Source organism: Streptomyces sp. AM6-12, from assembly GCF_044327085.1.
Classification (GTDB): Bacteria; Actinomycetota; Actinomycetes; order Streptomycetales; family Streptomycetaceae; genus Streptomyces.
In genome coordinates this window covers 287,428-473,767 of the sequence record NZ_JBIQWN010000003.1, presented here as the reverse complement: position 1 = coordinate 473,767, position 186,340 = coordinate 287,428, and the positions used below count along the sequence as shown (strand labels likewise).

Sequence of the window (186,340 nt, the reverse complement as noted above, 5' to 3'; positions counted from 1 at the left end):
GGGCCTGCCGCCTGTGGAAAGGGGGCGAGTTGAGGGAGCGTCAAGATGCTGGCCTTGTTTGCGATAAGGCAAGACTAGAGCTTTCAGTCACGTTAGAGGGGGACCTCGTGGATCCGTGTGCTTCATTTTGGAACCGAGATAGCATATGGAATCAGAGTACACCACCTCGGACCCGCCCTGAAGGGTTATCAAGGTCCATCCCGGGGCCTTGCCGGCGCTTCGGCGAGGCCGAGTAACCAGCCGATCACGTCCAGTCCAACCGTAGCTCTTGCGGCTCCTCTACGTGCAGATTTCTTGTTTCCTGCCGCTCGAATCGACCGGACGGCACTCCAGGAGAAGGCAGGCGATATGTCGAGCACAGACCGCGTTGACCAGCGCGAGGCAGCCCAGCGAGAAGCCACTGACGCGGTCGTGCACGCCCTCGAATTGCCTGCAAGATCACTTGTGCCCGAACGGGGGCTTCGAACGCAGGTGATCATGGCGACCGGGTCCGGGAAGACCCGGGTGGCGGTCCGCAGCGCGGAGGAGCTCCACGCGGGCCGTGTGCTGGTGCTCGTGCCCTCGCTGGACCTGCTCGCCCAGACCGAGGCCGCGTGGCGCGAGGGGGGCCGCCGGGGGTCGATGCTCGGGGTGTCCTCGCTGCGGGGTGAGGAGGTGTCCTTCCCCAACACCACGGACGTGGACGAGCTGGTGGAGTGGACGCGGGGCCTGGACAAGGTGACTGTGTACGCCACGTACGCCAGCCTCGGGCTGGGCACGCTGGAGCGGGCGCATGCCAGGGGCCTCGCGCCCTGGGACCTGATTGTCGTGGACGAAGCCCACCGCGTTTCGGGCCGGATCGGGAAGCCGTGGGCGGTCGTCCACGACAACCAGAAGATCCCCTCCCTGCGCCGCCTCTACATGACGGCCACGCCCCGGCTGTGGCAGCTCGGGGACGACGACGCGACCGGCGCCCCCGGCGAGCTGGTCGCGAGCATGGAAGACGACCCCGAGGGCCCCTTCGGGAGCCGCTGCTTCACCCTGACCCTCTCGGACGCCATCGACAGGGGAATCTGTGCCCCCTACCAGGTCGTATGCGTGGACGTCACCGACACCGCACTCCAGGCCGCGCAGCTCCTGGGCGCCGAAAGCCGCTCGGCAGAGGTCCGCGGGGCCCGGCTCGCCGCACTGCAGACCGCTCTGGTGAAAGCGTCAGCGGAGGAGAACTTCCGGCGCACGCTCGTCTTCCACCACGTCGTCAAGGAAGCCGAAGCCTTCGCGGCGGGCCTCCCCGACGTCGCCGCCCAGCTGCACGCCAGCGACCCCGAGCTGTACCCGAAGACGATCTGGGCGGACTGGCTGTGCGGCGACCACAAGCCGCTCCACCGCCGCCGCCTCCTGGGCGAGTTCGCGGCCGGGATCGCCACGGACGGCACCGTGGTGGAGAAGTGCTTCCTGTGCTCGGTGAAGGTCCTGGGCGAGGGCGTAGATACCAAAAACTGTGACTCCGTGTACTGGGCGGACGTACGCGGCTCCATGCCCGACCTCGTCCAGGCCGTGGGCCGCGCCCTGCGGATGCAGCCCGGTGAGGGCAAGGTCGCCTCGCTCGTGGTGCCGGTGCTGCTCGGGCCGGGCGAGACGGCGGACAACATGCTCACGAGCCGCGCCTTCGGCGGGCTGGCCAAGCTGCTGGAGGCGCTGCGGGCGCACGACGCGCGGATCGTGGAGAGCCTCGCGGAGCAGCAGGCCCCGAGCCGCTACAAGCCCGTCAGCAAGGACGACAGCAGCAAGGACACGGGCGGGAGCGGTGAGGGCTCCGGAGGCGTCAGCGCCCCCGCCAAGGCCCTGCTGAAGTTCTCCACGCCCCGCGACCCGGCCGCCCTCGCCGCGTTCATCAACCTGCGCGTCCTCAACCCGGAACACGAGCACTGGCGGCGCGGCGTGGAGGCCGCCGTCATCTACGCCCGCGAGCACGGCGACCTGCGGGTGCCGTTCACGTTCCGGGTGCCCGCCGTCGACGACCAGGAGCAGGGGGAGGAAGGCGCGGTGTGGCCGGCCCCGCTCGCCGGGTTCCCGCTGGGGCAGTGGACCGCCGACGCCAGGAGGTTCTACGCCCGCGGTGACATGGACGAGGACCGCGTCGCGCAGCTGGAGAAGCTCGGCATGATCTGGTCGCACTACGACGTCGCGTGGGAGGAGGGCCTGTCCGCCGCGCGCGGGTGGGCGGCCGAACACGGGCACCTCCTGGCCCCGCTGGACGCCACGTTCCAGGGCTACCGGGTGGGCATCTTCCTGAAGAACGCGCGGGCCGCCGCCCGGAAGGCACAGGAGAGCGAGCAGCGGCGTGCCGAGGGGCTGCCGGTGGAGTCGTCGGCCGGGGCGCTGTCGGAGATGCGGCGCGAGCAGCTGGAGGAGATCGACGCCTCCTGGTGCCCGAGCTGGCCGGTGACCTGGCAACGGTGCTTCCACCTGGTCCGGATGCACCTGGACGCCGGTGAGGCGCTGCCCACCGAGGCGGGCGACGTCGTGCGCCAGGGCGAGGATCTGGGGCGGTGGGTGCAGTCGGTGCGGCTCGGCTGGGACGAGCTCACGGCCGTGCAGCAGTGGATGTGCGAGCAGGTCCTCGGGATCGAGCCCGCAGCCGAGGACGAGAAGCCCAAGCGCCGTACACAGGCCGACAAATGGGCGATGCACTACGAGGCCGCCCGCCAGTTCTACAAGCGCGAGGGACACCTCCAAGTCCCCCGGAAGCACGTCGAACGGATCGTCGGCGAGGACCAGGAGGAGCGGGAACTCCGGCTCGGGGCGTGGATCGGGAACCAGCGCAGCCGGGCCGCGACGCTGACGCCGGAGCGGATGGAGCTGCTGTCCGCGATCGGGATGCGGTGGTCCTGATGGTGGACGTCGTCGCCACCGCGGCCGCCGCGCTCACGGCCGGCTATCTGCTCGGGCGACTGCGCCCGTGGCAGCGGCTGGGCGACTGGGCGGCCGATCAGGTCCGCTTCACCGGCACGTGGGTCCGGGGCGGTGCCGCCCGCCAGGCCGTCGTCGTCCTGGCCCACGCCGTCACCGCGCCGCGCACCAGCTGGCGCATCATGCGCGCCCCGGCCACCGACACCTCGGTGCCGGTGCCCGTGGGCGATCCGGACTGGGCCGCCCACCGCACCCGCCACGACAAGGAAGGCACCGCGTGAGCACCGAGCAGCATGACGCCGACGCGTACGGCCAGGAGCTGGCCCGCATCAGCCACCACCAGCACGAGGCCACCGACGCGCGGTTCACGGTCTTCCAGGCCCTGGCCGCCGCCGGGATCGGACACGAGCAGGCCGACGACATCGTGGCGACGCTGGAGGCCGGAGCGGTGGCCGGCGCCCACACCTGGATCTCCGAGAGCAGCCCCCCGCACAAGTCCGAGCCGCGGTTCGAGGACGGCTGGTTCGCCGGCGTCCGCGACGTCGCCCCCGCAGTCGCCGGCGGCATCAGCGGCTTCCTTTCCCCCGAGCGGATCGAGGAGCTCTCCAAGATACGGCGAGCAGGCTCGGGCCGACGTGCTCCACCTGGCCCAGTCGGCCGGGCGCAGTTCAAGGTGTCGTGCGGTGATGGCGGAGCGGCACTTTGTCGCCCTGTCTCACGATGCTTCGAGGAAGGAATCGGGCATGTTCACGGAGAACCAGTTCTGCGCCGCCGCCAAGGCGGCGGCGCAAACGTACAAAGACGCCGGGCTAGGCAGTACCTGCCAGGGTGAGGCCGCCTTCTCCGATGCGCACATCGACCTGGCTTGGAAGGTCTACCACGGTGGAATCGAAGCGTTTCAGCAGCTCGGCGACAGGTTCGAGGGGTTGCTGATCGGCGGCCTGCGCAACGAGAAGGATCTCGTGAGCCAGGGGGCGGGGATCACCAAGGAGCTGAAGGGCGCCTTCCTGGTGATGAACGAGACGACGCGCAAATACGGCGGTGCGATCCTGGACACCGGCAACTGGTCGGTCCTGGTAAACGACTCATGGCTGCTGGCGGGAGTACATCAGCAGCGGGCGTTCTACTTGGCCTCGGACCGGCGCAGGGCCAACCTGTGGGACGACCAGAACAACCGGATCCGGGTGTTCACCCGTGAGTTGGTCGGTCTCAACGCGTTCGGCTATCAATTCGTCCAGCACGACTACCCCGCGTTGGGCGAGGTCATGACCTGCCGCCGGCAAGGAGCAACCAACGTCGACTTCCTCGCGTATCAGGGCAAGATCGCTGAATCCGAGAGGACCAACGCCTGGAAGCGCCTGGTGAAGGAGCCCACGCCCGCGTGACCACCCAGTGGGTGCGCCAGCTGTTCTTGGGACTTCACGAGACCACGGGCGCATCCGCCCAAAGGGTGCAAGCCGTTCGCGGGAGCCGCCCCGGGCAAGATGGACCGAAATCCGAACGATGGCCTGTCGCTGGTCAGGGTCTGCGGGTACTGAGGCCTTCGGGTTATCGTCGGGCAGGGCCGGCTCAGCATTCTTGTGCGCGTTCGCTCACCGCGTAGCCAGCCCGGTGTGACAGCCCGGTCTACCGTGACTACCGGTAGGAGACTAGGGATCAGGCTCGGCAGATCAGCCGCTGCCGCCATGACAGTCAACCGAACGGTTGGCGTGGTGGCACGAATCCGGCCGCGCGCTGGCGGCATCTTTGGCGAGCGGCCGACTCGTCGGTCCATCCGTATCCTTATCCCTTTGTCCTCGCGCCGTCCGGACGTCAGACACGTCGGCAAGGACGGGTGCGGCCGTTTGCACCAACCTGCGCGGCGCCGCAGGGCCTGCCCATGCCGGTGTCGGTGCTGGTTGAGGAGTGTGGTGTGACCCGGACTGTGTCCGAGCAGGCTCCGGTCCGGCTGGCACCCCATGCGGCGTCTGCATGGATCGAGTGGACCGTCCACGGCGCGGGAAAGTCTGCGCTGTTGCGCCGCAACGGCAGGATGCCGCAGGTCGCCGGCGAAACCGCGTCGGCCGCCGAGAACGCGCTGCAGAGCCACTATGAAGCCGCCGCAGCAACTGACCCACTTCGGCCGCCCGGTCCCCGGGTCGCACCGCACCACCGCTCTGACAGCCATCACATGACCACGCGAATCGTGCGGCTGGTGCACATCGGCAGCCGGACAGCAACTACCGGTCCGCCCCCTCTGCCCGAGCCCTACACGTAAGGACGAAAGCATGGCCACGACACCCGACCGCAGCAGTTCGCCGGCTCCCTCGAAGAGCGCTCCCGCACCGATCGTGAAGGTGACACCGGGCCCGTACAAGAACTCCATCAAGGACCTGGAAGTTAAGGACGGCGCGAACAGCAAGCATCGCGGGATCAAACTTGTCCTACCCGTCGACGTGCTGCGCAAGGGCGCCAAGGAGCCCGAACAGCAGACCCTCCAGTGCGTCTACCGGTTCGAGCCTGACCCGCACGAAGAGCCCAAGTACAACAAGCAGCAAGAAGCCTTTTACCAGAACGCCGCCGCCTGCCTCGTGGCCAACGTCACCCAGCACGGAAAACTTCCCGAGGCCTCCGACAAGTTCGAAGTCGTGTTTGCCAAAACCACGTTCATCCTCACTGGCATGCAGCACCCGATCGGCCACGGTTTCAAGATCAAGACCGCACCGGACGGACCTCCGAGCGACGGCCACTGACGGCTTTTAGACGGGGTCGGTGGATCGAGAGCCTGTCCTGTAGACGGCTCTGTCTCAGCGCACCGGCCGGCCGCCCGTCTCGGCAGTCGTACGGTCCCAGCAGATGCACTGACCGGCACCCCGGCGGGGCTGGTCGGTTTGGTCTCGGCGTGGTGGCCACCCTCCAGCAGAATTACGACTTCACCTTCGGTGTCGTTCTTCGTTCTGGTGTGCGCCCGTCCGGGGGGCCATGGCGTGTCAGGAAGGGAGTCGGGAACGGCCGCTGCAGAAGATCGTCTCTAGATCCAGTACCTGGTGGAGGGAGTGTCTGATGGCGGAGGCGAGGAAGACGAGTCCGGCGAAGAAAACCGCGGCGGTGAAAAAGACGGCGGCGAAGGCGACGGCCGAGAGGCCGGCGCCGGGTGCCTCCGGCGGTACGGACTCCGCACCGTTCGTGGCGGATGTCCCGTCCGTGCCCGGCGAGGACCCGAAGCCGCCGGTCGATCTGGGGGCGGAGCTGTCGCTGCCGTTCGAGCAGATCATCGGCGGGCCGCTGCAGGGCGTGATCCGGGCCAGCGCGATGGCCGCGAACGAGACCGCTCAGTTCATCAACAACGTCGGCTTCGATGACAAGAACCAAGCCAAGATGGTGAAGTTCTCCTACGAATCGGCGGAGCACGGAGAAGCCGACAAGACCACCACACCGGAGAAGATGGTGGTGACGAACGTGGAGGTGCCGCTCCTCGCGGTGGTGCCGATCCCCTATCTGCAGCTCTCCCAGGTGACGCTCGACTTCGATGTGAAGATCGACTCGGCCTCGGCCCGGAAGCAGGAGAGCACACTCGGCGGCGAGGCGGCGATCAGTGGCGGCTTCTGGGGTGTCACGGCTTCGGTGAAAGCCAGTTACAGCTCGAGCAGTTCGAGTTCCGACACGGTCAACCGCAGCGCGTCGATGAAGGTCCACGTGGAGGCGCAGCAAGGACCGATGCCAGCCGGCATGGAGAAGATCCTGACAATGCTGACCGAGAACGCCGTCACCGTTAAGCGAGAGAACAAAGCATCATAATACCGACCCTTACGTATTCGTCTGCGGAGGCCGGGTGCGGCACTGCCCATCAGGGTGCCAGTGCTGCGCCCTGCCGCAAGCGGTATCCGGCGCCCACGCCAGCACGAGAGGCGTGTCCCGTGCCCGGATCGTTTCTCGTATTCCTTCGTTCGGGTTACTGGCGATGTCGGGGGAGGTGCTGGTCGCTGCCGCCGTCAGAATGGGGCCGCGAACCGGGAATGAGCCGAACCGAGGAATGCAATGAGCGAGTTGACGATGCGACTGCTGGTGCAGGGTCTGCAGCAGGCCGTGGCCGATGCCGACCGGGCGGTGCGCCGCGCGCAGGAGCCGGACAGCGACTGTGTGGGCATCCAGCCGCAGATGGCCATTGACGACGTCACCTTCACCGTCTCCTTCGTGGCCGACCAGGTCGCTCCGTCGTTTGACTCCAGCGACGCCGGACAGGAGGTTCGCATCGTTGTCGACCAGCAGGCCCTTGCCGAGGCCACGCATGTGAACACGGTGTCGTTCACCGTTCGCAACCGGCCCGTGGAGCGGCTCGAGGTCAACGGCCGCCACCACATCGTCCCGGCCGGGGTCGCGGGGGATGCGCGATGAGCGACGATGACATCCCGGTCGGCGCGCTGCTCGGCGCGGCGTATCAGGCCGTGGTCCACGGACAGGATCTTGCCGCGCGTGAAGCGGTCGAACTGGTCAAGGAGCTCGGATTCGACAAGGACGGCACCGCCAAGCCTTTCCGCTTCGCCTACCAGCGCACCGAGGCGACAGAGGCCGGGCCGCAGGTGCGCACTGTGCATGCCACGGTGCCGCTGCTGTCGCTGGTCAGCCCGCCGACACTCAGCATCGACAAAGCCGCGATCAGCATGAGCCTGCACCTGGTCAGCCAGGACATCGAAACCGAGCCCGCTGACGCCTCCACCGCGGACGGCGAGACGCCGGCAGCGCAGAAGATCACGCCCAGGCTGAAGGGGCGGATCGTCCACAAGGACGCCGGCAATGCCGTCATGACCATCGAGTCCACCCTCAAGCAACGCGATCTGCTGGGCAGCAGCCGGCTGACACAGCTGCTGGACGCCGCGGTCAGTGACCGTGACCACCTCTGGTACCAGGTCTTGGACCAGGCGGAACCGTTCCGGGAAGTCGCCACCAAGCTGATCGACGCCGTCAACCAGGACGGCTCCACGGGGAATGCCGTGGGAGTGCGAAGGTTTCTGCAGCAGCTGTGGCAACTCAAGGAAAGCGTCACGGACGCGGTGAGTGCCTTCCGCGACGGGCAGCCGGAGAAGATCCCCCAGCTCCACCAGAGGTGGAACACCGAGTGCGTGAAGCTGGCCTGGATCGACCGGCACACCGAGCCGGAGTCCATGACGCAAATGCGGCGGACCTTCCTCGCCACCGCCACAGCCGTGTGGAACGCCCTCCTACCCGGTGCGCCGGTCGCCGAGTTCGGCCCGCCCCCCGTGAAACAGCTACAAGGCCGGTTCGAGTCCGCCGTCACCGCACTCGCTGCTGCTTCACCGGACCTGGCAGGTCTGCCCGAACGGCTGCGCCGGCTCAGGGCGGCCGTCGCGCAAGGCTGCACCGCTCGCGACTACAAGGAGCCGGACGATATCACCGCAGCCCTGGGCCGCTACAACAAGATCGCCACCGAGATCCGCGGAATGTGGAATCCGTCCGTACTGAGTCGCGAGTCCTGGGACGCGCAGGACGTACTGGCCGCAGCGGCCAAGGAGGTGTGGGACGCACTGGTACACGGAGGGGAACTGGAAGACTTCCGCGTAGATGTCGCAGGACTGGAAGCCAAGTCCACACAAGCCCTGCAAGAACTGCTCAACCAGGTGAAACCATTCCCCGACCCAACACAAACAGCACTGCTTGCTCGGGCGTACAAGCCTGCGTTTGACGCGTTGAAGAAAGCTCAGATCGCTTGGAAGTCACGGACACGCCACCCGCAATACGTGGTCGAGATCACTGGTTTTCTTAATCAATTCAATTACGAGATCAGCCGCATTGAACGGCGTGAATACTCGCGAGCCACGAAGAGCGCGTGGAACGATGCTGTCCGGGACTGGAACGGGAAGGCGCATCAGTTCTGGGGACACCTCATCGACATCACAAGCCACAAGGTGGCCGACATCGACTCCGTGAAGTGATCGCGCCCGTGGCAGAAGACGCCGGCATGGGCCGGACGCCCGCATCCCGCGGGGAAGGAGAGGGAGGCGAGGGACAACCCCTGCTCCTGGCCGCACTGCTCATCCAGGCGTGCCGCACGGTGCTGGACGGACAGATCATGGCGGTGAGCGCCGGACTGCAGAGCGCCGCCCGCAACCTGCTTACCTGTGATGACGACGGCCGCCCTCAACCCGTCGCACATCTGGCGGCCGCCGGCCCGGTCCGCAAAGCCCGGCACGTCGCTCTCGCCGACCTCTGCGGCTGGCCTCTCTACGGTGTCGAGTCCGCTCGCATCGTCCTGCACCTGACCACCCCCATGCCGCCCGGACCGGACGGCGTCCTGCGCTGCGCGATCGCAGCGACGACCGCCACGGCGACCATGACCGCCACCATCCGGCTGTCCACCCGGCCCGGTCCCCGGTCGCTCGCCGACGAGCTCGTGGCAGCCGCCCTCACCTCTGCCCCGCCCACCATCGACAGCGACCGGCTCTCCGCGACAGCCCGGCGGGCCGTCACGGCCTGGAGACACCTGCCAAGCCTGTACCGCGGCATCGACCAGATGTCCGCAGAAGCCCCCGGACACGCGGCGATCCGGGCCGTGGAAGATCTCGCCGAAGCCGTGTGCACCTGGTGCGCGGGCGGACCACCGGTCGAGGTCCGACTCCTTGCAGCCGCTCCCCGCCCCGAGACCCTCGACCCCGACGCCTCTCCCACCCTGATCGCTCTTGCCACCGCGGTGGCAAGACTCTGCAGCGTCCTCGGCACGACCGACTCATCATGACCCCTACCAGGGACGACAGGGCCACCTCGATGGTCATCGGTGGTCCTTCGCCGGAGGTCCGGCGGAAGGTGGCCGGGGGTGGCGTCGCGGGTGACGCCACCCCCGCTTGTGCGGCGGGTCAGGCGAAGTAACGGGCAGCGGCCGGTGCGAAGGCGGGTACGAGGACCGCTACCAAGACGCGGGAGGACTTGACCGCAGAGCGAGCAGCGTGCAGCTCGGCGCGGGCGGCATCGAGGTGGGTCTCGTCCGCATCGGTCAGGCGCAGCTCCTCGCGGACAAACAGAACCCGGCGGTGGGTGGCGAGCGCAAAGGCAAACACGATCACGGCCTCCAGGACCTGGTCCCGGCGCCGGTCGGCGCGCTGCTCGTCGCAGGCAGTACGCGTGGTGCGGTGCTGGACCAGGGACGGTCCTCGATCACGAAGCCTGCAAACAGCACGACACCGTCGCGCGGTGCATCAACAGGCTCAGGCACTGGGCAGGACTGGCCACTCATTGGCGAAAGACCCGTGCTGAAGCACGGGCCCTCCACTCTGTCACCGTGCGTTCTGCCAGCCGGACGGCGGCGCCGGGATCAGTTGAAGATGCCGGTCTCCCACTTGCATCCTGACGAGACACCGGTCGTCTTCAGTGCCTTCAGGCTGGCGCTGTTCGGTCGGACGTGACATTGGTCCGGAGCAGAGGAGATGGCCGTTGATGACATTGGTGAGGGTGTGCTGGCTGGCGTGCCACTTCCACTGGGTAGCGCCGGGGGTAAGTGCCTGTTTTCGATCCCCGGTTTTGAGTAGCTTTGGGCTCTAGGCTGGCTGGGTGTCCGAGGACGCCGGGGAGGCCGGGGAACGGGTGTGTGGGGGCTGCGGTGAATGGCTGCGGTCGGATGCACGGCCCGCTGCCGTGTACTGCTCGGCGGCCTGTCGTGCCAGGCGGTGGCGCCGGGACCGCCGGTTGCGCAAGCGGGTGGCCGCGGAATTGAGTGGTGCCGGCCGGGCCGAGTGCCCCGAGTGCGGGGCGACTTGGGTGGCCGGGGTGGACCGCCGCTCGAACGCGGTCTACTGCTCGCGGCGGTGCGTCACGAGGGCCTGGAGGGCCCGGAAGGAAACGTTCGGCGAACGGTCACAGTGACCGCATCGCGAACGCATCTGAATCCCAACCCCGGTCAGAACTCGGTCAATTACGGTCGTACGTTGTGATCGTCGTATTTCCAGTCTGACTCTCGGTCGGGAAGCGAGCCGGGTCTCGCCACGGCTGCGGGCCGTGCCCCGGGCTCGCGGTGGGTGGTGGATGCCATGCCCGAAGAGATCAACGACGCCGACAAGGTGGGCAGCGTCAGCGCGAACCGGTACGCGGAGATCGTGGCCGAGCTGCGGAAGCTGGTGGAGACCGCCAGCCGGATCCAGTTCACGGTCGGCGACTACGCGCTCGAAGTCGAGCCGATGCGCGAGGCCGGAGGCCAGGAGCGGAGCGACTCGCTGTTCACGGTCAAGGAGTCGCTGTTCCGTCTGGCCGAGGACATCGGGCTGTCCTACGCGATGGTGGACAAGGCCCGGTGGACCGCGTCGAAGTGGCCGAAGGACCGGCGGGTGGCGGGGGTGTCGTTCACGGTCCACCAGATCCTGGCGTCGATCGCTGACGACGAGGAACGGTTCGCCACGATCCTCAGCCCGCCCGAGGGGAAGTCCCGCTGGTCGCCGGACGAGGCGAACCGGAGGGTCGGTCGGCAGGTCGTCAAGCCGGTCACCCCGCAGGAGAAGGTCAGCGCCATTCACACCCTCGCCCAGGACGAGGAGATCGCCGCAACCATCACCGGTGATCTGCTGCGGCGTCCGGCGGTCGTCGCGCAGGTCAAGGACGAGGACAAGGTCCGGGCGGTGGAGGAACTGACCCGGGAGGACCAGGTCGCCGCCGCCGTCGCTCCGGACTTCCTGCGCCGTCCCGCCGTCGTCGCCCGCGTCGCCAAGGCGGACAAGGTGAAGGTCGTCGAGGAACTGACCCGTGACGAGCACGTCGCCGCCGAGGTGACCACCGGCCTGCTGCGCAGGCCGGACGTCGCCTTCAAGGCGATGTCGGACGACACCGCTCGCCACCAGGTCAACCACGCCCAGGTCGAACGCGGCCGGCAGGCCCGCGAGCACTTCGACGAGACCAGTCCCGTCGCCCCGGCGATCCGCAACATCGACCGGTCGGTGGAGTTCCTGGACCTGGTCACCGCCTGCCACGCGTTCGTCGCGGCGGCCGGCCGCGTCGTCCCAGGCATGCGCGACCGCCAGCTCGGCGACGACGAACGCACGATCGTTCACGAAAACGTCGCCCGCGTGAGGGCCACCCTGGACTGGATCGAGATCGCGGTGGACACAGGCAAGGTGGACGTCGACGGCGAACTGGCCAAACTTCTGCAAGGTGAGTAGGCGATGCCCCGCGCTTCCGAGCGCAGATCACCCGCCGCCCAGCGACACGCCGACACCGTCCGGTTCGTACTCTTCGAGGCCCGGCCGGCCGGTCTGACCTTCCACCAGCTGGTCAGATCCAGCGAACTGTCGCCCCACCAGACCCGGGCGGGCCTTGCCTGCCTGCGGGACACCATCGCTGAACGCGGCTGGCCGCCCCTGATCTGGACCCGCCCGGACGGCTACAAGTTCTGCTCGGACCCGGCCGAGCTCCAGGCGTACGAGGTCGCGATCATCCGGGAGAAGCTCACCGAGATCCGCCGGTTCATCACCGGCGTCGTCGCCCCACACGCCGTCCTCCAACCGAAGGGCCGCTGGATCAAGCACCTGAACACCCAGCTCAGCTCGGTCGAGTCCACCCTCGACGTGATCGCCGACTACATCGACGCCTGACCGGCGGGGCCGGCCGCTTACCGGCTGGCCCCGCCCCGTCCTGGAGGGGAGGGAAACCCGTTGCCGCGGCGACGCTGCTACCCCTCCGACACCTGGGACGACGAATGGGCCCTGATCGAACCGCTGTTGCCGACACCGGCCTGCGAGACGAAGGAGGGAGGCCGGCCGGAGAAGCACCCTCGCCGGGAGATCGTGGACGCGATCCGATACGTGGTCGACACCGGCTGCAAGTGGCGAGCCCTGCCCAAGGACTTCCCGCCCTGGCGCACGTGTTACGGCTTCATGGCCCGCTGGGCAGCCGCCGGCGTCATCGGCCAGATCCGTGACCAGCTCCGCAAACGCATCCGCCGCGAGATGGGCAAGGCGCCCGGCGCGGTCGCCACCGTCATCGACTCCCAGTCCATCAAGGCCGCCGACACTGTCGGGAAGGACTCCCGCGGCTACGACGCCGGCAAGAAAATCAACGGCCGCAAACGGCACCTGGTCGTGGACACCAAGGGCCTGCCGCTGTTCGTCATGGTCACACCCGCCGACATGACCGACCGCAACGCCGCCAAGGACGTCCTGTTCCGGCTGCGGCTGATGCACCCCGAGATCACCATCGTCTGGGCCGACTCCGCCTACGCCGGACAGCTCGTGACCTGGGCGAAGACCTACCTGAACCTGACCATCAAGGCCGTCAGCCGCCCGAAGAAGGTCCCCGGGTTCGTCGTCCTGCCCCGCCGTTGGGTCGTCGAACGCTCCCACGCCTGGGTCATGCACGCCCGGCGGCACGCACGCGACTACGAACGGCTGGTCCAGCACTCGGAATCGCTCATCACCTGGGCCGCCATCACCCTCATGACCAGGCGAATCACCCGCCGAAGCTCCCGTAGAAGCGGACAGCCCGCCTCCCACGAAGCACAACGAGACTGATCACCGTGGCCCTGACCGCGGTCAGGGCCACCGAGAGGTCACCGGGCCCTCGGGCCCGACCCAATTGTTGCACCACCGCAGTTGCTAGATCGGGTGACCGAAGCTCCAGACTGGCTCATGGCTCTCAGATACCGAGGACTGTCGCCAGCACAGTCGGCCAGGCAGCCGTGCCGAGTATTGCATCCGCTTCGGGAGTACCGCCGTGGTCGAACCGGACGGATGGGGGCGGAGCCACCTCGCCTGGGAAGACGGTTCGGTGGCCCGCGTCCGCTCGGGAGATCAGAGCTGCCTTACGGCCAGTCGTGGCGTGCCGATCCGCGAGTTGGTGGGCGAAGCGCAGGGATGGCCACATCCGGTCCGCGCCGCCGGCGATGAGCACCAGTTCGGCTGTGGCCTTCTCCACAGGGATGGCCGCGGCGGGGAGCCGGTCCGCGTATGCCGCCAGACTGCGTTCGTACGAACCGAGCACGGAAACCGGAACGTCCTCCGGCTCCGTCGGCGTCCAGGAGTCGTCGTAGGGGATGAAGGGCAACGGCTGCTCCTGCCAGGTCCAGCAGGAGCGATAGGGGTGCTCCCGACCGTCGCGGCCAGGACCGATGTTGGCCCAGACAACCGATGTCGGGGCCAACGCAATCACGGCGTCGGCGCAATCCGACAGGGTGGACACCAAAAGCGCGGCCTCGGCGCCCTTGGAGACACCGAGAATGCTGACGCGTTTGGCGCCGCGCTCGCGGAGCAACTCGGTCGCAGCGACGAAGGTCTCCAGCGCCACCTCGCAAATACCCGGCGGCTGCCCGCGTCCGCCAAACCACCGGATTGACGCTGCGGTCACCCCGGCACGAGCGAAGAGCCGGCACCGCTCGCGCTCGATCCGTCCGCTCGATCCGGACAGCACCATGACGCCCACGTCGGTGGGGTCAGCGGCCGGCGTGGCGAGGAAGCCCTCCCAGGGAGCGGCCAGCTCGTACTCGACGACCTCAGCGGCCATGACACAACCCCCTGACTCCTGACCGCTCACACTCCGATGGGCACGAGCCTACCGATCACCAGTCCGCAACTCCTCAAAGCTCGACAGTGCGGGCCGCTGAACAGGGAAAACGCCACCGGAGCTTTGGAAACAGGCACTACGCGGGATTTGAGTACGGGTACTCACGTGTACTCATGAGTACTCACTGCCGCCGCCACAGGTCGCTGACAGTGCGTTCGAGTAGCCGGGGGCGCCTCGTGCCCGCCCCCAAAACAGCTTCGTCCGACGCGCGCGGTTCCTCGTCCGGCTGTCGGCTCGTCCCGGCAGGGGGCGCGGGCTCCGAGGTCGGCGGGGCCCGTGCCGAAAGAAGAGGTCGGAGCGTGCGGCCTTGAGGCGCTGGTAAAGCGCGGTTGCCGACGGCAAGCCGGATGACCTGTTCCACGTCGGCGTCGGTGATCTTCCTGGGGACACCCGGCTTCGGCTCGTCGGACCGCCGAAGGGGTGTGTGACCCGCTGCCGCGGGAGATGGCGGCCTCCATGGACGACGAGCAGGTCTTCGGGCCGGTCCTCTACAAGCTCAGCCTGGCGTCGGCGGCGTCGCGGAAGCTGCTGGCGTGAGGCAGGTCGAGTGCGGCAGGATACGGAACCAACGAGGCTCCTGCGCTGAGGAGTCGAGACGTCGAACACCTCTCTCAACGGCACAGGAGCCTCGGGCGTTGTGGACGTCGGCCTCATCACCCGATCAGTGGCCACCCTGAAAATGCTCAGTGCGTTGGCCTGCCAAGAGCTCGTCGGCGCGCGGCAGGCCAGACCTCAACTCTGGATGAGACGGCCCTGGGAGTCGTAAGAGTAGGTCCGCACCTTGCCGACTACGTCTGCGACGCGCACCAGGTAGCCCTGGTTCGTGTACGCGTACGTCACCCGGCCGCCGTCTGCGAGGGAAACCGTGAGAAGCAATCCTGTACTGCTTGTGTTGAAGCTGGCCACGCGGCCCTCGGCGTCTGAGACAGACGCGATCCGTCCGGCTGCCGTGTAGGTGAGCCTGAGACCTTCACCGCTGCCGTTTATGACCCCACTGAGGCGTCCGGTTCGATCGAAGTTGCGCACCAAGTTCCCGCTGTCCGACGCCAGGGAGTAACCCCCTCCCGTAGCGGTCAGCTTGTACGCCGTGTCCTCAGGCGTGCTGTAGGAGCCGTCACTCTGCTTGGTGAAAATCACCTTGGTGCCGTCCGCGTCGTCGAGAACCACCGTCGTCGTGGATACCGCGAGCCTTGCCTCAAGGGAAAGCCTCCAGCCCTTGCCCAGGAGCCCGGACGGGGCTGCAGGATCCCAGTGGTAGAACCTCGTCAGGCTGAACGGAACCCCTCGACTTGCAACTTCCGCATCCACGACACGCAGATCACCTGCCGAGACCCGAACCGCACTCGCGTTAGCGGTCGGCGCGGTTTTGGGCGAGGCGGCAGCTACCTGAGTAACACTCATCGCTGCTATACCCAGTCCAGCTAAAGCGAAAGCGACATTCTTTCGAACGTGAGACATCATAGTCTTTACTCCTTGAGCGTATCGGGCTGGCATTAGGCATCCAGCATGGATTCCATGGGGGCTGTTTCTCGCCGTTGTGTGTGCTGGCCGCGAGGGGACTGCCGAAGCCGCTGTACTCGGCTGCGGCCTGAGGCAGGTTATTGTTGGGGTCCCAGAGGGTGGTGCGCAGCAGGCCGGTGCCGGTGTTGGAGGCGCTGGTGCGGTTGCCGTCGGCGTCGTAGCCGTAAGTGTCACCAAGGGCGCTACCGGATATTGGCCGGTGAGCCCAGGTCGCCACGCCTCGTGGAGCGTCCCGGGCTCACCGGGAGGATCAATTCTGGGCGGGCTTGACTCCCGGCCAATGTCACGTCGTGCGCATCACCAATAGGTCCGCATCACGGCCTCAGGCGGATGACCCCTGCGTTTCCACTCCTGAAACAGTGCGGCGACCACCACGACGAAATCCTTGCGTGTCACCGGGTTCGGGTTCTCCACGCTCCCCGAACCCCTGCGCGCCAGCATGTCGCCGATCGGTACGGCACTCGGCGTGCAGGGGCGGACCACTTCGGTGTCCTCACGGAGGAGGACATGACCCTTAGCGCTGTCGTCGATCTCCCAGTCGTAGACGATTCCTCCGTCCGCGACAGGGCCCCGCTTGGTGATGCGCACACTCGCCGCCATCTGCCCCAACTCCCGTAGACCGGTCACCAGTAGGATAGGCCACCCTCCTCATAGGGAGCGTTCTCGTTCCAGGTGAAGCCCGCATCCAGCGTTGCCTGGTGCGCCCTGCGGTAATTCTGGTCTCCGTGGTCCCGCATCCAGGACGACTCGTAGAGCTCGTGGCGCAGAAGGTCAAAGTCGCTGCTGTGCGGAACACCGTCCTGTAGCCGCTCCCAGGCTCGCGCGATCCTCGGATTGGCGTCAAATCGCATCATCCCAGCGTCCAGTTGGTGTTTTTCTACGAACAGGTGATTGAAGATCTGGTCGATGTCCGAGGCCGAGAAACCGTGCGGCGCTGCGGTTTGCTTCACCGCTCCCAGTTGTGGGTCGGACCGGATCGCGTCGTAAGCGTGATCCGCCCATTCCAATTCGAAGTCGATGTCACCGCGCGGTCTACGGAATGACGAACCGCCGGTCTGCGCCTCCGTCTCGGCCGTGATCGCGTCCTTTTCCCACCCTGTGAGTCCGCCGATGCCCGTGAGGAGGATCTGCTGGGTGAACTGGTCGGCGGCGGCGTCGTACTGGTCGGCGAGTTGGGCGCAGCCTTGCTGGCGGAGCATGTCGGCGGCGCGGTAGAGGCGGTAGGCGGGGCGGACGGGGAAGTATTTGTCGACGAAGGCGCCTGCGCCTCCGTTGCGGCCGGACGCGGCGTCGGCGAGGTCGCCGATGAAGGTGAAGGGGAGTTCGGCGCCTTCCTTCAAACCGCTGCCGATTGCTTCGAGGCGGCTGGTGATCGGGTCGTACCAGCTCTGGCCCGACAGGTCGACGGCGTAGGTCGGCCGGTCACCGGTGTAGGCGTAGGCGGAGGGGGCCTTGACCCGGAATCTTGGACACGGGCTATGCGGCTTGGGCCAGGGTAGTTGATGTTGTGGCGAGTGCTGTCTCGTAGGCGATGGGGCTGCGTTGTCCGAGGCGGGAGTGACGGCGTCGGGTGTTGTAGCGGTGCAGCCAGCGGAACGCGTCGAGGCGGGCCTCGCGCTCGCTGGACCAGCGCTTTCGGCCCTGGAGCGCCTCGCGTTTGAAGGTCGCGTTGAAGGACTCGGCGAGTGCGTTGTCGGCCGAGCTGCCGATCGCGCTCATGGACTGACGGACGCCGGCTTGGCGGCAGGCGTCGGCGAATGCCCGGCTGGTGTACTGGGCTCCGTGATCGGTGTGCATGATCGCCCCGGTGAGGCTGCCGCGGGTTTGTTCGGCGGCTGCCAGGGCGTCGATGACGAGGTCGGTGCGCATGTGGTCCGCGATCGCCCAGCCGGCCAGGCGGCGTGAGGCGAGGTCGATGACGGTGGCCAGGTAGAGGAACTTCCCGCCGTCCACGGGGAGATAGGTGATGTCGCCGACGTACTTCGTGTTCGGTTTGCGTGCCGTGAAGTCGCGGCCGATCAGGTCCGGGGCCTTCGCCGCGGCCGGGTCCGCGATCGTGGTGCGGTGCCTGCGACGCAAGCACACGCCGGCCAAGCCGATGATTCGCATCACGCGCGCGATCCGCTTGTGGTTGACCCGCTCGCCTGCCTCGCGGAGCTCGGCGGTGATCCTGGGGACGCCGTAGGTGCCGTCCGACTCGCGGTGCACGGCCCGTATCCGTGCGGCGAGAGCGCCGTCGGCCGCCTGCCGGGCGGCCCGGTCCGCGGCCGTGCGGCGCCAGTAGTAGAAGCTGGAGCGGGCGATGCCCAGGATGGTGCACAGCCGCTTCACGCCGTAGCGGCGCTGGTGGTCGGCGACGAACTGGAAGCGGTTCACCAGCGCGTCTCCCCGGCGAAATACTTCGCCGCCTTCCGCAGGATCTCGCGCTCTTCCTCCAGCTCACGGATCTTCTTCCGTAGAGCGGCGTTCTCCGCTTCCAACGGCGTCGGCGGCTCGGCCGGCACCTCCGCCCGGCGCCCCCGGGGCCGGCTCGCTCCGGCCGCCCGGACCCAGTTCCGCAGGGTCTCGGGGTTGATCCCCAGATCGGCGGCGACCTGCCTGATCGTCGCCTCGGGCCGCGACTGGTACAGCGCGACCGCGTCCGCCTTGAACTGCGGCGGATAGTTCTTCATGACCACGAGATGTCCGTTCTCAGATCCTCAGGATCCAGTGTCTCGTGTGTCCAGGATCAAGGGTCAAGGCCCAACCCCTTTCGACAGCGCAAGGCCCGGACCCGGCGTCCGAGCCTCGTCGTGCCCGGGATCTTTCTTCCCGGCCGCTGCTGTCCGCGTCCCGGCTCCCGGCCCTACCGGGTGAAAGAGCCGTACCGCCAGGACGAGACGCAAGCACCTGGCCCTGTCACTGTCCCGCCCACCATGTCGAACTCACGCCGGAAGCAGTACCGATGAACACCCGCCAGACGCCCCGACAGCCTGCTTCCAGACACGGGACCACCCCCGCGAGCGCGGGGAGCAGGTGTCCGGCATCCTCGCCCAGATACGGGCCGCGGGACCATCCCCGCGGGCGCGGGGAACAGTCGTGTTGGGTGGGGTCCATGTAGAGCCTGAAGGGGCCATCCCCGCGGGCGCGGGGAGCAGGTGAACAGGCCGGGCTCGGTCTGCTTCAGCTTGGGGCCATCTCCGCGGGCGCGGGGAGCAGGGCTCGCCGTCGTCACGGCCGGGCTGCGCGAGGCGGCCATCCCCGCGGGCGCGGGGAGCAGGGCAGGTCGACCGCGAGTCGGTTGACGCTGCCGGGGCCATCCCCGCGGGCGCGGAGAGCAGTTCCTGAATGCCAACGCGAGGGCCGCTGCGTTGGGGCCATCCCCGCGGGCGCGGGGAGCAGACCACGCCGAAGCCACGCTCTCTGATCAAGCGGGGGCCATCCCCGCGGGCGCGGGAGCAGAGAGGACGGAACCGATGGCAGCTTGGCGGGAAGGGGCCATCCCCGCGGGCGCGGGGAGCAGTGCTGGATGCCGGCCGCCGCTTCCTTGGCGGCGGGGCCATCCCCGCGGGCGCGGGGAGCAGACAGTCATGACGAGCCTCGACCTCAACGCCGCGGGGCCATCCCCGCGGGCGCGGGGAGCAGTAAACCCCGGTCGAGGTGACCTGGTAGTAGTTGGGGCCATCCCCGCGGGCGCGGGGAGCAGTCTACGACATCGGCCTGCACGCGCGCGTCGTTGGGGCCATCCCCGCGGGCGCGGGGAGCAGAAGTCCAGGGCCATCCCGAAGCGCATCGCCGCGGGGCCATCCCCGCGGGCGCGGGGAGCAGAGCGCCCTCCTCCTCGAAGTCGTGAGGCAAGAGGGGCCATCCCCGCGGGCGCGGGGAGCAGCACAGGCCGCACTGGACGGTCACGAGGCCGCCGGGGCCATCCCCGCGGGCGCGGGGAGCAGGTCCTGTCGGCCGTGCAGGTCGCCCTCGCCATGGGGCCATCCCCGCGGGCGCGGGGAGCAGACCGTCACCGCGTCCGCCGCCGTGGCTGGCGTGGGGCCATCCCCGCGGGCGCGGGGAGCAGACTGCGTGACCTGCGGCTTTATCGCTCCACGGACACATTTCCGTGGACTTTTGCAGAATCCGACAAAAGCGCCATACCGGCTCCTCTCCCTTAGCGGGGGCCGCAAACGAGCATCGTAGCCCTCACCACCTATTCGACGTCGGTGCAGGACTCCCGCAGAGCCCCGAGCGCGGTCTGCGGGTGGCTGGGGAACCGCTCGCGATAGGCGTGTTAGGTGGACAGGCCGCCGCGGCGGGTGCGGCTGTCGTCGATGAGATCGTCATGCACCAGGCCGTGGGTCTGGAGCAGCTCGATGCTCAGGGCCGCGGCGTCCAGTGCCTCAAGGGGCTCGCCCGTCACCAGACGTGCCGCCTCGTGCAGCACGACGACCCGCATCCGCTTCCCGCCCCGGAGGGACAGATCCCTCAGCAACTCCAGGCACTCCGGGGCGAACCGGCTGAACGACGGTGCATCGAGGGATGCGCCTACTGCGTCGAAATACTCCTCGAAGCGTTTGTTGAACCGCTGCTCGCATTTGCTTGCACGCTGAAGGATCTCATGGCTCATGTTTCGTCTTCCTGCTCAGGCGCTGTCCGACGCGCCTTTGAGTCTGCAGCGTAGGTGGTGACTTCAGGTGGTGCTGTGGTTCAGGTGGGCTGCTGGAAGGGCGCCGGCGGGTCGGGCGCTGCTGCGGTCGGTGCGGGGACCAGCTGGCGCAGTCGTGTCTGGGTTTCCGGGTCGGTGGAGTACAGGAGGGTTCCGGACATGCCGCGGGTGAGGAGGACTTTGTAGGTGTTGCGGACCAGGCGGAGGAAGGCGGCGCTGTCGGTGCCGTCGAGCGCGGTGTCCCTGCTGGCCTGAGGGTTGGGGAGCCAGCGGTCCCGGCGCCAGACGAGGTCGTCTCCGAGGATGACGCCGTTCCAGTCGTACTCGAAGCCCTGGGCGGTGTAGATGCAGCCGACCTGGCCGAAGCCGTTGGGGTCGGTGGCCCACAGCCAGGACGGGGGGACGCCGTCGAGGCGGGACTCACCGCGCAGGTTCCACGGCTTGCGCCAGGAGCCGATCGTGATGTCGTCAACCAGACGGCCGCGGCGCGGGCTGCTCCATGGCCAGCAGAAGCCGGCCGTGATGCGGGCGGTGAGGTGCTGTGCCTCCTTGGCCTGCAGGAGGTCTTCCATCTGCTGGGGGGAGTCGACCACTCGGACGTGGAAGGTCCGCTCGTCGGCCCACTCGGTGGCGGGCTCGTCGGTGAGCTGCAGCAGGCGCAGGACCCACTGTTCGTTGGCGCGGCTGCCGCCGTTGCGGAACTGGCCGTTGAGGTCGATATGGCGTGGGCGCAGGCCTCGGGCGGCGGCGGCCTGGTCGATCGCTTTGCGGCTGCCCATCTCGCCGGGGCGTACGACCTGGTGGTCGTCCAGGAGGAAGACAGGGACGCGGGCGGCGTCGAGGAGTTCGTCGATCTGGCGTACCCCGCGGTGGCGGACGGAGTGGGCGCGGATGCGGTGGGCCTCGTCGCAGATCATCGCACTGGCGTGCGTGTAGGCCTGGGATCTTCGGGGTGCTCCCCGGCGAACTACGTTGTAGTGGGGACGGGATGAGTGAACGAAACCGGCTTGCCGGTGGCGTGGGAGTAGTCGATCTCCCTGCTCGTGGACTCTCCGACGTACCCGCCGGGGTTGACGACCAGAACCCGGTCTGCCAGGTCGATCTTGCGCAGATGGAGGGCGTCGAGCACCGCCTTCTGCTCGTCGGTGACCGGCCCGTCCGCTTCGCCTGGCGCGACAACGATGACCCCGGCGAAGGTCAGATCACGGTTCACCGCACGCATCTCGTCCATGAACCGGGTAGAGCCGCAGATGCAGACGATTTCAGGTCGGTCGGGCACAGCTCATCCTTTCGATCGGCGGGAGGTTAGTGGGTGACACTGCATCAGTGTTGACCGGCCGCTCAGCCGTCGGCTCGTTCCTCCTCGGTCGCAGTCATCCTGCGGACCATGTCGATCTGCGCGCGGATCTTCATGTCGAACAGGGCTCCGGATCGCCGTCGGGTCCGGCGTTCACAGCCAGCAGCGAGGCGACTTGGCTGGCAAGGACAGTGACCACGCCGGCGGTCCCCACTGGGCGGCGGACCTCGATCAGTTTGCGCACGGCGTCGTCGATGCGGTCCATGGCCTCTTCGCCCTGGAGGAACAACTCGAGCCGGTCGGCGAGGAACATCCGGACGACCGCCACACCATCGGCCAGGGCGGTGTCCACGTTGAAGTCGGCGCGGGCCTTCTCCGACTCCTTGAGCACGGCCGGAATCGTGTACGTCCGCTGCTCCGGGATGAGGCCCTCCTTTCGCCACTCCGCGTACGGGACGGGGCCGACGGCGTCACGGCGTGCACGGTGTTCGTTGGTGGGGCGGCTGCCCGCGGTGCGGCAGGCCGGCCCGGCGGCTGTCTTGCAGATCGGGCATTCGACGCGGCGCATCCACGAGCGCACGAGATCCATCTCGGCGTCGGAGCGGAGATGGCGTCGCCACTCACCGCCCCACGGGATGCTCTGCGATCCGTTTTCCACGCCCTTTGTCCCCCTGGGTCCGGTGGTGAGTGCCGTCTTACCGTGAAGCTGACCGTACCGGCGGTGACGCCCCTCAGCGGTCGATCGGGAGAATGCCGTCCAGGCCGCTCTCGGAGCGGATCTGTTGGACCGTGTCGTCCAGGGTGCTGGCCGCGTCGATGACGGTCTCCAGGCCGTTGGGGAGCAGGTCCTTCTCTCGGTACCAGTCGCGTAGGTGGCCCTCGTTGACGTGCGCGAGGTACTCAGCGTCTGGTTTCGTCGCGTGCCGGAGCACCGTCTCCTCGAAGGGCACGTTGAGGTAGTAGCACCGTGTGACGCCCTGGTGGGCGCGCACCAGGTCCTGGAGCATCGGGCCGTAGCGGTCGGCGTACAGGATGCCCTCCAGGACGACGTGGAAGCCGTTGTCGAGCGCGTAGCGGGTGGTGAGGTCGATCAGGCCGATGTTCGCAGCCCCGGGCCGGTCGCGCTCGCGCAGCACGAGGCGGCGCAGGTTGTCCTGGGCGACGATGGCGAGGTTGCGGCCGAACTTCTCGCGCAGGCCGGCCGCGACGGACGACTTGCCCGAGGCGCTGTTGCCGCGGAGCACGATCAGGCGTGTGTCGCTGGTCCCCACGGTGCCGTGCACGGCCTCAGTCACCCCCGGCTGACCTGGATGCGGTTCTCGTGGAAGTGCTCCCAGTCCATGACCAGGCGGAAGCGGCGGTGGGCCTCCAGACGCTCCGCGTCGGCCGGCTCCTCGCCGCGCTGGACGCGGGCGTCGCCGGATTTCACGAGTTCTGCGAGAGCGAGCTGGACGTCGTCGACGTCCTGGCCCGTGGCTGCCGCCAGCCGGTCCAGGGAGGTGAGGGTCTCTTTCGGTTCCCCCAGATCATCGACCAGGTGGTCGATGAGGGTGTCGAGGAGCGGGCCGGTGCGCATCGTCCAGCGGATCGAGTCGAGGCGCTCGGTGAGTTCTGGGTCCAGGGGCAGCAGGTCGCCGGGCAGTGGCAGCGCGGCGGGCATGGACCATCGGGTGCCGTCCGGCGTCTCTTCGCGGCGGGCCAGGCCCCACGTCAGGTAGAGCTCGGACAGGTCCCGCACGGTGGTGGGCACCGGGAAGCCGGCGGTCGTCAGCATGGTGCTGAACTGCTCCCAGCGGGCCGCCTCGCATGCCTCGCGGCCTTCCGGCGCGGCCTCGTAGTCCCATTCCTCATCCGGCCAGGAGAAGGTGAGCGCGCCGTCGAGGTCGCCGCCGATCATGTCCCAGTGCCCGTCGAAGTTCTCGTGTACCAGGTCGTCCAGGGAGCCGATGAAACCGGGCTGGCACGCCGTCCCGATCAGCATGGTCAGCGGGAAGCCCTGGCGGGGCAGGACGTGCTCCCAGCCCGACACCCACCAGTCGTTATGCATCGCCATGTCCCGGCGCGGCCCGGGAACAGACGCTTTCTCAGTCATCCGCAGCTCTTCCTCGAAAACACCTCGATGCTCGCAGCGTACGCAGCGAGACGCGGCAGGTTCTCACGAACGTCCCACCCACGCCTGGTGGTGCGGGGCGACGCGCAGCTGCTCGCGAAGGCGGCCGCACAGCACTCCGAGGCGGGTGCGGCCCTCCAGGACCTGCAGTCCGCTGTCCGCCGGGTCCAGGAGGCGCCGGTCTATGAGGAGCGGCGGGCGCAGCCACGTCCCGTGCTCTTCCCAGTGCCGGCCGACTTCCGGGGGCCGCACCTTGCCCCAGTACACCGGGTCGGCGGCGTAGCTCTCGATGCAGCCGGCGTCGCTCTCGCCGGTCGGCATGGTGGGGAAGGCCGCGGCCGGAATCGTCTCCAGCGTCCAGGTAATGGCGCGCAGATCGACGTCTCCGTAGTCGTCCATGAAGTGGCCGTTGTCGCCGTGGTCGAAGAATCGTTGGGCCATTGCAGGGCGGCCAGTGCCGGGTCGGCGTGGAAGCGCTCGAAGCTGAGGCCGCCGTCTTGGCGGCGGGCCATCAGCGGGCCAAGGTCGTTGAGCTTCATGTCAGGCACCGCTTTCCAGCGCGTACAGCTCGTAGGGAACGGTTCCGGTCTCGGTGACTCGGTCGGCCGTGCCGATGCGGGTGAACCCGGCTTTGGCCAGGACGCGGCCGGAGGCGGGGTTGTCGGGGTGGTGCATGGCCTCCAGCCGGTTGAGGCCGGCGGTGGTGAAGGCGGCGGTGACGACCTGGTGGGCGGCGTGGGTGGCGTAGCCGTGGCCCCAGCTGTCTTCCCGGAGGATGTAGCTGAGGGTGCCCATGGCCGGGGTGCGTCGGCGCAGGGAGATCAGGCCGATCTGGTCGTCCTCGTGGAGGATGCCCCAGCTCCACTGCGCGCGAGGGGTTTCGGCGGCTCGGGCGAGGGCCGCGCGGATCTTCTCGTGTGCCTGGTCGAGGGTGAGGGGCTTGCCGGTGGTGTACCGGATGGAGGCCCCGCTGTAGATGCGGGTGAGGGCAGGGGCGTCGTCGAGAGCCAGGGCGCGCAGGGTCACCATGCGGCGGTCAGCTCCTTCGCGGTGGGCCGGTCGGCGGGGTCGGGTGCCAGACAGGCGGTGATGGCGTCCTCGAACTCGGGGAAGGGCCACGGCCGGACGTCGCGCAGCGCGGTGGTGGTGCCGCGGGCGATGACAGCGAGCTTCTGAAGCCGGTCGAGGTCGTCGTCGTAGACGACGGGGCGCTGGCCGGTCCAGCACCAGAACAGGGAGGCGCCCAGGCTCCACATGTCACCGGCGGGCTGCGCCTGGATGTGAGCGTCGGCGGGGTTGTCGAGGATCTGCATGGCGAGCTCGGGGGCGGTGGTGTGGGTGAGGGCTCCCCGGTAGGGGACGCGGCGACCGTCGCCGGGGCCGCAGGCGAGGGCGTAGTCGATGACGGCGGCGTGGCCGTCGTGGGTGACGAGGGTGTTGGTGGGCTGGACGTCGGCGTGGGCCCAGCCGGCGGCGTGCATGCGGGCGAGCTGCTCCGTCCAGGTGCGGGCGATGCCGGCGAGCCATGGGCGGACCGGGGCGCGGTCTCCTTCCGGGCCGCGGGTGGGGGCGAGGGCCCGCCACAGGGGCGCCCCGTCGATCCAGTTGACGGCCAGCCACCGGCCGCCTTCCCAGGTGCCGGCGCTGACCCGGTAGTCGGGGTGGAGGGCGTCGGCGGTGATGAGGCGGCGGAGGTGGTCGTCCTCCTGGGCCATCTCGGCGGCCTTGTCGCGGGCGTTGTCGCTGTCGGGGTTGTTGGCCTTCAGCGCGACGGCGGTCTTGGGGCCGTGGAGTTTCCAGGCGCGGGAGCCGCGGCGGTCGCTGAGGAGCTGGAGGGTGGTGGGCTCGCCGGTGTGTCCGGTGAGGAGGGTGACGGCTTCGCCGGGGGGAGCAGGTTTCTGGCCCATGTGCGGATGTCCGTCCACTCGGTGGGGATGTGCTGAATGATGTCGCGGCCGTCGTCGTCTGCCGCGGCGAGCGCGGCGGCCAGGTCGGGGGTCGCGCTCAGGAAGCGTGGGTCGCGGCGCCGGATGGCGGCCCTCACGGGGAGGAACGAGGCGGGGGCGGCCGGGATCCGGTGGCCGGCCGCGGTGACTTCCTGTTCGCCCGCGTAGAACTTGCCGAACATCACCCCGATGGGGCCGTAGAGGTTCTTCAGCACCCAGTGCGGCCAGGCCATCAGGTCACGGTGCCGGGCACCGGGTGCGTCGCCCAGCAGGACGATGTTCTCGCACCGCAGCAGGCCGTGCGGCCGGTTCAGCAAAGGGCGCAGCCACTCCGCGGCCTGGACGCCCGCGTGGAACAGCTCAGCTTCCACGGCTTCGGCGTCGCCGGCGGCGCGGTAGACCGTCCAGGTCGTCAGGCCTCGCTGGAGGGAGGGGGCGAGGTAGGGGCAGTGGGCGGTCATCTTCCGCGCGTAGCGGCTGATGTCCACGGACCTGGGCCGGGTGGTGCTGGCCTCGACGAGGCGCAGCGCCCCGGCGGTGGGCCGGAGCGCTGCGCTGGTACGGTCGGTGATCACCGGCGTGCAGTCTCCGGCTGGTCCGGGGCGACGTCGTCGCCGTCGCCGCCGGCGGGGCTGCAGTCCCACTCGGCGACCACGGTGCCGGTCTTCCGGTAGCGGACGACGGCGTCCTGGTCGACGGTGCCGTCGGCGTCGGTGAACCAGATCTCCGGCAGCGGCCCGTACGCCTCTTCGTAGGCGGCGACCCAGGTGATCGGGCCGTAACCGTTGGTGGCGACGTGCCGGATCGGCTGCCCGGCGGTCTCCAGGCACAGGGCCGCGTATGCGGGGGTGTCGAGCAGGTCGTGCCACGCCTTGTCGACGGCTGGGGAGAACATCTCGGGTGCGGACTGGCCGGCCTTGAAGCGCTGGCCGGTGATGGTCAGGAACCGGCGCAGCTCGGTCGTTGCGGTGCTCATGGTGGTGCCCCTCTCGGTGTCGAGTGGTGTGCGCCCAGCGCGGGTTGGGCCAGGCGGTGGTGCCGGTGCGCCGCACACTCGGAGGGATCTGGTCCCGTCCGGGTGCGCGGGGGGCTCAGGGGGCCGTGGCGGTCTGGGGTGCGACGCTCGCGAGGCGGTCCAGGCGCTCGTACAGGGCGCGGACGAGCCGGGCACGATTCTGGGCACAGCCGACGGTGCCCTCCGCCGGGGCGGAAAGGCGCCGGTCGGCTTCCTCGAGGACGACGTCGGCCAGGGCGCGGGCGGCGTGGTCTTCGGGCAGCAAGTCCGCGGCGCGACGGACGTCGCCGGCGACGGCGTGAGCAGCGCCGGTGAGTAGCAGAGCGATCTGCTGAAGGTCCGCGGGCGGCAGGCCGGAGTTGCCGGCCCATCCCAGCACGGCTTTGACCAGAGCCTTGTGGAGCTCCCGGTCGAGGGGGAGTTCGGCGTCGAGGTGCCCCTCGGGGTCGTGGAGGACCAGGTGTGTGCTGCTCATCGGGGCCTCGCCGGGTCGGTGGTCGCGGGCGGCACGGTCTCGTTCGTCGGGCATCGACCGCATCTCGACGGTAGGGGCGGGCGGGATGCGGTAGGACTGACCGTGAGTACGGGTTTCGGTGCGCAGGGCGACCGGGGAGCAGGCCGGTATGGGCAGGCCCAGGCGAACGTCAGCAGGCGTGGTGAGCGGGTTCGTGCTGCGCCTGGTCCGCGAGTCGATCCCTTGCACGCAGGCCGTGTTGGCGGAGGCCCTGGGCGTGGACGTGGAGACGCTGCAGGGCTGGGAGTCGGGGCGGCGCCCGCTGGCGAACATGCGGGCCGGGGCGTTGCTGGAACTTCGGCGGCGTCTGCCGGCGCTCGGTGCGGACGTGGTGCTCGTGCCGTGGCTGGACGCGGCGATGGACGCGGACCGGATCATCGCAGCCGGGCTGGGGGATGAGTCCGGCGGGCCGCACCCGCTCGCCGGGTGGGTGCATACCCGGGACACCGCGCACATGCTGGCCTGGGCGCTGAACGGCACCGTCCCGCCGGCGCTCGCCGGACGGTTACCCCGGCCCCGGCGCGGCCCGGTCGCCGCCGCGCCGCAGCTGGCGGCCGCGGACCGGGCGGTGTTCTTCGACCATCTGCGGGACACGACCGAGGCGGCGGCCCGGCAGGGCGAGGGCGGGGTGCTGCTGCACCGCCAGGCGCTCTACCTCGCCTCGTATGACCAGGGGCCGGACGCGGCCGCGTGGACCGCGCACACCCTTCACCGGCGCCGGGACGTGCTGGCCCGGCGGGGCTGGTCCCCGCACTGGGCGGAGGCCCGCTCCACCGCCACGGCGCTCGCCCGGCTCGGGGACCCGCAGGCGCTGCTGGACTTTATCGACCGCGCCCTGGCCGGCGATGACACCGCGGAGGCCGCGAATCTGAACTACTGGGCGCTGTGGCTGGGAGCGCTGCCCGTGCCACAACCCGACGACGCGTTCATGCAGGACCGGAACCTGACCGGCTGGGATCCCGTGACCCTGCTGCGGGGCCTGGCCCGCGGCCTGCACCTCGCGCCCGGCTACCTCGACCTTTACGCGCACTCGCTGTGGGCGCTGCTGACCGCGTTCCCATGGCTGGCGCAAGCCGCCGGGCCCCTCGCGGACCCGTTACGCGAGCAGGCCGGCCAACTCCTGGAGGGGACGGCTCTGTCCGCGAGATCGCGGCGCGAACTGGCCGTCGTCCAGTACGTTTTCGATCACAACCGCTGACACCGGAGGACCGCATGGCCGACGAAACCACCCAAGGCACCGCGAGCTTCATCTCCGAGATGGGCGTGCTCAAGCGCGTCGCACGGACCGGCTGGTGGTTCACCGGCAACAAGGCCCCCGAATCGGTGGCGGAGCACTCCTTCCGCGTCGGGGTGATCGGCTCCGTGCTCGCCATGATGGAAGGCGCCGACCCGGCCCGTGTCGCGCTGATGTGCCTATTCCACGACAGCCAGGAGACGCGGGTCGGGGACATCCCGCACATCGGCCGGCGATACATCAAGGCCGCTCCCAACCAGGAGGTGACCGCCGACCAGGTCGCCAACGCCCACCCGGCCGTACGCATCGGCGTGCAGAGCGCGGTCGACGAGTACGAGGCCGGCGAAACGCCCGAAGCGATCGTCGCCCGCGACGCCGACAAACTCGAATGCCTGGTCCAGGCGGTCGAGTACCGGGAACAGGGCTACAGCCTCACCCAGAACTGGATCGACACCAGCCTCGCCTCCCTCAAGACACCGTCCGCGAAAGCCCTCGCCGACGCCGCGCTGAACATGGACTCACTCCAGTGGCAGAAGAACTTCCTGCCCTAACCAGCACCGTCCCCGGCGAGGCCCCCGGGCTGCCGACGGCCTCGGGCAGTCCTGCCGGGATGCCGCGCGGAGTCTGACGCTGTGCTGCGGCGTCCGCGCGGGGAGCACCCGAACCAGCTGATACCGGACCGGGGCCGTGTGGGACCATCCCCGCGGGCGCGGGGAGCACCAGAGAGGGGATGTCGTGAGCCTGAAGGGCAAGGGGCCATCCCCGCGGGCGCGGGGAGCAGATGATCTGTTCCTCTTGCCACGCGTACGCGTGGGGAACATCCCCGCGGGCGCGGGGAGCAGTCCCGCTTTCACGGCGGGGGGACCCCTTCCCCGGGAACATCCTCGCGGGCGCGGGGAGCAGCGTTGATCTGACGCGCCATCATCACCGCCACCGGGAACATCCCCGCGGGCGCGGGGAGCAGGGCTGGTCGCCAAGTGGCGACTGGACCACCTCGGGAACATCCCCGCGGGCGCGGGGAGCAGCACCATCGGCACGCCGTGCCGGCGACACAGACGGGAACATCCCCGCGGGCGCGGGGAGCAGGTGATCAGGTGCTGGAACACGCCGGTCCAGTCGGGAACATCCCCGCGGGCGCGGGGAGCAGCCCAACAACCCGTCGCCTCGCACCCCCGTCCCGGGAACATCCCCGCGGGCGCGGGGAGCAGAGGATGGCGTGGGCTTGGCGGAGGCGCATGGGGGGAACATCCCCGCGGGCGCGGGGAGCAGAACTCGCCGCAGCGACCACCGGGCAGCCGTACGGGAACATCCCCGCGGGCGCGGGGAGCAGAACGCAATCGTGGCTCCCCCACGACGGGAGGGGGGAACATCCCCGCGGGCGCGGGGAGCAGGCTCCGGCCCCAAGTACCAGGTGTAGGCCGTGGGGAACATCCCCGCGGGCGCGGGGAGCAGCGCTTGGTGGTGATGGTGCGGGAGCCGTCGGGGGGAACATCCCCGCGGGCGCGGGGAGCAGCAGGTGTCGTAGGTGATGTGGCAGCCGGTGCAGGGAACATCCCCGCGGGCGCGGGGAGCAGAAATCTTGGACACTTGGAACCTTGGAATCTTGGGGAACATCCCCGCGGGCGCGGGGAGCAGGGTCCCCGCACCAGCGCTTCTACGTGTTTCCCGGGAACATCCCCGCGGGCGCGGGGAGCAGGGAAGGACGACCATGAACTACAGCGACAGCGAGGGAACATCCCCGCGGGCGCGGGGAGCAGCCACTCCTCGAGGGCGCGCAACTTGGCGAGGCGGGAACATCCCCGCGGGCGCGGGGAGCAGTTGGGCGTTGCCGGGGGCCAACAGGCTGGTGAGGGAACATCCCCGCGGGCGCGGGGAGCAGTCCTCATCGGTGAGGGACCGTCGCCCGGCACCGGGAACATCCCCGCGGGCGCGGGGAGCAGACGCTGACTTTGAGTCCGTCGGTCTTGCCGCCGGGAACATCCCCGCGGGCGCGGGGAGCAGTGAGCCTTGGCCTTTTTGATGTCGAGGGCCTTGGGAACATCCCCGCGGGCGCGGGGAGCAGTGGACCTGGAGACACTTGACGGGATCAACACCGGGAACATCCCCGCGGGCGCGGGGAGCAGTGTGGTTGCTGGCGCTGATGGCCACCCGCTCGGGGAACATCCCCGCGGGCGCGGGGAGCAGACTTCGTGACCTGCGGTTTTGTCACGGCGACAGTTGCTTTTGAATCAGTTTCACTGATTCCGGCAAAGCAGACACAAGTTGCGTTAGGTATGTCATTGCTTCCTGCCGTAGCGCCGTCGTTTGGCTGCGTTGCTCCAGCCTTTCGGTGGAGTGGTCGTGGGGATCGGGGGCTTCTGGGTGTTCGGGCGTCGGATCAGGGTCAGGCCCTCGTGGTCGACTGGGTGCCAGCCGTGGTCGTGGGTGCGGAAGGTGAAGCCCTGTTCGTTGTTGGTCGTGTGGGCTAGCAGGGCGCGGCCCTGGTGGGCGTACTGCTGGACTTCGTCCCAGAGCAGGTCGCGGATGCGTGCTGACGGGTTGCCGATGAAGACGCCGGCGGAGATTTCGAGGAGCCAGCGGGTGAGGAAGCTTCTCAGGCCGGGTGGGCAGTTGGTGAGGACGATGACGGTCACCAGGAGTGCTCCGCGTCGGCGTAGGCGTCGTGGTCGTCGGGGCCGCCACCGTAGTTGCGGCCTGCGGGGACGGTGTGGCCGCCATCGCTGTGCAGGCTGACGACGTCGAGGTCGTCGTTCGTCGTCCCTGCCCGCGCTGTCGTTGGCAGCAGGAGGCGTTTGATGTCGTCGACGCAGCGGTCGAGCAGGGACGTCTCGTTGATGCGGTCCCGTAGCAGGCGGCGGGTTCGCGGGCCGATGTCTTCGTCGTTCTCGGCGGCGATGTCGAAGGCGAGGGGGATGCCGATCTCCGTCTTGTACAGGTCGGCGATGTCGAGGACGAAGGACAGTTCGTGGCCGGAGTGGACGAATCCGAGCGCTGGGCTGCAGCCGAGGGATGCGACGACTGCGTGGGCGATGCCGTACATGCACTGGGCGGCGGCGGTGATGGCCTGGTTGACCGCGTCGCCGCTGGTGAAGTCGCCGGGGGTGTAGCGGCGGCCGCGCCAGGGCACACCGGTGCGGGCGGCCTGGGCCCGGTAGCAGTCCTTGAGGCGGCTGCCTTCGCGGCCGAGGAGTTCTTGACGGGTGAGTCCGGCGGGGTCCTCGTCGGGGAATCGCAGGCGGTACATGGCGCGCGCGACGGCGAGTCGGCTGCGTGTGTTGGCCCACTGCGTGGCTTGTGCTTCGGCGAGCGCGGAGGAGCGGGTCAGGGCGCGGCCGCCGGCGTAGTAGCGCACTCCCTGCTCTCCTACCCAGCAGACGGCGGCGCCGGTTTCGCCGAGGACGCTCATCGCCTGGTGGGTGATGCGGGTGCCGGGTCCCAGGAGGAGGGTGCCGATGGTCGCCGACGGGATGTGGGTGGTGCCGTCGGCGTCTTCGGCGGTGATGGCGTTGGCGTCGCGGTGCACTGTGCAGCGCTCGAGGTAGACGAAGGAGAGGCGTTCGCCGGTGCGGGTGAGGTGGCGGGGGGTGAGGGCGGGGCGGCGGGAGACGGTGGTCACTGCTGTGCTCCGGTGCTGCGCAGTGGTGCCAGGGTGAGCAGGCCGCATCCGTAGGCCTTGGCCTTGCCGATGCCTTGGGTCAGGGCGCGGCGCAGTGCTTGCGGGTCGGTGATTTCGAGGTGGCCGTCGAAGGTGACGGTGAGGAGGCTGACGGGGCGGTCGGCTCGGGGGGATGTGGTGTGGTGTTTGTTGAAGGCGAGGGGGCGGGGGTTGTGGACGGTGAGTTCGTAGTGGTCTCCGTGGTGCGGCTGTTTGGTGTGGGTGGTGCCGTGGGGGAGCAGGCGCTTGGCGTCGGGTTTTTCCAGTACGCGGAAGCCGCAGGTTTCCTGGCGTTTGAGGAGCCAGCCCATCTGGTGGATAGGGGTGATGTGTGCGGTGCGTTTGGTGGGTTCGTCGTCTTTGCGGCGGGCGTGGTGGACGGGGTTGGCGGTGAGGCGGAACGCCCACTGGTCGCCGGTGCCGAGTCGGTCGAGGAGGGGGGCGTAGGGGCGGGTCTGCCAGCCGGGGTGGGCCGGGTCGGCGGCGGCTGCGGCGGGCCAGCCGGCTTGTTCGACGAGGTGGGTGAGGTCGGGCCGGTCGGGGCTGACGATGTAGAGCACGACTTCGGCGCGGGCGGTGTGGTCCAGCCGCCACAGCACCCGCGGGCCGCCTGAGGGTGTGTCGGTGGGCAGCAGTGCCGGGAAGGACGACATGACGGCTGCGTGCATGGCCTGGGGTGAGGACAGCAGGCGGCGGGCGCCGGGGCGTGCGGTGTTCACGCGGAAGCGGGTGAGGAACATCAGGCGCTCTCTTCGTCCAGGGCGTCGAACGGGTCGTGCCGGGGCAGGTGCCGGGCCGACGGGTTGGGGATGCGCACGCTGTAGCTGACGTGGGTGCGCAGCGTGTGGCGCCGGTGGGCGGCGGCGAAGCTGAGCGGCTGGTCGCGCAGGGTGTCCGCGCTGTCGTGCTCGTGGTCGTGTGCTTCGCGCAGGACGGTCAGTTCGATCTCGTTGCGGGTGCGGTGCTGTTTGCGGTACCAGGGCGATGCCTGCCAGACCTCGTCGCGTAGTGCGTCCTCGAGACTCTCCCGGTCGTGGAGGCCGAGTTCGATGGGCAGGCAGGGCGGGCAGGAGCGGCGGCCGAGGAAGGGTGGGTAGACGGGGGTGCGCAGTGCTGCGTGGAGTTCGCCGAGGAGTTGGTGGTCGCCTTCGAGGGCGGCGACGAACACGGCGTCGGCGAGGTAGAAGCGTTCGGACAGCGGCATGGATTTGCCGGTGACGCCGTGGTGGGCGGTGTGGAAGTCCCGGACCCGGGTGCCGGGCTGGTCGATGCGGACGCCGAAGCGCAGTGCGGCCAGTGGTTCCAGGGCGTTGTCGTCGCCGCGTTCGATGCCGGCTGCGGCGGCGAGCAGGCCGATGACGCCGCTCTTGGTGGGGGCGGACTCGGTGGTGCGGCGGGTGAAGCGGGCGGAGGCTCCCCATGACTGCAGGGGGCCCGCGAGCCGGAGGGTCAGCACGCTCACGCGGGCTTCTCCAGACGCTCGGCGACGGCCTGGCCGACGGCGGTGAGGAGTTCGCCGAGGTTGTCCGCCTCGGTGCCGGTGCCGGCGAGTTTGTGGGTGTTCGGGCCGACGCGCAGCACCCAGGTGAGGGTGGTGTCTTCGCCGCCGTAGGCGCGCTCGATGTCGGGGATGTACTCGGCCAGGCGCTCGGATGCCTCACGGACGTAGCCGCCTTCCTCGCCGCGGACGGGGTCCTCGAAGGCGGCGACGAAGCTGACGGGCCGGGTGGTGCGCAGCTTGACGATCACGGCGTCGGGCAGGGTGTGGTGGCCGAAGGTGTTGATCTTTCCGGTGGGCAGGGAGGCGATGAACCCGTGGACGAAGGCCTCCACGGCCCGGCGGACCGGTTCGGTGCGGGGTTCGTCGTCGCGCAGGCCGTGTCCGAGGTTGGCGGCGAGCTGGTGGACGCCGAGAGCGGCGTAGCGGTAGAGGGTGGCGGAGTTGAAGTCGACGGTGCCGATCATGCCGGCGCCGGTCTCTGCGTCGGTGTTCTCGTCGTCGACGGCGGTGTAGTAGTCGGACTCGTTCTCCACGCGGTGGACGCTGATGGCGTGGGCGACCTGGACGGCGGCGTCGACGTTGATGTCGGCGTCGTCGGCGACCATGCGGCCGAACAGGGCGATGTCGACGGAGTGGTGGGTGTCGGCGATCTGCTTGGCGCGGCCCTTGTTCTCCTTGTCCTTGAGGAAGGCGGTGATGTCGGCGGCGCCCTCGGCGGCGAGGCGGGCGAGGCCGTCCAGTTGCCGGGTGCTGAGGAACACCAGGTACTTGGACTCGGGCGCCGGTTCCGGCTCGCCGTCCTTGGCGGCATTCGCCTTGCGCTTGGGCACCTCGGTCTTCAGTCCGGCGGCCTTGACGGTCTCGTCCGCGATCCGCAGGACGTGCTCGCCGGTGAGCGAGGGGTCGAGGGAGGTGATGCGGGCGGCGACCGCCTCCACGACCTTCTTGGTGCGCACTCCGAGCTCGCTCGGGTCCAGCAGGTGCTCGTCCTTGAAGTAGGTGCGGGTGGCCCGTTTCCAGGCCTGGCTGGAGACGCGGGCGCGCGGTACTCCCCCGTACACCGCGCTCTTCGGCGCGCCGGTGTCGTCGCGGTTGAGGTTGCTGGGCGGGACGGTCTGCAGGGCGTGCACGTCGAGGAAGATGCGGTTCACGAGGCGTCCTTGTCGGTGTCCGTGGTGCTGGTGATGTCGGGGCCGCCGGCCGGTCCGGCGCAGGCGGGAGCAGCGTCGCCGCCGGGGTTTTTGTCGTGCCAGGCGTGGAAGGAGCGGCCCCACTCCCGGCGGACGAGGTCCGCGCCGCCGGGCCGCTGCCAGGTGTAGAGCTGTCCGGCGAGGAGCGCGTGGTCGAGTGCGATGTCCTCGCGGCGCAGCAGGACGACGATGTCCCGCAGCCGCTGGGCCAGGGTCGTCAGGTCGGGGGCGGTGCCGGCGCGGACCAGGCGCTTGTGCACGGCTTCGTCGATCTCGCCGGGTTTCATCATCCGGCGCACCGCGGCTCCCAGGCCCCGGCCGCTGCCCGGGCGGTCGGCCTGGTACATGCCGGTGCGGCGGGACTGCTGGTGCAGCGCGTAGAGGGTGAGGGCGACGTGCAGGGCGTCCTCGGCCCGCACCAGTTCGCTCTCGCTCAGCGGCCGGGCACCGGCCGGTGTCGCGTGCAGGGGGCCGGTGTCGATCAGGGCCCACAGGTCCGGCAGCTGTCCGGCCGCCCGGCCGGCCCCGCGCCTCAGCCGGGCGAGGGCCGCGACCGCGGGGGACTGATCATCGAGGTAGCCCCGCTGCAGGGTGGTGAGGTGGGCGGCGGCGAGGTCGGTGACCCGCCTGCGGGCGGTGGCAGGTGCGGTGGCGGTGGTCATGCGGGTGCCTTCACGGTGGTCTCGGGCGCCGGGCGCGGGTCCGCATCCGGCGGCGGGTCGAGGGAGTCGGGGCGTCCCAGCCCGGTGCGCAGGGCGGCGTGGAACCACTTGCCGGCGAGGGCGGAGTTGAGCCACTCGGCGCCGCGGGCGAGCTGGACGGTCCGGCCCTGCCATGCCGCGTCTCCGGCCGCGGCCATCAGCCGGTCACCGAGCCCGGCGACGATGGTGTGCACTTGCCGCTGCCAGGCGAGGCGCTGCGGGTAGGGGTCGTCGGTGGCGGCGAGGCGGGCCAGCCAGGACCGGTAGGGGGCCTCGAGGAGGCCGTAGGCCAGGTCGCGGGCGTGGGAGCGGGGCCCGTCGCTGCCTGTGCCGGCCGCGCGGGCGAGGTTGGTGGCGAGATCACCGAGCGCGTTGACCGCGAGGTCGGCGTCGCGGACGGCTGCGACGGCCTGCTCGGCGTAGCGCCGGTCTTGCTGGTGCAGCAGGACCACGGCCATGGCGACGTGGTCGTCGACGATCTCGTCGATCACGGACTGCTGCGTGCCGTAGGAGGCGCCGACAATCCGCGCCCGGACGAGGAAACCGCGCTCGAGCACCCGCTCGGTCACCAGGCGGGCTACCCATTCCAGGATGCCCGGCCGCAGATGGTCGGCCGGGTCGGCGCCCTGCGCAGCGCAGGATTCGTTGACGAGCAGTGCGCCGATCCCGCGCCACGCGGAACGCTCCGGTGCGTGCTCGCGCGGCAGGTAGACCGGGGTCCTCTTCAGCTTCTTCTCCTGGGCCCTGCTGCGCCGCCAGGCCGTCATCGGTTCCCGGTTGTGCCGGTCCCGGGCGGCCAGCGGGTCCCCGTAGCCGAGGACGACACCGTGCACACCGGCCTGGTCGAAGTGCAGGCGCAGGCGGCGTGTCTGCCAGGTGTACAGATCACGCACGCCGGTGGGGGCGCGCTCGTTGCCGCCCGGGCCGCACGGCGGCCTGCGCCACGCCGGCGTGTCCGCGTCGTCGACCTGAAGATTGGGAGTGTCGGCGGCGACCAGGTTCAGCAGCAACGTCTCGCGCAGAGTGCCGCCTTCGACGAAGACTCCGCCGAGATTCCCGCACCAGCCGACACCCAGGGGGTAGACCTTGCCTCCCTTCACGCGGGTATCGCCCGCCACCCCGGTCTTGATACCGGACGTGTCGTAGGCATGGGCGTGCACGACCCAGCGGGCCGCCTCGGCGAAGGTGAGCCGTTCGACCGTGGGCATCCGGGCGGTGAAGAACGGCTCCCCGTTGGGGACGTCGGCCACGATCCGGTTCAGGGAGAACACCTCGTCCTGCCCCGTCCGCAGCCCCGGAGTCTGGAAGAACGGCGCCTCGGCGTCCAGGAGATCGAACCGTCCCCGGTGCGCCTGCAGATACGCCCCGACCGGAGCGAAACAGCCGGCGTCCTCCCACAGCTCCGCCCACTCGTCGATGTCCTGCGGCCCGTCGAGCGCATCGTGCGCGACGGCCAGCAGCAGCCGCACCAGAGCGAACTCCTGCGTGGGCAGATCACCGACGATGCGCCGCAAGTCGTGGGCCTGCTCGAACACCTCACGCAGCGACAGCTCTGCCTGGCTGCCGTCCCGTCTCAGGACCGGGATCCACGGCCGGGCGGTGAGATCGAAGGACAGCACACCCTCACCGCTGCTGTTGTGGTCGTCTTCAGGCACGGGTCACCTCAAGTCCGTCGCCGGGGCTGTAGCGGGGGCAGAAGCCTGCCAGAGGGGTCTGACAGTCCGGGCTGCGCGGCTGTGCCGGACGACCCGGCTGACGGCCGATCAGGCGGCCGACCGCGTACGGCGCTGCGCGCGTGCCGGCCCGACACGACCCGGTGACCTGGGGCGACACACCGACTCGCAGCCAGACGTCCGACATGAGGGCTCATCCGTTCTAGAGCCCACCCGAACGTGGCGGAAACAGGCTGAAGGGGACACAGCATGAGCGCATGGGTCCGCTGGATCACAGTGACAGTGGCCGTGGCGGCCGTCTTCTGGTCAGCCCTCCTGCTGGGACACTGGCTGCCACTGGCCGGCCCGGTTGACGAGCACGCCCACTGGGCTGCCGCCAAGGTCCTGGCAGGGATGATGTCTGGCGCATGGGCAGTGCCGTTGGTCCGATGGGCGGAAAGGGGACGCCGCCCAGGCCCCGTCGCTCCGGGTCGCACCGCGCCCAGTGCAAGCATGGAAGAGGAACCCGCACGCACCGAGAGAGCCCTCGAGGAGCGTGCACCCGCTCCCCGTTGAGACGGGGATGGCCCCAGACTGAAGGGCACGACAGGCTCACCGCCTCGCTGCTCCCCGCGCATGCGGGGTTCTCTCCCCTCGGTCACGGCGTACCGCGCTCTCCTCTCACCCCTCCTCACGCGTGACCTCGAGACCGTCGCTGGGGCTGTAGCGGAGGATGAAGCCCGCCAGGCGGGCCCGGCAGTCCTCGTCGAGCGGCAGGATCAGCTGGCCGGCGAGCCAGTGGCTGTCCTTCACCTGCCAGGCGTGGAGGCAGAGTTCCTCGAGTTCGTCGATCGCCCGGTCCATCACATCGGCGTAGCTGAACTGGATCGGCAGCCGCAGCCCGCAGCTGGCGGCAGTGCGGGCCGCGAAAGGGGTCGGGACCTGGTCGGTGGGCAGTGGCAGCCCGGCGCGGGGGCGGCCCTGGCGGTCCGGCGCCAGCCACGGCACCGTGGCCAGGGTGCCGTCGGCGCGCCGCTGCACGACCACGACTTCCAGGCTCTCGCGGCTGTCGCGTACCTGGGCCCGCCCCTGGCGGGTGTCATCCGCATCGCCGACACCGGCTGCGACCCAGCCGAACAGCGGCAGGCCGGGCCGGGCGGCGGTGTCGAGCCGAAACGTCGCGGCCCGCTCGGCCTGGTCCGCGCGGTGCTCCTCATACCGGGCGCGGGCGTCCTCGAGTGCCTGCGCCCAGCCGGCCGGGCCGTCGGGTGTGTCCGCGTAGGCGCGCTGTACCAGGGGACTGATGTCCGCCGGCAGCCGCACCGGGCGCTGCGGGCCGCCGTCCAGGTGCGCCAGCAGGGCGGCTGCGGAACGCAGCAGCGCATACGCCCCGTACACGGCGAGCGAACCGCGCACCGGCGCGGGCACGCCGGCGCTCCAGTCGACGCCGGTGACCAGACAGCGGGGACGGCGCAGCCGCTCGGGCCGGTCGATCTGCTCCCGGCCTCCGCGCAGGTGCCGGTGCAGACGTCCCATGCGCTGCAGCAGCAGGTCGACCGGGGCGAGGTCGCTGACCAGCAGGTCGAAGTCGACGTCCAGGGACTGCTCGGCGACCTGGCTGGCGACGACGATGTGCGCCGTCTTCGGCCGCTCTGCCCTGCCCGGGGGCCCGAAGCGTTCCAGCAGAGCGGCGTCCTTGGCGACGCGGTCGACGTCGATGAAGCAGGAGTGGGCGACGGTGACGTTCTCCTGCCCGAACCTCTCCCGCAGCACAGCCGCTGTCTCCAGGACGCGGCGCACCGTGTTTCGTACGACAAGTGCGCAGCCACCTGCGGTGAGTTCCTGCTCCAGGCGGTCGGCGAGGACCTGCACATCGTCGTCGAGGCGCTCCACCACGACGTCTGCGGCACGGGCGGAGGCCGCAGGACGCCGCAGGAGCGGGACGCCTCCCGGCGTGACGGCGGTCAGCAGCGGATAGTCGCCGGCCCGGGCCACAGCCTCGAAAGCGGCCGCAGCCTCACCCGTGGTGGGTTTTCCCGCGTACGCCCGGACCAGTTCCCTCCGCCGGCCGGCCGGCAGGGTCGCGGACAACACCACCACCGGCACCCGGTACGCACCCAGCCACGACAGCACCCGGTCGAGATACACGCTCATGTACGTGTCGTAGGCGTGCGCCTCGTCGATGACGACGACCTTCCCCGCGACCGCGAGGTGACGCAACGCCAGGTGCCGGCTCCTGAGTCCGGCGAACAGCAGCTGGTCGACCGTGCCCGCGACGAACGACGACAGCATGGCCTTCTTCCGCCCCCGCAGCCACGCGTGCGCGACGAGCTCGGCGCCGGCAACACGGTCACGGCTCGCAGGCCGCCACTCACGCTCCCCCACCCCGTCCACGTCGACCGCGGCAAGAGGCCGGCTGCTGCGCATGAGATCGGCGAACCTGTCGTTGAGAGCAGCCTTGGAATGGGCCAGCAGCACCGAATAGCCTGCCTGCCCGCGCGCGGGCAACCGGTCGAGCCAGTCCAGCAGGCGGGGGAACATCGCATTGCCGGTGGCCATCGTCGGCAACGCGAAGAACACACCGCCCGCCCCCGACCGCGCGGCCAGAACCTCCGCAGCGGCGAGCGCGGCCTCCGTCTTCCCCTCCCCCATCGGCGCCTCGATCACCATCAGGCCCGGCCCGTCCATCTCCCGCGCCAGCTCGACAACCGCCTCCTGCACCGGCCGGACCCGCGCCCCCGGCGGAAGATCGAACCGCGACGCGAACAGCTGCTGCACATCCCCCGCCGGCTCCACCGCCCGCCACGGACCCGGCAGATCCAGCCCCCGCCAGGCAGCCGCAACCCGCTCCGCACCCGAGCGCGGCACATCCTCGGGGAAATAAGGGAAGAGATCGGGATTGCTGGCGATCCAGTCGCAGACGATGACCAGCGAGGAGAGCAGCACCTGCACCGGCTGCGGCAGCTTCACCGCCCGCCAGGCCGCCAACCGCTCCGCCACGCCGAACTCCCCCGCACACGCATCGAGCAGTTCCTCCTGCACCCCCTCCCACACCACCCCGCTCGGCCCGTGAGAGCGCAGCAGATGGGGATGACGCTCGAGCTCCTGGATCTGCCCGTGCTCGGGCGGCACCCCGTGATGCCCGCCCACCACCACCGTGAACTGCCCCGTCCGCCGGCCCGGCCAGCCATACCGCTCCTCCAGCCACTCCGCCAGCAGCACCTGCCCGGCCAGCCCGTGCGGCGCCAGCCGGCGATCCGCCCCCATCGCCTGCCGCGACCGCATCTCCAGCCCCCAGCCCCGCATCACCTGCGCAAGCTGCTCCACCTGGCAGGCGAACGCGGGCGTCGCCTTCCCGATGTCATGCACAGCAGCCAGCCACACCACCAGCCGGCGCCCATCCCCCTGACCACCAGGCAGCACACCGGCGATCAAACGCCGCACCGACAACGGCAGCCACTCATCCCACAACCGCCCCGCCACGGCGGCACTGTCCTCCATATGCCGCCACAACGGCAGCCACCCATCCGAACCACGATCATGCTTGGCCCACACACTCAACGCCGGCCCACCCAACCGGGCACGAAGCCCCACCAGGCCACCCCCCCCTCGCCCGTCATGCCAGATACATACAGGACACAAACACACAGCGAAGCCACAACGAAGAAAACAAGACCAACAACCCCACAGACACCAAGCAACCCAGACACACACCCAACAGCCAGCCCCAACCCCCAGGCCACGAAGAACAGTCCGCGCACCGCGGAGTCACCGGGAGACCATCCCCGCAGGCGTTGGGGGGAGGACGACGTGGCCGGGACCTGCGCCGTGTATCCGGGGCCACCCCCGCGGAAGTCTGGAGCAGCAGCGCCACACGCTCGGCTTCCGGTCGACGCTGGGGCCATCCCCGCAGGCGCGGGGAGCAGTCCATGGAGTCGCGCGCCACGTTCCGGCGCGGGGGGACCATCCCCGCGGGCGCGGGGAGCAGCGCAGTACAGGCATCGTCGTCTCCTTCTTGGCAGGACCATCCCCTCAGGCGCGGGGAGCAGCTGGCCGGCCGCAACGTCCCCAAGGACGAGTGGGGACCATCCCCGCGTGCGCGGGGAGCAGTAGCGCCTGTCGCGTCCACGCCTCGCAGTGGGGAGGACCATCCCCGCGGGCGCGGAGAGCAGACGGGGCTGGTGGCGGCCGACCGGTTCATCTCGGGACCATCCCCCGCGGGCGCGGGGAGCAGTGCCAGGGGTAGGCGGCCAGGGCGAGGCAGGCGGGGCCATCCCCGCGGGCGCGGGGAGCAGAGTTGTACAGAACGGGCACGGCCGACTGCCAGACGGGGCCATCCCCGCGGGCGCGGGGAGCAGTTCTTCACGTCACCGTGGCCGGGCCCGCCGGGGGGACCATCCCCGCGTGCGCGGGGAGCAGAGCCGGTGCGGCGGGGCTTGCCGTTGGTGGTGGGGACCATCCCCGCGTGCGCGGGGAGCAGATCGCCGAGTGGCCGCCCGCAGTACGCGACGCGGGACCATCCCCGCGTGCGCGGGGAGCAGGTGACGCGGGCCGCCTCGGCGAGAGCCGAGACGGGACCATCCCCGCGTGCGCGGGGAGCAGGGGCGGTCGTGTCGGCCGTCGGCGCGTGGCTCAGGACCATCCCCGCGTGCGCGGGGAGCAGGTGGCGTCGTCGTTCTCCCAGGAGGGACCATCCCCGCGTGCGCGGGGAGCAGAACAGGGGGCCGGGCTGGTAGCCGTTGCCGTCGGGACCATCCCCGCGTGCGCGGGGAGCAGCGCACTAACGTCACTCAATCGGGTTAGTGATCGGGACCATCCCCGCGTGCGCGGGGAGCAGAACAGGACGCCCCCGGCTGCCCACATCCGGTCGGGACCATCCCCGCGTGCGCGGGGAGCAGGCGACCCACTCGGGCGGGGTGGTCAGGTCTGCGGGACCATCCCCGCGTGCGCGGGGAGCAGTCTGCGGCCGCCATGGCTGGTCGGAGCGCTCCGGGACCATCCCCGCGTGCGCGGGGAGCAGGCCTTCGGCCCCCTTGGGGCGCCTTCGGCGCTGGGACCATCCCCGCGTGCGCGGGGAGCAGACACGGGTTCGTTCGTCGTGTTCGTCGGCCCCGGGACCATCCCCGCGTGCGCGGGGAGCAGACTTCCTGACCTGCGGCGTTACCGCTCCACGGACACATTTCCGTGGACTTTTACAGACTCCGACAAAAGCGCCATAACGGCTCCTCTCCCTCAGCAGGGCCGCAAACGAGCATCGTAGCCACCGCCGTCTCTTCCACGTCCGTGCGGGACTCCCGCAGGGCCCTCAGTGCCGTCAGGTCCAGCGCCTCGCGGCGGCCGGGCTGCTGCTCCTAGGACTTGTCCGGCCGATCAAGTTCGTAGCCAGATGGTGAGGGCTGCCGCTGTCGCGGTGCCGAGGTAGACGTAGCCACGCTTGTCGTAGCGGGTGGCGACGGCCCGGGACTGTTTCAAGCGGTTGATCGCCCGTTCGACGGTGTTGCGCTTCTTGTAGCGGTCCTCGTCGAAGCCGGGTGGCCGTCCGCCGTGTGAGCCTTTGCGCAGGCGGGCGGCGTGACTGTCGGTCTTCTCCGGGATCGTGTGCCGGATACCGCGTCGCCGCAGGTACTCGCGGCAGGGCCCGTTGCTGTAAGCCTTGTCGGCCGCGAGGCTGTCCGGCTTCTTGCGGGGCCTGCCCGGCCCGGGCCGCGGCACGCGGATCTTCTCCAGGACGGGCTTGAACTGGGTGCAGTCGGCCCGCTGGCCCCCGGTGACGATCAGGGACAGCGGGCGGCAACGGCCGTCCGCGCTCAGGTGGAGCTTGCTGGTGAACCCACCGCGCGAGCGGCCCAGGCCCTCGCCTCCAGCACCACCTCCACCAGGCGGGCGATCAGGCTCTGCCACGGCGTTTCGTCCTGGTGTTCCGCCAGTTCGGCCCCCTTTGAGGCTGGGGCCGGCGGTGGGTCGGTGCGAGCGCCGGCGGCATGCTGATGCGCGCGGCCGATGGTGGAGTCGACCGAGATGTCCCAGTCGACCTCACCCGCCGCATCGGCTGCGGCCTGGACCTGCTGAAGCAGCCGCTCCCAAGTGCCGTCGGCGGACCACAGGCGATGGCGTTCATAGACCGTCTTCCACGGGCCGAACCGTGCGGGCAGGTCACGCCACTGCACACCGGTCCGCACCCGGTGCAGAATCCCGTCGATCACCTGTCGGTGATCCCGCCACCTGCCACAACGCCGGTTACTGACCGGCAGGAACGGCCGCAGCCGTTCCCACTCCGCATCCGTCAGATCGCCCCGCCCCATGTCCACATCAACGACCACGGCGCGAAGTAGTCACATGATCGGCCGGACAAGTCCTAGAGGACCCGTCCCTCGTGATCATCGACACCCAGTCCGTCCGCGCGGCAGCCGGTGTCCCGAAGACTACGACGGGACTGGACGCCAACAAGAAGGTGTCGGGCCGCAAGCGGGGACTGGCCGTCGACGTCCTGGGGCTGATCATCGGCGTCGTCGTGCTGGCCGCATCCGCGCACGACAACACGGCCGGCACCGCCCTGCTCGACCAGGCCGCCGAGCGGTGCGGGATGCGTCTGGAGAAGGCCCTGGTGGACCAGGGCTTCAAGGACGAAGTCCTCATCCACGGCGCGTTGCTGGACATCGACGTCGAAGTCGTCCGCCGCAACCCGGCCGACCAGGGCAAAGGCTTCGTCCCGCAACCGAAGAGGTGGATCGTGGAGCAGGCCAACGGCACGTTGATGCCGCACCGCAGACTGGCCCGCGAGTACGATCACCGGCCCGACACGTCCGTCTCGCGCGTCTACTGGGCATCCATCGCGAACATGACCCGCCACCTCACCACACCGAGTCCAGCCTGGCGCGACATCCTCGGACTGGCCGCGTGAACGTCATCGAGCTCCTGGCCGACCTCCAGGCCCAATACGACAAGACCGCAGCCCGTGCCGGTGAACTGCGTGACCGGATCCAGCACTTGACCGCCGCCCTGACCGAGACCGAAGCGCGACTCGCGAACCTGGTCACCGCCCGGAAGATCATCGCCGAACTCGCACCGGCTTCAGGCCAACCCGCACCGCCCGAGACGAACACCGCCTACCAGGCCATCGTGAACACCTTCAACCAGTATCCCGATCAAGAGTTCCGAGCCCGTGAGCTGCCCGAACGCCTCGGCATGCCCACCGACGAGGCACCCGTCAACATCACCCGCAGCCGCCTCGGACGTCTCACCCGCCAAGGCTTCCTCACTCAACCCGGACGAGGCCGCTACCAGAAACGGACTTAACGTCCACTTAGAAGCACGCTGCCTCGCGACCTGCAACTTCACGATGCGCCCTTCATTCGTCAGCGACTTGTGGTGACAGCTGTCATGCCGATCAGAGCACAACGATCACTGACGGTCGGTCAGCTCCCCAGGGCAGGCTGGAGGCACGTTGAACAGCCGCCGAACACCCGGCAGAGGGAGCAGACACCTGCATGGACAAGACCACCATCGTCAACACGGAAAGAAAGCGCCTCAGCTCGAAGCGGATCGTCGCCCTGGCGACCGGCACCGCCCTCCTGGCAGGGCCGACGGCCCTCGCCCCGGCGGCGCGGGCCGACACGCCACCCCAGGTGAGCATCACCGTCCAGGACCAGGCCACGGCAAACGTCCCCGCCGGCGCGGTGGGCATCAACACACCTTTCTGGGACAGGGACTTCACCCGGCGCGACACCCCGCGGCTGATTCGCGAGGCCGGCATCACCACGCTGTCGTTCAACGCCGGCGGCCCCGACGACCTCTACCACTTCCAGAACGGGGGCTGGCTCAGCCCCGACCCGTACGGCCCGTACAACGGCCTGGGCGGCACCGCCTACCAGGACGACACCCCACAGTTCAGCTTCGACCGGTTCGCGCAGACCGCCCAGGCCGCGGGCGCCGGCATGCTGGTGCACGTCAACTACGGAACAGGCCCGACCGACACCCGAGAGCACCCCAGCACCGACGCCGACCTCAAGCCCGGCGATCCGCAGGAGGCGGCCGACTGGGTGCGCTACGCCAACGTGACGCGCGGCTACCACGTGCGGGACTGGGTGATCGGGGAGGAAACCTACCTCAACGGCTGGAACAAGCCGTCGGGGCCGACCCCGCCCGGCGGAAATGCCCGCGAGCCCGACGCGCACCCCGACAAGTCCCCCGAGGCGTACGCCCGCAACAGCATCGAATACGCCAACGCCATGAAGGCCGTCGACCCGGACATCCGGATCGGTGTCGAACTCTTCCCGTACGATCCGGCGAAGGCCGGCGCAGGCGTCGACCTGATGGCCAAGCAGTGGGACGAAGCCCTGCTCGGCACCCCCGGCCTGGCCCAGGCGATCGACTTCGTCGACGTGCACTGGTACCACGCCTTCTTCGCCGGAGCCACGACCGAGGCCAAACTGCTCGCCGACACCGCCGCCACCGCACCCGTCATGGCCGCCGTGCGCACGGAACTCGACCGCGCCTCCGTCCCCGACCACCGGATCGCCGTCGTCGCCGGCGAGACCAACCTCAGCCCCTACGGCGACCCACGGCAGCAGACCGCCGCCGGCGCGCTGTACCTGTTGGACAGCAACCTGTCGCTGCTGGAGAACGGCGTCTCCCAGGTCGACTGGTGGGCCCTCTACAACGGCCCGTGGGCCGCCGGGAGCGGCTGGGGCGACCTCGGCTTGCTCTCCTCCGGCGAGTGCCCGGCCAACTGGTCCAGCCCGCAGCCTTGCGAGCCCCCGGTCGGCACCCCGTTCGCGACGTACCAGACCATGAAGCTGCTGACCACCGCGCTCAAGGGCGGCGGCACCGCCCTCGCCGTGTCGTCCGGCAGCCCCACCCTCGCGGCCCACGCGATCCAGCGGCCCGACGGCGCCCTGGCCGTGGTCGTCGTCAACAAGGACCCCCAGCTAAGCCAGCAGTTCAGCCTCGACCTGCCCGGCTCCTACCACGTCCGGCGAACCGTCAGCTGGCAGCAGGGCGACGGCAAACCCACCGTCCACCACGGCCCGGCACCCACCGCGCTCGCCCCCTACTCGGCGATGGTCATCCTTCTCGACCCCTGTCAGTGACAGCCCCAAGGACCAGAACAGCAAGGAGGGACAGTCATGTTCGAGCTGCGCATGCTGGACTACGGCTTCACCGCCGTCACCGAAAGCCTGTACCGCCTGCCGGACGTCACCGCGGCCGGGGTCTCGGGCAGGTGGGAGGCATCGGTGGGCAGGTCGGCGGTCCGCCGCATCCGCCACACGAGCACGTCGCTGACGGAGTCCGCAGTGCCGAGTTCGCGCCGTGCGGCAACGCCGGACAGGAGGGTGGCCGGGTTGTGGCCGGCGGCTTCGGCCTCCGCGATCGTCGCCGCCAGCACGTACCAGCCGGGTTCAGCGAGAATCTGCTCGGCCAGCTCTGGAAGCGCCTCGCGCAGCAGCACCGTCTGACGTTGGAGCATCGGCCGGCTCAGACGTCGGCCGCGCTGGTAGAGCACACCGAGCGGCTGAGCGGCGGCGGCCTGGTAGGCGGTGCGAAGGTGCTCGGCGGCGCGGGCGGCGGCCTCGGCCTGCTGGGCGTGCCCCTTCCTGGCATGCCAGTGCATGGCGGCGGTGACGTTCGTCCAGTTCCGCCCCCCGCGCGGTGATCCGTTCCAGCAGCTCGGGATCCAGCATGCACCGGATCGTAGAAGGCTGCCGGACTACGGCGAGCAAGAACCGGACACTTCAGCTACCTACTTCTGCTGACGACCGCTTGTTCAGGGCTCGATCGCTACGAATGTCGCTTCTGGTCGGGCCGACCATGCGCCAGACGCCGAGTTTCGGCCGCGCCCTCGGCATCGAGCTGGGCCAACGTCCCGTTCCCGTACTCAACGATGTCGTACTCGTCATCAAACTCAGCAAGGCGCTCGGCGAAGGACTACAGCCAGACTGTGCCGGTCGTCTTCATCCCCTGGACCAGCTCCAGGAGCACGATACGGGCGCGGCGGCGCGGCGGCGCCCGGGTGAGCAGACGCTGGCGGACGAGCTCAGCAACCCCGACGGTGACGTTCTCTACTGCCACCAGGCCGCCCGCGCCGAAGCGGAGGAGGAACGGCGCCAGGCGGCTGAGCAGGAGGCGCGGCGGCCGGTGTGCAGTGGTGCGGGCGGAAGTGCACCGCTCAGCGGTGGGAGAAGCTCACCATGCACGGTGCCGAGGGCCGATGACCGGGACGTGCCGCGCCGACGACATGGCCCGGCAGGAAGCCGCCGCACGGCCGGAGCCGGCCAGGCCCGGCCGCGGCCGGTGAGGCAAGCCCGTTGTGCGGCCAGGGTCATCAGGCCGTACGACGCGACGGAGACCGAAGTGCCCACGCCCCCGGGCGGGAAACCGTGGCGGGGAGCGGTTGGCGGCGGCATTGGCGCTCGGGCATGCGGGCGAACTAGGCTGCGTCGATTCGTGCCGTTCACGGCGGCAGCCCACCGACGGAGAGGAAAGCCGATGATGCAGCATGCGTCGGCCACCGACCCGGCTCCCGGGCGCCGCCCCGAGCTGGTCCCCGACCCGGATGCGGAGGCGAATCGTATAGCGGCGGTACGCCGCTACGACATCCTCGACACGCCGCCCGACGGCGCGTTCGACCGGGTGGCGGCGATGGCCGCCCGGCTCTTCGACGTGCCGGTGGCGACGGTCACGATCGTGGACAGCGACCGCATCTGGTTCAAGGCCGCCCACGGCCTGGAAGGTGTCAAGGAGATCGGCCGCGATCCGGGCCTGTGCGGCTCGGCGATCCTGCGCGATGACGCGCTGGTGATTCCCGACACACTTCGTGATCCTGTGGCAGCGGACAATCCGCTGGTCGCCGGAGAGATGGGAGTGCGCTTCTACGCCGCCGCACCGATCATCACCCCCGACGGGCACCGGCTGGGCACCGTCAACGTCCTCGACACCAAACCGCGCTCCATCACCGAGGACGACACCGCCACACTGGCCGATCTCGCCGCCATCGTGCTGGACGAGATGGAGCTGCGGCTGTCGGCGCTGCGCGCCCTGCGCGACGAACAGGAGCGGCGGGAGGCGGAAAGCCGTCACGCCGAAGCGGAACGGGCACGGGCCGAGGCGGAACGGGCGGCACGGGAGCAGGCGGAGCAGGACAAGGCCGCCATCGCCGCGTTCGCCTCCACTCTCCAGCGCACCCTGCTGCCCCCGGCCCTTCCCGTGGTGCCCGGCCTGGAGCTGGCCTGCCACTACCGCACCGCCTCCGCCCACGACGTGGGCGGCGACTTCTACGACGTCTTCCCCATCGACGGCGACCGGTGGGCGTTCTTCCTCGGCGACGTGTGCGGCAAGGGCCCCGAGGCGGCGACCGTCACCGCCCTGGCCCGCCACACCCTGCGCGCCGCAGCCCAGATCAACCCGGACCCGGTCACCGTGCTGAGCGCGCTCAACACCATGCTGCTCACCGACGTCACCGCCGGCAGCCGCTTTTGCACCGCCCTCTTCGGCCTCCTCGAGCCCCGGGAAGACAGCGGCTTCACCGTCACCATCGCCACCGGCGGCCACCCGCCCGCCTACCACGTGCGCCCCGACGACGGCGGCGCCGTATGGGTCAGGGCAGTACGCCCCAAGGGCGGCATGCTCGTCGGCGCCTTCCCCCAGGCACCCTTCGCCCAGACCACCTTCTCCCTGACGGCCGGGGAGAGCCTGTTCCTCTACACCGACGGGCTGACCGAAGCCCGCACCACCCAGGGCGCCATGCTCGGCGAGGACGGCCTGACCGGCTTCCTCCATCAGCGCACCGGGCCCGTCACCGCCGCCTCCCTGATCGAGGACACCGTCACGCTGCTGGCCTCGCTGCCCGACGGAGCCGGCGACGACGTAGCCCTGCTGGCCCTGTCCGTACCCGGCGGCCACACCGCGCCCGACAGCGGTGTCGCCGCCACCGCCCACACCGCCGCCGCACCCGAACACATCGGCCAGGAGTGATGACCGACGTGACCGACACGCTCCACCTGACCGTCCAGCACCCTCGCCCCGGCCTTGCCGTCGCCACGGTCGTCGGGGAAGTGGACATGCACACCGCGCCCACCCTGCACTCCGAAGCCCTGGAGATCATCCAGCGAGGGCACCCACTCCTGGCCCTCGACCTGGCACAGGTCGGCTTCTGCGACTCCGCCGGTCTCAGCGCGCTCATCCGCCTCTGGCACGCGGCCCAGGCAGCGGGCGGCTTGCTCAACCTCGCCGCCGTCCCCGACCGTCTGATGCGCATGCTCAGCATGACCGGCGTCGACTCACTCCTGCCGGTCCATGCCACAGCCGCCGAAGCGATCGCCGCCATGTCCGCCGGCCAGCCCACGTGCGCAGACGTCCACGGCTCCGTCACCAGCTCCCCCACCGGGGGGAGGCACCGCGAGCTGACCGAGGGCGAGCCGGCGCCATTCGACAACGCGCAGCGGCAGGAGACATCACAGGCAGGAAACGTCGTTCAGGGCTGAGCGGACAGGCGGAAACACAGAGCAAGACGGTTGTCCGGTCCGGCAGGCGCCCACCCATGCGTACGACATCGACGGCGAACCGCAAACCGCGACCCGACCGCTGCGCTGCACGCCGCCCTGTAAGCAGCCTCGAACCTCCCCCGGAACCCGCCTCACGGACTTATGGTTCCGCCGAGACTGCTGGTGTGCTGCGGATCCTCACCAAGCTCCGCACGATCCCGCCCGCGCCACCCGCCTCCTGCGCGCCCTACTCGTCCTAACGAACCTCGAAATCAACCGCTGACGGATGATCTTCTCCGTGGGCTCCCGCCCACGACCAGCACGAGTACCCCGAGCATCGGTCATACCAGACTGGCTTTGTTCACGAGTTGCGTCGTCAGTTGTTCACGGGTTCGGGAGGCACCCAGATCCACGGTCGGGTGATGTTCACGAGTTTTGACGGCACTTGGGTCCTTGCCACGGGAGCATCGGGGTGTTCCTGGTGAAAGGCCCTGGTCATGCCGCAGATGTCGAAGGTCGAGCTGTACGCCGCGATCCGGCGCGACCACCGCGGCGGCATGACGATGCGGGAAATCGAGCGCAAGCACAACGTGTCGTGGCGGACGGTCCGCAGGGCCGTGGACTCGGTCTGGCCAGAGCCTCGGAAGAAGCTGCCGCCACGCCCGACCGCGCTGGATCCGTACAAGACGGTGATCGACGAGATCCTCCGGGCGGACCTGGATGCCCCGCGCAAGCAGCGGCACACGGTCACGCGCCTCTTCCACCGCCTGGTCGAAGAGCACGGCGCCGACGTCTCCTACCAGATGGTCCGGCGCTACGTCGCGGACCGAAAGCCTCGGATCCTGGTGGAGTCGGGCAAGGCCCCGCTGGAAGCGTTCGTGCCGCAGACCCACCAGCCGGGCATGGAGGCCGAGGTCGACTTCGGCGACGTGAGCGTGCGCCTCGCCGGCGAACTGGTCACCTGCTACCTGTTCTCCTTCCGCCTGTCGTACTCGGGCAAGGCAGTCCACCGCGTCTTCGCCTCCTGCGGCCAGGAAGCCTTCTTCGAAGGGCACGTGCACGCCCTGCGGACGCTGGGCGGTGTCCCACGGAGCAAGGTCCGCTACGACAACCTGAAGGCCGCCGTTGCCCGCGTGCTGGGCCTGAGCCGGGCCAGGGTGGAGACCGACCGGTGGATCGCCTTCAAATCGCACTTTGGGATCGAGAGCTTCTACTGCCGGCCCGGCATCGACGGCGCTCACGAGAAAGGCGGAGTCGAGGGGCAGATCGGCTACTTCCGCCGCAACCACTTCACCCCAGTGCCCGAGGTCGAGTCACTGGCGGAGCTGAACGAACTGGTCGAGCAGTGGGACCAGCACGACGGCCGACGCCGGATCGGATCCCGACCCCGAACGATCGACGAGTACTTCGAGGTCGAGCGGCCGCTGCTGATGCCGCTGCCCGAGGAGCCGTTCGAGACCGGACGGGTGTTCACGCCTCGCGTCGACCGCTACAGCCAGATCGCGGTCCGCACCAACCGCTACTCAGTGCCGGTGAGGTTGATCGGCAAGCGGGTCAGAGTGATGCTGCACGCCTCTCACCTGGTGGTTTACGACAAGAATGTGGAAGCGGCCCGCCACGAGCGGCTAATCGCCAACCTGGCCAACGCGGGCGGCGCCTGGGTGGGCGGGCTCACCCTGGCGGCGGGCTGGGGCACGACCTCCCCGGCCCTGGCCGGGGCGGCGCTCGCGGTGCTCGGCCTGGGCGTGGCGGCGGCGGCCTACACGGTGGACCGCCGCCGGGCGACCCCGTCGACGGGACGGGTGGTCACCACGCACATGCCGGAGGGGGCGACGGCGGTGCACCGCTGACGTCCCGTTTTTCCGGCCGTCCCGCCCGGACCTCGGCCGCGAGGTCCGGGCGGGCCCGCTCCACGCGGATCAGGCGTACGTCAGGCTGATCTGCCGACCGTTGATCGTCCAGTGCTGGCCGCGGTCGAAGCTGTCGCACGGCCGGATGCGGACCTCGGGGGTGTTCCAGGTGTTCGCGAGGCAGTAGCCGGACGCGTGGGTCAGGCTGATCTGCTGGCCGCGGACGGTCCAGTGCTGGCCGCGGTCGATGTCGCAGCGCCGGGTGCGGACCTCGGGGGTGTTCCAGGTGTTGGCCAGACAGTAGTCGGGGGCGTAGGTGAGCTTGATCATGTCTCCGTCGACGGTCCAGTACTGGCCGCGGTCGAGGCTGTTGCACTGCCGGGTGCGCACCTCCGGGGTGTTCCAGGTGTTGGCGAGACAGTACGCGCCCGCAGCCCGGGCATGGGTGCCCGGTTCGGCGGCCGTGGCGCCGGCGGACGGCAGGAACGAGGCCGTCACCGCGAGAATGGCCACAGCGACGGCATTGCGGAGTCCGAGGGTCATGGAGCATCACCTTTCGCACCGGCGAAGTCGGGTGGCCCGCACATGTGGGCCGTGCCGTAGTTTTCCAACCCATCGGACGACAAACCGTGACACGCACGCTGTCACCTGAACGGCCCAGCGGTGTCAGTCGGCCGTGTGACACCGGGCGCCCGTCCGCCTCCCCGCGCGGCGACCGTCACCCGGGCTCGTGCCGCACTCCCGGCCGCTCCGCGTTCGCCGCCGTTGCGGATGATCAGCAGGACCCGGGCCAGCTCGGGCCCGCTCTGCTCCTGGAGCCGGGCGAACGCCGCCTCGTCGGCCGCGAGGGGCTCCAGCTGCATCATGTGCGCGCCCCGGACGCTGCGGGTGGCCTCGGCGCGGATCGTGTTCAGCACGCCGTCGGCGACCCGGCCGGCGGCGGTGACCCAGCCGTGTGCGCGCTGGTCGCCCGAGCCGGTGACGAACGTCCAGCCGATCGGGTCGGCCGCGTGGTCCTCGCCCAGCATCACCGGGTGGAAGTGCCGGGCGCCGGGGTGGACGAGGCGGGCCAAGGCGCGGGCGCGGATCTCACGGCGGACGGCGTTGCGCAGGGCCTCGGCTCCCCCGTGGTGAACGGCAGAAGGTCGTGGCGAAGGCCGAGCGGCTGCGCTGACCGTGCGGGGCCGGGGCACAGACCTACGGCTGAGCAGCGTGGTACCCGGGGGCTTCGCCGCCCCCGGGACCCCGCTGCCCCGTCACTCCCCGGCGCGAAACGGCATCGTCGTGGTGCAGACCGGTCGCGCCAGGGAGCAACGGGGTTGTGGTCAAAGGCTGCTGTCCGGTGGGGAGTCCGGCACAGACGGGGTCCGGTCCGCAGTCGTCTGCAGTCCCGTGCGGTGTGCCGGCCACACCGGTGCCGCGAGGTGTAGGTGCAGGGGCGCAGCGGCAGGGTCCACGGGCCCGGAGGAGTCGACCGCGAGGCCCGCAGGGCATGGCGCTGACCTGCGACGAGGTACGCCCGTGGAACCTATGAAACCGTCCTACGCGCGCGTGCAGGAGCGATCTCGTGCGTGCCGATGCCGCCGCCGAGACACAGGACGCAGGGTCGAACCGGGCATATCGCCTGGTTGTTGCGCTACTTGCGCAGGTCCACGCGCGGGCGCGCGTGCGTACGAGAGGGGCCCCGGTGGTGCAGAGCCGCCCTAGCTCTTCTGCACCACCGGGGCCCTGGGGAAGGCCCGCGCTCACGGGGGGAAGCGACGGGCCGGGACCGTGGACCGGCTCAGCCGGGGACGGGCCGAGGCGTGCTCAACCGGTCGAGCCGGGCGTACAGGTCGCGCACGATGCGGGCCCGGCCCTGGGCGCACCGCAGGGTCGGCTCCAACGGCAGGGCCAGCAGCTCCCGCGCCCGCTCCAGGACGTCCTCCGAGAACACCCGCCGCCCGTCGCGCTCCGGGAACTGTCCGGCCAGCTGCTCGACGTCGCGCGCGACGACCCGGGCGTGCCCGGTCAGCTGCAGCGCGATCTGCTCGCAGTCCGCCGGCGCGAGCCCGGCCGGGTCGGTCACCGCGAGCACGGCCCGCACGAGGAGCTGGTGCCGTTCCCGGTCCAGGGGCACGTCGTCCAGGACGCCGTCGGGATCGTGGACCACCCGATGCCCACTCACGAGGCCACCGCCTGCTCGCCGTCGGCCGGGCCCAGCAGGGGTCCTGGTAGTTCTCGCCGAAAAAACAACGCTAAGCCGTGCGGCAGCCCCTGATCTGGGCTGATCTCGGCGAAACGGCGCGGTGGCCGGATGGCGCTGTCTGCTCCGGCGTACCCGTATCTGGCCCGGGACTGCGAGCGGGCGGTGAGGGAGGCCGCGGGCATCTCCCCGCGCGAGGCCGGGATGCGCGAGGCGCTTCAGCAGCAGGTGGCCAAGGGGCTGCTGCTATCCGTGCTCACGGTCGGTTGGCAGACGATGGTCGAGCCCGAGAAGTGGCCGGAGGAGTTTCCGGCCGCGGTGCTCGGCGCGGTGCGCACCTCAAAGACGATCAAAGCCGACCCGACCATGGCGAATCTCCGCGATCAGCGGTCGGCCCGCACCGCAGGCGCCGGAGCATAAAGCAATCCCCGTCCTGGCAAGGCTGGTTCGGGGGTTCTCGTCTGCCCGCACTGCTCGGCCGACTACCGGTGGTGCCCGACGGTGTTGATCGAATGGGGCGGGAGGGGCCGATGGCCACGCGGGTGTTCTCGGATGAGGAGCTGGAGGGCTTACGGTCCTTCCCGGCGGTCGGCCGGGACGAGCTGATCCGCTACTTCACCCTCACCCCGGCCGACCGCGCGTTCCTGGCGAAGTTCCGCCGCCCGCAGAACGTGCTCGGCGCCGCGGTGCAGCTGTCCACCCTGCCCTGGCTGGGGTTCGTCCCCGACGATGTGCCCTCGGCCCCGCCGGCGGCGGTCGGCCGGCTCGCCCGCCAGCTCGGGCTCGCCGTGACCGATCTGGCGGGCTACGGCGAGCGTGAGCAGACCCGCACCGACCACCTGAGGGAGATCGCCGGCTACCTGGGGTGGGGGCTGGCGAAGACGTTGGAGTACAAGGAGCTGGCGGAGTTCCTGCTGGCGCGGGCGATGGAGCACGACTCCCCGTCCCTGCTGTTCCGGCTGGGGTGTGAGTACCTGCGGTCGGCGAAGGTGATCCGGCCGGGTGTGGTCACGCTGCTGGAGAAGGTCGCCGCTGCCCGGCAGGCGGCCGAGGACGAGACGCACGCGCGGGTGGCCCACCTGCTGACCGGGCAGACGTGCCGGGGGCTGGACGGGCTGCTGGTGGTCGAGCCGAAGCTGCGCTCGACACGGCTGCACTGGATGGTGACCGGGCCGGTGCAGGCGTCGCCGAACAGCGTGAAGGACGAGGTCGACAAGCTGCTGTTCCTGCGAGGCCTGGGTGCCGACGCCCTGGATCTGTCCGCGCTGCCCGCCGAACGCCGCCGCTACCTGGCCCAGATCGGCCGCCGGCTGACCGCGCAGGCCCTGGTACGGCGGGAACCGAACCGGCGCCACCCGATCCTGCTGACGCTGCTGGCGCAGTCCGCGGTCGACGTCCTGGACTCGGTGGTGCAGCTGTTCGACCAGACGCTGTCCGGCTCGGAGTCGCGGGCGAAGATCAAGCTGCGTGACGTGCTCGCCGAGCGGGCCAAGCTGTCGGAGGAACGCCTCGCGCTTCTGGACGAGATCCTGCCTGTGCTCGCGGACGCGGGGATCCCCGACGAGGCGGTCGGCACGCTGCTGCGCGGCAAGATCGGCATGTCGCGGCTGCGGGCCGCTCACGCCGGGGCCACGGTGCGCCTCCCGCGCGATCACGGGCATTTGCGGCTGCTGGAGGGCTCCTACACCTACATCCGCCAGTTCGCGCCGAAGGTCTTGGAGACGGTGCGGTTCAAGGGCGGCACCGAGGCCGGGCCGCTGATCGAGGCCCTGGGCGTCCTGCGGGAGCTGAACGCCACCGGCGCCCGGAACGTGCCCGAGGGCGCCCCGACCGCGTTCGTGCCGACCCGCTGGCAGGGCTACCTTGACGAGGCCGCGGCCAAGGGCGACGCGACCGCCTACCGGCACTACTGGGAGCTGTGCACACTGCTCGCCCTGCGTGACGGCCTGCGCTCGGGGGACGTGTTCGTGCCCGGCTCACGCCGCTATGACAACCCGGCCGCCTACCTGTTCACCCCCGCCAAGTGGGCCGATCACCGGGCGGAGTTCTGCCGCCTGGTCGGCAAGAGCCCCGACGCCTCCGAGGCGCTGCCGCTGGTGATGGACGAGCTGGACGAGGCCCTGGGCGACCTGGAGAGCACGCTGAAGAAGGGCGATGGACCGGTCCGCCTGAACGAGGCGGGCGAACTGGTCATCTCCCCGCTGACCGCGGAGGACATCCCCTCCGAGGCCGAGGAACTTCACGGCGAGCTGGAGCGGATGCTGCCGAACGTGCCCATCGCCTCGCTACTGGTGGAGATGGACCGGCACACCGGCTTCCTGGACTGCTTCACCCACGCCGGCGGCAAGCAGACCCGCTCCCCGCAGCTCAAAAGGAACCTCATCGCCTGCCTGATCGGGCTCTCCACGAACCTCGGACTCCACGGGATGGCCGCCTCGTGCGGCATCCCGTACGACGTGCTGGCGTGGACCGCGGAGTGGTACATCCGCGAGGACACCCTGCGTGAGGCGAACATCTGCCTGGTCAACTACCACCACAAGCTACCGATGACCGCGATGTTCGGCTCGGGCACGCTGTCGTCCTCGGACGGGCAGCGGTTCCCCACCCGGGGCAAGTCGATCACCGCCCGGCACCTGAACAAGTACTTCGTCACCGAGGGCATCTCCACCTACACCCACGTGAGCGACCAGCACTCCACCTTCGGCACGAAGGTCATCGTCGCCACCCACCGCGAGGCCCACTACGTGCTGGACGAGATCCTCGGCAACGCGACCGACCTGCCGATCACCGAGCACACCACCGACACGCACGGCGTCACCCTGGTCAACTTCGGCCTGTTCGACCTCGTGGGCAAGCAGCTCTCGCCGCGCATCCGCGACCTGGGCAAGATCACCCTGTACCGGATGGGCGCGAAGGCCGACTACGAGGAACGCTTCCCCAAGGCCGGGCCGCTGCTGACGAAGAAGGCCAACCTCGACCTGGTCGCCGCCCACTGGGACGACCTGCTGCGGCTGGCGGGGTCGCTGAAGTACGGGCACGCCACCGCCTCGCTGATCGTGGGCAAGCTCTCGGCGTCCTCCCGGCAGAACGCGCTCGCCGCCGCGCTGAAGGAGTACGGGGCCATCCGCAGGACGATCTACGCGGCGAAGTACTTGTCCGATCCGGCCTACCGCCGCAAGATCGCCCGTCAGCTCAACAAGGGCGAGTCGCTGCACTCCCTGCGCCGCCAGCTCCACTACGCCCGCGAGGGCAAGGTCACCCGCCGCCAGCCCGAGCAGCAGAACGAGCAGGCATGGTGCCTGACGGTGGTGACGAACGCCGTGGTCTGCTGGCACACCGAGTACATGGGCCTGGCCGTGGACAAACTGCGCGGCGCCGGCCGGGAGGTGGACGCCGAGGTGCTCTCCCACATCTCCCCGGCCCGCAGCTCGGCGGTGAACTACTACGGCTCGATCACCGTCGACTACGAAGCCGAACTCGCCCAGCTCGATGACAAGGGCCGCCGCCCGCTGCGGACCGTGGCCGTGGACGACCCCGCAGCCGGGCTGTAGCTGACAGATCTGCGGCCTGACGTCCACGGGGACAGCTCTGGCCGCTGCGGACAGGCTGCCCCCGCCTGGCGACGGATGGAGCCGGCGAACACGTTCGTTACGATCGGATTATGACTGGGAGAAGAGAGCCGATCAGCCGCCGGGAGCGTCCGGCCAAGCCTGCCCTTTCCCGGCGGTGGATCGTGGACACCGCCGTGCGGATCATGCGGGCGGAGGGGCTGGAGAAGGTGACCATGCGCCGCCTGGCGCAGGAGCTCGACACCGGGCCGGCTTCGCTGTACGTCTACGTGGCCAACACCGCCGAGTTGCACGCGGCCGTGCTGGACGCCCTGCTGGGGGATGTCGATCTGGGAGGCGCGGGCGCCGGGGAGGGCTGGCGTGAGCAGCTCCTGGCCGTGCTGACGTCCTACATGCGTGTGCTGTTCGAGCATCCGCAGCTCGCCCGGTCGGCTCTCGTGGCACGTCCCAGCGGTGAGAACTACCTGCGTCTGCTGGAGCGCGTCCTGGATCTGCTCTCCCGCAGCGGAGCCTCCCGTGAGCAGGTCGCCTGGGGTGTCGACAAGCTGCTCCAGGACGCCACGGCCAGCGCCGCCGAGCACTCGACACAGAAGCACGATCCCGCGGCCGAGGCTGACTGGAATGCCCTCACCGTGGCCCTGAACGCCGTGGACGAGGCCACCCATCCGGCGATCAGGGCGCACATGCCTGCTCTGCTCGGCGGCTCGGTCGAAGACCGTATGCGCTGGGGCTTCGACGTTCTCGTCAACGGCATCACGCAGACACCCGTCCCCGGCACGGCGACTTGAGGGTCTTGGCCCGGGCGCCCGGCGGTGCCGCGTCTGCTCGTGCCGAATCATGTGGCCGCCGCTCCGCGGCGCGGGGCGGCGCCTCCTGGCAACGGTATCTCCAGGTTACGTTGAGGCGCGCTCCGCCTGGGCTGTAGTGGTGGCCTGGGGCTTGCCGCGCAGGGGTATTTCCTCGATCAGTACGGAGACGATCAGTGCGGCGATGGCGATGCAGGCGCCGGTGAGGAAGATGAGGTGGGTGGCGTGGGCGACGTCGTGGACATAGGCGTAGCCCGACGCGCGGGTGGGTTGTGCGGTGGCGCCGCGTGAGCCGGCTGTCTGTGTGGAGGCGCCTGTGATGGTGCCGGTGAACAGTGAGGCGAAGACGGCGATACCGATGGAGCCGCCGAGGCTGCGGAAGAGGTTGGTGGCGGCGGAGGCGGAGCCGATGTCCCGTAGCTGGACGGCGTTCTGGGCGATGGTGCTAGACATCTGCATGCACAGGCCGGTGCCTGCTCCGAGGATCGCCATGTAGAGGGACGTCAGGGTGCGGGGGGTGTCGGTGTTCATGGTGGACAGCAGGCCCATGCCCGCGACCATGCAGGCGGCTCCGAGGACGGGGAAGATCTTGTAGCGGCCGGTCGCGGTCATGACCTTGCCGGCGATGCTGGAGGTGATCAGTGTGGCGATCATCATGGGCATGAGCAGCAGACCCGAGTTGGTGGCCGAGGCTTTTTGGACCACCTGCTGGTACAGCGGCAGGTAGAGAGTCGCGCCGAACATGGAGATGCCGGTGACGGTCAGCAGGACCGCGGCGATGGGGAAGTTGCGGTGCCCGCTGTAGATGCGCAGCGGCATCAGGGGCTCGGTGACCCGCCGCTCGGTGACGATGAAGGCAGTGAGCAGGGCAAGGGTGAGCACGGCCAGGCCGGTGATCTGCCACGAGGTCCAGGCGTACGTGCTGCCCGCCCAGGTGGCGGCGAGGACGAAGGAGGAGATCGCGCCGGTGAGGAAGGTGATGCCCAGCCAGTCGATGGCGGCCTTGCCCCGGCGCTGGGCGGGCGGGAGGTGGAGCAGCAGCCAGCACCACAGGATGCAGACGACGCCGAGCGGCACGTTGATGTAGAACGCCCAGTGCCAGCTGAGGTGTCCGGTGACGAACCCGCCTATCAGGGGGCCGCCGAGCTGTCCGACGGCCATCACGCCGGCCGTCATGCCCTGGTACTTGCCCCGCTCGCGCGGCGGCAGCAGCGCGCCGATCAGGGAGAAGGCCCCGGCGCCCATGCCGCCGGCGCCCAGGCCCTGGACGATCCGGAAGACGATCAGCGCGGTCATTGAGCCGGCCATGCCGCACAGCACGGAGGCCGCGATGAAGAGCGCGATCGAGGCGAGGAAGGTGATCTTGCGGTTGAACAGGTCGCCGAGCTTGCCCCAGACGGGGGTCGAGCAGGCCGTGGCCAGGGTGTAGCCGGTCACCACCCAGGACATGTGGTCCAAGCCGCCAAGGTCGGCGACGACCGTGGGCATCGCGGTGCCGACGATGAGGCCGTCGAGCATGGACAGCAGGAGGGCGAGCATGACGCCGAGCAGGACCCAGCGGATGTTTTTGGGGACGGTGATGCTGTCACCGGCGCCGGTCGGTGCGGGAAGGGCCGTCATGGACAGTTCACCCCTTTTCTGTGGATCGCGGCATGGCCTGGTGCGTGAGGTGCGCGTTCTGCGCGGGAGTGCGGTGCCTCACGGCGCGGTAGCGCCACGGTGGCCTGCACGCGTGCCGTGCAGGCCACCGCAGCGTGGGGGGATGCTGGGCTACGACTCCGCTCCTGGAGCCGGCTTGGCGGTACTTGGCACGGAGAAGCGCAGCGTGTTCCCGGAGGGGTCGTGGGTGGTCAGGCTGTGCCCTTCGCGCTGATGCGGGTGGCCGGCGGCGGCAAGGCGTTCGGCCAGCGCCCCGATCGCCTCCGGGGTGCCGAGCGTCAGGTTGACGCAGGTGAGCCGGGCGGTGTCCGGGCCCGCGGGCGCGCCTCCGTCCGGACTGAAGCGGTTGGTGAGGACGAGGAGACTGCGGTAGTCGCTCACGCCGACCCCGGCGAAGCCGTCCCCCAGGCGGATGAAGATGTCGAGGCCCAGCAGGTCGCAGTAGAACCGCTTGGTGTGCGTGAGGGAGACGTCGGTCACCTTGAGCTGGACGTGTCCCATCTCCGTCCCGTCCGGCAAAGGTGCGGGCACGCTCGCCCCGGGCTCATCGAGAAGGTCCTGCACGGCGATCGGCTCGCGGACGGCGACGGGCAGGTGCTCGTCGGTCCACTGCCATTCCTCCTGCGGGCAGAGCCACGTCGCCTCAATCTCGTGACCGTCGGGATCGGTCACGTAGCACGACTTGGACATGATGTGGTCGCGCGGATCGATGGGCAGTCCTGCGTCCAGGTGGCGCTGGGCGAAACGGCCTACGTCCGCCCTGGTGGGCACCAGCGGGGCGAAGTGGCTGAGCCCCGGGCTCGACGGCGGCGGCGCAACAGCCCCGGGGACCTCTTGCAGGCGGACCAGTACCCGTGTCTGCACGCCCAGTTCTGCACACTGTGGTTGGCGGTCGAGGAGGCGGAAGCCTGCGACCTGCGTGTAGTAGGCCACGCTGCGGTCCAGGTCGGCCACCGTCAGCTCGACGGGTCCGAGGGCGAGTGTCTGGTCCATCCGGTAGCCGGTCATGGTCGGCCCTTTCATCCGTGCCGCGGCTCACCGGGAACGGGGCGTGCGAGCATCGCGGCGTCGTGGACTGCCGCCCCCGTTGGGCGGGCAGTAAGTGCTGAGCGGATACCTGGTGCCGGCCCGCCGTTGAAGAACGCGGCCCTCCGCAGGCCGGGCACCCGGGTGCTTCAGGAAACGGCCGGGGCTGCGCTGGCGCGGGCCTGGGCGAGGGCGCCTGTCCAGGACAGGAGCTGGTCGAGCATCGCCGCCAGGGCGGGGCCCTGGTGCTCGCCGGGGGTGAAGGTGGCGCCGAAGTCGGCGAAGTCGGTGCGCAGGTTCAAGGTGACGGTCGCGGAGACGTCGGCGATCTGCAGGGCGGCCAGGACCGGGCGCAGGGCCTCCACAGCGCGCACCCCTCCGTCGACGCCGTAGGAGACGAGGCCGACGGCCTTGTTGTTCCACTCGGCGTAGACGCGGTCGAGGGCGTTCTTCAACACCCCGGGGAAGGAGTGGTTGTACTCGGGGGTCACGATCACGTAGCCGTCGTAGGCGGCGACGGTCTGCGCCCACTCCTGGGTGTGGGTATGGGTGTAGCGGCCCATGGCCGGCGGGAACGGTTCGTCGATCTGCGGCAGGTCGACCTCGGCGAGGTCGATCAGTTCGTAGTCGGCGTCGCCGCGGGCGCGGGCCTGTTCCAGGACCCACTGCGCGACGCGGTCGCCGGCCCGTCCGGGGCGGGTGCTGCCGACAATGATGGCGATCTTGGTCATCGTGCCTCCGGTAGGTGAACAGGGCGGTGGTGGTGCCGGCCATGGGCAGGGACGGCCCGGAATCCCGCATGCTGTATGGGGATGGGCGCCGGGTGGCTGGGTTCAGTGGCCTGCGGCCGGGCCCTGGGTGAGGAAGGAGTCGAGGAGGGTGAAGACGGCCTCGGGTTCCTCGCGGATGGGCAGGTGCCCTGCACCGGGGATGAGTTCGAACCGTGCGTGCGGGAACGCAGCCGCGTAGGTGCGGCCGAAGTCGGGCGTGACGACTGTGTCGTTGGCGCCCCAGAGCACCAGCACCGGGCAGGTGACGGTCGAGAGGCGGGGCATCATGCCCGCATCCGCCATGTCCGGCCCTGCATACGCGCGCAGGGCGGCCATCGACTGCGCGGACGGTCCGCCCCGCGGCGCCGATCCCGGGGGTCCGGCGGGAGGGGTGATCTGCTGGCCGGGCACCACCGGGCCGACGGCGTCGATGAGGACCAGCTTGGAGATCCGGTGCTCGCGGTCGTCCAGGACGCTCTGGGTGGCGACCCATCCGCCGAAGGACGTGCCGACCACCGTCACGTCGTTCAGTTGGAGGTGGGAGAGCAGATCCAGGTAGACGGCGGCGAGCTCCGGCACCGAGTCCAGGTCGTCGGGCCGTACGGTGCCGTCCCAGCCAGGGTGCGTGGGCGCCACGACCCGGTGATCCGTCGCGAGGTGGTCGACCAGGGGCGTGATGCTGTCAGGGCCGGGGCCGCCGTGCAGGACGAGGACCGGCCTGCCCTGGCCGGCCTCGCGCAGGTCCAGGGCGAGACCGGGCCGTACCTGAAGGGTGCGCCGAAGAGGCACTGTCATGGAGGATCCTCCTGTAGGCGAAGGGGTTTGATGCTGGGGGATTTGTCGGCCGTGGGGGCCTGCGTCACTGGGCCGCCGGGCCGGAGGTGAAGAACTCGACCATCTGCTCCAGGCCCCGCTCGCTGAACAGCGTCTCCAGGTTCGCGGCGGACTCGGCGGCGGCCTCCTCGCTGCGCGGGAAGAGCGCCTCCTCATAGGCGGTCAGGGCGGCCTCGATGTCACCGGGGTGGGCGGCGATGGCCTGGCCGAGTTCCGCACCATCGAGCATGGCCAGGTTGGCGCCCTCGCCGGCGAACGGGGACATCAGGTGGGCTGCGTCGCCCAGCAGCGTCACCCCCGCGGTCCGCTCCCAGCGGTGCCCGACGGGCAGGGCGTGGATGCGGCGGGGAGTGAGCGTGCCGTCGGCATCGGCGACCAGGCCGCGCAGGCCCTCGTCCCAGCCCTCGAAGTGCGCGAGGACCGCCGCCTTGGCGGCCGCCGTGTCGCGGAAGTCGATGGTGTCCAGCCAGCCCTCCTCGGCCTTGAGCGCGGTGTAGACGTGGAGGCTGCCGTCGGTCTCCCGGTGAGCGAGGAAGCCGCGCTGGTCACCGAGGCAGATGAAGAACCCGCCGCCGATGACGGCGGCGCTGCGCGGGTGGCGGGCATCGGCGTCCAGCAGGTCGCTCTCCACGAAGGAGATGCCGGTGTAGGAGGGCCAGGCGTCCGAGACCAGAGGCCGGATCCGCGACCAGGCGCCATCGGCACCGATCAGGAGATCGGTGGTGATGGTCGCACCGTCGGCGAAGGTCACCTCGTGGCGCCCGTCGCCCAGCGCCCGGGCTCCGGTGACCTTCCGGCCCCAGTGGATCGTGCCCTCGGGCAGGGAGTTCAGCAGCAACTCACGCAGGTCGCCGCGGTCCACCTCCGGCCGGCCGCGGGAACCGTCGTCCTCCTCGGACACGTACACCGTCCCGTCGCGGCCGAGCAGGCGCATGGCCTGGCCACCCTCGTGGACGATCTTGAGGAAGTCGTCGTACAGACCGGCAGCGTGCAGGGCCTTCTGCCCGTTGTTCTCGTGGATGTCGAGCATCCCGCCCTGCGTACGGGCAGCCGCCGACGCCTCCAGTTCGAAGATCGCAGACTCGATGCCGTTGACGTGCAGCACGCGGGCGGCGGTCAGACCGCCCAGCCCTCCGCCGATGATCGCGATGGGGAAGTGATGGGTGCTCATGGGAGCCTCCAAAGGAAGTAGGGGAATGCCTAAACGGCGTCTGTAAGCCGGGAAGATGGGCGCCTGCCGACGCTGCCAGGCCCGTCCTGGGCGGGGATGCGGCCAGCCGGAGAGGTCGGAAATCAGCCGCACCAAGCCCTTCTCCACCGTAGCGAACACGTTCGTTGCGAACAAGTTCGGACAGTCCTGCGGTCGGGAGGGTGCGGGCGAGGCCGTGCCCGCACCGGCGGCACCTGGGGGTGCCGGGCTGTCAGCGGTGGGCGAGGCGGCCGGCGTGGATGACGGCGCGGTGGTGCCGCGTGTCGGTGAGGTGGGAGATGTCGGAGAGCGGGTCGGCCTCGAGCAGGAGGGCGTCGGCGGCGGCGCCGGCGGTCACGGTTCCCACGGTGCCGTGCTTGCCGATCTTTTCCGCCGCACGGCTGGTGGCGGCGGCGATGATCTCCGAGCAGGGCAGGCCGGCCTGGGCGAACAGCTGCAGCTCACGCAGGAGGGCGCTGGTCGGGGTGGGCATGGTCAGGGCGATGTCGCTTCCCGCGACGAGCTTGACGCCGGCGTCGTGGAAGAGGGGCAGCGTGCGCATCGCGTAGTCGAAGCGGATCTTGGACTCGTCGGCCGGGTGGTGCGGGAAGGGCTGGCCCCAGGCGGGGCGTGCCGTGATCTCGGCGGCCTCCTCGGCGGTGATGGCGCCGTCCGCGACGAGTCGGTCGAGGTGGGTGTGGTCTCCGTTGTGGCCAAGCTGCTCCCAGGTGACGATCGTCGGGCAGTACAGGGTGCCGGCCTCGGCCAGCAGGGCGGCGATCTCTTCCGCCTCGCCGAGGTCGGCCGGGTCCTGGGGTACGAAGGAGTGCTCGATGCCGTCGACGCCCGCCCGCACCGCGTCCCGCACGTCCCCGGCGGTGGCGACGTGAGCCAGGACCTTCTTGCCCGCTTGGTGCGCCTCGTTGACGATCGCCTCCAGCGCGGCCAGCGGCAGCCGCTCGCCGTCGTTGCCGTCGAAGATGCACTTGACGAAGTCGACCTGGCCGAGCAGGTCCTGCACGCTACGGTGCGCGGCATCCGCGCTGCCTGTCTCCAGGGCCATGGTCCGGTCCCCGTGCACGGCCAGCGGCCAGCCTTCGGGGCCGGTGAAGACCGGACCGGCGAAGAACAGCGTCGCCGCGCTGCCGGGCCGCGCCGCCTGGCGCACCTCGTGGCCGTAGGCGATCGAGCCGCCGAGGTCGCACACCGAGGTGATGCCCGCCTTGAGGTAGTCGGCGAGCTGCGTGCGCAGGTGCGCGACGCGCTCTTCCTCCGGCAGGGCCATGGCGTGTCCGGTCAGGTGGGTGTGGCTCTCCCACAGCCCCGGCACGAGGTAGCCGCCGCGCCCGTCGAGGACCTCCTCCTCGCCGAGGCCGCCGGATGCGGCTGCGGGGCCTGTGGCCGTGGGGCGGATGTCGGCGAAGCGCCCGTCGGCGATGACGACGTCCATCCCGGTCAGCGGGGCGCCGCCGGTGCCGTCGACAACTGTCACATTCTTGATGATCATTCTCTGGATTCCTTTTGCGTGGTGCCTGCCCGTGGGCCGGGCAGCGCAGTGATTGCGGCAGGTCAGGCCAGGCGCGGGAACAGGCGGGCGGCGTTGCTGCACTCGACGGCTTCCAGGTCCGGGCCGGACAGGGCGCAGGTGAGTTCGCCGATGGCGCCGGCGATGATCGGCTCGGGGGCGGCGCCTACGTCGGTGCCGAACAGGATGTGGTCGATCCCGGTGACCTGCAGGACGGGCAGGAGCGAATGGGGGCTGCCCGCCATGGCGGTGTCGTAGTACAGGCCGCGCAGCACCTCGGCCACGTGCTCCGCCGTGACAAGCGCGTCCCCGGGGCCGGCGGAGACCGTGGTGCACGCGGCGATACGCCAGGCCAGCGCGGGCAGCGCCCCGCCCAGGTGCGACAGGATCAGCCTGAGGCCCCGGTGGCGCAGGAACACCCCGCAGTACAGGGCGTCGGTGATGGTCCGGGCGGTGTCGAAGGGAAACTCCAGCAGCGAGGCGTGGCGCCCCAGGCTGAGTTCCGCGGCGTGCGCGCAGGCGGCCGGGTGGATGTAGACAGGCGCGCGGCGGCGGTCGAGCTCGGCGAGCACCGAGTCGAGCACCGGCGCGCCCAGGTAGCGCCCGGCGACGTTGGAGGTCAGCGACACCCCGTCCAGGCGCAGGACGTCCAGCGCGTAGGCGAGCTCATCCAGCATCGCCTCGGGACCGTCCCCGGGCAGGCAGGCGAACGCACGGAACCGGCCGGGGTACTGGTCGATCAGCCCGGCAAGTTCCTCATTGATGCGGCGGCACAGCGTGCGCGCGAAGCCCGCCCGCTGTCCCTCGGAGGTCGCCGTGAACGGCACCGAGAGCACCTGCGTGGCCACCTCGTGGCGGTCCATGGCTGCCAGAGCATCTTCGGGAGTCCAGGGCCTGGCAGCAATCGCCGGCGGCAGCCCGTGGGTCCGGGCCAGAGCGGCCACACTCCCCCCGAAGTAATGCGCATGGACATCGATCCGACGAGCGGACAACTCGATCACCTGCCTATGGCCAGAACGCCGGCTGTGCGCGCAGGGCACGCTGCCGGTAGCGGGGCCGTGGGCGTCGGTGTGTGCCAGCACCGCACCCGGAGCAATTACATACCTAATGCTATGCACATTCCTTCTGGTATATGCAACCGCGAAGGTATGGATCGCCTAGGATGGCCGCCATGAACGTGCCGCCGTCCCCCAGATCCGACGACGAGGTCCTCTTCGACCAGGTCGGGCCCGCCCTGTCGCGCATGCGCCGCCGCTCCTCCGCAGGACGCAGGGACCTGACCCGCAACCTCGTGCTGAACGTGATCGCCGAAGCCCCGGGGGAAATGACGGTCGGCGGCATCGCTGCCGAGATGGGCGTCACCCAGCCGGTCGCCAGCCGCACCATCGCCGCATGCATCGCCGACGGACTGCTGCGCCGCGCCGCCTCCCAGGCCGACGGCCGGCGCACCGTCCTTGAACTCACCGAGGCCGGAGAAACCGAACGCCGCCGGCTGGCCGCTGAACAGCGCCAGACCTTCGAGCACATCACCGCTGCCTGGGACCCCGCCGAACGGCGCCAGTTTGCCCAGTTCCTGATCCGCTACAGCCAGGACAGCGCCAACTGGTCAGCGCAGCACCACCCAGACGACAGCTCCGACGCCCCCAACTCCGACTCGTCAGCGGAGCGGTAGGGCCGCACCAACAGCTGTCGCCGAACGGGACGCCGTGCTCCACGAGCGCGGTTGGCATTCCGCGGTAGCGGGCTGAGGCCCGGTACCTGAGCAACACCACCTCTACCGGTGTCGGCAAACCATCGTTTGATGACAGACGCGGCATGTGTTCAATGAACCCGGACATTTCGAGGCACCGGGGCGGCGCCGATCCAATCGGATCCGATGGCTGTTGATGACAGGGTTTGACGACAGATAGGGTCCATTCCTCCGCGCGGAAGGGTCCTCGATGGGGAACCTGGTCTACAAGCGGGTCTCCACCGACCAGCAGTCGACCGCCCGGCAGAACCTCGTCCTCGACGAGGCCGGGATCGAAGACCCGGTCGTCTTCGAGGAAGACCCGGGCACCTCCAGCCGCCTCCACCCCCTCCAGCGCCCGAAGTTCCGCGAACTGCTCACCTACGCGCGGCCCGGCGACACCGTGCACATCTCCGAGATGTTCCGCCTCGTCCGCGGCACCGGCCACATCCTCGACGTGCTCGACGTCCTCCACCGCGACCGCCTCGCCCTGCGCATCCACGATGGCGCGTTCTCCGCGATGGACCTCACCGCTCGCCACCCCCGCACCGGCGAACTGCTATCCACGGTGAAGTTCATGGTGCAGACCCTCGCCGCCGCCGGCGAACTCCAACGCGACCTCCAGCGCGAGCTCACCTACGACGGACTACGGGCCGCCGAAGCCAAGGGCAGCAAGGGCGGCCGACGCCCGGCCATCCCGGCCGCGAAGACGGACACCGTCCGCACCGACTACCTGGAGGGCCGCTCCATCGCCGCCCTCGCCCGCGAACACGGCGTCAGCCGCGGCGCCATCCGCACCGCCGTCGCCGACCTCATGCCCGACCACACCGTCATCGAACAGGAGGATGTCCCGGTTCCGGAGCTGCCGGTCACCCTCGACATGCCCGGCAAGGTCGCCGACTTCCTCCGCACCACCGAACTGGACGACGCCGAGCGGGCCGCGCTCGACCAGGGCCTGACCGTACGACGCGGCCAGGGCTACACCCTCCGCGTCACCACCACACCCGCCATCCACCGCCAGCTCCTCGCCCGCTGCCAGCCTCTCGACGGTGCCGAGGGCCTCCCGGTCATCCCGGCACAGCGCAAAGCCCGCCGCGAGTACGCGAACCGCGTCGACGCCCTGGGGCTCTGAGCACCGCGTCTGACCTGGGGCTCAGCCGCTTAGCGTTGTTTTTTCGGCGAGAGCTACTGGGACGCCGTGAACACGCCCCTTGAGACCGACGGTTTCGAACTGCTGGCCGCCGAGCCCGCCGTCCGCACCGAGATCCGCATCGGATACGCACGGGTGTCCACCGGCGGACAGAAACTCGACCGGCAGATCGACGCCCTCAAAGCAGCCGGGTGCCGGAAGATCTTCGCGGACAAGAAGTCCGGCAAGAACGACCTCCGCCCCGAGCTCAAGGCATGCCACGCCTTCCTCGACGCCGGCGACACTCTGGTCGTCCCCGCCCTCGACCGCTACGGCCGGTCCCTGCAGGACCTGATCAACATGGTGGCCGAGCTCCGCCGCCGCGAGATCGGCTTCACCTCGCTGCACGAGAACCTCGACACCACCACCCCCGGCGGCCGGCTCGTCTTCCACGTCTTCGCCGCCCTGGCGGAGTTCATCCGCGAACTCATCGTCTCCGGCACCCGCGAGGGCCTGGCCGCCGCCCGCGCCCGCGGCAAGGTCGGCGGCCGGCCCACCGTCGTCGACGAGAAAATCCTGAACATGGCCCGGGACCTGCTGCCCAACCCCGAGCACTCCATCACCGCGATCGCCAAGATGCTCGGCGTCTCCCCCGGAACGCTCTACAACCACATCCCGGACCTGCGCGAGCTGCGGGCCAGCCGCATCCCAGCCCAGCTCGACGCCCCGTGAAGTCGGCCATGCTCAGTAAGACGTCATCCGCATACCGATCAGCAGGTTGTGGGGTCGAACAGGGGTCTTGTTCGGGTGATCGGGGTGCGGTCGGTGCATGAAGGCAGGGCCTCGCGGTAGCTCGGGGTTGTCGAAGCCAACGAGCACCGGGAGGCCCTGTTGCTGCAGTCTTTCGTGGTCGCGTCCGTGGAGTCCAACTCGCCGTCTCCATCGTGTGACTGTCTCGCGCACAGGTTCGGCAACGCGGCTGACGGGCCGGAACGTGTGCGGTGTTACGGCTCGGATCTGACGGACGCGGAGTGGCAGGCCGTCCGGCCGTTGCTGCCGATTCCGGCATGGTTCCAGGGCCGGGGAGGCCGACCGGAGAGCTATTGTCACCGCGTGATGCTGGACGCGGTGCGCTACGTGGTCGACAACGGCGTCAAGTGGGCCAGTCTTCCGGCGGATTTCCCGCCGTACCGGCGGGTGCACGCTTTCGCCCGACGCTGGCAGGTGGCGGGTCTGCTCGGCGAGTTCCACGACCGGCTGCGCGACCGGGTACGGGAGAAGGAAGGCCGCGCGGTGGACCCGACGGCCGCGATCGTGGACTCGCAGTCCGTGCGGGCGGCTGCCAACATCCCGCGCTCGACGTCCGGCTGGGACGGCGGGAAGAAGGTGGGCGGCCGCAAGCGGCACCTGGTGGTCGACTGCCTCGGCCTCGTCCTGGCCGTCACGGCGACCGCGGCGAGTGTCCAGGACCGCGATGCCGCTGTCGGACTGCTCGATGGGCTGCGCACGAAGTACTTCTCGATCCGCCTGGTGTGGGCGGACGGCGGATACGCGGGACGGCTGGTCGACTGGGCGGCCGAGAACCTCCATCTCACCCTGGAGATCGTCCGACGCACCGACGACACGAGTGGGTTCGTGGTGCTGCCGCGCAGGTGGGTGGTGGAAAGGACGCTCAGCTGGCTCATGCGTTCACGTCGTCTCGTCCGGGACTACGAGACGCTGCCCGTCATGCACGAGGCCATGGTGCTGTGGTCGATGACGATGCTCATGAGCGGCCGCCTCGCCGGCCGGCACTCGGCAGGGTTCAGCCGCTCTGCGGCAAAGCGGTGAACACTCCCGGCCGCACCTGCCGGATCCAGCCCCGCTCCGCCAGTCGTTTCGCCTTCGACCGCACCCCCTCGACCTTCGCCGGCACCGCCTGGAGCCCCAGCGCCGCAGCCAGCTCCTGACAGCGCATACCCTCCCGCCCGACGTCCGACCCCAGCAGTTCCACGATGTGCTGGTAATCCACTGCCAGCACGGATACCGCCATGCCCTCGGTCCGGTGCGGCACCCTCGATCCCGCAACCGCCCCCTTCAGCGAAGACCCCGGCGCCGGGGCCGGCGCCACGGTCAGCACCTCCGTCACCGTGACCCGGGCATCCACCAGACGCTGAAGCGCACGTTCCGCCTCATCGAGCGCGGCGCGCAACCGCGCCACCTCCTCCCGGATCCCCTTCTCTCGAGCCTCCAACAGACCGATCACCGACGGCATCAGCCACCTCCACGACCGAGAAGAGCGGACGAACACACCCATCTCTCCCGCCGCGAGGCACCACTCATTCCCACCTAGGCCGAACCAAACGATCACGTTCGGAAAGCGGATGACGTCTAAGATCAATCTCGCCGGGATTGCCTGCCCCTCAACTGCTCACGCCCGGAGAGGGCCGCGCCCGGGTCTGCGTGCTCGACCTCACAGGTTCACACAAATCGTGCCGCTGTCGAGGATGACGTCGTACTTCTCGCCTCGTAGAGCGTCTGCGATGGCGGGCGCATGGGCCAGGTCATACGCCTGGACCACGACCTGGCCCTCCTGCCGGGCGACTACGCTCCCCAGAGTGTCGATGAGCATGCCAAAGCCCTCTACCTCTACGGTCATATTCTTGATCTTCTTCCTGGTTTCCTCGGTTTCCTCGGGGCCTGCACTGAACGTCGCCATCTGTCGCTCCTCACCGAAGGGAAGGTGATCATTCCCTTGGATTGGCGAGGTCATACCACTCTTACGGGCGGACATGGTGATTGCCTCATCCCTCGCAAGGGCGTGTATGCGCAGGGACCGTTGTGGCGGTAGCCCGTAGTTCAGCAGCTCGCGGAACTTCGGCCGCTGAAGCGGGTGGAGGCGGCTGGAGGTGCCCGGGTCCTCCTCGAAGATGACCGGGTCCTCGATCCCGGCCTCGTCCAGGACGAGGTTCTGCCGGGCGGTGGACTGCTGGTCGGTCGAGACGCGCTTGTAGACCAGGTTCGCCACTCGGGGCCCCTTCCGCAGGGAGGAATGGACCTTATGTGTCGTCAAACCCTGTCAGCAATCACCATCGGATCTGATTGGTCGCGCCGCCGCGAACCCCCGGATTGCACGGTTCATTGGACGCGTCGCCCGCCTGTCGTCACACGATCGTTTGACGACAGGAGGAGAACGATGGAGACAAACGCCGCCCCGGTGTTCTCTGACATCGAAGTTGGACGGATTGCCATCGAAGCTGGACCCCGGTCAGAAGGTGCGAGGCGCCCTTTGCTGAAGCTGGCTCCTCAACAGGACCACACGGTGCGAGGGTGCTACTCGGGCCGGACCTGAGCGGCCTGCATGCCCTTCAGTCCTCGTTCGACGACGAAGGACACGGCCTGTCCCTCCTTAAGGCTCTTGAAGCCGTCGGCCTCGATCGCCTTGAAGTGGACGAAGAGGTCATCACCTCCGCCTTCGGGGGTGATGAAGCCGAACCCCTTCTCATCGCTGAACCACTTCACGGTGCCTTGCTGGCGATTACTCAATGTATTGCCGCTCTCTCTAGACGTCATCCGCTTTCCGAACGTGATCGTTTGGTTCGGCCTAGGTGGGAATGAGTGGTGCCTCGCGGCGGGAGAGATGGGTGTGTTCGTCCGCTCTTCTCGGTCGTGGAGGTGGCTGATGCCGTCGGTGATCGGTCTGTTGGAGGCTCGAGAGAAGGGGATCCGGGAGGAGGTGGCGCGGTTGCGCGCCGCGCTCGATGAGGCGGAACGTGCGCTTCAGCGTCTGGTGGATGCCCGGGTCACGGTGACGGAGGTGCTGACCGTGGCGCCGGCCCCGGCGCCGGGGTCTTCGCTGAAGGGGGCGGTTGCGGGATCGAGGGTGCCGCACCGGACCGAGGGCATGGCGGTATCCGTGCTGGCAGTGGATTACCAGCACATCGTGGAACTGCTGGGGTCGGACGTCGGGCGGGAGGGTATGCGCTGTCAGGAGCTGGCTGCGGCGCTGGGGCTCCAGGCGGTGCCGGCGAAGGTCGAGGGGGTGCGGTCGAAGGCGAAACGACTGGCGGAGCGGGGCTGGATCCGGCAGGTGCGGCCGGGAGTGTTCACCGCTTTGCCGCAGAGCGGCTGAACCCTGCCGAGTGCCGGCCGGCGAGGCGGCCGCTCATGAGCATCGTCATCGACCACAGCACCATGGCCTCGTGCATGACGGGCAGCGTCTCGTAGTCCCGGACGAGACGACGTGAACGCATGAGCCAGCTGAGCGTCCTTTCCACCACCCACCTGCGCGGCAGCACCACGAACCCACTCGTGTCGTCGGTGCGTCGGACGATCTCCAGGGTGAGATGGAGGTTCTCGGCCGCCCAGTCGACCAGCCGTCCCGCGTATCCGCCGTCCGCCCACACCAGGCGGATCGAGAAGTACTTCGTGCGCAGCCCATCGAGCAGTCCGACAGCGGCATCGCGGTCCTGGACACTCGCCGCGGTCGCCGTGACGGCCAGGACGAGGCCGAGGCAGTCGACCACCAGGTGCCGCTTGCGGCCGCCCACCTTCTTCCCGCCGTCCCAGCCGGACGTCGAGCGCGGGATGTTGGCAGCCGCCCGCACGGACTGCGAGTCCACGATCGCGGCCGTCGGGTCCACCGCGCGGCCTTCCTTCTCCCGTACCCGGTCGCGCAGCCGGTCGTGGAACTCGCCGAGCAGACCCGCCACCTGCCAGCGTCGGGCGAAAGCGTGCACCCGCCGGTACGGCGGGAAATCCGCCGGAAGACTGGCCCACTTGACGCCGTTGTCGACCACGTAGCGCACCGCGTCCAGCATCACGCGGTGACAATAGCTCTCCGGTCGGCCTCCCCGGCCCTGGAACCATGCCGGAATCGGCAGCAACGGCCGGACGGCCTGCCACTCCGCGTCCGTCAGATCCGAGCCGTAACACCGCACACGTTCCGGCCCGTCAGCCGCGTTGCCGAACCTGTGCGCGAGACAGTCACACGATGGAGACGGCGAGTTGGACTCCACGGACGCGACCACGAAAGACTGCAGCAACAGGGCCTCCCGGTGCTCGTTGGCTTCGACAACCCCGAGCTACCGCGAGGCCCTGCCTTCATGCACCGACCGCACCCCGATCACCCGAACAAGACCCCTGTTCGACCCCACAACCTGCTGATCGGTATGCGGATGACGTCTAAGGGTAGTGATCGGCTCTATCAGACCACGGCGTTCCCGCGCAGTTGAAGCGATCAGGCGCCTATGCCGAGACCTTGCCGTGGTCGGGCGGCGGCTGGCAGGACGTAGTAGTTGTCCAACTTCCCTGGCAATCGGTCCAGGTTCAATGTCAGGGGGCACCCGGGCTGCCCCGGCGGATGGCGCCCGTCCGTCTGTCCCCGCGTGAGCTCGCCCCGGGCGGTAGCGCGCCGGCCGTGCCTGCGGCGCACTGTTGGTTCTACTGCTTCGTGGCCCACTGCCGTTGCACCACGCGGGGACGGACCACATGGGAAGGGCATGTCAGATGGTGTAGCGCACGTAACGCTCGCCCTTGAACAGGTAGACGTCCTTTCCGCTGCCGGGGACGGCGCAGCCGGCCTGGAGGTTGTAGGCGAACTCGGTGTCGGCCAGTCGCGGCCAGCCGGTGATGATGTTCTGGACGCCGTTGCGGATCCGTTCGTTGCGGCAGTCGTAGCGCACGTACTTGTCGCCTTTGAACAGGTAGACGTCGGTGGAGCTGCCGGGAACGCTGCAGGCGGCGTCGAGGTTGCTGGTGAAGTCTGTACCCCTCAGGCCAGGCCAGCCGTCGGAGAGCCTGCCGATGCTGGCCCGCTCGTTGCGGCAGTCGTAGTTGACGTACTGGTCGCCTTTGAACAGGTAGACGTGGGTCGTGCTGCCCGGAATGAGACAGGCGGCGTCGAGGTTGCTGGTGAAGGTTGTGCCCCTCAGGCCAGGCCAGCCGTCGGAGAGCTTCTTGATGCCGTAGCCGATGTCCTCGCTGCGGCAGTCATAGCGGACGTACTGATCTCCTTGGAACAGGTAGACGTCTGTGGCACTGCCCGGAGCGAGGCAGGCGGCGTCGAGGTTGCGGGTGAAAGAGGAGCCGAGCAGCCCGGTCCAGCCGGTGGCGAGGAACTGGAAGCTCCCCTCCGGAGGAGGTCCCGGAGGGGTGTCGCCCGTGTACTTCACACTCAGGGCGAAGTGGCCCATCCCCGAGGAGCGGGCATTGAACTGCAGAGTCATGCGTCGGCCTTCGGTGTAGTACAGCGCCTTCAGATCCGATCGGTTGAGGGCGAAGCCGCGGGTGAGGACCATGTCGTCGTGGTTGCGCAGGGCTTCCCAGAACGTCGCCAGGAGGTCCATCGCGACGATCATGTAGCCAAGCATGTCCGCACCAGGGACGAAGTTCAGCGCGAAGTCGACCAGACTCAGCGAGTCGACGGCGTCCCCGAGCGCCTTCCCGAGCGCGGTGTACCACGCGTCGCTGGACTGGTCGGCCTCCCAGCATGTGATCATCAAGGCGCTGAGGTTGCCGGTGAAACTGGCATCGAAGAACGCCATCCTCCCGGTGCCATGTTCGCCGGGGATGAGGTAGTCGTTGTTGCCAGACACACTGCCTGTCTCGCCGGTGCGCGTGTGGAACTTGTAGTTGTGGGACTGACAGGCCGCGGTCCAGTAGATCTCGTCCCGTCCGCCCCACTGGTCGCCGGCCGCCTGGCGGCAGCGGAACCCGGCCCACTCCAGCTTCGCCCTGAACGGCGTGTTGGATGCCGCCTCATCCGTGGGCGCGCTGCCGTCTGTCTGTTCCTGAGCAGCGGTACCGAACTGGGCGCCGTCGAACAGGGTCAGGCCGTAGCCGTAGGCATCGGCTGCTTCGCTGAACGCATCCGTCTCCAACTGCTCCCCCGCCAGCAGGCGAGTGCGATTGACCCACGCGACGTTGGGCTGGTTGGCCGCCAGTTCCCCGACGGCCCGGATGCGCGCAGCAACGTCCTCGGGCGTGAACGGCTCGTCGAGGCCACGCCGCACGACCGCCTGCGGCACTAGCGCCACCGTGCCGACCTCCCGCTGCTCACGGTAGGCCCGCCCCAGCGCCCACACCTCGCCCTCCCCCAGCACACCGACCAGCGGCGCCAAGAACGACTGCTCCCACTCGGTCAGCTCCAGCCCCATCTCCGCGCGCGCCGCAGCGTGCAGCCATACCCCTGTCGCCACATTCGTTTCCGGGTTCTGGCGCCGCTGCCGCCGACGTGACGCGACAGCCGGCGCTCCCGCCAGCATCCGCCGCCACCGGTCCAAGCGCTCCTGCCCGCCCTCGACAGATGCTTGCCACGTACTGGTGTTTGCCGTCATCTGATCTCCATCTCGAAGCACTTCAGCCGCGGCATGAAGCCGCGTTCCGTATCGAACTGGACGCATCCCCGTCTCGGACGAATCGACGGAAGCATCACTCGACTGAGCGGGCCCCCGCGGCGCATCCGGTCATAGCCGACACCCTCGACTACGGTCTGCGCCGGCTCACTCTTCTGCGTCGTCGTCATCGTCAGGTGCAACCGCGTCAGGGTCCCGCAACGGACGCAGGGCGCCGGCAGCCGGCGTGGAGGCGGTGAAGCTGTAGCGGCCGAGCAGGTTCAGGTTGCGGTGCTTGAGGGGGGACAACCGGGCGATGTCCTCGTCGCGGATCTCGTGTCCCCCGTCCTGCAGCTGGGCGACTGCGGCGCCGATGTACCTGGTGGTCCAGAGCACGATGGCGTTAAGGACCAGGCCGAGTGCGCCGAGCTGATCCTCCATCCCGTCCCGGTACGCCTGGTGGATGGTGCCGCGCTTGCCGTGGCACACGTCCCTCGCGAGCTTGTGGCGGGACTCCTGCACGGTGAGCTGCCGGTTCATCTGGCGGCGGTAGGTGTCGTCCACCGGGTCGACCACCCGCAGCAGGTGCTCGGTCTTGGCGATCCGCCCGTACTCGGCGAACGCCGCCCCGAGCGGGGTCGGGCGGCCGTCGCGGCCGAACATGCGCAGCAAGTCGTAGGCGCGGACCTGGTTGGTGACCAGGGAACCGGCGACCTTCAGCATGTCCGGCCAGTGCGTGATCACCTTGTCCAGGTTGACCCGGTTGCGGGCCAGGTCCTCCACCGCACCGTAGTGGCCCGTCTCGACGCCGGGCATCATGGCCCGCCAGAACCGCTGGTCGTCCAGATCGCGGAAGCGCGGGCTGAAGTTGTAGCCGAGGATCTTGAACAGGCCGAACACCATGTCGGAGTACGAGGCGTTGTCGGTGGCCACCATCTCCGGCTTCACCCCGCCGTCCAGGTTCAGCAGGGCGTCCAGAATGTGCAGGGAGTCGCGCGGCGTGCCGGGAACGACCATCTGTCCGATGCCCGCGACCTGGTCGTTGACGGCGTTGAGCCAGGTGATGCCCCGCTTGAACCCGAAGTACTTCGGTGACGGGGCGGCGTTGATGGTGCGCACCGGCACCTGGAAGCGCAGCCCGTCCACAGAGGCGAGCAGCCCGTCGCCCCAGAACTGCACGATCGGGATGTCGGCCTGGGCGGTGATGAGAACTGCGTTCGCCGCGGCGATGGTGTCGGCGCGCAGGTAGTACTGGTCGACGTGCACGAGCCGGGCCCGGGTCAGGGCCTCGTACCCGGGGTTGACCACCGGGGCCAGGCCGATGTTGCACGCCTCGGACACCAGCAGCGCGACCACCGAGGTGGGCAGGTCCTTCATCCGGGTGGTGCCGTCGCCGAGGTGTACGAAGGCGTCGAGGAACCCGGTCCAGGCGTTCACCTCGAACAGCAGGTCCGGCAGGTCGATCTTCGGGAGCATCTTCTCGACCCGCTGGCGCAGCCAGGTCAGGGACTTGGGCTCGCCGAGGGCGCCGAGCTTGTCGACGTTCAGCTTCACCCGCCCGTCGTCCTGCACCTCGATGGACACTTTCGCCGCCGGCCCGGCCTCCTGAAGGCGTTCGGCGAGCTGCTTCCATCCGGCGTCCAGGCCGCGCACCAGCTCCGCCAGATGCTCGGTGACGGGCATGTCCAGGCTCAGGGCCGCCAGGACGTCCTCCTCGACCGCGTCCCAGTCCGGGCCCTCCAAGAGGCGGGCGCGCGGGTTGGACCAGCGGTGTGAGGGGGCGGCGAAGATGTCGCGGTTGTTCAGGGCCCGGTGCAGTTGCTCCAGCACGCACACCACGTAGGCGTCCCGGTCCACCGCGCCCTGCGGCAGATCGGGGTTGGCGTACACCGCCTTGCGCCATGCCGGCGGCACGAGCTTGTCGTCCACCTCGCGCGGCAGCAGCGGCTTCACCCCCACTTTCCGCCGGGCCAGCGCCGGCAGGCCGCGCACCCCGGCCAGGACCCGCTTCCCGGCACTCGCCGCGTCCAGGGCCTTCGACTCGCCCAGCAACGCGAGGAACGGACGGACCGTGGCGTACCGGTTCGTGAGCGCGGCCCTCATGGCGACCTCGGCCGAGTTCTCGTCCTCGGGCACCAGCGAGACCACGGTGGCCGCCGCGGTCATCACGGCGGCACGCGGGGCGACTTCCTCTACGGCTGCCCAGAGCGCGGCCACGTCCAGGTCCGTCGCCTGCTCCTCGACCAGCTCCAGTTCCTCGAACAGCACCTTCGCCGCCCGCGCGAGCACCCGTGACGCCTTCTCCAACTGCGGCAGCGTGGACAGCCGCTCCTTCTCCGTCTTGCGCTTCGCCGTGTTCAGCAGCCGGGTAGCCATGAGGACCTGGAACAGGTCCAGGGCCTCGTCGATCGCCTTCGCCTCCAGGTGCCGCATCACCGCGGTGAGCATCGCCGTGCGCTTCGGTTCCGCCGCCCGCTCCAGCAGCGGCGCCTTCGAGCCCAGCGCGTACCGGGCCAGCGCCGCCATCCGGTTCGGCGGGATCTGCGACAGCCTCAGCCGCCCGAGCCGGTACGCGCCGATCTCGTCCACCCGCTCCAGCGCGCGGGCGAACGCCGTGCCCGTCGTCCGCGTCGGTGGGCGGCGCAGCCGCTCCAGCTCCGAGAACCGGGAGCCCTCCGGCGTCTTCAACGTCGCCACCAGGTCCCCGGGCAGCGCCGGGTCCGCGCGGCGGGCGGCGCCCGCGACCGTGGCGTGCAGCCGCTTCTCCGCGACCTGCCGCGCCTCCGACACCTGCCGGGCCAGCACCGACACCCCAGGCAGCAGGACCCGGTGACGGCGCAGCCAGCCCACCGCGTGGTCGAACAGCGCCTTCGGACCCTCGGCGTGCGTCCACGCCCGCCCGTGCAGGAACGTACGGAACCGCCGGCCCCACTCGGCGTCCTCGTAGGGGTGGTAGGCGTAGGCGTCCCGGATCTCCCACGCGTGGTCGTACAGCGTCTGGCGCCGCTCCGTGTACCGCTTGACCACCGACGGGTCCTCGATGCCGAGCTGCACGGCCAGGTGCTCGATCACTGGCCACGGCACCGCGAGCGGGTCCTCCAGGAACAGACCGACGTACCGAACCGTGCACATCTGGAGCGCGAACCCGAGCCGGTGATGCTCCGTCCGCCGCAGGGCGATCAGGTCCCGGTCCACGTCGTCCAGGAAGAAGAACCGCTCCAGCTCGGGCCTCGTCGGCTCCTCGGCGAACGTCCCGTACGCCTCGGCCTGCTCATCGCTCAGAAACTCCACCGGCACGAGCCGGACCGTAGCCAGCCCCGGACCGGGCCCGGAGGCGTTTCACCGAACCCCAGCGGCGAAGTGGATCACTCTGCTAAACGTCCATGATCGTTCTCACCGATAACCGCTGTACCGATGTTCCCCGAGGCCGGTGAAGCTCGCCGGGGAGATCCGCTCCTCCGGTGTCGCCGTCACCCTCGTCGTGCACGAGCACAAACGGCTCGGCCGCGGCATCGAACTCGCCATGCTCGCCGAGGAGCTGAAAGCGAGCGACGTCGGGCTGGAGTTCCTCACCGGAGAGCTGAAGGGCTCGCACGACCCATCCGGCATCGTCTTCACCGTGCTCGCCGCCATGTCCGGCATGGAACGCGAGTACATCCGCGACCGCACTCTCGAAGGCCACGAGTCCGCTCGGAAGCGCGGCAAGACCATCGGCGGCGCCGGGGTCACCGACGAGTCCATGCTGTCCATGGCCCTCCACCTGCGCGACCAGGAGATGAGCCTGCGTGATATCGCCAAGCGCCTCGTCATCACCACCGGCACGAAGAAGGGCCGGCACCCCTCGCCCGCCACCGTCATGCGGATGCTGCGCGAACACGACGAACAGAGCCCTGTCGTTGGCTGACCGGATGAACCGTCGGTCCGAGGCAAGGGGCTGGTGTGCGCCAGGAGTATTCGCCTGGCTCCTCGGCGAACGAAATGGTGTGTTAGATGGATAGATTCACCAATCCACGGTCAAAAGGGGCGTAGGTTTTCCTCTGTCACCGGCAGACGATCACCGAGGAGACTCCCATGGGCCGCAGGACCGGGGATTTCAGGATCTACGCGGGTTCGGAGTACAGCAGCCGTACCGTTCTCCGCTTCTCTGACGACGGGGCGAGCACCTCCATCGTTACCGATTCCTCGGCGGGCATCCGCGACCGTCCGGACGAAGACGGCGTGCGGTTCACCAGCGGCCGCTATGGGGCTACCACGGCCATGGAGCTCAACGGCGGCCCGGCCCTGTACGTCAAGTGTGTCGACGGCTGGGGTGACGGCCAGGAATGGGGCGGCTACCTCCAGGTCGCCTGCGCTCACAACAACGGCAAGTGGATCGACTCCTCCGACGGCTGGGTCAAGGCCGTCTCCCGCAAGGCCGACCCGGTACGGTTCCTCGACAAGGGCGACCACTACGAGATCTGGCAGCGCCAGAGCGGCGGCCGCCCCCTGACCGTCCAGCCCGACGGCCGGCTCCGCTTCGTCCTGGGGGCGACGCCGGGGAAGTTCAACCTCAAGGACTGACCGACCGTACAGCGCTCCTGCTGTGGGAGCCCACCCTCCGGTGGGCTCCCGCCATGCATTTCGGGTTACTTGCTCCCTGATGTCCAGGCCAGGACCCCCAGTGCCCGGGGCAGAGCCCGGCCGGCCGGGCGCGCGCGAGCGAAGGACCGTGATCATCCGGCTAGTTTGCGGCTGGTGTCTGAGCTAGGACTCCTGGGCCCTGTCGATCTGTCGTTGGGCGAGGACCTGGCCGCTGTGGGTCATGGCGGCGATCAGGGCGGTGGCCGTCCGCGTGGCGCTGCGGGAGCCGCGGAGTGTCTTGCCGTCGACGGCGATGACCGTTCGTCCCGGGGACGGGGCCTGGCGTTCCTGGAGGAAGTCGCCGATGGCGCGGTCGAGGGCATCTCCGTCCGCGGCGGCCAGGACGAGGCGGACAGTCGTGGCATGGGGTGGGCGGATCAGGCCGGTCAGCGGGTCGGGCCGGAACCCGAGCAGGGCCAGGACGCGCTGCGGCGCGTCGGCAACCCACTCGCCGATCGCTGTGATCGAGGCGGCACCGGCCAGAACGGCGGCGGCCGCAGAGGTGAGCAGCGCCGTCCATGGGTGACGGATGCCGCGACGGGCCCGCGGGTCAGGCACTGTGGCCAGAAACTTCCGCAGGTCAGCGACTGTCTCCAAGGGGGCTGAACCGGAGGCTTCCCCCAGTTGCTGAAGGCATGACGGCATGCGGGAAGATGGGCGCGCAGGCATGGACTCGCTCGGTGCTCATATGGACTCGACACCCACATGATCACCAGCGGCCATGCCTGTTCTGCGTGCAGGGGCGCCTCCCGCAGAAGCCGACAAGCCGTCACATCCCGCTCTCAGCAGACGAACCGCTCACCTCGGCACTTCTCAAAGACCCTGGTCTCCGCGCCCCCTCCCGCCTTGGGCGGCACCCACTCCCAGAGCGGGCGCCGCCCGGCACTTCTCAGCCGTTGGCCTTGGCCAGGCACTCTCGATAAGCGTCGCGCGCCGGACGCACCGCGTTGTCCGCGTCCTTCTTCTCAGAAACCGCGGTGTCCAGCTCAGACTTACGCTTTTCGACGTCCGGGGCCGTGGTCGCCGCCCGCGCCGCCTCGGCCTTGGAACGCAGTTCCTTGATCAGGTACTTCGCCTGTTCAACTTGGGCAAAATCATTGCCCTTGTCGTTGTCGGTCATGGCATCGATGGCCTTCTGCGCCGCGTCGGCTTCAGCCCTGGCAGCGTCAGCGGTGGCGGCCCGATCGTATTTCCCTGTCGCGTCCAGCAACTTCTTCAGCTCCGCCGCCACCGGTTTCACTCCGGCATAGCCGCTGCCCGTCCTCATGTCCATGAAGGCCCCGAGCAGGTCGTCGCCGGCCTTGGCCGTCTGTTCGAACTTCGCCCGGTCGGACTTGGCCTGGTCGTAAGCCTGCTGAGCTGCAGTGACTTTAGCCCCGGCATCCTCCTCACGGTTCTGCGCGTCGAGATAGGCGATGTTCTTCTTCGGGCACCCCGGGGCTTGGGCGGCGAACGCCTGGGAGGGGGCAAGAGCGGCCAGGGCGCAAGCCGCCACGAGGACAGTCCTGCACGCGATGCTGATCTTCACGGACACTGCTCCATGATCGGTTGGTCGGATGGCCTACTGATCAACGAATCAACGCCACAACCGATGCGGTGCCCCACGGTCACCGAGAGAACCTTCTAAAGCGTGCTTGCAGCGAGCCGGCTCCACGCGGTGACGTCATTTCTCATGAACATCCACGTGCCTCAAGATCGCCAACTGCTGCCCATACTGGCGCACAAACGCTGCTGCTTGAAGTGAACGAAGCCACTGGCCGCCCGGTTCGGGCAGTTGCTGCCCGGACAGATGCAGTCCGCGCTCGGCGAGGCGGCCCAGATGCTCGCGCTGCCCGGCATGCTCGGATCGGTCGTCGGCCAGGTCACCGGCGCGCTCGTGCGGGCCCTGCGCGAGCGGCACCAGACCGTACGCGCGCTCGCCGGATGCACACGGCTGGCCGACCTGCTGGAGGCCGAGCCCGATCTCGACGCCCTCTCCTACTACCCGCACCTGCTCGCGTGGGAGATCTCCCGTCTCCCCGACCGCAAGCGCGTCACCCCCGTTATCCTCCTCGACACCTTCGAGGACGTCGGCGACCGGACCCGCCGCGATCTGGAGCGGATGATCCAGCGCGTGGTGTGGCTGATGCCCAACGCCCTGTGGGTGATCACCGGGCGCGGTCGGCTCCAGTGGGCCGACGAAGGCCTCCAGGGTCAGCTTGACTTCACCGGCCTCGAGGCCTGGCCCGGCCTGGCCGCCGCCGACACCCCTTACACCCGCACCCCGCTGCCCACCAGCAGCGGCGGCTGGCAGGTCCTGGTCGGCGACTTCGCCCCGGAGGACTGCGACGACTACCTCGCCCGCCGTCTCTCCCGCGACGGACAGCCCCTCATCCCCGACGCCCTGCGCACCGTGATCACCGGCCGCAGCCACGGCCTGCCGCTCTACCTCGACCTGTCGGTGATGCGCTTCCTGGAGATCCGCCGCACCGGCCGCATCCCCACCTCCTGCGACTTCGACCACGACTTCCCGGCCCTGATCTCCCGCACCCTGGCCGACCTGACCCCCGACGAGCGCCACGTCCTGCGCTCCGTCAGCCTCCTGGACGCCTTCGACATCCCTCTGGCCACCCGGGCCGCCGGCCTCACCCACGAGGCGCCGGCCATGCGACTGATCGAGCGCCCCTTCGTCCGCGAGAACCCCTTCGGACTGTGGCCGTACCACCTGCACGGGCTGATCCGCTCCACCATCCAAAGTGCAGACGACCACACCGACGACCGCTGGAGCCGTAGCGACTGGCAGCGCGCCGCCGAACGCGCCTTCACCGCCCTCGGCGAGCAGTGGCAGGGCGGATCCGACCGCGACCGGCTCCTCCTGGTCGGCTGCCTGCGCCAGAGCCTGCGCCTGGCCGCCACTCACCGCCTGGAACTGGGCTGGCTCACCGACGCGGCCTGGGCCTACATCAGCGACTCCGTCTGGGAGCCGATCGCCCCGCCCGACACCGACGCCGGCGCCGGCGACCGGACAGGCCCGGACACGGCCGCCGACGCCTTGGTCGAACTCCTCAGCACCCTCACCCGCCGCCAGCACGAACACCGCGCCCGCACCGTGGAGCGGCTGACCGCCGTCCTCGACACCCGCCTCCTGCCCGCCGGCCCCGAGGAGATGGCCCTGTACTACCGGGCCAAGGCCTACCGCGACACCGGCCACAGCGAGGAAGCACGCCGCGGATACCAGCAAGTCGCCGACGGCAACGGCCGTCTCGCCCCCGCCGCCCGACGCGGCCTCGCCCACTCCGCCCGCCTCGCCGGGGACTTCCCCACCGCACTGGCCGCAGCGCAGACCCTCGGATGGGAAGGACGCCACCACCGCGTCCTGGGCGACCTCAAGTGGCTGCAAGGCGAACCAGAAGCCGCGGCCGCCGCCTACCTCGCCGGACGTACCGAAGCCGAGCAGCACGGTGTCGCTGGGGAAGCCGCGCACAATCAGGCCCTGCGAGCGCTCAGTGTCGCCTTCTACGACCCCCGCCAGGCCGACGACGAAATCGACCTGGCCCACCAGCTACTCGCCACCCTCGACCTGCGCGCCACCACGATCAATGCGGCCATCGCCGCCCTGATCCGCGACGCCGGCGATCCCGCACTCGACGCGCGCATCCAGGCCCTGCGCACGGAGCTCGACATCACGGGCCTCACCTCCGTGGCCCCCACCCTCGAACTCGCCGCGGCGTTCCACCAGGCCGTCCTCGACGACCACGACGCCCTCGCCGCCACCATCTCCCGGCTGCGCGAACAGACCCAAGGCGGCGACTACGCCTACTACGTCGACATCGCCTCCTTCATGGCTGGCCTCCCCCTCCCCGCCGACCACACCCCGCCGCACTGGCTGGACGGCGAACAGACCACCCGCGCCCGGTGGCGCACCCTCGTCACCACCCGCCAGAACTACCACCGGTAACGCCCAGAGCGGAGTACGGCACCGCCCTCTCCGTGCCCCGGCGGCCGGCCTTATACACGACTGCGGCCCGCGAACACCTGCTGTGTTCGCGGGCCGCAGCGCCAGAAAAGATCAGCCTCAGTTCGGGTTCTTGCCCACCAGTGCCGTCAGCAGCTCGACGATCTGCGCCTGGTTCTGGTCCATCTTTGCCTCAAGGGCATCGAAACGGCCGTTGACCTTGGCGAACCCATCGCGGACCTCGCGGCGCAGCGCCGCCTGGCCCTCGATGACCGCCGCGAAATTGCCACCCGTCTGCACCTGCATCGCCTCGACGCGGTCCTCGACCGCTTCGAGGCGGCGGGTCAGCGCCTCGAGCTCCCTCTGCGTGATGCTGTCCTCGGCCACGCGGGGCTCCCCCAGATCCGGTGTGGTGTTCATCAGAACCCCCACCATATCGCGGCCCCCCACACCCCAGACCTGGCCCACTGCTTCCTATCCGCGCAGGCTGGCCGCCTTCACGCCGGTATCCGGCCTATGCGGATGACACAGTCGTCCACCCGGCCCAGGGACGGGTTGGCCGCCCTCCCGGCGACGATCAGCACACGGCCAAGCCCGCCGTCCCCCTCCCCCGGGAGAGCCTGCCGGGGGGACGCCGGTCAGGCCGGCCGCAAGAACGAGGCGGGGACAACACGGGCGCGAGTCGAGTGCGGATGCAGGTCAGGCTGCGGCGGTCAGGTCGGCTGCGGTCACCGCGGCGCCGGACTCGGTCTGGTGCTTGAGGCGCATCCGTTCCTTGACAGCGTCGGCGCCCTGGAAAGATGCCCAGTGCGGATGGGTGGTCACGGTGGCGGCCAGCTCCAGGCAATCCTGGCGCAGCCGGGTGACGGCCGCCTTCTGCTCCTCGGTCCATCCGGGGCTTGGTTCGCGGCCCCCGGTGAACTCGCCGGTGTGGGGGTGCTCGGTGCCGGGCCAGCCGTCCATGGGCTCCACCGACCAGGGCAGGGACCGCAAGAGCGCGGACAGCTCTCCCAAAGCCCGGTGCAAGCGGGTCTGAGCGGCGAGCAAGTCGTCGGGGAAGTCAGTCTGGTCCATACCGGAAATGGTATGCGCGTTCGAATTCGATTGGGTCTGCGCCACGCTGTCGGCCTCTACGCACTGCCGGGGAATTTTGACGCTCGCGCCGGCCGGAACAGCCGAGGCGACCGAGTCGCCCGGGGCACCAGTGCCCGCCGGAAGGGAGGGGAGCGTGACCGGCGGAAGCGAGCTGCCCGCGGACAGCATGGGACGGCAGGTCGGCGCCCGGCGGCTGCCTTCCTTCACCGGACCGAGGTCCAAGTCCTCCAGGTCGGGAGAGGGGGACACCGGGCGGCCACTCGTGAGATCCGCGTACCGGTCCCGGTCAGAGTCCGTCACCCAGAACCGGTGGGTCCGGGAGCCGTCCCTGAACTCGACCGGCACGATCAGGCCGGCGGCGGTCTGCCGCACGAGGTCGTCGAAGAACACGTCGCGGGGCTTGGGAGTGGCGTGCATCTTGCCGCAGCGGCGCTGGGAGTCCGGGCAGCGGTACAGCGCATGGAGATCACAGCGCCAGAAGTCGAGCACGCGGAACCCCGAGACGACACGCAGGTCCTTCGACTTCGCGATCACCTCGGCGGGCAGCAGGTCGCTGCGTGTCCAGTGAGTGTCGCTTCGGCGGGCGTAGTCCCTGCGATCGGTGTGCCAGGCCGGCGTGATCCCGTTCTTCATCGCCCGGTTGGCGCGCGCCCGTACACTTTTCGGCCCGTGCGCCCCCGCGGTGGCCAGCTGAACCTCCCAGCCGATCAGCAGCCCGCCCTCTCCCCGTACGAGGGTGTCGGTCTGGATCCACGAGCGTGGTCCGATGCTGGTCCGCACCTCGCTGTCCGCCGGGAAGCCAGCCTCCTCGGAGGTCTTTACGATCCGCTCCTGGTAGGCCTTGTGCTCGTCGGAGAGGGCCGCACGGTGCCGCGCCTCGTCCTCCGCGCGCTCGTGCACTGCTTCGCGCCGTCCGTTCTCCCGCAAACGCAGGTACATCCAGGCGACGACACCCGCACTCCTGCACACTCCGCCGCATTGCAGTCCCCGTTTGGACACCGGCACGTCCCGCGCCGCGTACAGCCGGTCCATCTTGTAGAGGTCGTCCCACAGACCGACCAGCGCTTCATGCCCCAGGTCTTCGCGGGTGAGGTCAAGCTCGATACCCAGCGTCGTGTGCCAAACGATGTTCGCCAACGTGGACCGCCTTCACCGTCGGAGGACTTCTCCCTCGACGGTAGAGGCGACCACTGACAACCCGACAGGTAAGGGCCAGACGGTTCGAATTACAGGGGTGTTGGGCGCCTGAGAGGATCGGGGCGCCTTGCTCCATCGCACTCGGGGCCTGGTGTTCCCGCACCCGCGGCTGCATGGCCGGGGCGAAATCCGGGACGCATCCCGTAGTCAGACGGCCGTCAGGCCAGGCCCAGCTTGGACAACGCGGTGGTCCAGTCCGTGACGATGGCCTGCTGCGCGGCGCGGAGGGGCACCTTCCCGGAGCAGACCGCGGTGTGCAGCTTCGACTCGACGGGGTCCTTGAGGTTGTTCACGCCCGAGCCGGTCTTGTGGCCGGGGTCCGGGGGCTCGACCCACAGGTTGCGGGCGTCGTTGGGGTCGCCGCCGAGTTCGAGGGAGATCAGGTGGTCGTACTCGGCGTCGCCGAGACGGCCGGTGTAGCCGTAGGAGGCCGTGTTCGCGCGCTTCTCCGGACCGGTCACGCTCTCCGGGGGCCGGATCCCCTTCGTGTAGCCGCCCCTGCGGCAGATCGTCGACCCCAGCGTCGCCTGCGTCACCGCCGGCGACGTGGCCCCCGGCGTGCACGCCAGGTCCTCGAGGGGCTCGCCCTTCTCGTACCGGTAGCGGCAACTGCCCGCGGCCGGCTGCTTCTGCACCGTGTACGTCGTCTGCGGCCCTGGCCCCACCGGGATCTTCGCCGCCTCTGCGGATGCACCCGTCCCGGATGGTCCTGCCGCCGGCGCACCGCCCTTCTCCGAGGCGGCCGATCCTGGTTGCGAACCGGATGAACAGCCCGCCAGCAGCAGGCAGGACAGCAGCACCGGCGGCACCGCTCGGTGGACGAAACCCATGACGACCCCTCACGGACGAGCAGTAGATGGCCACAAACTCCCCCGCGCGGGAGGCCACTTACCGCTCATTGCGGGGAGCACAGGTGTACGTACGGTCCGCCCGTAAGGTCGGCCACGACGCACTCTCCGGGACCGCAGAACTCGTCAGGTCAGGCCAGAACCCCGCTCTCCCCCAGGTCGGCGGCCGCCATGCTCAGGAAGGCCCTGTAAGCGTCGCGTCCTCTCGACAGCAGACGCTCCAGGTCAGGCTTCTCTGGGTCGAACCCCTCTGCCACCAGCAGTTGGGTGTACCCCACAGACGGCGGCGAAAGGGGGCCGGTGTCCAGGTCGTGCCCCTTGAGATCAGCGATCGCTCGGCCGGTCGACCGGCTCAGGAGGACACACCACTTGGCCACCTGCAACGCCGCCTCTGACACCTGTGGCGTGGCGTCCAACTGTAGGAGGACTCTCTGGGTGTCCACCTCGGTCTGCCGGTATCTGAGGGCCTCGTTCCAGCGCCTGTGGGCGTTCTCCACCCACTGGTCGCGCTGCTCCGGGAAGCGCTCTACCCGCTCCAAGAGGATCAGTGTGGTGTCGAGCTTGTCCAGGTAGTGGTCGATGGTCTTCGCGTAGTTGGTGTACGTGGCTCGCCGCGCTTCCCGCAGGGCCCGGAGGGTTTCGGTGCGAACCTGGTGGCGGGCAGTGCTGCGGCTGAGGAACGCGGCGGTGGCTCCCGTCACCGCTGTACCGAGGGCTCCGACGGTGGCACCGAGCACGGCGGCGAGTCCTGCGTCCATCGCGCCACTGTGGCTTCCTCGGGCGCCGGGCACGAGAGGGTGATCAGCCATCCGTACCTTCGGTAGATGACCGGATACCGGCTCAGCCACTGGAAAAGAACACAGCACGTCGGCCCCGCTCACGCCGTGCGCTCCAGGTGCTGCGGAACGAGCTGGCGGCCGGTCTTCTCCGCGCGGGCCCGGCGCAGGGCGGCGGCCTCGGCGGCCTCGGCGGCCTCGGTGGCTGCGGCCTGGCGGCGGCGCTGTGTGCGGCCTCGCTCGATCGGGGCTGGCGCATCGTCCGGCACGACATCGGGCTCGGGAAACGCCCGGGAGGACAGCTCGCGCATCGCTGCGGTCTGCCGCTCCATCGCCTCCGCGATGGCCGGGTCCACTCGCGACGGCGGCGCAACCGCGCGGTGCGCTTCGAGGGCGCGGCGATAGCCGGGTGAGGCGGTCTCGCGGGTGCGCGCCGGTCCGGCATGCGGGGCAGCTGGCGCCGGATCGGTGTCGGCCGGCTCGGGCACCGGTATCGTGCCGGGCGCGAGGATCTTCAGGGCGCGCACCACCGTGCGGCCTGCCGACTCGTTGGCGGCCGCGATGACGCGGGCCTGCTCCAAGCGGGTCTTCGTCGCCCAGGCCGCCGACTCCGGGCACACGGTGAGCCGCCCGGTGTCGGCGTCGTAGCCGACCGCGGCAACGTGCCCGGCCAGCTCCGGGGCGATGGCCGCCCACCGCTCCCGCAGCGTCGCGCGGCCGGCTCCCCGGGCACAGGCGCCAGTTCGGTGGCGACCGGATAGGCATTCACCGGCGGCAGGCCGGGGATAACGCCGGGCCAGACGGAGTTCAGGGCCTGCGCGCTCGGGGTGAACACTGGGCCGAGACATCCCAGGCCGTGGGGGTCGTGCCATTCCCAGCGCGTGAACTTCTCCGGCTCCGCGGTGGTGAGGGTGCCCGTGACGTCGCCGCGCCGGACCAGGGTGAGAGAGCGGGTATAGCCGCCCATCTCCAGCGGCACCACAAGCCGCGCTCCGTCACGGAGTTGCGCGCGCCAGGCCGGGGTGCCGTTCTGTCTGGCTACTCGCGGGTATTTGGTGTGTCTGCGCTGGTTATATGGGTATTTGCCATGGGATGATCTGCGACAGGTGTCGTGCACGGAGGGCCGAGAACCACGGATTTGTGCGGCGTGGGTGGGGGTAGGGAGCTGAAATTCGAGGTCCCCGCCTGTGCGGGGCCGTGAGGATGGGAGTCTCTGATGGGCCTCTTCGACAGACTTCGTGGTCTCATTCAGGGCGACAAGGACGACTACGCTGGTTTGATCGACGTATTTGCCCCTGTCTCTGGTGAGATCGTCAACATCGAAGACGTGCCTGACGTGGTCTTCGCCGAGAAGATCGTTGGAGATGGCGTAGCCATCAAGCCAACTGGTGACAAGGCCGTTGCCCCGGCCGATGGCACCATCGGCAAGATCTTCGAGACCAATCACGCGTTCAGCCTGGAGACGGACTATGGGATCGAGCTCTTCTTCCAATTCGGCACCGATGTCAGTGAGCTGAAAGGTGAGGGCTTCAAGCGCATTGCCGAAGAGGGCCAGCGCGTCAAGACAGGCGATCCCATCTTGGAGTTCGATCTGCCGCTCTTGGAGGAGAAGGCCAGGTCCACTCTCTCTCCGCTGGTCATCTCGAACATGGATGAGATCCAGAAGCTGACCAAGCTCTCGGGGTCGGTCACGGTGGGCAAGACTGCGGTCCTGCGTTTGAAGAAGTAGGCGCTTCTTCCTCGCTGGGACATCCGGCTCGGTTCATTGGGCCATTAGCTGGACGGGCACACCGGTCGTGCAAGCCCGGCCGCTCTCCTCGCACCAGCACAGGTACAGGGCGATGGCACTCGCGTAGGACTATGAGCAAGCAACACCCGGCATTTTCCCGGTCGTTCCGCGTATGGCTGCCCTCCAGGATCGCGTACTGGACCGTCCTGAACGGCGAACGTCAGGAACGACATCCCCGACGTGCACGACACCCCCACTGAGGCTGTCTCATCCAGGCGAGTGGCATCGCGGGATGCGACAGCACGACCCGCTTGGCAGCCCGACAGAAGCGATGTCCGACGCGTTGTGTGTGATCATCACTCCGTCGAAGCCGCGGGCGGGGACGTGTCCCGGTGCCCCGAGACCGCCGTCGCCGAGGATGGCGGTGACCTGGCCGTTGCCGGCCTCCGCGCACAGCCGCCGTGTGCGGTGCACCACCACCGTGACCACCCGGCCGGCTGGCCCGACGACGTGGGCGAGCAGCTCGGCGTTGTACCCGCCGGAGCCGACCTCAAGGACAGTCGCTCCTGGCTTCAGCTGGAGCTGCTCGGCCATGTCGGCCTGGAGCCATGCTGCGCTGACCGAACTGGTCGCGCGGCCGTTGTCGTCCCGGCGGGTGACGACGGCGAGGTCGTCGTCGTACGCGGTCTTGAGGTCCGTCTCCGGTGCGAATCGGTGCCGGGACACCGTGCGCAGCGGCGTTGATCGCGGCACCGAGCCCCATCGGCTCGCGCCCGCCGCGCCGGACCACCCGGGTCGTGCGCGGCTTGGGCTGCGCCGTGCGGCCGCCACCGTTCTTCTGCGCTGCCACCTTGGCGGCGCGCAGCGCGACGCGGGCCAGGTCGACGCCACTGAGCTGCGGAGTCTCGGTCATCACGCGACCTCCCCGGCCAGCTGCTGGACGCGGTGGACACCGCAGACGCTGCGCGACGGCAGAGGCTTCCGCCCGCACGGCACGTCTCCGTCCCGACCGAAACAGGTCTCCTGCCCGGCCGGTGCGGTCGGCGCAGGCACGTCGGCGGCGCCCAGCGCGGCGGCCTCCTCCCGGCAGAGCTTGCACAGGCCGTCCTCGAGGGCACGGCCGGACCCTCCAGCTCGCGCTGCGCCGTGACCGGGGCCGGGTTGCGGGCCGCGTCGTCCAGCACGCAGTCGACGCAGCGGCCGCCAGGGCCGGGACGGGTGCCGTGCTCGGGGCACAGGCCCTGCTCGATGCGCTGGGCACGGCGCCGGGCGGCGGCCTTGTCCTGGATGATCTCGGCACACACCTCGCAGTCCTTGCCGGTCGACCACAGCACACCGGCCTCGCAGTCCTGGTAGCCGCAGCCCCAGCGTGGCAGGGCCCCGAGCAGCCACCGGCCCGGGTCGTGGATCTCCGAGAGCATCACCTTGGCGAACCGGACGGTCAGCCGGTGCTGCAGGCGTTCGGTGTCGGTGCCCTCACGCAGTTGGCGGCCCACCTCACGGGCGATCTGCCGGGCGACGAAGTCGCTGGTCACCTGCTCCAGCAGCAGGTGCACCGGCTCCAGCACGGCGTAGATGTGCGGGCTCATGTGGGCCGTTGTACGACGACCGCGCGGACCCCCCACCCCTGCTGCTGCGCTTGGTTTCCGGCTTCGAGGGGGAGTGCTGGCTGTTTCCACCCGCGCGAAGCGCGAGACCACCGTCGGCTTCTGTACGCGCAGCAGGGTCAGCCGGGTTTTCCACAACCCCAGCGCCCGTAACTACCGGTACCTCGCCTACGGCGGATGAGAAGAACGCCGGCCCGTCATCAGGTGAGTCAGTCCTAGGTGATTCCTCATTCGCGAGAGGTCCCTCACCAACCGGCGAACCCGATCCCTCACCAACTTGGGAACTAACCGCCCCCTGAGAGGGCGTTTACGCAGGTCAGGCCCGATTAGAGCCTTTGATCCGTGTCATATTTTGAGGTGTATGGGTGGGTGGCTATCGAGCCTCCTGAAGCTGCGAACTCGACTGTCCGTCTCATCCGAGGTTGCACCTTGAAGTTCGTCTGGTTTGAAAAGATCACAGAAACGCCTGAGGGCAGCGGAATGACGACTTCCGGTGTAGTCCATGATCACGCTACGGCGTGAGCCAGCGGAAGCCGTACCCCAGCGACCTGTCCGACGCCCGATGGGCCCTGATCGAGCCGACGTTGACGGCTTGGCGGAAAGCCCGGCTCGACCGCCGGCCCACCGGCCAGCCGCCCAAAGTCGACCTCCGTGATGTGTTCGACGCGATTCTCTACCTGAACCGCACCGGAATCCCCTGGAAATACCTCCCGCACGACTTCCCGGGGCACGGCACCGTCTACTTCTACTACGCCGCCTGGCGCGACGAGGGAATCTTCGCCCAACTCAACTACGACCTCACGGGATTGGCCCGCGCGAAGGAGGGCCGCAAGCCCGAACCCACCGCCTCCGTCATCGACACCCAGAGCGTGAAGACCTCCAGCAACGTGCCTGTGACCAGCCAGGGGACCGATGCCGCCAAGAAGATCGTAGGCCGCAAGCGCGGCATCCTGACCGACACGCTCGGCCTCATCCTCGCCGTGACCGTCACCGCCGCCGGCCTCCACGAAAACGCCCTGGGAATACGCCTCCTCGACCAAGCGAAGGAAACGTATCCGACCATCTCCAAGAGCTGGGTCGACACCGGCTTCAAGAACGCCGTCGTCGAGCACGGGGCGAAGCTCGGAATCGACGTCGAGTCGTCAACAGGAACCCCGGAGTTCGCGGATTTCACGTAGTGAAAAGACGCTGGGTGGTGGAACGGAGCATCGGGTGGATCATGATGCACCGACGCCTCGCCCGCGACTACGAAACCCTCACCGCCAGCTCCGAGGCCATGATCCACGTCGCGTCCATCGACAATCTCGCCAAGCGCATAACGGACGAGACCACGCCAACCTGGCGAGGAACCTACTAGGGCATAAGCGGCAATCCGCCTAGATCAAACGCCCTCTCAGTGCCGGCGGTGACTGCGTTGTGGATCGCGGCTTGTGAGCGGACGCCGTCTAGGAGCCGATATCAGCCCCACTGAAAGGTGGTACCCGGTACAGTTTTTGACGTGTGCTCATATGGGAGGGGTGTACGTCTGTCATGAGCAGGTCCCAACAGGAGTCGGGCACCACCGTCTATATTCTGGCAGAGTCGGCCGGCGTGACCCAGGTAATGACCGACTTGGAGGGGCACGGCATCACAGCGCGGCGAGTGGATGCGCTCGGCAGTGCGGCGCTGTCGGACGTCCTCCTGACTGCCATGGTGACGAGTAGCTCGATTGTCGCGCTGATTACGACATTGGTCCGCAACTTCCGCCGCGGCGTCCTCATCGACGTCCGCGACGGCGATGTGTCCATCCGCAGGGACACGTCACTTCCGCTCGGAACCATCGTGATCCGCGACGAAGAGGGCAACATCGTCTACAAAGACGCTGGTGGGGACGTGTCGTCTGCCGTCGACGCTCTGCGTCCGATGCTGGAGGCGGATTCCTAAACAGCCAAGCAGCCGGGAGCGACACCGTGAGCATCGGCATGCAGCGCAGCATGCTCTTCGCGCACCTGCAAGATCCTCAACTGGCCCAGGAAGCGGCTCGGCTGAGTCGAGTACTCTCCGATCCTGCCGTCGTGCGGCAGCTTGGCGGCGGTGACATCGAGCTTGGCTGGCGTCAAGTCGACGAGATCAACACGCAGTTGCGTGTTCACCTCGACGGCCTTCTGGCCTCCACACCGCCAGAAGATCACAGTCGGGCACTGCACCTGGCTGGCACGGTGGAGGCCGTGTGCGTCGCCGGTAACGCACACCAGTCGCGGGTGTTCAAGGATCCCGGTGAATGCCGCGGGTACGTGATCGTGATCTCAGCGATCACGCTGGGTCTGGCTACCGAGATCGCGCTCCAACTTCCCGCCGCGTACGCCCCTGGTACGCCGGACGGCCACTTGGTGCGTGAGGCTCTTGAGGACAGGGTGCTGAGTCACCTGCACATCACGGCTCCGGGTCGAGAGGAGCCGGTTCACCTCCTGTCGCTGTTCGGCGCTGCCAGGTACGCGCCCTGGATACCGGCCCGGCTCCAAGCTCGCATAGCCGAAGAGGAGCGCCGGGTCTGGATTGCAGGGATCTCCTTCGTTCTGCAGCACGAGTTGGGTCACATCTGGCAGGACCACTTCAAGGAGCAACCTCCCCACGTCGGAGAGCGGTTTCTGCAGGCTATCCCGCCCGCCATGCGGGACGAGTTGGTAGCCGAGCGTGACACCGCCATCCCGCTGCACAACGAGGTGGCCGCCGACTGCGGTGCTGCCGTTGCCATGGTCAACTACTTCGCGTTCGTGCACTATCGGGCGGCCATGGATCCAGATATCGGGGATGGGGCGATTGACCCGCGCCTGTCGAGGCAGGAGAACAACGGCGACCCCTTTCCTGTCATCGTTCGGCTTGGCGTCCGCCTGATGATCGAGGCCATCGAGGCTTTCTACACCGCAATCCTGCTCTTGACCGAGTACGCCGTCCACATGGGTGATGATGAAGACGTTCTAAAGCGCTCCGATCTCAGCCTCCGCCGTCATTTCACTCGCGACTACCTTGGCAGGCTGTGCGACACATACCTGTCTGAGGTGTACGGCTTCCAGGTGCGTCCACGAGAGCGCATCGACGAACTGCACGATAAATTCCTCAGTGAAATTCGGCAGCGTATCTGGGACCTGCCGTCACCGGCGGGTCTGCAGGCTCGACAGGAGGAGATTCAACGCTGGGAAAGAGATTTCTCAAACGGAAAGGCAGAAGCTGGATTCAAACTGGGTCGGCTTTATGCCAAGCAGGGCCATCCTGCCGCGCTGGTCTGGTTCATGCGAGCGGCGAAGGCCGGCCACCGCGGCGCCGCGAGCCAGTATGCCCTCTACGTGGACGACCTTGGCTTCCGCAGCGAGGCAGAACACTGGTATCGGGTCGCTGCCTCACACGGCTTCATGTCGGCTGCGCACAATCTCGGCGTACTTCTTGCCGAGTCCGGGCGTGCTCAGGAGAGTTACCGGTGGCTACGTAAGGCGGCTGAGGGGGGCAACGTGGTTTCCGCCTACCGCCTCGGGGTCATTCTCCGCGGTGAGAAATCAAGGGAGCTACGGCAGGAGGGAGAGCGGTGGCTCGCCTTAGCCGCGGAAAGAGGCGTCAACGCGCACTCCGGGCCAGTCTGGGGTCGCATGAGCGGGGACAGCGACGAGGCGGAGCACTTTTACCGCGCGGCCGCTCTCGCCGGGCGACCCGAGGCGTACGGCCCGTTGGGCGTGGCTCTGTACGACAAGGGCAGCGAGGAGGCCGAGGGATGGCTGCGCAAGGGCAGCCTGTTGGGTGATGTCACTTCTATGGCGGCACTCGGGGCATTGCTGTACGCGCAGGGCGACGGCGCTGAGGCTGAGCAATGGCTGACCGACGCGGCGGAAGCGGGCAGTGCGGAGGCAGGCAGTGCGGAGGCGGCATTCAACCTAGGGGTCCTACTCAACGAAAGAGGAGATCAGGAGGCGGCGCTGGGGTGGTGGCGTAGGGCCGGCGAACTCGGCAATCCAGAAGCGGCGAACAATGTCTCCGTAGCTCTTATGTCCGCCGGGAAGCCTGAGGAGGCGGTTTCGTGGATGCGCAAGGCGGCAGAGGGTGGTGTCACGTATGCCGCGTTCAACCTCGCGCTCGTTTTGAGTGGGCAGGGAGACAGCAGAGGGGCTGAAATATGGCTCCGACAAGCAGCGTCCAACGGACACAATGGTGCTGCGTACAACCTAGCGCTTGCCCGGGCGCGGGCAGGGCGTATGGACGAGGCCGAAGTGTGGTATCGCCAGGCCGCACTGCACGGCGATGCAGATGCCGCGAACAACCTCGGCATCCTCCTCGTGCCCCAGGATCGGCCTACGGAGGCCGAGTTCTGGTTTCGCCAGGCTGTCCGTGACGAGCACGCCAACGCGGTGGCTAACCTGGGCCGGCTGCTTGTCGAGTCCGGGCGGAACAAAGAGGGGCTGCGCCTGCTCTCCGAGTCGGCCGAGGCGGGCAACGTCCCCGCTGCCTATACCCTCGGTCGCATCAGCCTCGCTTTGGGCCGGACACGCGATGCCGAGCGATGGTGGCGGGTGGCGGCCAAGGCCGGATTTCCGGGAGCGGCCGAAGACCTGGCGTCCTTACGTACTCACCTCAACAAGCGAAGGCGGCGCACCGGGTCTCGATAGTGTCTCGACACATCGTCAACCCCGTCGGCCAGCCACCGTCACCTCACATACTCAGCGGAGTAGTCGCCGCCCGGCCGTCATCTGCCGGGCGCGGGCGGCACTGAGCGGCGGCCGCGCCCGGTTCGGCGACGTCATCCTGGTCGTGGTCGCCCATGACTCCATCGTCCTCCGCGCCAGCGGGCAGGGTCCAAACGGGGCGTCAGGGGCGGTTCCCGGGCCGCCGTGCCGAGGCCGGCGCACGTCACTCGTGGCGCGGGCGACCGCTCACCTGCGCCGGATCATCGGAGGGAGCAGGAGCAGGGCGACCACGGCGAGCACCAGGTTGCCGACCAGGGCGACCGTGAACGCGTGGGCGTGGGCAGAGGCGGACGGGGAGTCGCCCAGAGCAGCGGAGAAGACCAGTCCGAGGACGACGATGCCGAGCGACATGCCTATCTGGATGGCGGTCTCCAGTACGCCGCTGGCCGCCCCGGCGTCCTTGGGGCGCACGTGGCTGAGCACGGCGCCCATCAGCGGACTGACTCCGAGGCCTTGACCGAAGCCAATGATGGCCAGTGCGGGCAGCAGACTCCGCGCGGTCGTGGCGGGGCCAAGGCCCCAGACGGTGGCGAGCAGGGCCGCAGTGCCCAGCACGTTGATCGTGTAGCCCAGGGTGAGTGCGTGGTGGCCGAGCTTCTTCTCCAGGAGCGGACCCGTGAGGGAGGCTGCGGCAAAGGCCGCGGCCAGGGGGACGAAGGTGAGTCCCGCAGTCAGCGGCGAGTAGCCCATTCCGTTCTGCAGCTGCAAGGTGAGGACGAAGAACAGTCCGGCGTTGCCCGCGAAGAAGGCCAGGGCGAGCGCGCTGCCGGAAGCGAACGCGGGCAGGCGGAACAAGTTCAGGTCCACCAGGGGGGTTCCGCCGCGGGCGGCCAGACCTCGCTCCCAGCGGGTGAAGGCCAGCAGGGCGAGAGGGGAGAGCGCCAGCGCGATCCAGGTCCAGGCGGGCCAGCCGGCCTGCGGTCCTTCCACCAGGGGCAGGAGCAGGAGTAGAAGGGCGGCGCTGAGCATGGCGATGCCCCTCACGTCGAGCGCGGACCGCTTTGTGGTCTGTGCGCCCGTGGGAGGAAGCAGCCACGCCGCGCCGATCAGGGTGATCAGGCCGATCGGCACGTTCACCAGGAACACGTTGCGCCATCCGAGCCCGAACAGGTCGAGTTGGAGGAGCAGGCCGCCCAGCACCTGCCCGGCGATCGAGGCAAGGCCGATGGTGGCCCCGAAGACGGCGAAGGCCTTGGCCCTCGCTCGGCCGGAGAAGAGGGTCTGCAGTACCGCGAGCACCTGCGGGTAGAACAGGGCGGCACCCGCGGCCTGGACGGCACGGAAGGCGATGAGGGATACCGGTCCGGGGGCGAGACCGGCCGCAAGCGAGCCGAGGAGGAAGACCGCCGTGCCGGTAAGGAACAGGCGTCGCATGCCGAACAGATCGCCCAGTCTGCCGCCCGTGACCAGCAGCAGCCCGTACACGAGGACATAGCCGCTGACCGCGAGCTCGGTCTGCGCGTAGGACGCCGCCAGGTCCTGGCGGACGGAGGGGACCGCAACATTGACGATGAACGAGTCCATGATCGCCATGAAGGTACCGGCCATCACCACCACCAGCGTCCACCAGGGGTGCCGGGTCTGTCCCGCAGGCTCCTGCTCCACCGCGCGCGACGTGCCGTCTGCCGCGCGGTCCGTGGTGTGAGTCATCGGTTGTCCGTCTCCAGATCGTCGTTACGTCGGGGTCCTTTCATGCTTGAGCCTGCTCTGACCAGGAACAACGCCAGTCCGAGCAACGAGCGATAAGCTGAACTTATGAATGGTGTGCGTCTGCCCGAGCGACACGAACTCGAGACGTTCCTGGTATTGGCCGAAGAACTTCACTTCGGCCGGACAGCCGAACGACTGCTGGTCTCGCAGGCCCGGGTCAGCCAGACGATCCAGAAATTGGAGCGGCGCATCGGCGCCCCGCTGTTCGAGCGGACCAGCCGCCGGGTGAGCCTCACCCCCCTCGGCGAAGCCCTGCACGCTGACCTCCGCCCCCTGTACAGCGCCCTCGCCGAAGCCGTGACCAGGGCCGCCGACACGGCCAGGGGGGTAAGCGGGGTGCTACGTGTCGGCTTCCTCGGTATCGGTGCCGGCGTGCTCAACGCGAACCTGGTCGACGCTTTCCGCACCCGCTGCCCTGGCTGTGAGGTCGAACTGCGCGAAATCCACTTCGCCGACCCTCTGGGCCCCTTGCGCTCCGGCGAAGTGGACGTCCTGCTGCACCGGTTGCCCGTGGACGAACCCGATCTGACGGTGGGCCCCACCGTGCTATCGGAGCCTTTCGTCCTGGCCGTCCCCACCGGCCACGCCCTGGCCCGCAGGAAGAGCGTCGTCCTGGAGGACCTGGCACGCACGACCGTGTTCGGTGTCGCCGGCGCGGCACCGGACTACTGGTGGGACTTCCACGTGCCCCGCCGGACCCCCTCCGGCGCCCCCGTCCCCCGCGGCCAGGACGTCACCACCTTCCAGGAACTCCTCGCCCTGATCGCTCAGGGCCAGGGAGTCTCCCCGATGGCCGCACACGTCACCCGCTACTACAACAGGCCGGGCATCGCCTACATCCCGATCGAGGACGCTCCCCAGACCGAGGTCGCACTGGTATGGCGCACCGCGGCACACACAGCCCGAATCCACGCCTTCGCCGAGGCGGCACGCGACACCGTCCGCGCCAACAACGGTCCCGCGCACTTTTAGCCGACCGGGTGGCGGTCAGGCAGCAGCTCGGGGCAGGGCCGGCCACCCAGGCCGTTGCTGCTGATCATCTCCATGCGCGGTCCCTTCCCCAGGTCCGGCCTGTGTTCACCCCGCCTGCCGGATGGATCACATCATCAGTCCGATCGCGAGGGCGGCCTGCTGCAGCAGCTGACCAAGCGGCTGCTGGAGTCCGCCCTGGAAGGCACCTCGTCATGCCGATCGATGTCCGCGCTGCTCCTTCCGCCCCCGAAGACCCGTCGCTCACCGTCGACCAGCTCACCCCGGAGGACTTCGCCGCCATCACCGCTTTCCTGGATGCACGCCTGGATGAGCTGGTCGCCGGCGGCCACGCCGGCGCGGCTACGGCGCTTGCCATGGCCCTGGACCCGAAACTGGATAGGCTCCGCGGGTCCTTCCAGTGGGAGGCGGACTTTCCGGCCGAGCCGGTGCCGGACAACTGGCTGTCCGATCGGAGGGACGCCTGGGAGGGGCTGGCCATTGTGCTCTGGGCCGGGTGGCATGATGCCGAGGGCTACGACAGGGTCCGGTGGGCAGTGCCGTTCATGCGTCGCACGCAGCCAGCCCCCGGGACGGCACAGTGAACGTGGCCGTGCCCACAGCGGCGCCCTCCGGATCAACCCACGCGACGTGGCCTTTCACGCCATGCAGCCCAGCACGGCAGCGCCCGGTGCCGGTACGCCTGTGCTTCGCACGCCGGAGTCCGACGGTTGATCAGTCGGTGACGTGCACGGTGACGTACAGGTCTCCTGGGGCGCCGCCGTGCTTTCCCGGTGCGCCGAACTCCTTGAGCCGGATTTTCTGCCCGTTCCGGATGCCAGCGGGGACGCGGATCTTGAAGGTGCGCCGCTTGCTGGCGACCCGGCCCTCCCCTCTGCAGACGGCGCAGTCCAACACCTTCGTCTCGTCTCCTGTGGTGGCGCAGGCGGGGCAGTTCTCGTGTGCGGTCATGCGCATGGGGATGACCGCACCGCCGGTGGCTTCGTGCGAGCGGAGCCAGACCTCGGACGTGACGTCGGCTCCGCGGCTGGGCGGTGGGGTGTCGCCGAAGTAGCGGTCGTTGATCTCTTCGAGGAGGTCGTAGACCTCATCTGCGCTGTCCGGCCGATGGCCGGGGTCCTTGGCCAGGAGCCGGGCGACCAGTTGCTCCAGCTCCACGGGAGCGTTCGGGCGCAGGGTGCGTAGCGGGGCGGGCGGCTCTTAAGGTGCTGGTTGATCAGGTGCCAGGAGGTGCCGGTGAAGGGCCGGCGGCCGGTGACGGCCTCGTAGAGGACGCAGCCGAGCGAGTACAGGTCGGAGCGGTGGTCGAAGGTGCCGGCGAGTGCTTCGGGTGCCATGTAGGCGGGGGTGCCGATCAAGACGCCGGTGGTGGTGATGTCGTGCCGGGCGTCGCTTCCCTTGGTGATGCCGAAGTCGACGACGGTGGCCTCGCCGCTGTCCCGGACCATGATGTTGGACGGCTTGATGTCCCGGTGGGTGAGGCCCGCCTCGTGCGCGGCGTCCAGGGCGTCGGCGACGCAGGACGCCGTGTACAGGGCCTTCGGCAGGGGCAGCGGGCCGGCTTCCAGGACGGCGCTGAGGGGCTTGCCGGGGAGCAGCTGCATCACCAGGTAGGCGTACGGGCGTCCGTGGTGCATCGCGGAGCCGAAGTCGTGGACGGTGACGGGTGGTTCAGGCCGCCGGCGACCGCGGCCTCGCGGGCGAACCGGGCCACCTGGCGGTCGTGGTCGGCGCTGCCGTCCCCGGTGAGGACCTTGACCGCCACCAGCCGGTCGATCTTCGGATCGTGTGCTTGCCAGACCTGTCCGAACCCGCCCGCGCCGATGGGCTCGATCAGCCGGTAGCGGCCGTCCAGCACGTTCCCTGCCTGCACGACTCCCCCTTCGGTGCGCGACGTGACGCACGGTGTACCAGACGTGTACCCGTAACGCTACGCCGGGACAGCAGCAGTAACAGGGGGGACTGATCTATCAGTTGGCTCAGGCCGTGGTCTGCAGTCCAGCCGGCTTCAGGCTGCTGGTCGCCGTCTCCGACTCCCAGGCCGCACGCTCTTGCCGGGCCCGGCGCAGTGCGGCGGCCTCGTCGCCGCGGCCTGATGGCGGCGCTGAATGCGGGCCTGCTCGATCGGAGTCGGCGCATCGTCGGCGACGACGTCAGGCTTCGGGAAGCGGCCGACTGCGGGGGTGGCGCTGACGCGCAGGGTGTAGCCCTGGCCGCGGCGTACGGTCACCCCCTAGTCGAGGGCGGCCCGTTCGGCGGGCTCCAGGTCGCCGGCGCGGAAGAAGTCGGCGAAAGCGCCGTCACGGGGACCCGTCATGGGCAGCAGCCCGGGACGGCTGACGTTTCTGGAGGTGCGCGGTTCCCGTGCGCTCACGGCAGCCGCCCCGGTATGCGTATTCCTCTACCCACGTTCCGTGTATTACGCAGGAGTCCACGAAAAGCATCCGACGTGAAACCGCAGGCAGCGCCCGAGTCGGTCGGCCGCGGCATACCGCTGCGGGCCACACCCTCTTCGGGTGTGGCCCGCAGCGGTACTTCTGCCGGACGTCGGCAGTCGGCCTTACCAGCGATACCAGCGTGCGCTGCCGCCCTTGGGCCGGGCCACGAACCCGACGAGCCACACGACGAGCACGATCACGGCGATCCACCACAGGGCCTTGAGCGCGAAACCGGCACCGAAGAGGATCAGAGCGAGCAGAAGAACGAGAAGCAGGGGAACCATGATTATCAACCTCCGGGCCACCTTGTGCCCGGCATCTCCCCCGCTAATCCGACGTCCCTGACCGCATTTCTACACCCGGTCGCCACGAGGTTGACCGCCGCAATGACGTGGAGAAGTGCGGAAAGCGCGGCGGCCTCGGTCGCCGCAGTCTGACGGCGGCGCTGGAGGCGAACCTGCTCGGGGAAAGCGGCGGGAGCTCCCGCAATCGCCTTCGTCTGCCGATCCACCGCTTCCGTGATGTGCGGGCGGTAGCCGCTCGGCGGCGTCCGGCGTTCCATCGGCACGTCCGGCGGCCAAGTAGGTGGCGGCCGTGGCGGGGCTGGCTGCGGCGGCCGCTCGCGGCACGTGCGGTGGCCTCCTGGATAGCTGGTCTGTTCATGCGAACCAGGGGGTTCCATGTCGCCGCACGAGGCAACGGCCCACTCGAACCAACATAGGAACTGCACATGGCCCGCATACGTGGCGCGGCACGATCAGCCGAGGTAGGTCACCTGCAGCACGGTGATCGTCTTGGACACGTGGCCCAGGAGCAGGACGGCGAAGGCATGGTCGGTGACGAGCATCCGCATGACTTTGTCGTCCTCGCCGTAGGGCTGGGTGGCGGCGATGGGATCTTGGCAGGCATCGGCAAGCGCGAGCGTGAGCGACTCACTTGCTGGGGCCGGCATTGCCTCGTGGACAGCGTCTGCAGCGATGTCATATTTGAGGCAGTACATACCTCTCCCTCGTCTCGATGGCGCCGGCGTTGCCGGGAGAGGTCGGCCGAGCCGAGAGTAGCAGGCACGGAACTGTGCGTGTGGGGCGTTCGGGTTACGCAGCGCCGCGGGTGCGGATGCGTTCGGCATCGGTGAGAACGCGGTCGGTGGCGTCCACCCAGTGGTCGGACGGTTCGTCGCCGCGGGCCTCGGCTGCTGCGATCCCGCGTCCACGATCGACAGCGGCCACGACATCCTTGGCGATGCGTTCCCACTTGGCGAAGACGGCGAGCAACTCGTGGGCCGGCGCCCGGTTGATCTCGGCGAGGAAACGCTGAGCGAGGGCCGGGGTGCCCAGAGCGTCACGAATGGACGTGATCGTCCACGGCTGATCACTCATCGCGCCTCCCGTTGCAAAATCATCGAGCGTGATATCACCGTAGCGCACGGCTTCGGGCAGCGAGGCTGCACCGGGGACACCCTTCGACGGCTATCCCAAATGGCATATGCAGATCGCTTCACCTTGCCACCGGATCCCGCATCGACGACGTCCTTCGCCCGCCGCCTCTGGTCCGGCCACGCCTGGGACGTCTGCCGCATCACGTCTGCCGCGATGGCCGGGTTGACCCTGGGACGGCCGCGACCGGGCGATGCGTCCGATCGCGCGGCAGCAGCCGTCCGGCGGAGTGCGGCGCTTCACCCGCACAGCGGCCGGTGTGTATCGGCTGATCCCGTCCGCGAGTGGCTGATGGCATGCCAGGTCTCAGGTGTCGCGCAGGCGTTGCGGATGTGTCGCAACGCCCTGGGGACTCCCGGCGCAACACCAAGCGGCCCTACGGTCCGCGTATGAAGACATTGCGGTTTGCCGGGACGACGCTTGTGTCGCTTCTCGCTCGGGTGCCGCTGCTGTTGTGGGCCTTGTGCGTGGTCGTATCGCTCTACCTGCTGCTGATCGCCCTGTTGACGCTCACTGCGGTGTACGGGCGGAGGTCCGCTCGGCGCCGGGCGGCGGCGGAGATGGTCCGAACCCTGTGGTTCGCCGGTAGCGGGACCGACGACAAGCCGCTGGCCCCCGACCAGCGTGCGTGACGGAGAGCGTGCCGACTCCCGCCGTACGCAAGCCGGGCGCGGCGTGGACCGAACTACCCCGGCCCGTGCGCGCCGGCGCCGAACCGGTCGGACACGTCCGCCTCGGCTACGCCCGCGCCTCGACCGCCCGGCAGTCCCTGGACGCACAGCTCGACTCCCTCACCGAGGCCGGAGTGACGCGCGTCTTCTCGGAGAAGATCTCCACCCGCGCCACCCGGCGCCCCGAGCTGGAGGCCGCCGTGAAGTTCAACGACGCTGCGCGTACCGCGCGTTCCTTCGGTCAACGGCGGTGAACGGGCGTATGCGCAGGAGCCCGCCAGCGCCTGGGTGGAGACCGCCGGGCGCGGGCAGCCGCCGTCATTGTGTTAGACGCTGCAATTACGCCCTGTTTCCGCAGTTCAGCCCCGATTGTCAGACCCTCGCCGTAGCGTTGTGGGTCCTACTCGTGGCGGCTGGGGGGTACAAATGGACGAGGGCCTTCAGATCGACAGCGACGAAGATCTCTTCCGTAATCCGGTCTACTACGAACCGGCAGGCAGGAACCTCGATTTGGACCGCTCCGACCTCGGCGTCCCCCAAGGCCAAGATCTCCTGAATGTTCTCCTGCGCATGCGAGGACGTGTGCCCGTCGAAAAGCGTGGGCTCATCTGCCCCGACTGCCGGGACCTGCGCGGTCGGCGCGTTCCCATGTATCTCGTCCAGCGGGACGGCGTATGGCTTGCCTCCCACTACCGGAAACCCGGGGAGAAGCCCATCAGCCACGAGTCCGACGAGCACCTCGCACGCAAGGAACGCGTCGCGAAGGACTCCGAAGATCACGGCTTCCACGCCGACATCGAGTCGCAGACCGCCGACGGGCACGCGCGTCTCGATGTACGCATCAACGGTGCCAACGGCATCGTCCTGGGCTACGAACCTCAGCTGAGCGCCCAGACAGCCCGCGGAATGCGTGCCCGGGAGGGATTCCGGCACCGCAGCGGTATTCAGTCGGTCTGGGACTTCGCCGACCCCGACCATGCAGGCATCGGCACCGTCCCTTACGTCCGCACCCCCAACCTGCCGGCCTCCGTCATTCGCGTACAGAAGAACCCCATCGCGGTCCGGGACGGCAACTTCGTCCTGGAGGAGGGCCAGTGCAGCCAAAGCGGGGCACTCGCCCGGTGCCCGGAGAAGCCTTACGATCCGGAGAACCCCACCGACACCGGCTACTGCGGCGGCTGGCACCGCGTCCTCGTGCCCGCCCATCAGTCGAGCACCTTCACAGGAGAAGGCGGACTGACCCTCACCCAGTTCATCGTGGAAGCTGCAGCGGGTGAGCGGATCCCGTTCCAGAGGGGCGGCCACTACGGTTGGCTCCCGGCACACCAGTGGCAGCGGTACCTCGAGGCGAACGGGCCCGCCTTGGACGACACGGAGCGCCAGTCATCCGTACGGCAGGGGAACCGGCGCGACAGGTGCACCGAGGACCGGCCGGCTTCGGAGGTGCGGGCTGAGCCGAAGCAGAGACGTGGCAGCCGCGCGATCGTCCTTGAGTCCCACCCCCCGGAAACTGAGGCAGTGAGAGTTCCGGTCGACGCGTCGGGTCGAGCGATCCCGCTCTGCCGCTTCGGATGCGGTCAACCTGCAAGCCTTCCAGGACCCGAAGGGCTGCCAGAGCACTTTTCGTGCCGCAGGAAGCGTGAGGCGTGATCTATCGGCAGCCGTGGACCGCTCCGTACTGCGTCACCTGGTGCGCCAGGCTTTGGCCTGGAACTCTTCGCGCGTGATGAGTCCATCTCGGTATGCCGACTCGTAATACTCCTCCGTAGAGTCGCCTATGCGGTCGTCCACGGCTTCTGCTACCGACGGGGTGCTGACAGGGGTATCGGGGAAAGGCTCGTACTCCAGCCCATATCCGTAGTCGGCCCGTCGGTCCCAGCCTTCATCCTGCTCATCTGTCATGGACGGTGCATTCCCCCCTGCGATGGTCACCTATGCGTGCCATTGCCGGTCCGTACCGGAACCGGGCAGGCGCCCGGCACGCACACCCCGCCAGGCCACCGAACCTCGAAGGAGCTCATGGGAGTTCACCGCTATTCCGGATCCGATCTCAACCCGGCGTCAACCATGAGCCTCCTTCACAGGGAAGCAGATCGCGCGGGACGGTTATGTCTGGGCCATGTCGACGAAGCGGGAGTAGTGGCCTTGGAAGGCGACTGTGATGGTCGCGGTGGGCCCGTGGCGATGCTTGGCGACGATGAAGTCTGCTTCGCCTGCCCGAGGCGAGTCCTTCTCGTAGGCGTCCTCGCGGTGCAGGAGGATCACGACATCGGCGTTGTCCTCGAGGGCGCCGGAGTCTCGAAGGTCGTTGATCATCGGCTTCTTGTCGGTGCGCTGTTCGGGGCTGCGGTTGAGGGTGGAGATCGCGACGATCGGCAGACGGAGTTCCTTGGCCAGGAGTTTCAGGCAGCGGGCGATTTCGGAGATCTCTTCGTAGCGGGAGCCGAGCGGCCTGGTGCCGTAGGTGAGCAGGTGGACGGCGTCGACGACGATGAGCTGGACGCCGGCTCGGGCCTGCAGATAGCGGCAGTGGGCGCGCAGGTCGTGGACGTTGGAGTAGGCGCCGTCCTGGATGTAGATCGGGGCGGCGCTGACGTCGGGCATCCGCCGGGCGAGGCGGGTCCAGTCCTCGTCGGTCATGGTTCCGGAGCGCATGTGGTGCAGCGCGACGCGGGCTTCGGCGGAGAGCAGGCGCATGCCGATCTCGTTGCGGTCGGCTTCGAGGGAGAACACTGCGCTGGGCAGGTTGTGTTTGATGCTGGCGCTGCGGACGAAGTCGAGGGCGAGGGTGGACTTGCCCATGGCGGGGCGGGCGGCGATGACGATGAGCTGGCCGGGGTGGAGTCCGCCGGTGAGGGAGTCCAGGTCGGTGAACCCGGTGGGCACGCCGGGCAGAGTTGCGTCGCGGCCGCCGATCGCCTCGATCCAGTCGAGGGTGCCCTCCATGACGTCGCCGAGCGGACTGGCCGGCGGGAGCAGGGGGCGCCGGGTGGTGGCGGCGAAGATCTCTGCCTGTGCCTGGTCGGCGATGCGGTCGACGGTGTCCGGGTCGGCGTCGGAGGCCAGGTTTTCGATGTGGATCGCTGCGATCTTGGTGCGGCGCAGCATGGCGGCGTTCTGTACGCGCTCGGCGTTGGTCTGCCAGCTTCGGGCGGAGGACGACCCGTTGACGAGTGCGGTGATGTAGGCGGAGCCGCCGGCCTTTTCGAGGTTGCCCTGTTGCGTCAGCCGGGCGGCTACGGCGAGCGGGTCGGTGGTTTCTCCTCGCCCGTACAGGTCGAGGATCGTCGAATAGATCAGATCGTGGGCGGGCCGGTAGAAGTCGTGCCCGTGGAGGGCGCCGACGATGTCAGCGATCGCGTCCTTGGACAGCAGCATCGCCCTCAGCACCGCCTTCTCCGCTTCAAGATCGTGCGGATGATGCAGGGCGGCGCCGTCGTTGTCGTCGTTGGCCACGTGTACCCCTCCCCCGTGCGGATTCCCAGGCTCCGTCGACCGCAGTACGCGGCAACAGCTCAGCGTAGCCGCGGCCTGGTTGCATGATCAGGAGTTCGGCCCGTTCACGCACGAGGGGTGAACCCGCGGGCCTCGCGCGGAAGTTGGTGTGCCTGACGGATCAAGGCCGCCTCGACGGCGGGATCGGGCGGCATAGTTGTCACTTCCGGCTGTTGGGCGCGCGGGCTGTCCGGCAGCGGTGGCGGTGGAAGGAGCGTGGGTGGGTCCTCTCGCTTCACCAGACGGATGTGGCGCACCGTGCCCGCACCGAGCACGTCGTTGAGCCGTTGCACCAGAAGGTCGGCCAAGAGCCGTGAGCTGGTCAGCCAGGCCGCCGAGACTCCCGCCAGGGTGAGCGTCCCGGTCTCGGAGTCGAAGGCGGTGGGGGCGACGTGCTTGGCCAGGGGGCCGGCCACCGAGTACCAGGCTGGCAGCGGCGAGGTCTCGAACATGGTGAACATGCCTTGGAGTACTTGCCCGAGGGCGACCGGCGCGGTCCGCCTTCGCACTCGCGGGCGGTGGGTGTCGGGGGCGCGCTCGGTGAAGCGGCCTCGCCGAGCGTCTTCGCGAGCCCGGCGCAGGCTCGTCAAAGCCAGATCGATGTATGCCTCGGTGCCTGGGCGATGTTGATCGTTCAAAGTTCGGCCTGGCGAAGCGCCGGGGTGCCCCACACCCGGACGATGTCGTGGTCGGTGAACGCGTACACCAGCCGGTAGGCCGTGGCGGGGTTCGGGGCCTGCCGCAGCTGTGCAAGGTACTGCTGCGCCTCCGGTTCACTGCGCCGCGGCGTTCCGCATGGCTGCCAGGCCTGGCCGTTCCACATCTCCGGGATCCATCGCTTCTGCGGTTCGGGCTCGTCGGCGCGCAGCCGGTACCGGGACTGCACACGCGCGGCCGCGCCCGGCTCGTCGGATTCTGCCGAGCGCATCCGGGGGGCGGCCCGGTGCCCTGCCCGGCGACGGGTCTCGCACAGCAGGCACAGGTCGGCCGCGTCCGGGTCCACGGGGCCGCTGGGGTGTTCAGGGCACCGCGTGATCGCTTTCGGGGTGGTGATCGTTTCGTCGAGCAGGTGCAGGGCCCGCTCGAGATCCTGACGAAGCTCCTCTGTGTTGAGGACGGCCTCGCCGTCCGTGCTGGCGGTGAGGCGCTGGCCGTGTTCTCCGGCTACGCGCAAGGCTCGCCCCAGTGCGATGAGCTGGGCGTGGTTCACACGTCGCTCCTGTGGTCCGGTCTCCTGGTCGCCGAGCGGGGCTCGGATGCGGTCAGCGGCCTGTTCGTAGGCCCCGGGCCAGCCGGATCCGCATCGCCCGCCATAGTTCGCCTGCGCCCTGGCTGGTTGTGGGGCGGGTGCGGTGCAGGCCTGGGCAGCAGGCGTCGTGGGCGACCTTGGCCGTGCCGTAGTCGCGGTGATGAGGGCCCGGCCAGGCGATTCCGCCGGCGAGGTGGTAGACCTCGTTGTCCGCGAAGTGGCGGGCCGGGTAGTCGCCCGGCACCAAGGCGATCCACGCCACTTCCTGCTCGGGTTCCTCGCCCCCGATCGCGGACACGGGGGCGGCTCCGGCGTTGGGACGGTAGATGTTCACTCCGTCGTAGTCCATGGTCCGGTGACGGTGCGTGGGGAGGTTGCAGGCCGGGCACGGCACGGTCAGCCTGTGTCCCCAGGACGGAACGACCGCATCTTCCGGCCCTTGCTGGGGAAGAACGCTCACGCCCGTCAACCTCCGGTGGGTAAAGGCCGCCGCCCGGCGGCAACGTCCAGGGTAGCGGCGGGAGTTGCCGTCATCACCTCCTTCATGCAGTCCGCTGCGGGCCGCGACCCGCCGCGGCCCTGGCCCGAAGTACCCGCAGCTGCCCGAGCTTTTGCCTCAGGAGGTACTCGGCGGTGCGATGGCGGGCCTCCTCGGCGGCCCTTTCCGCGGCCTGGTGTCCACGAGGGCGCTGGCGCAGCACGCTGCCGTAGACCGCGCCGGCCTCCGTCTCGGCTTCCTCGCTCGCGAGGAGACGCCGGTAGGCGCTGGCCCGACGCTCATCACGGACCCGCTCGGCGGCCTGCCGCGCCGTGAAGGCAGCGCCGGTGGCCACCGGCTGCCCGGTGCGCCGGACCAGTTCGTCCAGAAGCCTGCGGGTGTCGGCCTCGCACCGCTCGCTCAACGCGGCCACCGACTCGACGTCGTCCAGGTCGGCGCGGACTACGACGGCAAGGTCGACCGCTTCCTGCACCAGCAGGTCGATGTGCTGCCGGTACGTGCACTGGGGGCAGAGGCCAGCCGCGTCGGGCAACCCGCACTCCGCGCACGGAGCCGACATGCGGGCCAGCTCGGCGCACGCCTCCGCCAGACGCCGGCGGTCCGCGGCGGCCCGCCGCTGGGCGACCTCGACCACGGCACGCGCGTGCCGGGCCTCTGCCCGGCCGGCTTCCAAGGCGGTGTGCTCCCGCAGCCGGGCCTCGTAGACGGCACGCCGGCGTCCGACATCGGCATCAGCGAGCTCGCTGTCGATGACGACTCGCAGCCGAGCACGATGTGCTCGACGGTCGGCGACGATCGTGGCACAGGCCGGGCAGTCGCCGCGGGTGTCCAGCCGGATCCCGTCGTCGCAGCGCTGGTCCGTGCACGCCTGGCGCTGTACCAGGCCACGCCGCATCAGCCACGGGAACGGGCGCTCGACCAGGGCCTCGCCGCCGGTCTCCTCCAGCCGGTCGGTGAGCCGGTCGGCCAGCAGCCGCGGCCCGCTGCCCGGATGCTCCAGCAGGCCCTCCAGCCGCTTGATCTCCACCTCCGCGGCTGCCTGGACCTGGTCCTGCTGCCAGCCGGAAAGCTGCGCCCACAGCCCCGCGACCGGCCCCAGCGCCACCCGCAGACCAAGATCAGCCGGAAGGGCCGCCCTCCGCTGCTGTTGCGCCTTTTCCCAGCCCACGGCCTTCGGCCGGCCACCGGCACCAGCCCCGGTAGCACGCTGCCCATCACGCCCTTCGACCGGGGACTCCTTCGGCTGTTCCCCGCGAAGCGGGCCGTCCTTGGCCACCGGCGACGCCGAACCAGCAGCGGCGTCCTCGCCGTCGGCGGCCTGGTCCTCGCGCACGCACGCGCGTCCCGGCCGACGGCCTTCACCCCCACGGCCTTCGCCGGAAAAGCCACCAGAGAGCTGCGGGGGAACTACGGGAGTAACCAGGTGAGGGTGGTAAGTGTGAAGGGCTGCTGCAACGTCGGGCTCTGCAACATCCGCCACATCCGTCACCAGCACGCCGCTGACCTGCGGTTCCTTCCCCAGCTCCGGAGCCTCACCAGGCCCTGCCGCATCGTCGGGGTCTGAAAACTCACGCTCCAGGGCCTCCGCGTGGCCCTCCTGGACGTCGTCGCTGACCGTACGGCCGTGCGCGGCGGCGACCGCCGGGACCATGAGCCGCGACCGGTTCGCCAGCCCGGATCCCGTCTTCAGACGTACCCGCAGCACCAGCTCCCGGTCCTCCAGGCGCTCTAGCACCCGCTCCCCCGCCGACGCGGTGCAGCCCAGCAGCCGGGCCACCGTCGCCGCGGCACGGCCGCGCTTGGTGTCCACGGTCCCGCCGCGCTGCCGTACCCGCCCGGTCTCCCGTGCCTCCAGCACCAGCAGCAGCAGTGCCAGACGGTCCGTCGCCGCGCCCCGACCGGTACGCGTACCGATCAGCCCGGCCGGAGTGACCCGGCCGTCCCGGTGCTTCCAGCCCGGCGCCATCACGGCCTCCAGCAGCCGCTGCAGCGTCGCGTACTCCTTCTTCGAGAGGTTCAGCGGATGCCCGATGACGTCCTGCGCCGCCCACAGCGGCAGCACCTTGCACTTGAGGCCGTCGTCCTGGCCGTAGTCGCCCTTCGCCGTATCCACGGAGACCACGCCCGAACGTCGCAGTCCCGGCACCACGTCGGAGGCCGTGTACGACGCGGACATGCCGATCCACCGGCCCAGCTCGCTGGTGCGGATCTCCACCACACCGGTCTCCGACGGCGTTCGTGACGCCAGCACCAGCACCGCCAGGCGCACCGCGTCCGGCGCACCGTCCAGGCCGTCCAGGTCCAGCAGCGTGCGCACCGCGCCACCCAGACGGGCGCGGGCATCCCGCCCGAGCGACAGCGGATGACCCGCGGCCCGCTCCGGGACCGGCCCGGCCGGGACGGACAGCTCCGTGCGGGGGCGCGCGAACGCGGCGGCCCGTGCCGCCACGGCGGTCATCGGCCCACCGCCGAGACGCGCGGGGCGGACGCCGCCAGGACCGAGGTCATCTTCGTCATCGGGCAGGTGTACACGCCAAAGCGGACACCCCCCGCAGCAGGCAAAACGCGCGCTTCGTGATCCATCCGCCGAGCCTGCACGAGGCGGCCTGTGGACAGAGCCCGCTCAGCGCGGATCACCCCCCGCGCTCCCGCACGGCGGGCAACAATCTTGGAAACCGTCCCGCCACACGGGAAGCCGACCCTGCGGGCGCCACCGTCGACGGAGTTGTCGATGAGCTCGGGGAGCGGGTGGACGAGCCGGACGGCCGACGCCTCGACCGCGCCCATCGAACCCGTCTCGAAGGCGCTGCTTTTGTAACTTCCTACAGGAAGACCCTCTTCCTGTTCAAAAGCGGCGAACAGGAAGAGGACGGACAGCAGTTCCGTCGCACGAGTCGACCGAAAGCCGCAAACCTTCTCGAAACGGTCAGCCTTCGACTTTTCAGGGGACACCACTTCGGGCACTATGAGAACGACCTGCCTTCCATATAGCTGGACCGGCCAGAGCCCCTCGGGGCTGGACGACCCAGATGTACGGATGTGACGGGTAAGCCCCCTTCGTGAGAAGCGGGCGAACACCGCCCGGGTGGGGGGGAGATTTCTCCGTCCCTCCCGGTCCTGCTGAACCGCGTGGCCCCTGTGGTGGGGGCACCGCGGGTAATGCGGATCGGTACTGATCTGGCTGTGGTGGCCTTGGTTAGTGGCCGGTGGTGCTGGTGGCCCTGGTTAGGGGCCGGGTGAAAACGAGCGGCTCGGTGAGCCGCAGCTCAGGACCAGCTGTGAACTGGGACCTGAGCGACCGACACGGCGGTAAGCCGTTCGGTAGACGGGCCGCGCGAGGCCAGCGGGTGGTTAATCCGCTTCTTGGCGCGCGCGGCCGATGACCACTAGGTCATCCCGACCCCCCTTCGGAGGCCGGCGTCGTGCTGCCCGCATCCGCTTTCGCGGCCTCGGGAAAGCGCTCCGCGAGACCCTTCAGGAGACGCAGGTAGTTCTCGCGGTGGGGGCGTCGGGGGCTGGTCTGACCCAGCTCCCAGCGTGTGACTGCGACCCTTTTCACGCCCACGGCGTCCGCGACGTCCTGCTGAGTGAGGCCAGCGGCGCGGCGCAGCTTCGCGCGCACATGCGGAGGCGGCAGCACCTCGGGCAGGTCGTTCAGCAGGGCTGTGAGTGGTCCGAGTCGGACATAGCTAAACCTTCCATGATCTTCGTAACCATGAAAGATACGCGATTTGATCTCCGTGCGAGAGAAGTGGCCACCGCGAACCGAGTTTTGCCGGGCGCCCGGTGGGATCCGTGCTCGTGTCCCGGTTCCGCACCGGCGAGCGTTCCGGGCTGTCGAAGTCCGCCGCCGCCCGGCGGCGGGAAGGTCAGCTGTCGCACAGGCACCGTCCAGCTTCCTTCCAGGTCGGGCACTCCCGTTCCACCCGCTCGTACGCACTGGGCGGGTCATCGGGAAACAGGCGATGACCTCTGCTGTTAGCGGTCCTGACGTAGCGACGTCGTGGACCGGCTGCCGGCGTCCCGTGCGCTCGTCTTCCTCCACCTGCGCGGCCTTCACGAACGGGCTTACCACTGTCACCGGATCGGGGCCGAGGTCGAACCACTCGCCGTGACGGCGCTTGTCGGCGAATTGGCGGTGAAGCGCGGCCTCCATGACGGCGCCGCCCTCGAAGAGCGCGAGCAACTGGAGAGGTGCGGGTGAGCCGGTCTGGAGGTGACGAAGACGTCGCTCGGGGTTGTCGGACCACCCGATCTTCACGAGTGGGGATTCGGGGGAGCCGATCAGATAGACCCGGTCCGTAGCCACGTCACACCCGCTCAAGCGCGGTGGAGTAGTAGTACGACAAGGCTGCTTCGGCTCCTGAGCCTTGTGCCGTAGTGATGCGCTGGAACCGACCTGACCGCAGATCCCCGGCGATGAAGATCCTGGGGTGCTGCATTTCCGGCGGGCAGTATCCGCCCTCGTCGACCGCGAGCCCTTCGAAAGCCGCCGGCCGATTACCGAGATTGCTCAGCACTGCCGTTGCGACGTAGGTGCTGCGCTCTCCGCCGCGGTTCTCGACGTCCACGATGAAGCCGGTGCCGTGACGGGCCTGCGAAACGGCGACGTGAGAAACCGGAACTACGCGAACTCGATCGTCCCCTGACACCTCCGCCAGCTTGTAGTCGTCCGCTGCTGGGGCGAGGACATGGAGCGTGGCAGTGGACCGAGGGTGAGCCCGCAGCCAGGTGCCCAGCGGCCTGTCGCCCCCAAGAACGTACGTCCGTGGTCCGACCTGCTCGGGCTTCGCACGCCACAGCGGAGGCGTGGACAGCGAAGGGGCGGTGCTGATCCAGTCGGTGTCGACGGGCGTCATCGCGGTCACGCCCGTGCCGACCACGACTGCCTGCGCGGTGAGCACTTGGCCGTCCGCGAGGAGGACTTCCGCTCGGTCGGAGTGTCCCTTGACCCCCACAGCGCGATATCGGACCAGCGAGCACCGACCGGCCTGCTCGAGGCGGGACAGATCCGCGGCCAGGGCCTCGGCCAGCTGTGGGCCGGTCGTCCAGTTGCCGGAGACGTTATCCAGCGCACCGATGGTTTGGAGCTTGCCGCCGACGCTGTCGGCCTCCACGACGAGGACCTTCATGTTGAGGCTGGTGGCCATGAGGGCGGCCGCCACGCCAGCGGGGCCGGCCCCGACGACCAGGACGTCGGCGTCAAGCGAAGGTGTGCTCACTGGATCCCCCCAGTTCCGCTGATACGAGACAGAGCGACTTCGCTGCTGATGAGCTGATCGGCGCCCAGGTTCCGGGCCGCGAGCAGCAGAGCGGCCTCGTGGTACTGGGAGCCGCCGCTGGAGGCACAAGCGTCGGTGACGACCCACGGCCGGTAGCCCCGTTGGTAGGCAGCGGTGGCGGAGTCGTACACGCAGGCGTCGGTGTCGATGCCACATAGCACCAGGTCACTCCAGCCGGCGTCCCGGATGAGCTGTGATCCCTCGGGCGTGAAGACCGACGCTTGGCCCTTGTCGATGACCAGGGCCAAGGCGTCGATGAAGGGCGCCAGCTCCTTCACGAACGCCTGCTCCTCCGCGCTGCGCAGCCGCTTCCAACCGGAAATCGTTTCGTATGGCGAGCCTGGGGCGTTGTGAAACCGGGTGAAGACCACCGGAGCGCCGGCTGCTCGCCATCCGTCCACCAGTCGTACGACCGTCGGGACAACGTCGCGGCTGTGCTGGTTGACGAAGCCCATCTGCACGTCGATAACCAGCAGCGCTGTCGATCGCGGGTCCAACCCGTCCACCTTTCCCATGGCCATCAAGAGGTGCTGTCTCGGAGAGCGTCCTGAGCGGCGCGAAGCCGATCAGGGAGTTCGCTCGTGGTCAGGATCGCTTCGCGCATCACGCGGTGCTGTGCCGTCTCGGTGGGGCGCGCGGTTGTGAGCCGGTAGTAGGCACTCCGCAGAAACCGCCAGCCGTACTCGGGCGGCATCACCGGGTCCTGGCCGTCCTCGACGGTGTGCAGGATGTGGGAGGAGAGAGCCCACAGGGCCTGGACATCCAGCTCCAGAGCGACGATCTGACTCGTCGTGAGGGCCCGCTCATCCGGCTGCGGGTGGTACGAGACCCCAGACCAGCCGGCGACACCCTGCGAGACGCCGCCACCGAAGGGGACAGCCTCTGCGTGCGACCAGCCCTCGCGGAACTTGGCGGCCTCGACGCCCGGCCCGAGCGAAACGACGTTCTCCGGGTCCTGGCGGTTGACCAGGACAGAGGGCGTCGCCAGGAGTTGCAGCGCGGTATCCAGCCCCGCGCCCGCCCACGAATTCTCGCGGAGTTCGTAGACCGACAGCACATACTGCGGCGCGGGCACCTCGTGAGCAGCTGCTTCCTCGTTGCCGTGGAGCTTTATGAGCTGTGTGAGCTGCCTGCCCGCCCAGTTGGGTTCCCGCAGATAAGTGCGGTATCGCCACACCGCCAGATCGGTCAGCGACTCGACGCGGTGATGATGCTCTTCGAGGTGCACGACGGCGACGCCGCACCCGTAGACGTGGACCGCCGACGACTGGGCCGAGCGGTGTCCGACCGGCAGCGTCCGTCGCTCTAAGCCTCCTGGGCCGCAGGGCGCCGGAGTGCCGACGGCGTACAGGGGCCCGATTCGCTCGCCCACATAGGCCGGCAGGAACTTATGCGAGACGACGCTGCAAGGCGTCGGCTGCGGAGCATCGACCCCGGCGGCCGCGACCGCGGTGCCGTGTAGAGCCGCCAGACGCAGGCGGAATGCCTCCTGCTCCTCGGGGGTGCACTGGTGCAGCGCCGTATCGAGGATCTGCGCCATCTGCGGACGGCACACGCTGGACCTGTTCCTCTGCCAGTGCGAAACAGTCCGAGGGCTGATCCCGAGATGATCAGCGAATCCCCGCACCGACGCGCGCATTACCGATCGCAACAGCAGTGCCTCCTCGCCTGTCCACTGCTCAACTGCGATCACTACACACCCCTATGACGCTCTGTTGCCAGGCAGGAAGAGCCCTGTTGCGACGCTATTGCTACACCCCTTCTACGCGGGGACATCTCGCCAAGGTGCCTGCGACCCCGAAGCTGATCTCCGCGAAGTGATGCCGATGGAACGGGGACACCGTGGTTGCCACCGCAGGAGAACGAGGCAGGCCAGCGTCTTGGTCGGGCTCAGGTCTGTGCCGACCCGCTCTTCTGGTTCCGCTCGACACGTTCGAGTCGCGCAGTCAGATCGGCGATCTGCTCCTCAAGGCGCCTGATGGTCTGTGCAGTCGGGTCGGCAAGCGCATCGAGGGCGTTCTCGCGGATGAAGCTCCCGCGGCCCGTGTGGGAGTAGATGACACCCTCCCGTCGCAGCTCGGCGAAGGCGCGCTGCACCGTTCCGGGCGCAACGGCGTACCTGTTCGCCAACTCCCTGGTGCTCTCCAGTTTGTCGCCAGGCTTGAGCTGCTTGAGTCGAACCTGTTCACGCACGTCCTGCGCGATGCGCTCGAAGGGTTGCATGGCCTCGTCCGTCATGAGCCACATCGTAGAGCCACCTCGCTCGAATAGATAGCCTGCCCAACCTGGTTGACACGACACTGAGTGTACTGGTTAGGTTATCCATGTCGACACGGTTGGTCGGCTTGGCACCGACAGCGAAGACGTAGGACCGCACCACCGTAAGACCGCAGTAGTCGTCCGCCCTCCGGGGCGGCCGGGGTAGCCCTCAGCTCGCTGGGGGCACGTCATCAGGCGAGCTGAGGACGCGAGAGCACCATCGAACTCCCCCGGAGCCTGACGGCCGCGACGACTTGTGTGCACGTCGCAGCGCTGTGCGCTGTCTGTCCTGCGGGACGCCGGCCTCGTGCCGTGCGGCCCGGAGGGCGGAGAGAGCATCGCGACGCTCCCCCTGCCGCTCCGCCCGTGAGGAGTTCAGATGTCTGCTTCGACCCTTGAGCGCACCGCCCGCCCCCGCCGAAGCCGGACCCGCTCCCGCACCGTCAACTCCCGCCCGGCGCTGACCCTGTCCGCTCTCAAGCCCCACCAGTACGACCTGCGCCGGGACTGCGCCTCGCTGATCTGCCCCGACTGCGAGACGTGGGTGCCGATCACCGGCCTCCGGAGCACGGCGCCCAAGCTCGTGCCGCACGACACCGGCCGCACGTGGAAGGACACGGCCGTCCGCTGCCGCTTGGGCAGCAACCGTCTGGTCACCGTCGACGTCACGGTGAAGAAGTGGCAGGAGCGCCTGGCGGACGGTCACGCGGAGACCGGCCACCGCCGCAAGACCACCGTGCGGCGCAAGCCCAAGGTCGCGGTCGCCCCGGCCGTCAGCCAGATCGCTGCGCAGAAGCAGGCGCCGGCGGACGACGAGCGCGGCAACGACCGGCCCCTGTGGCTGCTGCGCAAGCAGCAGTGGGCGGCGACCGAGTCCGCGGTCCGCGACGCCGACACCCGCCGCGCGCAGCTGCCCACCGGTGCCGCGCCGCTGGGTGCGCCGCCGGTCCCGCTCAAGACGCTGCACCCCCAGCGCCGTACGAGCTGACCGGACCCGCTCCGGACGAACGACCACGGCCCCGGCTGCTCCGCATCTGCGGGGGCGGCCGGGGCCGTGGCTGCTCGTACGGCAGTCAACTCCCCAAGTGGGGAGTGATCGCGACAGCCTTTGGGATTGCGGCCCGTGGGGCTGTCCAGGACCTGACTGGAGGCCCTATGCAAAACAGCATCGCACTCCCGCTCGGCACCACCGACTCCGACCCGGACATGGACGAGGCCTTGCGACGGGCAAGGGGCGGCAAGTGACAGGCAAGGAAGACCTGTTCGTCCGCTACATGGAGGCGTTCCACGCGTCCGAGGCGCACACCGTCGTCTGCCCGCCCTGTCAGGGCGAGACGCCGTGCGAGGTGGGGGCGCCGCTCTACGAGCGGTTCGCCCGTCTCCAGGATGCCTACCTCGCGCGCCAGAAGCAGCAGCGCTGATCCCGGCTCCACCCGTCGAGAGAGGACAGACACGTGCACAGCATCGAATCCCGCCAGGTTCGCCCGAGCGTTCAGGACGAGATCGGCCCGCGTCAGCCCGGCGCCATCTACCAGAACACCGACGGCCGTTTCGAAGTCCTGGTGCTCGTCACGAACCGGGCCGACGCCGCGCAGCTGCTGCGCCGGACCGCGGCCCGCTGGGCGGTCATCGTCCGGGACGTCCTGCGCCCCGACGCGCAGCCGTTCGCCATCGGCACGGTGTGGGCGGACAGCGACTACCTGATCCGCCCGGCCCCGCAGACGGATACCTACGGGACCGCTGCCTGACGGCCTGCCACGGTCCGTCTCCCGCCCACCAGAGCAGACAAGGGCGGGAGACGGGCCGCGGCGGGCCGACCGGCCAGCCAGATGAAAGTGGACGGCCCCGAAGAATCTGACCTCCCGGGACCGTCCGTGATCAAGAAAGCGAGAATCTCTCTTGAACACGACGATGATCACACGCCCCACTGTCCGGGCGCCACAGACCGGTGACGACAGGTTCGCCCGGGTCCTGAACGCCATCAACTCCCACCGCAGCCCGCGCCCGGCCCGCCGGCCGCGTCAGACGGAGCCGCACCTCGCGCTCGGGGCTCACCTCCTGGCCGTGGTCCGCGCCCAGGACGCCGCGATCCCCGCCGACCGGCGCGCGCCGCGCACGGTCGCCGAGATGCGGGCCCGGCTCGTCGGGCTGTACGAGGAGGAGCAGGACGCCTGCGGCATCTGCGGGCGCTGGGCGTGCACCTGCTCCCAGGGCTGCGCCCAGGTGACCGGGACGGGGGTGGCCGCATGATCGCCCGCCTCGCCAGGATCATCGCGCCTTTGCAGCACCTGTGGCAGTGCGCCCAGTGCGGTCGCTGGTCGCAGACCCAGGAGTGCGAATTCTGCTGACTCCGCCTCTCATACGGGCGGCCCGGGCCGCGTATCAGCGCGCGGCTCGGGCTGTCCACGCGGTCGGTCCCGCTCACCCTCTCGCCCGCCATCTGCTGGCTGCCGCCGCGCTCGCGGCTGCGGCCGCGTGGGACGCCGGGCACCGCGTCAGCGACCTCCATCGGGACTGACCCGCAACGCGGGAGGGGAAGCGAAGTCACCGCCCGCGCTGCGCTGTTCGCCCGGCTCGGCCGCCCGTACGACGGGCGGCCCGTCTTTCGCACGTCTCCAGCCTGGGAAAGTCTCGGGCTCCTTTTCTCTCCGGGAGAGCTCATGGACCGCACCACCCCGACCGTCACCAGCACTCGGCTGCCGGACTCGCTGTGCACGCACACCCCGAAGTGCCCCACGGCCGCCAGCCCCGACCGAGAGGCCGCGCACGTCGTGGCCAGCCACCCGGAGCAGGGCTGGAGCCTGCTCTGCAACGGTGTCCTTCTCTTCGAGGACACCGGCGAGTTGCTCCCCGACGGCCGGGTCGTCGCCCCGCACCGGCCCCTCGTGGCCGCGGCCTGACTGACGGCTGCCTGATCCGCCCGCACCGATCGCCCACCACCGTGGCGGCCGGGTCGGGCGGTGACGGGGAGCCGGACAGCCCGGACCCGCCACACCCCGAGATGAGGCTCACATGCCCAAGACGACCATCACCGCCACCAACGCCGCCCCTTCCGCCGCGACGTTCACCGACGCCACGCTCCTCAAGGCGCAGGAGATCGCCGCCAGCTCTTTCCAGCCGCTGTGGATCGGCCCGTCCGGTGAGGAGTCCTCCGGCGAGGCCGTGGCCCGGCACCTGGAGGCCACCATCGCCCTGCTGGAGAAGGACGGCTGGATCCGCGTCTACGACTACGGCAAGGACTGGTCGGCCGGCTCGGATCTCGCCGACGACGACTCCATGACGGTCAAGTCGATGCTCCGGGCACTGATCCGCTTCGTCCGCAACGAGAGCGGCACGGATCCGCAGCGGACCCTGTCCACGGCGCTGCGTCACGTCGGCGAGGCCGGCGCCCACGGTGACACGGACACCGCCTACGTAGCGGGCTTCGTCCTGGACCGGGTGGTCCAGGCCCACACCGGGTCCGACTCCGCCCGCGCCACGCCCTGGTCGGAGCGGCAGCACCGCACCCACGCGGACGTCACCGCCCTGCTGACCGCGGGCGCCCGGTTCGCCCGCACCTACGGGCCCAGCCAGGACGCGGCGGCTGCCTGATCCCCGGTGCTGACCGCACCAAGACGACGGCCCTCCGAGTCCCCGGCATTCGAGCTGCCGGGGCCTCGGAGGGCCTGGTCACGACCTTACCCACCGCCGCAGATGCACGGTGCCCCTTCTCGGAGGCGCCCGGAAGAGAGAGGACTTTCCGTGGCCACCAAGCCCGCCACCCGCCGCCGGCGCCCCGCGGCGAACCCGAAGCCCCGCAACGGGCGCGCCAAGGCACCGGCGACGCCGGCCGCCATCCCCGCCCAGGCCGCCGCGCCCGAGGACACGGTGCCGCTGGTCTTCCCGGAGGCCGACCCGGTCCTGGCCGACGCCGCCGACCGCGCCGCCGACCTCCGGGACCAGGCCGCCGACGACGCCGGGCGGATCCTCGCCGACGCGGAGAACGCCCGCACCGAGCTGCTGGACGGCGCGCGCTCCAAGGCCGCCTCGATCACCGAGGCCGCCACCGCGGAGCACGCCCGCCTCCTGGCCGACGCGCAGGCCGACGCCGACCGGGTCCGCACGGAGGCCGCGACCAGCGCGGCCGCCGACGCCGACCATGTCCTGGCCGACGCCGACGCGAAAGCCAAGCAGATGCTCGCCGACGCGCGCAGCGAGGCCGATACCGTCACGGCGACGGCGTCCGGCAACGCCGACCGGGTCCTCGCCGACGCCCGCGCGGCTGCCGAGCAGCTGCTCGCCGACGCGCGCGACCTGGCGCAGGAGGTCACCACCACGGCGGCCTCGAAGGCTGACACCGTCCAGGCGGAGGCCGCGCAGGTCCTCGCCGACGCGGAGACCAAGCGCACCGAGCTGCTCGCGGCTGCGGAGCGCACCGCGGTGGAGACCCGCAGCCGCGCCGCCGCCGACGCCGACCATGTCCTTCAGCGGGCGCGGAGCGAGGCCGACCGGATGCGCGAGAGCGCGGACGGACAGGCCGCGCAGATCCGGGCCGGAGCCGAGAAGGCCGCGGCCGGCCTTCGCCAGGACGCCGAACGCGCCCTGGCCGACGCCCGTTCCTCCGCTGAGGAGCTGCGGGCAGCCACCGAGAAGGACGTCGCCCGGCTGCGCGAGCAGGCGGAGACGGACGCGACGGCGGCCCGGGAGGCAGAGGCCAAGGCCACGGCCGACCAGGCCGCCGCCGAACGTGCCCTGGCTGAGGCAGAGCGGGTCCTCGAGGCGGCGACGCAGCGCACCGTGCAGCGGGCCCGTCGCCGGGAGATCCGGACCGAGTCCCGCGCCAAGCGGCGCAAGGCACGGGCCGACGCCCGGCCCGCCGGCGGTGTCCCGCCGCTGTCCGGGCAGGAGCTGGTCCTGGTCGTCGGGATCGTCCTGGCGGCCGCCGTCGTCTCCACCCTCGGTCTGCTGTCCTCCTACACCGCGCTGGAGACCAAGGCGGCCGGGTGGGGCTGGGAGTGGCCGTGGCTGCTGCCGGTCGGCATCGACGTCGCCATCCCGGCGTTCACCGGCGCCAACCTGGTGCTGATTCGGATGGGCATGGAGCTGCGTTGGATTCGCTGGGTGCCCAGGGCGCTGACGGCGGTGACCGTCTACCTCAACTGGAATGCCTCGGACAGCACTGCGGGACGTCTCGGTCATGCGGCCCTCACCCTGCTGTGGGTTGTCTTTTCGGAGATCGCCTCCCACGTGTACGCCACGCGGATCGGCGCGGTCACCGGCAAGAGGCGCATGGAGACGGTGCGGCGCTCGCGCTGGATCCTCGCCCCGATCCCCACCGCCCGGCTTCGCCGCCGGATGATCCTGTGGGAGATCACCTCCTACGAGGACGCGCTCACCCGGCTCCAGCAGGAGACCTGGCTGCGAGCGCGACTGCGCGAGGAGCACGGTCTGTTGTGGCGGTGGAAGGCTCCGCTGGAGAAGCGGATGACGCTCAAGCTCGGCAGCGCGCCCGCCACGCTCGCCGACACGCTCACCCCCGAGGACACGCTCACCGTCGACCGGGCGGAGGAGACCGAGCACGCTCACCCCGACATGAGCGCGCTCACCTCGGGCGAGGTTCGCGGCGAGCGTGAGCGCCCGGCGCTCACCTCCGGCGCTCACGAGGGTGAGCGCCTCACGGAGGAGACGGACGCTCACCGAGCGGACGGCGCGCTCACGCGCAGCGAGAGTGACGCGCTCACCGAGCGCCGCCACGCTCGTATCCGTCGGCTCTACACCGAGCTCGGGCGCCGCCCGCAGTGGACGGAGATCCGCGACGCGCTCACCGACGCGGGCCTGTCCGATGAGCCGGTCTCCCGCCCGACCGCTCAGCGCCTGCGCGCTCAGGTCGAAGAGGCCACCCCGGGCGCGTAGATGAGCACCGGCGAGCGCCGACGCGCTCACCCCCTCTTGGCAGAAGCCCTGGCGCCCATGGCCGCCACTGGTCCGCGCTCGGTGTGTGAGCGCGGACCGGTGACGGCCGGCACCTTCACCGCACCCGAAGGGATCGACATGAGCCCCCTGATGTATGTGACCGGCGTGGTCCTCGTCCTGGTGACCCTGGTCATCGCGCTGGCCACACCGTTCGTCCTGATCCACTACCGCATCCCGCACGAGCACGGTCCCGAGTGCTGGTGGTGCCACCCGCACCTGCTGCCGCGCCGGCGGGACCCCCGCTGACACCCAGCCGCTCCAACGTCCGGCACACACCAGTGAGGGCCAGCCCGCTCGCATCGGGCTGGCCCTCGCTGCGACTGCCGGAAGCAGTCAACCGCACGAGTACAGCAGATCCGACCCCCACGGAGGACCCCGTGAGCAGCGAAGACAAGCCCTTCTTCGACGACCCGAACGCGGCGCTGCGCGAGATCGCGCAGAACCCCGCCGCCTACGCGCACTACCTCGCGGACTTCAGCCGGGTCGTGCTGGACATGCAGGCCAAGCTGGAGATCCTCCAGCGTGAGACCCGCGTGCACTGCCGCGGGACCCGCGTGGAGGGCGACAAGATGGGCCAGGCTTTCCTGCGCTCTTTCCCGGTGGAAAAGTCCCTGAACGACATTCTCAAGAACCTCAAGAGCATTAGTTCGGGACTGGAAAAGAGTGCCCACAAGCGTCACGCCCATGACGAAAAGGTGAAGGAGGTCAAGAGGCAGCGAAAGGAAAAGGCGCAGATCAAGGCGCGTAAGAACAATCCGGCGCTTCAGGCCGCCCCTGAAAGCTCGGGGCAGCAGGGTGCGCAGAGCCCGAATATGGGCTATGGTGGTCCCACGTCGATTTACAACCTGGACCGCAGGGAGTCGGCGTGAGTGCCGGTCGCCCGCTCACGAAATCCGAGCGGAAGAAATTCAATCGTGCAGAACATGAGCGGAAAATCAAGCAGGATCTGATCGCTCAGCACGGAAACGACCTCGGCACCTTCTACTACTGGCTTCGGATCACGAATATCCGGGGCACGCAGGCTTATCGCGACGGGAACACGGACTTCATCCGCGAGGTCGCGCTCGCCCTGCACAACGTCTACAGCCGTCACGGCAGCTAGCTCCCCGCGTCCCGCACGAAGGGCCGCTCCCGATCGCCGGGGGCGGCCCTTCGGCGACCCCAACGCGTGCCGCGCGTGCCGCGTGCCGCGCACGCGCGTACGCGAGGCCGATGCCGACTGTCAAGCCCAGGAGGAGGGGTCGCGTGTCCGACGACACCGACAGCAACGTGATCAGCCTCCCCACCCGGGGCAGTGATTCCGGCGGAATGCCGGACGCTCCCGACGGCGGGGATCTCTTTTATTCCGAACCGCCCGACAGCGGCTCGGGCGGCGTCGTTCCCCCGGAGTCACCGGAGGAGACGACAATGGAACTTCCGCCTATCCGCGGGCCTATTTCTCCGGAAACCGCTTTGCGGGAAACGGGAATGTCTGCCGCGCCGGATTCCGGCGACGGAGAATATGAGGAAGGAGAATATGTCCAGCCTCGTTCTCTCGCCGATCGCCTCGGTGACTGGCTGGAACACCGGCTGGAAGTGGCACGGGACCGGCACGCCTCCGAAGCGCCGTTCCGTGAGGCGGAAATAGCGCGAAAGGCCGCGCTTCTGGAGGCCCGCACCGCCCAGGAAACCGCGATGATGGAGCAGAACGCCAAGCTCCACACGGCGCAGATGAAGGCGAAAGCCGACAAGGCGGCGGCGCGCGGCAAGGCCGACACGGCGCGGTCCCCCAGCTCCGGGATGGGTGCCGACAAGGGCGGCCGCTCGAAGGCCGGCGGCGGGGGCGGCTCACGCGGAGGCGGCGGCACCTCCGGCGGCTCAGGCCGGGGCGGTACCGGCGGCGGCCGGGGCTCGGGAACGAACGGGTCCGGCACTGGCCGCGGGTCCGGGAGCGGCAACTCCCCCAAGGGCAGCGAGAAGGGCTCTGATCGCTCCACTGGCGGCCGTGGGGGCGCCTCGAAGGGCAATGAGTCGTCCGGGGGCCCGAAAGGCCGCCAGAACGGCTCTGGAGGCTCCGGTGCAGGCAAGTCCGGCACGGGCAAGGGAAGTTCGGGTGGCTCGGGCAAGAACGGCTCGGGCAACTCGGGTTCCGGCAAGGGCGGCTCGAAGGGTGACGGCGGCAGGACGCCGAACTCGCCAGCCTCGAGCCCCCGGGCCGAACGGGCCCGCGGCCGCCAGGACCGCGCCGCCGCCCGCCAGGCCGCCCGGCAGCAGCGGCGCAGCGCCGACCAGGCCGCCAGCCTCGCCGACCGCAGCAAGGACCGCGACCAGGACCGCGCCAACCGGCAGGCGGAGCGGGAGCAGCGCCGCGCGGCGAAAGCAGAGCGGGAGGCCGCGAGGAAGGCGAAGCGGGAGGCCGCCAAGGCCGCCGACGGCCGCACCACCCTCGGTGCGGCCGTGGCGGAGGAAGCGCAGCGCCGCTGGGACAAGCGCCGCGCAGCCGAGGCCGCGAAGGACAAGGCCGCGAAGGACGACAAGGCCAAGGACTCCAGCAGCGCCGAGGACTCCGAGGCCACCACCAAGAAGATGCCCAGGGACGGTTCCGCGGCCAAGGAGCCGGACGGCGGCAAGAAAGCCGACAAAAAATCCGGCGAGAAGCCCTCTGACAGCCCTGGCCACAAGCACCCGCCAGGCAGCGACGACGGCCGCTCCTTCAAGGAGAAGCTCAGGGACTTCTTCGCCAAGGTTTCCGAGGGCACCGGCCCGCCCGAGCCAGAGGAGCCCTCAACGCTTCGGCCCGAGGACCTTGGCGTCACGGTCGACCGCCCCGGCGGTCCGACCCGCTCGACGAAGACCGAAGCGGCTGAGGAGGACATCCCGGACGCGGTCGTCGTCGACGACCTGTCCGACCCTTTCGGGGCCACCACCTGGAGCGCGGCGAGCCTCCCTCGGGCCCCCGAGCCCCACACCCAGCGTCCCGGCACTACCCGACCCACCGCACAGGAGGACTCCGTGGCATCGGAGGTCAGCAGGCCCACGTCGGGCCAGGCCGGCATGGCGGCCAAGCACCGCACCGACATCACCTTCGGCGAGTACCTGACGGAGATCGTGAACATCGCGATCGACGCCGCACTCGACAAGGGCCGCGCCCAGGACCTGGCCGTCGCGCTCGGCAAGGTCGCCGACGCCCTGCGGGACATGGCCACCGACCTGGTGGGCGACCACAACATCGCCACCGAGGTCGTCGACCAGATCACGGACCTGGCCGACGCTGCGACCCGCATGAAGCAGTTCGCCGAACGGTGCGCCACCGAGTGCGAGACCGCCTCCGATGCCGCCCGGATCGCCGCCATGTCGGTCGGCCGTGTCTACGGCGAGGACATCCAGGCCATGGACGACGCGGGCCTGGACCACGCCTCCTCCGCCGCCCACCACGACTAGGAAAGGGGGGTTCGCCGTGAGCGACCTCGCACCCCACCACCACGGCGGTGCCGCCGCCCAGACCGACGGCGACAACCGCTACAAGTCCGTCCAGCAGAAGCTCAAGATGCTGGGCACGGCCATGGACCTGGCCGGCAACGAACTGGACGTGCTGCTGCGCGGGATGCGCACGAACGCCCAGCGCGCGGAGAGCCTGGCCGACGAAATCGCCAACGCCGATCTGGACCAGAAATTCGTCGAGATGACCATCCAAGTGGCACTCGCCCTGGGCGGCGCCGCCGCCGAAGTACGCAAGCTCCACGAGACGGCCCAGGACGTGACCGGCCTGGCCGCGGACACACGGCGTACGCACGCGCGGCTCTACGAGGGCCTGGACACCATCCGCTCCGGCCGCAAGGAGCGCACCCCCAAGCCGGGCTTCTTCATGCGCTGACCCTCCCCGCTGACCGAAATCCCTGATGGGCGGCCCGCCACGACGGCGGGCCGCCCATCGGCCTCTTCCGAAGGAGAACCCCCCGTGTCCGTGCCGCGCAGCGTCGCACTGGAGCGCACCCTGTACACCCTGGCCGCCCCGGTCCTCGCCGCGGCCCCGAACATTGCCCCCGACAGCCCCGTGAACACGGTCGTGCAGCTGGCGGGCGCCGCCGGCGTCGGCGGCTGGGTCCTGGCCGCCCGCAGTGACGGGCCCGGCGCGGGACGCCGGATCCTGCGCTGGTCCCCGCTCGTCCTGGCGGCCGCCGTCGACGTCGCCGCGAAGCACACGCCCGGCGTGGGCCCGTGGTGCCTGGACGTCCTGCTCGCCGCCGGGTGGGCGGCGGCCGGCTGGCTGGTGATGCCGTTCTCCCGGCACACCCGCCGCCGTCACCGGCCCGCCCTCGCCGCCCCGGCCCCCGCACCGCAGCTCCAGCCCGCCGCACCCGAGCCGTCCCCGGCACAGCCGGACGACGGCGCCGACGCCTTCACCCGACAGGTCCGCCAGCTGTGGGAGAACCGCGGCATGCCCGGCCGCACCATCATCGTCAAGGCCACCCCGCACTCCGGCATGCCCAACGACCTGTCGCTGCTGCTGCGCGCCTCCGAGGCCGGCCGACCGATCTCCGGGCTCACCGAGGAGGCGGTCGCCGCGGCGTTCGGCGTGGACGCCAGCGACGTAACCGTCAGGGAGGTCGTGCGGCAGTACGGGCGCGAGGGCGGCCCCGCCTGGCGTGAGGTCGACGTCACCCCCGACGCGAACGAGCGGCGCCGCAAAGCCCCCACCGCCCACGAGTGGTGGGCCGACCGGATCGGCGGTGTGGGCGGCCCCATCCCCAGCTCGGAGTTCGTCAAGGAGGTCCGCGACCACGCCCGTCGGGTCACCCACTACATCGCGCAGGTCCCCGACGAGATGGGCGAGCCGCGCGTCAACCTGCACGCGCTGGCGGCCGTGCTGAAGACCAAGTACGACGAGGGCCGGCTGTTCGTCACCGTCGACGGCAGTCAGGTCCTGGTCTCCCTGTGGGACAGCTCGCCGCTGGCGCAGGTTTTCCCCGCCACCCGCGAGCTGCTCACTCCGGACAAGGACGGCCGGTGGGTGACCGGCTATCTCGGCAACGGCCAGCCCGCCCGCAACCGCGTCTACACCGACCGGGGCGCCGCGCACGGGATCTTCGTCGCGCCCTCCGGTGGCGGCAAGACGCAGTTGATGGGCCTACACGTCGCGGCCGATGCGCTGTGGGGGGCTGTGGTCATGCTGGCCACGGAGGCACCGGACGAGAAGACGGCCGCCCTGGGCCGGCACACCGCCCGCTACGGCGTCGGCGCGCTGTACATGATCCGGCTCCTGCGGGCCATGGTCGCGCTCATGGAGATCCGGGGCGAGATGCCGTGGGAGGACGGCCAGGCCCACGAGTGGGACCCGACCCGGCCGGGCTGCCCCTACCGGATGCTGTCCGCGTACCTGGACGAGTTCCTCTCCGCCGCCCGCCACGGCGACTACGGCGCGGAGATCATGGACCTCGCGGAGCTGGTGTCGGTCAAGGGCCGCAAGTACGGGGTCGGCCTGAAGGTGGCCGGCCAGTCCATCTACGTCCAGGACGGGTTCACGCAGCTGCTGTGCGAGAACCTCCGCGACAACTGCATCCCCGTCGTGCTGAAGGTCGCGCCGAAGAAGGTCGCCGACATGTTCAAGGCCCTCGGCATCGCGTCCGAGCACATCCCCGACCCGCTCCCCCGCTCCTTCTCTCCAGAGGAGAAGGGCCGGATCGAGCGGATCATGCGCGGCGAGCCCGAGCCGCCCGCCGACTCCAACACCGGCGGCGCCGGCTGGATCGTCGAAGGCAAGCAGCCTGAAGTCCTGCGCACGCTGTTCATGGACTTCACAGCGGGCATCGACGGCTACTTCCCCGACACCGTCGCCACCCTGACCGACTACGAAATCCGCGAGCTCGAAGCCCGGGACCTGTGGTTCGACTGGACCGAACCGCCCCGGCCCGGCGAGTTCGGCCCCGAGCCGGACGACGAAGACGGCGACGACGGTGCGCCCAAGACCGGCGGCGGCAAGCGCCGTGGCGGCGGGAAGTCCGCCGCACGCCGCGACGCCGTCACCTCGCCCCGCCAAGCGCTGGAGGCCATCAAGCACCTCTCCCGCGCCTGACCCACCCCGCACCCCATCCCCCTCGCAGGACCCGGCCGCACCGGCCGGGCCCTGCTCACCCCTGAAAGGGACACACCGCCCGTGGCCGTATCGATCTCCGCCGTCGTCCTGCTCGGCATCGTCGTCTTCGTCCTCATCCGGAGCGGCTACGTACGCCTCGGACCGGCCCTGGCCTGCGGCCTGTTCGGCTTCTTCCTCGCCTCCACCGGCGCCGCACCCGCCATCACCAGCGCGGTCAGCACCGTCACCGGCTGGCTCTCCAGCATCTGACACCGCCCCGGCCGCCAGCGTCGAAGGCGCCACCTCCGCCCTGCGCCTTCGACGCCCCAGGGAGCTCTCGATGCCCCAGACTCAGCTCGCCATAGAGACCGCGACCACCGCAGCGCCCGCGCCGCCGAAGGCGCTGTCCCTCGAGGAACGCCTCACCCTCATCAACACGGAGATCGCCGTGCGCCTGGACGAAGCGGCCGTCGCCTACGAGATCAACACCGCGCACATCCCCATCGAGCCCGTGGACCTGGCCGACGTCGTCACCAGCCCCATCGACACCGGACCAGTCGTCACCGGAGCCGACCCGCTGCCGGAGCTGTACCCGACCCCGGCCGCGGCCCTACTGCAGCGCGCCCATCACCGGCTGCTCACCGGCGGCTGGTGCAAGGACGTCCTGGTCGACGAGGACGGCGCCCGCTGCATGCTCGGAGCCATCCGGATCGAGGCCCACGGCGACAGCGGCCTGGAAGCCAGCGCGGCCGCCGTGCTCCTGGACGCCATCCGCCGCGAGTTCGGCGACGACGTCGACTCCGTGCCCTCCTTCAACGACGCCCACGGATCGGCCCGCACCCCGATCCGCATGGTCGACCAGGCCGCCCGCCTAGCCGACGCCCGCGGCCTCTGAACCCAGCCTCCGGACCACCTGCCTCGCACCCGAACCCACGCCGGCCGGGTGCGGGCCAGGCCGTCCGGCCTGCCCACCACCGCCCATCACACCGAACCCGAGCGAGGAAGTCGCCCCGTCATGCAATCCAACGACAAGCCCATCAACGGCCAGGAGAACCCGTCCTTCCTCGACCTGCTCAACCAGTTGCCGCCCGTCTCCCCGGCCCCTGAACCGAACAGCAAGCCCGGCACCCAGCAGCTCGCGCGGCTGCGCACCGCCTGGCGCAAGTCCTGGGAGGAGGGCGGCTTCCTGTACGAGCGATGGGAAGACCTGTTCCAGGCCCGGCGCCTGGGCTGGCACGAGATGGCCAACTGGATCAAGGCCCTGCTCGGCCTCGCCGGGATCTGCGCGGTCATTGTTCTGCTGGACGCCGCCGGCGACATCGTCAGCGCCCTGCTGCACCGCCTGCTTGCCACCCGCACCGTGATCGAGCCGCCCGGCATCGACGCCACCAGCGACCTGTAGGGCGTGATCGAGGGCCCGATCCGCTCCTACATCGGGCAGCACAGCGTCGGCCTCTCCATCCCCGGCTCTGCCGTCTACACCTTCTGGCAGTTCACCGGGCTTATCGGCCTCATCGGCGGATTCGCCGGCAGCACCGGCGCACGGATCCTCTGGGCCGGGTGGGGTCTGTCCGGTGTCGCAATGGTGTGGTCCGCCACGCCCGACGGCAGCCGCACCGTCGCCACCGGCATCGCCGATAAGTGCTCCGCTGGTTCCTTTGGTGCGTGCCGTGCCCCGGAACAGCACGGTCACCCTGATGCCCAGGGCGACAAGGGCCATACGCACGGCAGGATGGTTGTGCTTCAGCTTCGTCACCGCGACCGCGACCGGGATGCTGGCCTCCTTGCGCTGTGGTGGGGCGGGGCAGGGTAGCGTGGGCTTCGTGAGCAATGCTGTTCGGGGGTGTGCTGTGATGCGGGTCAGGCGTGTGGTGCTTCCGCTGGTCGTCTGGGTGGCCGTGGTGCCGTGGCTGCTCGCTACGGCGACGAGCATGCTGTGGGGGTTCTCGCAGGAGTCGGACGGGCTGTTCTTGACGTTCAGTACCCGGATGGCGCTGGTGCCGCTGCTGTTGGTCGGTGAGGTCGTCGGCGTGGTGGCGGTCTTCCGGCACTATGACGGTCTGCGCTCCGACTTCTGGCCGGGAGCTGGGCTGGCGTTTGCTCTTCTGGCGTTGTTCACCGTTATGGGGGTGGCCACGACGTGGGGCGAGTGGGGCGGGATGTTGCTGATCTGGGCCCTGTACACCGGCTACGTGTTCTTCGTGTTCGTCTTCGGCGGGATGGCCTGGAAGAAGGTCTTCGCCTAGCTTTTCGTGGCATGAGGAAGGCCTTAGAACCACACCCGAGGTTCTAAGGCCTTCCTCATGCTCGGAGGGTTACTTGTACGTGCCGTAGTAGCCGGTGAGGTTCATCAGCTCGCAGGTCAGTGCGCCGACGAGGCACAGCGGGGAAGCGTACTTGCTCTTGTGGACCCAGGTGACGTGTCCACCGTTGTAGATGTAGATCTCGTGGTTGGGCATCTGCCGATGGTTGCCGGAGCGGATTTCCCAGCCTCCGCGGGTGATGTGAAACGTCAGGGCACCGTCGATGGCTCCCTTGATCTTGGCGATGCCGCCGCAGAACGGGTTGGTGGCGTGGGTCACCATGCGTATGTCGGCGTATCCGGAGCCGGCGCCGAGCTTCTTGACCTGCATGTCCTTGGCGCTGGCGGTCTTCGTGGCGACCAGCTTGTGGTTGGACTTCCTGTAGACGTGGGTGGCCTTGACGGAGGTGTATCCGTCGACCTTGTGACTGTTCCAGGTGATGACGGCGGACTCGGAGGTGCGGTAGCTGGAGCTCTTCCAGTCGAAGCCGCGGTTGTCGCCGCCGTAGACGTATTTTGTGCCCCAGTACTGGCACGCCTTGGGTATGGGTTGGTTGATGTACTTGTCGGGGATGAACGTCGTCCACGTCAGGGTGGTGGTGGCCGACGCATTGGCGGCCTGGGCGGTGGCGGTGCGCTGGACAGCTGCCGCTTCGGTCTCGCCGTGGTTGACCTTGGGAACGGCGACGGTGAGGCCCCAGGTGCGGGCGGCGGAGGTGTCGCCCTTGAGCTGGGGGATGATCCGGTACTCGTACGAGGCGCCAGCGGTGGCGGTGGTGTCCTTGAAAGTGGCCTGGCCCGGCTTGGTGGTGGTGAGGGGGGTTTCGCCGCGGACGATGGTGTAGCGGGCGTTGGCCGTGTAGGGCTTCCAGGACAGTGTCACGGCCCCCGGGGCGGCCGTGGAGGTCACGCCCCGGTCGGCCAGGGCGCTGTTAACGAGGGCGGCCTGGCCGCCACTGGTGCGACCGATGCTCAGGTGTTGTTCGGCGAGGTCGGAACGCTGCTTTGTGCTCAGGGGGGCCGGGTTGCCGGGGGTGTCGGCGGCAACTGCCGACGTGGTCAGACCGGCGAGGGTGCTGGCGACCAGCGTGACAGCGGCGAGGGAAGCTTTGACGCTGGCGCGGCGGGAGCCGACGGTGCGGGAGAGGTTCGATCTCCTTGACTGCACGTGCTCTCCTTCTGGGTTCTGATTGGGGGTGGCGCGGGTATGGCGCGAAGACTTCGCGCTCCCTTGTGTGCGATTGGAGAGCTTCACAGCGTGTGCTAAACGTTCGATTAACGATCTGGTGATCGAGCTGTGACGGCAGGTAGCCGTGAGCTCGGATATCCGTGGTGACGGACCCTCAAGGGTTTCCTGCGGGGCCTGTTCACATACGGCGCCGACGGATACGTCGAAACCGATCGTGATGAGGTGCTGTGGCTCGCCGGTCCGACTGCCGGGCGACACCGCGACTTCAGCGACGCCGTACGCGCCCTGCATTGACCAACCAGATCCGTGGTGGGGTGACGACGGCACGGTTAGCAGTTGACCTGGGTCGTCAGCTCGCGGTTGGCCGCCCGGGCGGCGGTGAGATCCTCGTCCCGTTCGGCAAGTTCCGCGCGAAGATCGAGGATCTGCTGCTCTAGCTCGGCGATCCGGCGGGTGAGCGTTTCGACGTCTGCCTGGGCGCCGAGGCCGGAGGCTTCCCAGACGGCCTGTCCGAGTGCCTCGGATAGGCGCCGTTCGAGCCGGGTGATGTGCGCGGACAGGCGGCTGTTGCGGGCCGTGAGGTTCGCGACGTCGGCCAGCAGCGACTGGCGGCTAACCTGCGTGCCCGCCGTCGCGCCGGGCGGGGGCTCGGCCGCGCGGGCGAGGACGGCCGCATGCAGGTCGCCGTGACGGTGGATCAGGCTGCGGTGAACACCCGCCGCGCGGGCGACCGCAGAGACGCTGATCTCCTCGCCGTTGGCGGCGAGCTGGTTGAGGGCCTTGAGGACTCGGGACCGACGGCGTTCGGAGTCCGCAGCCCGCGCCTTGGCAAGGCGGTCTGGTGATGCGGTCATGCGTCGCGCTCCAGCCGCAGGTTCGGCTCCGGGGGCCGGATGCCGGGCATGCCGAGGGAGACCGTGCGGGTCTTGCGCAGGGTCCGAGTGGCCTCCTTGATCTGCTCACGTTCGTCGTCGGTGAGCCCGTCGAGGTCGGTCTCGACGCGCCGGCTACGGCATCAACGGGGCCTTCCACCTCGACTCCGCCTGGCACCACGGCTGGGAAACGGTCGCCGCGCTGGTCGCCACCACCAAGGCCACCAGCCGGTGACCGGCGACCGGCGACCGAGGCGCGTACCCGGCTGGACCGCGAACGCGCCTCGGTCGCCACCGCCCAGCCCTGTCTCCAGACCTACTACGCCACCCGTGCCCTCGACCCGCAGGGAGAATCCGCATGAAGACCACCTTCACCGGCACCACGCAGCCGCTCGACACGACCATCCCCGACCCGGCGCTCATCGTGATGATCGGGGCGAGCGGCAGCGGCAAGAGCACGCTCGCGAGCAACTGGCCCGCCACCCAGGTCCTGGAGCTCGACGCCTTCCGGGCGATGGTCGCGGACGACGCCGGCGACCAGTCCGCGACCGGGGCCGCGGTCACCGTCATGCACGCCGCCCTCAAGGCCCGCATGGCCCGCCAGCTCACCACGGTCATCAGCGACACGAACACCGACGCCCGCGTCCGCAAGAGCCTCATCGACCTCGCCCGCGCCCACGGCGTACACGTCGTCGCGCTGCTCGTGGCGACCCCGGCCGGCGTCTGCGTGCAGCGCCAGGCCGTCCGCACCCCGGACCGCGCGGTGCCCGAGGACGTCGTACGCCGCCAGCACGCCGACGCCGTAACCGCCTTTCCGCAGCTGCGCAGCGAGGGCTTCGACCACATCGTCTTCGCCGACAGCATTCACCGCCTGGAGCCGCTCCTCAAGCGGGCCAGCGACGTCCGCCGCCGCGAGCTCGGCTGGGACGGCGGCGACGGCCTGGGCGGCCTGCTCCTGGTCCGCCGCATGTTCGGCGCGGAGGTACTGCCGCTGTGGCGGTGGCGAGACAACTCGCCACTCGCCGGCGGCGACCGCGTTGGCGAGATCCGTCTCGGGCCCGACCGCCTGGTCCTCGCCCTGCGCACCGACGTCGACGGCGAGGGCGACGTGGGCTTCGACCTGCTGGTCGGCTGCCCGTACGACGACGGCTGCGACGCCCCGGCGTGGCAGCCGGTCTTCTCGGTCACCGACCTGTGGAAGGCGCACACCAGCGACACCGGTCTGCACCCGGACGCAGTCTGCTCCGTCCACGGCGGACCCGACGACATCGACCAGGAGGCCGACGACCACGACCAGGACGACGACCCCGAGGGCCGCGCGGATCTGGAAGAACAGTTCGCGGCCGCGGTCCGCGAGTGAGCCGCGCCGCCGACGGCCCGCACCCGCACCCGCTCACCCCGGCCGAACTCCCGGCCGGGGACGAGTGGTGACACGGCTGCCCGGACTGCCACCTGCCCATCCAGGGCGGGACCGCCGGCCTCGCCGCGCACCGCCGCACCGTCCATACCAGCGCGGACAGCCCGCGCACCATCACCGTCCAGTTATGAGCGGCTCCGGCCGCCAACGCCCTCTGGTGGAGGACCGCATGGCACGCACGCCTGTCACCTGGTACATGGCCACCCCGGCCGACGGAACCATCGAACTCAGCCGCCAGACCGGGACGCCGGTCAACCTTGCCGAAGCCGTCGGCGAGGTAATCGACCACCCCGCGCCCTGCCTCAACAAGTGGTTTGACGAGGGCCCCTTCTCGTACTTCCGCATGGTCAAGCGCGTCGGCGAGGCGCTCGAGGACACCGGCATCTGGCCCATCACCTGGCCCGTACGGCTGTGGATCGTCCAGCCGCTAGGCGAGACTGGCAACTGGGGACAGCGCCACTACCCCTACCGGCTGCTCTCCCACCGGATCCGCGTCCTCGAGGAGACCGACGCCCACCGCGCGCTCGGCGCCGCCGGCCGCGACGTCCTGGACGTCGTCCAGCAGCGGATCCCCGAGCAGGCCGTGCGCTGGGCCGCGGACTGGGACGCCGACCCCGAGGGCATGCGCCGGCGTGAGTGGAACTGGGCGCAGTGCGGCGGCCGCGCCTGCGGCAGCGGACGGTGGGCAGAGTCGGTGGCCCTCACGACATCGCACGCCCGCCGCGAGTCCGCCGCGCAGACCTGGATCGAACACCTCGCGCGCCGCGCCGTCGACCAGGCCCTCGCCGACACCGACGCCAGCATGTACGCGTACAGCTACGCCTACGGCCGCGCCACCGGCCACGCAGTCGCCGCCCAGCACCAGGCCCGCCTCGACGCGTACGTCCTGGACGCCCTCCGCGGCACCGGCCTCGACTCCCCCGCCTCGTCGCTGCCTGACGGGCTCTCCGTGCCGCCCCGAACCCGCACCCGCCGGGCTCGGGGCGGTCGCGGTGGCCCCTCAACCCCCAGGACAGCGGGAGGAGATGAGCGTCATGCCGCGCACCTATGGCACTTGCACCGAGTTCACGATCCTGCGCCGCCCCCAGCGCTGACCGGACGCTCTCCGTACGACCCCGCCGCACCGCCTCCCAGGCAGGCGACGGGGCCGTGCGGTGTCCGTCCGGTCAGCCGAGACCGGACGACCGGCCCTCCCCGGAGGTCACCGTGCCCCTCGCCCGCCGTTCCCTCATGGAAGCCTCAGCCGCCCGCTTCGGCTGGCGCCGCGCCTACGGCGACACCGCACAGGTCGACGCGCTGCTCACCGAGCAGACCGAGACCGCGTACACCGAGGCCGCCGACCACGCACAGCTGGCGACCGCCAAGAACGTCGACGTCCTCACCGTGCAGCCCTGCGTTCTGGACGTCCGCGGCCGCGTCCTGGCCGACGTCCTCTACCTGGAGGGCGTCCTGACCGGTGCCCGCAATCGCGGCCTGCCTCCGGAGCTCATCGAGCGCCTGGAGGAGGCCGTCGGCCACGGCCACGAGCTGACCGTGTTGCTCGCGGACACCGTCCGCATCACGGCCGCCCACGCGCCCGGCCGCTGAGCGCCGGGTCACGACCAGCGACCGCAGCCGCAGTTTTACGAGGTAGACGTCCCGATACACGACAGCACCCGCTCGGTGAGCGGGCTGCACGTCTTCACCGGCCAGGCCACCTCGCCCAGCGACGCCCTGCCCGCGCCCACCAGGTCTACGACGCGGCGCTCGCCGCGCGGAAGGCCGGGCTCGCCAACCTGGGCCGCCAGGACGGCGGCTGGGGAGCGAGCGGGGTCCGCGACGGATGGGAGCTGAACTGGCGGGGCGGCGAAGGCCGGCCGCTGGTCCAACCCGTTCAGCTGGACCAGCACCAGCAGCTCCGTGCTGTAGATACGCCCCGAGGCAGGCGCACCAGGTGTGGAAACCGACGCCTGCCTCGGGCCACCCATCCCGTACAAGACGAGAGGGAGCCCCCAGTATGGCCTCCATCGCGCGCGTACACGTCCCGTCCGGACAACGCGCCCTGTACATCACCAGCCTCGCGGTGCCGCTGACCGGCTGGACCGTGCACGCGGTCAGCCTCCACCGCAAGCTCGCCGCCGCCCGCCGCGACCCGCTCACCGGGCTGCGCGGCCGCGACGGCTACACGGCCAAGGCCCGGCAGATCACCGACCGGTACGGCGACGCCGCCCTGGTCGTCCTGGTGGACCTGGACCACTTCAAGCAGATCAACGACGGGCCCGGCGGACACGCCGCCGGCGACTGCGTCCTGGCCGTCACCGCCCAGCGCCTCACCGCGTGGGCGGGCAGCCGCGGGGCGGTCGGCCGACTCGGGGGCGACGAGTTCGCCGTCGCGGTCCGGATCGGTCGGGCCCGCCGCGAGCTACGTCTCGCCCAGCTGACGCAGCTGCTCGCACAGCCCGCCCAGGTCGAGGACGGTGTCCTGGTCGACGTCACCGCGTCGATCGGCGCGGCCTCCCCCGACGTCCTCGGCACGACGGACCTGGGCGTGCTCCAGCGGGCCGCCGACGCCGCGATGTACGCGGGCAAGCACACCGGCCGCGCCGTCCTCGCCGGACCGCAGCACGCCACGGTCCCCTCCATCAACGGCCGCCGCCCCGGACGTCCGGGCACCCACACCCTGAGGCGGGCCGCATGAGCGAGACCCCCACCACCGACCCGGGCACCTGGATCCGGGGCATCACGATCCGCCAGCCCTGGACGACCTGCATCCTCGCCGGGAAAGACGTGGAGAACCGCCCGGTCCCCTGGTCCTGGCGCGGCTGGCTGCTGCTGCACGCCGGGCAGGCCACCGAGCGGGCCCCGATGCGCGATCCGCTGGTCGCCACCGCGATCCGCGGCCGCGCCCTGCCCACCCGGGCCGTCATCGGCGTCGCCCGCCTCACCGACTGCCACCAGGACGCCGCCGGCCCCGCCCCGTGCTCGAAGTGGGCGCAGGCCGACGTGTTCCACCTGGTCCTCTCCGACGTCCAGGAGCTCGCGCTGCCCCTCCCGTGGCTGCACGGCCAGCTCGGGCCGTGGCGCCCACCGCAGGACCTCGTGGACCAGGTTCTTCTCCAGCTCCCCCACCTCGCTCCGGAGGGCACCTCATGAGCGGCACCCGCACCGGCGTCCCGCAGCCGCCGACGTTCATCGCGGCCGACGACCGGATTCCCTTCCCCGAGACCGACCAAGTCCTGCGCTGCCGCAAGGAGCCCGGCCTGTTCCAGATCGAGGACATCCCCCACACCGACCAGGACCCCCGCGTCCGCGAGAAGGCGCTCGCCCAGGCCAAGCACGCCTGCTCCGGCTGCCCGATCGTCAAGGACTGCCTGAAGTGGGCGCTGGCCAACCCCGCCCTGACGAAGACCGGAGTGTGGGCGGCGACCACCAAGCGCGACCGCACGCAGCTTCGCAAGCAGCTCGTGGCCCGGCTCGGTGAGGACTGGGTCGGCGTGGTCGCCGAACAGGACCGGCTCCGCAGGAAGCGGGCCCGCGAGGCCCGCGCCGTGCCGCCGACCGCCCGCGAAGTCGCACTCACCCGCCTGGAGCTGGAGGCCATCCCCAACCGGCCCGCGCCGTACAACCGCTGGAAGGAACCGATCACCCCGGCGCAGGCGGCGTCCAACCTGCGCGTGCTGGCGCTGGTCGCCAGCGGCAAGGCCGCGTGATCACCGTGATGCACCTGCGCACCGACCAGTTCCTCGTGGTCACCGACATCACCACCCAGTAGCACCACCCCGGGAGCGCCGCGCCCCGCCCTTCCCGGCCGGGCGCGGCGCTCCGTGTGGTCCCACCCCTCACCACCGAGCAGGAGGCTCACCCTTGCGCCCGATCCGTCTGACCTCGTTCGGCTACCTGCACTTGCCCACCGGCCCGGACGGCTCCCCCGTCCCGCCCGCCGCCGACCGGATCGAAGACGTCCGCGACCGGCTCCGCGACCCCGCCGCCGCCCGCGACATCCTCGACCTCGACGGCCTCAACCCCCGCGTCCAGGACGTCGTCCTGAACACCCCCGGCGCCCGCGAACTGCTCGCCAACCTCGCCGACTACGCCGACCTGCCCGCCGGCCCCCGCCGCATCGCCATCGGCTGTGCAGGCGGCAGGCACAGGGCAGCCGGACTCACCGAACTCCTTGCCCGAGCACTCCGCGACGGCGGCCGCGAGGTCGTAGTCGAGCACCTGCACGTCCATCTGCCGCGCGTCCTCAAGACACCCGCCGACCCCCGCACCGCCAACACCGAACAGGAGGACGCCCGATGATCCGTCGCCTCCGCCGCCGCAAACTCGCCTCCGGCACCCTCACGCCCGAGGACCAGGCCGTCGTCGACCAGTTCCGCGCGATGCTCACCGCTCTGCGCAACCCCGAGCCCTGGACACCCAGCACCGGCAAGGACATCGCCGTGCGCGTCGGCCCGTTCATCGAGCGCGCACACACCCGGCCCGGCGACGACCACGGCCCCGACATGATCGCCGTCGCCCTGGTCCACCCCGACACCCCGCACGCCGGCGCCTACCTCCACGGCCGCCAGCTCGGCTACACCGAACGCGGCTGGCTGCGCTGCGAGACCACCAAGATCCTCGGCTTCTGGCAGCCCGGCTACGCGATGCTCACCCACGCCGCCGCCGGCCTGCCCGTGCCCGACGACATCGGCATGGAACCCGCCTGCTACGCCCTCTACATCGAGGCCCGTAAACGCGACGACAGCCTCGACGGCTACACCCTGCTGCATGTCGGCCCGTACACCCAGACCCGGCACGCCCAGCAGGACCACGACCGAATCACCGCCGCGCTGGACGGCCGCGAGACCACCCTCGTGCCCGGACACCGCGTCTCCGTGCGGTACGCACCGTTCGACGTCAGCGATTACCACCAGTTCGCCGACCCGTACGAGACCGACGCCGTGTGGCTCCTGGCCGCAGCAGTCGAAGGAGTGACCGCCAAGTGACCACCACCCTGTACGAGATCGAGACCAGCGAAGCCGACGACGGCACCACTGTTCCCGCCGAATGTCTCTGGTCCCCCAGCAGCGAGGACGCGGCCGACCACGGGTTCGTCGAATACCGCGGCCTGTACGTCGCCGGCATCGGCGCCCCGAACGGCGACGACACCTACCCCGGAGCGTTCCTCCTGCTCGGACACCACAAGTGGGCCGACATCATCAAGGCAGCCACCGCATTCATGGACCGCGTCCACGGCTGGCGCAACCTCCACCTGTACCCCGGCGACGACCCCACGGTCCTGATCCCCCGCATCCCACGCGCAGTCCACACGCACGGAGTCTTCTTACGCCACCCGCACCCCGACCACCCCTGCGGCTGCGAGCGGGAAGGCACCTGGCGCGTCGTGTGGGCGCCGCCCACCGAACCCGGCGCCAGCACTATCACCGCCATGCGACACCCCGCCGCACCGGCGGCCGGCGCCAGCGTCCCCAACCCCGACGAAGGCGCGCCTGCAACCTGGGCAGCCTGACGGGTGCCGTGTGAACAGCGAAGGCCCGTCCCTTATTTGGGACGGGCCTTTCTGCGTTTCTAGGGCTCCTGGCCAGGCGGTGAGGCGGCAGCTACGTCAGCCGGCGTTGGCTGATCGCCTCTCCCGGTCACGCAGCAGCATGTCGCACACCTTGTCGCGTTCCTCGGGGGGCATCTTGAACAGGATCAGGTTTCCGGCCTCGACACCGTCGTGGTACGGGAACTTCTTCACTGCTGATTGGTCCTGCTGGCCATCGCGATTGTCCGCGCCCCGCGGCTCGGGGATCGACTCCGCGGGCGCCTCCTGCTCGTCCGTTGCGGGCGGCAATGGCCTGGACGCATCGGCCGTTACCGTGCTGTGACTTTTCACGCCGTGAAAATCAGAGACCTCGGGCGCAGGCTGCTGCCGACTCCGTGCCCGGCGCTTCGAAGCTTCAGCCCTCTCATCCGCCTTGGCCTTCTGGGCTTCCGGAGAGAGCTTGGACAGATTCCGGACGTGCTCGGTCTTGCGTGCTCCCGTCATCAGGTCTTTCTGAAGCTCGGGGGACAGCTTGAGCAAGGACAGCTTGCTCGACAGCGTGGAGGCCGACATCGACAGGCGCCGACATGCCTTGGTCTGCGAACCTCCGTAGTAGTCGACCAGTTGCTTGAGCGCGTGGGCTTCCTCGAGGTCGGTCATGTCCTCGCGGTGGTAGTTCGCGATGAACGCTGACTCCAGGAGTTTCTCGTCGGTACTCAGCCGTGCGTCATCGACACGCACAGGAATGGTCGCGAGGCCGACCTGCCGGGCTGCCTCAAGGCGCCGGTGACCGTCGATGACCACGTACTGCGCGCCGGAGTCGAGATCGTCCGCGCGGTCGGGCCGGCTGCGGACGTACGCGTCGACGGTGCCGACCACGATCGGCAGGATGACGCCGACCTCCCGCACCGACTCGATGGTGTGCTCCAGATTGCGGAGGTGGTTGCGGGGGTTGTCAGGGTTGTCGCTGATGGCAGGGACGGGGAGATCGGTCAGATCCGCAGTGCCGGCACCGCTGTTGATCGTCTCGTTGATCGCGTTCCTGCGTGCGCTGCGGTGGGATGTGCTGCCGAACGAGGACCCACGCCCCAGCTGGTCCTTCTTGCTCACTTGCCGACCCCTGCCACGATCATTCGCATGATGTTCGCCTGCTTGCTCTCAGGCACGTAGGCCAGTAGAGGGCGCTTGAGCCGGACGGACTCGCGCTGTTCCTTGAGGTCGTCGATCACAGCGACCACCTTGTCGTTCTCCATGTTGTGCCACTCCTCGAGGGAGGACGTGGCGATGTAGCCGCGGCGGCTGTCGAACTGGTTCACCACGATGCCCAGCCGATCGATCTCGAGATGGAGGTCGGTCTCGAGGTCCTCGATCTGTTCGATGAGCATCTCGTAGGCGTCGGCTGAGCTGTCCTCGGACTGTACGGGGATGAGCACTCCGGAGTGGCCCGGCTTCTCGTTCGGGCGCCTGCGACCGTAGTAGAGGCCGGCGTCCATGCTGAGCCCGAGACTGGGCGGAGAGTCGATGACGATGACGTCGAAGTCGGGCTCAAGCGGGTGCAGGGCGCGCTCGAGTGCCATCTCCTTCTGGAAACCTCGGGACTGGGCGGCCGTCAGCGCCAGCTTGGAGTCCAGCAGAAATGCCTCACGCGTACCCGGCAGGACATGCAGCCGGCCCCCGAACCTGGGGTCGTCGATGGCTACGAGCATGTCCTTGATGTCGCCCTGGGCGTCGCCGGACATGTGGGTGACCAGGCTGTCCTCACCAACAGCGATGGGGGGGATGCCCAGCTGGTTGCTGAGGTGAAGCTGCGGGTCGTAGTCGACCAGGAGGACCCGCTTTCCGCCCGCGGTGTAGTCGGCGACCAGGGCCAAGAGCTGCTCACGGGTGCGGTTCAGCCGCTCCAGCTCAGTTTCGGTCAGGGCATCCACGAAGTTCTGCAGACACTTGGCACCGATTCCCTCCGGCTCGGCGTGCGCCTCGGCGATTCCCGCGGAGATCGTGGTCTTGCCGACACCGCCCTTCTGGTTGCAGACGATGATCCGGCGCGGCGCCGCGGGCAGACCGGCCTGCTTGGGGGAGGGGTTGTCGGTCAGCCAGGCCCGGATGCTCTGTGCGAGGCCCTGGATGTAGGACACGCCGCGTTCAGCACAGCTGGCTTTGAAGTCGTCATACATGCCCGCAGGCAGCCAAGTTGAGAACGACCTCGCACCCGACGTATCGACGTCAACACCCGAGCGGTCACTGGTGCGCCAGTTGATGACGGCCGCGGTGGCGGCATCCTGGATGTCCAGACCGAGCTCGGCACAACGGATCTTCAGTTCTTGCTGGAGCGCGGGCGGAAGCTTCGACGCCACCTTTTCCCGGTCTCCGTCAGGGTATGGAGAAGCCATGACGTCACCTTACTGACCATGAAGATGCCAACGGCACCCGGTGTGCCAGCGATCAGGCCATTTCACCCATTTGACCCACCGTCGTTTTTCACGCCGTGAATAGTCACAGGCAGGTAACGAACGCTGGGAGGTGCTCCCGCAATCGAGTGACTCCAAACCCACCCGGAACCGCGAGTTGGCTACGCTGCTCCTCAAACGGCAGCGGCAAGGCCGTGCTCCCTTGAACGCCATCGGCCCACCGGCGTTCATCCACGGGATGCGAAGGAGCTCAGCTTCACACCGCAGCCGCGCGTACGAACAACCCGGCTGACGGACCTATCCCCGTACCGGAGGGCCGACTGGTACGGAGAACCAGGACCTTTCATGCGCAGGGACCAGCTCAGCCGACTCGCTACCCGGCGTCAGCAGTACACGAACGAGCACTACCAGCGGGCCCGTAGCCTTCTCCGTCCCGGCCAACCGCCCATCCCGGCCGCAGACTGCGACGAACAGCGGAAATTCGAGGCCGATCTCTTCTACCAACTCCTCGCATCGGACAGCGACTTCACCGCCTACCCCCTCGGCATTCGGAGCGTCAGTCCGCAGCCTGACACCATTGAACTTGTCGTCGAGAGCGCCCAGCGCGTCAAGAGGCTGCTGTCGTACCTGCTGCCCTGCTACGAGCCCGGCGGTGAGGTCCACGGTGTCCCCGGCCTTCGGATCAAGCAGTGGACAACCAGGGGTGTGGAGCTGCACCTGGCCGGCCAGCGCACCTCGGCCTGGCTGACCGGCCCACACCGCGAGGTATGGAGGAGCGCGGAGAACGAAGGCCTAAAACATCTCGCGGAGCTCGGGTGGAAGGTGCTGTGGCGCGGATCAGAGGACTGGTCGACGGAAGAGATCACCTTCGAACATCAGTGGAACACGGGGGAGTGGGCGCGGCAGTTCCGGGCCGGCGCGTGGAGCGCCAGTGGGCTGCTGCGCCGGCTCGGTGCCTTCCACACTCTCACCGCGGCCGACGCTGTCACCGGCTACAAGGGCCTCCCCATCAACGGGTACGAGGGCAGTGGCCCGGTGCGCTGGTGCCTGGACATCATCCATCGAGCTGGCACCCGGCGCGTCAAGCAAGACTTGATCGATGCAATCACGGACGCTGAGTTCGGGCTGCCTGTCTCCCCCGCCCGCCATCTGGATGCGATCTACCCACCAGAGTCCATGGAGAACTGGATCCGCCTGGAGGACGAGGCTCGGACAGGTCTCATCGAACTCCGCTTCACCACCTTCACCTACGAGCAACTGCAGCTGAGCACCTGCGATCCTGACTACCAGGCGATCGCCGAAGCAGTGGAGCGGCGAGTCCACAGCGCATCGCGCCGTCTCGGCCCCTACTGAGAGCTCCTTTCGGCCAGGGAAGGCTGCCCAAACTCACCCTGAGCGGGCGGGACACTGTGGGGGCCGCTAGGGTCTGCCGCCCGATCGGGTGGAGCCGCTGAAGTTCCCGGGCGAGCCGCCGACTGAAGCCACTACGAAGATCACGGAAATTCTGTGATCCTTCGAGAGGACCTTCCCGTGCGCTTCGCCCGAACTGCTGCAGTCGCCGCCGCCTTCACCGTGCTACTCGTCCCGGCCGCCGTTCACAGGGCCGTAGCCGCACCGCCCGAGCGCGCGGCAGGGCAGACGGTGACCCTGCCGGTCCGCGAGGCTCTCGCCGAGCTGCCGGTCCGGCCGGAGGACCGCACCGGGTACGAGCGCAGCAAGTTCAAGCACTGGATCGACGCCGACCGCGACGGCTGCGACACCCGCGCCGAGGTCCTCAAAGCCGAGGCGGTCGTCGCCCCCGTGCAGGGCGCGAGGTGCAAGCTCACAGCAGGGGAGTGGTATTCGCCCTACGACGACCGCTACATCACCGGCCCGAGCGGTCTGGACATCGACCACCTGGTCCCGCTCGCCGAGGCATGGGACTCGGGCGCGTACGCCTGGACCGCATCCGTGCGGGAGGCGTACGCCAACGACCTCGGGGACCTGCGGGCGTTGATCGCGGTGTCGGCCGCGTCGAACCGGTCGAAGGCGGACCAGGACCCCACCACGTGGCTGCCGTCGGCTGTCGGTTACCGGTGCACGTACGTGTCGGACTGGGTGGCGGACAAAACTCGTTGGGGCCTGAGCGTCGACGAGGGCGAGAGCGAGGCCTTGGCCGATCAACTCGACCAGTGCCCCAACACTCCGGTCACCGTGACGCTGGCCCGGTAACGGACCGGTCGACCGGCCGCCGCCGTGCGTGGGGTGATGAGCGCACGCTTCGCCGTTGTGCGGGCTCGCACGAGTGGGTCCGCGCTCGCGGAACCCGGGCACGGAGGGTTGAGGTAGCGGAATCCAGGGCTGAACGTGAGCCGTGCCGGTCGGGCGCGAGCACCAGGAGCACGGCCGGGCCACGCCCGAGGCAGAAGATCGGTTCGTTGGCCCGCCAGCGGTTGCGCAGGTCGCTACCTCCGCATCTGGACGTAGCGACCTGCGTCGTGTGCGGGCTACTTGAACCAGTAGCGGACGCCGTGGTGGTGGGAGCAGGTGCCCTGGGAGTGCCGGGAGTAGGACAGTGTGGCGTCCTTGCACTTGGCGGTCTCGTACTGGTCCCTGGGCTTTTGGTGGTGCGTCCAGCCGCACGTTCCGGTGGTGTGCCGGACGCAGTGGTGGGCGGTGTTCTTGGAAGGCAGTGATGTCGAAGCGGACGCGGTCTGCGCGCTGAAGAGCACGCCGGCCACGGCGACTGTCACAGCTGAGATGGCAAGACGAGAGCGCAAAGGGACCCCCCTTTGTAGTCGAACAAGAGCAGAGGGACTCTATACGGGGTTCAACCACCTGCGTGACCTGTACGCCAGTTCTGGCGAGATGGCATCAGACAGGAGGCCGGGGCTGAGCTCGCCGCTTCGGCCAGCACCCACCAGGAGCCGTGACGTCTATGGTCCTGGACCAGCGCCCGCGCGGTGACTCCGCACCCAGTGCCACGGTCCGGGTTCCGGGAGCTATGCGTCGCGTGAGGGCACGCGGGCGGCGAGCTCGGCCGCGAAGTGGCGGGCTTGGGCGCCCCAGTCGTGGTCCGTCGTGCCGAAGTGCTGCAGGACATCCATCAAACGGTGTGCCTCGGTGAGGGTGAGCAGCGCCAGCCGCGGCTCGTACAGCTCGGGCATGTCCCGTGCGGGGTCGACCAGTTCGTTCATGCCGGGCGCAACGGCCGTCTCCGGGGGGGTACGGGTGCTGCCGGCAGCTGGCTCGGTCTTTGCCTGACCTCGTCCCCTGGAAACGGCCCGCAGGCCCTGGTGCTACGTGAGGTGGGCGGTGAGAGCGACAATGCCGGGTGCCTCCCACGGCCGGGTGGAGGGCACCTCGTGCCGATGCGAGCACGGGGGAGTGCCCTGTTTGGTCAAGCCGGGTGAGGATGGTCGGTATGACGGATCGGGATCGGTTGGGGCGGACCGCGGTGCACTATGCGGCTGCCGGTGGGGACACGGATGGCCTGCGGATGCTCTTGGCAGGAGGCGCCGACGTGGGGGCAGCCGACGATGCGGGCTGGACGCCGCTGCATTTCGCGGCTCAGGCCCAGGATCCATCGGCTGTGGAGGTCCTCTTGGCTGCGGGTGCGGCGGTCGATGCCGCGGACCGTCACGGCGATACGCCCCTGTGGAGGGCGGTGTTCTGTTCGCAGGGCGAGGGGGCGACGATCCGGCTGCTGCTGGAAGCCGGCGCGGACCCTGACCGGGGCAATGGCCATGGCGTGAGCCCGCGGGCGCTGGCGGAACGGACGGCCAACCACGACGTGGCTGCTCATCTTCCTGCTGCTCCCGCAGGCCGAGGGTCGGGCGTCGGCCGGGGCTGCCCCGCCGACGTCAGCGCGGCTGGCTCTTGACGGTCCCCGGCCGCCGTGGACTTCCGGGCGCGTGCCACGGGTATAGGCTCCGCTGCCAAGCGTGACGGCATCTCATGCTGGCTGGCCGTCCCGATGAGTGCCGCGTTGACCGTCGAAGGGGCGCGCGACCAGGAGACCTTGTCTTCACTCAAGTCTCCCGCCGGGTACGACCGGTTCCCGGCGCTGGCCGGAACGCCGGCCCACATCGTCGCCCATCTGTACGCGGAGGTGGCCGAGGCGCTGTCCGGCCGAGACTCCACTGCCCTCAGGCTCGACCACCCGGTGGAGCTTCACCGTTCGCTCGAGGCGATCGCGCACACGGGAACCGGAGGACAAGGGACGGAGGCCGTCTGCCAGCGGCGCGCCGATCGGCGTCAGAACGACCCCCGCAGATCTGGACCCGCGAACGACGCACTCCAAACGTGCCTTCAAAAGTGGCAGCGAGCGGTGGCGGCGCAATTAGGACGGCACCTGTCCTGAAGCACCTCTACGGTCGTCTTGGGTCGCCCGTCAGGTGGCCGGAGTAAGGATGACGAAGGCAGCCGCTGGCTCTGGTTGCCCGACGCACATGCAAGGAGTACGACCATGGGCATCTCAGAGGCCGTCGACCGCGCCGACACCTTCATCCCGCATCGGTTCACCGAGCAACTGGTGGATCTGGGCGAGATCCGCATGAACTACGTCGCCGAAGGTGACCCCGGTGCCCCCGCGCTGCTGCTCGTTCCCGCGCAGGGCGAGTCCTGGTGGGGATACGAAGAGGCGATCGGGCTGCTGAGCTCCGACTTCCAGGTGTTCGCGATCGACCTGCGCGGCCAGGGCCGCACGACCTGGACCCCCGGCCGGTACAGCCTGGGCATCTGGGGTGCGGACGTCGAGCGCTTCATCGACCTGGTCATCGGCCGCCCGACGATCGTGGCCGGGAACTCCTCCGGCGGCCTGATCACCGCCTACGTGGCCGCCTACGGCAAGCCCGGCCTGGTCCGCGGTGCGATCCTGGAGGACCCGCCGCTGTTCTCCTCCCAGGCCACCCCGCCCTACGGACCCGGCATGGCGCAGACCCTCGGTCCGATCTTCGCGCTGTGGGCCAAATGGCTCGGCCCACAGTGGTCAATCGGTGACTGGACCGGCATGGTCAAGGCCGCCCCCGCCGAGCTGCCCGCCTTCCTGCACCCGGGCATCGGCTTCATGATGGGCGACGGCAACCCCGAGGCGGGCGCCTCCCCGACGCCGGTGCAGCACCTGAAGGAGTATGACCCCGAATGGGGCCTGGCCTGGGCCACCGACACCGCGAACGCGGGAGTGGACCACCCGCCATGCTTGCCCAGGCCAGAACTCCGGTCCTGCTCACGCACCACTTCCACATGACCGACCCCGACACCGGGCAGCTCATGGGCGCGATGACCGACCTCCAGGCCGCCCAGGCCCGCCGCCTGCTGGAATCAACGGGCCAGCCGGTCACCTTCGCTCCCCTCGACGCGCCGCACACCATGCACGAGCCGATGGCACAGCAGTACGTCGACATGATCACTGGGTGGATCAAGACCCTTCCTTGACAGCACCACAACCGACGCGGTCAGACCGCCCCGACCCGACACCAACCACCGCATCAGACGGACTCAGAACGCCGAGCGAATCGAAGTCCACCAGCATCACCGCCTGGCCACCCACCTGTCCTGGCGCCGGGTTGGCCGAGGCGCGATCGTCGTCGAGCTGTTCACTCATGGCTGGAGCGCAGCGGAGGCCACCGGATCGACCGGGGGCCCTGCGGTTGGCGGGGCGCGGAGCGCGTGCCAACTGGCGGTGAGCGAAGCGACCCGCACCCTTCACCGCAAAGCGGGAGCGGCCGCGGCGCTGCGGCTCGCTTCTGCGGGCGAAGCCCGCAGGGACGCGCTCCCCATGCCCGCAGGGGTGTTCCCTCCGTGATGCCGACCCCGAGGCGGTAGCGCCTGTCCTCTCCGCCGACGCGAAGGTGTTTCGGCGCAGCGTGTGGAGCCGGATACGCAGGCCGGCCCACTTCCGGAGCCACCAGCGGAGATCCTTCTGTCCTTCATCGCCTACCCGCTGACATCGGGCGTTGCGACGTTCATCAGAACCCGAGCACGCGGGCGGGCCGTGCCTCATGCCCCCGTCTGCTCGCGGCTCACCCACGCGAGCTCGGCACACAGCCGCTCATACGCCGCCCGCCGCTCCCAACCGCCGGACGGCGGTCGCGGCCCTGCGCTGGCAGCATGCCAGCGACAGCCGGACACCGCACCGCGGTGACACGTCGGCGTGCAGTCCGTGCGCCCGCTGCTCGCCGGCTGTCCCGCGCCCCCTCGCCTCCCCGTATGCCTGAAAATATCCAAAACGGGATGCAATCAGGGCATCGGCGTGCTTGGATACGGCCAACGCGACGGGGACGCGCCGGAGTTGACTACCGGACTGACCCCTGTCGGTCGTGGTCAACACAGGGGGTACAACTTGAAATTGAGAGCATTGCTCACAACGGGGGCTGTGGCGTTGGGGCTGCTGGGAACAGCTGCCGCACCGTCAGCCGTGGCCGACCAGCCGAGTACCGGACAGCTGCGCGTCACCATCGGCCCGGCGCCCCAGGCCCAGGCGTCCGGCTTCGCTGCCAGCCCGGCAGCGAACGCCACCTGCACCATCAACAAGATCACGGTGAACCGGTACAGCGAGTGCGAGTGGGTGTCGATCCACGTCGACGTCATCAAGATCATCAATGGCAAGCCCGAACTCGAGGGCACCGTCGACTTCGACGTCAAGCACCAGATGACCCTGAAGGCGAACTCCGCGAACTGGTCGGAGAAGTTCCACGTCTCCAAGGCGCGGACCACCGGCGCGGGCAGCGGTGTCGCCGCCAGCATCACCGCCGCTTCCGCAGGCGGCACCAAGGCCACCGTCCACTTCCCCAACGGCCACGTCCTCAGCAGCAGCACGGCCGACGGCACCGTCGGCTACGCGACCAGCATCGCGCCGAAGAAGATCAACCCGAAGGCGAAGACCACATATGGCTACACCTTCACCAAGCCCGGCTACAGTCCGGGCAGCGTCACCTACAACTCGGCCGTCTACCGCTGCGACAACTACTACGGCAGCACGAAGACGAGCCGCGCCGGCTGCGCCATCCCGGACGTCCCCACCGGCGTGAGCATGGTGGGCCTGGCCCGCATCGACGAGGGCATCCGCAAGCTCCGCGCCAACGGCGGCCACTACGGCGACCCCAACGGCGGCAAGCCGCTGCACTGGATGATCAACAAGAAGCAGGAGGACGCGAACCGGAAGGCCGTGTGCCCGAGCAGCGCGCCGCCCGACATGAAGCGCGCCGGCCGCACCTCGTGCGACGAGTACCCCTTCGCCTCCTCCTACGAGGGCGGCACCCATCTCCCCGCCAAGCAGCGGGAGATCACCTGGGTGAAGGTCCAGGAGAACAAGTCCCAGGGGGGACGCATCACCGCCTGGCGCGGCAAGATGCACGTCATGGACGGCGATCCCTTCTACGTGATCGCCTGACCGCGCACGAAGTCACCGACTGACGAGGTGCCCCGCTTCCGCAAACGCCCGGGAGCGGGGCACCCTCTCCGTTGCAGGGAGCCCCCCATGCTGATCCGCGAGACGACGTTCACCGTCGACCTCGGCGAACACGGCTACCTCATCGGCTTCGACGACGACTACGAGTTCCCGTCCGAGATGCCCTTCGGCTGGCGCTGCGGCCCCGCAACGCAAGCCACTGCCGTCGTTCTGCCCACCACCGACACGGGCACCCTGCGGATGACCGTTCAGCTGCACGACAGCCCGCCCGGTGCTGAGCGTGGTGACGGATGGGAGCCGGCCGAAGAGATGAGCCTGCTCGCCGACACTCCCACCCTCTGCGTCGCCACCATCGGGCAGGGCGACTTCTGGGACGCATGGCCCGAGGAGGACCCCCCCCTCGAGGTGTCTGCCGATGGCGACGGCTGGGTCCGGATGCGTCTGTACTGCCATGTCGCTGACCTTGAGCCGGGCACCGGCGACCGCGGGGAGAGGCACCTGATCCAGTTCTGGCCGGCCCCCCAGACACCGCCGGTACACCCGGATATCAGCGAAGCAGACCGGCAGGCACGAGCCGACTATGCCGCGGACATGGCCAACCCCGTAGAGGACTACACCTACACCTATGGCGACCAGGAGACATGACCGCGCTCGCCCGGCACGAACCGGCCCGCCCCGGCTCGCAGCACATCGTTGCCGTCGGGCAGAGCGGCGCGGTGCATCGGCAGGGTAGGGCGCAGGCTCCTCGTGTGCCGGTCACCAGCGCGGGGCGGTGAACTGCTGGTACCGGCCGCTGTGCAACCCGCGGCCCGCCGCCCGCGACACCGCGGCGGTGGGAGGAGAGTGCGCTCCTACCGGAGTCGAGCCGGCCGAGGCCTGCCTGTCGACGCGTCCACGCGGTAGACGGTGCCGTACTCCCTGGCGAAGCGGTTGGCTTCAGCGACGGAACCGTCGATTGAATGCAGGAAGAAGGCGTACGCAGCCGACGTGGCCTGCTCCTCGGTCAGGCACGTGATCCAGCGGCCTTTCGCCCGGTCGAAGTAGGCCGTACGCACTCGCTCGGCCAGCCCGGCGGCCGGAGGCACCTGCAACTGCCGGGTGAGACTCAAGTACCTTCGCAGCGCGTCCATCTGCGATGGCCGGAGTTCGACCAGCCGCTCGTTCTGCGCCGGCTCGGCCCATGGGGTCGGTACCGCGGGGGTCCGCGCGTATACCAGGGCATCGTGCGCCTCCGGGGTCAGGCGAGCCGCCCACTCCACCGTCCGCCCCTCGTGCACGGACAACTCTTCGAGCGCCTCCTGGTCGGCAACCTCCACCAGGCCCCTACGTGCGGCCGCCTCCGCGGCCTGCCGTTGCCCCGCAGACACATCGTCGAACAGCACCCACGCCTGCCCACGCGCCTGCCCCACGTCACGGAACAGCTCCAGGAGCTCCACTCGGGACATCGTGTCGCCCATCCTCCGCCCCCCTTCACACCGCAGCCAACGCCCCGACGGTAGGCGCTGCAAGCCCCCTGCGGGCGAAAACACATCAGGATCACTGGCTCGTGCTGCAGGCCTGCAGGAAACGCACCACCGACGCAGCCACCGTCGTGGTGCGCCGCTGCGTTCGGCACCAACGGGCCGGGCGACCGGGGCGTCCTGGAAGGCTCGGCCGCCCTGGACGGCCTGGGCGTCCCGGACGGATCGCCCTGCCTGCACGAAGGCAGGACCTGCATCGCGCGGGGTGAGCGTTGCGAGGGCCTCGCCCAACAGGAAGGCAGCGCGGGCCTCTTTCATGGTGTTGTTCAGCGTTTCCAGTGGAAACAGGGGCCTTCGCCAAGGGGCATCGGCTTCGTCATTCTCAACGAGCGGCACGGCAGTCAGCGTGAGGCGATGCCCCTGAAGCCCGGCCCAAGCCCGCGGCGGGTGCTCTGCGATGCCGCGCCGGGCCGGGCAGTGAGTGCCCCAGCCACCGCTTGTGCGGTCTGCGGGGTGAGGCCGGCGCTCACCTGCCCGGAGGCAAGGACCCGCGCGTACGCGCCGGTGCCGTGGGTGCGGAGAGCATCGGCGAGCGCGGCCGCCGCGGTCTCCGCCGGCCCGGCCCCCCACCCGTCCTCGCCCCCCGGCCGCGCCTGTCGAGTGAGGGCGTCGCGTCGTCGGTCCAGGAGCACGGCCAGCGTCTGCGCCTCGGGCGCGTCCAGCGTCACCGTGACCAGCGCGGCCCCGAGCTGGTGGACACGGGCCTGGGTCAGGCCGTGCGCGGCGAGTGCCTGGCGCAGTGCCGCGCTTGTCCCGGTCGTAGCTCTGCCGCGGGCGGACTCGCTCGCCCCGGCTGCGGCCTGTTCGGCGCGCTCGACGACGGCGGCCGCCGCGGCCGGTACGACGGAGAGGATTTCCGCGCACTCCGGATCGAGCTGGGCGAGCGCACCGGCCAGGACTTCGAGGGTGGCGGCCACGTTCTCCACCGCGCCCGCGCTCCACTGCGACGGGTCGGCGGCGTCGGCCAGTGTGCATGCCGCGACGACGGCCTCCTCCGCCAGCGCCTCGACCCCGCCCGGCCCGGTAGTCAGCTTCATGTCCTGCCCAACGAGATGTGAGCGCGCAGGTGGTGCGCGCTATCGCATGATGATGTCCATGATCCGCTGCATCGGCGTGAAGTTCACCGGCCCGCCACGCCGTACCGCAGCGGAAGCGGGGAACGGGCGCTCCGTCTGGTGGATCGGCGGCGCACACGTCCGGTGCGTCGGTCGTACGCTGGTGATGCTCGGGGTGAGAGCGGAGGTCTGCCCATGCCCCGGACGATCTGGAGCAGCGCGATCAGCTTCGGCCTGGTGACGGTGCCGATCAACGTGCTGAGCGCCACGGAGGATCACTCGATCCATTTCCACCGGTACCACCTGGCCGACCATGGGCGGATCCGGTACCGGAAGGTGTGCGAGCCAGCCAGCTTGGCGAAGACGGCCCGCAGCTTCGGCTCGCTGTTGGGCAGCTGCTTGTCGAAGACCTTCTTCCCGGCCGGGGTCAGCCCGTGCCCGTGATGGGCGCTCTTGCCGACGTCCAGACCGATCGCATTACAGGTGGCGACGAGTTCGGCCAGGCGCTAGCAACCGCGGCGGGCCGCCCCGCCGGCCCGCCGCCACGTTCACCGCGTCTGTGGCAGCGCGGCGAGCAAGCGCCGGCGTGCACCGGCGCGGGGAAGGTCGTGCGCCACGTGCCAGACCTCTCGACCAGACGGCGGTGCCACTGCACCGTCTCGCCGCGGAGCGCAACTGCCTGCGGGCTCGGCCGCGGCTGGGGTACCGGGCGCGATGGTTGGCGCGGAGCGCGGCGGCGCGGCGTGGTCAAGAGGTCGGACTCGGTGAGAAGGGGTCAAGGGCGCCCGCAGTGAGCCCCGCGTTCGCAAGGCAGGAGGCGCGGCGCGGTGGGCGACGGCGCCGACGGCCGCATGCTTGTCACAGCCATGTCACTCGGCCCGACCGGCATGCACTTTGTCCGCCACGCTGACCTGGAGCGGCGCACATGGATTCTGTACGAGGGATCAGCACCACACCACCGGCCTGGCCAGCCTCGGCTGGCTTTGTAACGCATCAGGCAACGTTCGCCCTAAACGGTCTGCGACGATGGCTCCATGGATGAAGAAGTCATTCCCATTCTTCGCGTCGAGGACGCTGCGGCGGCTGTCGCCTGGTACGAGCGGCTGGGTTTCGCCAAGCAGTGGGAACACCGCTTCGAACCGGGACTTCCCGCATTCGTCCAAGTCGCCCGGGGCGGAGTGCGGTTGTTCTTGTCGGAGCACAAGGGCGACGCCCGCCCCGACACGCTGATCTACCTCCGCGTCCGTGATGTCGAGTCCATCGCCTCCAAGTTCGGTGTGCAGACGGAGGATGCTCCGTGGGCGCGTGAGATTGAAGTGCGCGACCCTGACGGCAACCGGCTGCGGATCGGCACACCGATGGAATGACGGTCGTCGGTCCTTCCACGAGGACGGCGGTGACGAGTGCCTCGCGCGGGGCGCGTCCAGGGATAGTGCGGTCTCTCGACCACAACGTGGCCCCGTCCTGGTTCACCATCCCCTTCAACCCCCTGCCGCTGCTGCTCTCCTTCGTCACAGGCGTGGCCGCGGCGCTGGCCGGCTCGGCCGCCACCCTGGTCCGGGTCTCGGTGATCCGGCCGATCGAGGTGCTGCGCGAGAGCGTGGTGGAGCGCCGCGTCATGACGCCGATCCGCTGGCTGCTGGGGATCGGGATGCTGATCGGCGCCGTCGTCGCGGGGACCGTCATCGCCCGCAGCGAGCCGTACCTGGCGGCCAGCGCCCGCGAGTACGAGGTGGTCCCGGTCCTATACGTCGGCGCGGTCACCCTGCTGGCCCCAATCCTGCTGCGGCCGATCACCCGGCTGCTGATCGGCCCGCTGCGCGGCTCGGCCAAGGCCGGCCCGCTGCTGGTGCGCGAGAACACCCTCACCTCCCGGCGGCGTACGGCCGCCACGGTGGCGCCGATCGTGGTGGCCGTCGGACTGGTCGCCACCCTGCTGACGATGCAGGCTGTCTCCAGCATGCCGGACCTGTATCGGCGCGCGTTCGGAACGCCGCGGTTCTCGCCGCCTGTGCTGGCCGACAAGATCTGCGGCCTGGTGATCGTCGGCTCCGTCCTCGCCGCCCTGCACAGCCAGGCGGTCACGGGAGAAGGGGAACGGGTCGACGTGCCCATGGCCGACACGATGCTCGCGTTCAACCTGGTCGAACACCTCGGGGGCAAGTCCTTCGATCCCCCGGTCGGAGAAATCGGATGGAGCCGCACGCTCGTCCCGAATCGCGGGCCGCATCAGGCCGCGGACGGGTGGATCTGCGATGCCCGACACCGACAAGAACTGGGCCGACTTCTTCCGTGCCGTCGGAAGGCCTGATCTTGCCGCGGGCCCTCGGTTCTCCAATAGCGGTGCCCGGCTGACTCCGCAACCGCTACCGGCGCGGCGCTCGGAGGCATCCTCGCTCCGACGTCGCCGCGCGGATTGACACCGCCGTAGGCGACGCTGGCAGCCGAGGGTGCGCAAGCGACGGCAGAGCCAGGCCGCCACCAGCGCCGGCATCACGTGGAGGCCCGCGTCCGGTTCGGTTTCACCGTGCCGGTCGGCACGGCTGATGATGGACGCTTCCGCCGTCTGACCGTGCACCTTCCCCCGCGTCCCGGGCGCCGACCTTTCGGCGCCCGGGACGCGGGGGCCGGTGACCAGCAGATGAAGGAGCTCCGCGACGAGTAGGCTGGTCGTTCGTCATCGAACCGGGGAGGTAGGCGTGGACTATGGCGACAAGCTCTTCTGGCTCTCGGTGGTGATTCAGCGCAAGTACGCGCAGATATGCGCCAACTTCGATCTGACCCCCTCGCAGGCCACGCTGCTCTGCGCAGTCAGGGACGAGCCGCGGCAGATGGCTGACCTGGCCGCGTCGTTGGGTATGACCAAGAACGCGTTGAGCCAGCTGGTCGATCGCACCGCGCGGCGAGAGTTGGTCGGCCGGGCGAGCTCGGCGCAGGACCGACGGGTCGTCATGCTCAGTGTGACGCCCACGGGGAAGGTGCTGGCCGAGGCCGTTTACGCCGAGGTCGCCAAGCGCCTGCCCGAGATCGCGAGGAACCTCGACGCTGACGACCAGCGCGACTTCGAGCGCGTGGCCACCGCCATCGTGGACACCTCGGACCTTCCTGCGCCCACCCTGGACCCGCCCATCACGCCGTGAGGTCCCGCTACACCCGCGTCTTGACGAAGTTCATGCCGTGAACTAATTTCGTTCACGGCATGAACTAATGAGAGGTGGCAGCGATGAGTACACAGACGGCCGGCACGATCGCAGTCTTTGGCGCGACGGGGCAACAGGGCGGGGCGGTGGTCGACGCGCTGCTGGACCACAAGGCGCGGGTGCGGGCTTTGGTCCGCAACCCGCAGTCCGACCGAGCTCAGGCGCTGGCCGCTCGCGGCGTCGAACTGGCAGCCATCCGGGCCGACGACCCGGCGTCGCTGGCCGCTGCCCTGACAACGGTCGAGGGGTTCTATTTCATGACCCCGGAGGCGAACAGCCTCGAAGAGGTCGAGATGGAGATCCGCATCGGTACCGCGCTCGTCGACGCGGCGGTCGAGGCGGGTGTCCCACACGTCGTGTTCAACTCGGTCTTCGGAGCGGACCGGGAGTCGGGTGTGCCGCACCACGACTCGAAGCACTGGATCGAGGAGCACCTCAGGAAGTCCGGCCTCAGGGCCGTGATGGTTCGCGCGACCGCCTTCATGGAGAACTTCGCGAGCGTGATGGCACCGAGCCTGGAGCATGGGGAGATCGTGCTGAGGCTGCCGCTGCCGGAGGACGTCGCCCTGAAGATGATCTCGGTCAGGGACATCGGCCGGGTCGCCGCCGCGCTCCTGCTCGACACCGCAAAGGTGCCCGGCGGAGCCGTCGAGCTCGTCGGCGACGAGCTGACGGGCCCCCAGATCGCCGCGGCGTTCGGCGCGCGCGCCGGGCTCCCGGCACGGTACGAGGCCCTCCCGCTGAGCGTGCTTCCCAACGACCTCGACAAGGTGATGTTCCGCGAGTTCGCCAAGGCGGCGGACTACCCCTCGGACCTCACGGTGGTGCGCTCGATCGAGCCGGCCACTCTGAACCTGGCCGAGTGGATCCGCGCTACCGGCTGGACCGCGCCCACAAACGTGGTTGGTTCCTGAGCCTGCCGCCCTGACCTCGGCGCCATGCGGCGGTAGAAGGCGTAGAGATTGTTGTTGTGGCTGGTTGTGGCTGGTTGGTCCGCCGCGGCCCTGCTGGCACTGTCCATTGCCGTCCTCGATGTTTCCGACTTCCACCGCCCCGTCACCGGCGAGGTCGTCGCGATCAACACCGACGCCACCGACGCGCCCTCGGAAGTGCATCGCGACGCTTATGGCGTCCGGCTGTTCAAGACCAAGCTGGCGGGCGCAGGCGCCTTCGACGGTAACCACCGGCCGGACGGGCAGGTCTGGATCGAGGGCGGTGAGCAGTTGGGGGGAGGGTCCCGGCTCCGGCAGCCAGAGCCGGGACGGTGCGCTGAGGGACCCTAAGCGGAACTGAGCATTCAATCTGTCGTCCGCCGGCAGAAGGGGCGCTCGGCCACAGTGCAGACGCAAGCCGCCTGGAACGCCACCTACCAAGCACTCGCCACACCCCGCAGTCCTTGTCATCAGGTGAACTTCCAGAACGGATGGTCACACTGACAACACCGACTGGTTTTCGCGGGCGGCACCGCCCCGGGAAGGCTCGACGACGGCCTGCCACAGGGTCCGAACTGGCTGCTCGTCTCCACCGCCGGCACACCGGTACCGCCAGGACATAGCGGGCGCGTCGCCGGACAGTCGCTCGTGGCCGCGGGCCAAGCCGCCGCGCGGGGCCGGTGCCCGAAGCCGGGCGCGGCGAGTTATCCACAGGCCGACACGTGACCGGCCGTAGGCCCGTACGGTGTGGGCTTCGCTGATCACGACCACGGGGGTGCGTTGTGCCGTACGAGGTTGATCTGGCTATCCGGGCGGAGGATGCGCTGGATGAACTGCCGCCGGAGGGGCGGCAGGAGGTCATGGAGACGATTGCCGCAGCGCTGGTGCGGCCGCACGAGTGGCCCGAACCCGGCGGGTGGCATGCGGCGGTGGTGTTCGGGCCCCGCTCGTGGGTGTCGTTCACCGCGTTCCTCGGCGGCATCGAGGTGATCGACGTGGGCTGGGCGGGCTGACGCAGTCCGGCGTCCTCGCAAGGAGCGCGGCCGCGCAGGCCAGCACGTCTTGCGGAGTGTGCTGGGCGAGCAGGCCGTGCAACTGCGACTCAAGGCGGTGCCGCCTCTCGCGTCGCTCGCGCGCGAGAGCGGTCGTGATCCGCTCGCCGAGGACGTCCCGAAGGCGTCGGTCGCTGGCGGCCGCCTCCCTGCGGACCGAGGCATCGATGTCCTGGGGGAGGTCAACATTGAGCAGGACGCGGCCATCGCGATCTGGGTAGTGCATGGTCAGTACGTCGATCGGCAGAACGTCGTCCAGCCGGCGCCGCAGCCGGTGCAGGGCGCGGCCCGCACTAGTGCCGCTGTGCACCGTCATCAGCCGGGTGCGGTCGGCGTTCGCCGCGAACAACATCCTGCGGCGGGCCCGGTCGAGCTCCCGGGCAGTGGCGGGTCTGGTCAAGGAGATCTCTACGGCGTACTGGCGCATCGTCACGAGTGGGCCTGCCGCAGTGCGGGACTGCCGTGGCCGGGACGGCGCCGATGCGCGGGCAGGCGGGTGTGGATGTGTTCGTGGTGGCGGAGTGGGTCGAAGGGCTCCCAGTCCGCCACGGCGAGGTCACCGGCCGTGGGGGTGGCGTCATGCTGAACGCACCGCTGGCTGCGCCAGCGCAACTGCTCCTGGTACGGCAGCGCGGACAGGCTGTAGACGGCCATGACGTCCGACGGCAGGGCCAGTTGACCGCGTTGCACGCTCACGGGCACCAGACTCCACACGCCACGCAGATCACCAGGGCCGAGCACCTTGGCGCTGCAGCGTACGCGGCGCCGGGTCTGGGTGACGCACTGGATCTCCTCGACGGGGCAGGACGCCAGATAGCGCAGGTACAGCAGTTGCACTACGGGCCTGGCCGGGCGGCAGACCTCCTCACCCGATCGCGGGCCGTGCGGCGCCGCCGACGAGGCGAAGACCCCGGCATCCAGCAGTCTGCGCGTGCGCAGCGCAAGAGACCGACGCAGCCCCGAGAGCTGGGGCGCGTCCGGCGGTGCCGGGCGCGCGGGACACAGCACGGCGTGCGGGAGGCGGCACCAGCTGCTCCCGTCGCCCGAGGGGTGAGCGACACCAGAGCTGACGTGCCAGCGGCAGGACTCCGGCACCCGGCTGGCGGGCATCTCGTGCGGATGCAGCCGCACCCGGCGCTCGTTGCTGCGCACGTACCACTCGACGGCGTTGCCGCGCTCGAGGCAGGACGCGGTCTGACCACAGCGCAGCAGCCGGCTGACGCCCTCCGGGTCGACCCGCAAGGACCTGCGGGCTGGGGCACTCCCGCGGCTGCCGTCCCAGCGCCGCGCAGAAGGATGAGGCGAAGAGCACATGCGGGCGAAGCTGCCAGCCAACACGCCGCGCCGACAGCACCCGGCCCACCGGATCCCCCTGATAGACCAAGTGGGGCGACAGCAGTGCGAACTGCTGGTCGTGCGTTCGATGTGGCGCTCCCGGTTCGGGTGATTCGCGCCAGCCCAGCCGCCCCTGATCAGTCGTCGGTGCCCACGGGCGGCTCATGCCCGTGGCAGAGGGAGGTGAAGAGCTCGTCGAACGGCGTTCCAAAGGCGTGGGCGAGAGCGTGCCACGTCTTGAGCGTGCCCACGGTACGCCCCTGCTCAACTCGATCAGAGTGCGCCTGGCCAGGCCGCTGCGGGCCGCGAGTTCGTCGTAGCTCCGCCCCCGGGCGGCCCGCAGTCGCGCCAGCTCCAGCCGTAGCGCCTCGAGGTCCGGATCGGGCGGCAAGATCGTCACCCGACCATCCGACGGGGCAGACCACTGCCCTGTCAGTGCAGACCTCTGCCCTATTTCTCTAAACGGCCCTGGCGGCGAGAGGGGAGAAGTCTGCACTACGGTGACGGCCGCCCGTCGAGGAGGGACCGGTGCGGGATCGGGAAGGAGGGGCGCTTGTCCATGCGACTGCGCACAGCGCGTCCTGCGGCGCCGCGTGCCTGGACGGTGGAGCTGCGGTCTCAGTCCGGCCGATTGGTCCTGACATGCCAGCAGTGCCCCTTAGCCGACAGGCCCGTCGCCGCGGCCTCAGCCCGTTCTGCGGCACTGGCCCACCTCGCTCGGCACGCTCGCGGCGATCTAAGAGCGCCTCATCTGCGGACGTGCCACTGCCACGAGCGCGGCTGTCGCTGGCACCGCCGCCACCGCGGGTGCGACGGTCCCATCCGCCTACTCCTGGCCTGCGAACGAGGTGGCCGGGTATGGCGGCTCGCCGACGCCTGCGGCGCGTGCGCCGCCGCTACGGCCCGGGCTGCCGTCGTCCCCGATACCTTGCACGCTGGTCCCCTCCACCCGCCTTCCGCGCGGCCGCGCCGCTCCCGGTCGCGAGGGCGCCGGGCGAGCGCGGGCGAGTCGGCGAGATCCTCAGCTACCTCGCCGTGGTCCTGCCCGCGGACGTGACTGCCGAGGCAAGGCTTCTCGCCCTTCAGTGCGCGCTGCGCATGAACACCTGGATGCGGGTCGATCTCCCCGCGGGCCTGCTGCGCAGCCTCGGCATCGACGCGGCGGAAGTCTGCCGCGAGCTAGAGCGGGCGCAGTGGCTGAGCATGGTGGACGACCCCAGAGCGGAAGGAATCACGGCGCAGCTGCGCGATCCCGCGCTGCTGGCTCAGCCGCCCGCCCGTCCCGACCGGCGGCAGGCCGCGGACTGGGCGCTGCGCAGAGGGAGCCCGGCGCGGACGGGTGTGGCGGAGCCCCGCCAGCGGCTGCTGGGCGTCTACGTCACAGCTCACAGCGATCCGTGTTCAGGAGAGGGACTGCGCGAATGCGACCAAGTCCAGCGTGACTGCGGTGTGCCTGGTCAAGAACTAGCCAGCATGATGACCTGCCTGACTGACAGGGGGGTTCTGGAAGCCTGGCGGATCTGCCCCCACTCAGGCGATGTTCATTGGACGCTCGCACCAGGACAGCGATGAGATCGAGCCGAGGGCCCTGAATTACCCGCCCTTCCGTGAGGCGAGGCGGCCGGTCAGGTGGCATCGCTTACCGCGATTGGCGTGCTCACGGTCTCGACAATCCCGAACTGCACCAGGGGCCTGTTCCAGGAAGCATCCACCAAGAGCTGTACGACAATGGCTTCTCGGGGTCTAGAAGCCGCGGCGGACATCGCAGTGAGATCAGGCAGGCGACAGCCCGCTCGATCGTGCGAGGGTGGCAACGCCAAGGCCTACGAGCAGCAGTGACATGGCGCCCTCCATGTCGCTCTGCGTCGGCCACTCAACATCGGCCCTGCGCATCTGCAGATACTGGACCCTGACTTCCTTCCTCCAGGGCCTCTTGATCGACGACCCCGTCCTGAACTGCCTTGCCTGCTTGGAGAACGGGGCACCGACGGAAGTCGCTGTTCAGGGGCTATCGCCCCACCCATAGAGATCGTTTCCCACGCTGTGCCGTCGGTTTTCCCTCGCGGCTCATCAGGAGCACACCAGCGGCGGGACGGGTACAGCGACCATTCCACGATCGCTGAGGCTGCAGTGCCGGCAGCTGAGCGTGTCCGCGAGGGAAGTGCAGCGGGCTGGCCTCGACGCTGGAACGGTCTGGTCCGCTCGCGGTGACCCCCGAGGGGTTGTCGAACCCCCGCGCTGACATCAAACTAGCGAGCTGGCGCCCAGGGGCGTCTCGGTCTCAGGCCCCCTGGAGTTCGAGGGTGCAGCACTTGACGCTGCCTCCGCCCTTGAGGAGTTCGGCGAGGTCGACGCCGATGGGTTGGAAACCGCGGTCCCTCAGTTGCCGGATTAGGCCCGCGGCGGCCTTGGGAAGGAGGACGTTCAGCCCATCGGAGAACGCGTTGAGGCCGAAGGCCGCGGCATCCTCGTCCGAGGCCACAATCGCGTCCGGGAACATCGAGCGCAGGACCGCGCGGCTGCCGGGGGTGAATGCCTTCGGGTAGTACATGATCTCGTCCGGGGACAAGACTGCCAGGGCGGTGTCCAGGTGGTAGTGGCGGGGGTCGATGAGGGTCAGTCCGACCACGGGGAGCCCGAAGAACTCCTGGGCCTCGACGTGCGCGCGAGGATCGGTGCGGAAGCCGGCGCCAGCCAGGATCGTCCTGCCCGCCCTCAGGAAGTCACCCGCACCCTCGTTGACATGTTCAGGCCAAAGAACCTCCGTGAATCCCTGCCGGGCGAACCAGTCGAGGTAGGCGGGCCCCTCCGCGGTCCGCTGCAGGTGACGGAAGCGGGCGCCGAGCACCTTGCCGTCGAAGACGGTGGCCCCGTTGGCGGCGTAGACCATGTCCGGCAGACCGGGCAGCGGGTCGATCACCTCCACGGTGTGCCCGAGCGACTCGTACAGACCGCGCAGACGCTTCCACTGCGCCAGTGCCAGCACGGTATCCACCGGCCGGTTCGGGTCCATCCAGGGGTTGATGCGATAGCTGACTTCGAAGTACTGCGGCCGGCACATCAACAGCCGCCGCGGCACCGCGACACGGACGGGGCTCGGCACGGGGCTCCCATCCGGGCTCGGGGCCGGACGGGAGGGGAGGGTGCTGGTCCAGGGCATAGCGGGGCTCCTCGGGATCCTTGGGAGTGGGGCGCGGTGACGGAGTCGAAGGTGCAGGGGCTACGGGCGAAGCCCAGGCTCCTGGCGGAGCCGGGCTGGATCGCGGAGGTCGGGCGGGGCTATTCGGCCGCGGGACGCCGGGCGTGCGCAAGGGCGGTCGGGGCGCGAACCGGTGCCGCCGCGCATGGGTGAACGGGGTGAGCTGTCGTCCGTAGCGTTGAAGGTGTCACCCGTTCAACCTTCCGGAAAGCGAGAGCCCGGTGGAACGCTAGGGCCTCGGGACAGCGGCTGACCTGTTTGCGGCCTACGTTTTTCCCTTGCTTCTCTCATCACCCGTCTCTGTGGCCGGGATGTGTCCGGCTGGACGCACGATGTACTCGAACAGCAGGTCGCCGAAGGAGGCCGGGCGGTGGTGCGGATGCTCATACAGGGCGCCTTGGATCTGCGCGCCCTGCGCTAGGAGGACGACTTGGTGGCCCGGAGTCCGGCTGAGCGCGCCCAGCTTGCCGACGGGCGTGGTCGGCTCGAGTGGACATGCCCGGGAACTGGCCACAGTGGTCGGCCGGGTGACCGTCCGGCCATGCGCACCGAGGCTCGAACACCAACCCGCCCGACGGTGCCCTGGCCCTGCCCTTCGGCCGGCTGGCACAGCCTCGGCGTGTGCAAGCTCAGGGTGATCGAGGCCGGCCGTGGCCGGGGCACCTTCGCATACCGCGCACCTTGCCAAAGGGTCGGCGTCGAGGCTGCTGGAGCGCCGGGCCGAACGGAGCATGAGCGCCTCGCACCAGGCCCCTCCGGGGCCGTGAGGGTGGCCGACGGGAGAACCGGTATCCCCTGCGTTCGCTGAACGTAAAAGGCGCGGCGACCGAGCTTCGAAGGGCGGGCTCATCGCGCCGCGGCGTGCTGTTTCATGCTGACGTAGCCGGCCACGGCGGCAAGTCGGCGCGACGCGTCGAAGTCCTTGCTTCGGAAGGCACGGTCGTCGGGAGCGACGACCCGCAGACCGGCTGGCAGGGTGCCGCTGCGCAGGCTCACGTCTCGTGCGACGCCTACCAGCAAATCGAATGCCGTCCAGAAGGAGGCGCCCTTGCACTCCCAGAGTGTCCTGAAGGCGAACGGGTCGCGAAGCCGCTCGGCCCGGATAAGCGGGCCGGTGTCCACCCCGTTGTCCACGAAGTGCACCGTGGCGCCGACGCACAGCCGAAACCGTTCCATGTTGCGTTCTGCGGCGACCTGCTCCGAGGCATACATGCCGCGGGCGTGGGGCAGCACGGCGGAGTGGCCATTGATGATCCGGCCGGGAGCCAGTTCGATCCACCACGGCGCAAGGAGTCGGTCAAGGAACACGAAGAAATATGGAGTGGGTTCGCGGCGGCACAGATCCTCTGCCCAGGACCTGACATTCGCGGCGTTTAGGTTCTCACCGAGGAACCCGAGACGCTCCGGCAGGTCCCCCGGCAGCGATGGCACTCCGTACATCCTGAGCATGGCCTCATCCGTCTCGCCGAGATCCTCGTAGAGGTGGCGCAGTTTCTCCCACTCGCTGGGGGTCAGGTCCCGCTTCCCGGCGTGGGCTAGGTGGAAGGCGATCCGCTGCCGATAGAGGCCTGCTCGGCCGGGGTCATCCCGTATGAAGACGCCGCCGAACGAAGGCGCGGCGCCGAATTCCTCAAGCCACAGGGACATCAGATAGGTCGCGTGGAAGCTCCCCTCCGACATCAGGACACACGTGGACTGCACGGTCGGTTCTCCTTTGTCATTCCTCGTCGGCGAGGCTCAGTGCCGTGGCCGCGAGAAGGTTGATGGCCCGGGCGCAGGACTCCGCAGTGGAGTATTCGCGTGGACTGTGGCTGATGCCGTCGTACTCACCCCTGGCGAAGATCATGACCGCCGGGCAGATGGCCGCCATCTCCTGTGCGTCGTGACCCGCGCCGGAAAGGATCGAGGTGTGGGTCAGGTTGAGGGCATCGGCCTCGCGGGCGACGATCTTCTGGAGCCGGTCGTCGAAGGCGACCGGCGAAGTACGGGCCATGCGACGCGTGGTGATGCGCAGCCCATCCTGCGTTCGCTCGAGCCGGTCGAGGTAGCGTGCGAGGTCTTCCTCGGCGCGGACCATGTGCTCCTCGTCCGGATTGCGCAGATCGACCGTAAGGTTCGCCCGGGCGGGCACGATGTTGGTATCGCCCGGATGGAGGGTCAGGTGACCTACGGTTGCGCGGAGATCACCGTAGTCGCCGCTGTCCACCATCGTGCGGAGATGACGCACGATCTCGGCGGCGACAAGACCGGCGTCGGCGCGCATATCGGTGGGGGTGGCCCCGGCGTGGGCAGCGCGGCCGTAGACGATCACCTCTTGCCACGAGATGCCCTGGGTCCCAGTGACGACCCCGACGTCGGTGCCCGACCGGCATAGCAGCGGACCCTGTTCGATGTGGCACTCGACATAGGCATGCGGTGGTGGGTCAAGCCGCGGATCGTGCGGGCCAGCGAACCCGATCCGAACAAGTTCGTCCCCGAACGCCAGGCCGTCCGTGTCCGTGAGGGCGTAGGCGTCCTCCAGCGCGATCCGTCCCGCCGCGACAGCGCTGCCAAGCATGTCCGTGCCGAACCGAACACCTTCCTCATCGCTGAAAGCCGCGATCTCCAGCGGACGACGCGTCGTGACACCGCGTTCGTTCAGCGCACGGACGATCTCAAGGCCACCCAGGACACCCAGGCAGCCGTCGAAGGCGCCCGCCGTGACCACGCTGTCGATGTGGGACCCGATCACGACCGGACGCGCGTCCGACGCGGAGCCGTCCCGGCGTCCGTAGATGTTCCCCACCGCGTCGAAACGCACGGTGAGGCCGGCCGCCTCCATCCAGGAGACCAGCTTGTGGCGCCCTTCCGCGTCGGCATCCGTGAGCGCGAGCCGGTTCACGCCGCGCAAGCCTGTCTGTTCGTCGTCGTACGCGCCGAACTCCGCCAGTTCCATGAGTGAGCGCCACAACCGGTCACCGTCGATGGTGACGCGCTCTGATACGTCGGGGGGCATGGTTCTCCTCAGTGCCGGTGGTGTAAGGGGCTCGGACTGTCCACGCCGCACGCCCAGCAGCGGTTCTTCCGATCATGTCGGCCACCACACGGCGGCTCCACAAGCATGGCGGATCAGTAACGTGCACGGCAGGAACCTGAGCGCCACACACGAGTGGTGTGAGCTTGTTGCGCACGGCGCTTCGTGCGCTGGCCATACACGGCGGCCGCCCTGCCGCGGTGGGGGCGCTCTTTGAAGCGTGTCACTCCTACGGTCATAGGGAGCGCCGTCCTGCATCAGCGGGAGGATCGACCGCAGTGAACGGCCGCCCGGAGTCCGGTGTGCGGCATCGATGTGGAATCCGTATGGGCACCACGCATCAGGTGTTGGGGGTCTCGGTGTGAGGTAGTCCGCCGCCTAGAAGCCCTCGAGGCCTTGCGACGCCAACCCCACCCAGCCTCCCATGCCCGGGCAGACGGTCATCAGCGTGGCCAGCATGGGGCATCACGTCTGCCAAGGACCGGCCCCTGCCGCGTCGAAGACTTCGGCAACCGTGCGGCAGGCATTGGCGAGAACGCCAGCACGTATCCGGCGAGGCTTGGCCCGATCGCTCATGGTGGGTTCACCCACCCACGTCAGGCGGTCGACTTCGCGGTCAGGAGGCAGCGGGGGCGACATCGAACAGGCGGTCGAGCTGATCGCCCTCGTGCCCGACCACGAGACAGGTCGCCGCCAGCGGCCCCCGGGAGAGCTCGGCGTGCAGGGTCAGTACCGCAGCCTTGGAAGGCAGGCCGCCGGATCGAGACCGAGCGCCCGGGCCGCGCGGTCGCGTCGAGATCGGTCCAGTAGCAGTCTTCGGGGATGACGATGCCCGGACGGGGGCTGACCGGGGGAGGCTCCCGTGGGGACGCAGCCAGGTTAATCACGTCGGAGGTCACCGTCGACTCCACCATGCGCTGGGCCCATCAGCACACGAAGACCTGTCGTCGTGCGGTCGTCCGGCGCCATACGCCACCACGCCCCCATGGACTCACGTCGTTTGAGCGACGAAGGCGGCCAGCCTGTCCAGGCCTGTGTCTATCTGCTCTGGCGACAGGACACTGAAGGAGAGTCGGATCTGGTGAGAGCCACCGGCGCCAGAGTAGAAATGGTGCATCGGGGTCCACAGCACTCCGAAGTCGCCGGCGGACCGCTCCAGCGTCGCATCATCAGCGGGGAAGGGAAGTGTGACGACCACAAACATGCCGCCGCTAGGAGCGTTCCATGAGACAGAACCGCCGCCTCCCCCGGTTGGGGAACTGGCGCCGAAGCGTTCCTCCAAGCCGTCCAGCACGGCGCGCAGATTCGTGCGGTACACGGCTGCTTCGCGTCGCGTGGCCCGTTCCAGGTTGCACCCGTTCTCCACCAGGTAGCCGCCGATCACCGCCTGGGCGACGGTGGATGTGTTCAGCGTCAGCATGCTTTTCATTCGTGCCAACTGATCGGCGAACAGCTTGGCTTCCGCGCTGTCTCCCTTCACGGGCTGATCCGCGATGACGTAGCCCACACGTGCACCGGCGAACGCGGTCTTGGCGAACGATCCGAAGTAGACGACTCGCCGTGACTGGTCCATGGACTTGAGCGTCGGAAGTCTCGCCCCGCTCGAGTTGAAGAACGAGTACGGATTGTCTTCCAAGAGGAGGATGCCCTCCCGGTCCGCCACTTCCAGGAGCCGCCGACGATCCGCCAGGGACATACTGACGCCACTGGGATTGGCAAAGTCGGGTACGACATAGCAGGCGCGGGGCCGCAATCCCTCGGCTCGGGCTCGTTTGATCTGCTCAGCGAGATCATCCAAGTCGATGCCGCCCGGCCCCTCTCGAACCGGTCGTACGCCCATGTCGACCAGCCTGGCCGCACCGAGAAACCCGACATATGTCGGCACGGCTGTCAGCACCACATCACGTGAGTCACGGCGCAGGGCGCGCAGCACCAGAACCATCGCCTCCTGGCAGCCTGTGGTCACCACAAGTGACTCCGGGTCGACGTGCAGTCCCTCGTCGCATTCAAGGTGCCGGGCGATCAAGTGGTGGATGACTCCCTTGGTGCGGCCGTACTGGAAGAAGGTCCGGCGTACGTCCTCTACAGCGAGGCCGAGTTCCGTCTCGAGGTGCCATTCGAATGACCGCAGGTAGCTGAGAAGTTGCTTGACGTCGTAGAAGCCTTCGTATGGTCGCCCGGCCGCGAAGGAGATGGCATTCGGGTAACGGCCGGCGATGTCGTTGAGCAGCGTCATGGAGGTCAGCGCCGAGTCCATGACGGATGAGTGGAGTTCGGCCACGTCCAGCCCTGTCATGAATGACGGTGTGTCGAGCAGGCCCGAGGCTGTCCAGCCGCGCGCCGATGGATCGTCGGTCGCCAGCCGCGCTCCGGCCCCGGTGCTGCGGCGTTCCGCCGCCGGGATGATCTCTTGGATCTCACGGACCAGGGGGCTCACGGTGTCCACATATCGGGTTTCTTCCAACATAACGCCCCTCTTCGGAAGGCCAGTCATTTTGTCTTCGCAAGGTTCTGCGGGGACGGCTGATGTCACCGCGCCCTCATCCCACCCCTGGCGGTGGGATGAGAAGATCGAACCCATGGATCAATCACTCGCAGTTCCGCACCTGACCGCCGGTCGCTTCGTACTTCGTCCGTGGCAGATCGACGATCTCGACCTGGTCCGTGAGGCCTCCGACGACGCGTACATCCCGCTGATCACGACCGTGCCGTCTTCGTACAGCGACACAGAGGGCACGGCGTTCGTCCATCGGCAGTGGGATCGCGCCGTGAGCGGCAGCGGCTACCCCTTTGTCATCGTCCGCACCGAAGACGGCAAGCGGATGGGCACCATCGGTCTTTGGCTTCGAGACCGCGGTCAGGGCCGCGCGTCACTGGGCTACTGGGTCGTGCAGTCGGCACGTGGCCAAGGAGCAGCTTCCGCCGCTTTGCGGGCGGTCGCGACGTGGGGTCTTCACGATTTGCTCATTCCTCGACTGGAATTGCACATCGAGCCATGGAACACGGCTTCCCTGCGGACCGCGGAGCACGTGGGGTTCAATCGTGAGGGGTTGCTGCGGAGTTGGCAGCAGGTGGGGACCGAACGCCGGGACATGTATATGTACTCATTGCTGAGTGCTGATCTCGGCTGATGGCGCCCGGCTGCTTCAAAGAGTGCTCGCAGGCGTTGCCGCACGGCTCGCCTCCTACCTCTCCCGACCTCGGCGTTCGCGACCGAGTCTGGCGGACTACCATGACATCGCGGGTTCCAGGGCTTCCAAGGAGTCGCTGGAATAGACAAGGTCCACATAGCGTTCACCGCGGTCGGCGAAGAGGGTCAGAACTCGGCTACCTGGTTCAAGGAGGTGACTCATACGGGTGATAGCACTCACTACAGCGCCGGATGAGGCCCCTGCGAGAATTCCTTCGCTCCGTAGCAGAGCATGGCAGCCAGCCACCGCGTCGGCCTCCTCTACGTACACCACCTGGTCGTGCGGAGAACCGGCCGCCAACTCGGGCCTACGGCTGGATCCGTGCCCGGGGAGGCGGCGTGGTGCCGGCGGGCCACCGAATATCACCGACCCGGTGGCGTCCACCGCAACCACCTTCAGCGCCGGCCAATGCTCCCGCAGTCGGCGCGCGATTCCCTGAAGCGTCGCAGTCGTACTGACAGCGACCACCAGGACATCGACCCGCTCGTGTATCTGCTCCGTGATCTCTTGAGCGGTCTGCTGATAATGGGCACGCCAGCAAAGTTGGTTCGCGTACTGGTTGACCCAGACTGCTTTCGGATCGTCGGCAATCAGCTCCCGGACTCGCGCGAGCCTCGTCTCCAGGTATCCCCCCTGGCTGTCCCGCTCGTGGACGACATCGATCCGGGCTCCCAGGTTCGCCAGGATGCTCAGATTCGTTTCACAGGTATTCGGGTCCAGCACGCAGGTCACCTGCAGCCCGTACAGCGGGCCGAGGGCGGCCAGAGCGATACCGAAGTTGCCCGAGGAACTCTCCACCAGTCGATCGCCTGGCCGAAGGGTTCCATCAGCCAACCAGCTTTCGATGACGTGCCGGGCAGCCCGGTCCTTCATACTGCCCAGGGGATTCAGGTACTCCAGCTTCGCCAGCACCTCGAAATGCCGGTCCTGGAACAGCCTTCCGAGCCGGACGACAGGTGTATTGCCAATGACTCCGGCGATGGTTTCGTGGATCACAGGTCCGCCCTGCGGCTCATCGGGGCAGCCGAGTGCCGAGACCCAGCGCGTTCGAGACCGTCAACACCCGGTCCGCCAGAGCGATGTCCTGGACCGACATGCCGAACGGATTCACCACAGTCACGCCCTCGGGGTCCGGCTTCGGGGCTGCCTGTGTCAGGAAATCTCCCATGGTTGCGTCGACCCGCTTCGCGTGTTGTCCCGGCGATTCCTCGGCAGGGCCGTACAGCAGCCCTTCCCGATACATCCGCCCCAGGAGCCTGCGAGGGTCGGAACGGACTAGCTCCCAGTCGTCGACGACCACGAGTGACGCTCCGAGGACCACTTCCGGAAGCAGGTCGTCGAGTGAGACATGCACGATGACAACTCCGGGCCGCAACCACTCCGACCGGATGTAGCCTTCCGTCACGGTGGTGACCGGCACCACGACATCCGCGCCCCGGACGGTCTCCTCCGCAGTCTCCGTGACCACCAGGCGAACGCCGCTGGCAGCCGCTGCCTCGCGGTGTCTTTCTAGGAACGCCTCGGCGGCGGCAGGGTGCTGATCGTGCAGCCGGATCTCCTGAAGGTCCGGAAGCCGGGGCACGAGGATGTCGAAGTGAGTGCTCGCTTGGGCGCCGCACCCGATCAGCCCCAAGCGATGCACTGGGCGGGCCGCGAAGGATTCGACGGCGACCGCCGATACTGCTGCGGTCCTCGTCGCGCTGATCAGCGCGGCATCCATCAACGCGTACGGATGGGCCGTCTCCGCGTCGAAGAGCAAGGTAAGTCCGTCGGCCCGTGGTATGCCCCGCATGGTGTTCCCGAGCGAGGCGTTGATTATCTTCGTGCCCACTATGGGAGAAGCCCCACCGACCAGGCCTGGCATGTTGAGGCTGCGAGCGCTGTGCCCGTCCGGCGTGCTCCACCCCAGATAGCCCTCATCCGGGACGACCGTGGTTCCGAGCGCATGTGCCCGCAGAGTGTCAGCGGCGACCTCCACCGCATCGATCTCGCGCAGCGCCTGTGCGACCTCGGCACGCGTCAGATAGGTCAGCTCACGCGACCGTTGGAGTGACATAGATCTTCCCTTGCGTTCATCGACGGTGCCACGAGGGCGGGTTGTGCTCGCGGCTTGCCAGGTGTGGTTCCGGCACGGGTCGGCGACCTTCAGGCCGAAGCGGACCCCCAGCCGGTGTCGGACGGGTCGGTGGCGACCTCGCGAACGAGCCCCCAGCCGGTGTCGTCCTTGGGAGAAACGGCGCTCGCGCCGTAAGTGGTCGACTCACCCGTCACCGCGGAGGACACAGAGCCGACAGCCGTCATGGTCAGGACCGCTGTGCCCACGACCAAACCCGCGAGCAGCCGATTACGTCCCGCGAATCGGTTGAAGATCACGCGCATTTCTACTCCTTGTGTGGTTCGTGACAGGAGTCAAGCCGCCCGTCGGGCAGGACCTGATGACGTGATCAGCTTCGCTCGGCTCATAGACTCGATCTAGACCGTTGATCGAGCACCAACGTGCATAGCCACAAGGTGAGCAGATATCGCATGAACTCAAATGCTGACATTAAGGGCGAAGGATTCGGTGACCTCGAGCCTCAGGACCTGGCTGTACACGACGCGGCCGTCAGGGAGGGAGGGCTCTCCCTGACCCGGCCCCCGAACATCGCTGGAATCTCTCGGGAGGCTTTCACGCGATCCGTCGCAAAGTTGAGAAGCGTCCACCTTCTACGCGAGTCGCCATCTGGGGTTCTCATGCCCGTCAGCCCTCGGGCGGCTGCAGCCAAGCTGATCGGACCGCTCGCCAGAGAAGTCCTTCAGCGGCAGGAGGCGATCGCGCGCATCAACGACAGTTCGGCCGCACTCATCGCGCGATACACCGGGGGGACTCCGTCGGCCGTCGGTAGCGTGCAACACCTCACGGATCTTCACAGCATCCAGCTGGCCCTAGAGGAGGCCGCTGAACTCTGCCATTCCGAGGTTCTGACCGCCCAACCCGGAGGCGCCCGCAGTCCCGAAGTCCTGGCCGAGGCGCTGCCTCGGGATCGCCGGATGCTGGAGCGTGGCGTCAAAATGCGCACTCTGTACCAACATACGACCCGCTACAGCAAGCCAGCTCAGGCCTATGTGCAGCAGGTGTCCGCCCTCGGCGCCAAGGTGCGCACACTCGACGAGTTCTTCAATCGCCTCATCATCTTCGATCGAGAGACCGCCTTCATCCCGGACCAGGCGGACCCCCTGTCCGCGGTGGTGATCCGGGAGCCCTCCATCACGGCCTTCCTCTGTGACGTCTTCGAACGAAGCTGGCATTCCGCTGACGACTTCGAGGTCGGTGGTGAGAGCCAGACTGCGAGCCAGACCGTTTCCGACGAGGTGAAGCAGACCATTCTGAAGTTGCTTGCCGACGGCATCAAGGACGAGGTGATCGCGCGCCGGCTCGGCATGTCGGTGCGCACCTGTCGCAAGCACATCGCCGCAATCATGGTGCGTCTGGGGGCGACGAGCCGGTTCCAGGGGGGCTACCTGGCCCACCGGCTGGGCTTGGTGGAAACCCACGGCGACAGCGCTGACTCAGGGATCGAGGGTCAGTAGCACGGAGTGGAGGGGACCGCCCTCCTGCGCTATTGCGGAACCGGAGCTGGACAGCCTGACGAGTGCGCCGGCGTACTCGCCGCCGCAATAGAGGGCCGAGGTCGGCACCCGGAAGGTACCTTCTTCGCGTACCTCGCCGTCCGACCAGAGAGGCACGGACACCTCGTCGTCCTGCGTCAACCGCTGGGCCACGACAGTGGAGTGCCCTCCAACCGATCTGTCCAGGGCTTCGCTCCACCGTCGCTCACCGGCCGCCCGCCCCACGAGCGTGCCTCCTTCTTGAGACCCCGCCCCCTTGAGGACGTAATGATCACGCTGGGTCTCCAGGTGTTTGAGCAGCGATGTCCGGACGCCTTCGATGAGGACCGGGCGGTCGTCCACCACAAAGGTGGCGGGAACATGGTCATGGATCAGTCTCGTGTAGCGAGGTCCGAATTCATGACGAGCTTCGTACAGCCAGGCGAGCAGCACGTCGTGGGAGCAGAGCGGGTCGCCGTCGGCCCGCAGGAAGACAGTGCCCGAAGCCGAGGCCCGCAGCTCTCGCAGCCGTTCGGGTGGCGACGAACCGATCGGGACTGCTTTCGTCGCACGGTCGTAGACCATCACGTCGAAGGAGCCATCTCTGTCGGCCACCCGTCCGAAGAGCACGTCGGCGTCATCAAGGGCGACTCGGGCGGCCTTCACCCCGAGCCGACGCAAGGCGCCTGCCTCCTTCTCCACCTCCTGTTCCTCCTTCGGGGAGGGCGAGGATCCCAACAGGAGGCCGATGCGCAGTGCTCCCGACCCTCGTACGGCGCGCCGAGCTGCCTGAACCGTGGAGCGGGCCCAGACTGCCTGGGCGTCCGGACCCACGAGCGAGGCACCGCCCGCCTTAAGGAGACGTGCCACCAGCGAGCGTTCATAGGCCAGACCCAGCGTGGTCCGACCAGCGATGTCCGATGCTGTCATGCCGCGCCCGAAGCCGGTGAACCGCCAGACTCCCTGGTGAGGGGCGACATCGGCCTGCCAGGTGCCCGCATACCAAGGCTCACGAAACGGCGACGGCGCACCCGCCATTGGTTCCTGGCCCAACAGCGCTTTCAGCCGCCCGGGGTCGTCGGCGCATCGGCGTTGTGCGTTGGCCACCGAGAGACGGATCAGCGTCATACCGATGGCCACGTTGTTCATCAGGTGGCTGCGGCGCATGAGGAGAGGCCGCAACGGCAGGGCCTCCCCCGGTGTCAGGAAATGCCCTCCCCGGTCGCTCATGAGCTGTTCGGCCAGCTCCCTCATCTGCCCCGTGTCCAGTTCGGCCAGGGCGTCCAGCCAAGCCAGAGCGGGTGCTGGTTGCATCCCTCACTACTCCTTCTTCGTGTCCACCGGTGGGCGGTTTTACGGTCCACGCCCTAGATTCCGAGATTGAATGACGCTCCCCGGTCGAAGTTCACGATCGAGGGGCCGGCCGACGGAGCATGCCGGACCATGTAGCCGGAAGGTTTGCCGCCGACGATGTAAGGCCCCAGCACGTAGGAGACCTGATGCCGAACGAGTTTCCCAGCGCGCGCATCGTGAAAATCGGCTGAGAGAGGGTCCGCTTCGACCAGTTCCTGAATGATGTGACTCTCGTCCGCTACCGCGGCCTTGATCTTGCCGTTCCATTCCTCAGGGTCTGTGTCGCGCCCCAGCAGGACACCGTGGCCGCCGAACGCACCGAACGGCTTGAGGACCAGTTGCTCCCGCCGCCGTATGGCCAGTTCAGTGACGCACTGTTCGCGCCCCTCGTGAACCACCGAGTGAGAGCTCAGTCGGCGGGTCCACGGAATGCACTCGTCGACGAGCGTAGCGTCATCGGCGGACAGCTGGAACCTGCCCTCTGAGAGCCAAGCCATCACAAGTTTACTGGACAGCAGCTTTCCGGAATCCGGGGAAGCGACGACGGCACATTCATATGCCTTGCGTGCGCCGGCCAGAGGGATGCCCATGCGCAGCCACTCCCTGGATAGAAAGGTGTTGATGACGACGGACCAGTCGCCATCTGGACCGAAGCGCTCGAATTCCTCTGGTTCGAAGAACTGCGACTGGAAACCCTGACTTCGCAGGTACTCAACCTCGATATCGAAGTACCGGGGGTCGTAGACATTCTCCTCACGTAGCGTGCCCAGCACGGCGACCTTGCGCGGCTTTGCCTGCTCAGCACACAGTCGGTCGAACAGCTGAATACGCCCGGCGAAGGGTTCGTGCAAGCCAGGACATCGTCGACGTTCGTCGAACGTCCGGTACATCGAGGCATAGGCGGCAGTGAACTGGTTTGCAGCGCTCGGGCCCCCATCACACGTACCAAAGTTAAATTCCAGGAATTTCGGCCGCCCGTTGCGGATAACGGCGTCCGGCCTGGCCAGCAAACCCGATCGTTCGCGTTCGGCGGCGGGGCCACTCGCGTTGAGCAGGGGCACTTGGTGTTCGTTCAGGCCGACCAGGTCGCGAAGGACAAGCGGGTCGTCGGTCAACGACCAACACGCCCGGTCGATCAGCGTCACCAGCCTCGCGGCCGCTTCCTCCATACCGAGGCGAACTTCGTCTCTCAGGACTACGGGGCGCACTGGGGTGAGTGCGGGACCGGGAGTGAACGGCAAGCCGCGCAAATGGTGCACCATATTGTCGGCTGCCTCGCCGGACCGTTGCTCCAGGAATTCGACCTCCTCGTCGGTGGCGATCTCATCCCAGATGTCCAACATGACTTTCTCCCTTGGGTGCGCGTTCATTTCGCCACTCATCACATGATCCAACAGGTGTTCATGACCCCGCCGCCGACCGCGTTGACCACCGCCGTGTCCCGGCTGTCCGTAAGCCGGACGAGCACCCCTCCCAGTTCCCCGGCCATCAGCATCGGCCCGAAAACGGGGGCTGCCTGCACCACATCGACCGACTCGCCGGCCTTTCGGGAGAGGGGAATAGTCAGGGCGTCTGGGCGGAAGAACTCCTGAGCGATATACGAGCCGTTCCGCAGGGCGCTTTCCACGGCGTCTTCCCACGCGTGCGGGTCGGTGTCCACACCAGCCGTGATGCCTGCGCCGCCGTGTTGGTCAGAGGGTTTAATGAGGAACCGTTCACGCTCCCTGATCAGCAGATCCAGCAGTCCCTGCGGCTTCCCTTCGAAGGAGACCTTGCTGTCGGTGAGCAGTCTCGTCCATGGAAGGTGACGCCTGATGAATTCCCGGTCATTGGACGGAAGGTCGTCTGCGGCCTCGGACACGTAGGCCAGGAGCTTCTTACTCGAGTAGACGTCTGCCGCGTCAGGCGACAGCGTGATGGCCGTGTCCGCGTGCATGGCGTCCCGCAGCGGGCTCATGTCCAGATTTGCCTTGTGTGCGTCCCCCGTGAGGAACATACGAAGCACCACGTCGATTCGGCGACCCTCATGACTGAGTGCGCTTTGGTCCGATACGAGATCGTCCGGAATGGCGAACTCGCATGGAACGCCGCTGCGTTGAAAGTCGCGTATGACGTCGTCGTAGAAGCGCGCGGAACCGTAGTCGGTTCCCCGATCCCACCCCAGGACGGCCACAGACGGGCGGCGGACACCCCGACTGCGAGCCACTCCCAGCACGACTTCCCGGCGGAGACGCATCACTTCCGGAATCCAGAGTCGGGTGGTGTCAGCGTAGGGATTGGTGGCGCCGTACACCTCCCGGAAGTACCGGTCGATGCGGGTTACTTGCTGAGGACCCGCAAGTGCGCTGCCGATGTTGCATTCCACGACACGAACAACGCCACCGCTGAGTACGATATCCGGGCGCGCCATCTGGAAGGCAGAGGCGTTCCAGGCCGCGTCGTCCGTCAGCATGCATACACCGGGGCGGCGGTAACCGACCAGGTCAGCCAGTTCGAAAATGTCCCTGGCGACTATGGAACTGATCTTGCGAACCAGCCCCAACAACCGGACGCTGACATCCCGCATTTCCACAGCAACGTGTCGTGGCAGCAGGGCGGGGCGCAGCGGGATCGGACCTTTTGGGTGCCGGTACGCAGAGGTGCAAAGCCGTTCGTCCAGCCCTTGCGCGATGTCGGCTCTTTGTTGCTCAGAGGTACGTCGGGACATGATTTTTTCATCCCATGACTGTGCGAATTGACTATACAGCTTCACGGGTTTCCTCATGAGGCGACGGGTAGGAGAGAGCTTGCGAGTGCCGGTAGGTGCCGGGAAGGAGGAACAGGGAACAGCCGGAAATCGCCACACAAAACAGCAGCCCGGGTCGCAAGCCAGCCACCGTGCCCACCGCGCCGGAGACGAGGGGGCCGAGCGGGATCAGGGACCACGCCAGAGCCCGGTAGGAAGCGTTGATGCGGCCGAGCATGTCCGGAGGCGTGCATCGTTGACGGTACGACACGGTGATGATGTTCCAGGCCACGGTGCAGCCGCTGTAGACCATCAGGGCGAGGATGTTGGGCAAGGGGCGCGCCGTGAGAACCGGCGTGGCAAGGGCGCCCGTACCGAGGACAAGGGAGGCAGCCAGAACGTGGGTCTGCGGGAAGGAGGCTGGCAGCCGGGCCGTGAGCCATGTGGCCGCCAGGCCCCCGAACGCGGCTACAGACATCGCCAGTCCAAAACCGGTGCTTGTCAGTCCCATGGGACCAGGAGACAAGGCGTAGAGGGTGAAGACCGGAATCCAGGCCGCATAGGCCATGGCGCCGCAGGCAGTCATCATGACGAATCGCAGCAGTAGCGGATCCCGCCGCAGGTATCGCATTCCCTCGACGATGTCGGCCCGAATTCTCTTACGGGGGCCGTCAGCGGCTGCCGGGTTCGAAGGCAGCCATGCCATCACCAAGCCGGTGATGCCGTACAGGACCGTACAAGCCGCGCTGACCCGCAGGAAGCTGAGAGAAGCGATGAAGCCGGCCGCGGACGGTCCGAGGAAGCCGCGAAGCAACAGTTCGGTGGCGGTGAGCTTTGAATTGGCTGAGACCAACTGCTCGGCTCCCACCATGGCCGGGACCGCGCTCTGTGCTGCTACCTCGTAGAAGGCTGCGAGGACGCCCAGGGCGACTGCTGCGGCGACCAGCGGCGGGATGCTGAGGCCGCTGACCATCAGAGACGCGGAAAGCGCCGCGAGCACGATGAGCCGAAGGAGACTGGCCCACACGAGGACCGTACGGACGGGGGTGCGTTCCACCAGCACCCCGACCACCGGAGCCAACAGTGTCCACGGCAGCGCCCGCCCCATGGCTACCAGAGACACGGCCAGCGGGGAGCGTGAGGCCATGGCGGCCATCAGGGGCAGCAACACCATGGTGAGACCATCTGCCAGGTTGGAGAAGGCGAAGGAGGACAGCAGAATGCTGAACTGCCGAGGGGGCCTGCCGTGTGAGGCAGAAGGCGTCTTCTCAGCCGTGGTCGTCATTGGCAGGCTGCTCCTCTGACGTGGTCGCGATCTTGCTGCGCATCACGTGAGTGCAGCCGCGAGATATCGGCGGTCTGCGTGCCTTCGCGTTGCCGGGTCAGGTCGGCGACGGTCTCATGGATGAGATGCGTCAGAGCCAGCGCATTTTCGGCTGCGATGAGCGAGTGGTGCGTGCCGGGGGTGCTGCGCAACTCGAGCAGGTGGCCGAAGACAGCGGACCAACCGAGGTCGGCACGTTCTCCGCGCCGCCCCTTCTCGTCGGCCGCGCGTACCAGGAAGGTGGGCGCAGCACATGGAAGGCCCGACCATGGTTGCCGGGCGGCGTCGAGGTGCCAGTGGAAGATCTCGACGAACGGGCGCAGTTCTTGCGAGGAGATCCCCGCTCCGGGCGAAGCCCGGTTGATGGCGGCTGCGGCTTCCTCCAGGGCTGTTGTCTCCTTCCCGTCGGCGGCCGTTACGTCGACGCCGAAGAGCGCTGCCATCTCCGCAGCGGGGGAGCGTTCCTGCCGGGCCAGAACGTTCGGAGTAGAGCTGTCCAGCAGAAGCACCGCCTTGGGGGGATGGCCACCGGCTTCGGCCAGCCGGGCCATCTCGACGGCCACAGCGCCTCCGAAGGACCATCCGATGAGGACAATGCTGGCTGGGGAAATGGTCGTCGTAAGCTCCTCCAGATAGTCCTCGGCTATCGCGAGGACGGAACAGCGTTCAGGCGGCCCCGGCTCGATCGCCTCGTAGGCCAGCACGGTCCAGATCGTGTCCAGGTGCGCGAGCAGTTGACGGAAGGCGCCGGCGCTGCCGCCTGCCGGATGGACGAAGACCATGGTGTGATCAGAGCTGCCCTGGCGCAGCATTAGCAGATTTCCGCGGTTCACGAAGACACGGTTCCTTTTCTTGGTGATCAGCGAGTGGGCGACCAATACCGCGTGCAGCTGACTCCGAGCGGCGCCCTCACGTAGTGCCGCCTCCCGCACGGATCAGCGCGGCGATCGACGCCACCGTCGGCCTGCGGACGACCTGCCGAAGCGACAGGTGGTCGTGCCCCTTGGCACGCAACACGTTGACGAGCCGCGCCAGGAGCAGTGAGTGCCCACCAGCTGCGAAGAACTCATCGTCCGGCCGTGGCCAACCGTGCCCCACCACCTCCCGCCACGTCTTCGCGACCAGTAGCTCCTCGGGGTCGTAGTCGTTCGGTGACGCCTCGGGGAAAGAGGTGACGGCGTCAAGCAAGGCTTGCCTGTCCACCTTGCCAGTCACGGTCGTGGGGAACAGGGGCAGAACTGTCACTGACGCGGGGACCATCGGCCCGGGAAGCGTGGCGCGCAGCTCGGCGAGCACCGCGTTCGCCTCGGCGTTCCCCGTGATGAAGGCCCGCAGTGAGGGTTCGACGCCACTTCGGTCCAGCACAACCACGGTGTCCCGAACCCCGTCGGCCCGTTGAGCGGCCCGTTCGATCTCCCGCAGGTCGATCCGCCACCCGTTGAGCTTGATCTGGCTGTCCCGTCGACCGGCGATGCGCAGGGTGCCCGCATCGTCGAGATACCCGAGGTCGCCGGTGCGGTATGCGGCAAATTCCGTTCCGCCGACCGACAGTGCCACGAAGGGGGAAGCTCCTTCATGGCCGTTCAGATAGCCGTTGGCCAAGCCGGGTCCCGTGATCACCACCTCGCCGAGCACCCCAGGCGGCAAAACTTCACCTGACGCGTCGACGATGGCCAGGCGCGCTCCGGCGACCGGTCGGCCGACGTGGATGCCGGCACCGGGCTCGATCCGGCCCGCCGTTGCCGTTGCCGTGGTCTCGGTCGGGCCGTACAGGTTCCAGATGTCGGCCCTGGGGAACCGCTGCCAGATTCGGCGCGTGAGCTCCTCGTCGAGGGCCTCACCGCCCAGCAGGAACCGGCTGATGCGCAGTGTGGTGGTCCCGCTGGCTAGCGGGCTGTCCGCAGTGCCGCTGTCGTCGAGCAGGGCCGAGATATAGCTCGGCACGCAGTTGAGCGTGATCGGCCGGTGCTCCGCGGCCAGTTCCGCGCGGACGGCTGAGAGATCGAGCCGATCGGCTGCCAGAAGCCAGACGCACCCGCCTCGGTGCAGAACGCCAAGGGTCTGCTTCAGACTTGCGTCGAAGACAGGGCTGGACAGGACGGGTATCTGTGCGCCGTCGTCCAGCAGATCATCGGACGCCCAGGTCAGATAGTTGTCCAGACTGTGCCGGCTGATGGCGACGAGCTTCGGCACTCCAGTCGACCCCGAGGTGCGCAGGAGATATGCCGGCGCGGCGTCGTCGACGACAGCGGGCTCGCCGAGATCGGCCGAGTCGTCATCGACCACATCGGCCATCGTGATTGCCCGGCAGCCTTGCGGGAGAGGCACGCTGGGGGCGCCCACGCCTGTCAGGACGACGGCGGCCTGTGCCTTCTCGAGGGCATCGGTCAAGCGCGCGGGGGGTTCCTGGGGGGACAACGGCAGGAAGGCCGCACCTCGCCAGAGGGCCGCCATCTTGGCGGCGAGCATGTCGAACTCGTGCTCGGCCAGGATGGCGACGACAGGACCGTCTTCCATGGCTGGGAGTGCCGCAGACAGTGCGGCTACCCGGGCTCCCAACTGGCGGTAAGTCCAACTCCGCTCACCCTGTCGGCATGCTGGCGCGGTGGGCGTGTTGCGAACCCGGTTTAGGAGTGTGTCGACCAGCCGCCTGACGGAAGAGGTGCGCTGGCGCGAAGCGAGCCCGCGCGCCACTGACTCGGCCTCGCCGAGAGGGAGCAGGCGGAAGGAACCGAGCGGCTCGGCAGGTCGGCTGACGAGGTCTTCCAACAGGCCGGACCAGAGGCTGAGCAGCGCCTGCGCCCGCGCCCGGCCGATCTCCTCGACGCATTCGATGTGCAGTCGCCACGTCGATCCGGAGATACGCAGCGAGAAGGCGGCTTCTCCGTCGACCGGGTATGACCAGGAGTCCAGGAACCAGCCTTTGGGCATCTCGGGGACACCGGCTTGCTCGAACACCAGAGCAGGTCGGGGGCTGTCGGCCGACAGCGCAGGTCCGCCGAGCATGTCCGTTGCGTCTTGACGTTCCTGGAGCCGACCCGACAGCACGGTGGCCGCCGATCCGGTCAGGTCGAGCTTCCAGCCCGCCGGGACGGTCTGAGTGAGGGGACCGATGAGGTCTGGCAGGCCCATCAGCTCCCGGGCATCGCACCTGAGTCCCAGTGCCTGCGGGTCGAGACCGAGCCTCCGAACGACCGTGTCCAGGGCCAGATAGGCAACCTCCTCCACCGTGCAACCGACGTCAGCGGCCAGGGCGAGCAGCCGCTCGACCTGGTCTTGCGGCATGGTCCGAGCGATCGACACGGCGCCTTCATCGGTGTCTGCGTCCACGCCTGGCACAGCGTCCGTGAGACTCAGCTCCCGAGTCCCGGCAGGCCGGCGGCGAGCGGCCCAGTAGTTCTCCTCATCCTGGAGTTGGCCTTCGCGGAGCATGGCGCAGTGCTCCTGTGCGACTGCCAGGAAGTCCAGGTGCGGCCCGCGGGCCGCGTTCGAACCGTCGAGGTTGCGGTCGATCTCGGCGAGGAGAAGGGTCATGGAACCGGTGTCGGCGAAGAGGGTGTCGCAGGACACGGTCAGCAAAGGGCCGTCCCAGTCGCTCTCGATCGTCACGCTCAAGGTGCCGGCCATCATGTGGAGGCTGCCCTCTTCAGAGGTGTGCCAGGATCCGGCGCCGGCGCTGCGTTGTCGGGGTACCCGCAGCCCGGCCATCAGCACGCGGTCGGCGGTGAGCACGGGAGCCGCCGCCACGGCGGACGTCAGGGCATCCCGTAGCGCGGTGGCCGAGGCGGCGGGTACACGCACCCGGAGGGTCAGGCGACGCTCCCCCGCGCTCAGCGATGACCGCTGGAGCGGGCTGAGTTCGATCGGGTCCGGCTCTGCTGCCACGGCAGGTGCTGAGGTCTCGGTGATCGTCATGCCCGGACTCCCTGGGTGCTCGCGTAAGACTCCGCAATCTTCAGCAGGATGCGGCGAGGACCGCTGAAGGCGCGGCGGCCATGGGCAGCGAGCATGTTGTCGACGACGAGCACGTCGCCTTCCTGCCAGTCGAACTGAACCGTGTGCCGCTCGACGATGTCGTTGACCGCGGAGATCGTCTTCGCGTCGATCTCGGACCCGTCACCCCAGAAGACGTTGTTGGGCCACAGACGGTCGTCGGTGTCATCGGGTGCGGTCGACAGTGCCTCGCGGATTCCGCTGTCCATGAGGGAGACATGGAAGCCGTGCGCGTAGTTGAACCACACCTCGTCGCCGGTCACCGGATGGCGGGCGATCGCCGGGCGGCGTTCGTACGTGCGCAGCCGGTCGTCGTCGCCCCACTCCACACGGCGCCCCTCGGTGCGGCAGAGCTCCTCGACCTCTTCACGGCTCTCGGTCTCGTACGAGCGCTGCCAGGTGCGGTTGTAACCGTAGCCGCGGACGTAGAGCAGCTCACGTTCCCTGAACCGTTCCCGGATGTCCTCGGGAATCGCTTCCATGAGCGCGCGGTTGTCGGTGAGCGGTGTCTGCCCGCGGTCCTGGGGTTCGATGTCGCATTGGAAGAAGACCAGCATCGGCCAGTCGTTGGAGTAGCAGAACTCGCTGTGCTGCCGGATCTCGAGCTCTTCCGGGTATTCGCTTGCCGTGTAGGTCGTCTCGCCGACCCGGCTACGGATGGCAGCACCACCCTGGTATTCGACCAGTTCTCCACTGAAAGCGTCGACGATTGCGTTGAAATCGGGTCGCACGGGAGAACGGAACAGCAAGGCCCCATGCCGGTGCAGGTCGTCCCGCAGTTCCTTCCGGTGCTCTCGCACCCACGTCACCAGGTCGACATCGGCGTCCGCCTCGAAGGCCAAAGGGAGTTGCTCATCGTTGTAGGTGGTGCGTCGCACCAGCTCAGGGGCGACGGCCTCGCCGACGGCTCCGGATTCGAGCCGGGAAAACTTGCCGATAGGCACTGCTGTGACTCCTTCATGGATGAATCTGTGATTCCGCGCGCGCTCCACGCTGAACAACCGCCGACAAGGCGGGAGGTGGATACGGCGTTCGCGTCCGCAGGCTTCCGGTGACTGAACCGGTGTTCGCGTCTGCAGGCTTCGAGCGAAAGGTCCAGCGCGTCTGCTGATTCGTCTGCTGTTCCGACTGTGCCCCGGGGCGTCGGACGCTGTCACGACTTCGCGCTGGCCGCACCATGCCACTGCAGCGGAATGCCAACCGTCATCGCTCCAGCGATCACGACCACTGGGTTACGGTCACCGCGGCGAACGGGATTTCACCTCGGACTCACCGGTGGCACAAGCCTGACACGGCCCGCGGAGCCATCGCCGCGAGTCCGCCCTCTCGCACCCCATGACCGTCACCGCGCACTGTCTGCTGCCCGCTCTGCCGGCAGCCACTTCCGGAGGATTGTTCATGATGGACACCACCCACCTGACCGCCACCTCTCCTCCCCGAGCGGCCGTCGACCCGGCCGAGGTGCACGACAGGCTCTCCGAGCACCTTCTGGTGGACGGATTTCCGATCGTCCTCGACGTGGAGCGGAGCCATGGAAGCTGGCTGGTCGACGCTACGAACGGCGAGGCCTACCTCGATCTGTACACGTTCTTCGCTTCCAGCCCTCTGGGGCTCAATCCGCCCGATGTGGTGGATGACCAGGAGTTCATGGACCGGCTCGCCCGAGTGGGCGCCAACAAGCCCGCCAACTGCGACACGTACACGACTCACCTGGTGGAGTTCGTGGAGACGTTCAAGCGGGTCCTCGGTGACCCGGAGCTGCCCCATCTGTTCTTCGTCGAGGGCGGGGCCTTGGCCGTGGAGAATGCGCTCAAGTGCGCTTTCGACTGGAAGAGCCGGCACAACGAGGCACACGGCCGCTCCGCCTCGCTCGGCCGCAAGGCGCTCCATCTGAGGAAGGCCTTCCACGGCCGGAGTGGCTACACCCTTTCGCTGACCAATACCGACCCGGTCAAGACTGACCGGTTCCCCATGTTCGACTGGCCGCGCATCGATGTTCCCGCGATGCGTTTCCCGGTGGCCGAGCACCTAGCAGAGATCGAGGAGGCGGAGCGGCGTTCGCTCGCCCAGGCTGAAGCCGCCTTCCTCGCACACCCGCACGACATCGCCTGTTTCATCGCGGAGCCCATTCAGGGCGAGGGCGGAGACAACCACCTACGGGCGGAGTACTTGCAGGCCATGCAGGAGTTGTGCCACCGCCACGATGCCCTGTTCATCGTGGACGAGGTGCAGACGGGGGTCGGTATCACCGGCACCGCCTGGGCTTACCAGCAGCTGGGGCTCGAACCGGATGTGGTTGCCTTCTCCAAGAAAGTGCAGGTCGGCGGCATCATAGCCGGACGGCGCGTCGACGAGGTGCCGGACAACGTCTTCACCGTCAGCGGCCGCATCAGCTCGACCTGGGGCGGTGGACTGGTCGACATGGTCCGGTCAGCCCGGCTCCTTGATGTGATCGAGCGGGATCGGCTGATCCCCCGCGCTTCCCGAACGGGGGCCCATTTCCTGGGTGGCCTCTGCGAGTTGGCGCGGCAGCACCCTGGCCTGGTCGACAATGTGCGGGGCCGGGGGCTGCTGTGCGCCTTCGACCTGCCCAGCGAGGAGCTGCGCGACGAGGTGGTCCGCCGGATGCGCACCGAGGAGCGCGTCCTGATGCTGCCCTGCGGGGATCGGGCCGTACGGGTACGCCCCGCCTTGACCATATCGGTCGAGGAACTCGACCTTTCACTGTCCGCCCTCGACCGTGTCCTCGGTCGCGTCAGGCAGCAGGAGCAGGCCGGCGAGACAGGCGCGCCGGGCAGTTCCGCGGGCGGGGTGGCCACCGGCGAGGTGCGCTCGTGAGCACCCTCTCCTCGGTCGTCGGCGGCGGCGCGCTGCCCAGTCGGCACACGGTAGGTTCATGGAATTCCTACAACCCGTCCCGAGTCGATGAGGTTGTGGCCGAAGTGGAACTCGTGGACGCGGAGGGATTTGCCGCCGCGTGCGCGTCCGCCCGCACCGGCCAGCGGGCCTGGGCCGATGTGCCTGCTCCTGTACGAGGGCGAGTGATCGCCGCCATGGGGCGACTGGTGGAGGCCAACGCCGAGCGACTCGCTGCCCTGGTGACGCAGGAGATCGGCAAACCGTACACTGAGGCGCTGGGTGAGGTCCGGGAGATCGTCGACACCTGCGACTTCTTCCTGGGTGAGGGCCGCCGTCTCTACGGGCAGACCGTGCCCAGCGAAATGCCCGACAAGCAGCTTTTCACCTTCCGTGAGCCGCTCGGCGTGGTCGCTGTCATCACTGCTGGCAACTTCCCTGTCGCAGTTCCCTCTTGGTACATCATTCCAGCACTGCTCTGCGGGAACGCCGTGGTGTGGAAGCCGGCCGAGTACGCCGCCGCCAGCGCCGCGGCCCTGTACGACCTGCTGAGCCGGGCTGGCCTTCCGGAGGGCGTGCTCAACATCGTCCACGCCGACGGTGAGGAGACCAATCTGGGTCTGGAACAGGCGCTGGAGGCGGGGGCCGTCGACAAGATCGGCTTCACCGGGTCGACCGCAGTGGGGCGCGCCATCGGTGCTCTGGCGGGACGTCATGTGCAGTCCCCGTGCCTGGAGCTTGGGGGTAAGAATCCGCTGGTGGTGGCCGCGGACGCCGACTTGGACCTCGCGGTTCAGGGCGCGTTGTTCTCCGGGTTCGGGTCGGCCGGGCAACGCTGCACCTCGCTGGGCAGCGTCATCGTCCACGAATCGGTGCATGACGAGTTCCTCGCGAGGTTCACCGCGGCGGTCGAGTCGGCTGTGATCGGCGACCCGACCCGGCCGGTGCTCTACGGGCCGCTGCTCGACCAGCGCTTCGCCGACCGTTTCGAGGAGTACCTGGGCTGGATCGGCCCGCACCACACGGTGCACGGTTCGAGCGCGCTCGGCCGCATCACGGCCGACCACCCCCGGAAGGGCTTCGTCGGCGATCCGGGCACGGGCCTGTACTACCACCCCACTGTGGTCTCCGGGGTCCGGCCGGACGACCGTCTCTTCCTTGAGGAGACCTTCGGCCCCCTGGTGAGCGTGGTTTCCTTCAGGCAGCTGGACGATGCGGTGGTTCTTGCCAATGCGTCCGGCTACGGGCTCTCTGCCGCGATCTACACAAATGACGCCGCGACCGCCTTCTCGTTCCGCCGCCGGGTACGTGCGGGAATGATCAGTGTGAACAACTCGACCTCGGGCGCCGAGGCCCACCTGCCGTTCGGCGGCAACGGCCGCTCGGGCAACGGCTCCCGGCAGTCGGGCATCTGGGTCCTGGACCAGTTCACCCGGTGGCAGTCCCTGAACTGGGACTACTCCGGACAGTTGCAGCGGGCTCAGATGGATGTCGCCGAGACGACACCAGATCTGGACTTCCGACTTTCTTGAGTCGTCACCGCGAAATGGCCGGCGGGCCCCACCTCACAAGGTGGGGCCCGCCGGCCATTTCGCGGTGCAGATCAAGCGCATCAATCCGTCCGGCGTGCGCTGCAGCCCGGGAGCCAGGCCCCGCTCACATTGAGCAGATCAGCCTGGCAGGTCTCCAACCACCACTCACCGGGCGGCTCTGCGACCGAGACTACGGACTCCAAAACGCTGCGCGTCTGTTGGACGGCGGGCTCCAGTGCGTTCGCGACGACGAAAACAATCCCGTCGAAGCCCCCACGAACCGGCTGCAGGTAGACGTGCTCGACTCCGGGCAACAGGTCGGTGGCGAAGCGGCGCGCAAGCGCGTCTGCGCCTGCCAGCCCGGCCGCACCCGATGGCTCGGCGGTGGAACGCAGACGGATGAGGATGGAGTACACACCCTGAGGGTGACATTCAGGCGCTGCCGCTCACGACAGTTTGGCGTGGCGCTCTCCTGTCACGGCAGAGGGATGCCACGGGCCCGGCAGGCGCCGGATCCGTTCACAGCCATCCACGTCGGGCAGCCTCGTAGCCCGCTTCGAAGCGGCATCGGGCGTCGAGCTTCTGCATCAGGCTTGCCAGCATCCGTCGGGCGGTGCGGACCGACACACCGAGCTGCCGGGAAATCGCCTCGTCGGTGAGACCAGACCGGAGGGAAATGAGCAGCCGCCTCTCCTGAGACGTCACCTCCCTGTATCGGGCGGTGCGCTCGCCGAAGGGCTCGGCGCCGTCCCAGACGGTCTCGAACAGTGCGCTCAGGGCCGCGACGACGCCAGGTGCCGCCATCATGAACGCGCCTCGTCGGTCGTCCTGCGGGTCGATCGGGACCATGGCCGACCGCCCGTCGCACAGGACCATCCGGATCGGCAAGGAGGGGCAGACCCGGACGTCCGCTCCGGCCTCCAGCAGCCAGTCGGCGTATTCCCGTGTGAGGCGATCGTTGCGGGCGCTGTGCAGCAGGACGACCCGCACCCGTACCCCGCGCGCCAGGCACCGCTCGTCCCGCTGCCGCACGGCGGCGAGCGCTGAGAAACTGTGAGCGCCGCCCGGCAGAAACGAAAGGATTTCCGTCTCTGCCTGTTCCGACAGTTCCACCATCCGCTGCCGTTCTTCGTCGAGGCCTTCAAGCCGCTCGACAGAACCATGCAGCGCATGGGCCACCGACCACTGCGACGTGAGCCTGGCCGCTTCCTCCCGGATACGCGCGAACCGGGCATGCTGCTCGTTGAGTTCTGCCTCCTGGCGGGCTAGCAGGGCAGACAGGCCGACGGAGGGATTCACCAGACGCAACTTTCCCGGCTGCTCCTCGGAGGGACGCAGTAGCGACAACTGGGCCAACTTGTCGAGGGATTCCCGCACATCT

The 186,340-nt window shown here is 69.1% G+C and carries 177 protein-coding genes, 10 pseudogenes and 3 CRISPR repeat arrays (1 of these 190 cut by a window edge); of the genes and pseudogenes, 86 read left to right on the top strand and 101 right to left on the bottom strand.

What is annotated here, in order from left to right:
- Positions 1-348: 348 nt before the first annotated feature.
- The 9 genes from ACE4Q9_RS35420 (at position 349) to ACE4Q9_RS35380 (ending at position 9,622) form a co-directional block, all read left to right on the top strand.
- Positions 349-2,874, top strand: a complete 2,526-nt coding sequence (locus ACE4Q9_RS35420) for a Helicase associated domain protein (protein WP_397988861.1) — start codon at positions 349-351, stop codon at positions 2,872-2,874.
- Positions 2,874-3,173 (top strand): hypothetical protein, encoded by a 300-nt coding sequence (locus ACE4Q9_RS35415; protein WP_397988859.1) that lies wholly within the window; start codon positions 2,874-2,876, stop codon positions 3,171-3,173. The genes ACE4Q9_RS35420 and ACE4Q9_RS35415 overlap by 1 nt, the downstream gene beginning before the upstream one ends.
- Positions 3,170-3,724: a hypothetical protein gene (locus ACE4Q9_RS35410; protein ID WP_397988857.1), complete on the top strand. Its 555-nt coding sequence runs from the start codon at positions 3,170-3,172 to the stop codon at positions 3,722-3,724. The genes ACE4Q9_RS35415 and ACE4Q9_RS35410 overlap by 4 nt, the downstream gene beginning before the upstream one ends.
- Positions 3,636-4,277, top strand: a complete 642-nt coding sequence (locus ACE4Q9_RS35405; RefSeq protein WP_397988856.1) for a hypothetical protein — start codon at positions 3,636-3,638, stop codon at positions 4,275-4,277. Before ACE4Q9_RS35410 ends, ACE4Q9_RS35405 begins: the two co-directional genes overlap by 89 nt.
- A gap of 882 nt (positions 4,278-5,159) precedes the next feature.
- Positions 5,160-5,624 carry a hypothetical protein gene (locus ACE4Q9_RS35400; RefSeq protein WP_397988855.1) on the top strand — a complete coding sequence of 155 codons (465 nt, stop codon included), beginning with the start codon at positions 5,160-5,162 and terminating at the stop codon, positions 5,622-5,624.
- Positions 5,625-5,934: 310 nt separating this feature from the next.
- Positions 5,935-6,669 carry a DUF2589 domain-containing protein gene (locus tag ACE4Q9_RS35395; RefSeq protein ID WP_397988853.1) on the top strand — a complete coding sequence of 245 codons (735 nt, stop codon included), beginning with the start codon at positions 5,935-5,937 and terminating at the stop codon, positions 6,667-6,669.
- A gap of 240 nt (positions 6,670-6,909) precedes the next feature.
- The gene (locus ACE4Q9_RS35390; RefSeq protein WP_397988851.1) at positions 6,910-7,266 is read left to right on the top strand and encodes a hypothetical protein; all 357 of its coding nucleotides are present in this window, start codon (positions 6,910-6,912) and stop codon (positions 7,264-7,266) included.
- Positions 7,263-8,822, top strand: coding sequence for a DUF2589 domain-containing protein (locus ACE4Q9_RS35385; RefSeq protein WP_397988849.1), 1,560 nt, complete (start codon positions 7,263-7,265; stop codon positions 8,820-8,822). Before ACE4Q9_RS35390 ends, ACE4Q9_RS35385 begins: the two co-directional genes overlap by 4 nt.
- Positions 8,823-8,830: 8 nt before the next feature.
- Complete coding sequence (locus ACE4Q9_RS35380; protein ID WP_397988848.1) at positions 8,831-9,622, top strand: hypothetical protein; 792 nt, start codon at positions 8,831-8,833, stop codon at positions 9,620-9,622.
- A 118-nt stretch (positions 9,623-9,740) separates the two neighbouring features.
- On the opposite strand, the gene ACE4Q9_RS35375 is transcribed toward ACE4Q9_RS35380, so the two are convergent.
- Entirely contained in the window at positions 9,741-9,947 is a 207-nt protein-coding gene (locus ACE4Q9_RS35375; protein ID WP_397988847.1) for a hypothetical protein, read from the bottom strand.
- Between the two features lie 960 nt (positions 9,948-10,907).
- Here ACE4Q9_RS35375 and ACE4Q9_RS35370 point away from each other — a divergent pair.
- Genes ACE4Q9_RS35370 through ACE4Q9_RS35360 form a run of 3 tightly spaced genes read left to right on the top strand, consistent with a single transcriptional unit; the run spans position 10,908 to position 13,373 of the window.
- Entirely contained in the window at positions 10,908-12,026 is a 1,119-nt protein-coding gene (locus ACE4Q9_RS35370) for a DUF6192 family protein (RefSeq protein WP_397988846.1), read from the top strand.
- 3 nt (positions 12,027-12,029) lie between these two features.
- Positions 12,030-12,458 (top strand): RacP protein, encoded by a 429-nt coding sequence (locus ACE4Q9_RS35365; protein ID WP_397988845.1) that lies wholly within the window; start codon positions 12,030-12,032, stop codon positions 12,456-12,458.
- A 60-nt stretch (positions 12,459-12,518) separates the two neighbouring features.
- Positions 12,519-13,373, top strand: coding sequence for an IS5 family transposase (locus ACE4Q9_RS35360; protein WP_397988844.1), 855 nt, complete (start codon positions 12,519-12,521; stop codon positions 13,371-13,373).
- 124 nt (positions 13,374-13,497) lie between these two features.
- Here ACE4Q9_RS35360 and ACE4Q9_RS35355 read toward each other — a convergent pair whose 3' ends face one another.
- From ACE4Q9_RS35355 to ACE4Q9_RS35275, 17 genes and pseudogenes are all read right to left on the bottom strand, one after another.
- Positions 13,498-14,361: an acyl-CoA thioester hydrolase/BAAT C-terminal domain-containing protein gene (locus ACE4Q9_RS35355; protein ID WP_397988843.1), complete on the bottom strand. Its 864-nt coding sequence runs from the start codon at positions 14,359-14,361 to the stop codon at positions 13,498-13,500.
- A 792-nt stretch (positions 14,362-15,153) separates the two neighbouring features.
- Complete coding sequence (locus ACE4Q9_RS35350; protein WP_397988842.1) at positions 15,154-15,729, bottom strand: DUF6531 domain-containing protein; 576 nt, start codon at positions 15,727-15,729, stop codon at positions 15,154-15,156.
- A gap of 510 nt (positions 15,730-16,239) precedes the next feature.
- Entirely contained in the window at positions 16,240-16,530 is a 291-nt protein-coding gene (locus ACE4Q9_RS35345) for a hypothetical protein (RefSeq protein ID WP_397988841.1), read from the bottom strand.
- 35 nt (positions 16,531-16,565) lie between these two features.
- Positions 16,566-17,282, bottom strand: a complete 717-nt coding sequence (locus tag ACE4Q9_RS35340; RefSeq protein WP_397988840.1) for a hypothetical protein — start codon at positions 17,280-17,282, stop codon at positions 16,566-16,568.
- A gap of 136 nt (positions 17,283-17,418) precedes the next feature.
- Positions 17,419-18,620, bottom strand: a protein-coding gene (locus ACE4Q9_RS35335; RefSeq protein WP_397988839.1) for an IS3 family transposase whose coding sequence is annotated in 2 segments (ribosomal slippage) — positions 17,419-18,335 and positions 18,335-18,620 — 1,203 coding nt in all. Because the reading frame shifts where the segments join, the coding sequence is not laid out codon by codon here.
- 308 nt (positions 18,621-18,928) lie between these two features.
- Positions 18,929-19,993: a CRISPR direct-repeat array (repeat unit 29 nt; unit sequence GGGGCCATCCCCGCGGGCGCGGGGAGCAG).
- Positions 19,994-20,203: 210 nt separating this feature from the next.
- Positions 20,204-20,539, bottom strand: coding sequence for a polyprenyl synthetase family protein (locus ACE4Q9_RS35330; protein ID WP_397988838.1), 336 nt, complete (start codon positions 20,537-20,539; stop codon positions 20,204-20,206).
- Between the two features lie 80 nt (positions 20,540-20,619).
- Positions 20,620-21,507: pseudogene (locus tag ACE4Q9_RS35325) on the bottom strand (DNA/RNA helicase domain-containing protein); the annotation flags it as partial.
- Positions 21,508-21,545: 38 nt separating this feature from the next.
- Entirely contained in the window at positions 21,546-21,857 is a 312-nt protein-coding gene (locus ACE4Q9_RS35320; protein WP_397988837.1) for a hypothetical protein, read from the bottom strand.
- Positions 21,858-21,987: 130 nt separating this feature from the next.
- Complete coding sequence (locus ACE4Q9_RS35315; RefSeq protein WP_397988836.1) at positions 21,988-22,533, bottom strand: hypothetical protein; 546 nt, start codon at positions 22,531-22,533, stop codon at positions 21,988-21,990.
- A gap of 73 nt (positions 22,534-22,606) precedes the next feature.
- Positions 22,607-23,170 (bottom strand): kinase, encoded by a 564-nt coding sequence (locus tag ACE4Q9_RS35310; protein WP_397988835.1) that lies wholly within the window; start codon positions 23,168-23,170, stop codon positions 22,607-22,609.
- Positions 23,167-23,922 (bottom strand): DUF6042 family protein, encoded by a 756-nt coding sequence (locus ACE4Q9_RS35305; RefSeq protein ID WP_397988834.1) that lies wholly within the window; start codon positions 23,920-23,922, stop codon positions 23,167-23,169. Before ACE4Q9_RS35305 ends, ACE4Q9_RS35310 begins: the two co-directional genes overlap by 4 nt.
- A 108-nt stretch (positions 23,923-24,030) precedes the next feature.
- Positions 24,031-24,426, bottom strand: a complete 396-nt coding sequence (locus ACE4Q9_RS35300) for a hypothetical protein (protein ID WP_397988833.1) — start codon at positions 24,424-24,426, stop codon at positions 24,031-24,033.
- Between the two features lie 99 nt (positions 24,427-24,525).
- A complete protein-coding gene (locus ACE4Q9_RS35295; protein ID WP_397988832.1) occupies positions 24,526-25,014 on the bottom strand; it encodes a GNAT family N-acetyltransferase in 489 nt (162 codons plus the stop codon).
- Positions 25,008-25,751 carry a hypothetical protein gene (locus tag ACE4Q9_RS35290; RefSeq protein WP_397988894.1) on the bottom strand — a complete coding sequence of 248 codons (744 nt, stop codon included), beginning with the start codon at positions 25,749-25,751 and terminating at the stop codon, positions 25,008-25,010. The genes ACE4Q9_RS35295 and ACE4Q9_RS35290 overlap by 7 nt, the downstream gene beginning before the upstream one ends.
- A complete protein-coding gene (locus tag ACE4Q9_RS35285; RefSeq protein ID WP_397988892.1) occupies positions 25,748-26,503 on the bottom strand; it encodes a DUF6875 domain-containing protein in 756 nt (251 codons plus the stop codon). The genes ACE4Q9_RS35290 and ACE4Q9_RS35285 overlap by 4 nt, the downstream gene beginning before the upstream one ends.
- Entirely contained in the window at positions 26,503-26,907 is a 405-nt protein-coding gene (locus ACE4Q9_RS35280; RefSeq protein WP_397988831.1) for a hypothetical protein, read from the bottom strand. Before ACE4Q9_RS35280 ends, ACE4Q9_RS35285 begins: the two co-directional genes overlap by 1 nt.
- A gap of 115 nt (positions 26,908-27,022) precedes the next feature.
- On the bottom strand, positions 27,023-27,421 hold the full coding sequence (locus ACE4Q9_RS35275) for a DUF6415 family natural product biosynthesis protein (RefSeq protein WP_397988891.1): 399 nt from the start codon (positions 27,419-27,421) through the stop codon (positions 27,023-27,025).
- Between the two features lie 181 nt (positions 27,422-27,602).
- On the opposite strand from ACE4Q9_RS35275, the gene ACE4Q9_RS35270 reads away from it, so the two are divergent.
- Both ACE4Q9_RS35270 and ACE4Q9_RS35265 read left to right on the top strand, forming a co-directional pair.
- On the top strand, positions 27,603-28,658 hold the full coding sequence (locus ACE4Q9_RS35270; RefSeq protein WP_397988830.1) for a helix-turn-helix domain-containing protein: 1,056 nt from the start codon (positions 27,603-27,605) through the stop codon (positions 28,656-28,658).
- Between the two features lie 14 nt (positions 28,659-28,672).
- On the top strand, positions 28,673-29,245 hold the full coding sequence (locus ACE4Q9_RS35265) for an HD family hydrolase (RefSeq protein WP_397988829.1): 573 nt from the start codon (positions 28,673-28,675) through the stop codon (positions 29,243-29,245).
- Between the two features lie 79 nt (positions 29,246-29,324).
- A CRISPR array of direct repeats spans positions 29,325-30,878; the repeat unit is 29 nt; unit sequence GGGAACATCCCCGCGGGCGCGGGGAGCAG.
- Between the two features lie 92 nt (positions 30,879-30,970).
- On the opposite strand, the gene cas2e is transcribed toward ACE4Q9_RS35265, so the two are convergent.
- From cas2e to ACE4Q9_RS35220, 9 genes and pseudogenes are all read right to left on the bottom strand, one after another.
- On the bottom strand, positions 30,971-31,327 hold the full coding sequence (gene cas2e, locus ACE4Q9_RS35260) for a type I-E CRISPR-associated endoribonuclease Cas2e (protein WP_397988828.1): 357 nt from the start codon (positions 31,325-31,327) through the stop codon (positions 30,971-30,973).
- Positions 31,324-32,310 carry a type I-E CRISPR-associated endonuclease Cas1e gene (gene cas1e, locus ACE4Q9_RS35255; RefSeq protein WP_397988827.1) on the bottom strand — a complete coding sequence of 329 codons (987 nt, stop codon included), beginning with the start codon at positions 32,308-32,310 and terminating at the stop codon, positions 31,324-31,326. The genes cas2e and cas1e overlap by 4 nt, the downstream gene beginning before the upstream one ends.
- The gene (gene cas6e, locus ACE4Q9_RS35250; RefSeq protein ID WP_397988826.1) at positions 32,307-33,089 is read right to left on the bottom strand and encodes a type I-E CRISPR-associated protein Cas6/Cse3/CasE; all 783 of its coding nucleotides are present in this window, start codon (positions 33,087-33,089) and stop codon (positions 32,307-32,309) included. The genes cas1e and cas6e overlap by 4 nt, the downstream gene beginning before the upstream one ends.
- Entirely contained in the window at positions 33,089-33,811 is a 723-nt protein-coding gene (gene cas5e / locus ACE4Q9_RS35245; protein ID WP_397988824.1) for a type I-E CRISPR-associated protein Cas5/CasD, read from the bottom strand. Before cas5e ends, cas6e begins: the two co-directional genes overlap by 1 nt.
- The gene (gene cas7e / locus ACE4Q9_RS35240; RefSeq protein ID WP_397988822.1) at positions 33,808-35,001 is read right to left on the bottom strand and encodes a type I-E CRISPR-associated protein Cas7/Cse4/CasC; all 1,194 of its coding nucleotides are present in this window, start codon (positions 34,999-35,001) and stop codon (positions 33,808-33,810) included. The genes cas5e and cas7e overlap by 4 nt, the downstream gene beginning before the upstream one ends.
- Positions 34,998-35,702 (bottom strand): type I-E CRISPR-associated protein Cse2/CasB, encoded by a 705-nt coding sequence (casB, locus tag ACE4Q9_RS35235; protein ID WP_397988821.1) that lies wholly within the window; start codon positions 35,700-35,702, stop codon positions 34,998-35,000. Before casB ends, cas7e begins: the two co-directional genes overlap by 4 nt.
- Positions 35,699-37,396, bottom strand: coding sequence for a type I-E CRISPR-associated protein Cse1/CasA (gene casA, locus ACE4Q9_RS35230; RefSeq protein WP_397988819.1), 1,698 nt, complete (start codon positions 37,394-37,396; stop codon positions 35,699-35,701). The genes casB and casA overlap by 4 nt, the downstream gene beginning before the upstream one ends.
- A 678-nt stretch (positions 37,397-38,074) precedes the next feature.
- A complete protein-coding gene (gene cas3, locus ACE4Q9_RS35225) occupies positions 38,075-40,948 on the bottom strand; it encodes a CRISPR-associated helicase Cas3' (RefSeq protein ID WP_397988889.1) in 2,874 nt (957 codons plus the stop codon).
- Positions 40,949-41,229: 281 nt separating this feature from the next.
- A CRISPR array of direct repeats spans positions 41,230-42,535; the repeat unit is 29 nt; unit sequence GGGACCATCCCCGCGTGCGCGGGGAGCAG.
- 228 nt (positions 42,536-42,763) lie between these two features.
- Positions 42,764-43,695: pseudogene (locus ACE4Q9_RS35220) on the bottom strand (IS5 family transposase).
- 53 nt (positions 43,696-43,748) lie between these two features.
- On the opposite strand from ACE4Q9_RS35220, the pseudogene ACE4Q9_RS35215 reads away from it, so the two are divergent.
- The 3 genes and pseudogenes from ACE4Q9_RS35215 to ACE4Q9_RS35205 all read left to right on the top strand — a co-directional run.
- Positions 43,749-44,294, top strand: a pseudogene (locus ACE4Q9_RS35215) (transposase); the annotation flags it as partial.
- A complete protein-coding gene (locus ACE4Q9_RS35210) occupies positions 44,291-44,689 on the top strand; it encodes a hypothetical protein (protein ID WP_397988818.1) in 399 nt (132 codons plus the stop codon). The pseudogene ACE4Q9_RS35215 and the gene ACE4Q9_RS35210, both read left to right, overlap by 4 nt.
- Positions 44,690-44,880: 191 nt before the next feature.
- Positions 44,881-46,482, top strand: coding sequence for a hypothetical protein (locus ACE4Q9_RS35205; RefSeq protein ID WP_397988817.1), 1,602 nt, complete (start codon positions 44,881-44,883; stop codon positions 46,480-46,482).
- A gap of 59 nt (positions 46,483-46,541) precedes the next feature.
- Here ACE4Q9_RS35205 and ACE4Q9_RS35200 read toward each other — a convergent pair.
- Positions 46,542-47,015, bottom strand: a pseudogene (locus ACE4Q9_RS35200) (mobilization protein); the annotation flags it as partial.
- 302 nt (positions 47,016-47,317) lie between these two features.
- The gene (locus ACE4Q9_RS35195; RefSeq protein ID WP_397988816.1) at positions 47,318-47,461 is read right to left on the bottom strand and encodes a hypothetical protein; all 144 of its coding nucleotides are present in this window, start codon (positions 47,459-47,461) and stop codon (positions 47,318-47,320) included.
- Between the two features lie 417 nt (positions 47,462-47,878).
- On the opposite strand from ACE4Q9_RS35195, the gene ACE4Q9_RS35190 reads away from it, so the two are divergent.
- The 3 genes from ACE4Q9_RS35190 to istA all read left to right on the top strand — a co-directional run bounded on the left by ACE4Q9_RS35190 (position 47,879) and on the right by istA (position 51,722).
- Positions 47,879-49,363, top strand: coding sequence for a PP2C family protein-serine/threonine phosphatase (locus tag ACE4Q9_RS35190; RefSeq protein WP_397988815.1), 1,485 nt, complete (start codon positions 47,879-47,881; stop codon positions 49,361-49,363).
- Positions 49,363-49,872 (top strand): STAS domain-containing protein, encoded by a 510-nt coding sequence (locus tag ACE4Q9_RS35185; RefSeq protein ID WP_397988814.1) that lies wholly within the window; start codon positions 49,363-49,365, stop codon positions 49,870-49,872. The genes ACE4Q9_RS35190 and ACE4Q9_RS35185 overlap by 1 nt, the downstream gene beginning before the upstream one ends.
- Positions 49,873-50,369: 497 nt before the next feature.
- On the top strand, positions 50,370-51,722 hold the full coding sequence (istA, locus tag ACE4Q9_RS35180) for an IS21 family transposase (protein ID WP_397988813.1): 1,353 nt from the start codon (positions 50,370-50,372) through the stop codon (positions 51,720-51,722).
- Between the two features lie 69 nt (positions 51,723-51,791).
- On the opposite strand, the gene ACE4Q9_RS35175 is transcribed toward istA, so the two are convergent.
- From ACE4Q9_RS35175 to ACE4Q9_RS35165, 3 genes are all read right to left on the bottom strand, one after another.
- Positions 51,792-52,265 (bottom strand): ricin-type beta-trefoil lectin domain protein, encoded by a 474-nt coding sequence (locus ACE4Q9_RS35175; protein WP_397982114.1) that lies wholly within the window; start codon positions 52,263-52,265, stop codon positions 51,792-51,794.
- Positions 52,266-52,366: 101 nt separating this feature from the next.
- On the bottom strand, positions 52,367-52,795 hold the full coding sequence (locus ACE4Q9_RS35170) for a hypothetical protein (protein ID WP_397988812.1): 429 nt from the start codon (positions 52,793-52,795) through the stop codon (positions 52,367-52,369).
- Positions 52,796-53,505: 710 nt separating this feature from the next.
- Positions 53,506-53,889, bottom strand: a complete 384-nt coding sequence (locus ACE4Q9_RS35165) for a DUF6415 family natural product biosynthesis protein (RefSeq protein WP_397988811.1) — start codon at positions 53,887-53,889, stop codon at positions 53,506-53,508.
- Positions 53,890-54,018: 129 nt separating this feature from the next.
- Here ACE4Q9_RS35165 and ACE4Q9_RS35160 point away from each other — a divergent pair, with 129 nt between their 5' ends.
- The 3 genes from ACE4Q9_RS35160 (at position 54,019) to ACE4Q9_RS35150 (ending at position 58,264) form a co-directional block, all read left to right on the top strand.
- On the top strand, positions 54,019-54,327 hold the full coding sequence (locus tag ACE4Q9_RS35160; RefSeq protein ID WP_397988810.1) for a hypothetical protein: 309 nt from the start codon (positions 54,019-54,021) through the stop codon (positions 54,325-54,327).
- Positions 54,328-54,437: 110 nt separating this feature from the next.
- A complete protein-coding gene (locus tag ACE4Q9_RS35155) occupies positions 54,438-57,458 on the top strand; it encodes a Tn3 family transposase (protein ID WP_397988809.1) in 3,021 nt (1,006 codons plus the stop codon).
- A 110-nt stretch (positions 57,459-57,568) separates the two neighbouring features.
- Positions 57,569-58,264 (top strand): TetR/AcrR family transcriptional regulator, encoded by a 696-nt coding sequence (locus tag ACE4Q9_RS35150; RefSeq protein WP_397988808.1) that lies wholly within the window; start codon positions 57,569-57,571, stop codon positions 58,262-58,264.
- A 105-nt stretch (positions 58,265-58,369) separates the two neighbouring features.
- Here ACE4Q9_RS35150 and ACE4Q9_RS35145 read toward each other — a convergent pair whose 3' ends face one another.
- The 7 genes from ACE4Q9_RS35145 to ACE4Q9_RS35115 all read right to left on the bottom strand — a co-directional run bounded on the left by ACE4Q9_RS35145 (position 58,370) and on the right by ACE4Q9_RS35115 (position 66,286).
- Positions 58,370-59,902, bottom strand: coding sequence for an MDR family MFS transporter (locus ACE4Q9_RS35145; protein ID WP_397988807.1), 1,533 nt, complete (start codon positions 59,900-59,902; stop codon positions 58,370-58,372).
- Between the two features lie 150 nt (positions 59,903-60,052).
- Complete coding sequence (locus ACE4Q9_RS35140) at positions 60,053-60,949, bottom strand: VOC family protein (protein ID WP_397988806.1); 897 nt, start codon at positions 60,947-60,949, stop codon at positions 60,053-60,055.
- A 167-nt stretch (positions 60,950-61,116) separates the two neighbouring features.
- Positions 61,117-61,698 carry an NADPH-dependent FMN reductase gene (locus ACE4Q9_RS35135; protein ID WP_397988805.1) on the bottom strand — a complete coding sequence of 194 codons (582 nt, stop codon included), beginning with the start codon at positions 61,696-61,698 and terminating at the stop codon, positions 61,117-61,119.
- 102 nt (positions 61,699-61,800) lie between these two features.
- On the bottom strand, positions 61,801-62,532 hold the full coding sequence (locus ACE4Q9_RS35130) for an alpha/beta fold hydrolase (protein ID WP_397988804.1): 732 nt from the start codon (positions 62,530-62,532) through the stop codon (positions 61,801-61,803).
- Positions 62,533-62,596: 64 nt separating this feature from the next.
- Complete coding sequence (locus ACE4Q9_RS35125) at positions 62,597-63,742, bottom strand: FAD-dependent oxidoreductase (protein WP_397988803.1); 1,146 nt, start codon at positions 63,740-63,742, stop codon at positions 62,597-62,599.
- 250 nt (positions 63,743-63,992) lie between these two features.
- On the bottom strand, positions 63,993-65,267 hold the full coding sequence (locus ACE4Q9_RS35120; RefSeq protein ID WP_397988802.1) for an amidohydrolase family protein: 1,275 nt from the start codon (positions 65,265-65,267) through the stop codon (positions 63,993-63,995).
- Between the two features lie 62 nt (positions 65,268-65,329).
- Positions 65,330-66,286, bottom strand: a complete 957-nt coding sequence (locus ACE4Q9_RS35115) for an amidohydrolase family protein (RefSeq protein WP_397988801.1) — start codon at positions 66,284-66,286, stop codon at positions 65,330-65,332.
- A 161-nt stretch (positions 66,287-66,447) separates the two neighbouring features.
- On the opposite strand from ACE4Q9_RS35115, the gene ACE4Q9_RS35110 reads away from it, so the two are divergent.
- The 4 genes from ACE4Q9_RS35110 to ACE4Q9_RS35095 all read left to right on the top strand — a co-directional run bounded on the left by ACE4Q9_RS35110 (position 66,448) and on the right by ACE4Q9_RS35095 (position 69,973).
- Complete coding sequence (locus tag ACE4Q9_RS35110; RefSeq protein ID WP_397988799.1) at positions 66,448-66,957, top strand: MarR family winged helix-turn-helix transcriptional regulator; 510 nt, start codon at positions 66,448-66,450, stop codon at positions 66,955-66,957.
- Positions 66,958-67,225: 268 nt separating this feature from the next.
- Complete coding sequence (locus ACE4Q9_RS35105; protein ID WP_397988797.1) at positions 67,226-68,146, top strand: recombinase family protein; 921 nt, start codon at positions 67,226-67,228, stop codon at positions 68,144-68,146.
- Between the two features lie 132 nt (positions 68,147-68,278).
- Positions 68,279-68,875, top strand: coding sequence for a recombinase family protein (locus ACE4Q9_RS35100; protein ID WP_397988888.1), 597 nt, complete (start codon positions 68,279-68,281; stop codon positions 68,873-68,875).
- A 174-nt stretch (positions 68,876-69,049) separates the two neighbouring features.
- Positions 69,050-69,973 carry an IS5 family transposase gene (locus ACE4Q9_RS35095; protein ID WP_397988887.1) on the top strand — a complete coding sequence of 308 codons (924 nt, stop codon included), beginning with the start codon at positions 69,050-69,052 and terminating at the stop codon, positions 69,971-69,973.
- Here ACE4Q9_RS35095 and ACE4Q9_RS35090 read toward each other — a convergent pair.
- From ACE4Q9_RS35090 to ACE4Q9_RS35080, 3 genes are all read right to left on the bottom strand, one after another.
- Positions 69,948-70,397, bottom strand: coding sequence for a hypothetical protein (locus ACE4Q9_RS35090; RefSeq protein WP_397988794.1), 450 nt, complete (start codon positions 70,395-70,397; stop codon positions 69,948-69,950). The two genes, ACE4Q9_RS35095 and ACE4Q9_RS35090, sit on opposite strands and share 26 nt — an antisense overlap.
- A 198-nt stretch (positions 70,398-70,595) precedes the next feature.
- On the bottom strand, positions 70,596-71,150 hold the full coding sequence (locus ACE4Q9_RS35085) for a hypothetical protein (RefSeq protein ID WP_397988795.1): 555 nt from the start codon (positions 71,148-71,150) through the stop codon (positions 70,596-70,598).
- 305 nt (positions 71,151-71,455) lie between these two features.
- Positions 71,456-71,668, bottom strand: a complete 213-nt coding sequence (locus tag ACE4Q9_RS35080; RefSeq protein ID WP_397988886.1) for a cold-shock protein — start codon at positions 71,666-71,668, stop codon at positions 71,456-71,458.
- 136 nt (positions 71,669-71,804) lie between these two features.
- Here ACE4Q9_RS35080 and ACE4Q9_RS35075 point away from each other — a divergent pair, with 136 nt between their 5' ends.
- The gene (locus ACE4Q9_RS35075; protein ID WP_397988794.1) at positions 71,805-72,254 is read left to right on the top strand and encodes a hypothetical protein; all 450 of its coding nucleotides are present in this window, start codon (positions 71,805-71,807) and stop codon (positions 72,252-72,254) included.
- On the opposite strand, the gene ACE4Q9_RS35070 is transcribed toward ACE4Q9_RS35075, so the two are convergent.
- The 3 genes from ACE4Q9_RS35070 to ACE4Q9_RS35060 form a co-directional block, all read right to left on the bottom strand.
- Positions 72,229-73,062 (bottom strand): IS5 family transposase, encoded by an 834-nt coding sequence (locus tag ACE4Q9_RS35070; protein ID WP_397988885.1) that lies wholly within the window; start codon positions 73,060-73,062, stop codon positions 72,229-72,231. The two genes, ACE4Q9_RS35075 and ACE4Q9_RS35070, sit on opposite strands and share 26 nt — an antisense overlap.
- A 564-nt stretch (positions 73,063-73,626) precedes the next feature.
- Positions 73,627-75,459, bottom strand: a complete 1,833-nt coding sequence (locus ACE4Q9_RS35065; RefSeq protein WP_397988792.1) for a hypothetical protein — start codon at positions 75,457-75,459, stop codon at positions 73,627-73,629.
- Between the two features lie 165 nt (positions 75,460-75,624).
- Positions 75,625-78,753 carry a Tn3 family transposase gene (locus ACE4Q9_RS35060; protein ID WP_397988791.1) on the bottom strand — a complete coding sequence of 1,043 codons (3,129 nt, stop codon included), beginning with the start codon at positions 78,751-78,753 and terminating at the stop codon, positions 75,625-75,627.
- Between the two features lie 133 nt (positions 78,754-78,886).
- Between ACE4Q9_RS35060 and ACE4Q9_RS35055 the strand changes: the two genes are divergently transcribed.
- Positions 78,887-79,360, top strand: coding sequence for a recombinase family protein (locus tag ACE4Q9_RS35055; RefSeq protein WP_397988789.1), 474 nt, complete (start codon positions 78,887-78,889; stop codon positions 79,358-79,360).
- Between the two features lie 167 nt (positions 79,361-79,527).
- On the top strand, positions 79,528-80,016 hold the full coding sequence (locus tag ACE4Q9_RS35050; protein ID WP_397988787.1) for a hypothetical protein: 489 nt from the start codon (positions 79,528-79,530) through the stop codon (positions 80,014-80,016).
- 183 nt (positions 80,017-80,199) lie between these two features.
- On the opposite strand, the gene ACE4Q9_RS35045 is transcribed toward ACE4Q9_RS35050, so the two are convergent.
- On the bottom strand, positions 80,200-80,634 hold the full coding sequence (locus ACE4Q9_RS35045; RefSeq protein ID WP_397988785.1) for a transposase family protein: 435 nt from the start codon (positions 80,632-80,634) through the stop codon (positions 80,200-80,202).
- 331 nt (positions 80,635-80,965) lie between these two features.
- On the bottom strand, positions 80,966-81,604 hold the full coding sequence (locus ACE4Q9_RS35040; protein WP_397988783.1) for a hypothetical protein: 639 nt from the start codon (positions 81,602-81,604) through the stop codon (positions 80,966-80,968).
- A 246-nt stretch (positions 81,605-81,850) separates the two neighbouring features.
- Here ACE4Q9_RS35040 and ACE4Q9_RS35035 point away from each other — a divergent pair, with 246 nt between their 5' ends.
- Complete coding sequence (locus ACE4Q9_RS35035; protein WP_397988781.1) at positions 81,851-84,013, top strand: tol-pal system YbgF family protein; 2,163 nt, start codon at positions 81,851-81,853, stop codon at positions 84,011-84,013.
- 117 nt (positions 84,014-84,130) lie between these two features.
- Here ACE4Q9_RS35035 and ACE4Q9_RS35030 read toward each other — a convergent pair whose 3' ends face one another.
- From ACE4Q9_RS35030 to ACE4Q9_RS35010, 5 genes are all read right to left on the bottom strand, one after another.
- Complete coding sequence (locus tag ACE4Q9_RS35030; protein ID WP_397988779.1) at positions 84,131-84,430, bottom strand: hypothetical protein; 300 nt, start codon at positions 84,428-84,430, stop codon at positions 84,131-84,133.
- Positions 84,431-84,709: 279 nt separating this feature from the next.
- The gene (locus tag ACE4Q9_RS35025; RefSeq protein ID WP_397988777.1) at positions 84,710-86,242 is read right to left on the bottom strand and encodes a hypothetical protein; all 1,533 of its coding nucleotides are present in this window, start codon (positions 86,240-86,242) and stop codon (positions 84,710-84,712) included.
- 218 nt (positions 86,243-86,460) lie between these two features.
- Entirely contained in the window at positions 86,461-87,132 is a 672-nt protein-coding gene (locus tag ACE4Q9_RS35020; RefSeq protein WP_397988775.1) for a hypothetical protein, read from the bottom strand.
- 149 nt (positions 87,133-87,281) lie between these two features.
- Positions 87,282-87,908, bottom strand: coding sequence for a hypothetical protein (locus ACE4Q9_RS35015; RefSeq protein ID WP_397988773.1), 627 nt, complete (start codon positions 87,906-87,908; stop codon positions 87,282-87,284).
- Between the two features lie 119 nt (positions 87,909-88,027).
- Positions 88,028-88,774, bottom strand: coding sequence for a DUF721 domain-containing protein (locus tag ACE4Q9_RS35010; RefSeq protein WP_397988771.1), 747 nt, complete (start codon positions 88,772-88,774; stop codon positions 88,028-88,030).
- 368 nt (positions 88,775-89,142) lie between these two features.
- Between ACE4Q9_RS35010 and crr the strand changes: the two genes are divergently transcribed.
- Positions 89,143-89,655 (top strand): PTS glucose transporter subunit IIA, encoded by a 513-nt coding sequence (gene crr / locus ACE4Q9_RS35005; protein WP_397988769.1) that lies wholly within the window; start codon positions 89,143-89,145, stop codon positions 89,653-89,655.
- Between the two features lie 327 nt (positions 89,656-89,982).
- Here the strand turns inward: crr and ACE4Q9_RS35000 are convergent.
- Positions 89,983-90,390: pseudogene (locus ACE4Q9_RS35000) on the bottom strand (methyltransferase, FxLD system); the annotation flags it as partial.
- A 1,390-nt stretch (positions 90,391-91,780) separates the two neighbouring features.
- On the opposite strand from ACE4Q9_RS35000, the pseudogene ACE4Q9_RS34995 reads away from it, so the two are divergent.
- The 3 genes and pseudogenes from ACE4Q9_RS34995 to ACE4Q9_RS34985 all read left to right on the top strand — a co-directional run bounded on the left by ACE4Q9_RS34995 (position 91,781) and on the right by ACE4Q9_RS34985 (position 95,893).
- Positions 91,781-92,619, top strand: a pseudogene (locus ACE4Q9_RS34995) (IS5 family transposase).
- A 173-nt stretch (positions 92,620-92,792) separates the two neighbouring features.
- Positions 92,793-93,185, top strand: a complete 393-nt coding sequence (locus ACE4Q9_RS34990; protein WP_397988767.1) for a hypothetical protein — start codon at positions 92,793-92,795, stop codon at positions 93,183-93,185.
- Between the two features lie 26 nt (positions 93,186-93,211).
- Positions 93,212-95,893 (top strand): tetratricopeptide repeat protein, encoded by a 2,682-nt coding sequence (locus ACE4Q9_RS34985; protein ID WP_397988766.1) that lies wholly within the window; start codon positions 93,212-93,214, stop codon positions 95,891-95,893.
- A gap of 264 nt (positions 95,894-96,157) precedes the next feature.
- Here the strand turns inward: ACE4Q9_RS34985 and ACE4Q9_RS34980 are convergent, their stop codons facing one another.
- Entirely contained in the window at positions 96,158-97,621 is a 1,464-nt protein-coding gene (locus ACE4Q9_RS34980; protein ID WP_397988764.1) for an MFS transporter, read from the bottom strand.
- Positions 97,622-97,726: 105 nt separating this feature from the next.
- Here ACE4Q9_RS34980 and ACE4Q9_RS34975 point away from each other — a divergent pair, with 105 nt between their 5' ends.
- Together ACE4Q9_RS34975 and ACE4Q9_RS34970 are read left to right on the top strand one after the other, a co-directional pair.
- Positions 97,727-98,653 (top strand): LysR family transcriptional regulator, encoded by a 927-nt coding sequence (locus tag ACE4Q9_RS34975; protein WP_397988762.1) that lies wholly within the window; start codon positions 97,727-97,729, stop codon positions 98,651-98,653.
- A gap of 212 nt (positions 98,654-98,865) precedes the next feature.
- Entirely contained in the window at positions 98,866-99,255 is a 390-nt protein-coding gene (locus ACE4Q9_RS34970) for a hypothetical protein (protein WP_397988760.1), read from the top strand.
- 130 nt (positions 99,256-99,385) lie between these two features.
- On the opposite strand, the gene ACE4Q9_RS34965 is transcribed toward ACE4Q9_RS34970, so the two are convergent.
- The 7 genes from ACE4Q9_RS34965 to ACE4Q9_RS34935 all read right to left on the bottom strand — a co-directional run bounded on the left by ACE4Q9_RS34965 (position 99,386) and on the right by ACE4Q9_RS34935 (position 102,488).
- Entirely contained in the window at positions 99,386-99,622 is a 237-nt protein-coding gene (locus ACE4Q9_RS34965; RefSeq protein ID WP_397988759.1) for a DnaJ C-terminal domain-containing protein, read from the bottom strand.
- On the bottom strand, positions 99,619-100,308 hold the full coding sequence (locus ACE4Q9_RS34960) for a serine/threonine-protein kinase (protein ID WP_397988758.1): 690 nt from the start codon (positions 100,306-100,308) through the stop codon (positions 99,619-99,621). The genes ACE4Q9_RS34965 and ACE4Q9_RS34960 overlap by 4 nt, the downstream gene beginning before the upstream one ends.
- The gene (locus ACE4Q9_RS34955; RefSeq protein WP_397988757.1) at positions 100,275-100,544 is read right to left on the bottom strand and encodes a hypothetical protein; all 270 of its coding nucleotides are present in this window, start codon (positions 100,542-100,544) and stop codon (positions 100,275-100,277) included. Before ACE4Q9_RS34955 ends, ACE4Q9_RS34960 begins: the two co-directional genes overlap by 34 nt.
- Before the next feature lie 360 nt (positions 100,545-100,904).
- Positions 100,905-101,045, bottom strand: coding sequence for a hypothetical protein (locus tag ACE4Q9_RS34950; protein WP_397988756.1), 141 nt, complete (start codon positions 101,043-101,045; stop codon positions 100,905-100,907).
- Between the two features lie 186 nt (positions 101,046-101,231).
- Positions 101,232-101,393, bottom strand: coding sequence for a DUF5670 family protein (locus tag ACE4Q9_RS34945; RefSeq protein WP_093680146.1), 162 nt, complete (start codon positions 101,391-101,393; stop codon positions 101,232-101,234).
- Positions 101,394-101,866: 473 nt separating this feature from the next.
- Entirely contained in the window at positions 101,867-102,109 is a 243-nt protein-coding gene (locus tag ACE4Q9_RS34940; RefSeq protein ID WP_391744860.1) for a hypothetical protein, read from the bottom strand.
- 94 nt (positions 102,110-102,203) lie between these two features.
- Entirely contained in the window at positions 102,204-102,488 is a 285-nt protein-coding gene (locus ACE4Q9_RS34935; RefSeq protein WP_397988755.1) for a hypothetical protein, read from the bottom strand.
- Positions 102,489-102,934: 446 nt separating this feature from the next.
- On the opposite strand from ACE4Q9_RS34935, the gene ACE4Q9_RS34930 reads away from it, so the two are divergent.
- The 3 genes from ACE4Q9_RS34930 to ACE4Q9_RS34920 all read left to right on the top strand — a co-directional run bounded on the left by ACE4Q9_RS34930 (position 102,935) and on the right by ACE4Q9_RS34920 (position 104,866).
- Positions 102,935-103,177: a hypothetical protein gene (locus ACE4Q9_RS34930; RefSeq protein ID WP_397988754.1), complete on the top strand. Its 243-nt coding sequence runs from the start codon at positions 102,935-102,937 to the stop codon at positions 103,175-103,177.
- Between the two features lie 8 nt (positions 103,178-103,185).
- Entirely contained in the window at positions 103,186-103,470 is a 285-nt protein-coding gene (locus ACE4Q9_RS34925; protein WP_397988752.1) for a recombinase family protein, read from the top strand.
- 172 nt (positions 103,471-103,642) lie between these two features.
- Positions 103,643-104,866 (top strand): hypothetical protein, encoded by a 1,224-nt coding sequence (locus ACE4Q9_RS34920; protein ID WP_397988750.1) that lies wholly within the window; start codon positions 103,643-103,645, stop codon positions 104,864-104,866.
- A gap of 33 nt (positions 104,867-104,899) precedes the next feature.
- Here the strand turns inward: ACE4Q9_RS34920 and ACE4Q9_RS34915 are convergent, their stop codons facing one another.
- From ACE4Q9_RS34915 to ACE4Q9_RS34860, 12 genes are all read right to left on the bottom strand, one after another.
- Positions 104,900-105,118: a hypothetical protein gene (locus tag ACE4Q9_RS34915; protein WP_397988749.1), complete on the bottom strand. Its 219-nt coding sequence runs from the start codon at positions 105,116-105,118 to the stop codon at positions 104,900-104,902.
- Positions 105,119-105,322: 204 nt separating this feature from the next.
- Entirely contained in the window at positions 105,323-106,672 is a 1,350-nt protein-coding gene (gene dnaB / locus ACE4Q9_RS34910; RefSeq protein WP_397988747.1) for a replicative DNA helicase, read from the bottom strand.
- A gap of 104 nt (positions 106,673-106,776) precedes the next feature.
- Positions 106,777-107,172, bottom strand: a complete 396-nt coding sequence (locus tag ACE4Q9_RS34905; protein ID WP_397988746.1) for a DciA family protein — start codon at positions 107,170-107,172, stop codon at positions 106,777-106,779.
- 173 nt (positions 107,173-107,345) lie between these two features.
- Positions 107,346-107,921, bottom strand: coding sequence for a hypothetical protein (locus tag ACE4Q9_RS34900; RefSeq protein ID WP_397988744.1), 576 nt, complete (start codon positions 107,919-107,921; stop codon positions 107,346-107,348).
- 52 nt (positions 107,922-107,973) lie between these two features.
- Positions 107,974-108,309, bottom strand: coding sequence for a DUF6083 domain-containing protein (locus ACE4Q9_RS34895; protein WP_397988742.1), 336 nt, complete (start codon positions 108,307-108,309; stop codon positions 107,974-107,976).
- Positions 108,310-108,502: 193 nt separating this feature from the next.
- Positions 108,503-110,917: a hypothetical protein gene (locus ACE4Q9_RS34890; RefSeq protein WP_397988741.1), complete on the bottom strand. Its 2,415-nt coding sequence runs from the start codon at positions 110,915-110,917 to the stop codon at positions 108,503-108,505.
- A complete protein-coding gene (locus ACE4Q9_RS34885) occupies positions 110,914-111,423 on the bottom strand; it encodes a hypothetical protein (RefSeq protein ID WP_397988740.1) in 510 nt (169 codons plus the stop codon). Before ACE4Q9_RS34885 ends, ACE4Q9_RS34890 begins: the two co-directional genes overlap by 4 nt.
- A 427-nt stretch (positions 111,424-111,850) precedes the next feature.
- Positions 111,851-112,720, bottom strand: coding sequence for a GIY-YIG nuclease family protein (locus ACE4Q9_RS34880; RefSeq protein WP_397988884.1), 870 nt, complete (start codon positions 112,718-112,720; stop codon positions 111,851-111,853).
- Between the two features lie 49 nt (positions 112,721-112,769).
- Entirely contained in the window at positions 112,770-113,681 is a 912-nt protein-coding gene (locus ACE4Q9_RS34875; protein ID WP_397988739.1) for an FAD-dependent oxidoreductase, read from the bottom strand.
- Complete coding sequence (locus tag ACE4Q9_RS34870) at positions 113,678-114,256, bottom strand: isochorismatase family cysteine hydrolase (protein WP_397988883.1); 579 nt, start codon at positions 114,254-114,256, stop codon at positions 113,678-113,680. Before ACE4Q9_RS34870 ends, ACE4Q9_RS34875 begins: the two co-directional genes overlap by 4 nt.
- 5 nt (positions 114,257-114,261) lie before the next feature.
- Complete coding sequence (locus tag ACE4Q9_RS34865) at positions 114,262-115,434, bottom strand: XRE family transcriptional regulator (RefSeq protein WP_397988738.1); 1,173 nt, start codon at positions 115,432-115,434, stop codon at positions 114,262-114,264.
- Positions 115,435-115,631: 197 nt separating this feature from the next.
- Positions 115,632-115,979 carry a GntR family transcriptional regulator gene (locus ACE4Q9_RS34860; protein ID WP_397988736.1) on the bottom strand — a complete coding sequence of 116 codons (348 nt, stop codon included), beginning with the start codon at positions 115,977-115,979 and terminating at the stop codon, positions 115,632-115,634.
- Positions 115,980-116,379: 400 nt separating this feature from the next.
- Here ACE4Q9_RS34860 and ACE4Q9_RS34855 point away from each other — a divergent pair, with 400 nt between their 5' ends.
- The 18 genes from ACE4Q9_RS34855 to ACE4Q9_RS34770 all read left to right on the top strand — a co-directional run bounded on the left by ACE4Q9_RS34855 (position 116,380) and on the right by ACE4Q9_RS34770 (position 130,250).
- Complete coding sequence (locus tag ACE4Q9_RS34855; protein ID WP_397988734.1) at positions 116,380-116,988, top strand: hypothetical protein; 609 nt, start codon at positions 116,380-116,382, stop codon at positions 116,986-116,988.
- A gap of 253 nt (positions 116,989-117,241) precedes the next feature.
- On the top strand, positions 117,242-117,421 hold the full coding sequence (locus ACE4Q9_RS34850) for a hypothetical protein (protein WP_397988732.1): 180 nt from the start codon (positions 117,242-117,244) through the stop codon (positions 117,419-117,421).
- A 33-nt stretch (positions 117,422-117,454) separates the two neighbouring features.
- A complete protein-coding gene (locus ACE4Q9_RS34845; RefSeq protein WP_397988730.1) occupies positions 117,455-117,748 on the top strand; it encodes a hypothetical protein in 294 nt (97 codons plus the stop codon).
- Between the two features lie 151 nt (positions 117,749-117,899).
- Positions 117,900-118,250, top strand: a complete 351-nt coding sequence (locus tag ACE4Q9_RS34840; protein WP_397988728.1) for a hypothetical protein — start codon at positions 117,900-117,902, stop codon at positions 118,248-118,250.
- 458 nt (positions 118,251-118,708) lie between these two features.
- Positions 118,709-118,900, top strand: coding sequence for a DUF5999 family protein (locus ACE4Q9_RS34835; protein WP_397988881.1), 192 nt, complete (start codon positions 118,709-118,711; stop codon positions 118,898-118,900).
- 112 nt (positions 118,901-119,012) lie between these two features.
- The gene (locus ACE4Q9_RS34830) at positions 119,013-119,591 is read left to right on the top strand and encodes a hypothetical protein (protein ID WP_397988726.1); all 579 of its coding nucleotides are present in this window, start codon (positions 119,013-119,015) and stop codon (positions 119,589-119,591) included.
- A 150-nt stretch (positions 119,592-119,741) separates the two neighbouring features.
- Positions 119,742-121,892, top strand: a complete 2,151-nt coding sequence (locus tag ACE4Q9_RS34825; protein ID WP_397988725.1) for a DUF2637 domain-containing protein — start codon at positions 119,742-119,744, stop codon at positions 121,890-121,892.
- A gap of 138 nt (positions 121,893-122,030) precedes the next feature.
- The gene (locus tag ACE4Q9_RS34820) at positions 122,031-122,198 is read left to right on the top strand and encodes a hypothetical protein (protein ID WP_397988724.1); all 168 of its coding nucleotides are present in this window, start codon (positions 122,031-122,033) and stop codon (positions 122,196-122,198) included.
- 131 nt (positions 122,199-122,329) lie between these two features.
- Complete coding sequence (locus ACE4Q9_RS34815; RefSeq protein ID WP_397988723.1) at positions 122,330-122,821, top strand: hypothetical protein; 492 nt, start codon at positions 122,330-122,332, stop codon at positions 122,819-122,821.
- Positions 122,818-123,054 (top strand): hypothetical protein, encoded by a 237-nt coding sequence (locus ACE4Q9_RS34810; RefSeq protein ID WP_397988722.1) that lies wholly within the window; start codon positions 122,818-122,820, stop codon positions 123,052-123,054. Before ACE4Q9_RS34815 ends, ACE4Q9_RS34810 begins: the two co-directional genes overlap by 4 nt.
- A gap of 143 nt (positions 123,055-123,197) precedes the next feature.
- Complete coding sequence (locus ACE4Q9_RS34805; RefSeq protein WP_397988721.1) at positions 123,198-125,372, top strand: ATP/GTP-binding protein; 2,175 nt, start codon at positions 123,198-123,200, stop codon at positions 125,370-125,372.
- A gap of 16 nt (positions 125,373-125,388) precedes the next feature.
- A complete protein-coding gene (locus ACE4Q9_RS34800; protein ID WP_397988719.1) occupies positions 125,389-125,805 on the top strand; it encodes a conjugal transfer protein TraB in 417 nt (138 codons plus the stop codon).
- A gap of 84 nt (positions 125,806-125,889) precedes the next feature.
- The gene (locus tag ACE4Q9_RS34795; RefSeq protein ID WP_397988717.1) at positions 125,890-128,004 is read left to right on the top strand and encodes a chromosome segregation protein ParM; all 2,115 of its coding nucleotides are present in this window, start codon (positions 125,890-125,892) and stop codon (positions 128,002-128,004) included.
- Between the two features lie 81 nt (positions 128,005-128,085).
- Positions 128,086-128,274: a hypothetical protein gene (locus tag ACE4Q9_RS34790; protein WP_355154497.1), complete on the top strand. Its 189-nt coding sequence runs from the start codon at positions 128,086-128,088 to the stop codon at positions 128,272-128,274.
- 70 nt (positions 128,275-128,344) lie between these two features.
- On the top strand, positions 128,345-128,899 hold the full coding sequence (locus ACE4Q9_RS34785) for a hypothetical protein (RefSeq protein ID WP_397988715.1): 555 nt from the start codon (positions 128,345-128,347) through the stop codon (positions 128,897-128,899).
- Between the two features lie 120 nt (positions 128,900-129,019).
- The gene (locus ACE4Q9_RS34780) at positions 129,020-129,406 is read left to right on the top strand and encodes a hypothetical protein (protein ID WP_397988713.1); all 387 of its coding nucleotides are present in this window, start codon (positions 129,020-129,022) and stop codon (positions 129,404-129,406) included.
- Between the two features lie 3 nt (positions 129,407-129,409).
- Positions 129,410-129,817, top strand: a complete 408-nt coding sequence (locus ACE4Q9_RS34775; protein WP_397988711.1) for a hypothetical protein — start codon at positions 129,410-129,412, stop codon at positions 129,815-129,817.
- 40 nt (positions 129,818-129,857) lie between these two features.
- Positions 129,858-130,250 (top strand): hypothetical protein, encoded by a 393-nt coding sequence (locus ACE4Q9_RS34770; protein ID WP_397988709.1) that lies wholly within the window; start codon positions 129,858-129,860, stop codon positions 130,248-130,250.
- Between the two features lie 69 nt (positions 130,251-130,319).
- Here ACE4Q9_RS34770 and ACE4Q9_RS34765 read toward each other — a convergent pair whose 3' ends face one another.
- Together ACE4Q9_RS34765 and ACE4Q9_RS34760 are read right to left on the bottom strand one after the other, a co-directional pair.
- A complete protein-coding gene (locus ACE4Q9_RS34765) occupies positions 130,320-131,474 on the bottom strand; it encodes a hypothetical protein (protein WP_397988707.1) in 1,155 nt (384 codons plus the stop codon).
- Between the two features lie 350 nt (positions 131,475-131,824).
- Positions 131,825-132,349: a DUF6262 family protein gene (locus tag ACE4Q9_RS34760; RefSeq protein WP_397988705.1), complete on the bottom strand. Its 525-nt coding sequence runs from the start codon at positions 132,347-132,349 to the stop codon at positions 131,825-131,827.
- A gap of 376 nt (positions 132,350-132,725) precedes the next feature.
- Here ACE4Q9_RS34760 and ACE4Q9_RS34755 point away from each other — a divergent pair, with 376 nt between their 5' ends.
- The 8 genes from ACE4Q9_RS34755 (at position 132,726) to ACE4Q9_RS34720 (ending at position 139,275) form a co-directional block, all read left to right on the top strand.
- Complete coding sequence (locus ACE4Q9_RS34755; RefSeq protein WP_397988703.1) at positions 132,726-133,727, top strand: AAA family ATPase; 1,002 nt, start codon at positions 132,726-132,728, stop codon at positions 133,725-133,727.
- 1,287 nt (positions 133,728-135,014) lie between these two features.
- A complete protein-coding gene (locus ACE4Q9_RS34750; protein ID WP_397988701.1) occupies positions 135,015-135,371 on the top strand; it encodes a hypothetical protein in 357 nt (118 codons plus the stop codon).
- 409 nt (positions 135,372-135,780) lie between these two features.
- Positions 135,781-136,461 carry a GGDEF domain-containing protein gene (locus ACE4Q9_RS34745; protein WP_397988700.1) on the top strand — a complete coding sequence of 227 codons (681 nt, stop codon included), beginning with the start codon at positions 135,781-135,783 and terminating at the stop codon, positions 136,459-136,461.
- Positions 136,458-136,916: a hypothetical protein gene (locus tag ACE4Q9_RS34740; RefSeq protein WP_397988699.1), complete on the top strand. Its 459-nt coding sequence runs from the start codon at positions 136,458-136,460 to the stop codon at positions 136,914-136,916. The genes ACE4Q9_RS34745 and ACE4Q9_RS34740 overlap by 4 nt, the downstream gene beginning before the upstream one ends.
- Entirely contained in the window at positions 136,913-137,473 is a 561-nt protein-coding gene (locus tag ACE4Q9_RS34735; RefSeq protein WP_397988698.1) for a WhiB family transcriptional regulator, read from the top strand. Before ACE4Q9_RS34740 ends, ACE4Q9_RS34735 begins: the two co-directional genes overlap by 4 nt.
- Positions 137,474-137,627: 154 nt before the next feature.
- Positions 137,628-138,065, top strand: a complete 438-nt coding sequence (locus ACE4Q9_RS34730) for a hypothetical protein (protein ID WP_397988696.1) — start codon at positions 137,628-137,630, stop codon at positions 138,063-138,065.
- Entirely contained in the window at positions 138,062-138,751 is a 690-nt protein-coding gene (locus ACE4Q9_RS34725) for a hypothetical protein (RefSeq protein ID WP_397988695.1), read from the top strand. The genes ACE4Q9_RS34730 and ACE4Q9_RS34725 overlap by 4 nt, the downstream gene beginning before the upstream one ends.
- Complete coding sequence (locus tag ACE4Q9_RS34720) at positions 138,748-139,275, top strand: hypothetical protein (RefSeq protein ID WP_397988693.1); 528 nt, start codon at positions 138,748-138,750, stop codon at positions 139,273-139,275. The genes ACE4Q9_RS34725 and ACE4Q9_RS34720 overlap by 4 nt, the downstream gene beginning before the upstream one ends.
- 96 nt (positions 139,276-139,371) lie before the next feature.
- On the opposite strand, the gene ACE4Q9_RS34715 is transcribed toward ACE4Q9_RS34720, so the two are convergent.
- Both ACE4Q9_RS34715 and ACE4Q9_RS34710 read right to left on the bottom strand, forming a co-directional pair.
- A complete protein-coding gene (locus ACE4Q9_RS34715; RefSeq protein WP_397988692.1) occupies positions 139,372-140,403 on the bottom strand; it encodes a ParB/RepB/Spo0J family partition protein in 1,032 nt (343 codons plus the stop codon).
- Positions 140,400-141,683, bottom strand: a complete 1,284-nt coding sequence (locus tag ACE4Q9_RS34710) for a ParA family protein (protein WP_397988691.1) — start codon at positions 141,681-141,683, stop codon at positions 140,400-140,402. Before ACE4Q9_RS34710 ends, ACE4Q9_RS34715 begins: the two co-directional genes overlap by 4 nt.
- Positions 141,684-142,046: 363 nt before the next feature.
- Here ACE4Q9_RS34710 and ACE4Q9_RS34705 point away from each other — a divergent pair, with 363 nt between their 5' ends.
- Both ACE4Q9_RS34705 and ACE4Q9_RS34700 read left to right on the top strand, forming a co-directional pair.
- Positions 142,047-143,054, top strand: coding sequence for a hypothetical protein (locus tag ACE4Q9_RS34705; protein WP_397988690.1), 1,008 nt, complete (start codon positions 142,047-142,049; stop codon positions 143,052-143,054).
- 177 nt (positions 143,055-143,231) lie between these two features.
- A complete protein-coding gene (locus ACE4Q9_RS34700) occupies positions 143,232-143,912 on the top strand; it encodes an HNH endonuclease family protein (RefSeq protein WP_397988689.1) in 681 nt (226 codons plus the stop codon).
- Between the two features lie 275 nt (positions 143,913-144,187).
- On the opposite strand, the gene ACE4Q9_RS34695 is transcribed toward ACE4Q9_RS34700, so the two are convergent.
- A complete protein-coding gene (locus ACE4Q9_RS34695; protein ID WP_397988688.1) occupies positions 144,188-144,433 on the bottom strand; it encodes a DUF3761 domain-containing protein in 246 nt (81 codons plus the stop codon).
- A gap of 249 nt (positions 144,434-144,682) precedes the next feature.
- Positions 144,683-144,877: a hypothetical protein gene (locus ACE4Q9_RS34690; protein ID WP_397988687.1), complete on the bottom strand. Its 195-nt coding sequence runs from the start codon at positions 144,875-144,877 to the stop codon at positions 144,683-144,685.
- Between the two features lie 227 nt (positions 144,878-145,104).
- Between ACE4Q9_RS34690 and ACE4Q9_RS34685 the strand changes: the two genes are divergently transcribed.
- The 3 genes from ACE4Q9_RS34685 to ACE4Q9_RS34675 all read left to right on the top strand — a co-directional run bounded on the left by ACE4Q9_RS34685 (position 145,105) and on the right by ACE4Q9_RS34675 (position 147,116).
- Entirely contained in the window at positions 145,105-145,563 is a 459-nt protein-coding gene (locus tag ACE4Q9_RS34685; protein ID WP_397988686.1) for an ankyrin repeat domain-containing protein, read from the top strand.
- 585 nt (positions 145,564-146,148) lie between these two features.
- Positions 146,149-146,928, top strand: a complete 780-nt coding sequence (locus ACE4Q9_RS34680) for an alpha/beta fold hydrolase (RefSeq protein ID WP_397988684.1) — start codon at positions 146,149-146,151, stop codon at positions 146,926-146,928.
- Positions 146,925-147,116 (top strand): hypothetical protein, encoded by a 192-nt coding sequence (locus tag ACE4Q9_RS34675; RefSeq protein WP_397988683.1) that lies wholly within the window; start codon positions 146,925-146,927, stop codon positions 147,114-147,116. Before ACE4Q9_RS34680 ends, ACE4Q9_RS34675 begins: the two co-directional genes overlap by 4 nt.
- Here the strand turns inward: ACE4Q9_RS34675 and ACE4Q9_RS34670 are convergent.
- On the bottom strand, positions 147,100-147,285 hold the full coding sequence (locus ACE4Q9_RS34670) for a hypothetical protein (protein WP_397988682.1): 186 nt from the start codon (positions 147,283-147,285) through the stop codon (positions 147,100-147,102). The genes ACE4Q9_RS34675 and ACE4Q9_RS34670 overlap by 17 nt on opposite strands.
- A gap of 813 nt (positions 147,286-148,098) precedes the next feature.
- Here ACE4Q9_RS34670 and ACE4Q9_RS34665 point away from each other — a divergent pair.
- Together ACE4Q9_RS34665 and ACE4Q9_RS34660 are read left to right on the top strand one after the other, a co-directional pair.
- Positions 148,099-149,073: a NucA/NucB deoxyribonuclease domain-containing protein gene (locus tag ACE4Q9_RS34665; protein ID WP_397988680.1), complete on the top strand. Its 975-nt coding sequence runs from the start codon at positions 148,099-148,101 to the stop codon at positions 149,071-149,073.
- Between the two features lie 87 nt (positions 149,074-149,160).
- On the top strand, positions 149,161-149,736 hold the full coding sequence (locus tag ACE4Q9_RS34660; RefSeq protein WP_397988679.1) for a hypothetical protein: 576 nt from the start codon (positions 149,161-149,163) through the stop codon (positions 149,734-149,736).
- Between the two features lie 206 nt (positions 149,737-149,942).
- Here ACE4Q9_RS34660 and ACE4Q9_RS34655 read toward each other — a convergent pair whose 3' ends face one another.
- Together ACE4Q9_RS34655 and ACE4Q9_RS34650 are read right to left on the bottom strand one after the other, a co-directional pair.
- Complete coding sequence (locus ACE4Q9_RS34655; protein ID WP_397988678.1) at positions 149,943-150,548, bottom strand: DUF6417 family protein; 606 nt, start codon at positions 150,546-150,548, stop codon at positions 149,943-149,945.
- 404 nt (positions 150,549-150,952) lie between these two features.
- Positions 150,953-151,648, bottom strand: coding sequence for a hypothetical protein (locus ACE4Q9_RS34650; protein ID WP_397988676.1), 696 nt, complete (start codon positions 151,646-151,648; stop codon positions 150,953-150,955).
- 213 nt (positions 151,649-151,861) lie between these two features.
- Between ACE4Q9_RS34650 and ACE4Q9_RS34645 the strand changes: the two are divergent.
- Positions 151,862-152,011, top strand: a pseudogene (locus tag ACE4Q9_RS34645) (Ku protein); the annotation flags it as partial.
- Positions 152,012-152,016: 5 nt separating this feature from the next.
- Here the strand turns inward: ACE4Q9_RS34645 and ACE4Q9_RS34640 are convergent.
- Positions 152,017-152,169 (bottom strand): annotated as a pseudogene (locus ACE4Q9_RS34640) (transposase); the annotation flags it as partial.
- Positions 152,170-152,700: 531 nt separating this feature from the next.
- Between ACE4Q9_RS34640 and ACE4Q9_RS34635 the strand changes: the two are divergent.
- The 7 genes and pseudogenes from ACE4Q9_RS34635 (at position 152,701) to ACE4Q9_RS34605 (ending at position 156,811) form a co-directional block, all read left to right on the top strand.
- On the top strand, positions 152,701-153,033 hold the full coding sequence (locus ACE4Q9_RS34635; RefSeq protein ID WP_397988674.1) for a glyoxalase superfamily protein: 333 nt from the start codon (positions 152,701-152,703) through the stop codon (positions 153,031-153,033).
- Between the two features lie 65 nt (positions 153,034-153,098).
- Positions 153,099-153,977, top strand: coding sequence for a CoA transferase (locus tag ACE4Q9_RS34630; RefSeq protein WP_397988672.1), 879 nt, complete (start codon positions 153,099-153,101; stop codon positions 153,975-153,977).
- Between the two features lie 50 nt (positions 153,978-154,027).
- Positions 154,028-154,319: pseudogene (gene tpg, locus ACE4Q9_RS34625) on the top strand (telomere-protecting terminal protein Tpg); the annotation flags it as partial.
- Positions 154,320-154,365: 46 nt separating this feature from the next.
- On the top strand, positions 154,366-154,806 hold the full coding sequence (locus ACE4Q9_RS34620) for a MarR family winged helix-turn-helix transcriptional regulator (protein ID WP_397988670.1): 441 nt from the start codon (positions 154,366-154,368) through the stop codon (positions 154,804-154,806).
- Between the two features lie 83 nt (positions 154,807-154,889).
- The gene (locus ACE4Q9_RS34615; protein ID WP_397988879.1) at positions 154,890-155,780 is read left to right on the top strand and encodes an NmrA/HSCARG family protein; all 891 of its coding nucleotides are present in this window, start codon (positions 154,890-154,892) and stop codon (positions 155,778-155,780) included.
- Between the two features lie 48 nt (positions 155,781-155,828).
- Positions 155,829-156,149: a hypothetical protein gene (locus tag ACE4Q9_RS34610; RefSeq protein WP_397988668.1), complete on the top strand. Its 321-nt coding sequence runs from the start codon at positions 155,829-155,831 to the stop codon at positions 156,147-156,149.
- A 431-nt stretch (positions 156,150-156,580) separates the two neighbouring features.
- Positions 156,581-156,811: a hypothetical protein gene (locus ACE4Q9_RS34605; RefSeq protein ID WP_397988666.1), complete on the top strand. Its 231-nt coding sequence runs from the start codon at positions 156,581-156,583 to the stop codon at positions 156,809-156,811.
- A 468-nt stretch (positions 156,812-157,279) separates the two neighbouring features.
- Here ACE4Q9_RS34605 and ACE4Q9_RS34600 read toward each other — a convergent pair whose 3' ends face one another.
- The gene (locus tag ACE4Q9_RS34600) at positions 157,280-158,092 is read right to left on the bottom strand and encodes a DUF6083 domain-containing protein (RefSeq protein ID WP_397988665.1); all 813 of its coding nucleotides are present in this window, start codon (positions 158,090-158,092) and stop codon (positions 157,280-157,282) included.
- A gap of 230 nt (positions 158,093-158,322) precedes the next feature.
- Positions 158,323-158,585, bottom strand: a pseudogene (locus ACE4Q9_RS34595) (helix-turn-helix transcriptional regulator).
- Between the two features lie 635 nt (positions 158,586-159,220).
- Here ACE4Q9_RS34595 and ACE4Q9_RS34590 point away from each other — a divergent pair.
- Complete coding sequence (locus tag ACE4Q9_RS34590; protein ID WP_397988663.1) at positions 159,221-159,757, top strand: hypothetical protein; 537 nt, start codon at positions 159,221-159,223, stop codon at positions 159,755-159,757.
- 709 nt (positions 159,758-160,466) lie between these two features.
- Here the strand turns inward: ACE4Q9_RS34590 and ddaH are convergent.
- The 4 genes from ddaH to ACE4Q9_RS34570 form a co-directional block, all read right to left on the bottom strand.
- Complete coding sequence (gene ddaH, locus ACE4Q9_RS34585) at positions 160,467-161,345, bottom strand: dimethylargininase (protein WP_397988661.1); 879 nt, start codon at positions 161,343-161,345, stop codon at positions 160,467-160,469.
- Between the two features lie 885 nt (positions 161,346-162,230).
- Complete coding sequence (locus tag ACE4Q9_RS34580) at positions 162,231-163,085, bottom strand: formyltransferase family protein (protein WP_397988659.1); 855 nt, start codon at positions 163,083-163,085, stop codon at positions 162,231-162,233.
- A 16-nt stretch (positions 163,086-163,101) separates the two neighbouring features.
- Complete coding sequence (locus tag ACE4Q9_RS34575) at positions 163,102-164,379, bottom strand: M20 family metallo-hydrolase (protein WP_397988657.1); 1,278 nt, start codon at positions 164,377-164,379, stop codon at positions 163,102-163,104.
- A 1,009-nt stretch (positions 164,380-165,388) separates the two neighbouring features.
- Positions 165,389-166,864: a PLP-dependent aminotransferase family protein gene (locus ACE4Q9_RS34570; RefSeq protein WP_397988655.1), complete on the bottom strand. Its 1,476-nt coding sequence runs from the start codon at positions 166,862-166,864 to the stop codon at positions 165,389-165,391.
- 112 nt (positions 166,865-166,976) lie between these two features.
- On the opposite strand from ACE4Q9_RS34570, the gene ACE4Q9_RS34565 reads away from it, so the two are divergent.
- The gene (locus ACE4Q9_RS34565) at positions 166,977-167,528 is read left to right on the top strand and encodes a GNAT family N-acetyltransferase (protein WP_397988654.1); all 552 of its coding nucleotides are present in this window, start codon (positions 166,977-166,979) and stop codon (positions 167,526-167,528) included.
- Between the two features lie 96 nt (positions 167,529-167,624).
- On the opposite strand, the gene sbnA is transcribed toward ACE4Q9_RS34565, so the two are convergent.
- From sbnA to ACE4Q9_RS34550, 3 genes are all read right to left on the bottom strand, one after another.
- Entirely contained in the window at positions 167,625-168,584 is a 960-nt protein-coding gene (gene sbnA, locus ACE4Q9_RS34560) for a 2,3-diaminopropionate biosynthesis protein SbnA (protein WP_397988653.1), read from the bottom strand.
- Between the two features lie 16 nt (positions 168,585-168,600).
- Complete coding sequence (locus ACE4Q9_RS34555; RefSeq protein WP_397988651.1) at positions 168,601-169,644, bottom strand: ornithine cyclodeaminase; 1,044 nt, start codon at positions 169,642-169,644, stop codon at positions 168,601-168,603.
- Positions 169,645-169,733: 89 nt separating this feature from the next.
- Positions 169,734-169,967, bottom strand: coding sequence for a hypothetical protein (locus ACE4Q9_RS34550; RefSeq protein ID WP_397988649.1), 234 nt, complete (start codon positions 169,965-169,967; stop codon positions 169,734-169,736).
- 354 nt (positions 169,968-170,321) lie between these two features.
- On the opposite strand from ACE4Q9_RS34550, the gene ACE4Q9_RS34545 reads away from it, so the two are divergent.
- Positions 170,322-171,158, top strand: a complete 837-nt coding sequence (locus ACE4Q9_RS34545; RefSeq protein ID WP_397988647.1) for a LuxR C-terminal-related transcriptional regulator — start codon at positions 170,322-170,324, stop codon at positions 171,156-171,158.
- Here ACE4Q9_RS34545 and ACE4Q9_RS34540 read toward each other — a convergent pair.
- The 7 genes from ACE4Q9_RS34540 to ACE4Q9_RS34510 form a co-directional block, all read right to left on the bottom strand.
- Complete coding sequence (locus ACE4Q9_RS34540; RefSeq protein WP_397988645.1) at positions 171,138-172,490, bottom strand: hypothetical protein; 1,353 nt, start codon at positions 172,488-172,490, stop codon at positions 171,138-171,140. The two genes, ACE4Q9_RS34545 and ACE4Q9_RS34540, sit on opposite strands and share 21 nt — an antisense overlap.
- A gap of 53 nt (positions 172,491-172,543) precedes the next feature.
- Positions 172,544-173,872 carry a hypothetical protein gene (locus ACE4Q9_RS34535; RefSeq protein ID WP_397988643.1) on the bottom strand — a complete coding sequence of 443 codons (1,329 nt, stop codon included), beginning with the start codon at positions 173,870-173,872 and terminating at the stop codon, positions 172,544-172,546.
- 38 nt (positions 173,873-173,910) lie between these two features.
- Positions 173,911-175,281: a hypothetical protein gene (locus ACE4Q9_RS34530; RefSeq protein ID WP_397988641.1), complete on the bottom strand. Its 1,371-nt coding sequence runs from the start codon at positions 175,279-175,281 to the stop codon at positions 173,911-173,913.
- Positions 175,268-176,539 carry an MFS transporter gene (locus ACE4Q9_RS34525; RefSeq protein WP_397988639.1) on the bottom strand — a complete coding sequence of 424 codons (1,272 nt, stop codon included), beginning with the start codon at positions 176,537-176,539 and terminating at the stop codon, positions 175,268-175,270. Before ACE4Q9_RS34525 ends, ACE4Q9_RS34530 begins: the two co-directional genes overlap by 14 nt.
- Positions 176,536-177,411, bottom strand: coding sequence for an alpha/beta fold hydrolase (locus ACE4Q9_RS34520; RefSeq protein WP_397988637.1), 876 nt, complete (start codon positions 177,409-177,411; stop codon positions 176,536-176,538). Before ACE4Q9_RS34520 ends, ACE4Q9_RS34525 begins: the two co-directional genes overlap by 4 nt.
- A gap of 76 nt (positions 177,412-177,487) precedes the next feature.
- Positions 177,488-180,493, bottom strand: a complete 3,006-nt coding sequence (locus ACE4Q9_RS34515; protein WP_397988635.1) for an AMP-binding protein — start codon at positions 180,491-180,493, stop codon at positions 177,488-177,490.
- Positions 180,490-181,515: a TauD/TfdA family dioxygenase gene (locus ACE4Q9_RS34510; protein ID WP_397988633.1), complete on the bottom strand. Its 1,026-nt coding sequence runs from the start codon at positions 181,513-181,515 to the stop codon at positions 180,490-180,492. Before ACE4Q9_RS34510 ends, ACE4Q9_RS34515 begins: the two co-directional genes overlap by 4 nt.
- 454 nt (positions 181,516-181,969) lie before the next feature.
- On the opposite strand from ACE4Q9_RS34510, the gene lat reads away from it, so the two are divergent.
- Entirely contained in the window at positions 181,970-183,409 is a 1,440-nt protein-coding gene (gene lat / locus ACE4Q9_RS34505; protein ID WP_397988630.1) for an L-lysine 6-transaminase, read from the top strand.
- On the top strand, positions 183,406-184,959 hold the full coding sequence (locus ACE4Q9_RS34500; RefSeq protein WP_397988628.1) for an aldehyde dehydrogenase family protein: 1,554 nt from the start codon (positions 183,406-183,408) through the stop codon (positions 184,957-184,959). The genes lat and ACE4Q9_RS34500 overlap by 4 nt, the downstream gene beginning before the upstream one ends.
- A gap of 80 nt (positions 184,960-185,039) precedes the next feature.
- Here the strand turns inward: ACE4Q9_RS34500 and ACE4Q9_RS34495 are convergent, their stop codons facing one another.
- A complete protein-coding gene (locus tag ACE4Q9_RS34495) occupies positions 185,040-185,375 on the bottom strand; it encodes a hypothetical protein (RefSeq protein ID WP_397988626.1) in 336 nt (111 codons plus the stop codon).
- A 103-nt stretch (positions 185,376-185,478) separates the two neighbouring features.
- Positions 185,479-186,340 carry the 3' portion of a helix-turn-helix domain-containing protein gene (locus ACE4Q9_RS34490; protein ID WP_397988624.1) on the bottom strand. It continues 113 nt past the right edge of the window, so 862 of the gene's 975 nt are visible here — the last part of the coding sequence; the start codon falls outside the window, past its right edge; the stop codon is at positions 185,479-185,481.

Coding starts and splice junctions, on each gene's coding strand:
- ACE4Q9_RS35420 (WP_397988861.1), top strand. CDS start 349: ATGTCGAGCACAGACCGCGTTGACCAGCGCGAGGCAGCCCAGCGAGAA.
- ACE4Q9_RS35415 (WP_397988859.1), top strand. CDS start 2,874: ATGGTGGACGTCGTCGCCACCGCGGCCGCCGCGCTCACGGCCGGCTAT.
- ACE4Q9_RS35405 (WP_397988856.1), top strand. CDS start 3,636: ATGTTCACGGAGAACCAGTTCTGCGCCGCCGCCAAGGCGGCGGCGCAA.
- ACE4Q9_RS35400 (WP_397988855.1), top strand. CDS start 5,160: ATGGCCACGACACCCGACCGCAGCAGTTCGCCGGCTCCCTCGAAGAGC.
- ACE4Q9_RS35395 (WP_397988853.1), top strand. CDS start 5,935: ATGGCGGAGGCGAGGAAGACGAGTCCGGCGAAGAAAACCGCGGCGGTG.
- ACE4Q9_RS35390 (WP_397988851.1), top strand. CDS start 6,910: ATGAGCGAGTTGACGATGCGACTGCTGGTGCAGGGTCTGCAGCAGGCC.
- ACE4Q9_RS35385 (WP_397988849.1), top strand. CDS start 7,263: ATGAGCGACGATGACATCCCGGTCGGCGCGCTGCTCGGCGCGGCGTAT.
- ACE4Q9_RS35370 (WP_397988846.1), top strand. CDS start 10,908: ATGCCCGAAGAGATCAACGACGCCGACAAGGTGGGCAGCGTCAGCGCG.
- ACE4Q9_RS35365 (WP_397988845.1), top strand. CDS start 12,030: ATGCCCCGCGCTTCCGAGCGCAGATCACCCGCCGCCCAGCGACACGCC.
- ACE4Q9_RS35355 (WP_397988843.1), bottom strand. CDS start 14,361: ATGGCCGCTGAGGTCGTCGAGTACGAGCTGGCCGCTCCCTGGGAGGGC.
- ACE4Q9_RS35330 (WP_397988838.1), bottom strand. CDS start 20,539: ATGAGCCATGAGATCCTTCAGCGTGCAAGCAAATGCGAGCAGCGGTTC.
- ACE4Q9_RS35305 (WP_397988834.1), bottom strand. CDS start 23,922: ATGCATAACGACTGGTGGGTGTCGGGCTGGGAGCACGTCCTGCCCCGC.
- ACE4Q9_RS35300 (WP_397988833.1), bottom strand. CDS start 24,426: ATGGCCCAACGATTCTTCGACCACGGCGACAACGGCCACTTCATGGAC.
- ACE4Q9_RS35295 (WP_397988832.1), bottom strand. CDS start 25,014: ATGGTGACCCTGCGCGCCCTGGCTCTCGACGACGCCCCTGCCCTCACC.
- ACE4Q9_RS35280 (WP_397988831.1), bottom strand. CDS start 26,907: ATGAGCACCGCAACGACCGAGCTGCGCCGGTTCCTGACCATCACCGGC.
- ACE4Q9_RS35275 (WP_397988891.1), bottom strand. CDS start 27,421: ATGAGCAGCACACACCTGGTCCTCCACGACCCCGAGGGGCACCTCGAC.
- ACE4Q9_RS35265 (WP_397988829.1), top strand. CDS start 28,673: ATGGCCGACGAAACCACCCAAGGCACCGCGAGCTTCATCTCCGAGATG.
- cas6e (WP_397988826.1), bottom strand. CDS start 33,089: ATGTTCCTCACCCGCTTCCGCGTGAACACCGCACGCCCCGGCGCCCGC.
- casB (WP_397988821.1), bottom strand. CDS start 35,702: ATGACCACCGCCACCGCACCTGCCACCGCCCGCAGGCGGGTCACCGAC.
- ACE4Q9_RS35205 (WP_397988817.1), top strand. CDS start 44,881: ATGGACAAGACCACCATCGTCAACACGGAAAGAAAGCGCCTCAGCTCG.
- ACE4Q9_RS35190 (WP_397988815.1), top strand. CDS start 47,879: ATGATGCAGCATGCGTCGGCCACCGACCCGGCTCCCGGGCGCCGCCCC.
- ACE4Q9_RS35185 (WP_397988814.1), top strand. CDS start 49,363: ATGACCGACGTGACCGACACGCTCCACCTGACCGTCCAGCACCCTCGC.
- istA (WP_397988813.1), top strand. CDS start 50,370: ATGCCGCAGATGTCGAAGGTCGAGCTGTACGCCGCGATCCGGCGCGAC.
- ACE4Q9_RS35175 (WP_397982114.1), bottom strand. CDS start 52,265: ATGACCCTCGGACTCCGCAATGCCGTCGCTGTGGCCATTCTCGCGGTG.
- ACE4Q9_RS35160 (WP_397988810.1), top strand. CDS start 54,019: ATGGCGCTGTCTGCTCCGGCGTACCCGTATCTGGCCCGGGACTGCGAG.
- ACE4Q9_RS35155 (WP_397988809.1), top strand. CDS start 54,438: ATGGCCACGCGGGTGTTCTCGGATGAGGAGCTGGAGGGCTTACGGTCC.
- ACE4Q9_RS35150 (WP_397988808.1), top strand. CDS start 57,569: ATGACTGGGAGAAGAGAGCCGATCAGCCGCCGGGAGCGTCCGGCCAAG.
- ACE4Q9_RS35145 (WP_397988807.1), bottom strand. CDS start 59,902: ATGACGGCCCTTCCCGCACCGACCGGCGCCGGTGACAGCATCACCGTC.
- ACE4Q9_RS35140 (WP_397988806.1), bottom strand. CDS start 60,949: ATGACCGGCTACCGGATGGACCAGACACTCGCCCTCGGACCCGTCGAG.
- ACE4Q9_RS35135 (WP_397988805.1), bottom strand. CDS start 61,698: ATGACCAAGATCGCCATCATTGTCGGCAGCACCCGCCCCGGACGGGCC.
- ACE4Q9_RS35130 (WP_397988804.1), bottom strand. CDS start 62,532: ATGACAGTGCCTCTTCGGCGCACCCTTCAGGTACGGCCCGGTCTCGCC.
- ACE4Q9_RS35125 (WP_397988803.1), bottom strand. CDS start 63,742: ATGAGCACCCATCACTTCCCCATCGCGATCATCGGCGGAGGGCTGGGC.
- ACE4Q9_RS35120 (WP_397988802.1), bottom strand. CDS start 65,267: ATGATCATCAAGAATGTGACAGTTGTCGACGGCACCGGCGGCGCCCCG.
- ACE4Q9_RS35110 (WP_397988799.1), top strand. CDS start 66,448: ATGGCCGCCATGAACGTGCCGCCGTCCCCCAGATCCGACGACGAGGTC.
- ACE4Q9_RS35105 (WP_397988797.1), top strand. CDS start 67,226: ATGGGGAACCTGGTCTACAAGCGGGTCTCCACCGACCAGCAGTCGACC.
- ACE4Q9_RS35090 (WP_397988794.1), bottom strand. CDS start 70,397: ATGCCGTCGGTGATCGGTCTGTTGGAGGCTCGAGAGAAGGGGATCCGG.
- ACE4Q9_RS35075 (WP_397988794.1), top strand. CDS start 71,805: ATGCCGTCGGTGATCGGTCTGTTGGAGGCTCGAGAGAAGGGGATCCGG.
- ACE4Q9_RS35065 (WP_397988792.1), bottom strand. CDS start 75,459: ATGACGGCAAACACCAGTACGTGGCAAGCATCTGTCGAGGGCGGGCAG.
- ACE4Q9_RS35050 (WP_397988787.1), top strand. CDS start 79,528: ATGGGCCGCAGGACCGGGGATTTCAGGATCTACGCGGGTTCGGAGTAC.
- ACE4Q9_RS35030 (WP_397988779.1), bottom strand. CDS start 84,430: ATGAACACCACACCGGATCTGGGGGAGCCCCGCGTGGCCGAGGACAGC.
- ACE4Q9_RS35020 (WP_397988775.1), bottom strand. CDS start 87,132: ATGGGTTTCGTCCACCGAGCGGTGCCGCCGGTGCTGCTGTCCTGCCTG.
- ACE4Q9_RS35015 (WP_397988773.1), bottom strand. CDS start 87,908: ATGGACGCAGGACTCGCCGCCGTGCTCGGTGCCACCGTCGGAGCCCTC.
- ACE4Q9_RS35010 (WP_397988771.1), bottom strand. CDS start 88,774: ATGTCTCGGCCCAGTGTTCACCCCGAGCGCGCAGGCCCTGAACTCCGT.
- crr (WP_397988769.1), top strand. CDS start 89,143: ATGGGCCTCTTCGACAGACTTCGTGGTCTCATTCAGGGCGACAAGGAC.
- ACE4Q9_RS34990 (WP_397988767.1), top strand. CDS start 92,793: ATGAGCAGGTCCCAACAGGAGTCGGGCACCACCGTCTATATTCTGGCA.
- ACE4Q9_RS34980 (WP_397988764.1), bottom strand. CDS start 97,621: ATGACTCACACCACGGACCGCGCGGCAGACGGCACGTCGCGCGCGGTG.
- ACE4Q9_RS34975 (WP_397988762.1), top strand. CDS start 97,727: ATGAATGGTGTGCGTCTGCCCGAGCGACACGAACTCGAGACGTTCCTG.
- ACE4Q9_RS34970 (WP_397988760.1), top strand. CDS start 98,866: ATGCCGATCGATGTCCGCGCTGCTCCTTCCGCCCCCGAAGACCCGTCG.
- ACE4Q9_RS34965 (WP_397988759.1), bottom strand. CDS start 99,622: ATGACCGCACACGAGAACTGCCCCGCCTGCGCCACCACAGGAGACGAG.
- ACE4Q9_RS34960 (WP_397988758.1), bottom strand. CDS start 100,308: ATGCACCACGGACGCCCGTACGCCTACCTGGTGATGCAGCTGCTCCCC.
- ACE4Q9_RS34945 (WP_093680146.1), bottom strand. CDS start 101,393: ATGGTTCCCCTGCTTCTCGTTCTTCTGCTCGCTCTGATCCTCTTCGGT.
- ACE4Q9_RS34940 (WP_391744860.1), bottom strand. CDS start 102,109: ATGTACTGCCTCAAATATGACATCGCTGCAGACGCTGTCCACGAGGCA.
- ACE4Q9_RS34935 (WP_397988755.1), bottom strand. CDS start 102,488: ATGAGTGATCAGCCGTGGACGATCACGTCCATTCGTGACGCTCTGGGC.
- ACE4Q9_RS34930 (WP_397988754.1), top strand. CDS start 102,935: ATGAAGACATTGCGGTTTGCCGGGACGACGCTTGTGTCGCTTCTCGCT.
- ACE4Q9_RS34920 (WP_397988750.1), top strand. CDS start 103,643: ATGGACGAGGGCCTTCAGATCGACAGCGACGAAGATCTCTTCCGTAAT.
- ACE4Q9_RS34915 (WP_397988749.1), bottom strand. CDS start 105,118: ATGACAGATGAGCAGGATGAAGGCTGGGACCGACGGGCCGACTACGGA.
- ACE4Q9_RS34905 (WP_397988746.1), bottom strand. CDS start 107,172: ATGTTCACCATGTTCGAGACCTCGCCGCTGCCAGCCTGGTACTCGGTG.
- ACE4Q9_RS34895 (WP_397988742.1), bottom strand. CDS start 108,309: ATGGACTACGACGGAGTGAACATCTACCGTCCCAACGCCGGAGCCGCC.
- ACE4Q9_RS34890 (WP_397988741.1), bottom strand. CDS start 110,917: ATGACCGCCGTGGCGGCACGGGCCGCCGCGTTCGCGCGCCCCCGCACG.
- ACE4Q9_RS34870 (WP_397988883.1), bottom strand. CDS start 114,256: ATGGGAAAGGTGGACGGGTTGGACCCGCGATCGACAGCGCTGCTGGTT.
- ACE4Q9_RS34860 (WP_397988736.1), bottom strand. CDS start 115,979: ATGACGGACGAGGCCATGCAACCCTTCGAGCGCATCGCGCAGGACGTG.
- ACE4Q9_RS34855 (WP_397988734.1), top strand. CDS start 116,380: ATGTCTGCTTCGACCCTTGAGCGCACCGCCCGCCCCCGCCGAAGCCGG.
- ACE4Q9_RS34830 (WP_397988726.1), top strand. CDS start 119,013: ATGCCCAAGACGACCATCACCGCCACCAACGCCGCCCCTTCCGCCGCG.
- ACE4Q9_RS34820 (WP_397988724.1), top strand. CDS start 122,031: ATGAGCCCCCTGATGTATGTGACCGGCGTGGTCCTCGTCCTGGTGACC.
- ACE4Q9_RS34785 (WP_397988715.1), top strand. CDS start 128,345: ATGCCCCAGACTCAGCTCGCCATAGAGACCGCGACCACCGCAGCGCCC.
- ACE4Q9_RS34780 (WP_397988713.1), top strand. CDS start 129,020: ATGCAATCCAACGACAAGCCCATCAACGGCCAGGAGAACCCGTCCTTC.
- ACE4Q9_RS34770 (WP_397988709.1), top strand. CDS start 129,858: ATGCGGGTCAGGCGTGTGGTGCTTCCGCTGGTCGTCTGGGTGGCCGTG.
- ACE4Q9_RS34760 (WP_397988705.1), bottom strand. CDS start 132,349: ATGACCGCATCACCAGACCGCCTTGCCAAGGCGCGGGCTGCGGACTCC.
- ACE4Q9_RS34755 (WP_397988703.1), top strand. CDS start 132,726: ATGAAGACCACCTTCACCGGCACCACGCAGCCGCTCGACACGACCATC.
- ACE4Q9_RS34750 (WP_397988701.1), top strand. CDS start 135,015: ATGGAAGCCTCAGCCGCCCGCTTCGGCTGGCGCCGCGCCTACGGCGAC.
- ACE4Q9_RS34745 (WP_397988700.1), top strand. CDS start 135,781: ATGGCCTCCATCGCGCGCGTACACGTCCCGTCCGGACAACGCGCCCTG.
- ACE4Q9_RS34740 (WP_397988699.1), top strand. CDS start 136,458: ATGAGCGAGACCCCCACCACCGACCCGGGCACCTGGATCCGGGGCATC.
- ACE4Q9_RS34735 (WP_397988698.1), top strand. CDS start 136,913: ATGAGCGGCACCCGCACCGGCGTCCCGCAGCCGCCGACGTTCATCGCG.
- ACE4Q9_RS34725 (WP_397988695.1), top strand. CDS start 138,062: ATGATCCGTCGCCTCCGCCGCCGCAAACTCGCCTCCGGCACCCTCACG.
- ACE4Q9_RS34710 (WP_397988691.1), bottom strand. CDS start 141,683: ATGGCTTCTCCATACCCTGACGGAGACCGGGAAAAGGTGGCGTCGAAG.
- ACE4Q9_RS34705 (WP_397988690.1), top strand. CDS start 142,047: ATGCGCAGGGACCAGCTCAGCCGACTCGCTACCCGGCGTCAGCAGTAC.
- ACE4Q9_RS34690 (WP_397988687.1), bottom strand. CDS start 144,877: ATGAACGAACTGGTCGACCCCGCACGGGACATGCCCGAGCTGTACGAG.
- ACE4Q9_RS34685 (WP_397988686.1), top strand. CDS start 145,105: ATGACGGATCGGGATCGGTTGGGGCGGACCGCGGTGCACTATGCGGCT.
- ACE4Q9_RS34680 (WP_397988684.1), top strand. CDS start 146,149: ATGGGCATCTCAGAGGCCGTCGACCGCGCCGACACCTTCATCCCGCAT.
- ACE4Q9_RS34675 (WP_397988683.1), top strand. CDS start 146,925: ATGACCGACCCCGACACCGGGCAGCTCATGGGCGCGATGACCGACCTC.
- ACE4Q9_RS34670 (WP_397988682.1), bottom strand. CDS start 147,285: ATGAGTGAACAGCTCGACGACGATCGCGCCTCGGCCAACCCGGCGCCA.
- ACE4Q9_RS34660 (WP_397988679.1), top strand. CDS start 149,161: ATGCTGATCCGCGAGACGACGTTCACCGTCGACCTCGGCGAACACGGC.
- ACE4Q9_RS34655 (WP_397988678.1), bottom strand. CDS start 150,548: ATGGGCGACACGATGTCCCGAGTGGAGCTCCTGGAGCTGTTCCGTGAC.
- ACE4Q9_RS34650 (WP_397988676.1), bottom strand. CDS start 151,648: ATGAAGCTGACTACCGGGCCGGGCGGGGTCGAGGCGCTGGCGGAGGAG.
- ACE4Q9_RS34635 (WP_397988674.1), top strand. CDS start 152,701: ATGGATGAAGAAGTCATTCCCATTCTTCGCGTCGAGGACGCTGCGGCG.
- ACE4Q9_RS34615 (WP_397988879.1), top strand. CDS start 154,890: ATGAGTACACAGACGGCCGGCACGATCGCAGTCTTTGGCGCGACGGGG.
- ddaH (WP_397988661.1), bottom strand. CDS start 161,345: ATGCCCTGGACCAGCACCCTCCCCTCCCGTCCGGCCCCGAGCCCGGAT.
- ACE4Q9_RS34575 (WP_397988657.1), bottom strand. CDS start 164,379: ATGCCCCCCGACGTATCAGAGCGCGTCACCATCGACGGTGACCGGTTG.
- ACE4Q9_RS34570 (WP_397988655.1), bottom strand. CDS start 166,864: ATGTTGGAAGAAACCCGATATGTGGACACCGTGAGCCCCCTGGTCCGT.
- ACE4Q9_RS34565 (WP_397988654.1), top strand. CDS start 166,977: ATGGATCAATCACTCGCAGTTCCGCACCTGACCGCCGGTCGCTTCGTA.
- ACE4Q9_RS34555 (WP_397988651.1), bottom strand. CDS start 169,644: ATGTCACTCCAACGGTCGCGTGAGCTGACCTATCTGACGCGTGCCGAG.
- ACE4Q9_RS34550 (WP_397988649.1), bottom strand. CDS start 169,967: ATGCGCGTGATCTTCAACCGATTCGCGGGACGTAATCGGCTGCTCGCG.
- ACE4Q9_RS34545 (WP_397988647.1), top strand. CDS start 170,322: ATGCCCGTCAGCCCTCGGGCGGCTGCAGCCAAGCTGATCGGACCGCTC.
- ACE4Q9_RS34540 (WP_397988645.1), bottom strand. CDS start 172,490: ATGCAACCAGCACCCGCTCTGGCTTGGCTGGACGCCCTGGCCGAACTG.
- ACE4Q9_RS34535 (WP_397988643.1), bottom strand. CDS start 173,872: ATGTTGGACATCTGGGATGAGATCGCCACCGACGAGGAGGTCGAATTC.
- ACE4Q9_RS34525 (WP_397988639.1), bottom strand. CDS start 176,539: ATGACGACCACGGCTGAGAAGACGCCTTCTGCCTCACACGGCAGGCCC.
- ACE4Q9_RS34515 (WP_397988635.1), bottom strand. CDS start 180,493: ATGACGATCACCGAGACCTCAGCACCTGCCGTGGCAGCAGAGCCGGAC.
- lat (WP_397988630.1), top strand. CDS start 181,970: ATGATGGACACCACCCACCTGACCGCCACCTCTCCTCCCCGAGCGGCC.